Here is a 226,730-nt window from a genome sequence, read left to right on the forward strand (position 1 = left end):
GGCGGACGGCGAGCGGTGCGCCCCCGGCGGGCAACGAGCGACAGGGTCCTGCGACGTGGGTGCACACAGGCGGGCAGCGAGCGGCGGGAGGCGGGTGTACACAGGCGGGCAGCGAGCGGCGGCAGGCGGGTGCCCTACGAGGCGGGTGCACACGGGCGTCCGGCGAGCGGCCTACCACCCGTGCACCAGCCGAGCGCGGGTGCAAACCTCCCCGGAGCCGGACACCACCTTCAGGGCCGCACCACCTCGTCCGCGCCCGACCCGGCACCCACGGTGCAGTAAGCGCTTTCCCGACCCACCCTCGACCACACCGGATCCGGGCAGTGCACCCCCTCCGCCGACAGCTGCCGCTTCATGATCTTGTACGTCGAGGTCCGGGGGAGTTCTCGCACCACCCGGACGTAGCGGGGCAGCTGCTTGGGCCCCAGATCCTCCTGCCGGGCCAGGAAAGCCCCGAACTCCTCCGGGCCCAGCGGCCCGGCCAGCACCACCGCGGCCATCACCTGGTCACCCACCGCCGGATCGGGGACCGCGTACACCGCGGCCTCCGCGATCGCCGGGTGGCGCAGCAGCACCCGCTCGATCGGCGCCGTGCCCAGGTTCTCGCCGTCCACCCGCAACCAGTCGCCCAGGCGGCCGGCGAAGTAGCAGAACCCGGCGTCGTCCACATAGGCCAGATCACCCGTGTGGTACCGGCCGTCGCGCAGGCGTTCGGCGTCCGCCGCGGGGTTCTTGTAGTACCCGGCGAACGCGCCGGCCCCCCGGGTGTTCACCAGCTCCCCGACGACACCGGGCGGGCACTCCACCCCGGTCTCCGGATCCAGGATCGCCACCCCCTCCGGAAGTCTGCCCAACGAACCGGCCGGCGTGTCCGGCGTCCGCGCGAACCCGATCCCGCCCTCGGTCGACCCGAACGCGTCCACCACGCGACACCCGAACCGCCGGCCGAACGCCGCGAGGTCCGCCTCCGCACCCTCGTTCCCGTACACGATCCGCAGCGGGTTGTCGGCGTCGTCCGCTGCCGAGGGTGTCGCCAGCACGTACGACAACGGCTTGCCCACGTAGTTCGCGTACGTGACCCCGAACCGGCGCACGTCGGGCAGGAAACCGGACGCCGAGAACCGCCGCCGCAACGCCAGCGTCGCCCCGGCCGCCAGCCCGACCGACCACCCGGCCATGATCGCGTTCGAGTGGAACATCGGCATCGACAGGTAGACGCAATCCGAAGAGGACAGTCCGAACCGGTCTGCCAGCATCCGGCCCGGAGCGGCGATCTTGTCGTGCGTGCAGCGCACCGCCTTCGGATCACCGCTGGTACCCGATGTGAAGATCAGCATCAGCAGGTCGTCGGCACGTGCGGGTACCGGCGTCAACGGCGAGCCCGCGCACGAATCCAGCAACGCGGCCCACTCCGGCCCGTCCAGGTCCAGCACCGGGACGTCCATCCCGGTCAGCAACGCCGCGTGCCGTCCCTCCGTCAGCACCAGCTCGCAGTCCGCCAGCCGGATGTCCCGCTCCAGCGCCGCACCCCGCCGCGTCGGGTTCAGCCCCACCAGCACCGACCCCGACAACGCGCACCCGCCGAGCAGGAACGAGAACGACGGCACGTTGTCCGCCAGGATCCCCACGTGCTTCACGGGCCCGGTGAGCACCGACCGCAACACCGCGGCGTGGTCCGCGCACTGCTGCACGTGCTCCCGCCACGTCCACGACGAGTCCTCGAACCGCAGACCGGGCCGGTCGTCGCCGGCCCGCGCCAGCAGCAGCTCGGTGACCGTCATGACGCCGCGAGCAGGTCGCCCAGCACCCGCAGCTGCGCCGTCGCGCCGCCGAGGGTGAACTCGAGCCGCTTGGCCGCCACGAAGTACCGGTGCAGCGAGTGGTCGGTGTCGATGCCGACGCCGCCGTGGAGGTGGACCGCGCTGTGCGCGACCCGGTGCCCGGCCTCGGCCGCCCAGTACTTCGCCGTCGCGACCTCCGCCGAGGCCGGCAACTCCGCCGACAGGCGCCACGCGGCCTGCCACACCGTCAGGCGGACCGCCTCCACGTCGACGTAGGCGTCCGCGAGCCGGTGCCGCACCGCCTGGAACGCCCCGATCGCGTGCCCGAACTGCTGCCGCTGCCGCGCGTACTCCGCAGTGCGGTGCAGCGCGGCCTCCAGCACGCCGAGCTGCTGCGCGCACAGTCCCACCGTCGCGTGCTCGCGCAACCAGACGTCCGAGACCGGCACCCGCGTGGCCGGGACGCCGCTCAGCTCGACGAGCCCGGCGTCGGCGTGGTCGATCACGCTCTGCGACTCGATCTCCGCCCGTTCGGCGTCGAGCGCGAACACCGCGGTTCCCTCGGACGTGTGCGCGGGGACGAGCAGGGCGTCGGCGAACGACGCGAACGGCACGGCGGTCTGCGCGCCGGACACGCGCCAGCCGGCGGACCCGTCCGGTTCCGCCGTGAACCCGCACGGCGCCCCAGCGTCCGGCAACACGAGCGCGAGCACCGCCTGCCCGCGCACGGCCGGCACCAACCACTTCTCGATCAGCCGGCCGTCCCCGGATCCGGCGACCGCCGTCGCCGCCACCACCGTCGGCAGGTAGGGCACCTCGGCGACGGCCCGTCCGATCTCGGTGAGCACCGCGCACCGCCCGAGGACGCCGAGCCCGCCACCGCCGACCGGCGACGGCAGCGCCGCGTCGATCACCCCGGCACGCGCCAGCTCACCCCAGGCCGCCCGGTCGAAGCCGCCCTCGCCGTGCGGGCTCGGCGTCGCCTTCTCGGCGAGGATCCGGCGGACGAGTGCCGCCAGCTCGGTGACGTCCTCACTCAGCGCGAAGTCCACGGTTCCTCCTCAGCGGGTGACGGGCAGGGACAGGGCGGTCGCGGCGATGAGGTCGCGCTGGATCTCGTTCGTGCCGCCGCCGAAGGTGAGGATCAGCGCCGACCGGTGGGCGCGTTCGAGCCGTCCGCGCAGCACCGCGCCCGGCGACCCGGTGCGCACCGCCGCCGCGGGCCCCACCACCTCCATGAGCAGCCGGTACGCCTCGATCGCCAGCTCGGTGCCGAACACCTTCGTCGCCGACGCCTCCGCCGCACCCAGGTCGCCGGACTCCGCCGCCCACGCGATGCGCCAGTTCCGCAGCTTGAGGTACTCGGCGTGGGCGTGCACCCGGGCCAGGTGCATCCGGACCCACTCGGCGTCGATGACCCGGCTGCCGTCCGGCTGCTTGGTCTCCTGCGCCCACGCCCGCACCTCGGCCAGCGCGGAGATGATCGGCGCGGCCGAGGTCAGCGCGACCCGCTCGTGGTTGAGCTGGTTCGTGATGAGCGGCCAGCCCGCGTTCTCGTCGGCGATCCGGGCGGACACCGGCACCCGCACGTCGTCGTAGAAGGTTGCGCTGGTTCCCGGACCGGCGACCGTGCGGACCTTCGTCCAGGAGAACCCGGGCGCGTCGGTCGGCACGACCAGGATGCTCAGGCCCTTGTGCCGCTTCGCGTCCGGATCGGTGCGCGCGGCCAGCCACACGTAGTCGGCGTACTCGATCAGGCTCGTCCACATCTTCTGGCCGTTGACCACGTACTCGTCGCCGTCGCGGACCGCCCGGGTGCGCAGCGACGCCAGGTCGGTGCCCGCCTCCGGCTCGGAGTAGCCGATCGAGAAGTGCAGCTCTCCGCCGGCGATCCGCGGCAGGTAGAACGCCTTCTGCTCGGGCGTGCCGAACCGCATGATCGTGGGCCCGATCGTGTTGACCGTCAGGAACGGGACCGGCACCCCGGCCACGGCCGCCTCGTCGGTGAAGACGAGCTGGTCGAGCATGGGCCGCGCCTGCCCGCCGTACTCTTCCGGCCACCCGATCGCGAGCCAGCCGTCGCGGCCCAGTTCGCGCACGATCTCCTTGTAGGCCTTGCCGTCCCCGTACTCACCGCCGTCGCCGGCCAGCGCCTCGCGCCGCTCCGGGGTCATCAGCCGCGCGAAGTAGTCGCGCAGCTCGTCGCGCAACTTCTCCTGCCCGGTCGTGTAGCTGATCCGCATACCGTCACCTCCGGCCCGGACGGTCGTTGCTGGAAGCAGACCGGCCCCGGCGCTAGTCTAGAACACGTTCTATTTCTATCAGCAGAACCGCCGAGGAGGAAGTCATGCGGGTCGGGGTCGACCGGTCGCTGTGCGAGGCGAACGAGGTGTGCATCGGGTTCGCGCCCGCCGTCTTCGAGCTGGACGACGAGGAGGAGTTGCGGATCGTCCAGTCGGACGTGCCCGAATCGGAAGTAGAACGTGTTTCGCAAGCTGTTGCGGCTTGCCCGAAGAATGCGCTGTTCACCGAGGAGTAAACGCCGGAAACTGGGGCTTGTCCGCGACGAGAACAGATTCTAGTCTGACCGTCGTGGAAGGTGAGAGGGAACCGCGCGTGGCCATCGTGACCGGCGCCGGGGCGGGACTGGGCCGGGCCGAGGCGCTCGCGCTGGCCCGGTCGGGTGCCGCGGTCGTCCTGAACGACGTCACCGATGCCGCCAAGACGGTGGTGGACGAGATCGAGGCGGAGGGCGGGCAGGCGCTGCTCGTCACCGGGGACGTCGGCGAGCGCGCCACCGCGGACGCGCTCGTCGAAGCCGCGGTGGAGCACTTCGGCGGACTGCACGTCGTCGTCAACAACGCGGGCGTACTGCGCGACCGGATGATCTTCTCGATGTCCGACGAGGAGTGGGACACCGTGATCCGCGTGCACCTGCGCGGGCACTTCCTGTTGTCCCGCAACGCCACGGCGTACTGGCGCACCCGGTCGAAGGCGTCCGGCGGGCCGGTGCCGGCGCGGATCGTCAACACCGCGTCGGAGGCGTTCCTCGTCGGTTCCGCCGGTCAGCCCAACTACGCGGCGGCCAAAGCGGGCATCGTCGGCCTCACCGTCGCGACCGCCCGCGGCGCCGCGCGCTACGGCGTGCGCGCCAACGCCATCTGCCCCCGCGCCCGCACCGCGATGACCGCCGAGGTCTTCGGCGACGCCCCGGCCGAGGGGGTGGACCCGCTCTCGGTCGAGCACGTCGCCCCGCTCGTCGCCTACCTGGCCTCGGAGCGGGCGGACCGGATCAACGGCCAGGTGTTCGTGGTGCACGGCGGGATGGTCGCGCTGCTGCGCCCGCCCGCCGTCGAGCGGCGCTTCGACACGAACGGTCCGCTGTGGACGGCCGACGAGCTGGACTCCACCGTCGGCGCCCACTTCGCCGGCCGAGACCCCGAGACGATGTTCGCCGCCACCGAGATCCTGGAGCTCCCATGACACTCACCGTGCAGCCGCACCGCGAAGCCCTCGGCCTCAAGACCGGCCGGCTCTACCTCGACGGCCAGTGGGGCCCGGGGACCGGCGGTGACTCGTGGACCCACCGGCACCCGGCCACCGGCGAGGAGATCGGCGAGTTCGCCATCGCCACCGAGGCCGACGTCGACGCCGCGGTCGCCTCGGCGCGCGTGGCCTTCGAGTCCGGCGCCTGGTCCGGCTCGCGTGCCAGCACCCGTGTCGCGGTCCTGCACCGCTACGCCGATCTGCTGCGCGAGCACGCCGAGGAGCTGCGGGCGCTGCAGGCGCTGGACAACTCGGTGCCGCTGTCGTTCAGCAGCACGATCTACGCGACCTCGGTCGGCGCGGCCGCCGACGTGTTCGACCACCACGCCGGCTGGGTGGACAAGCTCGGCGGTGAGACGCTCACGCCGTACCAGGGCGGCGACCACCTGGCGATGACGTTCCGCGAGCCGATCGGCGTGGTGGCGGCGATCCTGCCGTGGAACGCGCCGTTCCTGCTCTTCGCGCAGAAGGTGGCGCCGGCGCTGGCGGCCGGATGCACCATCGTGCTCAAACCCTCGGAGTACTGCACGTTCACCGTGCTGCGCATGGTCGAACTGCTCGTCGAAGCCGGGCTGCCGGGCGGCACGCTCAACGTCGTCACCGGCCCCGGCGACCCGGTCGGCGAAGCCCTGATCACGCATCCCGGGGTGGACAAGGTCAGCTTCACCGGCAGCCGCGCGGTGGGCAAGCACATCGTCGAGGCCTCCGCCGGCACGCTCAAGCGGGTGTCGCTCGAGCTGGGCGGCAAGAGCCCCGCGCTGGTGTTCGCCGACGCGCCCAACGTCGGCCTGGCCGCCGCGACCGTGGTCGGCGCGGTCACCATGGGCCTGTCCGGCCAGGCGTGCGTGGCCAACACCCGCGCGCTGGTGCACCGGGACGTCTACGACGAGTTCCTCGGCGCCGCGCAGGGCATGGCGCAGGCGATGACCTACGGCGACCCGTTCGACCCGGGTGTGATGGCGAGCCCGTTGATCAACTCCAAGCAGCTGGCGCGCGTGCTCGGCTACATCGAGAAGGGCAAGTCCGAGGGTGCCCGCCTGGTGACCGGCGGCGAGCGGCTCGGCGGTGACCTGGCGTGCGGCAACTTCGTCGGCCCGACCATCTTCGCCGACGTGGACAACGGCGCCACCATCGCGCAGGAGGAGATCTTCGGTCCGGTGCTGGCCGTGGTCCCGTTCAGCGACGAAGACGAGGCCGTGCGGCTGGCCAACGACACCGAGTACGGCCTGGGTGCGGGGCTGTTCACCGCCGACGTCCAGCGCGCGTTCCGCGTGTCGCGCAAGCTGCGGGCGGGCACGATCGGCATCAACGGCTTCCAGATCGAGCCGCACCTGCCCTTCGGCGGGTTCAAGCAGTCCGGCCTGGGCCGGGAGGGCGGCAGGTCGTCGATCGAGGCCTACACCGAGCTCAAGTCGGTGTACCTCCCGCTGACCGACGAGACGATGTGATGGGACGCCTCGACGGCAAGACCGCGCTGATCACCGGCGCGGCACGCGGACAGGGTGCGGCCGCCGCGCGGCGCTTCACCGAAGAGGGCGCGCGCGTGGTGATCGCCGACGTCGCCGACGCGGAGGGCAGGGCCCTCGCGGACGAGATCGGGGCGGTCTACCAGCACCTCGACGTCTCCCGCGAGGACGACTGGGCCGCGGCCGTGCGCCGCGCCGAGGACGAGTTCGGCGGCCTCACCGTGCTGATGAACAACGCCGGGATCCTGCATTTCTCGGAGCTGGCCGGCACGTCACTGGCCGATTACGAACGCGTCATCCGGATCAACCAGATCGGGGCGTTTCTCGGGATGCGCTCGGTCGTTGAACCGATGACGCGGGCCGGTGGCGGCTCGATCATCAACGTGTCCTCTGTGGAGGGTCTGGCCGGCATGCCGTTCCTCGTCGCCTACACCGCGAGCAAGTTCGCGATCCGCGGGATGACGAAGGTGGCCGCGCTGGAGCTGGGGAGCAAGGGCATCCGGGTCAATTCGGTCCATCCCGGCATGATCGACACCAAGATGGTGTCCGACGCCGCAGGCGGCGCCGAGATCGACACGTCCTGGGTCGGCAAGAAGGTCGCGCTGGGACGGGTCGGCCAGCCGGCGGAGATCGCGCAGCTGGCGGTGTTCCTGGCCTCCGACGAGAGTTCCTACTCGACGGGTGCGGAGTTCGTCGCGGACGGCGGGGCGACGGCCACCCATGCGTTGAACGTCCAGGGGTGATCGACTTCACGGGAATACGAAGTAAACACCGCTAACGCAAAGCGGTTTCCCCTCGGGGAGTAAGACTCAGGGCAACGAGGCTGGGGTCGCGGAGGTGTGATGGGGTCACGCACGGGAACGCTCACGATACCGGGCACCGCCGCGCTCACCCAGGTCGGTCGCCTGTCCACACTGGCCTGGGAGGTGCTGCGGGCGCTGCCGCGCAGGCCGTTCCAGTTCCGCGAGTGGATCCTGCAGTGCTGGTTCTTCGCGAGCGTCACCATCCTGCCGACCGCGCTCGTCGCGATCCCGTTCGGAGCGGTGATCGCGCTGCAGCTGGGGTCGCTGACCCAGCAGATCGGTGCGCAGTCGTTCACCGGCGCGGCCAGCGCGCTCGCGATCGTGCAGCAGGCGGCCCCGCTGATCACCGCGCTCCTCGTCGCCGGCGCGGGCGGAAGCGCGGTCTGCGCGGACATCGGCGCGCGGAAGATCCGCGAGGAGATCGACGCGATGGAGGTGCTCGGGGTCAACCCGATCCAGCGCCTCATCGTGCCGAGGGTGCTCGCCGCGATGGTCGTGTCCGTGCTGCTCAACGGCCTGGTCAGCGTGGTCGGCGTGCTCGGTGGCTACTTCTTCAACGTCGTCATGCAGGGCGGCACGCCGGGCGCCTACCTGGCCAGTTTCAACGCGCTGGCGCAGCTGCCCGACCTCTACGTCAGCGAGATCAAGGCGGTGCTGTACGGGTTCGTGGCCGGGGTGGTGGCCGCCTACCGCGGGCTCAACCCGGCCGGCGGGCCGAAGGGCGTCGGCGACGCGGTGAACCAGGCCGTCGTCATCACGTTCCTGCTGCTGTTCCTCATCAACGTCGTGCTGACCGCCATCTACCTGCGGATCATTCCGCCGAAAGCGTTGTGATGACCGCCGAGACGCTGGACCGACAACCGGGGGTGTCCGACCGGACGCTCGAGATGATCGCGCGTCCGGGCGCCGCGCTGGAGGGCCTGGGCAGTCAGCTCTCCTTCTACTTCCGCGCACTCGCGTGGGCGCCGCGCACGCTTCGCCGCTACAGCAGGGAAACGCTGCGGCTGCTGACCGAGGTCTGTTTCGGCACCGGCGGTCTGGCCGTGATCGGCGGGACACTCGGCGTGATGATCGGCATGACCCTGTTCACCGGCCTGATCGTCGGCCTGCAGGGTTACGCGGCGCTCAACCAGCTCGGCACGGCGGCGCTGACCGGGTTCATCTCGGCCTACTTCAACACGCGTGAGGTCGCGCCGCTGGCCGCCGGGCTGGCGTTGTCGGCCACCGTCGGCTGCGGCTTCACCGCGCAGCTGGGCGCGATGCGGATCTCCGAGGAGATCGACGCGCTCGAGGTGATGGCGGTGCCGAGCCTGCCGTACCTGGTCACCACGCGCGTGCTGGCCGGCCTGGGCGCGGTGATCCCGCTCTACGCCGTCGGGCTGCTCTCGTCCTACCTGGCCTCCCGCCAGGTCACGGTGTGGCTCTACGGCCAGTCCGCCGGCACCTACGACCACTACTTCGGGCTGTTCCTGCCGCCCGAGGACGTGCTGTGGTCGTTCGGCAAGGTGATCGTGTTCAGCGTGCTGGTGATCCTGTCGCACTGCTACTACGGCTACACCGCGAGCGGCGGGCCGGCGGGTGTCGGGGTCGCGGTGGGGCGCGCGGTGCGCACGTCGATCGTGCTGATCTCGGTGCTCGACTTCTTCCTCAGCCTCGCGGTCTGGGGCGCGACGACGACGGTGAGGATCGCCGGATGAGGAGGGCGGTGCTGCTGCGGCGACTCTGGTACCAGGTGCTGGGCCTGGTGTTCCTCGTCGTGTGCGGGCTGTTCTTCGCCACCACGGTGGCCGCCTACAACAAGGCGTTCACCCCGGTCGCGATGGTGCGGCTGGAGACCGACCACGCCGGCAACCAGCTGCGGCAGGGCTCGGACGTCAAGATCCGCGGTGTCGTGGTCGGCGAGGTGCGCTCGATCAGCGCGCTCGGCGACCACGCTGCCCTGGAGCTCGCGCTGGACCCCGGGCAGCTCGGCCTGATCCCGGCCAACGTGTCGGCCCGGCTGCTGCCCAAGACGCTGTTCGGCGAACGCTACGTGGCCCTGCAGATCCCGCCCGACCCGGCGCCGCGGCACCTCGCGGCGGGCGATGTCATCCCGCAGGACCGCAGCAGCTCGGCGATCGAGCTGGAACAGGTGCTCGACGACGTCATGCCCCTGCTGCAGGCCGTCCAGCCGCAGAAGCTGGCCAGCACGCTCAGCGCGGTCTCCACGGCGCTGGAGGGACGCGGCGAGCAGCTCGGGGCCACCCTGGTCCACCTGTCCGACTACCTCGCGGGACTCGACCCGTCGCTGCCGGACATCAAGGCCGACATCACCGGGCTGGCGAACGCGGCCGACACCTACAACCAGGCCGCCCCGGACTTCCTGCAGGCCCTGTCCGACCTCACGACCACGACGAAGACGCTGGTGGACAAGCAGCAGACCCTGGCGCAGGTCTACGCGTCGGTCACGAACGTCAGCACCGACCTGGACACCTTCCTGCAGGTCAACCGGACCAACCTGATCAACCTCACGGTCACCTCGCGGTCCACTTTGGATGTCCTGGCGAAGTACGCGCCCGAGTACCCGTGCCTGCTGCGGCAGCTGGCCGAGGCCGTGCCGCGCGCGTACGAGGCGTTCGGCGCCGGAACCGACAAGATGAACCACGTGACGATCCGCTTCGTCGCCGACCGGACCAAGTACGAACCGGGCAAGGACGAACCGGCGTACCTCGACAAGCGCGGGCCGCGCTGCTACCCGATGGTGCTGCCGCCGGGACGCTGGCCGCAGTACCCGCCGGGCGGGCCGGTCCAGGACGGCTCGACGCACCCGCCGGCCGGTCCCGGCGCGAGCGTTCCGTTGCCCAGCAACGGGATCATCGAGAGCGGCTCGTCCACCACGGGCTCGGTCGCGAACTCACCGGCGGAGCAGGACCTGATCGCCGCGCTGGTGGCGCCGGCCGCACCGCAGGACGTTCCCGAGTGGGCGAGCCTGCTCGTCGGGCCGCTCTACCGCGGAGCGGAGGTGGAGGTCCAGTGAAGGGGTTCGTCCCGTCCCTGATCAAGATCCTCGTGTTCGCCGCGGTCACGGTCCTGCTCACCGGGATCCTCGGCGCGACCATCGCCAACACCAACTTCGGCGTCACCTCCACCTACACCGCGCGCTTCACCGACGCCTCCGGCCTGCACGAGGGCGACGACGTGCGGATCGTCGGCGTGAAGGTCGGGCAGGTGGACGGCATCACGGTCGACCAGGACGGCGACGACAGCTACGCCGACGTGCACTTCACCGTCCAGTCGGCCTACCGCCTGCCCGGCTCGGTCACGGCGACCGTCAAGTACCGCAACCTGGTCGGGCAGCGGTACCTGTCGCTGGGCACCAACACCGGCGGCGACGACCAGCTCCCGGCGGGCGGCATGATCCCGCCGGAGCGCACCCAGCCCGCGCTGAACCTCACCGTGCTGTTCAACGGGTTCAAGCCGCTGTTCGCCGCGCTCGATCCGCAGCAGGTCAACCAGTTGTCCTACGAGATCATCCAGGTCTTCCAGGGCGAGGGTGGCACGATCGAGAGCCTGCTGTCGCACACCGCGTCGCTCACCCAGACCATCGCCGACCGCGACCAGGTGATCGGCCAGGTCATCGGCAACCTCAACACCGTCCTGACGACCGTGAACGACCGCGGTCCGCAACTGTCCACTTTGATCGACCAGACCCAGCAGCTGGTGACCGGGCTGGCGCAGCAGCGCGGCCCGATCGGCGACGCGGTCTCGGCGCTGGGTGAGCTCACCGACGCCACCGCCGGCCTGCTCGCCGACGCGCGCCCGCCGCTCAAGGACGACATCGCCGCGCTCGGCGCGCTGTCGGGCACCCTCGCCGACGCCGGACCGCTGATCGACGAGCTGCTCAAGAAGCTGCCCGGGAACCTGGACAAGTTCACCCGGACCCTGAGCTACGGCAGCTGGTACAACTACTACCTCTGCGGCCTGACGGGGACGATCGGCATCACGTCGCTGAACATCACCCTGCCCATGCTCCCCCTTCCGGCTACCGAGCTTCCGGAGAGGTGCCGGCCATGAAGGCGCTCAAGGACCGCAACCAGGCCGCCGTCGGCGCGGTGACCCTCGTGCTCGTCGTCCTCGTGACGCTCGTGTCGTACTTCTCCGACGAACTGCCGCTGCTCGGCACCGGCACCACCTACCAGGCCTACTTCGCCGAGTCGGCGGGTCTCGCCCCGGACAACGAGGTGCAGGTGGCCGGCGTGAAGGTCGGCCAGGTCACCCACGTGTCGCTGGCGGGCAAGAAGGTGCTGGTCGAGTTCAAGGTGGCGAACACGCGCGTCGGCGACCGGTCCACCGCCTCGATCGAGATCAAGACGTTGCTGGGGGAGAAGTACCTGGCGCTCCAGCCGAAGGGTGCGGGCACCCAGAGCCCGGACGAGCCGATCCCGGTCGAGCGGACTCGCACGCCGTTCCAGCTGCAGGACGCGTTCCAGCAGCTGAGCACCACGGTCGGGCAGATCGACACCACCCAGCTCGCGCAGAGCTTCGAAGCGGTGTCGGACGCGCTCAAGGACACCCCGCAGCCGCTGCGGGACACGCTGTCCGGGCTGTCGGCCCTGTCGCGCACGATCTCCTCGCGGGACGCGGAGCTGCACAACCTGCTGGCGAACACCAGCCAGGTGTCCCAGACGCTCGCCGACCGCAATGCCCAGCTGACCGCGATCATCAACGACGGCAACCTGCTGCTCGGCGAGCTGCAACGGCGCCGGGACGCGATCAGCGCCCTGCTCACCGGCACCCGGCAGCTCGCCACGCAGCTGTCCGGACTGGTCGCCGACAACCGCGCCCGGCTGCAGCCGACGCTGGAGCGACTCGGCCAGGTCACCGACATCCTGCAGAGCAACCAGGACAACCTCAGCCGAAGCCTCGAGCTGCTCGCGCCGTTCACCCGCGTCGGCGCGAACGCCACCGGCAACGGGCGCTGGTTCGAGGGCTACATCTGCGGCCTGCTGCCGCCGGTGATCAAGGCGGGCGGGCTGTCCATGAACCCCGAGGGCTGCACGCCGCCGCTCGCCGCGCCGGACCAGGGACTGGGGGGCCGATGACGCTCGACACGAAAGCCTCGCGCAGCGCCTACCGGTGGGTCGCCACCGGGTGCGTGCTCGCGCTGCTCGTGACCACCGGGCTGTTCCTGGTCCTCCGGGACAGCGGCGGCACGAAGATCTCCGCGCTCTTCGACCGGACCGTCGGCCTCTACGCCGGATCGTCGGTGCGCGTGCTGGGCGTACAGGTCGGCGAGATCACCGCCGTGACGCCGGAGGGCGCGAACGTGCGGGTCGACATGCGGGTCGATGACGACGTGCCGATCCCCGCCGGCGCCGGCGCCGTCGTGGTCGCGCCGAGCCTGGTCAGCGACCGGTACGTGCAGCTGACCCCGGCCTACGACAGCGGCCCGGTGATGGCGTCGGGCACGCTCATCCCGCAGGACCGCACGGCGACGCCGATGGAGCTGGACGACCTCTACGGCACGCTCGACAAGCTGTCCACCAGCCTCGGGCCCAACGGCGCCAACGCGAACGGTGCGCTGTCCGACCTGCTCAACACCGCGGCGGCGAACCTGAGCGGCAACGGGGAGAACCTCAACGACACCGTCACCGCGCTGGCGAACCTCTCGCGCACACTGGACAACTCCAAGGACGACCTGTTCTCCACCGTGCGCAACCTCCAGACGTTCACCACGACGCTGGCCGGCAGCGACGCGCAGCTCAACGAGTTCTACCGGCGCCTCGGTGACGTGACCGGGTTCCTCGCCGACGACTCCGGCGACGTCGCCTCGGCGCTGAACGCGCTGGGCTCCTCGCTCGGCGACGTGCAGAGCTTCGTCGCGGAGAACAAGGACCTGCTGACCTCCAACGTGGACAAGCTGGCGAGCATCACGCAGGTCCTGGTGGACCAGCGGGCGGCACTGGCCGAGGTGCTCGACGTCGGCCCGACCGGCATGACCAACTTCATCAACTCCTACGACGCGGCGTCCGGCAGCATCGCGATCCGCTACAACGCCAACGAGTTCACCAACCCGCTGATCACCACGCTGTGCCGGCTGATCAAGGCCTCGACACCCGTCGGCCTGCCGACGACCGTCAGCGACGTGTGCCAGGCGATCGCCCCGGTGGTCGAGGGCATCGCGAAGGTGCCTTCGATCCCGCAGCTGCTCGCCGACATCAACAGCGGCAAGCTGCCGCCGCTGCCGCTGCTGCCGCTGATCGACATCCCGGAGGCGGGCTCATGAGGCGCCTGACCGGGGTCCTGTGCGGGGTGCTGCTGCTCGTGGCCGGCTGCGGGTCGGCCGGGTTCTCCGGGCTCTACAACACGCCGCTGCCCGGCGGCGCCGACCTCGGCGACCACCCGTTCCGCATCACCGCGGAGTTCGCCGACGTCCTCGACCTGGTGCCGCAGGCCGCGGTGAAGGTCAACGACGTGGCCATCGGGCGGGTCGACACGATCGAACTGGCGCCGGACACCAGGTCCGCGATCGTGCGGATGAGCGTCAACGGTGACCTGAAGATGCCGGAGAACTCCTTCGCCCAGCTGCGCCAATCGAGCCTGCTGGGGGAGAAGTTCGTGCAGCTCGCCGAACCGGCCGGGGAAGCGGCTGCCGGCGCGCTGCACGAAGGGTCGGTCATCCCGCTCGCGCGCACCAACCGCAACCCCGAGGTCGAAGAGGTCCTCGGCGCGCTGTCGCTGCTCCTCAACGGCGGCGGGGTGAACCAGCTGGCGGACATCACGCGGGAGCTGAACCACGCGCTGACCGGCAACGAGGCGGAGATCCGGGCGCTGCTGTCCCGGGTGGACCGGCTCGCGACCGAGCTGGACGGGCAGAAGACGGAGATCGTCCGCGCCATCGACGGGCTCAACCGGCTGTCCGGAACCCTGGTCGCGCAGACCGCGAACCTGACCAACGCGCTCGACAACCTCGCGCCCGGCATGGCCGTGGTGACCCAGCAGCGCGACCAGCTGGTCGGGATGCTCCAGTCGCTCGACCACCTGTCCGGGGTCGCCGTCGACACGATCAACGCCAGCCGCGACTCGCTCGTGGCGGACCTGCGGGCCCTGCAGCCGACACTGTCCAAACTGGCCGAGGCGGGCACGAACCTGCCGGAGGCGCTGAAGATCCTGCCCACCTACCCGCTGCCCGACGTCGCCGGCGATGTCATCAGGGGCGACTACGCGAACGTCACCGCCCGGATCGACCTGAACCTCGACTCGATCTTCCAGAACATCGCCAACTCCGGCCACTTCCCGACGATCGACCTGCCGGGCGGCAACCCCGGCGCGGCGCAGACCGCGGACGTCCCGTTGCCGCTCACCCCGCAGCAGACGGCGCCGACCGGCACCCAGCAGCAGCCGACCGGGTTGCTGCCCGGGGTCACCGGGCTGCTCGGCAGCCTCCTGGGAGGCACGCCGTGATCACCCGCAAGCACCGGATCCAGCTGCTGGCGTTCCTGCTGATCGCGCTCGCGTCGGTCGGCTACGCGGGCGGCAAGTACGCCGGGCTGGACCGGCTGTTCGGCACCAGTGGGTACCTGGTGACGGCGAACCTGTCCGAGTCCGGCGGGATCTTCGAGGGGGCGGAGGTCACCTACCGCGGCGTCGCGGTCGGGCGGGTGTCGAAGCTGCACCTGACGGGGCAGGGCGTCTCGGTCGACCTGGACATCTCCTCCGGCGAGAAGATTCCGGCCGACACCGAGGCCGTGGTGGCGACCCGGTCGGCGGTCGGCGAGCAGTACGTCGACCTGCGGCCGCGGCACCAGGACGGACCGTACCTGGAGAACGGGTCGGTGATCACCAGTGACCGCACCGCCATCCCGCTGTCCCCGGACACCGTGCTGGCCAACCTCGACCAGCTGGTGTCCAGTGTGGACACGCAGTCGCTGAGGACCGTGGTGGACGAGACCTACCGGGCCTTCGCCGGCAGCGGGCAGGACCTCCAGCAGCTGCTCGACACGGCGAACTCCGTCACCACCACCGCGACCGAGAACCTGCCGCAGACCACCCGGCTGCTGTCGGACGGGCGCACGGTGCTGGACACGCAGCAGCGGCAGTCCGCCACGATCACCTCGATCGCGACGCAGATGCGCACGATCGCCGCGCAGCTCAAGGGCGCCGACCCCGACCTGCGCAAGGTGATCGACTCGACGCCCGGGCTCGCGCAGGACATCGACAGCATCCTGGCGACGTCCGGCACGGACCTCGGCGTGCTGACCGCGAACCTGCTCACCACCGCACAGATCACGTCGGTGCGCACGGACGCGATCGAGGAACTGCTGGTCGCCTACCCGGTGATCTCGGCGTTCACGCGGTCGGTGTGGTCCAACGGCGAGGGGCACCTCGGGCTGGTGCTGAACTTCTTCGACCCGCACTCGTGCACGAAGGGCTACGAGACGACGAAGCAGCGCCCGGCGAACGACACGAGCGAGATCCCGGCGAACGAGCAGGCCTACTGCGCGGAGCCGCCGGGCAGCGCGACGGGGGTGCGGGGCGCGCAGAACGCGCCGTATGCGGGCAAGCCGGTCAACCCGGCGAAGCCGTCGCCGGTGCAGGCTCCGCCGCCGGGTCAGACTTCCCCGCAGCTGCCGGGCGTGCTGGGACTGGTCAGCGGGACCGCGGGGTCGCTCGGGCAGCTCCTGGGGCTGCCCGGATGACGCGGTTGCCGCGCGTCCTGGGCGCGCTGGCCGTGGTGGCGGTGCTCGCCGCGGCGTGGTTCGGGTGGGGCTGGTGGCAGGCGGCCACCGACGCGGGCCTGGTGCGGGCCCGGGACCGGGACGCGGTCGTGGCCGCCGCGGGCGAGGCGCTGGTCACGCTGAACACCATCGACTACCGCGACGGCCCGGCGGCGATCGACCGGTGGATCGCCGTCACGAGCGGGCAGCTGGGGTCGTCCCTGAACGGCGACCGGCAGACGCAGCAGGACCGGGCGAAGACCGCGCAGCTGGTGGCGACGGCGTCGCTGCGGCAGATCGCGGTGACGGAGCTGACGGGGGACACCGCGCGGGTCATCGCGGTGCTCGACGTGTCGATCGCGACCGGCGGTGGCGCGCCGAAACCGGGACGCAGTCACGTGATCGCGGACGTCTCCCGCGTCGAGGGGACGTGGAAGGTGACGTCCGTGCAGGCGGCGACATGACGCGCCGGATCGCGACGTGGGTGTCGGTGCTGACCGCCGTGGTGGTGCTGGCCGGCGGGTTCGCCGGGTGGGCCGCGGTGCGGGCCGGGGAGTGGCGGACGCCGAACGCCGCGCTCGCCGACGCTGCCGCTACCGGGGAGGTGTCGGAACAGGTTTCCGCGGCGTTGAAGGCGGTTTTCTCCTACGACTACGGCAACCTCGCGCGGACCGAGCGGGCCGCGGCTTCCGTTCTGGTCGATGACGCGGTGGCGCAGTACCGCGACACGTTCGCCGCGGCGCAGCGGCAGGCGGCGGAGCAGAAGCTGATCCGGACGACGGCGGTGAAGTCGTTGGGGGTCCAGGACTTGCGTGACGGCGAGGCGCGGGTGCTGGCGTTCCTGGATCAGCAGACGTTGAACACCGTGTCGGGACAGCAGACTTCGTCGTCCGCGGCGGTGTCCGTGCTGGCGCGGAAGGTCGATGGTTCCTGGAAGATCGCTTCCCTCACCCCGTTGTGACGGGGGCCGGGCGGGGTTGCCGCGCTCACTTCGCCAGGCGCAGCAGGGCGTACTGCGTGGTGCTGCCCGCGACCGTGTGGGTGCGGACCAGGTCGGCGAGCTGGTGCACCAGCAGCAGACCCCGCCCGCCGCGGGCGGTGGGGCTTCGCGGGAGCCGGCCGGCCAGGGGGTCGCTCAGGTGGCCGCCATCACGCACGGCGCAGCACAGGTGGCCGTCCGTGTGCCACAGGTGCACCCGGCAGGAGCCGGTGGCGTGCCGGATGCTGTTGGTCACCAGCTCCGTCACGATCAGCTCCAGGTCGGGGACCCGCGGCTCGTCCAGGCCGAGCGACCGCGCGTACGCCGCCGCCCAACGCCGGGCGGGGCGGACGCCGGTCTCACCGGTGACCGTGAACTCCGCGGGCGCGGGCACGCCGGGCAGGGGCTGGTTGTACCGGGCGACCACGTCGTCGGGCGCGTAACGCGCGCTTGTGTAGCGCCGGTCCGCCTCCCACACCTCCGGGTGCGTGGCGCGGGCGTCCTCGACCACGTGGGCGTCCAGCGCGCCGGTGTCGTAGGGGCAGACGATCGTCACGTCCCGACCGGCGAAGGCGTGGTTGATCAGCGCCTCGTGCTGGGCGCACGCCGGGTACTCGGTCTCCGAGCGCCCCGCCCAGATCGGTTCCCCGACGATGCGCACGTGCCGGTCCGGGTGGGGGTCGGCGAACTTGCGCAGCACCGCCGGGATGATCCGGCCCGGGTTGCGGCCGGCCACCGTCATGTCCAGCCACAGCACACCGTCCGCGGCCGCGCCCACCGCCGCCCGCAGCACCCGCAGGCGGTCCCCGGGCACCGCCACCGCCACCGGCTCGCCGCTCGCCAGGCCCTCGGTGACGAACGGGACGAGCGCGTCGAGGTACTCCTCGTCCGAGGAGTAGAACAGCGCAGGATGCACGAACTCGCCGGCCACGGTCACACGATCGCCTCCACCCGTACCGACGGTACGCCCAGAAGGCCGACCAGACGCGTCACCCCCGCCCACGCCGTGCGCGGCACCAGCGTCCAGCCCCGTTCACCGGCGCCCACCGGGTGCGACAGGCTCTCGTAGTCCAGGAACCGCAAGCCGGTCACGTCGGGCACGAGCCCGCCGTCCACCGGGTGCGGATCGGTCCGCCGCAACGCGCGGTCGAGCAGGTCAGCGGTGGTCAGGTCCGGTTTCGCCGGTGAGGCCGGCCGGTGAGGCCGGCGCCGTGCGCGGTCGACCCGAGGATCCGGAGCCCGGCGTTGAAGGTGCCGGCCGGGTGCACACGCCACCTGCGCCACCACGTCGTCGCCGAGGCGGCCGGGGGTGTGCAGGTCCGCGGCCGGCGCCGCCTCCGTGGCCTCGGCGTAGCGGTCCGCCTGCGTGTGCGGATCGACCACCGCGCCGGCCGGGCACGGGGCCGCCACCGGGATCGCGCGGGCGGCGTGCGCAGAGCCTCCGCCACGCCCGGGCAGGTGCCCGGCCAGGCCGCTGTGGCCGCACCCGGCGTGCCAGCCTGGACGGCCCTGCGCGAGCCGCGCCCGGGAACTCGCGTGCCCGGGCCCGGATCGCGGACAGCGGGCAGGCGACTACTTCTGGTACAGACCCTCGATGAAGGTCGCGTAGTTCTTGGTGACCACGTTGCGCTTGAGTTTCAGGCTCGGCGTGATCTCCCCACCGGCCTCGGTGAAGTCGTTGCCGAGGATGACGAACTTCTTGATCGCCTCGGCGTGCGAGACCTGCTTGTTGGCCTCGTCGACGGCGCCCTGCACGGCCGCGAGCAGGTCCGGGTCCTGCGCCAGGTCGGCGACGGTGGCGCCGGCCGGCTTGCCGTTCTGCGACTTCCAGGCCGGGAAGAACTCCTCGTCGATCGTGATCAGCGCGGCGATGAAGGGGCGCTGGTCACCGACCACCATGGCCTGGCTGATCAGCGGGTGGGCGCGCATGGTGTCCTCGAGGCCGGACGGGGCGACGTTCTTGCCGCCCGCCGTCACGATGATCTCCTTCTTGCGCCCGGTGATCCGCAGGAACCCGTCGTCGTCGAGCTCGCCGAGGTCGCCGGTGTGGAACCAGCCGTCCTCGAGCGCCTCCTTGGTCGCGGTCTCGTTGTTGAAGTAGGCGTCGAACACGACGTCGCCCTTGAGCAGGACCTCGCCGTCGTCGGCGATGCGCACCGAGGTGCCCGCCACCGGGCGGCCGACGGTGCCGACGCGGAACGCGTCCTGGGTGTTGACGTTCGCCGCGGCCGAGGTCTCGGTCAGGCCGTAGCCCTCGAACACCGGCACGCCGATGCCGCGGAAGAAGTGCGCCAGGCGGGCGCCCAGCGGCGCGCCGCCGGACACCGCGGCGATGCAGCGACCGCCGAGCGCGGCCCGCAGCTTGCCGTAGACGAGCTTGTCGAACAGGAAGTGCTGCGCCTTCAGCGCCAGGCCCGCCCCGCCGGAGTCCTGCGCCTCGCTGTAGGAGACGGCCACCTGCTCAGCGGCGTCGAAGATCTTGCCCTTGCCCTCGCTGTGCGCCTTCTGCTTCGCGCCGTTGTAGACCTTCTCGAACACGCGCGGCACGGCCACCACGAACGTCGGGCGGAAGGTGCCCAGGTCGGCGACCAGGTTCTTGACGTCCGGGGTGTGGCCCAGGGTGACGCGCGCGGTGATCGCGGTGACGGCGATGGCGCGGGCCAGCACGTGCGCCAGCGGCAGGAAGCACAGCAGCGAGTTGCCCTGCTCCATCAGCTGCGGGAACGCGTTGATGTCGGCCCGGATCTCGGCGAGCAGGTTGCGGTGGGTCAGCTCGACGCCCTTGGGACGGCCGGTGGTGCCCGAGGTGTACACGATGGTGGCCAGGTCGCCCGCCCGCACCGCGCGGCGCCGCTCGTGCACGGTGTCGTCGGCGACCTCGGCGCCCAGCGTGGTCAGCTCGTCCACCGCGGGACGGCCGGCCTCGATCTGCCAGGTGTACTGCAGCGCGGGCAGCCGGTCGCGGACCTCGTCGACGGCGGCCAGGTGCTCCCCGGTCTCCACGAACACGCCCTTGGCGCCGGAGTCGGACAGGATCCAGGCCACCTGCTCGGGCGAGGAGGTGTCGTAGATCGGCACGGTGACCGCGCCGGCGGCCCAGATCGCGAAGTCGAGCAGCGTCCACTCGTAGCGGGTCTTGGACATCAGGCCGACCCGGTCGCCGCGCTCGATCCCGGCCTCGACCAGGCCCTTCGCGACGCCGATGACCTGGGCGGCGAACTCGCGGGCGGTGACGTCCAGCCAGGAGCCGTCCACCTGCCGCCGGAAGCTGATCGCGTCGGGGAAGCGCTCGGCGTTCGCCCACACGATGTCGGCGAGGTTCTCGTCGTCGGCAACCGGCTGCAGTGCCGGGGCGCTGTACTCGCGCACGGTGGACCTCCGTCGTTCAGGGTGTTACTCGCCAGTCACAACTTAGCGTCGGTGACACCTTACGACCAAGGGGGCGAGCCCCCGTTCACACGGGCATGACATTCTGCTGGGCGTGAGCACGCTCAACGGGGCGCCGCCCGGCATCGACATCGTCGACGAGACCTTCCTCGCGGTGCCGCCCGGCACGGTGGCGGCGGTGTTCGCCGACCCGGCGGCCTGGCGGCGGTACTGGCCGGACCTGGTGCTCGAGGTCTACACCGACCGCGGCGACGAGGGCCTGCGCTGGACCGTGCGGGGCGCCCTGGTCGGCACGATGGAGGTGTGGCTGGAGCGCAGCCTCGACGGCACCCTGCTGCACTACTTCCTCCGCGCCACCCCGGCGACGCCGATGACCCCGCGGCAGCTGCGCCGCGAGTTCGACCGGCGGGCCCGCGCCGCGAAGGCCGTGGCTCTCGGGCTGAAGGAGGTCCTGGAGGACGGGCGGGAGCCCGGCGTGCCCCCGCAGGGTTCTTAGCATCGCTAAACTGGGGGGATCATGCGCGTTCATGTGGTGTCGGACGTCCACGGCAACACCGAGGCCCTGGCGCGGGCCGGTGAGGGTGCCGACGCCCTGATCGTCCTCGGCGACCTGCTCGACTTCGTCAACTACCACCAGCACGACCAGGGCATCCTCGGCACGCTGTTCGGCGCCGAGAAGGTCGCGACGTTCGCCCGGCTGCGCCGCGAGGGCACCCGCGAGGAGTCGATCGCCTTCTCCCGGTCGCTGTGGTCGAGCCTCGACGACCCGGCCGCCGCCGTGGAGGACGCCGTCCGCGAGCAGTACACCGCCCTGTTCGGGGCGATGACGGCCCCGACCTATGCGATCGCCGGCAACGTGGACTCGCCGGACCTGTGGCCGGAGTTCGCGGGGGACGACGTGCGCCTGGTCGAGGGCGAGGTCGTCGAGATCGGCGGCCTGCGGTTCGGCTTCGCCGGCGGGGTGGTGCTGCCGGCGGGCGCCACGATCCGCCGGTCGAACCCGGTGTGGCGGCCGTTCCTGCGCACGCAGGAGGAGTTCGACGAGGTCGTCGGCAAGCTCACCGACATCGACGTGCTGTGCACCCACCAGCCGCCCGCGCTGCCCGAGCTGACCTACGACGTGGTCGCGCGGCGGCACGAGCTGGGCTCGTCGGCGCTGCGCGGGCTGGTCTACGCGGAGCAGCCGCGCTGGTCGCTGTTCGGCCACGTGCACCAGCCCCTGTCGCGCCGGCTGCGCGTCGGCCGGACGGAGTGCCGCAACGTCGGTCACTTCAAGGTCACCGAGCGGCCCTACGTGCTGCGGTGGTGACTGCGGTGCGGGCGGGGCGCAGGCGGTAACCTCTCCGCCATGGCCGAGCAGTCCACGCAGTCCATCGAGGTCGACGCGCCGCCCGAGAAGGTCATGGCGGTGATCGCGGACTTCGCGTCGTACCCGGAATGGGCCAAGCAGGTCCGGGAGACCGAGGTGCTCGCCACCGACGACGACGGCCGCCCCAAGCAGGTCAAGCTGACGCTGGACGCCGGGCCGATCAAGGACGTCTACACGCTGGAGTACGACTGGGCCGCCGACGGCCGCTCGGTCAGCTGGCACCTGGTGCGCGGCCAGATGCAGAAGGCGCAGGACGGCCGCTACGAGCTGGAGACCGTCGGGGAGGGCCGCACCCGCGTCACCTACACCCTGTCGGTCGAGCTGGTGCTGCCGATGATCGGGCTGCTGCGCCGCAAGGCCGAGAAGATGGTGATGGACACCGCGCTGAAGGAGCTCAAGCGCCGCGTGGAGGACCTCGCCTGAGGGCGGGGCGGCGGATGACCCGGCTGCTGCTGTTCACGGGCAAGGGAGGCGTCGGCAAGACGACCCTCGCGGCGGCGACGGCCGCCGGGCTGGCGGCGCGCGGCTACAAGACCCTCGTGGTGTCCACGGATCCCGCGCACTCGCTCGCTGACGCGTTCGGTAGGCGCCTGGGCCGCGAGCCGTCCGATGTGGATACGCGGCTGCACGGCGCGCAGGTGGATTCGCGCGGCCTGGTCGACGACATCTGGCAGGACCTGCGGGGCCGCCTCAAGACCGCGCTCGCGGGCGCCGGGGTGGACGCGCTGGACGCCGAGGAGCTGAGCGTCCTGCCCGGCGTGGACGAGCTGCTCGCCCTGACCGAGGTGCAGCGCCTGGCCGAGGCGGGCCGCTGGGACGTCGTGGTCGTGGACTGCGGGCCGACCGCGGAGACACTGCGGCTGCTGGCGCTTCCCGAGGCCGTCTCCGGGTACCTGGACAAGGTGTTCGGCTGGCAGCTCACGCTCACCGGGTCCCGCGCCGTGGTCCGGTCCGTGCGCGAGCTCGCGGCGCACGTGCGGTCCCTGCGCGACCTGCTGACCGACCCGGCGATCACCACGGTGCGGCTCGTGCTGACGCCCGAGCGGGTCGTGGTCGCCGAGGCGCGGCGCACGCTCAGCTCGCTCGCGCTGCGCGGGATCCGGGTCGACGGCCTGATCGCGAACCGGCTCATGCCGGCGCCCGGGGTGTGGCGCGGGCCGGCGGCGTCCTGGATGCGCACCCGCCGCCGCGCGCAGGATCGCGTGCTGGGCGAGCTGACGTGGCAGCTGTCCCGGGTGGAGTTCCGCGCCGAGGAACCGGTCGGCTTGCCCGCGCTGCGCGACATCGCGACCGAGTTGTACGGCGAGTCCGATCCGCTGAGCGGGGACGGTTCCGCGGCCGCGCCGCTGCTCACGGTGACCGAAGTGGACGGTGGTTACCGCCTGCGCCTGGCCCTGCCGCTGGACCGCGACGCCGACCTCGACCTCGCTCGCGTCGACGACGACCTGTCCGTCACCGTCGACGGGTTCCGCCGCCTGGTGGCACTGCCGGAGCCGTTGCGCCCCTGCCGGATCACCGGTGCCGAGTCCGATGCGGACGGTCTCGTCGTCTCGCTGACCAAACCCGGGGAGGACGCATGACCACCGGCGAAGGTGTGACCGCGGCGAGCCTGGCCGAGGAGATCCGCCTGCTCGTCGAGATGGTCGCCGAGCGGGCGGCGCCCTGGCTGGACGGGGTCGTGGCCGCCGGCCACGGCGGGACGGAGGCGACCGGCGAGGGCGCGGGCGCCGACTGCGGCTGGTGCCCGCTGTGCGCCGTCGTCGCGGTCGTGCGCGGCGAGAAGCCCGAGTTCGTGGCCCGCGTGCTGGAGCAGGCGGCGCAGGTGATCGCGTTGCTGCGCGCGGTGCTGGCCGACCGGTGGGACCCGCAGGAGGGCGTGCACATGCCCGGGTTCCAGCCGCCGCCGCGCCCGCGGCCCGAGTCCGGCCGGGTGCAGCGCATCCCGGTCCAGTGGCGGGAGAACTAGTGCTCGCGATCGGTCTGGACGTCGGCGGCACGAGCGTCCGCGCCGGCGTGGTGGACGAGCACGGCTCGATCCTGGACACCGCCCGCGCGGGCACGCCGGGTGCGGAGTCCGCGCTCGAGGACGCGATCACCGGGGTGATCGACGAGCTGCGCAACCGGCACAGCGGCCTCGGCGACCGCGGCGAGGTCGGCGCGGTCGGGCTGGCGGTTGCCGGGTTCATCGCCAACGACCGCCGCACGGTGATGTTCGCGCCGCACCTGGCGTGGCGCCACGCCCCGGTCGCGGACCGGATCAGCAAGCGCGTCGGCCTGCCGGTGACCCTGGAACACGACGCCAACGCCGCCGCGGTCGGGGAGCACCGGTTCGGCGCCGCCCGCGGCGCCGGGGTCGCGGCGCTGGTCGCGATCGGCACCGGGATCGGCGCGGGCCTGCTGCTGGACGGCGAGCTGTACCGGGGCGCGAACGGGGTCGCGCCGGAACTGGGGCACCTGACCGTGGTGCCGGACGGGCGCGCCTGCCCGTGCGGGAAGTACGGCTGCTGGGAGCGCTACTGCAGCGGGACGGCGCTGGCGGCGACGGCGATCGAGCTGCTGGCGCGGTACCCCGGCAGTTCGACGATCCTGGCCAGGGACATCGCGATCGACCCCGGCGCGCTGACCGGCCGCCGGGTGGCGGGCGCCGCCCGCGACGGGGACCCGATCGCCCAGCGCGCGGTGGCGGAGCTGGCGAAGTGGCTCGGCGAGGGGCTCGCGCTGGTCGCGGACGTGTTCGACCCGGAGGTCGTGGTGATCGCGGGCGGGGTGTCGGAGTCGGCGCCGCTGTTCCTCGACGAGGCCCGCGAGCACTACGCGGCGGCCGTCACCGGAGGCAGGCACCGGCCGCTGGCGCGCATCCGCACCGCGCAGCTGGGCGACGATGCCGCCCTGGTCGGCGCCGCCGCGCTCGCCCTGGAAGCCCGAGCGGTGTGACAAGCTGGGGGGATGACCCCTGATGACGGCGACGGCTTCGTGTACTGCGAGCGCGGCCATCGGCACTGGGGCCTGTACGGTGCCGCCGGCCTGCTGCTGACCGATCCCGAGCGGGGCGTGCTGTTGCAGCACCGGGCCTGGTGGACGCACCACGGCGAGACGTGGGCACTGCCCGGCGGTGCCCGGCGCGGTCACGAGTCGGCGCGCGAGGCCGCCACGCGGGAGGCCGAGGAGGAGGCCGCGGTGCCGGTCGCCGCGGTGCGCCCGACGGCCGAGTCCGTTGTCGACCACGGCGGCTGGACCTACACGACGGTGCTCGCCGGCACCCGCCACCCGGTGCGCGAGCGGGTCGTGAACGAGGAGAGCGCCGAGCTGCGCTGGGTGCCGCCCGAGGAGGTCGCGTCGTTCCCCCTGCACCGGGATTTCGCCGCCGCGTGGCCGTCGCTGCACGAGCAGCTCGGACGCGAGCTGGTGCTGGTGGTCGACGCGGCGAACGTGGTGGGCTCACGGCCGGACGGGTGGTGGCGCGACCGGGCCGGCGCCGCGGAGCGGTTGCGGGACCGGTTGAGCGGACTGGTGCACACCGGCGTGCGCGGAGCCGACATCGGGCTGGGCGACCACGCGTGGTCCTGGTGGCCGCGGGTGCGGATGGTCGTCGAGGGGCAGGCGCGCGACGTCGCACCGGCCGACGACGTCGAGGTGATCGCCGCCGTGCGGGACGGTGACTCGCAGATCGTGGAGAGCGTCCGCAAGGCGCGCGACGCGCGCCCGGAGGACCACGTCGTGGTCGTCACGGCGGACCGCGAGTTGCGGTCCCGGGTGGAGGCCGAGGGCGCGGGCGTGCTGGGCCCGTCGGCGTTCCTGAACCTGGTCTCCGAGTAGTTCAGGCGGTCGCGGTCAGCGGAGCGCGGTGCTCAGCTCGTCGACGCCGGATGCGAGCAGTTCGCCCAGATCGGCCGCGGGATCGCGCAGCCACTGTTCGTACGCCGCCAGTGCGATGCCCAGGGCCGTGTAGGCGATCGTCTGCGCGGCCAGCGACGAGGCGTCCACCCCGAGCCGGTCCGCCGCGAACTCCGCGATCACCTGACGCCAGTCCGCGTACCGCAGCGTCGAGTGCGCCTGCAGCGCCGGGGTGGTCAGGATCAGCTCCATCCGCCGCCGGTGCCAGGGCGCCTCGTCCGGGGCGACGCGGTTGAAGTCGACCAGCGCCTCGCGGATGACGGCGAGCAGCGGGCGGTCCGGCGGGTACGACGCGAGCCGTTTGCGCATGCGGTCCAGCTGGCCGTCGAAGTCGCCCCAGGCGACGTCGTTCTTCGACGGGAAGTAGCGGAAGAACGTACGCCGCCCGATGCCGGCGGCCTTCGCGATGTCGTCGATCGTGGTGCGGTCGAACCCCCGGCTGGTGAACAGCTCGAACGCCACGTGCTCGACCTCGGCACGTGACGTGATCGGCTTGCGCCCCGCCCGGTGGGCATCCGCCTTTTCGGTCATCCCTCTTCCATTCGGCACTCGGTGCCATTATCGTCCCAGAAGCGCGGCCGCAGCGGAGCGGCCGGATCGCCGAAGGGAGCATCCCATGTCCGACAAGATGACCGCCGACTCTGCCCCCAAGGACACGCTCGTCGAAGAGGACCTGCTCGTGGAAGAGGTCTCCATCGACGGCATGTGCGGCGTCTACTGACCGTCGTGTTCGATCCCGACCGGGCCTACCGGTGCTCCCCGCGGGTCGCGTTGCGGCCGGAACCGTTCGGGGCGCTCGCCTACGACTTCGGCACCCGGAGGCTTTCGTTCCTGAAGACGAAGATCCTGGTCGAGGTGGTGCGCACGCTCGGGGACAAACCCGACGTGCACACCACCCTCGACGCCGCCGGCGTCCCCGACGACCAGCGCCAGAGCTACCTGAAGGCGCTGGCGGGACTCGCCGACAACGGCACGATCGAACCGCGCTGAACCACCACGAAGGGCGTGCGATGAAGCTCGTCGAACACTTCAAGCAGGGGCTCAACTCGCCCATCTGCCTGACCTGGGAACTCACCTACGCCTGCAACCTGTCGTGCGTGCACTGCCTGTCCTCGTCGGGCCGCCGCGACCCGCGCGAGCTGAGCACGCAGGAGTGCAAGGCCGTCATCGACGAGCTGCAGCGCATGCAGGTCTTCTACGTCAACATCGGCGGTGGCGAACCGACCGTGCGCTCCGACTTCTGGGAGCTCGTCGAGTACGCGGTGGACCACCAGGTGGGCGTCAAGTTCTCCACCAACGGCGTCAAACTCACGCCGGAGCGGGCGCGCTGGCTCGCCGCGACCGACTACGTCGACGTGCAGATCTCGCTCGACGGCGCGACCGCCGAGGTCAACGACCACGTCCGCGGCCCCGGCTCGTACGACACCGCGATGCGGGCGATGCGGAACCTCTCCGACGCCGGGTTCCGCGACTTCAAGCTCAGCGTCGTGATGACCCGGCACAACGTCGGGCAGCTCGACGAGTTCAAGGCCATCGCCGACCGCTACGGCGCCCAGTTGCGCATCACGCGGCTGCGCCCGTCCGGTCGCGGTGCCGACACCTGGGACGAGCTGCACCCCACCGCGGAGCAGCAGCTCGAGCTCTACGAGTGGCTCGTCGCCAACGGCGAGAAGGTCCTCACCGGCGACTCGTTCTTCCACCTCAACGCGCTCGGCTCGGACCCGCTGCCGGGCCTGAACCTGTGTGGCGCGGGCCGGGTGGTGTGCCTGATCGACCCCGTCGGCGACGTCTACGCGTGCCCGTTCGCGATCCACGAGGAGTTCCTCGCCGGCAACGTCCGCGACGAGGGCGGGTTCGCCGGGGTGTGGACGGGGTCCGCGCTGTTCGAGCGCCTGCGCGGCCCGCAGACCGGCGGCGCGTGCACGTCGTGCTCGGCCTACGACGCCTGCCAGGGCGGGTGCATGGCGGCGAAGTTCTTCACCGGACTGCCGCTGGACGGGCCCGACCCCGAGTGCGTCAAGGGGCACGGCGAGCTGGCCCTGCAGACCGTGGGCGCGCCCGCGCCACGGTCGCATGTGGACCATTCGCACCGCACGACCCGCCGGAGCCGCAAGGTCGCGGTGGACATCGGGTTCGGCCCGCCGTCCGACGGCGCCCGGCCGGACCGGGCCTGCGACACCAGCCCGCTCGCGGGGTTCCAGCCCGCGCGATGAGCAGGCTCGCCGGCCCCGTGCGGGTCGGCGGCCGTACCGCCCCGAGCCGGGTCCTCTTCGGTCCGCACGAAACGAACCTGGCCCGGGGCCGCCGGCTCGCCGACCGCCACGTCGCCTACTACCGGCGGCGGGCCGAGGGCGGTGCCGGGATCGTCGTCACCGAGACGGCGAGCGTGCACGACTCCGACTGGCCCTACGAGCGCGCACCGCTGGCCGCGCTGTGCGGTCCCGGTTGGTCGTCCGTCGCGGACGCCTGCCGTCCACACGGGACGCTGGTGGTGGCCTCGCTCGGGCACGCCGGCGGCCAGGGGAGTTCGGCCCACCACCAGTCGGCGCTGTGGGCGCCGTCCCGCGTGCCGGACGCGGTGAGCCGGGAGCTGCCGATGGCCATGGAAGAGCGGGAGATCTCGGCGCTCCTCGAGGGATTCCGTGACTCGGCCGCGCTGGCCGAGGAGTCCGGTGTGGACGGTGTGGAGATCGACGCCGGTCAGCATTCCCTGCTGCGGCAGTTCTGCTCGGGGCTGACGAACCAGCGCACCGACCGCTACGGCGCCGACCGGGGACTGCTGCTGCGCGAGGTGCTGGCCGCGGTGCGCGAGGTGATCGGCGACCGGATCCTCGGGCTGCGGCTGGCCTGCGACGAGGGCGCGCCGTGGGCGGGCATCACGCCCGCGTCGGTGCCCGAGGTGGACGGCGTGGACTACCTGGTGCCCGTGCGCGGCTCGGCGTTCGCGGACGCCCGTCCTGATCTGCGCACCGAGCCGGGGTTCAACTCGCGGATGTGCCGGGCGTTGTCCGGGCGCGTGCTGACCGTGTTGCAGGGCAGCGTGGTCGATCCCGCCGAGGCGGAGCGGTCACTGGAGTTCGCCGGGCTGGTCGAGATGACCCGCGCGCAGATCGCCGACCCCGACCTCGTCCGGCACGTGCGGGCGGGGACGCGGCCGCGGCCGTGCGTGCTGTCCAACCAGAGGTGCCGGGTGCGCGACCCGCGCAACCCGATCGTCAGTTGCATCGGCGAGCCGCGCAGCGGGCACGAGACCGAGGACCCGCCCGTGGGGGAGCCGGGTTCCGGCGAGGTGCTGGTCGTCGGCGGGGGACCGGCCGGGCTGGAGGCCGCGCGGGTCCTCGCGCTGCGGGGTTTCGACGTCGAGTTGACCGAGCGGGCCGAGCGGGTCGGCGGCATGGTCCGGGTCGCGGCGAGGGTCACCGGGCGGGACCGGCTCGCCGGGCTCGTCGACTGGCTGGAGTCCGAGGTCCGGCGCCTGGGCGTGCGCGTGCGGACCGGCGTGGAGACCACCGCGGCGGACGGGCGCCCGGTGATCGTGGCAACGGGCAGTGTCGCGGGGCCCCGCGACTACGCCGTCGACGGCGGGCGCGTGCTGGACGTGGTCGACGTGCTGACCGGGGCGGTGCCGGTGCCCGGCGGGCCGGTCGTGGTGCACGACCCGCTCGGCGACTGGGTCGGTGCGGGGGTCGCGGAACTCCTCGCGGCCCGGCACCCGGTGGCGATCGTCAGCCCGGACCCGGTGATCGCCACCCAGGTGGCCGACCTCGCCGAGGTCAACGCGCGGCTGCAGCGGGCCGGGGTCGCGCTCGCGAAGCGGTCCCGGCTGCGGGAGGTGTGTGCGGACCACGTCGTGCTGGAGGACGTGTTCACCGCGGAACGCCGTGCGCTGGCCTGCGCCGCTGTGGTCCATTGTGGACACCGATTGCCGAACGCGGCACTGGCCGGGCAGGCGGTCGGCGACGCGGTCGCGCCGCGGACGATCCACGAGGCCGTCCTGGACGGCCGTCGCGCGGCGGTGGCGCTGTGAGCCTGTTGTTCTCCCCGTTGCGGATCGGGCCCGTCGAGGTGCGCAACCGGATCGTGTTCGCCGCGCACCTGACCAACTACGCCACCGACGGGCTGCCGACCGAGCAGCACGCCGCCTACTACGCGGCGCGCGCGGCGGGCGGGACCGGGCTCATCGTGTCCGAGGAGCACGTCGTGCACCCGTCGGACCAGCCGTACGAGAAGGTGATCCGGGGCCACCGGCCGGAGGTCGTGCCGGGCTACCGGCGGATCACCGACGCGGTGCACGCGCACGGGGTGCCGATCTTCGCGCAGCTCAACCACAACGGTGGCCAGGCGTCGTCGATGTACACGCGGCGCCCGGTGTGGGCGCCCTCGCCGGTGCCGGACCCGCTGTTCCGGGAGGTGCCGAAGGCGATGACCGCCGCGGAGATCGCCGAGGTCGTCGCCGGGTACGGGCGGGTCGCGCGGCACTGCGCCGAGGGCGGCTTCGACGGCGTGGAGATCCAGTGCTCGCAGTCCTCGCTGGTCCGGGGGTTCCTGGCGCCGGGGACGAACCTGCGGACCGACGGCTACGGCGGGTCGCTGGCGAACCGGGCGCGGATCCTGCTGGAGATCCTCGACGTCGTGCGCGCGTCGATCGGCCCGGATCGCGCGCTCGGTGTGCGGTTGTCCGGCGACGACCTGGTCGCCGGTGGCGTCACGCTCGACGAGGCGGTCGAGGTGGCGCGGATGGTGGAGCCGGCCGTGGACTACCTGAACACCTCGGTCGGGGTGGCGACGTCGTCGCTGTACATGGTCGAGCCGTCGATGGCGGTGCCGCGCGGGTACGCCCTCCCGGTGGCCGAGGCGGTGCGGCGCGCGGTGTCGGTGCCGGTGGTCGGGGTCGGCCGGATCAAGTCGCCCGAGGAGGCCGAACGCGCGCTGGCCGAGGGGCGGTGCGACCTGGTCGGCGTCGTGCGCGGGCAGATCGCGGACCCGTCGTTCGCCCGGAAGGCCCGGGCCGGGCAGCCGGTGCGGACGTGCCTGTCGTGCAACCAGGAGTGCGCCGGGCGGATGGGGCTCAACCGCTGGCTCGGGTGCGTGGAGAACCCGCTCGCCGGCCGCGAGGCCGTGCCGCTGCCCGCGCCCGGGCCCCGTCCGAAGCGGGTGCTCGTGGTCGGAGGGGGACCGGCCGGCCTGCAGGCGGCGGCCACCGCCGCGCAGCGCGGCCACCGGGTGACGGTGTTCGAGCGCTCGGCCGAGCCCGGCGGGCAGATCGCACTGGCGGCGACCGCGCCGGGCCGGGCCGAGCTGGGTGACCTGGTGCGCAACCTGCTCGCCGACTGCGCGCGGGCCGGGGTCGCGGTGCGCACCGGTGTCGCCGCGACGGCGGCTCTGGTGCGGGACGAGGCGCCGGACGCGGTGGTGCTCGCGACGGGCGCCCGGGCGCGGTTGCCGTCGTGGGCCTCGGGGTTGCCGCGGGTGGTGCACGCGCGGGACGTGCTGTCCGGGGTCGCGCCGTCGGGGGAGGTGGTGGTGGTCGACGAGGTCGGTTTCCACCCGGCGACGTCGGTGGCGGAGCTGCTGGCCCGGCGCGGCTGCCGGGTGACGCTGTCGACACCCGGGATGGTGGCCGGGCAGGACCTGGGGATCACCCTGGACCGGGAGATGTTCGCCCGGCGCGCGCACGGGCTCGGGATCGCGGAGCGGACGGACGAGATGGTGCTCGCGGCCGCCGCGACGGAGGATGGGGGTGTGGCGATGCGGGTCCTGACGCACACGACCGGTGAGACCAGGGAGGTCCGCTGCGACTGGGTGGTGTGCGCGACGCACCAGGACCCCGAGGACGACCTGTGGCGCTCCCTGCGCGACGCGCCGTTCCCGGTCCTGCGCGCGGGTGACTGCGTCACCCCGCGACGCGCCCACGCCGCGATCGTGGAGGGCCACCGCGCGGGGGTGTCGCTGTGACGGGTGTCGTGGGAGGCTCCGGGCGTGGTGATGATCAAGTGAGCGGGCGGGTGGCCCTCGTGACCGGGGCGGCGCGCGGCATCGGCGCGGCCGTCGTGCACCGCCTCGCCGGCGAGGGGTGGCGGGTCGTCGCGGTGGATGTCGGTGAGGACCTGCCCGGGGTGCCCTACCCGCTCGGCCGGCGGGAGCAGCTCGCCGAGGTGGCCGCGAAGTGGCCCGGCCAGGTTCTCGACGTCGTCGCCGACGTGCGGGACCAGCAGGCCCTCGACGGGGCCGTGGCCACCGCCGAGGGCGAGTTCGGGGGCCTGGACGCCGCCGTCGCCGCGGCCGCCGTCATGGCCGGCGGGCGGCCCCTGTGGGAGACCACCGATTCCGAATGGGAATCGCTCTTCGCCTCCGGCGTGGACGGTGTCTTCCACCTGGCCCGCGCGGCCGTCCCGGCCCTGCTGCGCCGGCCGCAGCCGCGCACCGGGCGGTTCGTCGCGCTCGCCTCGGCCGCCGCGCACACCGGCCTGTGGCGCCTGGCCGGCTACAACGCCGCCAAGCACGCCGTGGTCGGCCTGATCCGCGGCCTGGCGACCGACCTGCGCGGCACGGGCGTCACCGCCACGGCGGTCTCACCCGGCTCGACCCGCACCAGCATGCTCGACGCCACCGCCGCCCTCTACGACCTGGACGACGTCGAGGAGTTCGCCCAGCACCAGCTCGCCGAGCGCCTGCTGGAACCCGAGGAGGTGGCCGCCGCGGTGTGCTGGCTGTGCGGCCCGGACGCCGGCGCGATCACCGGCACGGTGGTGCACGCGGACGGGGGGTTCACGGCATGACGACACTGCGGCTCGACCCGTCCACCAAGGCGGTCGGCGGCGGGCGCGTCCTCGTCGGCGGTGCGCCCCTGCGGGTCATCAGGCTGTCCGCGACCGGCGCCCGCCTGTTCGCGGCCTGGTGCGACGGCGAACCGGTCGGCGACAAGCCCCACCACCGGCGCCTCGCCGACAAGCTGATCCTCGCCGGCATGGTCCACCCCGCCTACGACGACGCGAAGCTGACCCCGCAGGACGTCACGGTCGTCGTCCCGGTCCGCGACCACGCCGACCGGCTCGCCGGGCTCCTGCCGCACCTGGCCGAGGTGCGCGAAACCCTCGTCGTCGACGACGGGTCCGCCGTTCCGGTGCCGCACGCCGTCGACCGGCACCCGGTCCCGCGCGGGCCGGCCGCGGCCCGCAACACCGGCTGGCGCAAGGTCACCACCGAACTGGTCGCCTTCCTCGACGCCGACACCCGGCCGGAACCGGGCTGGCTCGAGCCGCTGCTGGCCCAGTTCGAGGACCCGGCCGTGGTGGCCGTCGCGCCCCGCGTGCGGAGCGAACCGGGTGCCGGCACGCTCTCCCGCTACGAGCGGTTGCGGTCCTCTTTGGACATGGGACCGGTCCCGGCCCAGGTCCGGCCGCGCGGCCGCATCACCTACCTGCCGACCGCCGCGCTGGTCGTGCGAACCTCGGCGCTGCAGGCGATCCACGGCTTCGACGAGGAGCTGCGCTTCGGGGAGGACGTCGATCTGATCTGGCGCCTCGTCGACGCCGGCGGCTCCGTGCGGTACGAGCCGCGGTCCGAAGTGGTCCACGCACCGCGCAGCACCTGGCGTGGCTGGCTCCAACAGCGGTACAGCTACGGCACTTCCGCCGGCCCGCTCGCCCGCCGACACGGCCGCAAGGCCCTGGCACCGGTCCGCGTGTCCGGCTGGACCGCACTGGCGTGGCTCGCGATCGCCGCGGGACGCCCGAAAACCGGTGCCGCGATCGCGCTCGCCACCGCCGCTTTGTTGCCGCGCAAGCTGAAACCACTCGACGTGCCGGCCGAGGAGGCCCTCGGCATCGCGCTGCGCGGGCACGTCGCGGCGGGCCGGTTCCTCGCCGACGCCCTCACCGGCGCGTGGGGCCCGGTCGCGGTCCCCCTGCTGGCGCTGTCCCGGCGGGGACGGCGCGTGCTCGCCCTGGCCTACGCCCGCCACCTCCTCGACTGGGCGCGCACCCGGCCGGACGTCGGCCCGGCGCGGTGGCTGCTGGCGCGCGCCGCCGACGACCTCGCCTACGGGGCCGGGGTGTGGCGCGGCTGCCTGGCCGAGCGGCAAGCCGGTCCGCTGATCCCGGACCTGGCCAACTGGCCCGCTCGCCGCCCACCAGCACCCTCGACGGAGGCGCTGCGCGGCGCGGACTCGATCCGGAAACGCCGGTGAACCTCGCCGACCTGGCCTGGCCCGAACTGGGCGAGCGCCGCCTGCTGGCCGTGCCGCTGGGCGCGGTCGAGCAGCACGGGCCGCACCTGCCGTACACGGTGGACACCGAGATCGCGGTCGAACTGTGCCGTCGTCTGGGGCAGGCGCGGCCGGAGGTGGTCGTCGCGCCCGCGCTGCCCTACGGTTCCAGTGGCGAGCACGCCGGTTTTCCGGGCACCCTCTCGATCGGTCAGGAAGCAACGGAACTCGTCGTGACCGAACTGGTGCGTTCCGCCGACGCGTTCGCCGGGGTGTTGCTGGTGTCCGCGCACGGTGGCAACGCGTTCCCCCTGCACCGGGCTGTGAAGCGGCTGCGGTACGAGGGGCGCAACGTGCGCGCGTGGAGCCCCGACGGCCCGGCCGACGACTCGCACGCGGGGCGGCTGGAGACGTCGGTGATGCTGGCGCTGCGGCCGGAATCGGTGCGGACGCAGCGGTTCGAGGCGGGCAACACCGCGCCGTTGCCGGAGTTGATCGGGCGGTTGCGCTCGGAAGGGGTGCGCGGGGTGAGCCCGAACGGTGTGCTGGGTGATCCGCGCGGGGCGAGCGCGGAGGCGGGGCGCGCCGCACTCAGCCGTTGGACGGAAGCTCTACTTGATGTTGCCGCAACGCTTGCCAGAGATGGCATCATGGAGCAGTCGGTGCATGAGACCCCTGTCACAAAGAGGTGATCGGTGTGAAGACCAAGGCCGCCGTCCTGCATTCCGCGGGCAAGCCGTTCGAGATCGAGGAGCTCGAACTCGACGGTCCACGCGAAGGTGAGGTCCTGATCAAGTACACGGCCGCCGGGCTGTGCCACTCCGACCTCCACCTGATCGACAACGACCTGGTGCCGCGGTTCCCGATCGTGGGCGGGCACGAGGGTTCCGGCATCATCGAGGACGTCGGGCCCGGCGTCACCAAGGTCAAGCCGGGCGACCACGTCGTCTGCAGCTTCATCCCGAACTGCGGCACCTGCCGCTACTGCGCCACCGGCCGGTCGAACCTGTGCGACATGGGTGCCACGATCCTCGACGGTGGCATGCCGGACGGCAGCTTCCGCTTCCACCGCGGCGGCACCGATTACGGTGCGATGTGCATGCTGGGCACGTTCTCGGAGCGGGCCACGATCTCGCAGCACTCCGTGGTGAAGGTCGACGAGTGGCTGCCGCTGGAGACCGCGGTGCTGGTCGGGTGCGGGGTGCCGACGGGCTGGGCGTCGGCCAACTACGCCGGCGGGGTGCGCGCCGGCGACACGACGGTCATCTACGGCATCGGCGGGATCGGGATCAACGCCGTGCAGGGCGCGGCGCACGCCGGTGCCGCGAACGTGATCGCGGTCGACCCGGTGGCGTTCAAGCGGGAGAAGGCGCTCGAACTCGGCGCGACCCACGCGTTCGCGACGGCCGCCGAGGCCGCGGAGAAGGTCGCGGAGCTGACCTGGGGCCAGATGGCGGACCAGGCGCTGATCACCGTGGGCACCGTGGAAGAGGACGTCGTCACCGACGCGTTCAACGTGGTCGGCAAGGGTGGCACCGTCGTGATCACCGGGCTGGCTAACCCGGAGAAGCTGACGGTGCACCTGTCGGGCGGCGTGATGACCCTGTTCGAGAAGACGGTCAAGGGAACGCTCTTCGGGTCGGCCAACCCGCAGTACGACATCCTCCGGCTGCTTCGCCTGTACCAGGCGGGGCACCTGAAGCTGGACGAACTCGTGACGAAGCGGTACTCGCTCGAGGAGGTCAACGAGGGCTACCAGGACCTGCGTGACGGCAAGAACATCCGCGGGGTGATCACGCACGCGGCCGACTGAGGCCGGTTCTTCGGGTTTCGTGCTCCGGCTCCGGCTCCGGGCCCGGAGCCGGAGCCGGGCCGGGGTTGGGGTTGGTCCGGCCTGGTTCGCGGGCCGGGCCGGGTCGGTTCGCAGGGCTGGGGCTGGGTCGGTGGGCCGGGTCCGGGGCTGGTCCGGCTCGTTCACTGGTGCCGGTCCGGCTCGCTCGCGGTGCCGATCCGGTTCGTTCGCGGACGGGTCCGACCGGATCGCGGGTTCGGCGCCCGGCTCCGGTCCGGCTCGGTTCTGGTCCGGAGGGCTGAGGTCGGTTTCTCGGGTTCGGCTGGTTCAGTGAGGGCGGAGGCCTGTTGGCCTCCGCCCTCACTGTGTTTCCGTGGCCGTGGCCGTGGCCGTGGCCGTGCTGCCCGGCTGCGAGTCGAGGGCGCTCACTGGGCGATGGTGGTCGGGTGAACGGTCCATTCATCGCCGCGCGGTTGGCGCCTCCGCGAACGGGCGAGCCGGTGGGCGTGTGGTGAACTCACGGGTGGATCGTTCGTGCGCTCACGGGTGGATCGTTCGTGCGCGCACGCCGGGGTCCAGTCGATGGCGGTGTGGATGGGCCACTCGCGTCTTGGCCGGAGGGCTGGTCGTGGCCGTGCGAGAGGGACATTCGCGCCGCGGCGCAAGGGGCGAGCGGCGCCTGCCCGCCTCGCGCACTGGTCAGCGCCCCCGCGCAAGAAGCGAACGGCGCCCCCTCGCCTCGACTGATCAGCGGCACGGCCCCGCCTACCTCGCACACTGACACGGTCCCGCCTACCTCGCACATTGGTCAGCGGCGCGGCCCACCTGCCTCAACACATGATCAGCGGCACGATCTCACCCGCCTCATGCGCGGATCAACGCCGTCCCCACCGCCCTCCCCACCCGCCGGGCCATCCTGACCAACGCCCCACCCACGACCGACACCCGCCAACGCCACCCGCCACCCCGGAACACTGATCAACCACCGCACCGGATAGACCATCCAGCCCAACCTCGTGCGACGTTCGGCTGTGTTCGCGTCACAGTTCAGTGGCATGAGACTGTCATCCGGTCACAGAGATACCCCCTGGCGGCTACGGATCGTTGACCCTGCCTCCCCGGATTCCTATCGTGACCGCGATCAACGTGGATCTCGGAAGGACTACTCCATGGCGCTTCAACGTCGATCGCCCGCGGACGGGGACGGGGCTCCGGCCCTGGAACGGCGCCGGTTCCTGGGATACCTCCTCGCGGCGCCCACCCTCGCGGTCGCGGCGCGGCTCGGCGGTGACCTCGCCTCCCCGGCGCCCGCCGACGCCGCCATCCCCACCCTCCCCGGCCCCGCCGACATCCTCGACCTCGGCGACGCCCTCACCCTGGCCGCGATGCCGACCTCCAACCTCATCGCGATCCAGCTCAACCGTGACGACACGGTCTCCTTCGCGGTGCCCCGCGCCGAGGTCGGCCAGGGCATCACCACCACCGTCGCCATGCTCATCGCCGAGGAGATGGACCTCCCGCTGAGCAAGGTGGGCGTCAACCTCGCCGACGCGCGCCCCGAACTGGTCTTCAACCAGCTCACCGGCGGCTCCAACTCGGTCCGCTCCCTCTACAACCCGGTCCGCACCGCGGCCGCCATCGCGCGCGCCCGCTTGCTGGCCACCGCCGCCGAGCAGTGGAAGGTCGACGCCGCCACGCTCACCACCCGCGACGGTGTCGTCCGCTCGGCTTCCGGGCTGACCGCGTCCTACGGCTCGCTCGCCGAGGCCGCCGCCTCGTCCCGCACCGAGGAAACCACCGCGACCCTCAAGAAGACCTCCGAGTTCCGCATCATCGGCAAGCCCACGACCCGCATCGACGCGCTCGACGCGGTCACCGGGCGCAAGCAGTTCACGATGGACCTGCAGGTCCCGAACGCCAAGCCGACCATGGTCTGCCGCCCGCCCACGATCAACGGCACGGTCAAGGCCGTCCGCAACCTCGCCGAGGTCAAGGCGATGCCGGGCGTCACCGACGTCGTCACCGTCTCCTCCGGCGTCGCCGTCCGGGCCGAGACCTTCGGCCAGTGCATCGACGCCGTCCGAGCGCTCAAAGTGGACTGGGGTCCGGGCACAGTGGACGGTGAGTCCGACGCCAGTGTCGAGGCGAAACTGCGCGCCGCCGCCCTCCCGCTCGCCGTGCCGCCGGTGCTGACCCAGTCCATCGACGCCGAGTTCGTGTTCGCCTTCGCCAGCAACAGCGCGCTCGAGACCAACTGTGCCATCGCCGACGTCCGCGCCGACCGCGCCGAGATCTGGTCCGGCCTGAAGTCCCCGATCGTCGCGCAGGAACAGATCGCGACCATGCTCGGACTGCCCATCCCGGCGGTCAAGGTGCACGTCGTCACCGGCGGCGGTTCGTTCGGGCGCAAGCTGTTCGGTGACGCGGCGCTGGAGGCCGCGGAGATCTCGAAGAAGATGGGCAAGCCGGTCAAGCTCATGTGGCACCGCGCCGACGACGCCCGCCACGGCCGCACGCACCCGATGTGCATCTCCCGCGTCCGGGTCAACCACGCCCTGGGCAACGTCGTCAGCTACGAGCAGCGGCACACCAGCGTCACCACCGACTTCGGGCACGGCCTCGGCGAGATCCTCACCGCGGTCGCGGCGAAGCTGCCGGTCGGCGACATCGGGTTCTCCCAGACGGTGTTCATGCTGTCCACCTCGATGCCCTACAACTTCGGCGCCACCACCCAGCTGCTCAACGAGGTGCCGCTGAAGTTCCACACCGCGAGCATGCGCAACGTTTACTCGCCCAACGTGGTCTGCGCGCGCGAGCTGATCGTCGACCAGCTCGCCGCGAAGATGGGCCAGGACCCGCTGACGTTCCGCCGGAACTTCATCAAGGACGACCGCATCCGCAAGGTCCTGGACAAGGTCGCCGAGGTCGGCAACTGGGGCCGGAAGATGCCCGCCGGCACGGCTCAGGGCATCGCGCTGCACCACGAGTACAAGAGCGTCAGCGCCGTCCTGATGGAGATCGACTGCCGCCCGGAGACGGTGAACCGCAAGATCCGCAACGGTGTCGCCGGCCCGCGCGTCACCAAGGCGGTCGCGGTCGTCGACGCCGGCCTGCCGATCAACCCGCGGGGCCTGGAGGCGCAGACGATCGGCTGCGTCAACGACGGCATCGCCCTCGCGCTCACCTCGAGCCTGCACATCGACCAGGGCCTGCCGCTGGAAGCCAGCTGGGACAACTACTTCTACACCCGGCAGTGGAACACGCCGCCGGAGATGGAGGTCGTGGTCATGCCCGCCACGACGGGCGAACCGGGTGGCGCCGGTGAGCTCGCCGTCGCCAGCTCGTTCGCCGCGGCCGCCTGCGCCTACGGTCGCGCGGTGGGCAAGATGCCGACCCGCTTCCCGATCAACCACGGCACGCTCAGCTTCGAGCCGAAGCCGAAGGTGCCGCCGGTGCCCGAATCGCCGGTCGACGGCCTGTCCTACACGTTCTGAGGAGCCCGCGTTGTCCCAACACACTTTCACCGTCAACGGCAAGCGGGTCACCGTCGACGCCGACGACAAGGTCCGCCTGCTGTGGGTGCTGCGCGACCTGCTCGGCATCACCGGTCCCAAGTACGGCTGCGGTATCAACGTCTGCAAGGCGTGCACGAGCCACATCAACGGCAAGGCGTTCAACCCGTGCTCGGTGCCGGTGTCGGCGATCGGGCCGGACGACGAGATCACCACGATCGAAGGTCTGGCCGACCCGGCCACCGGTGAGCTGCACCCGATGCAGGAGGCCTGGCTCGACCGGGACGTCGCGCAGTGCGGGTACTGCCAGCCCGGTCAGATCATGGCGGCCATCGCGAAGGTGAAGCAGGCCCGCAGCGAGGGCCGGGAGATCAGCGACGCCGATTTCGAGGAGATCCGCAACATCTGCCGCTGCGGCACCTACTCGCGCATCCGCGAGGCGGTGAAGAGCGCCGCCGCCAAGATGTAACGCAGTCGCGCGCAGCGCGTCCGTTGAGGGCGGCGGTGGGTGACGGGTGGGCGTAAGGCAGTCGCGCGCAGCGCGTCCGTTGAGGGCGAGGCGAGCGACAGGTGTGCGTGACGCAACTGCGGCAAAAAGCCCCGCAACCTTCCGCGGTTGCGGGGCTTTTCCGCGCGGTTGGGCGACGTTGGACACTTTCGTGTTAGATGTCCACTCGCGAGCCCCAGCCCTCGACGGGGAGGACGGACATCTCATGCGATACACGGGCCCCGATCCCGCGGTGGCCGGCCTGGCCGGCCGCGCACTGCCGCGGTTGCCGGAGATGACCAAGGCGACCTACGAGCAGATCCTCGAGGAAATGGCTGTCTACCGCGAGGAGCGGTTCGTCTCGCACGCCGACCTGTTCGCCTCGTGCCGGGACAACCTGCAGTTCCTCGTCCGCGCCCTGTCCGAATCCGGCGTGCCGGACCTGTCGAAGGCCCGCGCCACCGGCCGCGAGCGGGCGCTGATGGGCGCCCCGCTGCCGGAGCTGCTGCGCGCGTTCCGCATCGGGTTCACCGAGGTGTGGCAGTGCTTCGTCGAGCTGACCACGCCGTCGCAGGACCTCGCGACGCTGGTGCCGGCCACCACCGCGATCTGGGACCTGATGGACGACTACATCGAGGAGCTGACCTCGACCTACCGCACGACGATGGCCGAGATCAGCCGTACCCGGCAGAACCGGAGGCTGGCGCTGGTGGAGGCGCTGTTCGCCGGCGGCAACGCCACCGACGGCACGCTGTGGGACATCGCGCGGATGCTCGACCTGCCGCTGGAGGGCACGTTCGTCGTGGTGGCCGCGGAGACACCCGGGCTGGGCCAGGAGGCGTTGCCGCTGATCGAGGTCCGGTTGCGGGAGGCGAACCACGCCTCGGCCTGGCGGCTCACCCCCGAGCTGCAGATCGGCGTGGTGTCGCTGCGCGACACCGGACCGGTGCTGGACCTGCTGCGGGAGGACTGCCGCGGCCGGGCCGGGATGAGCCCGGTGTTCACCGGCCTCGGCGACACCGCGCGGGCACTGCACCTGGCGCGCGTGGCGCTGTCCAGCCTGCCGGCGGGGACGAAGGACGTGGCCCGGTTCAACGAGTCGCCGCTGGCGGGGCTGGTGGCGAGCGACCCGGAGGCGTCGGCGCAGCTGGCCGGTCAGGTGCTGCGGCCGATCCTGGAGTTGCCGGGGGAGGAGGGCAACGTGCTGCTGCTGACGCTGCGCGCCTGGTTCGACTGCGGCGGGTCCACGAAGGCGATCGCCGAGCGCGTCTACTGCCACCCCAACACGGTGCGGCACCGGTTGAAGCGGATCGCGGACGTGCTGGGCCGGTCGCTGAGCGACCCCTCGGACATCGCGGAGCTGGGAACGGCGCTGCGGGCACTGGCCATGTTCGGTGACAGCGCCCGCAGAGCCGTGCGGAACTAGCCGAGCTTCTTGCCCGTCGCCTTGGTGAACGCCTTCGCGCCGGCCCGGTCGACGGCCGCCTTCACCCCACCGAAGATCGCCCCCTGCAGCACCGCCGCGATGAGGACCTCCTTGGTGGAGAAGTCCGGCGATGTGGCCTCCGGGGCGTCGTCCTCACCGGTCGCCGCCTTCCAGGCCTGCTTGAACAGCACCCCGGCGAGCACCCCGCCGAGCGCGCTCACGGCCAGGCTCAGCGGTTTGTACAGCAGTTTCATCCCGTCACCTCTCCACAGTGGACCCGGCTGCACCCGGCCGGGTACCCAGCGTTCCGGTCACCGACACTCGGCCGTTGTGCGGCGGGGTCGAGGGGCGTACCTTGGCGCGATACTTCGCCGGGAGGGTTGGGCTGGTGGTCAGGGGCAAGGTCGTCCGGTTCGACGAGATGCGCGGGTACGGGTTCGTGGCGCCGGAAGGGGGTGGCGAGGACGTCTTCATGCACGTCAACGATCTCGACGTGGACAAACGGCTGATCACACCCGGTGTGGTCGTCGAGTTCACGGTCGAGGACGGCGACCGCGGGCTCAAGGCGTCGGGCATCCGGCTGGTGCGCCGGAGCGGTGACGACGAGGGCGAGGACCCGTACTCGGCGCGCGACTTCCGCGAGGAGCTGACGGAGGCGCTGCTCACCGGCGTCCCGACGCTCACCGCCGAGGAGGTGCTGCGGGTCCGCCGCTGCGTCCTCGAGCTGGTCCGCGACCACGGGTGGCTCGGCGGTTGAATGTTTCGCCGACCAGGTCGCGGGCACACGAACGGGCATGAAGGCTGTCACCTGGCACGGCAAGCGTGACGTCCGCGTCGAGGACGTCCCGGACCCGAAGATCGAGGAACCCACCGACGCGGTCGTGCGGATCACCTCGACCGGCATCTGCGGCTCCGACCTGCACCTGTACGAGGTGCTCGGCCCGTTCATGGGCGAGGGCGACATCCTCGGGCACGAGCCGATGGGCATCGTCGAGGAGGTCGGCTCCGCGGTGCCCAACCTCAAACCGGGTGACCGGGTCGTGGTGCCGTTCAACATCTCCTGCGGCCACTGCTTCATGTGCGACCAGGGCCTGCAGTCGCAGTGCGAGACCACCCAGGTCCGGGACAAGGGCAAGGGTGCCGCGCTGTTCGGCTACACCAAGCTCTACGGACAGGTGCCCGGCGGGCAGGCCGAGTACCTGCGCGTCCCGCAGGCCCACTACGGCCCGGTGAAGGTGCCCGAAGGTCCCGCCGACGAGCGGTTCGTGTACCTCTCCGACGTCGTGCCCACCGCGTGGCAGGCCGTCGACTACGCCGGCATCCCCCGCGGCGGCAGCGTCGTGGTGTACGGGCTCGGGCCGATCGGGCAGATGTGCTGCCGCATCGCCCGGCACCGGGGCGCCGGGCAGGTGATCGGCGTCGACCTGGTGCCCGAGCGGCTGGCGCTCGCGGAGCGGTACGGGGTCACCGCGATCGACGCCCGCGTTGAGAAGGACGTTCCCGGCGCGGTGCGGGAGAGGACCGCCGGCCGGGGCGCCGACTCGGTGATCGACGCGGTCGGCATGGAGGCGCACGGCGCGCCGCTGGGCAAGCTCGCCCACCAGATGGTCGGGCTGCTGCCGGACCAGGTCGCCGCGCCGCTGATGGAGAAGGGCGGCGTGGACCGGCTCGCGGTGCTGCACCAGGCCATCGCCACGGTCCGCCGCGGCGGCACGATCTCGCTGAGCGGTGTCTACGGCGGCATGCTCGACCCGCTGCCGATGATGGAGCTGTTCGACAAGCAGATCCAGTTGCGGATGGGCCAGGCCAACGTGCGGCGGTGGATCGACGACGTGTTGCCGCTGGTCACCGACGACGCCGACCCGCTCGGCGTGGCGGACCTGGCGACCCACAAGCTGCCGCTGGAGGACGCGCCGCGCGCCTACCGGATGTTCCAGCAGAAGCAGGACGGGGCGATCAAGATCCTCCTTCAGCCTTCGGTGTGACGGAGGCGGCACGCCCGGATTTCCGGACAGCGGAGCGTAGCCCCGGATGATCACCCGGCTATGATCTGGCTCCCTGGGATTGTCCAGCAGCGTGGCACCCGTGTTCGAAGCAACTCCACTGCAGGAGCCGTACACGCATGTCCACCCGCCGGAAGCCGGACCCCCTGTCCGACCTGCCCGCAGGTCAGAGCGCCGACCAGGTCGGGATGTACCACTGGGACGTGCGTGCCGGGACGTGGACGTGGTCGTCGGAGATCTACCTCATGTACGGCTACCAGCCCGGCTCCGTGGACCCGAGTCTGGACCTGGTCACCAAGCACGGCCACCCGACCGACCGGCGCCAGCTCGCCGCGGTGTTCGAGGACGCGCGCCGCACCGGTGAGCCGTTCAGCGCGCAGCACCGCATCCTCGCCGCCGACGAGAGCACCCGCGCGGTGGTCGTGGTCGGCGATGTCGACGAGGAGGGCGGCGAGCCCGCCGGGGTGCACGGCTACTACGTCGACCTGACCACCGCCCGCATCCGCGAGGCCGAACAGCTGTCCGAGCTGGCCGGCGAGGCCGCCGGGCTGCAGCGTGCGATGGCCTCGCGCGCCACGATCGAGCAGGCCAAGGGCATGATCATGCTGGCCTACGGGCACGACTCGAAGGCCGCGTTCGAGCTGCTCATCCGCGTGTCCCAGCAGAGCAACACCAAGCTGCGCGACCTCGCCGACCGCCTGGTCGACGCGGTCCAGGCCGCCGGTGCCCCGCAGGCGCAGTCGCGGGACCTCCTTGAAACGGTTCTGGCGCGGTTGTCGGTGTCGGCGGACGTGTAACCCGGTCGTCTCGAGGTACCCGGTCGGGGATCGGGTGAAAGGAGACGTACCGAAATGAGCACGATCACCGAGTCCGTGGATGTCGACGTCGACGTTCGCACCGCGTACAACCAGTGGACGCAGTTCGAGTCCTTCCCCGAGTTCATGGAAGGCGTCGAGCAGATCCGCCAACTCGACGACACGCACACGCACTGGGTGACGAAGATCGGCGGCGCGAAGCGCGAGTTCGACGCCACCATCACCGAGCAGCACCCCGACGAGCGGGTGGCGTGGCGGTCGGACAACGGCCCGAACCACGCCGGGGTCATCACCTTCCACCGCATCGACGACCGCAAGACCCGGGTCACGGCCCAGATGGACATCGACCCGGAGGGGTTCGTCGAGAACGTCGCCGACAGGCTGGGCATCCTGGACCGTCGCGTGCACGGTGACATGGAGCGCTTCAAGGCGTTCATCGAGAAGCGCGGGGGCCAGGAGACGGGCGCCTGGCGGGGCGACGTGGACCGCCCCGGCAACTGATGGCCACCCGCACGAAGCGCGACGCCGCCGGGTTCGTGCCGGACAGCCGCTCGCTGGACCGGCTCCGCTCGGCGGCGCGCGGGTGCGAGGGATGCGACCTGTTCCGCAACGCCACCCAGACGGTGTTCGGGGCCGGCCCGGCGCCCGCGAAGGTTCTGATGCTGGGTGAGCAGCCGGGGGACAAGGAGGACGTCGCGGGCGAGCCGTTCGTCGGCCCCGCGGGACGGTTGCTGGACCGGGCGCTGGAGGAAGCGGGCGTCGACCGCGGGCAGGTGTACGTGACCAACGCGGTGAAGCACTTCAAGTTCGTGCCGGCGGAACGGGGCAAGCAGCGGATCCACAAGAAGCCGTCCCGCGGGGAGATCGTCGCGTGCCGGCCGTGGCTGCTCGCCGAGTTGGAGGCGGTGCAGCCGGAGGTGGTGGTGTTGCTGGGCGCCACCGCGGCTTCCTCCCTGATGGGCCCGGCCTTCAAGGTGACCGCCCACCGCGGCGAGCTGCTCCCCGCGCCGGACGAGTTCTCCGGACGACCGGAAAACGTGCTGGCGACGGTGCATCCTTCGTCGGTGCTGCGGGCGCCCGACCGGGACGAGGCCTACGCCGCCCTGGTGGCCGACCTGCGAGCCGTACCCGCGTAGCCCGCGCGGAAGCGCCCTGCCCTCAAAGGAGCTGGGTGGTCATCCCGTCGCCTGAGGCCGTCAGATCACTGTGAGCCAGGCCCGCACCCTGCGCCGGGTCCGGCGGCCGAAAGACCAAAGCGTGCGGGCCTGGCTCACAGTGATAGGCCTCGATGCAGGCGACGGGATGACCACCCAGCGACCACCTACCCAAGGCGAGCCGACAACGCTCCCCGGTCATCCCGGAGCCTGCCCGTCCGGCGAGGACATCTTTTGATCTTTTTCTTTGGCCTTCGGCCAGGGCGCCTACGGCGCTGAGTGGTCGCCTTGGGTGCCGACCTCCCCCGCCCCCTCCGGGTGGAGTGTTTTCGGTCGCCAAGCAGGCGTGTCAAGGCGGGAAAGAGTACCTTGACACGCCTGATCGGCGACCAAGGCGGGCTGGGGATCGGGGGCGGGAGAGGTCTGGGGACGTCGCACCTCGCCTCGCGTCGCCGGGCGCGTGGGGGTGCGGGGAGGTCTGGGAAGGCCGCACCTCGCCTGGCGTTGCCGGCCGGCGGGAGGTCTGGGGAGGCCGTGTGCCGGCTTGCGTTGTCGGCCGGCGGGAGGTCTGGGGAGGTCCCCGGGGCGGTTTCCGTTGCCGGGCGCGGGATCAGGGATGAACGGTCCCCCGGAAGGTGCCCCTCGCCGGGGGCGAGGCGGGTGGTGCGGGCCTGGCCGGGGGCGAGGGGCTTGTCCGGGAAGGGCGGGTATCGGCGAATCCGAATCCGCGAATCGCATCGGGCGCCGGTCAGGTGTGCCGCTTGCTCAGCCCGTCCCGGATCTTGTCGATCAGCCCGGCGCCGGGGTCGAGGATGAGGTTCATCGGCGGGCGGTCCGGCGCGCTCGGGTGCGGGCGGGTCGGCGCCATCTTCTTCGCGCGCTCGACCTTGTCACCCAGGTCGAGCAGCTCCTCGGGCGAGCAGGCGGACTGGAGCTTGGGCAGCAGGTCCTTCTCCTCGTCCTCGATGTGGTGCCGGATGTCGTCCATCAGCTGGCGCAGCAGCTCGTCGAAGCGCGGTTCGGTCGCCGGGATGTTCTCCAGCTGCTTCATGACCTCTTCGGCCTCGGCGTGCTCCTCCAGTTCGTGGTCGGCGAGTTCGTCCCCGTTCTCGAGGTACTTGCGCGCCGCCGGGTACATGTACTGCTCCTCGGCGACGGAGTGGCGCACGAGCTCGGCGATCACGTGGTCGGCCAGGTTCCGCCGGTGCTCGGGAGTCCCGGTTCCGGACTCCAGTTCGGTGAACACGCGTTCCACGTGCCGGTGATCGGAGATGATCACCGAGATCAGGTCCGGTTTGTCGGTGGCGGTCATCGTGGCTCCGTTTCGGTTCGGTACGGATTCCACCCGTCCACTACCCAGCCGAGGGAGCCTCAACCCTACGGATGACCGGTCAGGCGCACCGAGAAGTTGTCGAACGTCATCGGCAGGGGGCGGCCGGGCGCGGGCTTCGGGGAGGAGTCCACTGTGTAGTCGCGGTCCCGGATCAGCGCGGCCAGCACCGTCGAAACCGTGAACAGCACCAAGTTCTTCGCCGGGCACCCGGCGGGCCCGGCGCTGAACGGCACGAGCGCCGGCTCCCGCTGCGCCCGCCCGTCCAGCCAGATCTCCGGCACGAAACTGTGCGCGTACGGCAACCGGGAGTCATCACGGTGGAACAGCGGCGTGAACACCAGCAGGCCCGTCCCGGACGGCACCCGGTGACCGTTCCAGTCCAGTTCCTTCGTCGTGTCCCTCAGGATCGCCGGCGTCGTCGGCCACAGCCGCACGGTGTCCAGCACGCACGCGCGCAGGTAGCCCAGCCCGTCACCGGACGCGATGTCCTGCCGGGCCTGTTGCCGCTGGGCGGGGTGTGTGGCCAGCAGTGCCAGCGTCCGGAACGTCACCATCCCGGCCGCGTCGAACGCGAACAGCCAGTGCCCGATCTGGGCGGCCACGTCTTCGCCGGCGCCGAGGCCGCCGGCGAGGCCGTCCGACGGCGCCCGCGCGAGCAGCGACCGCACCCGGCCGAGGAACTCCTCCCGCGACCGGCGCCGCCGCGGCAGCAGGTAGGACCAGTTCGCCGCGCGCCGCAGCCGGCCCAGCAGGTCCGTCGTCACCTGGTCGTCGCGGGCGTGGTCCCCGAAGACGATCCGCCGCACCATCCGCCACCACACCGGCGCGAACGCGTCCCACCCGAGCGGTCCCGGCCCCAGGGTGGCGAACTCCTCGGCCGCCTTCGCCGCCACCGAGGGCGCCAGGTGGTGCGTCGGGCGGCTCGTCTCCAGCGCGCGCTCGTTCCACTCCCGGCGCCGGTCGCGGTCCCGCCCGTCGGAGATCAGCACGCCGTGCGGCTGGAACTGGGACAGCGCGGCCTTCTTCTCCAGATTCGCCGGCGTGAACGGCTCGGGCGACTCCGCCAGCACGCGCCCGACGTCGTCGGGGGAGAGCACCAGCGCGAACGACCGGCCGGGCACCGCCAGCCGCAACAGCCCGTCGCCGTGCTCGGCTCGCAGCTTCTGCAACGTCCGCACCGCCGAGGCGTCCGCCTGCAGCTTCTCCAGCACGGTCAGCACACGCGGGCGCCGCTTGATGACGCCACCGGCGAGCGTCGGCCCGACGACCCCGGCGAACACCTGCGCGGTCTCCGCCACCGAGGCCGCCGGCAGCCCGCTCATCGGGTCACCAGCGCCGCGATCCGGTCCAGGGCGTGCTTCGCCTCCGGGATGTTCGCGATCATCCACGCGTGGAACATCCCGCCGTACTCCCAGTACTCCAGCGGCACCCCCTGCTCGGCCGCTTTGTGGTACAGGTTGCGCGAGTCGGCGAGCAGCACGTCCCGGGTGCCGATGAAACAGCTCAGCGCACCCAGCCCGCGCAGGTCCCCGTTGATCGGGCTGACCAGCTCGTTCGCCGGGTCGAGGCCGCCGGCGTAGAGGCGCCCGGCCTCGCGCAGACCGGTGACGCCCAGGTACGGGTCGTGCCGGTCGTACTCGGGCAGCGACGGGTCGGTCATCGTGATGTCCAGCCACGGCGACAGCATCACGATCTCCTTCGGCTGCGGACGGCCCTCGTCGCGCAGGGCCCGCGCCAGCACCAGCGACAGCCCGCCGCCGGCGGAGTCGCCCATCAGGACCTGGTCCCGCGGGGCGACGTTCCCCAGCACCTCCTTGTAGGCGGCGTGGATCGTCGACAACGTGTCGTCGTAGTGGCTGCCGGGAGCCAGCGGGTACAGCGGCGCGGTGACGGTGCAGCCGGTGCGGGCGATCAGCCGGGCGAAGAACTTCCAGTGGTCGCCCTGGATCTGGTGCACGTACGCGCCGCCGTGGAAGTACAGGACGTGCCGCGCGGTCGCGTTCGCCCTCGGCCGCAGCGTGTACACCGGGTGGCCGTGCACCTCGGTGCGGTCGATGTCGACGTGCTTGCGCACCGCGACCGGCGGCAGCGCGTTCTCCCGCTGCTGTCGCGGCCCGGTGCTCTTGTGCAGGGCGTCCACGTCGGTGAACGTGCGCTTGCGCCCCGTCAGGAGCATCTGCGCGATCAGCAGTTTCGCGTGCAGGCTGGTGTTCCCGATCACCGAGCCCGGTTACCCCTGCTGCCCGGGCGTGAAACTCACACCAGTTTCCGCGGGAACGTGCGGTGCCAGTTACGGGAGAACACCCGGTTCGGGCCGTCGAACCCGTCGACGGTCGCGTGCAGCACGAACTCCGTCGGCGTGCAGGACAGGACCGTGTGGGTGTCGGTGCGGGCTTCCCAGTCGCCGCGGGCGAACGTGATGCTCCACTTCGTCTCGCCACGCACCGAGGAGAAGTCGTCGGCGACCGAGCTGTAGCACTCGTACGCCCGCCGCGACACCTCGAGATCGATGTCGTCCAGCCGCGTGGTCCCGGAGTCCTTCACGATCTCCAGCGCCGAGCGGTACTCGACGAGGTCCCGCGACACCGTCCAGCGCTGCTCACCGGGACGCACCTGCGTGGTGGTCATCGGCGGCGCGCCTTCCGGCTCGCCGAACACCATGCCGGTCACCTCGTCGGACTCCCGGATCGGGCGCACCGGCAGGCACAGCGAACTGCCCTTCGGGTAGACGGTCAGCAGCGCCGGTTCCGGCGGGGGCCACGCCAATGGCCAGTACGAAGTGGACAGCGACAACCGGATGCGGTGACCCGGCGGGAAGGCCTGGGCGACACCGTTGAGCTCGATCTCCACCTGGTACCACCGGCCCGGCTCCAGGGGCTCGGGCTCGTCGTGGCCGTCCCGGTGGGTCAGGTTCAGCAGACCGTAGGTCACGCGGGTCGCGCGCCCGTCCGGCTGCACGTCGGACAGCCGCGCGGCGACCATCGCCACCGGCTTGTCCACGGACAGCTCCAGCCGCACCTTGGGGGCGCCGAGGATCTCGCACGTCTCGGTCAGCTCGTCGCCGTCGAACACCAGCGACCCGCCGTCCTCCTCGCGCTGGTCGTAGGGCAGATCCGGCGGCGCGTTGTAGGAGGCCCACTTGCCGGCGAACTGGCCCACCGACAGCGGCGACTCGACCTGCAGCCGGGCGTCGGGCACCTCCTCGTCGCGGCGCGCGATCCGGTGCGGCGCCAGGGGGTAGGTGCGCCAGTCGATGTGCGGCGAGGGCAGTTGCGGCTCGCCGACCCACCGCCCGGGACGCTCCTGGTAGGACGTCGAGGGCGGCACGCTGTCCTGCATCCAGGCCAGCAGCATCGGGCCGTCCATCACGCCGTTGTCGCGGTCCTTGAGCCAGTGGTCCCACCAGCGCACGACCTCCTGCAGGTACCCGATCGCCGGGCCGGGTTCGCCCAGGTGCGGGTACTTGTGCGACCACGGCCCGATCAGGCCCTTGCGCGGCACGGACAGGTGGGACAGCACGCGCGTCACCGCGTTGGAGTAGCCGTCGGCCCATCCGCTGGAGGCCAGCACCGGCACCTGCACGTCGCTGTAGTTCTCGCACACCGACGCGTGGCGCCAGTACTGGTCGCGGTGCTGGTGCTCCAGCCAGGTGTCCACCCACGGGCCGACACCCTCGATGCGCTCGCGCCACATGTCGCGCCAGCGGTCCCCGACCAGGGCCGGGTCCGGCGGCAGCGTGCTGTGGGCGAACATCGTCCCGGCCTCGCCGAGGTTGTCCGACAGCATGCAGCCGCCCATGTAGTGGAAGTCGTCGGAGTAGCGGTCGTCGGTGAACGACGAGATCACGATCGCCCGCAGGCTCGGCGGTTTCCGGGCCGCCACCTGCAGGGCGGCGAACCCGCCCCAGGAGATGCCCATCATGCCGGTGCGGCCGTCGCACCACGGCTGGTCGGCCAGCCACGCCAGGACGTCCTCGGCGTCGAGCTGCTCCTGTTCGACGTACTCGTCGGTCAGGACCCCTTCCGACTCGCCCGTGCCGCGCAGGTCCACGCGCACGCAGGCGTACCCGTGGCCGGCGAGGTACGGGTGGTGGACCGAGTCACGGACCGCGGTGAGGTCGCGCTTGCGGTACGGGATGTACTCGAGGATGCCCGGCACGGGTTCGTCCTCCGCGGACACCGGCCGCCAGATCTTCGCGGCCAGGCGCGTGCCGTCCGACACGGGGATCCAGACGTGCTCTTCCTGGGTGATCTCGTACGGCAGGGAGCGGACCTCCCGCATATCCGATCAAACCTCCTGGAACTCGAACTTCAGCGCGTCGGTCGTGCGCCGGTACTTGTCCTTGAGCTCGGCCTCGGTGTCCGCACCGACGTAGACGAACGCCAGTTCGTAGCTGTAGCTGTCCTGGGCATCCATTTCGGACAGACGCTGGCCCTCGGCGGGCACGATGTCCACGTCCACGCCGGGGATCTCCCGCTGCAGCCGCTCGATCTCCTCGCCCGTCGGGATGCGCGTGACGACGCCGTCCTCGAAGCGCCGGTAGTACCACTTCGCCGCGATCCGGTACTCGCCCTTGTCGTGCGGCATCTTCGGGCGGCGGCCCAGGCCCAGCTCGATCATGTTGTAGTGGTCGGGGACGCCGTCGACGTTCTCGAACATCTCGGCGTGCGACTGCGAGTGCCGCGGGTTGATCTCCAGCAGTTTCACGTCACCGGTGTCGGGCCGGCAGAAGAACTCGATGGAGAAGGTGGAGTTGTTCAGGCCGATCTGCTCGATGACCTTCTTGGAGACGTCCAGCATCTTCTCCACGACCGGCTCGGGCAGCTGCGAGGGGTACTGGTGGCGCAGGAACGACGAGCTGTCCGGGTAGTTCAGCGAGTCCAGCGCGCCGTAGACGACGACCTCGCCGTCGTACACGAAACCCTCGGTCGCGGCCTGCTGGCCGGTCATCTCCTCCTCGGCGAGCGCGGCGAGCGCGCCGGCGTCGGCCACCTCGGGCGGGATGTCGACGCCCGACACCTGGTCCAGGATGTACTGGAACGGCTTCCCGACGCGCCCGATCCCGGCGCGGATCTCCTCCACCGCCTCCCGGAAGTCCTGCTCGTCCTTGACGTGGAAGGCCAGCTCGGACGAGAACGACTTGACCGGTTTGAGCCACATCGGGAACGACACGTCCTCGGGCGGCTTGGGGTCGCCCTCGAGGTCGACCAGCGCGAAGTTCGGGATCGCGTCGGTGACCTTCCGCTGCTCGAGGCGGCTCCAGTACTTGTGCTCGCACTTGAGCACGCCCTCCAGGTTCGGGGTGGGCAGGCCGTAGCGGCGCCCCAGGATCGGCACCATCGTGGTGACCGGGAAGTCCCAGTAGCCGACGATGGCGCCGATCTTGCCGTCGAAGGCGTCCAGTTCGGCCACGGCCCGGTCGATCAGGTCGGCGATGGGGATCTCGCCCTCCTGCACGTCGGCCTGTGACAGGAGGCCGTGGTAGCGGTAGTTCTCCGCTCCCGGCACCCGTCGCAGGGTTCGCAGGTTGGCGTCGTCGAGCCCCAGCACGAAAATGTCGATGTCGTTCACACCGGAATTGATCCCCGTTGTCGCGGAACGGTAAACACCAGCGGGTGACCGGGGTAACCTCGGCGCGTGGCCGACCTCAGCGAGTATCGGCGGAAACGCGATCCGGAGCGGACGCCGGAACCGATGCCCGATCGCGTGGTGCCCCGGGGTGACGACGACGTGTTCGTGATCCAGGAGCACCACGCGCGGCGCCTGCACTGGGACGTGCGGTTCGAGCGGGACGGGGTCCTGGTTTCGTGGGCGGTGCCCAAGGGGCTGCCGCCGCGCCCGGGCCCGCCCCGGCTGGCCGTGCACACCGAGGACCATCCGCTGGAGTACGCGACGTTCGAGGGCGAGATCCCGAAAGGCGAGTACGGCGGCGGGAAGATGCTGATCTGGGACCGGGGCACGTACGAGGTGCTGCACTGGAACGACCACAAGGTCGAGGTCGACCTGCGCGGGTCGCGGGTGCGGGGCCGGTTCCTGTTCGTCAACAGCCACCGCGGTTCGCAGTCCCGGGACTGGCTGGTGCGGCGCGTCGATCGCGGGAGCGGCGAGGAGTTGCCGGAGTTCGTGAAGCCGATGCAGGCGCGAGCGGGCTCGTTGCCGTCCGAGGACGCCGGCTGGGCGTACGAGTTCCGGTGGCGGGGTGAGCGGGTCGTGGTGCGCGTGGAAGGCGGGCGGATCACGGTGCGTGACCACACCGGGGAGGACGTCACGCCGCTGTACCCCGAGCTGCGCGGTCTGGGTGAATCGCTGGGGGCGACGGAGGTGTTGCTCGACGGCGAGCTGATCGTGCTGGAGGACGGTCGTCCCAGCCGGAAGGCCCTGAGGACGCGGGTGTCGGCCGAGCCCCGCCAGGCGAAGCGGCTGTCGGAGCGTTCGCCGGTGCTGTTCCTGCCGTTCGACGTGCTGCACGCGGACGGGAAGTCGCTGCTGCAGCTGCCCTACCGGAAGCGCCGGGCGCGGCTGCGGAAGCTCCAGGTGGCCGGGGACTACTGGCGAACGCCCGAGTCGTACGACGGCGGCGGGGCGGACGTGCTCGCCGCCAGCCTGGCGAACGGACTCGGCGGGGTGACCGCGAAGCGGCTCGATTCGGTCTACGAGCCGGGGAAGCGCAGCGGTGCCTGGCTGACGATCACGAAGTGACGGTTCCGGGGTGGCGCCGTGGTCCCACGGTGTGGTTGTGTGGCGTTCGACCAGGGTGCCGATGATCAGGTCGCCCCACCCCGCCCCGGCGGGGCGTTTCGCAGGCCGGCTACGGGGGCAATCTGGCCCGTGAGCATCCAGCTGCCCGAACCGCGCTCCTTGTGGATGGAGACCGCGCCCGCGCCGGATCGCGCCGGGCGCGCGTTGCCCGCCGAGGCCGACGTGGTTGTCGTCGGCGCTGGGATCGCCGGCTTGACCACCGCGTACGGCCTCGTGCGCGCCGGGCGCTCCGTGGTGGTTCTCGAGGCCTCCGAGGTCGCTTCCGGTGTCTCCGGTCACACCACGGCCAAACTGTCCGCCCAGCACGCCCTCAAGTACGCCACCCTCGCCTCCCGCAAAGGACCGGAAGCCGCCGCCCAGTACGGGCGCACCCAGCTGGACGCGGTCGAGTGGGTCGCTTCCACGTCGGCCGAGCTGGGCATCCAGTGCGGCTTCACCCGGCGGGACAGCTTCGTGTACTCCACCGACCCCGCCCAGGCCGGCAAGCTGCGGCAGGAGGCCGAAGCCGCCGCCGAGGCCGGGATGCCCGCCGACTTCGTCGAGCACGTCGACCTGCCCCTCGACACCGCCGGCGCGGTCCGGTTCGTCGACCAGGCCCAGTTCCACCCCCGCCGCTGGCTGCTGGGCCTGGCCGAGCACATCGAACGCCTCGGCGGGCACGTCCTCGAGCGCGTCCGCGTCCGCAACCTCGACGAACGCCCCACGCCGGCCGTGCAGACCGACCGCGGCCAGGTCCGCGCCCGCGACGTCGTCGTGGCCACCCACTACCCGATCTTCGACCGCGGCCTCTACTTCGCGCGCCTCGACCTGACCCGCGACCTCGTCGTCGCCGGCGAGGGGGAGGCGCCGCCCGGCGTGTACCTCGACGCGGTCACCCACCGCTCGCTGCGGGGCCACACCGAGGGCGACCGCCGGTACGTGCTCGTCGGCGGCGAGCACTACCGCACGGGCGAACCCGTCGACGTCGAGGCCCGCTACCAGCGCCTCGCCGAGGCCGCCACCACCTTCGGCGTCACCAAGGCCACCCACCGCTGGTCCGCCCACGACCTCACCACCCTCGACGGCGTGCCCTACGTCGGCCGCTACCACCCGGCCACGAACCACGTGTGGGTCGCGACCGGGTTCAGCCAGTGGGGCATGAGCGGCGGCACCGCGGCGGGCCTCCTCCTCACCGAGCTGATCACCGGCAACGGGCACCCCGCCGCGGGCCTGTTCGACCCGAACCGCTTCGACCTCAAGTCCTCGATCACCCTCGCCGAGGACGGCGCGAAGGTCGGCAAGCAGTACGTCGCCGGCTACACCCGTGCGCTCACCACCACCCCGGCGGACCTGGCCCCGGGAGCGGCACAGGTGGCGCGTCGCGGGACGGACCTGGTCGCCTCCTACCGCGGCGAGGACGGGCAGCTGCGCGAGGTCAGCGCGCTGTGCACCCACCTGGGCTGCGTGGTCGCCTTCAACAACGCCGAGAAGACCTGGGACTGCGCATGCCACGGATCGCGATTCGCCACGGACGGCTCGGTGATCCAGGGCCCGGCGACCCGGCCGCTGCCGCCGGCCTGACCGTCGGCGTCGAGGAGGAGTTCCTGCTCCTCGACCCCGCCACCGGCGCCACCCTGCCGCGCGCCGCCGCGATCGTCGCCGCCGACCCGCCGCTGCCGCCCGGTGCGAAGCTGCACCGCGAACTGCGGCTCACCCAGGTGGAGGCCGCGACCGGTGTCTGCACCCGGGCACGGCAGCTGCGCGAACAGCTCGTCGCCGGCCGCCGGGCGCTCGCCGGGTCCGCCCGCCTGCACGGCGCGGTGATCGCCTCGTCCGGCACACCGGTCCTCTCCGGACCGTCCACATCGGAGAACCAGGACGGCAGGTTCGGGGACATCGACCGGGTCTACCGGGGCATGGTCGCCGACTACGAGGCCTGCGGGTGCCACGTGCACGTCGGCGTGGCGGATGCGGAGACCGCGGTCGCGGTGATGAACCACCTGCGCCCGTGGCTGCCGTCGCTGCTGGCGCTGTCCGTGAACTCGCCGTTCGACCACGGCCGCGACACCGGGTACGGCAGCTGGCGGATGGTGCAGCAGTCCCGGTTCCCCGGCGCGGGAATCCCGCCGTACTTCCCGGACCTGGAGGCCTACCGGGCCGAAGTGCGGCGGCTCGCGGACTGTGGCGCGCTGGTGGACGAGTCGATGTCGTTCTGGCTCGTGCGCCCCTCGGCTTCGTTCCCCACACTGGAATTCCGGGTCGCCGATGCGGCGTCCACAGTGGATGAAGCGGTGTTGCAGGCCGTGCTCTCCCGCGCTCTGGTGCGCCGCGCCCTCGCCGATCTCTCCGACGGTGTCCCACCGCCCGAGATCTCCGGGCAGGTCGCCGCCGCCGCCCTGTGGGCCGCGGCGCGCGACGGGATCGACGGGGAGGGCGTGCACGCCTGTCACGCCCGCCGACTGCCGGCCTGGCAGCTCGTCGACGAACTCGTCGCGCACGTCGCGTCGACGCTCGACGAGACCGGTGACCGGGACCTCGTCGCGATCGTCCTGGAACGGCTCCGCCGCGACGGCAGCGGCGCCCGGCGTCAGCGCAAGGCCGCCGCGGCCGGGCTGCCCGCCCTGCTCGCCACGATCACCCATCAGGCTTAACCGACCGCGAGCAGGGGTAACCGGGGGAGGTGACGACTGCCATGACGCTCGCGGCTGCCCTCCCGGCGCCCCGGGGACCGCTGTCCGAAGCCGTGATCGAGGCGCTGGGCCGCGACGAGCGCGGGGACTTCCCCGAGCTGCCCGAGGCCGCGGAGGCCGACCCCTTCGGCGAGGATCTGCAGCTCGCCCTGCACGTCTGCTACGAGCTGCACTACCAGGGTTTCGCCGGCGTCGACCCGGACTGGGAGTGGGATCCGGACCTGCTGCGCCTGCGCGCGGCGATGGAGCGGGTGTTCCTGGCCGCGCTGCGGGCCCGCACGCCGGGAGGTGACGACGTGACGGAGGCGCTCGCGCCGCTGCTCGTCGAGCCGGTCAACGGCACCGGGCTCTCGCACCACCTGGCCGCGGACGGCACGTGGGGGCAGCTGCGCGAGTACTTCGCGCTGCGGTCGATCTACCACCACAAGGAGGCCGACCCGCACGCCTGGGTCATCCCGCGCCTGCGCGGCAGGCCGAAGGCGGCGCTGGTGGCGGTGGAGTTCGACGAGTACGGCGGGGGCCGGGCCGACCAGGTGCACGCGCAACTGTTCGCCGACCTGCTGGACGGCGCCGGGCTGAACCCGGCCTACCTGCACTACCTCGACCACGCCCCGGCGTGCATGCTCGCGGTGGTCAACATGATGTCGCTGTTCGGGCTGCACCGGCGGTTCCGCGCCGCGCTGGCCGGGCACTTCGCGGCCGCCGAGATCACCACCGCGCCCAGCGCGCAGCGGCTGGAGAAGGCGTTGAAGCGGCTGGACGCCGACGAGCGCTGCCGGTACTTCTACACCGAGCACATCGAGGCCGACGCGGTGCACGAGCAGGTCATGCGGCGCGACGTGCTGGGCGGCCTGCTGGAGACCGAGCCGGACCTGGCGGGCGACATCGTGTTCGGCATCCAGGCGACGGACCTGGTGGAGCAGCGCTTCGCGGACCACGTGATGGGGGCCTGGCGGGCGGGCCGCAGCGCGCTGCGCAGACCGCTGTAGCGGAAGGGGCGTGTCCCGATGGGGTTGTCAAGCCGCAGCCGTCGGCGGGGCCAGTCATCCGGAACCTGGCGACCACAGCTCCTTGATCAGAAACCACGAAGATGGCAACGGGGCGGGCCTCCCGCCCGCCACCCGTCAGTTCCGGACGCGCTTGCGGTGGCTGGTGTCGCAGAAGGGGTACCGCTTGCTGCGGCGGCACGCGCACAGCGCCACCACGAAGCGGTCCGACCGGGCGACCGTCCCGTCGGGCATCTCCAGCTCCACCGGGCCCTCCACGAGCACCGGCCCGCCGTCGACGAGCGTCACCCTGCGCGGCTCAGCGTTCGGTCCGGTCGGCACGGATCACCACCAGCTCCTCGTGTCGTTGCCCGGGCGCGATGAGCCCGGTGCGCTCCAGGAAGTCGATCCGCCCGCGCATCACCGGGCCGAACGGCTCGATCGCCCGCGCCACCACGGATGTCTTGAGCCCGCTGTCCCGCAGCGACTCCACCGTCCGGCGGATGCCGCACAGCGACGAATGCACCAGCAGCATCGTCCCGTCCGGAGCGAGCAGGTCGTGGGCCCTGGTGCACAGGCAGTCCAGGTGCTTGCGCCCGTCCGCGCCGGCGTCCCACGCCAGCGCCGCCCCGTCCGGGTCCTCCGTGGACTCGCACGGCACGTACGGCGGGTTCGCCAGCACCACGTCGAACGGCGCGCCGCCGATGGTCTGCGACAGGTCACCGTGCCGGACCTCGACCGGGAGCCCCCGCACCCGCGCGTTGAACCGCGCGCTCAGCACGGCCGGCAGGTACCGGTCGACCGCGGTCACGCTCGACGCTCCACCGCGGACGGCGGCGATCGCCAGCGCGCCGGTGCCGGTGCACACCTCGAGAACCCGCGCGCCCGCCGGGAGGCGCGCTTCCCGCATCGCGCGCATCAGCAGCCAGGTGTCCGCCTGCGGCCGGTACACCCCGGGAAGTCTCAGCAGCTTCACCCGGATCAGGTACCACTGGACGCGCAGGTCAAACCCCGGAAAGCAGGCGGATGACCGCCCGGTCGAGCACCTCGCGGTCCGCGTCGGTGCGGACGCCGGTGCGGCCCAGGCGCCGCACCGCGGCCTGGATCGTCTTCCCCCGCGCGTGCGCCTCCACCACTCTGGGGTCCACATAGGACTTCCGGCACACGGCCGGGGTGTTGCCCAGCTCCTCGGACACCTCGCGCATCACCGCGGCCTGGGTGCGTTTCAGCCCGCGCTGCGAGGTGACCGGCTCGGCCGCGGCGAACGCGGTGGCCGCCAGCACGGTGGCGTTCCACGTCCGCAGGTCCTTCACGGTGAACTCGTCACCGACCATTTCCTTGAAGCGCTCGTTGATCTCGTCGGCGTGCACCTCGTGCCAGCCGCGGGGTGTGCGGTAGACGAACAGCCGGTCGCTGCCCGTCCGGGATCTGCGCAGCGCTTTGACCACGGCCGCCAGGTCGGCGTCGGCGAGCGTGATGGTGCGTTCGATGCCGCCCTTCGCGGGGTAGCAGAAGGTCAGCTCGTCGCGTTTGACGGCGACGTGCTCGCGCAACAGCGTCGCCGCGCCGTAGGTGCCGTTCGACTCGGCGTACTCCTCGCTGCCCACCCGGAAGACGCCGCGGTCGAGCATCCGCAGCGCCGCCGCGAGCACCCGTTCGCGGCCGAGACCGGGCCGGAGGAGATCCTCGGCGATCTGCATCCGCCACTTCGGCAGCCGCCGGGCCAGCTCGCGGACCCGCTCGTGCTTCTCCTCGTCGCGCTCCTGGCGCCAGCGGTCGTGGTAGCGGTACTGGCGGCGGCCGGCGTCGTCGGTGCCCACGGCCTGGATGTGCCCGTTCGGGTAGGGGCAGATCCACACGTCCCGCCACGCCGGGGGCACGGCCAGGCTCTTGATCCGCTGCAGGGTCTCCTCGTCCCGCAGCGGTTCGCCCTCCGGGGTCAGGTACCGGAAGCCGCGCCCGCTCCGCTGACGCCGGATGCCGGGCTGGGAGAGCCTGCTCCTGCGCAACCGCATGGCGGTCAGGTGATCTCGCTGCAGGCGCCGGTCACCGCGTCGAGGTCGGGGTAGGTGGTGTCCGGGATCGCGCCCAGGTGTCCGAGTGTGCTGTCGTCCGCGCCGTGGGCCGTCGCCTGGCGGATCAGCTCGGCCCGGTCGCACGGGAAGTCCACTTCGGACAGCAGTGCGCGCAGGCGGTCGGGGTCGGGCGTGGTCATGCCGCCGGATTACCCCGCCCCGACCGGGGCAAACGGGGGCGGCCCCGCCCCGGAAATAACCGGGCGCCGCACGTGGTTGTGACCGGCATGACAACCGATGGTCGTGGCCGGGTCCGGACCGAACCGGGCACCAAGCGCGTACGGGCGGTCTTCGGCGGGCAGGTCGTCGCCGACACCCTCCGCCCGCTCATGGTGTGGGAGGTCCCGTACTACCCGACCTACTACGTCCCCAGGGACGACGTGCGCACCGGCTACCTGGTCGCCACCGGTGAGACGGCGCACTCACCGAGCCGCGGCGACGCCGACGTGTTCACCGTGCGGGTGGGGGACCGCGAGGCGCCGGGCGCCGCGCTGGAGTACCCGGACTCGCCGCTGGAGGCGCTGAAGGGCCACGTGCGGCTCGACTTCGCCGCGATGGACTCGTGGTTCGAGGAGGACGAGGAGATCTTCGTGCACCCGCGCGACCCGCGGACCCGCATCGACATCCTCGCCAGCTCGCGGCACGTGCGCGTCGAGATCGACGGCGTCACCGTGGCGGAGTCGCGCAGCCCGCGGCTGCTGTTCGAGACCGGGCTGCCCACCCGCTACTACCTGCCGAAGACCGACGTGCGGCTGGACCTGCTGGAACCCAGCGACACCATCACGCGCTGCCCGTACAAGGGCGAGGCCGAGTACTACTCGGTGCGCGTGGGGGACAGGCTGCACGAGGACGTGGTCTGGTACTACCGGATGCCGCTGCCGGAGAGCCAGAAGGTGCAGGGGCTGGTCGCCTTCTACGACGAGAAGGTGGACGTCTACCTGGACGGCGTGAAGCAGGAGCGCCCGAAGACCAAGTTCGCCTGAGGACATCCGGCCGTGGCCGGAGTGGAACGCGGGCACGCCGGCGGGCGGACGAAGGTGGTGTACCGCACCGAGATCAGCGGTCCCGCGGCGGACGCCACGGCCTGGTGGATGAACACGCACGGGGGCCCAACCAGGTCGCCCTGGCCCCCGCCGGGCGGGACGGACGTCGAGGTGGCCTCGCAGGTCCTGCGCCAGCTCGAGGACAAGGACCTGATCCGGCGCGAGGTCGACCGGGCCGGCACCCGAGCCGAGCGGTTGCGCACCACCGAGCGCGGCGCGGATGGCCCGCCGCGCCAGGGCCGGCTCGAGGCGGTCGACGCCGCGTTCTTCCAGGAGGTTCCCGGCACCGGCGCGCTGGTGGCGATGCTGCGCACGCTCGCCGATCCCGGCGCCGGTTAGTCTTCGGGCATGTCCGACGACCGCCTGTACTTCCGTCAGCTGCTGTCCGGCCGCGACTTCGCCGTGGGCGACCCGGTGGCCACCCAGATGGTCAACTTCGCCTACCTGATCGGCGACCGGGAGACCCGGGAGGCGGTGGTCGTCGACCCCGCGTACGCCGTCGGCGACCTGCTGGACGTGCTCGCCGCCGACGACATGCGCCTGACCGGGGTGCTGGCCACGCACCACCACCCCGACCACGTCGGCGGCAGCATGATGGGCTTCACCCTGGCGGGCCTGCCCGAGCTGCTGGCACGCGAGACCGTGCCGGTGCACGTCAACAGCAACGAGACGGAGTGGGTCCAGCGGGTCACCGGCGTGTCGGCCACCGACCTGACCGGGCACGACCACGACGACGTCATCGAGGTCGGCGCCATCCCGATCCGGCTGCTGCACACGCCCGGCCACACGCCGGGCAGCCAGTGCTTCCTGGTCGGCGGGAGGCTCGTCGCCGGTGACACCCTGTTCCTCGAGGGCTGCGGCCGCACCGACTTCCCCGGCGGCGACGCCGAGGCGATGTACCACAGCCTGCGGTGGCTGGTGGACCTGCCGGGCGACCCGGTGGTCTACCCCGGACACCAGTACTCGGCCGCGCCGTCGGCGTCGCTGTCGTCGGTGAAGCAGAACAACTTCGTCTACCGGCCGCGCAACCTCGACGAGTGGCGCACGATGTTCGGCGGCTAGCTTCGCACCCGGATCCACGATCCGCAGGCCGGATCACCTGCCGAACGCTGCCTGAGGGGGCACTAGAGGTACTCGTGCGCGACCCGCTCGGCGAGGCGTTCCAGCAGCGGCGCCGGCTCGGTGAGGCACCGCTGGACGTCCGGCTCGATGTCGTTGAGCGCGTACGCCCCGCTGAAGCCCGCGGTGCGCAGGGCGCCGGCGTCCAGGGTGCTGCGCCCGGCCAGTGCCACCACCGGGATCCCGCGCTCGGCCGCCGCCGACGCGATCCCGGCCGGGCCCTTGCCGCGCAGGGTCTGCTCGTCCAGCGAACCCTCGCCGGTGATCACCAGGTCCGCGCCCGGCAGCTTCTCCGCCAGCCCGGTCAGCTCCAGCACCACGTCGATGCCCGGCCGGAACGACGCGCCCAGCACCGCCAGCGCGTAGCCGGTTCCACCGGCCGCACCGGCGCCCGGCACCTCCGCGACGTCGACGCCCGAGGCCCGCACGACCTCCGCCAGCCGGCGCAACGCCGACTCCAGCAGCTCCACGTCCGACGGGGTCGCACCCTTCTGCGGCCCGTACACCGCCGCCGCGCCGTGCGGGCCCAGCAGCGGGTTGTCCACGTCGCTCGCGACCAGCAGCTCGACGTCCCGCAGCCGCGCGTCCAGACCATCCAGGTCGATGCGCGCCAGCCGGGTCAGCGCCGCCCCGCCCAGCGGCAGCTCCGCGCCCGCGGAGTCCAGCATCCGGGCACCGAGACCGCGCAGCAGACCCGTCCCGCCGTCGGTGCTCGAACTGCCCCCCAGCCCCAGCACCAGCCGGGTGGCGCCGGCGTCCAGCGCCGCGCGCATCAGCTCGCCGACGCCGAGCGTCGTCGCCGTCAACGGAGCGGGTGAGGGGAGCATGGCCAGCCCGGACACCGCCGCGAGCTCGATCACCGCCGTCGGACCCCGGCGCGCGTAACCCGTGTCGACCGGCTCGCCGACCGGACCACTGGCCCGCGCCGGCACGAACTCGAACCCGGCGGCCACGGCGGCCGCGACCGTGCCGTCCCCGCCGTCGGCGATCGGGCACTCCAGCACCTCGGCGCCCGGCCGCCCGCGGCGCAGCCCCGCCGCGATCGCGGCGGCCACCTGGGCGGCGGGCAGGGTGCCCTTGAACTTGTCCGGAGCGACGACGACTCGCGTCACACCTGCGCCCCGTCGCCGTCCGGCGGGCCCTGCTTGACCCGCAGCAGCAGCAACGCGATCGCGATGGCCAGCGCCAGGATCCCCAGCGGCGTGGCGACGGTGGTGCTGACGCCCACCACGCCCGGGACGATCAGCAACAGCAACCCGGCGACGAAGAACAGCAGCACGATCAACGCGCCCTTGCCCGGTCGTGGCAACGGCGGCGGCTCCGGCGGCACGTAGTGCTCCTCGTCGCCGGCCGGCTCGGGCGACGGGTCGTCGCCCAGCACGGTGTCCTCCCACGCGGTGCCGCCACCGCGCCAGCTCGCCTCGCCGGCCGGTTTCTCCGGTTCCGCGGGCTTCTCCGGCTCGGACGGCTCGGGACGCGCGGGCGCCCGCTCGGTCTCGATGCCGTCGTCGAACAGGCCGACGCCCTCGGCCCGCAGGTCCGCGACGATGGCCGCGAACGTGGCGTCGATGTCGTCGGGGTCGGGTACGCGTGAGTTCATCGGGCCCCCACCTGCCCCGGATCGCGGACCGCTTCCACGAACTCGACACTACGCCGGAAGACGAGCGGCGCGTCGTGGTCCAGGGTCGCCACGTGGAAACTCTTCTCCAGCAGCACTTCCGTCACGTCCCGGCTGCGCACGCCGTCGAGCACGATCCGGGCGTTCTCGGGCTCCACCACGTGGTCAACGACCGAGTGCAACAGGAGAAGCGGCTGCGTCACCCGCGGCAGGTCGGCGCGGGTGAGCTTCCACAGCTCCGCCAGGCTCGCCGCCGCCCGCACCGGCACGCGGTCGTAGGCCAGCTCGGTGACGCCCGGCTTGGCGATGTCGTTCGCGACGCCGCGCGACCACGGCACCACCCGCGACAGGACGGGCAGCAGCCTGGTGGTCCAGCTCAGCCGCGTCACCGAGGGGTTGACCAGCACCAGGCCCGCGACCGCGTCCCCGTGCTGCTCGGCGAGCCGCAGCGCCAGCGTGCCGCCCATCGACTGGCCGAACACGAACACCGACCGGCACCGCTGCCGAAGTTCGAGGAACTCGCGCTCGACCGCGCCGTACCACTCGGGCCAGCCGGTCTTGTTCATCTCCCGCCACGTGGTGCCGTGGCCGGGCAGGCGCGGCAGCCGCACCGTGAAGCCCCGCGCGGCCAGGTACTCGGCCCAGCCGCGCAGGCTCTGCGGCGTGCCGGTGAACCCGTGGCACAGCAGCACCCCGACGTCGGCCGAACCGGTGTGCGCGAACGGTTCCGCACCGGCGAGCACAGGCATGGCATCCGCCCTTCTCCTCCGAACGCGGCCCCAATCGTCGCATGCCCGGGCCCGCCGGGGGACCGCCTGCCGCAGCCCCGTCCCCCGGCTGTGACCTCCCGCCCACTGCCGACCCGGGCGTTGTGCCCGGTCACACCGCCTCCTACCCTGGATGCGGCAGGCAGTTCGGGCAGGTAGGAGGGCGTGCCGAGTGCTGTACCGGTTGCTGAAGTACGTGCTGCTCGGACCGTTGCTCCGGTTGCTGTGGCCCACCAAGGTCACCGGGGCCGAGAACGTCCCGGACAGCGGGGGCGCCATCCTGGCGAGCAACCACCTCGCGGTCGCCGACTCGTTCTTCATGCCGCTGCGGGTCAAGCGCCGCGTCACCTTCCCGGCGAAGCAGGAGTACTTCACCGAGAAGGGCGTCAAGGGCACCCTCAAGAAGTGGTTCTTCACCGGCGCCGGCCAGATCCCGATCGACCGCTCCGGCGGCTCGGCCGCGCAGGCCGCGCTGGACACCGCGATCCGGCTGCTGCGCGAGGGCAACCTGCTCGGCATCTACCCGGAGGGCACCCGCTCCCCGGACGGCCGCCTGTACAAGGGCAAGACCGGCGTCGCGCGCGTCGCGCTGGAGGCCGGGGTGCCGGTCATCCCGGTCGCCATGATCGGCACCGACAAGGTCAACCCGATCGGCTCGAAGATGTGGATCCCGCGCCACCTGGAGATCCGTTTCGGCAAGCCGCTGGACTTCTCCCGGTACGCCGGGCTGTCCGGTGACCGGTTCGTGGAGCGCTCGATCACCGACGAGATCATGTACGCCCTGATGGAGCTCTCCGGCCAGGAGTACGTGGACATCTACGCGGCGAAGGCGAAGGAGCTCCAGGCGGCCGAGGCCGCCGGGGTGCGCGCCGTCGTGCCGGCGCAGAGCGGCCTGCCCGACGCCCACCGGGTACCGGAGACCAAGGCCGGCTAGCGCCCACCCGCCGCCCGGCCGGCACCCCTGATCGCGGGGCTGCGCGCCGCACTGCTTAGGGTGCTGCGGTGCGGTTTTTCTACGACACCGAGTTCATCGAGGACGGCGTGACGATCGATCTGGTGTCGATCGGTGTCGTGGACGAAAGAGGCCGCGAGTTCTACGCGGTCTCCACCGACTTCGACCCCGCCAAGGCCGGCCCCTGGGTGCGCGAGAACGTCCTGCCGAAGCTGCCCTCACCGGGCGACAAGGCGTGGCGCAGCCGGGAGCGGATCCGGGCCGACCTGCTGGAGTTCCTGGGCCGCCCGCCCGGCGGGATCGAGCTGTGGGCCTGGTACGCCGCCTACGACCACGTCGCGCTCGCCCAGCTGTGGGGCACCATGCCCGAGCTGCCGCGCCAGCTGCCCCGCTTCACGCGCGACCTGCGGCAGCGCTGGGAGGACGTGGGCAAGCCCAAGCTGCCCGCCCCGCCCGCCAACGCCCACGACGCCCTGGCCGACGCGCGCTTCAACCTGGAACGGTGGCGCGTCATCGACGAGGTGCGGCGGCGGAGGGGTTTCCCCGTCTGACGCCGCGCGCACCTCGTCGAGGAGCAGCGGCTCTCACCGCCGCGCGGAGACCGCGCCCGCCAGCCGCTCCAGCAGTTCGGCCGTGCCGGGCCAATCCAGGCACGCGTCGGTGATCGACTGCCCGTACGTCAGCTCGCCGGAGCGCCCCAGCACGAGATCCTGCCGCCCGGCCTCCAGGAAGCTTTCGAGCATGATCCCGGCGATCCCGCGCTCCCCGGCGGCGACGCGGTCGGCGATCTCCCGCGCGACCGCACCCTGGCGGACGTGGTCCTTGCCGCTGTTGCCGTGACTGGCGTCGATGATCACGCGCTCCGGCAGCCCGGCCTTCGCCTGCCGGGCGAGCGTGTCCGACACCGTCGCGGCGTCGTAGTTCGGCCCGGCCGACCCCCCGCGCAGGATGACGTGGCAGTCCGGGTTGCCGGCGGTGGTGAACAGCGCGGCGAGGCCGTCGTTGTTGATCCCGGCGAACACGTGGCTCGCCGCGGCGGCGCGGGTGGCGTCGACCGCGACCTGCACGTCGCCCTCGGTGGAGTTCTTGATCCCGACCGGCATCGACAGCGCGCTGCACAGCTGGCGGTGCACCTGGCTGGCCGCGGTCCGCGCGCCGATCGACCCCCAGCTCACGGTGTCGGCGATGAACTGCGGCGTGATCGGGTCGAGGAACTCGCACCCGACCGGCAGCCCGAGCGCGGAGATGTCGAGCAGCAGCTTGCGCGCCATCCGCAGGCCCTTGTTGACGGCGTAGCTGCCGTCCAGGTCCGGGTCGTTGATCAGGCCCTTCCAGCCCAGCGTGGTGCGCGGCTTCTCGAAGTACACGCGCATGATCACGTGCAGGTCGTCGCGCAGCGCGGCGGCCTTCTCGGCCAGGCGGTGCGCGTAGTCGAGTGCGGCCGCCGGATCGTGCACCGAGCACGGGCCGACGACGACGATCAGGCGGTCGTCGGCGCCGTCGAGGATGTCGACGGTGGCGGCCCGGCCCTGGGCGACGGTCTTGGCGATCGCCGCGTCCACCGGCAGTTCCTGCCGGAGCAGGGCGGGGGAGATCAGCGGGCTGACGCCGAGGGTGCGCTGGTTGTCGAGGCCTTCGGTGGTGTCCGCGGGGCCTGCGCTGAGGGTCATTGCGGGGGGTTCCTTTCGGTGACCGGCCCGCGTGAGTCCCTGCCGAGCCGGTCGATCATCCGGCTCCAGGGTGGAAGGTCAGCGCGCAGCGAGGCCGCCGGCTGGCCCACCCAGGGCCGGCCCGCTAAACCAGAAATAGCGCTGCACGGAACCGACCCTAGCACCCCGTCCCGCCGCTTTACCGATCAAGGGTGACTACCGCTACGCTGGCGCTCGCCAGGTGTGAGCAGCACAACTTTTTTCGGAGGTCTGATCAGATGCGTGTCGGCGTGCTGACCGGTGGCGGCGACTGCCCCGGGCTCAACGCGGTGATCCGCGCCGTGGTCCGCAAGGGCATCGAGGTGCACGGCTGGGAGGTCGTGGGCTTCCGCTCCGGCTGGCGCGGGCCGCTGACCGGGGACAGCCGCCCGCTCGGCCTCGACGACGTCGAGGAGATCCTCGCCCGCGGCGGGACCATCCTCGGCTCCTCGCGGACCAATCCCTACCAGGAGTCCGGCGGCGCGGACCGGATCAAGGCCGTGCTGGCCGAGCAGGGCGTCGACGCGCTCATCGCGATCGGCGGCGAGGACACCCTCGGCGTGGCGCGGAAGCTGACCGACGACGGCGTCGGCGTGGTCGGCGTGCCCAAGACCATCGACAACGACCTCGCCGCCACCGACTACACGTTCGGCTTCGACACCGCGGTGCACATCGCCACCGAGTCCATCGACCGGCTGCGCACCACGGCGGAGTCGCACTACCGCGCGATGGTCGTCGAGGTCATGGGCCGTCACGCCGGCTGGATCGCGCTGCACTCCGGCCTGGCCGGCGGCGCGAACGTGATCCTGGTGCCGGAGCGGCCGTTCTCCGTCGAGCAGGTCGTCGAGTGGGTCGAGCGCCGCTTCGAGCGGATGTACGCGCCGATCATCGTGGTCGCGGAGGGCGCGGTGCCGCAGGGCGGTGCGGAGGTCCTCAAGACCGGCCAGAAGGACGCGTTCGGGCACGTCCAGCTCGGTGGTGTGGGCACGTGGCTGGCCGACGAGATCGCCACGCGCACCGGCAAGGAGTCGCGCGCGGTCGTGCTGGGGCACACCCAGCGCGGCGGCACGCCGACGGCCTACGACCGGGTGCTCGCGACCCGCTTCGGCCTGCACGCCGTGGACGCCGTGGCCGACGGCGACTTCGGCACGATGGTCGCGCTGCGCGGCACCGACATCGTGCGCGTCAAGCTCGCCGAGGCCACGGCCGAGCTGAAGACCGTGCCGCCGGAGCGTTACGAAGAGGCCGAGGTCTTCTTCGGCTGAGGTCCGCGGGGGCGGGACGGGTTTCCCGTCGCGCCCCCTACTTTCGTCGGGTGAAATGGTCTGAACCATTGTCTGAGTGGTCCAGTCCTCTTACGGTGCTGGTGTCCCCTTCGGCTCCCAGGGAGGCATCATGCGCAGACCCGGTCTCGTTCTCGGCGGCCTGTTCGCCGCACTCGTCATGACCGTCACCTCCGCACCGCCCGCCGCGACGGCGGCGCCCGTGGGCAAACTCCTCGGCTACTTCGCCGAGTGGGGCGTCTACGACCGCGCGTACTACGTCAAGAACATCCAGACCAGCGGGTCGGCGGACAAGCTGACCCACATCAACTACTCCTTCGGCAACGTGACGAACGGCCAGTGCGCCGTGGGCGACAGCTACGCCGCCTACGACATGGCCTACTCGGCCGCCAACAGCGTCGACGGTGTCGCCGACACCTGGGACGCGGGCGCACTGCGCGGCAACATCGGGCAGCTCAAGCGGCTCAAGCAGATGCACCCCGGCCTGAAGGTGCTGTGGTCCTTCGGCGGCTGGAACTGGTCCGGCGGGTTCGGCCAGGCCGCGCAGAACCCGGCCGCCTTCGCCGAGTCCTGCTACAACCTGGTCAACGACCCGCGCTGGGCGGGCGTGTTCGACGGCATCGACATCGACTGGGAGTACCCCAACGCGTGCGGCGCCACGTGCGACACCAGCGGGGCGGGGGCGTTCACGAACCTGATGGCGGCGCTGCGGTCCCGGTTCGGCGGCAAGCTGGTGACCGCAGCGATCACCGGGGACGGCTCCGCGGGCGGCAAGATCGACGCGGCCGACTACGGCGGCGCGGCGAAGTACGTCGACTGGTACAACGTCATGACCTACGACTACTTCGGCGGTTTCAGCCCGGCCGGGCCGACGGCGCCGCATTCGCCGCTGACCTCCTACGACGGCATCCCGGCGGCGGGCTTCTACTCGGATGCGGCGATCCGGAAGCTCGAGGCGAAGGGTGTGCCGGCGAGCAAGTTGCTGCTGGGCATCGGGTTCTACGGCCGCGGCTGGACCGGCGTCACCCAGGCCGGCCCGGGCGGCACGGCGACCGGGCCGGCGCCGGGCAAGTACGAGCAGGGCATCGAGGACTACAAGATCCTCAAGACCCGCTGCCCGGCGACCGGCACGATCGCCGGCACCGCCTACGCCCACTGCGGCTCGGAGTGGTGGAGCTACGACACGCCGGCGACGATCGCGGGGAAGATGAGCTACGCCAAGGGGCAGGGCCTGGGCGGCGCGTTCTTCTGGGAACTGTCCGGCGACACCGCCGACGGTGAGCTGATCTCCGCGATGAACTCCTGAGGCCATCCGGCCGGGTCCGCGCGGACCCGGCCGGACCGCCGGTGCCGGGGATTATCGTGGCGGAGTGAGGAAGTTCGCCGGGTTCGGAGAGCACGCGGTCGAGTTCTACGACGGCCTCAACGCCGACAACTCGAAGCCGTACTGGGAGGACCACGTCGAGATCTACCGGTCCGACGTGCGGGCTCCGATGGAGGCGCTGCTGGCCGAGCTGACGCCGGAGTTCGGGCCCGGGTTCGGCGACGGGAAGGTGTTCCGCCCGTACCGGGACGTGCGGTTCTCCCGCGACAAGACCCCGTATAAGACGCACTGCGGCGGCGTGATCGAGCAGGGCCGGGGCGGCGGCGCCTACTACGTCGAGGTGTCCTCGGCGGGGCTGCGCGTGGGCGGCGGGTGTTTCCACCTCCAGTCCGACCAGCTGGCCCGGTTCCGGCAGGCGGTCGACACGGACATCCACGGCAAGGTCCTGGAGGACGTCCTGGCCGGACTGCGCCGCGCCGGGTGGACCATCGCGGGCGACGCGCTGAAGACGAAGCCCCGCGGCTACGCGGACGACCACCCGCGCCTCGAGTTGCTCAAGCACCGCTCCCTGTACGCGGTGAAGGCCTGGGAGCCGGACGACACCCTGCACGAGCGCGCGTGCCTCGACCGGGTGCGCAAGGCCTGGCGGCAGGTCCGCGCGTTCAACGAGTGGGCCCGTGACCACGTCGGCGTGAGCGAGAAGCCGCGCCGCTGACGACCGGGCCGCGCTCGGGCGGCGCGGGAGCCAGGGCCCCGGGTGCCCGGCTTCGCCCGCCCCGCCGGCGAGCCCGGCGCATCCCCATACCGGGTGACCTCGCCCCCGGCCGGGCAATCCGGCCTCCGACCAGCCGTGAGGCGGCTCACTGGTGAACCTTTCCTGAACCGTTTGAGAGATCGGTACAGACGTGCGCCGGGTAAGGGACTACGCTATGGGAACGTGAGCCGACGCGCGAAGATCGTTTGTACTCTTGGCCCCGCGACCGCCACGGCGGACAAGGTGCGTGCCCTTGTCGAAGCCGGGATGGACGTGGCGCGGCTGAACTTCAGCCACGGCAGCCACGGTGACCACAAGCAGGTGTACGACCTGATCCGGGAAGCCGCGGCCGAGACCGGGCGCGCCGTGGGCATCCTCGCCGACCTGCAGGGCCCGAAGATCCGGCTCGGCACCTTCGCCGGTGGACCCGTCGAATGGCGCACGGGGGACGTCGTGCGCATCACCGTGGAGGACGTCGCCGGCACCCACGACCGGGTCTCGACCACCTACAAGGGCCTGGCCAAGGACGCCAAGCCGGGCGACCGCCTGCTGGTCGACGACGGCAAGGTCGGCCTGGTGGTCCAGGGCGTCGAGGGCCCGGACGTCGTCTGCGAGGTCACCGAGGGCGGCCCGGTCAGCAACAACAAGGGCGTCTCGCTGCCCGGCATGGACGTCTCCGTCCCGGCCCTGTCCGGCAAGGACATCGAGGACCTGGAGTTCGCGCTCGAACTGGGCGCCGACTTCATCGCGCTGTCCTTCGTCCGCTCGCCCGCCGACATCGACCTGGTCCACCAGGTGATGGACCGCGTGGGCAAGGGCCGCCGCCCGGTGATCGCCAAGCTGGAGAAGCCCGAGGCCGTCTACAACCTCGAGGCCATCGTGCTCGCCTTCGACGGCGTCATGGTCGCCCGCGGTGACCTGGGCGTGGAGCTGCCGCTGGAGCAGGTGCCGCTGGTGCAGAAGCGGGCCATCCAGATCGCCCGTGAGAACGCCAAGCCGGTCATCGTCGCCACCCAGATGCTCGACTCGATGATCAACAACTCCCGCCCGACGCGCGCCGAGGCCTCCGACGTGGCCAACGCGGTGCTCGACGGCGCGGACGCGGTCATGCTGTCCGGCGAGACCAGCGTGGGCCGCTACCCGATCGAGACGGTGCGCACGATGTCCCGGATCGTCGAGGCCGTCGAGGCCGACACCCCGTCCGTGCCGCCGCTGTCGCACGTGCCGCGGACCAAGCGGGGCGTCATCTCCTACGCGGCGAAGGACATCGGTGAGCGGCTCAACGCCAAAGCGCTGGTCGCGTTCACCCAGTCCGGTGACACGGTGCGCCGCCTGGCCCGCCTGCACACGCGCCTGCCGCTGCTGGCGTTCACCCCGGAGGACAGCGTGCGCAGCCAGCTGGCGCTGACCTGGGGCACCCACACCGAGCTGGTCCCGTCGGTGGACTCGACCGACCGCATGATCAAGCAGGTCGACCGCGCGATGCTGGAGACGGGCCGCTACCAGGCCGGCGACCTGGTCGTCATCGTGGCCGGCTCGCCGCCGGGCACCGTCGGGTCGACCAACCTGATCCGCGTGCACAAGCTCGGTGAGGACGACCACGCCTGAGGCCGCCCCGTAGGCTTTCGACCATGACTGAGCTCGCTCGGGACGCGGCCGCGGGACTGGATGCCCAGGAGGGCGCCGGAGGGCAGCAGGTGCTCGACAACCTCGTCGCGCTGCTGGACCTGGAGCGCATCGAGGAGGACATCTTCCGCGGGGTGAGCCCGCCGCACTCGCCGGTGCGCGTGTTCGGCGGCCAGGTCGCCGGACAGGCGCTGGTCGCGGCCGGCCGCACCGTCCCGCCGGAGCGGCACGTGCACTCGCTGCACGCGTACTTCATCCGGGGCGGCGATCCGCGCGTCCCGATCGTGTACGAGGTCGACCGCATCCGCGACGGCCGCTCGTTCACCACGCGGCGGGTGACGGCGGTGCAGCACGGCAAGGCGATCTTCGCGCTGTCCGCGTCGTTCCAGAAGACCGAACCGGGGCTGGAGCACGCGGACGAGATGCCCGAGGTGCCGGACCCGGAGACGCTGCCGACGTACGCCGAGCGCCTGCGGGACTTCCCGCGGCAGGCGCCGGAGGTGCAGATGCGCCCGCGGCCCATCGACGTCCGCTACGTCAACGACCCGCCGTGGGTGACCTGGCAGACCGGAGAGCGTCCGGACCGCAACCAGGTGTGGATGCGCGCGGACGGCGTCCTGCCCGACGACCCGCTGCTGCACGTCTGCGTCCTGACCTACGCCTCGGACATGACGCTGCTCGACTCGCCGCTGGCCCGCCACGGGGTGTACTGGGACCTGGACCGCGTGCTGGGCGCGAGCCTGGACCACGCGCTGTGGTTCCACCGGCCGTTCCGCGCCGACGAGTGGTTCCTCTACGACTGCGAGTCGCCCTCCGCCTCCGGCGGGCGTGGCCTGGCCACCGGGCGTTTCTTCAGCCAGGACGGCAGGCTGCTGGCGACCGTGGTGCAGGAGGGCCTGCTGCGGGTGCTCCCGAAGGACGGCGCGGGCGCCTGAGCGGGCACGCGGTGGGAATCAGCCCAGCGGGCTCAGCGACGGCGTCCGGCGACGGCGGAGGTGCTTGGTCCGCGGCTTCACCACGTCCTCGATCGCCGGCCCCAGGCTGAGCTGCGCCGCCAGGTAGGCCCGGCACGGCGTCCGCCCGCGACGGCGGAACAGCAGGCGCGACCGCCGGCTGCGGCAGACCGGGCAGTGCCCCCGGGCGTCGGGCGCGTGCGTGGCCAGCGTGGCGCGCAGCGCCTCGACGAGGAGGGGGATCTCGCGGACCGCAAGGTCGGCGGCCCGGTCGCGGTCGGCGAGGTCGACCGATCGGCTGAGATCGTCCAGCCTGCGCTGCACGGACGTCTGCAGTGGACCGACGATGGTGTCGCGGTCGAGCACGCCGCCTCCTGGGGGTGGTTCAGTTCGCGGAGGCGACATTACCGCGGCAATCTGCAATTTGCAGACCGCTCATGGCACAAGATACCTCACGGGGGTGAGCCGGCCGGGGCCCGTTTCCGGATTCGGCTGGTTAGATGGAGCGGGTTGTCCACGAGCCGCCAGGGGGGAATGCGCGGGCCGGAGTGGAGGTGCGGACATGAGCCGGGGTCAGGGTCCTACGATTCGCCGTCGGCGGCTGGCGAGCGAACTGCGCCGGCTGCGGGAATCGGCGGATCTCACCATCGACGAGGTGGCCGAGAAACTCGAATGCTCGGCGTCGAAGATCAGCCGGATCGAAACCGGGCACGTCGGGGTCACGCCGCGCGACGCGCGGGACATGCTCGAGCTGTACGGCATGACCGGCGACGAGCGGGAGGCGCTGGTCCAGCTCGCCCGCGAGGCCCGCAAACCGGGCTGGTGGCAGGCCTACAAGGAGGTCTTCACCGGCACGTTCGTCGGGCTGGAGGCCGACGCCAGCTCGCTGCGGGCGTTCCAGGCCCTGCTCGTGCCGGGCCTGCTGCAGACCGAGCAGTACGCCCGCGCCGTGATCCGCGCCATGCGGCCGGACGCCGAGGAGTCCGACATCCAGCGCCGGGTCGCCGCGCGCACCGCGCGCCAGCAGCTGCTCACCGACCCCAGCCCGCCGGAGTACTGGGCCGTCATCGACGAGGCGGTGCTGCACCGCGTGGTCGGCGGCCCGGAGGTGATGGCGCACCAGGCCGACCGGCTGCTGGCCGTCGCGCAGCTGCCGCACGTCACCATTCAGGTGGTGCCGTTCGGCGCGGGCGCCCATCCGGGTATGGAGGGACCGTTCCTGATCCTCGGTTTCCCGGAGCAGGCCGATCCCGATGTCGTGTACGTGGACAGCACTTCGGGTGGTTTTTTCCTCGAGCTGCCCCCCGATGTGCGCCGCTATATCCTGATGTTCGATCATTTGCGTGCGACGGCTCTCAAACCCGACGACTCGGTCGAGGTGATCGCCGCGGCGGCCGAACGTTTTTCCCGATGAGGGTTGCCGGGTGAGCCGTACGAACGTGAGCATTGGGAAGTGAGGAGCGGGGAGAAATGTCCCATGTGGAGCGGGTGACCCCGGTGTGGCGCAAGAGCAGCCACAGCGGCGGCGGGAACGACTGCGTCGAGGTCGCGATGATCGCCGGGGGTGTCGGCGTGCGCGACTCCAAGAACCCCGGCGGGGGCGAGCTGCACGTCTCCGCCGAAAGCTGGCGTGGACTGCTGCGCGCCGTGGGTGCGCTCGACCGCGCCTGAGCAGCCGAACGGACGACCCCTTACGCCGCCGCACAGGGGATGGGGCGGGGTAAGGGGTCGTTTCGCGTCCGGGACGAGGTGTTCGACCGATGCCGGGGCACCGCCCTCAGGACGACTCTGAGGTTCACAAGGGGAACTGAGAGAGCCGGAAGAGGGAACTCCCGATGCGCAACGAGTTGATGTTCGACGCGGTCCTGGCCGAGGTGGCCTACCGCCGTGAGCAGCTGGAGAACGCGGGCCGGCCGGGCCCCCGGTGGTTCGGCCGCCGACGGGCCGCGGTCCGCGTGCCGGAGCAGCGCCGCCCCAGCGCGGCCGAGCTGGTCCGGGCCCGGTAAGGGGCGGGCGTGGTCCGCCCGGAGCGAAAACCCTGTCGGAACTGTCGGTGGGGTACGACAGAATGAACCTCGTGCCCCGCCTCGGTTCCGGAATCCCACTGGTCGCCCGCACTGACGAGATGCGGCGGTTGCGTGCTGCCTTCGCCGCCGCCGAGCGGGGTGAGGCCGGTGCGGTGCTCGTGTCGGGTGACGCCGGGGTGGGCAAGACCCGCCTGCTGACCGAGCTGGCCGAGCACGCCGCCTCGCGCGGCGCGCTCGTGCTCACCGGCCGGTGCCTCGACGTGCGGGAGGGCGGTCTGCCGTACCTGCCCTTCGCCGAGGCGCTGGCCCCGCTGAGCCTGGACGAGGATCCGGTGGTGGCCGAGGCGGTGCGGGTGCGCCCGGCGCTGGCGCGGCTGCTGCCGCAGGGTGCGATGCCGCCGGCGCCGGACGGCGAGTACCCGGGGCCGGACACCTCCGGCGAGCGGGACGTGCCCTACCGGGTGCGCCAGGAGCAGGACCTCGGGCAGCTGCAGCTGTTCGACGCGGTGCTGGGGCTGCTGACGCAGGTGGCCGCGCACCGGCCGGTCGTGCTGGTGCTGGAGGACCTGCACTGGGCCGACTCCTCCAGCCGCAACCTGGTGTCGTTCCTGCTCAACCGGCTGCGGACGCAGCGGTTGCTGGTGGTCGCCAGCTACCGCGAGGAGGACGTGCACCGGCGGCACCCGCTGCGGGCGCTGCTGGTCGAGATGGTGCGGCTGCCCGCGGTGGAGCAGGTCGAGCTGCGCCCGTTCGGCACCGCCGAGGCGCGGGCGTTCGTCGAGGCGCTGGCCGACGGGCCGTTGTCGCCGGAGATCCTCGCGGGGGTCGCGGAGCGGTCGGAGGGCAACCCGTTCTTCGCCGAGGAGCTGATGGCCGCCGGGGTCGAGTGCCGCGATCTCCCGGCGGGGCTGGCCGAGGTGCTGCTGGCGCGCCTGGAACGGCTCTCGCCCGAAGCGCGCCGCGTGGTCCGGACCATTTCCGCGGCGGGCGACTCGGTGGCGCACGCGGCGCTGGCCGAGGTCACCGGTCTGGACGAGCTGGAGCTGGACGAAGCGTTGCGCGAGGCGGTGCACCACCACGTGCTGGTCATCGAGCGCGGTGCTTACACGTTCCGGCACGCGTTGCTGCAGGAGGCGGTGTACGCGGACCTGTTGCCGGGGGAGCGGGTCCGGATGCACGGGGCCTACGCGGCGCGGATCGAGCGCACGCCCCAGGGCCGCGGCCACGACGCGAAGCTGGCGTACCACAGCCTGCGCAGCCGGGACCTGACGACGGCGCTGCCCGCGTTGCTGCGCGCGGCCGAGGAGGCCGAGCGGCTGGGCGCGCCGGGCGCCGCGCTGCGGCACATCGAGCAGGCGCTGGAGATCTGGGACGCGGTCCCGGAGGCCGAGCGGCCCGCGGACGTCGGCGAGCTGAAGCTGCTGCAGGAGGCGTCCTACTTCGCGGCCACCTCGGGTGAGCCGGAGCGCGCCATCGCCTACGGCCGGTCCGCTGTGCAGAACCTGGGGCCGGACGTGCCGGCCGAGAAGGCGGCGAAGGCGTGGCGGCGGCTGGCCGAGGTGCTGCTGAACGCCGAGGGCACGCTCGACGAGGCGCGCGCCGCCATCAACCGGGCGTGGGAGCTGGTCGCGGAGGGCGAGCCGAGCAAGACGCGCGCGTGGGTGCTGGCGACGCGCGCGGCGATCCTGCGCAACGCGGGCCAGTACGAGGACTCCAGCTGGAACGCGCACACCGCGGTCGCCGACGCCCGCGCAGTCGGTGCCACCGGCGCGGAGGCCGCCGCCCTGGTCACGCTGGGGGCGCTGGCCGACTCCGCCGGCGAGCCCGAGGAGGCCCGCGAGCGCCTGCGGGAGGCCGAACGCAAGGCCGTCGAGTCCGGTTCGCTCAACGTCGGGCTGCGCGCGGTGTGCTTCCTCGCGTTCAGCCACGAGGACCTGGGCGAGTACGGCGCGGCGATGGAGATCTACCAGCGCGGCATCGAGCGCGCGGAGCAGACCGGGCTGACCTGGAGCATCTACGGGCTCGAGATGCGCGCCCGGCACCTGACGCTGCGGTACCTCACCGGCGACTGGCCCGCGATGGCCAGCACCAACGCACCCGCGCGGGGGGTGTCCAGCGTGCTGGCGGCGCGGATGACGGCGGCGTGGCTGCCGTTCGCCGTGGCGCGGGGCCGGGTCGCGACGGCCGAGAAGTACCTGGAGGAGCTGCGGCCGCACTGGCGGGCGGAGCCGTTGACGGCGATCGTGAGCGGTGCGACGGGCGCCGAGCTCGCGTTCTGGCAGGGGGAGTACCAGCAGGCGCTGGCCTGGGTCCACAAGGTCACCGACTTCCTGCTGGCCTTCGACGAGGGCTACCTGCTCGCGACCGTCCGCCTCGGCGCACTGGGGGTCGAGGCGGCCGCGTCGTGGGCGGCCACCGCCCGCCGGCGGGGTGACGAGGGTCTGGCCGCCCAGGCGGCCGCGGCGGGGCGGAAGCTGATCGAGCACGTCCGCCACGCCGGCGCGCACGGGAAGCCGCGAGCCCGCACGCTCGGTCCGGAGGGCCGGGCCTGGCTCGCCCGCGCGGAGGCGGCGGCCAGTGGTCTGGACGGTCCGGCCGACCCGTCGTTGTGGGCGGTGGCGGTCGCGGCGTTCGACTACGGCGCGGTGTACGAGCAGGCGGTCTGCCGGTGGCACCACGCCGAAGCGCTGCTGGCCTCCCACGGCGATGCCGGCTTGGCGGCGAAGGAACTGCTGGCCGCGCACGAGGTCGCCGAGCGCCTGCGAGCCGAACCCCTGCGCGACGCGGTGCGCGAGGTCGCCCGCCGCGCGCGCGTCGACCTCCCCGGCGTGGCCCCGGAACCCCGGCCGCGCCCGGTCGTCGACCCACTCACCGGTCGCGAACGGGCCGTGCTGGAGCGCGTGGCCCTGGGCCGGACGAACAAACAGGTCGGCGAGGAGCTCTACATCAGCGAAAAGACGGTCAGCGTGCACCTGTCCCGGGTCATGGCGAAGCTCGGCGCGAGCCGGCGCGCCGAGGCAGTCGCCATCGCCTACGACCGCGGCCTGCTCACCTGAGTGCCGAAGGCGGGTCGCCAGGCCCGGGCGGGGTTCAGCGTCCCGGCACCTTGCCCAGCACGCGAAGCCCCACGGTCATCCCGCGGGCCCAGATCTTCCCGGGCACCACGCGCGGCGGCCGCAGCCGCACGCCGCGCTGCACGGCGATCGACTGCACCTCGGTGTACTTCAGCAGCCCCTCGCGCCCGTTGCGCCGCCCGACGCCGGATTCCTTCATCCCGCCCATGGGCAGCCCGACCGACCCGAACGTCGCCGCGTAGCCCTCGTTCACGTTGACCGTCCCGGCCTTCAGCCGCGACGCCACCGCCCAGCCGGCGGCCGTGCTCCCGGACCACACGCTCGCGTTCAGCCCGTACTCGGTGTCGTTCGCCTGCGCGATCGCCTCGTCCAGGTCCGTGTAGCCGTAGATCGCGACCACCGGCCCGAACGTCTCCTCGCGGTACAGCTTCACGTCCTCGCCGACATCCGTCAGCACCGTCGGCTCGTAGAACAGCGGCCCCAGATCGGGCCGGGCCCGCCCACCGGTCAGCACCGTGGCGCCCTTGGCGCGCGCGTCCTCGACGTGCGCACTCACCGCGGCCAGCTGCGCGGCATTGGTCAGTGAGCCCATGTCCGCGCCGTACCCGAGTTCCGCGCCCAGCTTCAGCGCCCGCGTCTTCGCCACGAACGCCTTCGTGAACTCTTCGCGGATGTTCTCGTGCACGTAGATCCGCTCGACCGACACGCACAGCTGCCCCGCCGACGAGAAGCACGCGGTCACCGCCCCGGCCGCGGCCTTGGCGACGGGCGCGTCCGGCAGCACGATCATCGGGTTCTTGCCGCCCAGCTCCAGCGAGTACCCGGTGAGCCGGCCGGCGACCTTCTCCGCGAGCGCCTTGCCGGTGGGGGTGGACCCGGTGAAGCACAGGTAGTCCGACTCCTCGACGATCGCGTCGCCGATGCGCGAACCCCGCCCCAGCACGATCCGCCACACCCCGGCGGGCAGGCCGGCCTCGGCGGCGAGTTCGTGCAGCCACAGCGCGGACAACGCGGTCTGGTTGTCCGGTTTCTGCACGACGGCGTTGCCGGCGGCGAGAGCGGGAAGCACGTCCATCGCGGTGAGGGCGAGCGGGTAGTTCCACGGCGAGATCACGCCGACGACGCCCTTCGGGTGCCGGATCTCGCCGGCCTTCGTCGCGATCGGGATGACCCCGGCGGCCCGGCGCGCGCCGAGGAACTTCGCGCTGTGCCTGCCGTAGTACCCGGCGACCAGCGCGGTGGCGCTGACCTCGTCGAACGCGTCGATGCGCGCCTTGCCCGCTTCGATCTGCACCAGGTTCAGGATCTCCTCCTGGCGGCGGAGGACGAGGTCGCCCAGCCGCTTGAGCACGCGCTGCCGCTCGGTGGCCGGGCGCGCGGCCCACGCCTGCTGCGCCTCGCGGGCCTGCCGGAACACCGCGCGGACGTCGGCGTCGGTGGCCTGCGGCAGGGTCGCGGTCGGCAGGCCGGTGAACGGCGCGGTGATCTCGACCGGCGCGGAGTCCTGCCCGCCCTCGGCGCGACGGGCGAGGTGGGCGGCCCGGGCGGCGGTCGGCGCACCGACGATGCCGCCGACGGTGCCCGGCCCCGGGGACGCCTCGTCCGTGGACGCGGTGGTGCTGGTCATCGGCCCTCCTGACGGTGGTCGGCAACGTTACCGGCGAGTACAGCATACCGGCGGTATGACCGCGCACCCTTTCCGTTCGCGAACGTCACACCCGGAGATCCGTGCGTCTCACCAAGTGAGCGGCCGGCCCGGGCGAGGGCCGGGCCGGCCGCCGCCCGCGTCCGGCGCGGGATCCGATGCGCCGGGAGAAAGCCGCGTCGACCTGGGCTCAGCCCTCGATGTCACCCCGGTAGGCGGCCAGTGCCAACCGCTTCCACTCCTCCAGCAGCTGCTTCCGCCGCGCGGGCGCGCCGCCCAGCTCGGCGTCCAGCGCGAGGCCGCGGGTGAAGTTCACCGTCAGCCAGAACAACGTCTCCAGGCGCTCGCGGGGCAGTTCCGGTGCGATGGTCTTGATCTGCGCGAGCGTCTCGCGCCCCAGCGCGCGGTCGACCGGCCGGATCGCCGCCCGCAGTGCGGGATCCGTCCGGGCCGCGATCCACAGCTCGGTCGCCGCCGTGGCGAGGGTGCCCGAATACCCGGCCCACAACAGGTCGATCGCCGCGGGGATGGCCGCCTCGCCGCGCGGCAGGTCCGCGAAGGACTCCGCCAGCGCCGCCATGCGCCGTGTCGTGAGATGCGCCACAGCGGCCGCCATCAGATCGGCCTTGTCCGCGAAGTGGTGCTGCGCCGCGCCCTTCGACACCCCGGCGCGGGCGCAGATTTCCTGCACCGACGTGCGGGCGTAACCGAGTTCGACCAGGCACTCGATGGTCGCGTCGAGCAGGGCCGTCCGGGTCTGCTCCCGGCGCTCGGCCTGCGTGCGGTGCCCCCGCGCGGTCACGTCGCCTCCCTTTACCGGCGCTGGTGCCGGATGTACATTCCAGCCGGAACTTACATTCCGACCGTCATGTTTTCCACCCGCTGGAGGTCACCGATGCCGTTGCCCGCACCGAAGAGCCCCTGGGCGCAGGACCTGGGCGAGTTCCGCGAGCTGGCCCGCTCGTTCTGCCAGAAGGAGCTCGTGCCGCACCAGGAGCGGTGGAACGAGCAGAAGTCCGTCGACCGCGAGCTGTGGACGAAGGCGGGCGAGGTCGGGCTGCTCGCGATCTCCATCCCGGAGGAGTACGGCGGCGGTGGCGGCACGTTCGCCCACGAAGCCGTGCTGTACGAGGAGCAGGCCAAAAGCGGCGACGGTTCGTGGGGCGTGTCCGTCCACAACGGGATCGTGGCGCACTACCTGCTCAACTACGCCACCGAAGAGAAGAAGAAGGAGTGGCTGCCCAAGCTCGCCAGCGGCGAATGGGTCGGTGCGATCGGCATGACCGAGCCGGGCACCGGCTCCGACCTGCAGGGCATCAAGACCCGCGCGGTGCGCGAGGGCGACGAGTACGTCATCAACGGCGCCAAGACCTTCATCAGCAACGGCGGCATGGCCGACCTGGTCGTGCTGGCCTGCAAGACCGACCCGGACGCGGGCGCGGCCGGGGTGTCGCTGATCGTCGCCGAGACCAGCCGCGAGGGCTTCCGCCGCGGCCGCGTGCTCGACAAGGTCGGCCTCAAGGGCCAGGACACCGCCGAGCTGTTCTTCGACGACGTGCGCGTGCCCGCGGCGAACCTGCTCGGCGAGGAGGGGCAGGGCTTCATCCAGATGATGCAGCAGCTCCCGCAGGAGCGGCTGATCATCGCGGTCACCGCGGTCGCCGGCATGGAGGCCGCGATCGACCTCACCATCGAGTACACCAAGGGCCGCACCGCGTTCGGCCGCCCGGTCTACAACTTCCAGAACAGCAAGTTCAAGCTCGCCGACGCGGCCACCGAGGCCGCGGTCGCGCGTGCCTTCCTCGACCAGTGCATCGAGCGGCACCTCAAGGGTGAGCTGGACGTGCAGGGCGCGGCGATGGTCAAGCTGTGGACCACCGAGCGGGCCAACAAGGTCGTCGACGACTGCGTCCAGCTGCACGGCGGCTACGGCTACATGACCGAGTACCCGATCGCGCGCGCGTGGACCGATCTGCGCATCTCCCGCATCTTCGGCGGGACCAGCGAGATCATGCGCGAAGTCATCTCGCGGACGCTCTGATGGCGGGACCACTGAGCGGTCTGCGGGTCGTCGAGCTGGCCGGCCTGGCCCCGGCGCCGTTCGCCGGCACCCTGCTGGCCGACCTGGGCGCCGACGTGGTGCGTGTCGACCGGGCCAAGCCGGGGGCCGACGTCCTCGGCGTCCCCGCCGATCCGCTGATGCGCGGGCGCCGCACGATCGGCGTGGACACCAAGAACCCCGACGGCGTCGAGGTCGTGCTGCGGCTCGCCGAACGCGCGGACGTGTTCATCGAGGGCTTCCGGCCGGGCGTCGCCGAGCGGATGGGGCTGGGGCCGGAGCAGGTGCGGGCGCGCAACCCGCGCCTGATCTACGGCCGGGTGACCGGCTGGGGCCAGGACGGGCCGCTGGCGTCGGCGGCCGGGCACGACATCAACTACCTCAGCGTGGCGGGCGCGCTCGAACCGATCGGGCGGGCGGGGGAGCGACCGGTGCCGCCGCTCAACCTGGTCGGCGACTTCGCCGGCGGCGGCATGCTGCTCGCGCTGGGCGTCCTGGCCGCGCTGCACGAGCGCACCACGTCCGGCCAGGGGCAGGTCGTGGACGCGGCGATGGTCGACGGCGCGGCCCTGCTGATGACGCAGCTGTTCGGGATGCGCTCGGCCGGGATGTGGCCCAACGAGCGGGGCGGCAACGTCCTCGACGGCGGGGCGCCGTTCTACGACACCTACGAGACCGCGGACGGCAGGTACGTCGCCGTCGGGGCGATCGAGATGCGGTTCTGGGGCGACCTCGTCAAGGTGCTCGACCTGGACCCGGCCGAGCTGCCGACGCACGTCGACGGGAACTCGTGGCCGCGGCTGCGGGAGATCCTGGCCGAGGCGATCGGCAAGCACACGCGGGACGAGCTGGTGGCGCGCGCCGAGGGCACGGACGCGTGCCTGACACCGGTGCTCAGCCCGTGGGAGGCGGCCGCGCACCCGCACAATGCCGCGCGGGGCACGTTCGTCGAGATCGGCGGAGTCGTCCAGCCCGCGCCGGCGCCCCGCTTCGACCGGACGCCGCCCGCGACACCGGAGCCACCCCACGAAAAGGGGGCGGACACCGAGGATGTCCTCGCCGAATTGGGGTACGACCCGGACGGGGTGGCGGCGCTCCGCGCGGCGGGGGTGATCGCCTCCTGACGTTCGCGGCGCAGATCGTTTAGAGTGGGACGGAGCCCGAACTGGGCACGCAGCGTCACCGCGTCCAGCCATCCGTGTGAAGGGGTGTCGAAAACGTCCCGGTGACGGCAGGATTGCCGTTGATCGGGGGCTTGCGGGGCAGAACGGCTCGTGGCATACCGCGAGCGCAGCGGAGCGAGGGGAACGAGACCATGTCGGCGAACACCAAGAAGATCGTCATCGTGGCCGTTGTCGCGCTCGTCCTGTTCTTCCTGATCACGCGACCGACCGAATCCGCCGCGGTGGTGCGCGACGCGCTCGGCTGGCTGCGCGACGGCGCGGAAGCCATCGTCACGTTCGTCCGCAGCCTCTTCTCCTGACCCCATCCGGCCACGGCCGGCACCGCCCGTGCGCGGTGCCGGCCGTGGCCGTGCGCGTTCCCGCAGTCGCTACGTTCCGTCATGATTCTCCGCATCTGAGCGGCACTGTTCGACCATCTGGGTGGATTGGCGGGATTAACGCGCTGGTCGTCGAAATCCTTGCCCGGAACCTCTGGCGCGACGGCCCGAATTCCCCCTACGGTGCTCACATTGCGTGACCAGCCGGTTCTCGCCGGCGAAACGGTCAATCGCTTCGATCATCGCCGTGGTGGCTTTCAGTTGGGGCACGAGGAGGCAGGGATGACCGGAGATCCCGGGGTGGATGCGGTGATTCGCCAGTGGGCGTCCGAGCTCGAGCGCACGCCCGAGGAAATGGAGGCCGACCGGATCGCCTCCGCCTGGCTCGCCGAACTGCCGCAGCAACCACCAGGGATTCCCGGCCAGCGCGAGCGCGCCGGCACGCGCACGTGGAAGCCGGTGGAGTCGGCCGATCCGGACTACCTGGACGCCATGCGCGAGCGGCTCCCCGAGGTTCCGCTGGAGCTGCTGGTCGCCGCCGCCGGCTGGTGGCAGATGATCGGCGACCTGGAGGAGGCCAAGGCCTGGTGGGACGCGGGCATCAGCCCGATCGACCAGCGGGCGCTGGACTACCGGCTGGCGGGGCTCACGCCGTCGGACCTGTCCCGCCGTCTCGGCCCGATGACCGTCCTGCAGCACCTGCGCCGCGGCAGTGCCCCGGCGTGGTGCGTGGCCCGGCTCGCGAGGCAGCAGCGCGCCGGCTGACCGTCGTGGCCGCGTAACGTCAGGAAACGCGGCCTCGTTGGTCAGGTGAGGCACGGTTAGCGCTCGCTTGACGCCCACGCACCTATCGTCGGCGCCGTCAGGCGCGACGTCGGTGGGAGGCAAGGTCCTTGGACACGGAGCAGATCGAGCACGACCCTGCGGACGTGTCCACCGAGGACGACACCGCCGACGCGCGGTCCGCCCGCCGGCGGATCGCCCCGGCGGTGCTCGGCCGGCTCGCGGTGGTGGTGGCCGTGCTGGCCGCGGCGGCCGGCGGGATCTGGTCGACCAGCGCGGTCACCCGGCCCGGCCCGACCGCGACCACCACCGAGATCCCGGACCTCGACAACGCGGCCGCCCAGGTCGAACCCGGCACGGCCGCGCCGGTCAACGCGACCGTCGAGGGCACGCCGGTGGCCCAGACCAGGCCGCAGGCCCAGCCGCAGCAGTCCGGTGGTGGTGCGGACCTGCTGTCGAAGTGGGCGGACCAGGTGGCCGACGTCACCGGCATCCCGGCCCGCGCGCTCGTCGCGTACGGCAACGCCGAGCTCGAGATCCGCGCCACCCAGCCGAAGTGCCGCATCTCGTGGGCCACGCTCGCCGGCATCGGGCGCGTGGAGTCCAACCACGGCCAGTACGGCGGCGCCGTGCTGCAGGCCAACGGGCTGCCGTCGAAGGCGATCGTCGGCGTCCCGCTGGACGGCTCGCCCGGCGTCCGCGCCATCGGCGACAGCGACGGCGGCCGGTTCGACGGGGACCCGGCCTACGACCGGGCGGTCGGGCCGATGCAGTTCCTGCCCAGCACCTGGGCCCGCTACGGCGGCGGGTACAACCCGCAGCAGATCGACGCCGCCGCGCTCGCCGCGGCGAAGTACCTGTGCACCGGAGGCCGGGACATGGCCACCGCGAGCGGCTGGTGGGCCGGGATCTTGTCCTACAACAACTCGGTCGACTACGCGCAGAAGGTGTTCGGCCTGGCCGACGCCTACGCCAAGGCCGCCCAGGTCGTCAAGGTCTCCTGACCCGCGAGTGCTAGCGTCGTGGGGTGCCCACGGGTTTGTTCACGCCGCGCCGCATCGCGATCGGCGTCCTGTGTGTCGCCGCGTTCGCGGTGTGCTGCGGGCTGGCCTGGTGGCAGTGGAACCGGTTCGAATCGGCGAGCGGCACGTTCCAGAACCTGGGGTACGTGCTGCAGTGGCCGCTGTTCGGGGTGTTCCCGGCGTTCATGGTGTGGCGGATCGTGAAGCTGCGCCGGGAGGCCGCCGAGGAGGACGCCGCCGAGTCGGGGCAGCGCGCGGAGTGGGGCGGCAAGCCGGTGAGCTCGGTGCCCGCGCCGCGGCCGCCGGTCCCGCGCCGCGTCCCGATCGACGACGGCGACGAGGAGCTCGCCGCCTACAACCGGTACCTGGCCGAGCTGCACGCTCGTGACCAGCAGCGCGAGAGCTAGAAAGGCAGATCGATGGTGGACACCGACGAACGCGAAGGCGCCCCGGCCACGAAGGCCACGCCGGTCCTGCGGGGGCCGCTGCTGCGCTACCGCGCGCTGGCCTACGCCACCGGTGTCGCGCTGCTGCTGCTGACGGCGGCCTTCATCCTCAAGTACGGGTTCGACTCCGTCGGGATGATGAGCTGGGCGGGTGTCACCCACGGCGTGTTCTACATGGTCTACCTGGTGTTCGCGGTGGACCTCGCGCTGAAGGCCCGGTGGTCGATCAAGGGCACGATCCTGGTGCTGCTCGCCGGGACCATCCCGTTCCTGTCGTTCGTGGCCGAGCGCGCGGTGACGCACCGCGTCCGGGCGGGCCGCAAGCTCTGACGAGCTGTCCCCTCGCCGGACGCGGCGCCGTGCGCCGGCGCAGCCGGGCACCGGTTGCGATCAGTGGCGCAGGCTGAACGGCACCACCGTCGACCCGTGCAGGGTGGCCGCGTCCAGCGTCGCCGGCGTGAAGCCGGCCAGGTGGGACGTCATCAGGCCGACCGGATCGGGGACGGGGTCCAGCCGGCCGGACAGGAACGCCCACTCGTGCTCGTCCGAGCCGAAGTACACCGGCGTGGCGAACACCTCGCCGAACCGCCGCCACGCGACGCGCAACGTGTCGTTGCGCCACAGCGTCGGGCAACCGCCCTGGCAGCAAACCACGCCGCCCGGCGCGAGCAGCCCGGCGCACCGCCTCAGGAACTCCGCCCCGTACAGCCGGTTGTGCTGGGCCTCGGCGTCGAAGTTCTCGTCCGGCAGGTCGATCACCACCACGTCGTACCCGCCCGGCGACGCCGACACGAACGAGAACCCGTCCTCGTAGTGCACCCGCACCGGGCCCTCGCCCCGCTCGGCCGCGTCCAGCTCCGCCGCCGTGTACCCGTAGGGCAGTAGCGACGCGCACGTCCGCACCGCCACCCGGTCGATGTCGACGTGGTCCACCACCTCGGCACCGAACGCCACGGCCAGCTGGCTGGCCACCCCCTCGCTGGACCCGATGATCAGCACCCGCCGCACCTGGGCGGCCAGCAGCATCGCCGGCACCATCAGCGCCTCGTGGTAGACGAGCTGGCTCGCCTCCGTGCTCTGCCGCTCGTCGTCGCAGAACAGGGACACACCCTGCGACGTCCGGCCGATCAGCATCCGCTGGAACCCGGTGTGCTCGTCGAACAGCACCTCCGACACGTCCCACACCCGGGTCAGCCCCGGGCCGAGGGGCTCAACGATCTGCCGTGACATGCTTCTCCCCACGCTCGACCACCGACATCTCCACCGCTGACGTGCCCAGCGCCGCCGCCAGCAGCCGCACCGCCACCTCCGGGTCCGCCTGGTCCCCGCAGGTGAACACGTCGGCGAACAGCGCCCCGATCTCCGGGTAGGTGTGCACCGAGGCGTGCGACTCGGCCAGCAGCGCCAGCACGGTCACCCCCTGTGGCTCGAAGCGGTGCGCGACCACGTCGCACACCGTCGCCCCGGCCTCGCTCACCGCGGTCCGCAGGGCGTCGCGCAGGAACGCCGGATCGTCGAGCAACCCCGGGTCGATGCTCCGCAGCTCGGCCAGCACGTGCCGGCCGGCGAAGGCGCCGATCTCACGTGTCATCGGCGAGCCGTCCTCCTTCCAGACAGTAGGTGCGCAGGGGCGGGATCCCGTTGAACGCCACCGACGAGTAGCTGGCGGTGTAGGCGCCGGTGTCGAGGATGTCGATCCGGTCGCCGGCCCGCAGCGACAGCGGCAGCTCGTACGGGGTGCGCTGGTACAGCACGTCGTCACCATCGCAGGTCGGTCCGGCGAGCACGACGGGGCCCCGCTCGCCGTCGCGGCCCAGCGGGTCGAGCCGGTAGGGGATGGCCTCGTTCTCCGTCTCGGCCAGCCCGTTGTAGCGGCCGACGTCGAGGTACACCCAGCGCCGCCCGAAGCGGTGTGATACCAGCACGACCTCGGTGCGGATCAGCCCGGCCCCGGCGACCACGGCCCGGCCCGGTTCGAGCAGGATCTCCGGTTCGTCCGGGAAGTGAGCCCGCACCGCGGTCCGGATCGCCGACGCGTACTCGGCGAGCGAGGGCACCGGTGAACGGTAGGCGACACCGAAGCCGCCGCCGATGTTGAGCCGCCGCAACCGCACACCCTGCGCGGCGCAGGCGGCGAAGATCTTGGCCGCGGCCGCGATGCCCGGCTCCCACGCGCCCGGATCCGGCTGCTGGGACCCGACGTGGAACGCGACACCGGCCGCGTCCAGGCCCAGCCGGTCCGCCTCCACCAGCAGCGCGGCCGCCGCGTCCGGTTCGCAGCCGAACTTCTGGCCGAACGGGGTCGCCGACGCCGGGCCGTCCACCAGGATCCGCACCGACACCGACGCGCCGGGCGCGTGCTCGGCCAGGTTCGCCACATCGCCGGGGGCGTCCGTGGTGAAGTCCCGCACACCCCGGTCGGAGGCGAACGCGATGTCGGCCGGCTTCTTGATGGTGTTGCCGTAGGACAGCGCGGCCGCCGGAGCTCCGGCGGCGAGGCAGGCGCTGATCTCGGCCGGGCCGGCCACGTCGAACCCGCCGCCCGCCGCGAGCACCGCGCGCAGCACCGCCGGTTCGGGGTTCGCCTTGACCGCGTAACACAGCCGCGCGTGCGGGAACCCGGCGACGAGCTCCCGCACGCGCGCGGCGACGGTGTCGGTGTCCACGACCAGGCACGGGGTGGCCGGTTCGTGGTCGTTCAGGAAACGCCTGATCCGCTCATGCCCTGGGGTCACCCCCGCAGGGTCTCAGGAGCCGATCCCGGTGAGCGAACGGACCTCCATCTCGGCGTGCTTGCGCGGGTCGGCCTTGTCCTTGCCGGCCAGCGTGCCGACGAACCCGCACAGGAACGAGAACGGGATCGACACCAGGCCCGGGTTCTTCAGCGGGAACCAGTGGAAGTCCACGCCCTTGATGATCGAGTCGGGCGAACCGGACACCACCGGCGAGAAGATCACCAGCACCAGGCACGCGGCCAGGCCGCCGTAGATGGCCCACAGCGTGCCGGTGGTGTTGAAGCGCTTCCAGAACAGCGAGTACAGCAGCGTCGACAGGTTCGCCGAGGCCGCGACCGCGAACGCCAGGGCGACCAGGAACGCGATGTTCTGCCCGTTGGCGAGGATGCCGCCGAGGATGGCCAGCACGCCGATCGCGACGGCGGTGAGCCGGGCGACCCGCACCTCGTCGGCCGGATCGGCGTGCCCGCGCTTGAAGATGTTCGCGTACACGTCGTGGGCGAACGAGGCCGACGCGGTGAGCGTCAGGCCCGCCACGACCGCCAGGATCGTCGCGAACGCCACCGCCGCGATGATCCCCAGCAGCACCGTGCCGCCGATGTGCAGGGCCAGCAGCGGCGCCGCGGAGTTCTCGCCACCGGGCGCGGCCTTGATCTCGTCGGTGCCGACCAGGGCCGCCGCGCCGAACCCGATCACCAGGGTGCACAGGTAGAACACGAACATGCAGGCCGTGGCCCACACCACCGAGCGGCGCGCCTCCTGCGAGTTCGGCACGGTGTAGAAGCGCATCAGCACGTGCGGCAGCGCGGCCGCGCCGAGGATCAGCGCGACGGCCAGCGACACGAAGTCCAGTTTGGTGGTGCCGGTCGCGCCGTACTGCCCGCCCGGCTCGAGCAGCTTCTCGCCCATCGGGCTGCGGTACGCCGCCTGCGAGAGCAGGTTCGACACGCTGAAGCCGAACTTGCCGAACAGGAACACGGTCATCAGCACCGCGGCCAGGATGAGGATGCTGGCCTTGATGATCTGCACGTAGGTGGTGCCCTTCATGCCGCCCACCAGCACGTACAGCACCATGACGATGCCCACCACCGCGATGATCAGCGCCTGGCCGAACCCGCCGTGGATGTCGAGCAGCAGCGCGATCAGGCCACCGGCGCCGGCCATCTGCGCCAGCATGTAGAACAGCGAGATCACCAGCGTGGACGTCGCGGCGGCGGCGCGCACCGGCCGCTGCTTCATCCGGAAGCTCAGCACGTCGCCCATCGTGAAGCGGCCGGTGTTGCGCAGCAGCTCGGCGATGAGCAGCAGGTCCACCAGCCACGCGACCAGGAAGCCGATCGAGTAGAGGAACCCGTCGTAGCCGTGCACGGCGATGGCACCCGCGATGCCCAGGAACGACGCCGCGGAGAGGAAGTCGCCGGACAGCGCGATGCCGTTCTGCCGTCCGGTGAAAGCGCTGCCCGCGGCGTAGTAGTCGGAGCGCGAGGAGTTCCGGCTGCTCACGCGGTACACGACGAACAGCGTGATCGCCACGAAGAGCGCGAAGACGACCGTGTTCAGGACCGGGTTGCTGGTCGCGGTGGTGCCCGCGGCGAGAAGGTGGTTCATCGGGTCACTGCACTCCTGCCTGGCGGCGGACCTCGTCCACCTCGGGGTCGATCCGGCGCCGCGCGAACCGCAGGTAGAGCGCGGTGATCACGGCGGTCGAGACGAACTGGAGGATCCCCAGGACCATCCCCACGTTGACCTCGCCGACGAGCTTGATGCTCATGAAGCCGTGCGCGTACGCGGCGAGGAGCACGTAGGCGAGGTACCACAGGACGAACGCGAGGCTCATCGGGAACACGAACCGCCGGAACCGCCCGCGCAGGGTGGTGAACTCCTCGCTGCGCTGGATGGCGACGAAGTCGGGACCCGCCGGGCGGCGCGGGCGGGGCGGCTGCTCGGCGGGGTTGCCGAACAGCGGACGCATCTGACCCGTGTCTTCCACGGGGTTGCGCGTCGCAGCGGTGGGGGCGACGTTCTGCATCTCTGCCTCCCGGCAAGCGTGCGAACTCGGCGAAACTTTTTCGGCGGCGCACATGCTAGCTACGGCGACCTGGGCCTCCGACAGCGGAGGACCCCAGCAGAGTGAAGCGGTGCTCCGCCACCCGGTCGGGTTAATACGCTGATCGAGCGAAAGGAGGGCAGGATTCCGCCGATACACGTAACGCCGCGTGAGTGACGCGGGGTGCCGTCCCTGGAAGGGGTGAGGAGCGATGCGCCGCGTAACACCGCGCCGGTTGTGGAAAATCCCTGGCAGACAACGGTGACCGGGCAGGAATCCACCTCACAGCGAAAGCCACAAGATCGGGGGGTCTTCGATCGCCGGGCAACCCCGCGTCCGCACGGTCGGTACGAATTTCCGGGCTGGTCCCGGGAAACTGTGGGCTAAGTGGGTGACAGGTCCACGTCGTGGACGGGGCCGGCGGTAACCAAAACTCCCGGCTCTGCCGCTCTGACAAGCGGTTTTGCGTGAACCCCTGGTGACGAGCGGTATTTCCGCAGGTCAGCACCGCCCGGTTCGGCGGGCTTCCGGTCAGCCCGTTTGGTGTACGCTTCCTGGGCCACGCTGACTCGCTGTGACCGAGCGTAAACCGGTGTTGTGCGAAGCATCGTGCACACCGCATGATGCACGGCACTGGCGCCGGGCCGGTCCGGCGGGACGGCGGGGCGGCCGGGACAGCACCGTCGGCTGGGGCTGCACGAGAAGCGACGAGTTCATCCGTGATGAGGAGAGCCATGCGGTCAGTGCCTTGCGGTGCCGCCGCGTGCTCCGGCACGGGTCCGGCCCGCCACGGACGCGAACACCAAACGCCGGACAGGGAGTCACCTCTGTGACCGTTGCAGGACAGGGCCAGGTGCCTGTGGGACAGCTCCTCGGTCAGCAACCGCCGGAGCCGTCGAAGTGGGCCGCGCTGACGCGCTGGCGGGACTGGAGGCTGTCGGCCAAGCTCGCCGCCGTCTCCCTGGTGCCCATCGTCGTCGCCATGGTGCTGGGCGGTATCACCATCGGCAACCAGGTCGAGCGCTCCGGCAACTACGAGCGGATGAACCGGCTCGTCGAGCTCAACGGCACCGTCCGCACCCTCGTCGACGCGCTGCAGCAGGAGCGCACCCAGACCGTCGCCCTGCTCACCCAGGGCACCGTGGGCAGCTCGCCCCAGCTCGACGCCGCCCGCCAGCTGGTCGACCGCGCGACCGGTCCGCTCACCAGCGCCACCGCGCACGCCGCGGACGCCGACGACGGGATCCGCGCGCCCGGCGAGGCCGCCGCGACCGCCGTCGGCCGGCTCGGCGAGGTGCGCAGGCAGGTCGCCGAGGGACGGCTGGACGCGGTCCAGGCGCTGGCCGCCTACAGCGAGATGACCGACTCGCTGATCGGGCTGGACACCGCGCTGGTCGCGGGCATCGGCGACGACGCCATCGGCGGTACCCCGAGCGCCGTGCACGACCTGGTGGTCGTCAAGGAGGAGGCGTCGACCGCGCAGTCGCTGCTCGGCTACGGCATCTCGCGCGGCAACCTCACCCCCACCCAGCTCAACGACCTGCGCACCGCCGAGCTCCGGCTGGCCGACCGGCTCACCGACTTCCGCGCCGCCGCGGACTCCGCGCAGGAGGCCCAGTTCGACCGCTCGGTCATGGGGCAGGACTTCAACACTCGCAGCCGCCTCGTCAACGGGGTGCTCGCCGCGGAGGGCTCGTCGGTGCCCAGCGCGCTGCGCGGCATCTCGGCCGAGCAGTGGTCGACGGTGTCGGCGTCGGTGATCACCGCGCTGAACACGGTCAGCGACAGCCTCGGCGACCAGCTCGCGACCACGTCGGCCGACCTCGCCGACAACGCGGGCACCGACGCCGGCCTGCTCGCGGTGCTGCTGTTCGCCGCGCTCGTCGTCACCGCCGCGGTCGTCATCCTGATCACCCGCCAGCTGCTGCACTCGCTGCGCGTGCTGCGAGCCGGCGCGCTGGACGTCGCCGACCGGCAGCTGCCCGCGGCCGTGCAGAACATCCAGGAGGGCCGCGAGCAGACCACCGACGTCCAGCCCGTGCCGGTCGGCACCAAGGACGAGATCGGTGAGGTGGCCAAGGCGTTCGACGCGGTGCACAGCCAGGCGCTGCGCCTCGCGGTCGAGCAGGCCAACATGCGCACCGGGTACAGCAGCGTGTTCATCAACCTCTCCCGCCGCAGCCAGAGCCTGGTGCAGCGGCAGCTGCAGCTGATCGAGCGGCTGGAGCGGGACGAGGAGGACGCCGACCAGCTCGCGACGCTGTTCCAGCTCGACCACCTCGCGACCCGCATGCGGCGCAACAACGAAAACCTGATGGTGCTCTCCGGCGCCGAGCCGGGCCGCCGGTCCGGCCAGCCGGTCTCCACTTCGGACGTGCTGCGCGCCGCGGTGTCGGAGATCGAGCAGTACCAGCGGGTCGTGGTCCAGACCCCGCCGGACGCGCGGATCGTCGGTTTCGCCTCGAGCGACCTGATGCGCCTGGTCGCGGAGCTGCTGGACAACGCGACCGCGTTCTCCGCGCCCGAGACGCAGGTGACGGTGACCACGCGGGCGTCCGACCAGGGCGGGCTGGTCATCGACATCATCGACAAGGGCATCGGCATGAACGAGGCCGAGGTCGCCGAGGCCAACGTCCGGCTGACCGAGGCCGGCACGGTCGACCTCGCGACGTCGCGCCGGATGGGCCTGTTCGTGGTCGGCCGGCTCGCCGGGCGTCACAACATCGGCGTCGTCCTGCACGGTGGCAAGGACATCGTGGGTGTGCGCGCTACCGTCACCGTGCCGCCGGACCTGGTGTTGGACCTGCCCGCGCCTTCTCCCGCGCCTTCTCCCGCGCCGGAGCAGGCCGCCGGACTGCCGCGGCGGCGCACGGTCAACGGCGCCGGACGGCCGGGCGCGCTCGCCGGGTTCGGCGAGGTGCCGGGTGCGGGCGACGGTGCCAGCGCACCGGCCGCGTGGGCGCAGAACGGTCACTCCGGTGTGCTGCCGCCGCGGCCGCCGTCGGACCTGGAGATTTCCGGTACGGCGCTGTTCACGCCGTTGCCGGCGGACGAGGGGCAGCCGGTTCCCGAGCCGCCGGCCCCGGAGCCGGTCGCCGAGGAGCCCGCCCCCGCGCCCGCCGAGCCGGAGCCGGGTGAGCTGCCGAGCGGCAAGGCGTTGTTCACGGCCAACAGCAGCCCGCTGTCGGACTGGTGGAGCTCGGCCGCCAACGAGCCGAAGCCGGCCGCGCCGCCGTCGCGCCGCGAGACGACGCCGATCTTCGACGAGACGTTGTCGGCGTGGTTCCGCAGCGACGACCCGCCGGCCGCCAAGGCGGCGGAGGAGCCGGAGAGCGGCGGCAAGGCCACCAGCGGCTGGGACTTCGCGGCGGACGAGAGTTTCCGCGCGGTGCAGGCGGCCTCCCAGGTGGAGCCGAAGAGCTTCACCGACGCCGGCCTGCCGAAGCGCCGCCGGGGTGAGCAGTTGCTGCCCGGCAGCGCCGGCAGCGAGGCCCCGGCGCCCGCGGCGCAGCGCGAGCTGCCGACCCGCGACCCGGCCGAGATGCGGGGCCGCCTGAGCAGCTTCCAGCACGGGGTGAACCGCGCCCGCCACGCGAAGGCCGCCGGCGAGGGTTCGGATGCCGCTGCCCCGGGTGCGGGGGCCGCTTCGGCCCCGGGTACTGCGGGAAGTGCCGCGCCGGTGGCGGGTGCCGCTTCGGAGAAGGGCGACGCCGAGGGCGCCGCCCCGACGAGCAGTGCCGCGTCGGCCGGCTCGGAAAGCGCTTCGCGCCCAGCGGAAGGCGGGCTACCGCGCCGGCAGCCGCGGCCTGCCCCGGAGTCGGAAAGCGCTTCGCCGGCGGAAGGTGCCCTGCCGCGCCGGCAGCCGCGTCCCGGTCCGGAAAGCGCTGCCACGTCGGCGGCCCCGCAGCTGGACAGCGGCCTGCCGCAGCGTCGCCCCAAGGCGGAGACGGACGCCGGGCTCCCCCGTCGCGAGGCCAAGGCCGAGTCGAACCTGCCGCAGCGCGAAGCCCAGGGGACCGACGCCGGCCTCCCGCGCCGCCGTCCCAAGGCGGACCCGGCGGGGGCGGAGAGCGGGCTGCCCCGCCGCCCGAAGCCCGAGGCGGACAGCGGCCGCCCCACCTCCGAGAAGGAGGACAGCAGCCAGCCCCCCGCCGCGGCCCAGCCGGATGCGGCCCAGCCCGCGCGGCAGTCGGCTACCCAGCCGGACGCGGCGCTGCCGCAGCGGCAGCCCACCACCGAGTCGGACCCGGCGCTGCCCCAGCGGCAGCCGGACGCCGGCCTGCCCCAGCGGCAGCCGCGCCCGGCCGAGGGGCCGTCGGTGCCCGGCGGGCAGCCGGACACCGGCTTGCCCCGGCGCCAGCCACGCCCGGCCGAGGGCCTGCCGCAGCGCCAGCCGCGGCCTGCGGCGGGCGCGGGCTTGTTCGCCGCCGAGCAGACCGGCACCGGGCTCTTCCAGCCGGTGGGCACGGACCAGTCGCGGCCGGACGCGGGCGCCCCGTCGCCCCGCCACCAGCCGGCCGAGGGCGAGCCACTGCCCCAGCGGGGGGACCGCACCGGCTCGCAGCAAGACCCCACTGACCCCCAGCAGCCGGACCCCACCGCCCAGCGGCAGACCGATCCCGCGGGCCGGCCGCAGCGGCCGGGCGGCCCGGCCGCGGGTGGCGACGGTGCCTGGTCCTTCGCGACGGACGAGAGCTGGGCGGCCGTCCAGTCGGTGTCGTCGTCCGCGCCGTCCAGCTTCACCGCCGCGGGGCTGCCCAAGCGGCGCCGCGGTGAGCAGCTGCTGCCCGGCAGCGCCCTGTCCCCGGGGGGTGCCGCCACACCGGCGCCCAGGACACGCCGTGACCCGCAGGATGTGCGTGGCAGGCTGAGCAGTTTCCAGCAAGGTGTTCAGCGTGGGAGGCACCGGACCGCTCAGTCCGCCGACCCCGATCAAGGAACCATGGAGGGTGAATGACCACGCCGCAGCCACAGAACCAGTTCGGATGGCTGGTCAATGATTTCGCCGAGCGTGTGCCTGGCGTGGCGCACGCGGTGGTCGTTTCGGCCGACGGCCTGCTGCTGACCGCTTCGAACCGGTTGCCGCTCGATCGCGCCGACCAGCTCGCCGCGGTGGCGTCCGGCCTCGTCAGCCTGACCCAGGGCGCGGCGCGGTGCTTCGAGGCCGGTGCGGTGAACGAGACCGTCGTGGAGATGGAACTCGGGATCATGATCCTGATGTCCATCAGCGACGGCTCGTGCCTGGCCGTCCTGGCCGCCCCGAACTGCGACATCGGCCAGGTCGCCTACGAGATGACCATGCTGGTCGACCGGGTGGGCCAGATCCTCACCCCCGAACTGCGGGCTCAGCTGCAGGGTGCCGGTGGCGCCCTGATCGGCGAGCCGGTGGGATGATGCCGACATGACCACGGGATCCGAGAGTGGCTCCCCGGGCGGCGGCGAACCGGAACCGACGTTCGCCGACGTGATGAACAGCTTCAGCCTGGACTCCGGGCGTGGCCGTCGCAAGCGCAAGAAGTCGCGCGAACCGCGGCCCGAACCGGCCCCGGCCGAGGCCCCCGAGGTTCCGCAGGCCGAGCAGGCGCCGCCGGCGCCACAGCCGCCGCCGTCACCGGCGCCGGCACCCGCCCCGCAGCCGGAGTACCCGGCGCCGCCGGCGGGCCCGTTCGACTCCTCGCCGGGCACCGGGTTCTTCGAGCCCGTCCAGCCCGCCCAGGCCGCGGACCCGGCGCCGCCGTTCCGGCGCGAGGAGCCCGAGATCCACCCTGCCGAGGAGACCGCCGTGGTGCGCCCGTACGCGCTCACCGGCGGCCGCACCAAGGCCCGGGTCGCACTGGAACTGGAGACGCTGGTCTCCGTCCAGGACGCCGTCCTCGCCCGGCTCGACGCCGGTGCGCTGACGGTGCAGTTCGAGCACCGCTCGATCATGGAAGAATGTCGGACACCGCGGTCGGTCGCGGAGATCGCAGCGCTGCTGCGGGTCCCGATCGGCGTGGCCAGAGTCCTCATCAGCGACGCCGCCGATGCTGGTCTGGTCACCGTGCACCGCACGGTGTCGACCAACGACGACGCCGAGGCGCATCTCATGTTGATGGAAAGGGTGTTGAGTGGACTCCGTCGGCTTTAAGGCACCGCGGCAGACCGCGCCGCAGACCATGACCTCGGCGAAGATCGTGGTCGCCGGTGGTTTCGGTGCCGGCAAGACCACCTTCGTCGGCTCGGTCTCGGAGATCGTGCCGCTCACCACCGAGGCGATGATGACCGACGCGAGCCGCGGCATCGACAACCTCGACCAGACACCCAACAAGGCCACCACGACCGTGGCCATGGACTTCGGTCGCGTGTCCCTGGACACCGATCTGATCCTGTACCTGTTCGGTACGCCGGGTCAGCAGCGGTTCTGGTTCATGTGGGACGACCTGGTGCGGGGCGCGATCGGCGCGGTGGTGCTCGCGGACACGCGGCGGCTGGCGGACTCGTTCGCGCCGATCGACTTCTTCGAGGACCGCAGGCTGCCCTACATCATCGGCGTGAACACGTTCGACGGGGCAGCTGCACCACGAGCTGAGCGACGTGCGCGAGGCGCTGGCGATCGACGAGAGCATCCCGATCGTGCGCTGCGACGCGCGTGACCGCGAGTCGACCAAGCAGACGCTGATCACACTGGTCGAGTACGCGATGCGGCAGTGGATCGCGATGCGGTCCGCGACCGCGCGCTGACGCTCCGCGGTAGTTCGGAGGAAGTGCCGGGCGGGGGGCCCGGTTCACGTTCGGTCGACGCTTCCTTCGTGCTGCTCGCTCGCGTTCTGAATCGTTACCGTGCCCCGGCGGGTGTCGCGGCGGTCATACTTGGGTTTGCGATAGTAGGAAGCCCAAGTATTTTTGAGGTATGAACGCCTCACTGCACCGGCCCGTGCACCCCGTGCGGTTCGTCACCGCCTCGAGTCTGTTCGACGGGCACGACGCTTCGATCAACATCATGCGGCGCATCCTGCAGTCGCAGGGTGCGGAGGTCATCCACCTCGGGCACAACCGGTCGGTGGACGAGGTCGTGACGGCCGCGATCAGCGAGGACGCCCACGGCGTCGCGATCAGCGCCTACCAGGGCGGCCACGTCGAGTACTTCAGCTACCTGGTGGAGCTGCTGAACGAGCGCGGCGCCGGGCACATCAAGGTGTACGGCGGCGGGGGCGGCGTCATCGTGCGCGAGGAGATCGAGCTGCTGCACTCGCGTGGCGTCGCGCGCATCTTCTCCCCGGACGACGGCCTCCAGCTGGGCCTGCCCGGGATGATCAACCTGATGATCTCCGAGTGCGACTACGACCTGGCCGAGGTGCCGGCCGGGTCGGACGACGACCTGCTCGCCGGGGACGTCCGGGCGCTGGCGCGGTTCATCACCCAGCTGCAGGCCGGCAGCGTCCCGGCGGACCGGCTCGCGCGCGTCACGGAGGCGGCCAAGGCGCGCACGGTCCCGGTCCTGGGCATCACCGGCACCGGTGGTTCGGGCAAGTCGTCGCTGACCGACGAGCTGCTCCGGCGGTTCCGGCTGGACCAGGAGGACAAGCTGCGCATCGCGGTGCTGGCGGTCGACCCGACCCGCCGCCGCGGCGGTGGCGCGCTGCTGGGCGACCGGATCCGGATGAACGGGCTGGACGGCTCGCAGGTCTACTTCCGGTCGATGGCCACTCGTCAGGCCGCGGGCGAGGTGCCCGAGGGCCTGGACGAGGCCGTGCTGGCGTGCAAGGCCGCGGGCTACGACCTGGTGATCGTCGAGACGCCGGGCATCGGGCAGGGCGACGCCGGGATCGTGGACCACGTCGACTACTCGCTGTACGTGATGACGCCGGAGTTCGGCGCCGCGTCGCAGCTGGAGAAGATCGACATGCTCGACTTCGCCGATGCGGTGGCGATCAACAAGTTCGAGCGCCGCGGCGCCGAGGACGCGCGCCGCGACGTCGCGCGCCAGCTGGTGCGCAACCGCGAGCAGTTCGGTGCCTCGCCGGAGGACATGCCGGTGTTCGGCACCAGCGCCGCGCGGTTCAACGACGACGGCGTGACGGCGCTGTACCAGTTCCTGCGCGACGAGCTGGCCGAGCGGGGCCTGTCGGTGTCGGCGGGGCAGCTGCCGAAGGTGGAGACCAAGGTCTCGACGGGCGCGACGGTCGTCATCCCGGCGTCGCGCGAGCGGTACCTGGCCGACATCGCCGCCACCGTCCGCGGCTACCACGAGAAGACGCGCGAGCAGGTCGCCGCCGTGCGCAAGGTCGACCAGCTGACCGCCGCGAAGGACGCCCTCGCCGCCGAAGGCGCGGACACCGGGCCGATCGAGGCGCTGCTGGCGAAGGCGGAGTCCGAAGTGGACTCCTCGGTGGCCGGTCTGCTGGAGCGCTGGGGCGAGCTGTCCGAGTCCTACCGGCAGGAGGAGCTGGTCGTCCGCATCCGGGACAAGGAACTGCGCACCCAGCTGTGGCGCGAAACCCTGTCCGGCAACCGGATCCCGCGCGTGGCGCTGCCGCGCTACACCGACCGCGGCGAGCTGCTGTCGTTCCTGCGCCGCGAGCACCTGCCCGGCTACTTCCCCTACACCGCGGGCGTTTTTCCGTTCAAGCGCGAGGGCGAGGACCCGGCCCGCATGTTCGCCGGGGAGGGCGACGCGTTCCGCACCAACCGCCGGTTCAAGTACCTGTCCGCCGACTCCGAGGCCAAGCGGCTGTCGACGGCGTTCGACTCGGTGACCCTCTACGGGCACGACCCGGACACGCGGCCGGACATCTACGGCAAGATCGGCACCTCGGGTGTGTCGATCGCGACGCTGGAGGACATGAAGGCGCTCTACGACGGGTTCGACCTGACGGCGCCGAACACCTCGGTCTCGATGACGATCAACGGCCCGGCGCCGACGATCCTCGCGTTCTTCCTCAACACCGCGATCGACCAGCGGATGGACGCCTTCCGCGCCGAGCACGGGCGGGAGCCGACGCCCGAGGAGGCCGCGGAGCTGCGCGAGTGGACGCTGCACCAGGTGCGCGGCACGGTGCAGGCCGACATCCTCAAGGAGGACCAGGGCCAGAACACCTGCATCTTCTCCACCGAGTTCTCGCTGCGGATGATGGCCGACATCCAGGAGTGGTTCATCGAGCACGGGGTGCGCAACTTCTACTCGGTGTCGATCTCGGGCTACCACATCGCCGAGGCGGGGGCGAACCCGATCTCGCAGCTGGCGTTCACGCTGGCCAACGGGTTCACCTACGTCGAGTCGTACCTGGCGCGCGGCATGAAGGTCGACGACTTCGCGCCCAACCTGTCGTTCTTCTTCTCCAACGGCATGGACGCCGAGTACTCGGTGCTGGGCCGGGTCGCGCGCCGCATCTGGGCGGTGGCGATGAAGGAGCGCTACGGCGCCAACGAGCGGTCGCAGAAGCTCAAGTACCACGTGCAGACGTCGGGCCGGTCGCTGCACGCGCAGGAGATGAGCTTCAACGACATCCGCACCACGCTGCAGGCGCTGTGCGCGCTCTACGACAACGCGAACTCGTTGCACACCAACGCCTACGACGAGGCGATCACCACGCCGACGGAGAGCTCGGTGCGGCGCGCGATGGCCATCCAGATGATCATCAACAAGGAGTGGGGCCTGTCGAAGAACGAGAACCCGTTGCAGGGTTCGTTCATCATCGACGAGCTGACCGACCTGGTCGAGGAGGCCGTGCTGGCCGAGTTCGACCGGATGGCCGAGCGCGGCGGTGTGCTGGGCGCGATGGAGACCGGCTACCAGCGCGGCAAGATCCAGGACGAGTCGATGCTGTACGAGCGGCTCAAGCACGAGGGCACGCTGCCGATCGTCGGGGTGAACACATTCCGCAACCCGCACCCCGAGGAGGACGAGGTCGAGGTCGAACTGGCGCGCGCCACGGAGGAGGAGAAGCAGTCGCAGCTGACGCGGCTGGCCGACTTCCAGCAGCGGCACAGCCGGGAGGCCCAGGAGGCGCTCCGGGCGCTCCGCGAGGCCGCCACCCGCGGCGAGAACCTGTTCGGCGTGCTGATGGACGCCGCGCGGGTCTGCTCGCTCGGGCAGATCACCGACGCGTTCTTCGAAGTCGGCGGCCAGTACCGGCGCAACATCTAGAAGCCGTGCGCACGGTGGCGGGTCGCGGCGGCCCGCCACCGGTGACCCGCCGACCGGGCCGGGAATAGCGCGCCCCGGTCGGCGGGTTACCGGGATACATGGAGTTCGGGATCTCGACGTTCATCACCGACGAAGGCATCCGCCCCGGCGCGCTGGGCCGTGCGCTGGAGGAACGCGGCTTCGACTCGCTGCTGCTGGCCGAGCACTCGCACATCCCGGTCAGCCGGGAGAGCCCCTATCCCGGCGGCGGTGACCTGCCGCGCGTCTACTACCGCACCCTCGACCCGTTCGTCGCCCTCACCGCGGTCGCGGCCGAGACGACCGACCTGCTGCTGTTCACCGGTGTCGCCCTGCTGGTCCAGCGGGACGTCATCCACACGGCCAAGGAGGTCGCGAGCCTCGACCTGCTCTCCGGCGGGCGCGTGGCCTTCGGCGTCGGCGTCGGGTGGAACCGCGAGGAGATGCGCAACCACGGCACCGACCCGCGCACCCGCGGCGCCCTGATCGACGAGCAGATCCAGGCGCTCAAGGCGATCTGGACGCAGGACGAGGCCGAGTTCCACGGCAAGCACGTCGACTTCGACCCGATCTGGCAGTGGCCCAAACCGGTGCAGCGCCCGCACCCGCCGATCTACGTCGGCGGCGAGAGCGAGGCCGCGCTCAACCGGTTGGCCAAGCACGCCGACGGCTGGATGCCGCGGTCGCACACGCCGGCGGCGGAGATCCAGCGCGTCCGGGCGTGGCTGGCCGAGCAGGGCCGCACCGACGTGCCGTTCACCGTGTTCGGCGCCGGGCGCAGCGAAGAGGCCCTCGCCGGGTACGCCGAGGCCGGTGTCGAGCGCGTGACGTTCATGCTGGGCACCCGGCCCGAGTCGGAGACCCTGGCCAAGCTGGACGAACTCGCCGCACTCGCGGAGGGCTACCGGTGAAACTGGGCATCTCCACGTTCGTCACGGACGAGAGCGCGCGCCCCGATGTGCTGGCCAAGGCGGTCGAGGAGCGCGGGTTCGACGCGTTGTTCCTCGCCGAGCACTCGCACATCCCGGTCAACCGCCAGACGCCGTACCCGCCCGGCGGCGACATGGCGCGAGCCTACTACCGCGCGCTCGACCCGTTCGTCGCGCTGACGGCGGCCGCGGCGGCGACCTCGACGGTGAAGCTGGGCACCGGCATCGCGCTGCTGATCCAGCGGGACGTCCTGCACACCGCGAAGTCGGTCGCGAGCCTGGACCTGCTCTCCGGTGGCCGGTTCCTGTTCGGCGTCGGCGTCGGCTGGAACCGGGAGGAAATGCGCAACCACGGCACCGATCCCCGCACCCGCGGTGCTCTGCTGGACGAGCAGATCCAGGCGCTGCGGACGATCTGGACGCGGGACGAGGCCGAGTTCCACGGCGCGCACGTCGACTTCGACCCGGTCTTCCAGTGGCCCAAGCCGGCCCGCCCGGTGCCGGTCTACATCGGCGGCAACAGCGCGCCGGCGCTGGAGCGGGCGAAGCGCCTGGAGGCCGGCTGGCTGCCCAACGCCCTGCGCGACCCGGATGCGGCGCGGGCCCAGGTCACGCAGGCCGGTTCGGTCCCGGTGACGGCCACGTCGGCGCCGCCGGACCCGGCGCTGCTGGACGCCTACGCGGAGGCGGGTGCGGAGCGGGTGACGCTCGGGTTGCCGGCCTCGTCGGAGGGCGACACGTTGCGCCGCCTGGACGCGCTGGCGGCGCTGGCCCCGCGCTTCGCCTGAGCCGGACGCGGAGGGTCCACTGTGGGCGGTGCGGAACCGGCCTCCCGCCGGCGCCGCGCCGGCCGCCCGGGTCGCCGGAGCAGTGCCGACGTGCTGGTGCTCGGTGGTCAGGACGCGCATGGCGACCGCGCCGAACACCGCTGCGGGGAGCACGGCCCGGCGGCCGACCCGACGGGGCGTCACGGCTGGCGACGAAACGATCTCAGCGCGTGTTGTCCAGCAGCAGGTGCACCGACAGCTCCAGCCGGTTGGCGACGTCGGCGGCCGACGCCCGGCGCGTGACCCACGCGACCAGGTTCGCCATCCACACGTCGGCGATGAGGTGGAACACCGCGCGGTCGTGCTCGGTCGGCTCCTCGATGCCCATCGCGCGGGCGAACATGCTCTCCAGCAGCCGCCCGACCTGCTCGACCTCGGCGGCGGCGGTGGTGTCGGCGAACATGAACGCGCGCACCATCGCCTCGGTCAGGTGCGGGTCGCGCTGCATCATCCGCGTGTTGCGGCTGAGCACGAAGATGAGCCGCTCGCTGGGCGTGTCGCCGGGGATGCTCGAGCGCTGCAGCTTCTCGTGGGCGCGCTCGAACTCGCGGGCCAGACCGGACACCAGGAGGTGGATCTTGGACGGGAAGTACCGGTAGAGGGTGCCCAGCGCCACGTCGGCCTTCTCGGCCACGGCCCGCATCTGCACGGCGTCGTACCCGCCCTTGGCGGCCAGCGCCAGGGTCGCGTCGATGATGCGCCTGCGCCGGTCCCGCTGGGCGGCGGACCCGAGCTCGTCGCTGGACAGCGCGCTCATCCCGGTCTTGGGTTGGGTGGACGTCTTCGCTTTCCCGGCCATCGGCACCTGCTCCGGAACTTGTTTCAGTTTCACCCGACAGCTTACCGGTCCGGCGCCTGATCTCGCGCATCGAGTGGATCTGGCCACAAAACTGAAACACGTTCTATAGTGAGCCGCATGTCAGTCCTGACCGCGCAGCAGCGCGCACTGGCCGAGACGATCCGCTCCGTCGGCCGCACCCGCGAGGACCTGGCCGCGATCGGCGTGTTCGGGATCGGGGTGCCCGAGGAGCTGGGCGGCGCGGGCGGGACGGTCGCCGACGCGGCCGTGGCCGTCGAGGAAGCGGCCGCCGCGCTGGTGCCCGGCCCGGTCTTCGGCACCGTCCTGGCGGCTCTGCTGCTGGGCCGCCAGGGCGGATCACCGGTGGCGAAGGAGCTGCTCCCGGCCTTCGCGGACGGGTCGGCCAGCGCCGGGGTGGCGCTGTCGCCCGGCGGACCGGTGCTCGACGCCGACGCCACGCACGTGCTGGTCGCCGACGGTGCCCGCTGGGGCATCAGCGACTCCGGCGCGGCCGCCGTCGAGTCGTTCGATCTGTCCCGCGCCTTCGGAACCGTGCCTGGCAGCGCGGGTGCGGACTTCGAGGGACCGGTCCGGGCGTACGCGGCGACCCTGGCGGCGGCCGAGGCGGCGGGGATCGCGCGGTGGTGCCTGGAGACGGCTGCCGGCTACGCCAAGGTGCGCGAGCAGTTCGGCCGTCCGATCGGGTCGTTCCAGGCGGTCAAGCACCTGTGCGCGGAGATGCTGTGCCGGGCCGAGCTGGCCGGCGCGCTCGCGTGGGACGCGGCGCGGGCCGCCGGGGAGTCGCCGGAGCAGCACGAGTTCGCCGCGGCGGTCGCGGCGGCCGGGGCGCTCGACGCGGCCGTGGACACCGCGAAGGACTGCATTCAGGTGCTCGGTGGAATCGGTTTCACCTGGGAGCACGACGCGCACCGCTACCTGCGCCGCGCGGTGTCGCTGCGGCAGTGGCTCGGCGGTTCCGCCGCGTGGCGGCGGGAGGCCGCTTCCCTCGCGCTGCGAGGGAGGCGTCGTCGTCTGGCCGTCGACCTGTCGGAGCACTTCGATCCCGACGTGCGGGCGACGGTGGAGGAGATCGCGGCGCTGCCGGCCGCGGAACAGCGGGCGAGGCTGGCCACGTCGGGTTACCTCATGCCGCACTGGCCCGCCCCGTACGGCTTGGACGCGACACCCGCGCAGCAGCTGGTGATCGACGCCGAGCTGGCACGGGCGGGGGTGACGCGACCCGATCTGGTGATCGGCGCGTGGGCCGTGCCCACCTTGCTGGAGCACGGCACCGATGAGCAGCGGCACCGGTTCGCGATGCCGACCCTGCGCGGCGAGCTGAGCTGGTGCCAGCTGTTCAGCGAGCCCGGCGCCGGGTCCGACCTGGCCTCGCTGCGCACCCGCGCCACCAAAGTGGACGGTGGGTACGTGTTGTCCGGGCAGAAGGTCTGGACCTCGCTCGCGCGCGAGGCGGACTGGGGCATCTGCCTGGCCCGCACCGATCTGGACGCGCCGAAGCACCGGGGCATCACCTACTTCCTGGTCGACATGGCTTCACCCGGCATCGAGATCCGGCCGCTGCGGGAGATCACCGGCGTCGAGCGGTTCAACGAGGTCTTCCTGGACGACGTGTTCGTGCCGGAGGAGAACGTGGTGGGCGAGGTGAACGGCGGCTGGCGGCTGGCGCGGACGACGCTGGCCAACGAACGCGTCGCGATGAGCGGCGGCTCGTCGGTCGGAGAGGCGGTCGAGGAGCTGCTGGCCGGCGTGGACGATCCCGATCCGGCGGTGCTGGAGCGGCTCGGCGCGCTCGTCGCGGAGGGGTCGGCGTGCGCGCTGCTCGACCTGCGCTCGACCCTGCGCCGGCTGGCCGGCCAGGACCCGGGCGCGGAATCCAGCGTGCGCAAGCTGATCGGCGTCCGGCACCGGCAGGCCGCGGCGGAGACCGCCCTGGACCTGCTGGGACCCGCAGGTGTCCTGGTCACCGACGGTACGGCCGCCGCGCAGCACGAGTTCCTGCTCACGCGTTGCCTGAGCATCGCCGGCGGCACCACGCAGATCCTGCTGTCCGTGGCCGCGGAACGCCTGCTGGGGCTGCCTCGATCCTGAATCGTCGGTGGTCACGCCTATCGTGGCCACCGTGGAATGGACCGAGACGACCAGGGCGATCTTCGTGCCCTCGGACCCGCCCCGCGACGGCGCGCTCGCCGTGTGGGGCGACCAGCCGGGGCCGACGCCGGTCGAGCTCGTGCTGCCCGCCGGGGCAGGCAAGTCCTTCCGCCGCACCAGGGTCGACGCGCACGTGCTGCCGCTGGCCGAGGCCATCCCCCGCCTGCTCGCCCTCACCGAGCCCAGCCCGGCCACCGGCGCGTGGGCGGCCGCGGTCACGGCGGGGCTGAACCTGATCTCGCGCGGGCGCATCCGGCCCGCGGCGAGCACGGGCGGGGTGGACGCCTGGCGGGTCGGGCCGCTCGACGCCGCCGACGAAGGCCTGCTGCGCGACCTGGCCGCCGCGTTGCCGCCGGAGTCCCACGCCCTCCCGTTGTCCGGGCTGAAACGGATCCGCCTGCACTCGCCGGAGACGCTGGTCCGCGCGCTCTGGGACGCCACGGCTGACGTGCTCGTCCGCACCCCCGCGGCCCGCGTCGTCGCCGGCGGGCCCGCGTTCGCCGCGCCGGAGCCCACCCTCCTGGGCGAGGAGAGCGTCGCCTGGCTCGCCGACCTCGCCGCGGAGCAGGAGGCGGGCGCCCAGCTCCAGCTGCGGATCGAGGTCCGCGAAACCGAGGAGGACTTCGCCTTCACCGGCGTCCTCGCGCTGCGCAGCCGGGCCGATCCGAGCCTGGTCGTCGACGCGGCGACGCTGTGGGACGCGCCGGACGCGGTGTTGTCCCGGTTCGGTGAGCAGGTCGAGGCGCAGCTGCTCATCGGGTTGCGGCGCGGCGCCCGCGCGTGGTCGCCGCTCGGCCGGATGCTCGAGGCCGCCGCCCCCAGCGAGCTGAGGCTGGACGACGCCGAGGTGGCCGACCTGCTCGACGGCGGCCGGGACGCGCTGTCCGCCACCGGCATCGAGGTGCTGTGGCCGCGCGGGATGTTCGGTGACACCGTGCGGGCCAAGGCGAGCGCGACGCCGTCGCCCGGCAGCGAGGGCGGCGCGGTGTTCCGCCTGACCGACCTGCTGAAGTTCCGGTGGCAGCTCAGCCTGGGCGGCACGGACCTCACCGAGCACGAGGTGTCCGCGCTGGCCGAGGCGAAACGCCCGTTCGTGCGGCTGCGCGGGCAGTGGGTGCGGGTGGACAGCGGGTTGCTGGCCCGGCTGCGCCGCTCGCCGCGGACGGTGACCGGCGCGCAGGCGCTGGCCGCCGCGCTCACCGGTGAGCTCCGGCTCGACGACGAGGAGCTCGACTTCGCCGCCCCGCCCGTGCTCGACGGCCTGGTGCGACGGCTGCGGGCGCCGGGGGAACCGGTCGAGCCGGACGCCGACCTGCAGGCCACCCTGCGGCCCTACCAGCGCGCCGGGCTGTCCTGGCTGGTCCGGATGACCGAGCTGGGGCTGGGCGGCATCCTCGCCGACGACATGGGCCTGGGGAAGACGATCCAGCTCATCGCGCTGCACCTGCACCGCCGCGCGCTCGGTGCCGGGCCGACGCTCGTGCTGTGCCCGACGTCGCTGCTGGGCAACTGGGAGCGCGAGTTCGCGCGGTTCGCGCCGAAGGTCCCGGTGCGCCGGTTCCACGGCGGGCGGCGGCACCTCGACGACCTCGGACCGGACGAGGTCGTCCTCGCCACCTACGGCGTCCTCCGCCGCGACCGCGCCACGCTGTCCGAAGTGGACTGGGGCCTGATCGCCGCGGACGAGGCGCAGCACGTCAAGAACCCGCTTTCGGTGACGGCCAGGGAACTGCGGAAGATCCCGTCGCCGGCGCGGATCGCGCTGACCGGCACGCCGATGGAGAACCGGCTCACCGAGTTGTGGTCCATCCTGGACTGGACGACACCCGGCCTGCTCGGGTCCCTGGAGCACTTCCGGCGCACCGTCGCCCGCCCCGTCGAGCGCGATCGCGACGCGGGCAGCACCGAGCGGCTGGCGTCCACGGTGCGGCCGTTCCTGTTGCGGCGCCGCAAAACCGACCCGGACATCGCGCCGGAGCTGCCGCGCAAGACGGAGACCGACCGGTACGTGCCGCTGACCACCGAGCAGGCCACCCTGTACGAGGCGGTGGTGCGGGAGAACCTGGCGGTGATCCGCGAGTCGCAGGGCGTGCAGCGGCGCGGGCAGGTGCTCAAGCTGCTCACCGAGCTGAAACAGATCTGCAACCACCCGGCGCAGTACCTCAAGGAGAGCGGGCCGGTGCCCGGGCGGTCCGGCAAGCTCGCCGCGTTCGAGGAGCTGCTGGACGTGATCCTCGACGAGGGCGAGAGCGTGCTGGTGTTCAGCCAGTACGTGCAGCTGTGCCGGCTGCTGGAGGCCCGGCTGACCGAACGCGGGCTGCCCGTGCAGCTGCTGTCCGGTGCGGTGCCGGCGCGGCAGCGGGAGGAGATGGTCGCCCGGTTCCAGCGCGGTGACGCACCGGTGTTCCTGTTGTCGCTCAAGGCGGGGGGCGTCGGGCTGAACCTGACCCGCGCGACGCACGTGATCCACTACGACCGGTGGTGGAACCCGGCGGTCGAGGACCAGGCGACCGACCGCGCGTACCGCATCGGGCAGGACCGGCCGGTGCAGGTCCACCGGCTCATCGCGGAGGGCACGCTGGAGGAGCGGATCGCCGGTGTGCTGGCCGACAAGCGCGGCCTGGCGGAGAGCGTGATCGGCGCCGGGGAGGACTGGATCACCGAACTGAGCGACGACGAGCTGACCGACCTGGTGCGGCTGGGTGACCCGGGATGACCGTCGGGTCCGGCGTTCACCGCTCGACGCCATGCCGTGCCGCCGGTGGAAGGCGCCGGGGTCGGGCTTTTGTGCGCGGGGGTAGGGGTGGCCGGCGCGTGGGTGGGGGCTGGATCGTCGGTCCGGGTGGTGTGGTGGGTAGGCGGTGTGGTTGTGGGCGGCGTGTCGGCGCGGTGGGGCGGCGTCGTTCGGGGGTGTCGGTGCGTGGTGTGTCGCTGGGGTGGTCCCGGGTTGTGGTGACCCGGCGGCGGGGTTGGGCTTGGGTGCGCGGGGGTAGGGGTGGCCGGCGCGTGGGCGGGGGCTGGATCGCCGGATCGGGTGGTGTGGTGGGCAGGCGGCGTGTCGGCGCGGTGGGGCGGCGTCGTCCGTGGGCGCCTGTGCGCGGTGCGTCGCTGGGGCGGTCCTGGGCTGTGGTGACCAGGCGCTGGGGTTGGGCTTGGGTGCGCGGGGGCAGGGGTGGCCGGCGCGTGGGCGGGGGCTGGATCGCCATGCCGGGTCGTGTCCCCGGGCGCTCGCGCGTCGGCGGTCCGCCGTCGGGAGTGCCGGGATGAGCCGCCGGGTGTTCGGGCGCACCTGGTGGGGCCGGGCGTGGGTGCAGGCCCTCGAGGGCCGCGCCAAGCTGGACCCCAACCGGCTGCCGCGCGGGCGGACCTACGCGCGCAAGGGGCAGGTCGGCTCGTTCGAGGTGAGTCCGGGGGAGATCCGCGCCGAGGTGCGCGGGTCCCGGCCGTCGCCCTACCGCGTCACCGTCCGGACGCACCGCTTCACGACCGCGCAGTGGGACACGCTGCTGGTCACCATCGGCCGGCAGGCCGGCTACGCGGCGGCGCTCCTCGACGGTGAGCTCCCATCGGATCTCGCCGAGCACGCGCGCGCCGCCGGGGCCGATCTGCTGCCCGGGCCGGGCGATCTCAAGCCGCGGTGTTCGTGCCCGGACTTCGCCGACCCGTGCAAACATTCCGCCGCCGTGTGCTACCTGGTCGCCGACGAGGTCGACGCGGACCCGTTCGTGCTGTTCCTGCTGCGGGGCAAGGACCGCGCGGAGCTGCTGGCCGAGTTGCGGGCGCGGCGCAGCCGCCCGTCCGTGACGCGCCCGAACCTGCCGGAACCCGCCGGACCGGGGATCGCGCCCGCGGAGGCGTTCGCGCGGGAACGGTCGCCGGTGCCGTCGCTGCCGCCACCGCCCGACGCGCCCGGGCGGCCCGCCGAGGTGGCGCTGTCGCCACCGCCCGCGAGTGGTGTGCGGGTGGACGCGTTGCAGGCGCTGGCCGCCGACGCCGCCGCCCGCGCGTGGCGGCTGCTCACGGGCGGCGAGCCGGAGGATGACCTGTCGGTCGACGAGGACCTGGCCCGCCGGGCGGCGGACGCCCTGCACGGCGGGCCGGTGAGCGTCGCCGCACTGGCCGCGGAAGCCGGTATGTCGACACGCGAGCTGACCCGCTGGGCGATCGCCTGGCGCGAAGCGGGTCGCGGCGGGCTGGCCGCTCTGCGCGAGACGTGGCAACCGCCGCCGGGGAGGTTCTACGAGGTCCTCGCCGAGCTGGACGAGTCCGGCCTGCCCGGCGAGACGAAGATCTGGCGCAACCGCGTCACGCGCGGCGCACTGCAACTCCGTCTCGCCCGGGACGGCCGGTGGTACCGGTTCAGCCGCTCGTTCCAGGACTGGCTCCCGGACGGGCCGGGCTCACCGCACCCGCTCGACCTGCTGTGAGCTCCGCGGGTGGCGGCCCGCCCGCCCGAAGAGCGTGGTCAGCCGCGCTCGTCGCGCAGCCAGCGCAGGTACGTCCAGTCCAGGAAGCGCTCCACGCCGCGCACCACGTGCGCCGACCGGATGGACGGGAACACGTCGAACGCGTGCTGCGCCCCCGGCAGTTCCGCGTACGCCACCGGCTGCTCCGAGGTCTCCCGCAACCGCCGGACGAACTCCCGCGCCTCCCGGACCGGCACCAGCGAATCGTGCGCTCCGTGGATCACGAAGAACGGCGGGGCCTTGTCGGTGATCCGGTCCAGCGGGGACGCCGCGATGTACTCGTCCAGGAACCGTGCCGGGTCCTTGCCCACCACGTACCGCGCGAGCAGGCCCTCCAGGCGCGCCTTGCTCGCGGGCGAACCGCTCGTCGCCGCGAAGTCGTACACCCCGTAGTGCGGCACGCACGCCTGCACGGACGTGTCGGCGTCGGCGAAACCGGGCTGCAGGCCGGCGTCGTTCGGGGTCAGGGCGAGCAGCGCGGACAGGTGCCCGCCCGCTGAACCGCCCGTCGCGGCCAGGAACGACGGGTCGCCACCGTATTCGTGGATGTGCTCCCGGATCCACGCCACCGCCCGCTTCACCCCGACGATGTGGTCCGGCCAGTGCGCCTTGGGCGACAACGGGTAGTTCACCGCCACGCACACCCAGCCGCGCTGGGCCATGTGCAGCATCAGCGGAATCCCCTGGTGGTCCTTGCTGTCGATCATCCACGCGCCGCCGTGGATCTGCAGCAGCACCGGCCGCCCCTCGACGGGCGTGCGCGGCCGGTAGACGTCCATCAGGAACCGCTTGCCGCCCGGCGCGTAGGCCAGGTTGCGGTCCCGCCGCACGTCCGGGTTGCGCATCCGGAACGGCAGCACCAGCTGCCCCCACGGTGTCGCCAGGTCCTTCGGGTCCGGCGGGCGCTCCAGGTCCTCCACGTACCGCGGCCCGAGCGCCTCCGCCAGCGCCCCCTCGACCGCGCCCTTGGCCTTCTGCGACGTCGCGATCAGCGAGCCCAGTCCCGCGGCCGACGCCGCGGCCATGCCGAGCGCCACCCGGTCCGACGTCGAGCGCGCCCCGCGCCGCGCCAGGTGCGCGGCGGTGTCGGCGACGGTCAGCGCGAGCAGGTGCGGCGCCAGCTCCCCGGTCAGCCAGCCGGCGAAGAACGCGGGCACCGAGGCGCGCACCCCGGGGACCGGCCGGATCGCGTTCGCGGTCAGGGCGAGCTGGATCGCCCGGCGGGTGGGGAAACGGGGTCGCATGCCACGTGATCGTAGTCAACCTCGCTTACCCTTATCACGTGCGACCGCTCAGTGGACTCGACGCCAGTTTCCTGTACCTGGAAACGTCTTCGCAGGTCCTGCACGTGTGCGGGCTGCTCACCCTGGACGGATCGACCATACCGGGCGGATATCGCTTCCCGGAGTTCAAACGCGTCCTGGCCGAACGCATCGCCGCGATTCCGGAGTTCCGGCGGAAACTGCACAATTCCCCGCTGAACTTCCTGCACCCGGTGTGGGTCGAGGACGAGGCGTTCGACATCGACCGCCACCTCCACCGGGTCGCCGTGCCGCAGCCGGGCGATCGGGAGACCCTGGCCGAGCTGTGCGCCCACTTCGCCGGGCAGCCACTCGACCGCGGCCGCCCGCTGTGGGAGATGTACGTCATCGAGGGCCTGCCCGGCGACGCCGTCGCGGTGATGTTCAAGATGCACCACTCGATGGTCGACGGAGTCGGCGGCGCGAGCCTGATCGCCTACCTGGCGGGCACCGAACCGGGTGAACTTCCGCCGCTGCCCGAGCGGGAGCCGAACCCGGAGCCGCCGTCGCACCTCGAACTGCTCCGCACGAGCGTCGGGGAGCTGGCCCGGCGCCCGGTGGAGCTGGCGAAGCTGCTGCCCGGCCTGGCCGGGATGGCGCCGCGCTGGATCGGCCGCGCCCTGCGCCGCCAGGGCATGCCGGTGCCGTTCACCGCGCCCCGCACGTCGTTCAACGCCACCATCACCGGCGTCCGCAGCGTCGCCTACACCACCGTGGACCTCGACGACGTCAAGACCGTGAAGAACGCGTTCGGCGTGAAGGTCAACGACGTCGTCCTGGCGCTGTGCGCGGGCGGGCTGCGCCGCTACTTCGAGGCGCGCGGCGAGCTGCCCACGGAGCCGCTGGTCGCGACCGTCCCGGTGTCGACGCAGGACCGCACCAGCCGCGACGACACCAGCAACAACAAGGTGTCCGCGTTCTTCGCGACGTTGCCGACGCACCTGCCGGAGGCCGCCGCCCGGCTGTACGCGGTCGCGGAGAGCAACCGTCAGGCCAAGGAGCACCACCACGAGATCGACGCGGACATGCTGCGGGACTGGGCGCAGTTCGCCGCACCCGGTCTGTTCGGGCTCGCCGTACGGGCCTACGCGGCGCTGCGGCTGGCCGACAGGCATCCGGTGGTGCACAACCTGGTGGTGTCCAACGTGCCCGGCCCGCCGGTGCCGCTGTACTTCGTGGGCGCCAAGGTCACCGCGTTCTACCCGCTCGGGCCGGTGTTCCACGGCGCCGGGCTCAACGTGACCGTGCTGTCCTACGCCGGCGGGGTCGACATCGGGCTGATCGCCGCGCGAGAACTCGTTCCAGATCTGTGGGCGCTGACCGATGCCGTGCGCGACGAGATGAAGGAGCTGCTGGACGCCGCCTCGGCCCTTGCCTAGCCGCCGCTCCTCGACTAAGACTAGAACAGGTTTCACTCTTGTCGTCGAGGAGCCGGTGTGGACTTCACCCTGGATGCGACCCAGGCCGAGATCGCCGCGCTGACCGCGGACGTCCTCGCCCGGGAGCCCGAGCACGCCTGGCCGGCTCTGGCCAAGGCGGGCCTGCTCACGCTCGCCCTGCCCGCCGAGCTGGACGGCGACGGTCTCGGCCCGGCCGAGATCGCGGTGGTGCTCACCGAGGTGGGCCGCGCCGCCGCACCGGTGCCGGCGCTGGCGTCACTGGCGCTCGGGGTGCTGCCGCTGAACCGGCACGGCAGCCCGGAGCAACGGGCCCGCTGGCTGCCGGAGATCGCCTCCGGGGAGTCGGTCGTCACCGCCGCCGTGCACGAGCCGTCCGCGCCCTTCGTCGCCGAACCGGGTACCGAGGCCGTCGCCGTCGACGGCGGATGGGTGCTGACCGGCACGAAGACCCGGGTGCCGTCGCTGCCGGAGGCCCGGTGCGTGCTGGTCCCGGCCCGGCTGCCGTGGGGCACCGGGGTCTTCCTCGTCGACCCCCGCGCCCGCGGTGCCGAGGTCCACGGCACCACCCTTCGGCTGGACGGCGTCCGGGTGGGGGAGGCAGACCTGGTGCGCGACGCGGCACCGGCCGACCTGCACCGGTGCGCGCTCGCCGGTGCGGTGGCGCTCGGGGACGGCGCCGTGGCCGGAGCGCTCGCCCTGACCACCGAGCACATCCGGCAGCGGGAGCAGTTCGGCCGTCCACTCGCGACGTTCCAGGCGGTGGCCCAGCAGATCGCCGACGTCTACATCGCCTCGCGCACGCTGCACCTGGCCGCGCTGTCCGCGGTGTGGCGGCTCGCCGAGGGGCTCGATGCGGACGAGGACCTCGCGGTCGCCGCGTACTGGCTCGCCGAGGAGGCACCCAAGGCGCTGGCGGTGTGCCACCACCTGCACGGCGGTCTGGGCGTGGACATCACCTACCCGCTGCACCGCCACTACGGGCTGGTCAAGGAGCTGGCCGCGTTCACCGGCGGGGCGAGTGCGCGGCTGGACCGGCTCGGCGACCTGGTGGAGGGCTGATGCACATCGAACTGACCGCACCGCAACGGAAACTCCGCGCCGAGCTGCGTGACTACTTCGCCGGGCTGATCACGCCCGAGGAGCGGCAGGCGCTGCTGCGCGAGCGGCACGGCGAGGTCTACCGCCGCATCGTGCGGCGCATGGGCACCGACGGCCGCCTCGGCGTGGGCTGGCCCGCGGAGTACGGCGGGGGCGGTTTCGGCGACCTCGAGCAGCACATCTTCGCCGACGAGGCCGCCCGCGCCGACGTGCAGCTGCCGTCGGTGACATTGCAGACCGTCGGCCCGACCCTGCAGGAGTACGGCACACCGGAGCAGAAGGCGTTCTTCCTGCCGAAGATCCTCGCCGGCGAGGTGCACTTCGCGATCGGCTACACCGAACCGGACGCGGGCACCGACCTGGCGTCCCTGCGCACGGCCGCGGTCCGCGACGGCGACTCCTACGTCGTCAACGGGCAGAAGATCTTCACCACCGGTGCGCACGACGCCGACTACATCTGGCTGGCCGTGCGCACCGATCCAGACGCGCCCAAGCACAAGGGCATCTCGATCCTCATCGTCGACACCACCGACCCCGGGTTCTCGTGGACGCCGATCATCACCTGCGACGGCGCCCACCACGTCAACGCCACCTACTACTCCGACGTCCGGGTGCCGGTGTCGATGCGGGTCGGCGAGGAGAACCAGGGCTGGAAGCTGATCACGACGCAGCTCAACCACGAGCGCGTCATGCTCGGTCCCGCCGGGCGGATCGGCGGCCTCTACGACCGGGTGCGCGCCTGGGCCGCCGAGCGCGGGCTGCTCGGCGAGCCCGACGTGCGCCGCGCGCTCGGTGAGACGCTCGCGGTGGTGCGGATCAACGAGCTGCTGAACTGGCAGGTGGCGGCGGCGGAACCCGACGTGGCGGACGCGTCGGCGACGAAGGTGTTCGGCTCGGACCGCATCCAGCGGGTGGCGCGGCTGATGGAGGAGATCGTGGCACGGCACGGGGATCTGTCCGATCCGGACACCGCGGTGCTCGCGGAATGGCTGGACGTCCTGGCCCGCCGCAACATCGTGCTGACCTTCGGCGGGGGCGTGAACGAGATCCAGCGCGAGCTGATCGCGATGGCCGGCCTGGAGCTGCCGAGGGTGCCGCGATGAGCGTCGAGGAGGCCGCCGCCCGCATCGCCGCGCGGGGCGAGTCGTCGCGGCGCCTGGCGCGCGATCCGGTCAACCAGGCGATGATCAACAACTGGGTCGAGGCCATCGGGGACACCAACCCGCGCTACCTCGAGGGCGTCGCGCCGCCCGCGATGGCGCAGGTGTGGACGATGAACGGCCTGCACGGTCGACGCGCCGAGGACGACCCGCTGGGCGCGATGATGAGCGTGCTCGACGAGGCCGGCTACACGTCGGTGGTCGCGACGAACTCCGAGCAGAACTACTACCGCCACCTGCGGGTCGGCGAGCACGTGGCGGCGTCCACGGCCCTGGAGTCGGTGGCCGGCCCGAAGCGGACCGCGCTGGGCGAGGGCTGGTTCGTCACCACGAAGACGTCCTGGTACGTCGGCGACGAACTGGTCGCCGACATGCTGTTCCGGGTGCTCAAGTTCGCGCCGCCGCCCTCGTCACCGGGCGCGCTGCGGCCGGTGATCAGCCGCGACACCGAGTTCTTCTGGGAGGGCACGAAGGCCGGGGAGCTGCGGATCCAGCGGTGGGGCGAGACGCTGCGGCACCCGCCCGGGCCGATGCCGCCGGACGGCGACCTCGACGCGAAGCCGGACTGGGTGGTGGCGAGCGGGCGCGGCACGGTCTACAGCTACGTGGTGCACCACCGGCCGGCGGTGCCGGGCAAGCAACTGCCGTTCGTGATCGCGCTGGTCGAGCTGGCGGAAGGGGTGCGCATGCTGGGCGAGCTGGTCGGCGCCGACCCGGCGGAGGTCCACATCGGACTACCGGTGACCGCGACGTTCCTGAAGGTGGACGACGAGCTGACCCTGCCGGCCTGGCGGGTGGCGCGATGATCGCCGTCGGCACCGAGCTGCCCGAGCTGGCCTTCGACGTCACCCCGACGTTCGTGATCAGCACGGCCCTGGCCACCCGGGACTTCCAGGACGTGCACCACGACCGCGACGCGGCCGTCGCGCGCGGGTCGAAGGACATCTTCCTCAACATCCTCACCGACAACGGGCTCGTGCAGCGGTTCGTCACCGACTGGGCCGGGCCGGAGGCGTTCGTGCGCTCGATCAAGATCAAGCTCGGCGTACCGTGCTACGCCGGGGACAAGCTGGTGTTCACCGGGCGCGTGGCGTCGCTGGAGGGCCGGGTCGCGGTGGTCGAGGTGACCGGTACCGGCTCGCTGGGTGCGCACGTGACCGGGACGGTGACCGTGGAGCTGGCGGCATGACACTGTCGGGCAGGGCGGCCATCGCCGGGATCGGCGCGACCGAGTTCTCCAAGGACTCCGGGCGCAGCGAACTGCGGCTGGCGGCGGAGGCCGTGCGCGCGGCACTGGACGACGCCGGGCTGCGCCCGTCCGATGTGGACGGCCTGGTGTCGTTCACGATGGACGGCAACGCCGAGATCGCGGTGGCGCGGGAGCTGGGCATCCCGGAGCTGACGTTCTTCAGCCGCGTCCACTACGGCGGCGGCGCGGCGGCGGCGACGGTCCAGCAGGCGGCGATGGCGGTGGCGACCGGGGTGGCCGAGGTGGTGGTCGCGTACCGGGCGTTCAACGAACGGTCCGGGCACCGGTTCGGGCAGGTGTCGGCCGCGGCGGCGGGACAGGTGAACTCGTCGGGGGTGGACAACGCGTTCCACTACCCGATGGGCATCGCGACCCCGGCGGCCACGGTGGCGATGGTGGCGCAGCGGTACCTGCACGAGTACGGGGCGTCGACCGAGGACTTCGGCCGGGTGGCGGTGCTGGACCGCAAGCACGCGGCGACCAACCCGGCCGCGTGGTTCCACGGCAAGCCGATCACGCTGGCGGAGCACCAGGCGTCCCGGTGGATCGCCGAACCGCTGCGGCTGCTCGACTGCTGCCAGGAGTCCGACGGCGGGGTCGCGCTGGTGATCACGAGCGTCGAGCGGGCTCGTGACCTGCGGCAGAAGCCGGCGGTGGTCGCGGCGGCGGCGCAGGGGAGCGGGCCGGACCAGTACATCATGACCAGCTACTACCGGGACGAGCTCGCCGCGCTGCCGGAGATGGGCGTCGTGGCGCGGCAGCTGTGGGCCCAGTCGGGCGCGGGGCCGTCGGACATGGACGTGGCGGTGCTGTACGACCACTTCACGCCGTACGTGCTGATGCAGCTGGAGGAGCTGGGGTTCTGCGGGCGCGGGGAGGCGGCCGGGTTCGTCGCGTCCGGGGCGCTCGAGCTGGACGGCTCGCTGCCGCTCAACCCGCACGGCGGCCAGCTCGGCGAGGCCTACATCCACGGGATGAACGGCATCGCCGAGGCCGTGCGTCAGATCCGCGGGACGTCGGTCAACCAGGTGCCGTCGGTGTCGCACGTGCTGGTCACCGCGGGCACCGGCGTGCCGACGAGCGGGCTGGTGCTGGCTCAGTCGTAGCCGCGGACGAGGTGGCTCTCGTCGTCTGCCACCTCGGTGATGTCGACGGTGGTGTCCCCGATGACGGGCTGGTCGGTGAGCGGTTCGGTGGCCGGCATCGCCTTGTCGTCCTTTCTGACGTCGCCTACGGTCTGTGGTTCCCGTCACACTACGCGATCACTCACCGGCGGTTTTCAGCGGTGGAGGGACGGGGATCCAGTCGGCCACAACCGGCGCCGCAGCCGGTGCACCCCGCACACCATCAGCGCGATCGCGACCCAGGCGAACCCGATCAGCCCGTACAGGAACGCGCGAAGGCACCCGGCGCCCACGGTCCTGGCGTCGTCCTCCACCTGGTTCCCCTCACACGAGTTACGCCGTCTCGGGGTGTGGAATTCACCTCGATGACCTCTAGCGCGTCCGGCACTTCGTGGGCGAACTTGAGGACGTGCAGATCCCGGCCCTGGTTGCGTGGAGTTTGACAGCGGCGTTCGCGCTGCTGGCCGTTCCCAGCCTCGTCCGCCTGGTGCGCCTGGACTCCCTCAGCACCACGCCGGACATCCGCCAGCAGGACCTCGCCGAGTTGCTGATGGTCCTGGCGATGCTCGCGATGGTCTCGCCGCTCGGGGGGCCCATCCCGGCGGCCGGCTGGCAGGCGATCCTCGTCCTGACGGCCGGCTGGTTCTTCGTCGCCGCGCTGCGCGGGCGGCGGTGCTGCGCCGTGCACCACCTGGTCTCCGCCGCCGCGATGCTGTACATGATCACCGCCATGCCCCACCGGGGCGACCACGGGCCCTGGCTGGTCATGACGGAATCCTCGGCGAAACTCGCCTGGCCGGTGCTCGCCCTGGCGGCGATCGGCTACTTCGCCGTGGACAGCGTCCGCGCCGGCATCATCGGCGCCCGCTGGGCCCGCACCGAGAGCCTCCGCGACCACCGCGCGGTCCGCCAGGTCTGCCGCGCCCTGATGGGCGCCGGCATGGCCTACCTGCTGGTCACCGGCCTGTAGGCACCAGCACCGCGTCCGCCAGCACCGGCGCGTCCCGTTCGACAGCCGTGGTCGCCACCAGCAGCCGGCCGTCCTCGTCCCACACCCGCGTCCGCAGCGTCTCGCCCGGCACGACGATGCCCGCGAACCGCGCGGAGAACGAGCCCACGCGCGTGACGTCGGCGTCCAGCACCGCGTCCGTCACCGCCTTCGCCACGACCCCGTACGTGCACAGCCCGTGCAGGATCGGCTGGTCGAACCCCGCCGACCGGGCGAATTCCGGGTCGATGTGCAGCGGGTTCCGGTCGCCGCACAGCCGGTAGATCAGCGCCTGCTGCGGCAACGTCGGCGTGTCGATCACGACGTCCGGCTCGCGGTCCGGCAGCTCCACGCGCTCCGACGTCCCCCGCGACCCGCCGAACCCGCCCTCGCCCCGGGCGAAGATGCTCGACCGCGCGGTCCACAACGGTGAGCCGTCCGTGGACACCACCAACGTCTCGTTGACGATCACCGCCGCCTTGCCCTTGTCCAGCACGTCCACGATCCGCGTGCGCGCGACCGCCTTGCCCTCGACCGGGATCGGCCGGTGCACCGTCACCGCCTGCGTCCCGTGCACGACCTTCGCCAGGTCGATCTCGACACCCGGGAACGACACCGCGGGAGGCTCGTAGATCCGCAGGTTCGCCGCCACCGTCGCGAACGTCGGCAACACCCGAAGGTCCCGCTCGTAGGTGTAGCGCAGCTCCCGCGGATCGGCCGGCCGGGTGCCCGCGCCCAGTGCCAGGTGGTACAGCAGCACGTCGGACGGCATCCACTCGAACGCCAGCTCGTCGAGCTCGGCACCGATGGCGACGTCGGGATCGATGGGCAACGCGGGCACTCCTACTCGTAGGTGACCGACACCTCGTCGGTCAACGGTACCGACTGGCACGCCAGCACGATGCCGTCGGCGATGTCCTCGGAATCCAGGACCTCGTTGTTCAGCATCTTCACCTCGCCGGAGACGATCCGGCACGCGCACGCGCTGCACTGCCCCTCGCGGCACGAGTACGGCGCGTCCAGGCCGCGGGCCAGCAGGAAGTCCAGCAGCTTCTCCTGACGCGGCCAGGAGAACGAGTGCTGCGACCCGTCCAGATCCACCCGCAGGGCGGTCGTCCCCGCCTCCTCCGAGGCAGCGGCCGCGGCTTTGTCCTCGAAGGGATTGCCGCCGAGCGACACGAACCGCTCCAGGTGGATCCGCTGCCGCGGCATCCCGAGGTCCTTCAACGCCTGCTTGCCGGCCGTCATGAACGCCTCCGGCCCGCACAGGAACGCGTCGAACTCCGGGTACGGCCGCGCCAGCTCGCGCAGCTGCGCCACCGAGGGCAGGCCCTGCACGCTCTCCAGCCAGTGCAGCACGGTCAGCCGCTCCGGGTGCTCCCGCGCCATCGCGGCCAGCTCGGATGCGAAGATCACCGAGGACTCGTCCCGGTTGGCGTAGACCAGCACGATCCGCCCGCCACCCGACACCAGCGCGGACTTCAGGATGGACATCACCGGCGTGATCCCGCTGCCGCCGGCCATCAGCAGCAGGTCGGCGTCCAGCGACTCCGGGGTGAACACGCCGGACGGGGGCAGCACGTCCACAGTGGATCCTGCGGAGATGTTGTCGCACAACCAGTTCGACCCGTACCCGCCTTCGGTGCGTTTCACCGTCACCTTGAGCCGGGAACCCTCGTGCGGGGCGCTGGACAGCGAATAGCACCGGGCCGCCTCGCCCGCGCGCAACGTGAGGAACTGCCCGGGCCGGTACCGGAACCGCTCCGCGTGCTCCTCCGGCACGTCGAACACGATCGAGGACGCCTCGGCCGTCTCCGCGATCACCTCGGCGACCGTGAGGGTGTAGCTATCCGGCATCGAGAACCCCGAACTCCCCGTTCCGCACCGCCGCGTCGATGCTGTCGACCAGCTTCGGGCAGGTGTCGAGCAGCGCGGTGTTGTGCCCCTCGGACACCTCCTGCGCGAACACCGGGCAGCTGCCCGCGTCCGTCGTCCACTGGATGCTGGTGTGCTTGACGCTGTTCTTCTTCACCAGGACCCGCGTGCCGCACGACGCGCAGGCGTGCGGCCGCAGCCCGCCGGAGAGGAACTCGGTGCGCTCGGCGGTGGTCATCCGGCGACTCCCGCCTCCTGCTGGCGGGCCAGGTTCTCGGCCACCTCCCGCGCCCACGCCTCGTTGGCCTTGGTGGTGTCCACCTCGAACTCGAAGCGCCGCGTCATGTCCTCGGTGACGTCCTCGACGTCCACGTAGAACTGCTCGTACCAGCGGCGCAGCTGGTAGACCGGGCCGTCCTCCTCGCACAGCAGCGGGTTGTCGATGCGGGACTTGTTCTTCCAGATCTCCACGTCCTGCAGGAACCCGACGCCGATGCTCTTGGCGAACTTGCCGGCGATCTTGTCCGCCTGCTCGTCGGACACGCCCGGCAGCTTCTTCACGCTCACGCCCCACTGCAGCACGAACGACGTCGGCGTGACCGGGTAGTGGCAGTTGATCAGCACGTTCTCGATCTCGAAGCCCTTGTACGTGTTCAGCAGGGTGTTGATCATGTAGGACGGGCCGAAGTAGGACGCCTCCGAGCGCAGCAGGTTGTCCTCGCCGCCGTAGTTGGACGCCATGCCCACGTCCGGGCGGCCCTTGGTGTTGAGGTACTGGGTGGCGATGTGGCCCTCGAACACGTTCTTGAAGTAGGTCGGGAACGCGTAGTGGATGTAGAAGAAGTGGGCCATGTCGACCATGTTGTCGATGATCTCGCGGCAGTTGGAGCCCTCGATCAGCACCGAGTCCCAGGTCCAGTTGCTCCACTCGCCGCTGAAGATGCCCTCGATGCGCGGGATCACGACGTCGGCGGGCGGCGGGTTGCCCTGCGGGTCGTGCCACACGAACAGCTGCTTGTTCTCCTCGAGCGTGATCCACGACCGGGTGCGGGCGCGCAGCGGAACCCGCTTGGCGTAGGGGATCGAGACGCACTTGCCGTTGCCGCCCCAGCGCCAGTCGTGGAACGGGCAGGCCACCTCGTTGCCCTTGACGCTGCCCTGGCTCAGGTCGCCGCCCATGTGGCGGCAGTAGGCGTCCAGGACGTTGAGCGTGCCGTCCTCGCCGGCGAACACCACCAGCTTGGTGCCGAACGCGTTGACGGCGTGCGGTTTCCCGTCCCGGAACGTCTCGGCCAGGCCCAGGCAGTGCCAGCCGCGCGCGAACCGCGCCGGCGGCGCACCCGCGTCGATCGTGCGGACTTCAGTCATCATCGACCTCCAGTGCGATTCTGGGTGGCCAGGTGGCGTGAGGCAAGGAACCCGAAGACCATCGCGGGTCCGATCGTGGCCCCCGGCCCGGCGTAGGTGTGGCCCATGACCGCGGCGCTGGTGTTGCCGGCCGCGTACAACCCGGGGATCACCGACCCGTCCTCGCGCAGCACGCGCGCGTGGGTGTCGGTGCGCAGCCCGCCCTTCGTGCCCAGGTCACCGGGCACGATCCGGACCGCGTAGAACGGGGCCTTGTCGAGCGGGCCGAGGCTGGGGTTGGGTTTCTGGCGCGGGTCGCCGTAGTAGTGGTCGTAGGCGCTCTGGCCGCGACGGAAGTCCTCGTCGACACCGCGGCGGGCGAAGCCGTTGAAGCGCTCGACGGTCGCCTCCAGGGCCGCCGCCGGCACCTCGATGCGCGCGGCGAGTTCGCCCAGTGTGGGCGCCTTGGTCACGATGCCCGCCTTGAACCAGCGGCCGGGCAGCTTCTGCCGCGGGCCCACGCCGGTGAACATGTACCGGTCGCGGTAGCGCTGGTCGAAGATCAGCCAGGTCGGGATGTTCTCGGCCGGCCCGTCGCCCGGCCCGTACATCGCGTGCACGGCCTCGACGTAGGGCGCCGACTCGTTGACGAACCGCTCGCCGCGCGCGTTGACCAGGATGCAGCCGGGCCGGGACCGCTCGGCGAGGGCGAACCACGGGCCGCCGGTGAGCGGGATCGTCGGGCCCCACCACGCGTCGTCCATCAGCGCGACGGACGCGCCGAGCTTGAGCCCGGCCGTGATCGCGTCGCCGGTGTTGGCCTTCGCGCCGACCGTCCACTCGGTGCCGATGGGGCTGCGCTGGTATTTCGCGCGCATCTCCTCGTTGTGCTCGAAGCCGCCCGCGGCGAGCACGACCCCCAGGCGTGCCCGCACGGTCTCGGCGCGGCCGTCGCGCCGGACGACCACGCCGGTGACCCGGTCGTCCTCGGTCACGAGGTCGAGCAGGGGGGTGTCCAGCCACATCGGCACACCCGCGCGGAGCAGGCCCGCTCGGAGCCCCGCCGCGAGCGCCTGGCCCATCGACAGCAGCCGCTGCCCGCGGGCCAGCCCGGCCAGCCACCGGGCGCCGATCCGCAGCACGCGCAGCGCCCCCTTCGGGTGCCGGGCGAGCAGGCTCAGCCAGCGGTAGTCCGCCTGGGTGATCGGCACGCCCAGGGGCGCCCCGCTGTAGGGCGGTTCGAGGTTGGCCAGTTCGGCGCCGAGCAGTGTGCCGTCGAACGGCTTCGGCTCGACCGACCGGCCGCCGGGCCGCCCGCCCGGCGCCTCGGGGTGGTAGTCGGAGTAGCCGCGCACCCACTGAAGGCGCAGCGGGGTCTTGCGGTGCACGAACGACACCACCTCGGGGCCGTGATCGAGGAAGGCCTGGCGCAGCTCGGCCGGCACGACGTCGCCGACGATGGCCTCGAGGTAGGCGCGCGCCTGGTCCGGTGTGTCCGCGACGCCCGCCGCGCGCAGCGCCTCGTTGTCCGGGATCCACACCCCGCCACCCGATCGGGCCGTGGAGCCGCCGAACTTCGACGCCTTCTCGATCACCACGACGGACAGGCCGGCGTCGGCGGCCGCGAGCGCGGCGGTCATGCCGGCGGCGCCGCTGCCGGCCACCACGACGTCGAACTCGTCGGTCATGCCACCTCCGGTAAGCCAACACTGTAACGTGTTCCACTATGCCTAGCGCCTGTTCGCCGCCTCGTCGGTCACGATAGACGAGAACGTGTTTCAGTTCTAGGGTAGCGGGTGTGAACCAGACGGCGGATGTGATCGTGATCGGGTTCGGGGCGGCCGGCGCCTGTGCGGCGATCGAGGCCGCGGACGCCGGCGCCGACGTGCTCGTGCTGGACCGGTTCGGCGGGGGCGGTGCGACCGCGTTGAGCGGCGGGATCGTCTACGCGGGCGGGGGCACGGCGCAGCAGCGGGAGGCCGGGGTCGACGACTCGGCCGACGCGATGTACGACTACCTGCGGCTCGAGGTCGGCGACGCGGTGTCGGAGGAGACGCTGCGGCGCTTCTGCGACGAGAGCCCGGCGATGATCGAGTGGCTGGAGCGCAACGGCGTCCCGTTCGAGGGCAGCCTGTGTCCGTACAAGACCTCCTACCCCAACGACGACTACTACCTGTACTACTCCGGCAGCGAGTCCGCGGGCGGGTTCCGCGACCTGGCCAAACCGGCCGCGCGCGGGCACCGCGCCAAGGGGCCGGGCACGTCGGGCAAGGTGCTGTTCGCGCGGCTGGCCGAGGCCGTGCGACGGCGTGGTGTGCGGGTCCTGCCCGCTACGCGGGCCGGGTCGCTGATCGTCGACGACGGCGTGGTGACGGGGGTGCGGGTCAAGACCCTGCACGACGCCCCTGCCCGGGTCCGCGCCGCACACGCCCGCATGGCGCGCTACGCCGCCAAGCCCGGGATCTACGTGCCGGCCGTGCGCAAGGCCCTGCAGCACCGGATCGAGCGGCTGGAGCGGCGGTACGCGCGCGAGGTCGAGCTGCGGGCCCGGCGCGGCGTGGTGATCGCGGCCGGCGGCTTCATCTTCAACCGCGCGCTCGTGCGCGAGCACGCACCCGCCTACCGGGGCGGGCTGGCGCTCGGCACGATCGCCGACGACGGCTCCGGTATCGGGCTCGGCACCGCGGCCGGGGCCGCGACCGCGCAGATGCACCGGGTCTCGGCCTGGCGGTTCGTGACCCCGCCCAGCGCGATGCTCAAGGGCGTGCTCGTGGACGCCGCAGGCAGGCGGATCATCGACGAGTCCCGCTACGGCGCCGCGGTGGGCGAGGTGATGATCGGCAAGCACGACGGCAAGGGCTGGCTGCTCGCGGACGCCGAGACGATCGCCGAGGCGCGCCGCACCGCGCGGCGGGAGAGCCAGTGGTTCCAGTGGCTGCAGGCCCGCTACCTGCTGCACCGCGGGCGCGTCTGCGCCGGCAGCCTGGAGGAGGTCGCGCGCAAGGCCGGGGTCGACGCGGACGGGCTGAAGGCCACCGTCGAGGCGTACAACGCGGCCGCGGACGCCGGTGCCGCCGATCCGGCGGGCAAGCCGGCGGAGTACGTGCGGCCGGTCCGGACCGCGCCGTTCTCGCTGATCGACGTCTCCATCAAGCCCAGTCTGGGTTTCCCGTGCCCGATGCTCACACTCGGCGGGCTCGTGGTCGACGAGTCCACCGGTCAGGTGCGCGCCGGCGACGGCGCGCCGATCGCGGGCCTGTACGCGGCCGGCCGGTCGGCAGTAGGAATCTGTTCCAGGTCGTACGTGAGCGGACTGTCGCTCGCAGACTGCGTGTTTTCCGGACGTAGGGCGGGAAAATCCGCAGCTCGGCGGCCTGAATGATGACAAAAACGAGAACGTGTTCTAGTCTTGCCGGTGAACCGAGAACAGACATGACGGACGGGGCGTGCAGATGACCGATCAGGATGGTCGCGGGGTGCTGGCCGGGGTCCGGGAGCTGCTTCCCGTCCTGCGGGAACGGGCCCAGGAGACCGAGGACGCGCGGCGCATTCCGGACGAGTCGATCAAGGCGCTGCAGGAGACCGGGTTCTTCAAGCTGCTGCAGCCGAAGACCTTCGGCGGCTACGAGGCCGACCCGGTGACCTTCTACACCGCGGTGAAGCTGCTGGCGAGCGCGTGCGGGTCGACCGGCTGGGTCGCCTCGATCCTCGGTGTCCACCCGTGGCACCTCGGGTTGTTCGAGCCGCAGGCGCAGCAGGACGTGTGGGGGGAGGACGTCGACGTGCGCATCTCCTCCTCCTACGCGCCGATGGGCAAGGCGACCGTCGTCGACGGCGGGTACCGGCTGACCGGCCGGTGGAGCTTCTCCTCCGGCTGCGACCACGCGACCTGGGTGTTCCTGGGTGCGCCCGCGTTCGACGCCGAGGGCAGGCCGGTCGACTTCTGCACCTACCTGCTGCCCATCGGCGACTACACGATCGACGACGTCTGGGACACCGTCGGCCTGAGCGGCACCGGGAGCAACGACATCATCGTGGAGGACGCGTTCGTCCCCGCGCACCGCGCGCTGAGCTTCCAGGCGACCTCGAAGTGCCGCACGCCGGGACAGAAGATCAACCCGGGGCCGCTGTTCAAGCTGCCGTACGGCTCGGTGCACCCGTCGACGATCACCGCGCCGATCATCGGCATGGCGCAGGGCGCGTACGAGGCGCACGTGGAGCACCAGCGCAACCGCGTACGCGCCGCGTACCTGGGGGAGCAGTCCAAAGAGGACCCGTTCGCCAAGGTCCGGGTCGCCGAGGCGGCCAGCGAGATCGACGCCGCGTGGCTGCAGCTGACCCGCAACATCGACGAGCTGTACCAGCTGGCCTGCCGCGGCGAGAAGCTGCCGTTCGCCACGCGCCTGCGGGTGCGGCGCGACCAGGTCCGCGGCACCGAGCGCGCGATCGCCGCCGTGGACCGGCTGTTCGAAAACTCCGGTGGCCGGGCCCTCAAGCGCGGCACGCCGATCCAGCGGTTCTGGCGCGACGCCCACGCCGGGCGCGTGCACGCGGCCAACGACCCCGAGCGCGCCTACATCATGTTCGGCAACGGCGAGTTCGGCGTCCCGGTCGAGAATGCGATGGTGTGACATGACCGAGGGCAAGTACGCCGAGGTCCGCGACGGGCTCCGGCTGCACTACCACGAGGACGGCGCCGAGCACCCGGAAACGGTGGTGCTGCTGCACGGCGGCGGCCCGGGCGCGTCGGCGTGGAGCAACTTCTCCCGCAACATCGCGGTGTTCGCCAAGTCGTTCCGCGTCATCGCCGTCGACCAGCCGGGATTCGGCAGGTCGGACAAGCCGACCGAGCACCCGCAGTACTTCACGCACAGCTCCAGGGCGCTCGCGGGGCTGCTCGACGCACTGGGCATCGAGAAGGCCCACCTGGTGGGCAACTCCCTCGGCGGCGGCACCGCGGTGCGGTTCGCGCTGGACCACCCGGCGCGGGCGGGCCGGCTCGTGCTGATGGGGCCGGGCGGCCTGAGCACCAACCTGTTCGCGCCCGACCCGACCGAGGGCGTCAAGGCGCTCGGCCGGTTCGCCGCGCCACCGGGGCCCAGCAGGGACAAGCTCGCCGCGTTCCTGCGGCTCATGGTGTTCGACCCGTCGCTGATCACCGACGAGCTGATCGAGGAGCGCTACGCCAACGCGAGCACACCCGAATCGCTCGCGGCGATGCGCGCGATGGGTGCGTCCTTCGCCGGCGCCGACTACGAGCAGGGCATGCTCTGGCGCGAGGCGTACAAGCTGCGGCAACGGGTGCTGCTGATCTGGGGGCGCGAGGACCGCGTCAACCCGCTCGACGGCGCGCTGGTGGCGCTCAAGACGATTCCGCGCGCGCAGCTGCACGTGTTCGGCCGATGTGGACACTGGGCCCAGGTGGAGCGCTTCGACGAGTTCAACCGCCTGGCCCTGGACTTCCTGCGAGGTGAATGAGATGGGCATCCGCTCACTGGCCTACCTGCGCATCGAGGCGACCGACATGGCCGCCTGGCGCGAGTACGGCCTCAAGGTCCTCGGCATGGTCGAGGGCAAGGGCGGCCACCCGGACGCGCTGTACCTGCGGATGGACGACTTCCCGGCGCGTCTGGTCATCGTGCCCGGCGAGAGCGACCGGCTCGCGGTGGCCGGCTGGGAGGCCGCCGACGCGGCCGATGTGGACGAAGTGCGGTCGCGGCTCGACGCGCACGGTGTGCCGTACAAGGAAGGCAGCGCCGAGGTGCTGGCCGAACGTCGCGTCGCCGAACTGATCAGCTTCGACGACCCGTCCGGCAACACGCTGGAGGTCTTCCACGGCGTCGCGCTGGAGCACCGGCGCGTGGTGAGCCCGTACGGGCACCGGTTCGTCACCGGCGAGCAGGGGCTCGGGCACGTCGTGCTGTCCACGCACGACGACGACGCGGCGCTGCGGTTCTACCGCGACGTGCTCGGCTTCCGGCTGCGCGACTCGATGCGCCTGCCACCGCAGATGGTCGGGCGCCCGGCCGACGGGGCACCCGCGTGGCTGCGGTTCTTCGGCTGCAACCCGCGTCACCACAGCCTGGCGTTCCTGCCGATGCCGACACCGAGCGGGATCGTGCACCTCATGGTGGAGGTCGAGAACACCGACGACGTCGGACTGGCCCTGGACCGCGCGAAGCGGCGGGGCGTCCCGATGTCGGCGACACTGGGGCGGCACGTCAACGACCTGATGCTGTCGTTCTACATGAAGACGCCAGGCGGGTTCGACGTCGAGTTCGGCTGCGAGGGCCGCCAGGTCGACGACGAGTCCTGGATCGCGCGGGAGAGCACGGCGGTGAGCCTGTGGGGCCACGACTTCAGCGTCGGGATGCGGCAGTGATCTCGTCCGCGATCGAACCGGCGCGGTTCCGCCAGGTGCTCGGCCACTTCGCCACCGGGGTCACCGTGGTGACCACGATGGACGGTGACGAGCCCGCCGGGTTCGCGTGCCAGTCGTTCGCGGCCCTGTCGCTGGATCCGCCGCTGGTGCTGTTCTGCCCGGCCCGCAGGTCGCGGACCTGGCCGCTGATCGAGCGCAACGGCCGGTTCGCGGTCAACGTCCTGGCCGAGGGACAGCACCGGGTCAGCACCGTGTTCGGCGCACGCGGCACCGACAAGTTCGCCGACGTCGGCTGGGAACCCGCCCCGTCCGGGTCGCCGATCCTGGAGGACGCCCTGACCTGGGTCGACTGCGCGGTGGAGACGGTCTTCGAGGCGGGTGACCACTTCGTCGTCGTCGGCCGGGTGACGGCACTGGGCGAGCCGTCGAACGGGCGTCCGCTGCTGTTCTACCGGGGCCAGTACACCGGGGCCGCGCCGGTCAAGGCCGACGTGCTCAGCTGGGCCGGTCCGGACGACTGGCTGTGACCACGTCCGCGGCGGCGATCTCGTCCACCGACCGGCCGGTGGTGCGCGGCCCGAACACCGCGGTGATCAGGATCAGCAGCACCATCGCCAGCGCCACCACCGCGAACACCGCCGTGGCGCCCTGTGCTTCCAGCAGGGGGAGCAGCAGGTACGGCATCGCCGCCGTCATCAGGCGCGAGAGCGAGTAGGCCGAACCGGCGGCCGTCGCGCGCAGGCTCGTCGGGAAGATCTCGGCCTGGTAGGCGTGGTAGGCGTTGGAGAAGACGTTGCTGACGGCGGTGTAGCAGAAGCCGAGGACGATGATCGCGGTGCCGGTGGTGGAGTAGCCGAAGGCGAGACCGAAGACCGCCATGCCCGCGGCGGCCGCGACGATCAGCCACTTGCGCTGGACGCGTTCCATGAGCGGGATCGACAGCGCGGAGCCGATCGGGTAGCCGAGGAACGACAGGGCGCTGAACGTCAGCGAATGCGCGACGTCGAAACCCTTGGCGGTGAGGATGATCGGCACCAGCGAGCCGAAGCCGTAGTAGCCGAAGACCTGCAGGACCTGGAACGCCGACAGCATCGCGGTGCGGGTGCGCCACGGTTTCCGGAACAGCGTGGCGAAGCGCTGCGGCCGCGCCTCCACGTGCGGCACCGGTGTCGTGTCGACGGTCCCGTCCGCGGACTTCTCCAGCCGCTGGATGACCTTTTCGGCCTCGTCGTGACGTCCCTGTGCGATCAGCCATCGGGGCGATTCGGGCAAACCGGTTCGCAGCGCCCACACGATCGCCGCGCCGAGCGCGCCGATGACGAACAGCCACCGCCAGCCCGCGATGCCCAGCGGTGCCTCGCCGACCAGGCCGCGCGCGAGGAAACCGGCGGCCGGGACGCCGCAGAAGCCGATGGTGTAGGCCCAGGCGGTGGCCTTGCCGCGGGCGTGCGCGGGCAGCAGGTCGGCGAGGTAGGCGTCGGCGAGCGGCAGTTCGGCGCCGATGCCGATACCCGCGATGAACCGGCAGACCACCAGCATCCACACGTCCGTGGAGAACGCGCCGAGCAGCGTGAACAACGAGTACACGCTGAGGGTGAGCAGGAACGCGCGCCGCCTGCCGATCCGGTCGGCGAGCCTGCCGAGCGCCACCGCGCCGACGAAGGCGCCGAGGAACGCCGACGCGAGCAGCGGCTTGGTCTCGGCGCTGGAGACGCCGAACTCCTTGGACAACACGGTGCTGACGGTGCTGGCGAGGAAGAGGTCGTAGAGGTCGAAGAACGTCGCCACCCCGACGACGGCGATCAGCAGCCGGTGGAAGCGCGTCACGGGTAGCCGGTCCAAGCGGGTCGTCATCGACTGCGCGGCGGTCATGCCGGAAAGTTATCTCCCGATCACCGATCAGGACAACGGTTTCCGTCCGTGGCGGCGGTTACTCTCCTGGAATGGATCTCAGACACGACGCGCGCGAGCTGTCCGACGACCTCGTGGCACTGCGGCGCGCGCTCCACCAGGTTCCCGAACTGGGACTCGACCTGCCCCGCACCCAGGAGAAGGTACTGGCAGCCCTCGACGGCCTGCCGCTGGAGATCAGCACCGGCACCGGGCTGTCGTCGGTCACCGCGGTGCTGCGCGGCGGGGCCGGCGACGGCGACGTGGTGCTCCTGCGGGGCGACATGGACGCCCTGCCGGTCACCGAGCAGACCGGCGTCGAGTACAGCTCGCGGCACGAGGGCCGCATGCACGCGTGCGGGCACGACCTGCACACGGCCGGGCTCGTCGGCGCCGCGCGGCTGCTGTCGGCGCACCGCGACCGCCTGGCCGGGGACGTGGTGTTCATGTTCCAGCCCGGTGAGGAAGGGCACGACGGCGCCGGCAAGATGATCGCCGAGGGTGTGCTGGAGGCCGCCGGCCGCCCGGTCGCCGAGGCCTACGGGCTGCACGTGGTGTCGTCGATGATCCCGCGCGGCCAGTTCGTGTCCCGGCCCGGACCGCTGATGGCCGCCTCCGACGGGCTGTTCGTGCGCGTGATCGGCGCCGGCGGGCACGGGTCGCGGCCGCACGCGGCGCTCGACCCGGTACCGGCGGCGTGCGAGATGGTGACCGCGCTGCAGACGATGGTGACCCGCCGCTTCAACGTGTTCGACCCGGTGGTGGTCACCGTCGGCACCTTCCACGCGGGCACCCAGCGCAACATCATCCCGCCGGACGCCCGCTTCGAGGCCACCATCCGCAGCTTCTCGAAAGAGGCCAGGGAACGGGTCGCCGAGCTGGCGGTGCCGCTGTGCCGGGACATCGCCGCGGCGCACGGGCTCGAGGTGGAGATCAGCTACGAGGGCGAGTACCCGGTCACCGTCAACGACGCCGCGGCGCACGAGTTCGTCGCGGACACCGTGCGCGAGGTGTTCGGCGAGGAGCGGTTCACCACGGCGCCCGACCCGATCACCGGCTCGGAAGACTTCTCCCGCGTGCTCGACCGGGTGCCCGGCGCGTTCGTCTTCCTCGGGGCCACCTTCGCCGACGACCCGGATTCGGTGCCCTACAACCATTCCCCGCAGGCATCGTTCGACGACGGCGTGCTCGCCGACGGCGCGGCGCTGCTCGCCTCGCTGGCCGCGCGGCGCCTGATGAAGGAGGACGCATGACCAGGACCCTGTTCGCCGGCGGGCGCGTCTTCGACGGCACCGGCGCCGACCCGTTCGACGCGGACGTCGTGGTGGAGGACGGCCGCATCGCCGAGATCGGCACCGGGCTGGACGGCGACGAGGTCGTCGACTGCGCCGGCACCACCCTGCTGCCCGGGCTGTTCGACTGCCACGTGCACGTCACGGTGTCCGACATCAGCCTCGTCAAGCTGTTCCAGAAGCCGTTCTCCTACCAGTTCTACGAGGCGGCGCGGAACCTGCGCAGCACACTGGAACTGGGCATCACGACGGTGCGCGACGCGGGCGGTGCGGATCTGGGCATCAAGAAGGCCCAGGCGGACGGGCTCATCTCCGGGCCGCGCCTGCAGATCTCGATCGGCATCATCAGCCAGACCGGCGGGCACGGCGACGACTGGATGCCCTCCGGGCACTGCGTTCCGCTGACTCTGCCGCACCCCGGCCGCCCGGCCGTGGTGGTCGACGGGCCCGACGAGATGCGGAAGGCCGCGCGGGAGCTGCTGCGCGCAGGCGCCGACGTGCTGAAGGTGTGCACGACCGGCGGTGTGCTGTCACCGGGCGACGACCCGCGGCACACCCAGTTCACGCCGGGCGAGCTGGACGTGCTGGTCGCCGAGGCGGCGATGCAGGGCAAGTGGGTGATGGCGCACGCGCAGGGCACCGACGGCATCAAGAACGCGGTTCGGGCCGGGATCCGGTCGATCGAGCACGGCATCTACCTCGACGACGAGGCGATCGAGCTGATGCTGGCGCACGGCACGTGGCTGGTGCCGACGCTGATCGCGCCGATCGCGGTCATCCGGGCGGCACGGGCGGGCGCCGCGCTGACCGACGAGATGGTCCGCAAGGCCGAGGACGTGGCGGAGGTGCACGCCGAGTCGATGCGCCGCGCGGTCGAGGCCGGGGTGAAGATCGCGATGGGCACGGACAGCGGCGTGGGCCCGCACGGCACGAACCTGGAGGAGCTGCCGCTGATGGAGGCGGCCGGCATGAGCCCGGGTCAGGTGCTGGCGGCGTCGACGTCGTCGGCGGCGGAACTGCTGGGCTGTGACGCCGAGCTGGGCCGGCTGGCGCCCGGGTTTCGCGCGGACCTGGTCGTGGTGTCCGGCGACGCGTACGACCTGGCCGCGCTGCCCGGCCGGGTGCGCGAGGTCTGGCAGGACGGCGTGCGGGTGGCGGCGCCGGGTACGGAGAAATGAGGAGACCCCCGGACCGCGCCGAAACTGGGGGAGGAAGGCGCGGCCCGGGGGCCTCGCCCCAGCGCCCGAGGGGGAGGTAAGCGCCGGAGCACCGGCCGGCGAAAAACTGGGGAGGATGTCGCCGGCCGTACGTGTTCAGGATAGCGCGCGTTTCGCTGTGCGGACCCTTTTCACCGGAACTGAACGGGTTTTCCGTCCCTCGTCGTGGCCGTCTCCGGGGTGCGGCGGGGCAGAACGGCGTTCAGCGTGCCCCGCGAGCGTTCCGGGTGGTGTCACAGAACGAGGTCGGCGAGAACGGTGTTCAGCGCCCCGGCGAAGGCTTCCGCGTTGCGTTGCGGCGCGAGGTGCGCGCCGGGCAGTTCGACGAACGGCAGACCCAGTTCGAGCGCGAGCGCCCGCGCCGGCCGGTAGTGGTAGAAGCCGCGGCTGCCCTCGCCCGCGGTCAGCACGATCGGCACCGGGCTGCGGCGCAGCACGTCGAGGTCGGGCAGGTAGCGGTAGAAGCCCGCCAGTTCGCGGTCGAACAGCAGGCGCCACTCGTGTTCGTGCGGGAGCCGGACGGTCTTGAGCGGCGGCAGCCCGGCGCCCGCGATGGAGCCGAGAAAGCCCTTGAAGGCGCCGAAAACGTCCCCCGCGGTGCTGGCCGCGGCCTGCTCCTCGGCGAAGGCGATCCACTCGTCGGCGTCGGGCAGCAGACCGACGGTGGGTGGCTCGTGGACGACCAGCCCGCCGACGACGTCCGGGTGCCGGGCGGCGAGCTCCAGCCCGATCGCGCCACCGGCGCTGCTGCCGAACACGAGCGCCTTGCCGTATCCGAAGTGCTCGACGACGGCCCGCACGTCATCCGCGTGCCGGGTGACGGTCAAGGGCCCGTCCGTGGTGTCCGTGCTGCCGAAGTGCCCACGCCGGTCGTAGGCCAGAACGGTGTACCGCTCCGCGAGAAGCCGCGCGAGGGCCCGGTACGAGGCGGCGGCCCCGGTCCCGCCGGGGATCAGCAGCAGCGCCGGCCCGGCGCCGCTCCGCTCGACGTGCAACTCCCCGTCCGGCACCGGGCACGTACCGCTCTCCGTCATGGCGGCAGTCAAGCACACCGGTCGGGCCGCGCCCCGCCGTGCTCGGCTCGCGGTCTGCCCGTGCCCTTTCCACAGTGGACGCCGCCGCCGGGTCAGGCCTCCGTCAGCGCCGCGGCCAGGCCCTCGCCGAGGGGCGTCGTCGGCCGGCCGATCAGCGCCCGCAGCTCGCCCGTGGCGCCGGCGAGGGTGCCCTCCGCGATGTTCCGGTCGAGCGCCACCACGAACCCGGCCGTCTCCGCGGGCACGCCGGCCTCGATCAGTGCCGCCCGGTGCTCGTCGGCCGTCAGGTTGCGGTAGGGGATCTCCCGGCCGGCGATGGCCGAGATCTCGGCGGCCAGGTCGTCGAACGTCCACGCCACGTCGCCGGCCAGTTCGTACGCCTCGCCCTCGTGACCCTCGCCGGTGAGGACCGCGACGGCCCCCGCGGCGAAGTCGGCCCGCGTGGCGCTCGCGACGCGTCCCCGCCCCGCACTGCCGGTCAGCACGCCCGTCGCGATGGCCTGCTGGGCCGGCTGGACGTAGTTCTCGGTGTACCAGTTGTTGCGCAGGAAGGTGAACGGCACGCCCGACGCGCGGATGATCTCCTCCGTGGCCTTGTGCTCCGGCGCCAGCACCAGCGACGTGTCGTCGGCGTGCGGCGCGCTGGTGTACACGAGATGCGTGACACCGGCCTTCGCGGCGGCGTCCACCACGGCCTGGTGCTGCGGGACGCGACGGCCCACCTCGGTGCCGGAGATCAGCAGCACCTTGCTCGCTCCCGCGAACGCCGCGTCCAGGGTCTCCGGCCGGTCGTAGTCGGCTTCCCGCACTTCGACGCCCAGGTCGGCGGCCTTCTCCGGGCTGCGGACGGCGGCGACGACCTGCCCGGCGGGCAGCTTCGCCCGCAGGCCGGCGACGACGTGACGGCCCAGCCGGCCGGTGGCCCCGGTGACGACGATGGTCATGGTCATACTCCTTCTCCACAGGTTGCGCTCTCCAAGTTAGTACTAACTTCTAGTAAGTGCCAACTCTATGGTTAGTACCGAGTATGATGGGGGCATGAAGCTCGACGGTCCCTGCGCCGATGCCGCGCACGACCAGCTGGTCGCCGACGTGTTCGCCCGGGCCTGCGCGTCGCGGGGCGTGCTCGAGCACGTGACCGGGCGCTGGGGCACGCTCGCCCTCGCGGCGCTGGCCGAGGGGCCGTTCCGGTTCAACGCGTTGCGCCGCAAGGTCGACGGCGTGAGCGAGAAGATGCTGGCCCAGACGTTGCAGGCGCTGGAGCGCGACGGTTTCGTGCACCGCGAGGCCGAGCCCACGATCCCGCCGCGCGTCGAGTACAGCCTGACCCCGCTGGGCGCCGAGGTCGCGGCCCGGTTGCGGGACCTGATCGAGTTCGTCGAGGGCCGGCTGCCGGACGTCGTCGCGGCCCGGCACGCCTACGACGAGGCGAAGGCCCCGCGTTAGCGCTGGGCGAGGAACACCAGTTCCATCCCCGGCCGGTCGGGCGCGTCCCGCACGTCCAGCACCCGGAATCCCTGTGAGGCCAGGGTTTTCCCGATTTCGTCGCGGTCCCGGAACCGCAGTGTCGAGTCGGAGGTGACCTCTTCGCCGTCGGCCAGGAACCGGTAGGTGAAGCGGAACGACACGAGCGGCAGGCTCACGTCGGTCACCTCGAGCCGGCGCTCGACGGGGCCGCTCCCCGGCACGTCGAGCACGAGCGGTTCGCTCGCGGCCCAGTCCTCCCACGCCCGCCGCTCCGGCCGGCGCGTCTCGAAGACGAAGTACCCGCCGGGGCGCAGGGCCGCGTGGATGCCGGCGAGCGTGTCGGCCCAGCCGGTGTCGGTGAGGAACACCTGCGCGACATTGCCCGTCATGACGGCGAGATCCGCGTCGCCGGGCGGCAGATCCGTCGCATCGCCGTGGATCCACGTCACCGTCCCGCCGGTGTCCTTCGACCGGGCCACCGCGAGCGACGCGCCGGCCGGGTCCACGCCGACGACGGTGCGCCCGCTCGCGGCGAGGAGCAGGGCGAGGTTCCCGGTGCCGCATCCCACGTCCACCACGTGCTCGGCGCCCAGTTCGGCGGCGATGGACAGGTACAGGTCCAGGTCGTCGCGCTCACCGTCGAAGGCGTCGTACACCGGGGCCAGCCGGGGATGGGCGAAGATCGCGTCGGGCACGGCCGGAGCATACTGAGTGCCGCCGGATGCGCGCGCCCGTTTTTGCCGCCGCGGGTGAGCGGCCCGGCCGCCCCTACAGGCGCTCCACAATGGTCGCCGTGGAGAGCGCCCCGCCGGCGCACATCGTCACCAGCGCGGTCGCCGCGTCGCGCCGTTCGAGTTCGTGCAGGGCTGTTGTCAGCAGCCTCGCCCCGGTGCTGCCCACCGGATGCCCGAGCGCGATCGCGCCGCCGTTGACGTTCACCCGCTCCGGGTCCGGCTCGTGCACCCGCTGCCACGACAGCACGACCGACGCGAACGCCTCGTTCACCTCGAACAGGTCGACGTCCCCCACTTTCATCCCGGCCCGCGACAACACCCGCGACGTCGCCTGCACCGGCCCGTCGAGGTGGTAGTACGGCTCGGCCCCGACCAGGGCCTGCGCACGGATCCGCGCCCGCGCCCGCAACCCCAGCGCCGCCGCCCGCTCCGAATCCATGATCAGCACCGCGGCGGCACCGTCCGAAATCTGCGACGACGTCCCCGCCGTGTGCACCCCGCCGTCCACCACCGGCTTCAACCGGGCCAGACCCTCCGACGTCGTCTCGCGCAGGCCCTGGTCCCGCGCCACCAGCCGCGTCTCACCGGTCGGCTCGCCCGCCTCGTCGAGCACCGGCGCCTTCACCGGCACCACCTCGCGCTCGAACCGGCCCTGCGCCCACGCCGTGGCCGCCTTCGCCTGCGACGACAACCCGAAGCGGTCCACGTCCTCCCGCGTGAGCCCCCGCCGCACGGCGATCCGCTCCGCCGCGCCGTACTGGTCGGGCATGTCGATCGACCACGACGCGGGCTTCGGGGCGCCCGCGTCCACCCCGCGGTTCGCGCCGAGCGGGATGCGGCTCATGGCCTCCACCCCGCACGCGACGCCCACGTCGATGGCGCCCGCGGCGATCAACCCGGCCACCAGGTGCGCCGCCTGCTGGGCCGATCCGCACTGCGCGTCGATCGTCGTCGCGCCCGTCGTCTCGGGCAGGCCGGCGTGGAGCCACGCCGTTCGGGTCACGTTGCCGGACTGCTCACCCGCCTGCGTCACGCACCCACCGATAACCTGTTCCACGACCCCGGCGTCCACGCCGGCCCGCTCGACGAGCGCGCGCTGCGCGGCGCCCAGCAGCTCCGCCGCGTGCAGCCCGCTCAACCAGCCACGCCGCTTCCCGATCGGGGTCCGCACGGCCTCCACGATGACGGGTTCACCCACGGCAGCTCTCCTTCGCTCGGCTCGCCCTCAAAGTAGAACCGGTTTCAGTATTGGGCAAGTGTGACCCAGGTCAACCGCCATTCGGTGACTCTCTGGTCCGTCCGCGCTCACCAGCGGTTTCAAGATCGAGACAGCGAGAGTAAACGGGTTTCACTGAATCTCTCGACTTAGTTAACACCGTATGCTTCAATCGGCTCTAGAACGTGTTCCACGACGACGTGAGGCACCTCGGGAGGTAGCCGTGGCCACGCCCCTGATCCCCGCCGGCTTTGATTTCACCGACCCCGACCTGATCGCGAAGCGCCTCCCGCTGGAGGAGTTCGCGCAGCTGCGCAAGACCGCGCCGGTCTGGTGGAACGCCCAGCCGCACAACCACGCGGGTTTCCGCGACGACGGGTACTGGGTCGTCACCCGGCACGAGGACGTCAAGACCGTGTCGAAGGACAGCGAGCTGTTCTCGTCGCAGGAGAAGCTGGCGATCATCCGCTTCGACGAGAACATGACCGACGAGGGGCTCGACGCGAACCGCCTCGTCCTGCTCAACATGGACGCCCCGCAGCACACCAAACTGCGCCGGATCGTCTCGAAGGGCTTCACCCCCCGCTCGATCGCGCGTCTCGAGGACACGCTGCGCGACCGCGCGGCCCGCATCGTGCACGAGGCGAAGAAGAAGGGCTCCGGCGACTTCGTCGAGGACGTCGCGTGCGAGCTGCCCCTGCAGGCCATCGCGGAGCTGATCGGCATCCCGCAGGAGGACCGCCGCAAGATCTTCGACTGGTCCAACCAGATGATCGGCTACGACGACCCGGAGTACGACGTCGAACCGGTCGCCGCCTCCGCCGAGCTCGTCGGCTACGCCTGGAACATGGCCGAGGACCGCCGCAAGTGCCCGATGGACGACATCGTCACCAAGCTCGTCCAGGCCGATGTGGACGGTGAGTCGCTCAGCTCGGAGGAGTTCGGGTTCTTCGTCATCCTGCTGTCCGTGGCGGGCAACGAGACCACCCGCAACGCCATCACCCACGGCATGAAGGCCATGCTCGACCACCCCGGGCAGTGGGAGCTCTACCGCGAGCAGCGCCCGAAGACCGCGCCGGACGAGATCGTCCGCTGGGCCACGCCGGTGATCGCCTTCCAGCGCACCGCCACCCGCGACACCGAGCTGGGTGGCCAGCACATCCGCAAGGGCGACCGGGTCGGCATGTTCTACAGCTCGGCCAACTTCGACCCCGAGGTGTTCGACGAGCCGGAGCGCTTCGACGTGCTGCGCGACCCGAACCCGCACGTCGGTTTCGGTGGCACCGGGTCGCACTACTGCATCGGCGCGAACCTGGCCCGCCTCGAGATCGACCTGATCTTCAACGCGATCGCCGACGAGATGCCGGGCATCCGCGAGGTCGCCCCGCCGGAGCGGCTGCGTTCGGGCTGGCTCAACGGCATCAAGCACTACCGCGTCGCCTACGCGTGACCGCTCGCCGAAGCCTGGCGTTCCGGACCGGCGGCCGGCGGTGAACCCGCGCTACCGGGACGGTGGCTGCCCCGGCGGGGGCCCCGCACACGCGAACGACCGCCGAAGCACCTCCCGCGCGCCGGGAGGTGCTTCGGCTCGGGGTCACCAGGGCAGGGGCCGGCCGTCGCGGAAGAAGCCACCGGTCGGTCCACCGTCGGGCAGGGTGGCCGCCCACACGATTCCGGCCGCGCCCTCGGCGACCGGCCGGCCGCCGGGCCCGCCCATGTCGGTGGCGACCCAGCCGGGGCAGACCGCGTTCACGAGGATGCCCTCCGCGCGCAGCTCGGCGGCGAACATCCGGGTGAGCGCGTTCAGCGCGACCTTCGACGCCGTGTAGGCGGGCGTTCCGCCGCCCATGCCGGCCAGGGACGCCGCTTCGCTGGACACGTTCACGATCCGCGCGTGGTCGCTGCGCCGCAGCAGCGGCAGCAGCGCCTGGGTGAGACGCCACGGGCCGTAGAGGTTCGTCTCGGCCGCTTCCCGGACCACCGCCAGATCCGCGGTCACGGCCCGCTGCCAGGTGTCGTAGCTGATGGCGGCATTGTTGACCAGCACGTCCAGCCGGCCGAACCGTTCGGCGACCGCTTCGGCGGCGCGGTGCACGCTGTCCTCGGACGTCACGTCCAGCGGCCACGGAATGACCTCGCCGCCGGTGGCGGCGTCCGTGGCCGCGGCCAGGGACCGCGCGGTGAGCACGACGGTGTGGCCGGCCGCGGCCAGCTGACGGCACACTTCCCGCCCGATGCCCCGGTTGCCGCCGGTGACCAGTGCGATCGTCCCCTCCTGCCGCATGGGGTGATCCTCGCTGCGGGCAGGGGGGATGTCCAGCGGTTACGGCTTCTCCGCGCCGACGACCCACATCGCGAAGTACTGCGATCCGCCGCCGTAGGCGTGGCCGAGGGCACGGCGCGCGCCGTCGACCTGGTAGTCGCCCGCCCGGCCCATCACCTGCTTGGCCGCCTCGGAGAACCGCAGCATCCCGGACGCCCCGATCGGGTTGGACGAGAGCACCCCGCCCGACGGGTTGACCGGCAGCCGCCCGCCCAGCGCGGTCTCCCCGGCCTCGGTCAGCTTCCAGCCCTCGCCCTCCGGCATGAACCCGAGGTTCTCCAGCCACATCGGCTCGAACCACGAGAACGGCACGTAGATCTCGGCGGTGTCTATTTCGGACAGCGGGTCCGCGATGCCCGCGTCGCGCCACAGCGCGGCCGCCGCGTCGCGCCCGGCCTGGGGGTTGACCTGGTCGCGGCCGGCGAACGTGGTCGGCTCGGTGCGCATCGCGGTCGAGTGGATCCACGCCACGCCGCCCCCGGCCGCGTCCCCGGCGGCCTCGTCACCGATCACCATCGCGCACGCGCCGTCGGACGACGGGCACGTCTCGTCGTAGCGGATGGGGTCCCACAGCACCTGCGACGCGCGCACCTTCTCCACGGTGATGTCGGACTGGCGCAGGTGCGCGTACGGGTTCAGCGCCCCGTTCCGCCGGTCCTTCGCCGCGACGATCGCCCCGACGTGTTCGGGTGCACCCGACCGCCGGATGTAGGACCGCACGTGCGGGGCGAAGTACCCGCCCGCTCCCGCCCCGACGGGCATGGTGAACGGCGGCGCGATCGACAGCGCCCACATCGCGTTCGACTCGGACTGCTTCTCGAACGCCACGGTCAGCACCCGGCGGTGGACACCCGACTGCACCAGGCTCGCCGCCACCAGTGCGGTCGAGCCGCCCACCGAGCCGGCGGTGTGCACGCGCAGCAGCGGTTTCCCGGTCGCGCCCAGCGCGTCGGCCAGGAAGAGCTCGGGCATCATCACGCCCTCGAACAGGTCCGGCGCCTTGCCGATCACCACCGCGTCGATGTCCGGCCACCCGACCCGGGCGTCGGCCATCGCGCGGTCGACCGCTTCGCGGATCAGGCCGGGCATGGACACGTCGGTCCGCTTGGCGCGGTGGTGGGTCTGCCCGGTGCCGAGCACCGCGGCCAGCTGCTTCGCCATTCATGCCTCCAGGACCGCGACGAGGTTCTGCTGCAGGGCCGGGCCGCTCGTCGCGTGCGCGAGCACCTTCGAGGCCTGGCCGGTGAGGATGCGGGTGGCGGCCTCGCCGATGCGCGCCAATCCGGCGGCGAACATCGGGTTGCCGGTCAGCACACCGCCGGAGGGGTTGATGCGCACGTCGTCGCCGAGGCCCAGCGCGGTCCGCAGGATCAGCTCCTGGTGCGTGAACGGCGCGTGCAGCTCGGCGATCTCCACGTCGCCGGTGCCGACGGCGCGTCCCGCGGCCTCCGTGGAGGGGGAGCGGGTCAGGTCGCGCGCGCCGAGCACGGGCGTGTCGACGCGGTGCTCGATCCCGGTGATGACCGCGGGCCGCTCCGCGAACTCGCCGGCCCGTTCGGCGGCGGTGAGGATGATCACCGCGGCGCCGTCGGTGACCGGCGCGATGTCGTGCGCCCGCAACGGATCCGCGACGTAGGGCGCGTCGAGCAGATCGGCGATCTCGCTGGTGCCGGACAGCTGCGCGAGCGGGTTGCGGGTGGCGTCGGCGCGGCTGCGCGCGGCGACCTCGGCGAGGTCCTTCTCGCTCCACAGCCCGGCGTCCAGCCCGAGCCGGGCCTGCAGTCCGGCGATGCTCACCGAGTCCGGCCACAGGGGAGCGACGGTGTACGGATCGAGCTGCAGCGCCAGCACCCGGCGCAGGTGCCCGGCCGAGGACTTGCCGAACCCGTACACCAGCGCGGTGTCCACCTCGCCGGTGCGGATCTTCAGCCAGGCCTCGTACAGCGCCCACGCCGCGTCCATCTCGACGTGCGACTCGTGGATCGGCGGGAACGCGCCGATGGCGTCCACCGCCGAGATGAACGAGAACGCCCGGCCCGCCAGGTAGTCCGACGAACCGGAGCACCAGAACCCGATGTCGGACTTGGACAGCCCGGTCTGCTGGTAGACCTGGGCGAAGATGGGCACGAGCATCTCCACGCCGTTCGTGGTGCCCGGCGTCTCGCGCACGTTCGGGGCCTGGGCGAACCCGACCACCGCGACGTCTCGCATGGCAGTTCCCCTCTACAGGTGGTGGGCGAAGGACTCGTAGGGCGCGTCCGGCTCGCCGGTCGGCTCGAAGTGGCTGATGTTCTCCAGGCTCGTCCACCACTCGTCGCGCGGCTTCCACGCCGCGCGCACGCGCATGCCCATCCGGACCTCGGCGGCCTCGCACCCGAGGACCAGGTGCAGGAACGCGATGTCGGCGCCGTCGAGCAGGATGTAGGCCGCGACGTAGGGCGGTTTGATGCGCTGCCCGAGGAACGGCACGTTGACGATGCAGAACGTCGTGACGATGCCGGTGTCCGGCAGCTCCACCTCGTCCACAGTGGGCACACCGTCGGTCGGGCACGAGCCGCGCGGCGGGATGTAGACCTTCCCGCAGGCCGGACAGCGCTGGCCGATGAGTTTGCCTTCGGCGAGCCCGCGCAGGTAGCGGCTTTCCTCGGGTGATGCCGAGTGCTGGTAGTGCAGCTCGATCGGCGTGACCATCACGCCGTCCTTTTCGGACCTAGGCGGCGGTGCGGGGGAGGGCCCGTCCCCGGCGCCGACGGGGAGGAAGTAGGCGATGTCGCGGATGTGACCGGCGGTCTCGTCCGCCCAGCGCACCCGCACCCGCATGCCGGTGCTCATCGCCGACGGCCCGGGCACGTGCACGGCGTGCAGCATCGCGGTGTCGGCGCCGTCGAGCCGGATCAGGGCCCAGGCGAACGGCGTGGTCAGCGGCTGGCCGTCGAGGGGCTCGGGGATCCACGACCAGGACAGGACGGTGCCCTCGTCGGAGACCGGGACGAACTCGGTGAGCGGCGCGGCGTCGACCGGGTCGTACTCGACCGGCGGCACGTGCACGCGGCCGTCCGAGCCGCGCACACCCTCGATGCGGCGCTCGCGCAACCCGGCCGCGAACCGGCCGAGCACGGGCCCGAGGGAGCGGGTGTAGTCGAAGGCGAGGTCGAGCGGTGCGGACAGCGGTGTACTCACGAATCGAAGTGAAACACGTTCTCGATCTCGCGGCAAGACGCTCAGCCGGGAGGTTGCGCGCTTGGTGGAACAAGTTCTAGATTCGGGGTCATGACCATCGCACTGGAGACGATCGGCCTGTGGAACATCGCGGCCGGGCAGCCGGACCGGACGGCGATCGTGAACCCCGACGGCAGCGAGGTCGGCTACGGCGCCCTCGCCGGCAAGGCCAACGCCTACGCGCGCGGTCTGCGCGAGCTCGGCCTGGAGACCGGCGACGTCGTGGTGGTGCTGCAGCCCAACAGCGACGAGCTGCTGGCGGCCTACTTCGCCGCGCTGCAGACCGGCCTGTACGTGGTGATGGTCAACTGGCACCTGGTCGGGCCCGAGGTCGCCTACATCCTGTCCGACTCGGGGGCCAAGGCGTTCCTCGCGCACGAGCGGTTCGCCGAGGTCGCGGTGGCCGCGGCGGACGAGGCCGGGGTGCCGGCGCCGGCCCGGTTCGCGGTGGGGCGCATCGACGGGTTCCGCGACGTGTCCGAGCTGGGTGCCGGGGGGAGTGGCCGTCCCGAGGTGCGGACCGCGGGGTCGCCGATGCTCTACACGTCCGGCACGACCGGACGGCCCAAGGGCGTGCGGCGGCCGCTGACGGGGGCTGACCCGGACAGCGTGCCGGCCGCGTCGACGTGGTTCTTCGGGATCTTCGGGCTGAAGCCGTTCGACGACCACGTGCACCTGTGCGGTTCGCCGCTCTACCACACCGCGGTGCTGAACTTCGCGTCCATCTCGATCCAGCTGGGGCACACGGTCGTGCTGATGGACCGGTGGGACCCGGAGGAGATGCTGCGGCTGATCGAGCGGTACCGGGTCACGCACAGCCACATGGTGCCCACGCAGTTCCGGCGGTTGCTGGCGCTGCCGGAGGAGGTGCGCTCGCGCTACGACCTGTCGTCGCTGCGGAACATGATCCACGGCGCCGCGCCGTGCCCGCCGGAGGTCAAGCGGCGGATGCTCGAGTGGTGGGGCCCGGTGGTGACCGACTACTACGCGGCGACCGAGGGCGGCGGCACGATGATCACCGGCGAGGAGTGGCTGCGCAAGCCCGGTTCGGTGGGCCTGCCGTGGCCGGGTTCGGTGGTCAAGATCCTCGACGACGACGGCAACGAGCTGCCGCCCGGCCAGCCGGGGGCGGTGTACATGCAGATGGGCTCGTCGACGTTCGAGTACCACAAGGACGCCGAGAAGACGCGCAAGGCGCGGGTCGGGAACCTCTTCACCCTGGGCGACGTGGGGTACCTGGACGAGGACGGCTACCTGTTCCTGCACGACCGCAAGAACGACATGATCATTTCCGGCGGGGTGAACATCTACCCGGCGGAGATCGAGAACGAGATGGTGATGCACCCGAAGGTCGCCGACGTGGCGGTGTTCGGCATCCCGCACGAGGACTGGGGCGAGGAGATCAAGGCGGTGGTGCAGCCCGCGCCCGGGGTCACGTCCGGACCGGAGCTGGCCGGGGAGCTGCTGGAGTGGACGCGCGGGCGGCTGGCCAAGTTCAAACTGCCGCGCAGCATCGATTTCGTGGACGAGCTGCCGCGGGATCCCAACGGCAAGCTGTACAAGCGGAAGCTGCGCGATCCCTATTGGACGGACCGGAAGATCTGAGGATTCACGGTGCGGGCGCACGGTCCGCACAGGGCACGGCGAGCGGGTCGCCGCACGCTTGACCCATGACCGCCCCTGCGCGGCGCGGGCTGTTCGCGCAAACTCGTCCGATTCGCCGTGGTGGGCCTGGCCAACACGGGTGTGTGCCCCGGTTCTGCTGCGCTTCGCTGGGCCGCGGCTCGTCCGGGCCCAGTTCGTCCCACCGGCGGTGTCAGCGACCTTCGAACCGCGGCTTGCGCTTCTCGGTGAACGCCTTCGGGCCTTCCTTGGCGTCGGCCGACTGGAAGACCTTCAGCCCGTACTGGGCCTCCAGCTTGAAGGCCTCCTCCTCGTGCATCCCTTCGGTGTCGCGGATCGTGCGCAGGATCGCCCGGACCGCGAGCGGACCGTTCGCCGCGATCATGTCCGCCAGTTCCAGCGCGCGGTCCAGCGCCGTGCCGTCCGGCACGACGCTCCCGATCAGGCCGATCTCCTTGGCCTCGGCCGCCGACAGGTGCCGCCCGGTCAGCAGGATCTCCGCGGCCATCGTGTACGGGATCTGCCGCGGCAGGCGCACCGCCGAACCGCCCATCGGGAACAGCCCCCACCGCGCTTCCGACACCCCGAACCGCGCGCTCTCCCCGGCCACCCGGATGTCCGTGGCCTGCAGGATCTCCGTGCCACCGGCGATCGCGGCGCCCTCGACCGCGGCGATGAGCGGCTTCGTCAGGCGGCGGCCCTTCAGCAGTCCCTCGATGCGGCCCGGGTCGAACGTGCCCTTCTCGTAGGAGTCCGCGGGCGAATTGCGGCTCATCGACTTCAGGTCGGCCCCGGCGCAGAACGCCCCGCCCGCCCCGGTGAGGACGCAGCACCGGATGTCCGGATCGCTGTCCACCCGGTCCCAGGCTTCGACCAGGATCGCCATCATCTCACCTGTGATCGCGTTGCGGACCTCCGGCCGGTTCATCGTCACCACGAGCGTGTGCGCGCGTTGTTCAACCAGGGCGTGCGGCTGTGTCATAGGTTCCTCCCGGTCCGGCGCAGTGCGGCGCCATTGCCCAAAACGATAACATGTTCTACTTTGACTGAGTGGCATACAACATCGCGGATCTGCTCGAGCACGCCGTCGACGCCGTGCCGGATCGCCCCGCGGTCATCTGCGGGCAGCGGCGCCTGACCTACGCCCAGCTGGAGGATCGGGCCAACCGGCTGGCGCACCACCTCGCCGCGCAGGGGGTCGGTCCCGGCTCCCACATCGGCGTCTATTCCCGCAACTCCGTCGAGACGATCGAGGCGATGTTCGCCGCGTACAAGCTGCGCGCCGTCGCGGTCAACGTGAACTACCGCTACGTCGAAGGAGAGCTGCGCTACCTGTTCGACAACGCCGACCTCGTCGCGCTCGTGCACGAGCGCAAGTACGCCGACAAGGTCGCCGCGGTGCTCCCGGAGACCCCGAAACTGAAACACGTACTAGTCGTCGAAGACGGGAGTGACGCCGACTTCTCCGGGTACGGCGGCGTCGGGTACGAACCGGCGCTGGCGGCCCAGCGGGCCGACCGCGACTTCGGCGAGCGCAGCCCCGACGACGTCTACATCGTCTACACCGGAGGCACCACGGGCTACCCGAAGGGCGTCATGTGGCGCCACGAAGACGTGTGGCGCGCGCTCGGCGGCGGCATCGACTTCGTCACCGGCGAGTACGTTCCGGACGAGTGGACGATGGCCGAGCAGGGCAAACAGGGCGCGATGGTCCGGCTGCCGGCCGCGCCGCTGATCCACGGCGCCGCCCAGTGGGCCGCGTTCGGCGCGATGTTCAGCGGCGGCACCGTGGTGTTCGTGCCGCAGTTCGACCCGCACGAGGTCTGGCGCGAGGTCGAGCGGCACAAGGTGCAGGTCCTCACCATCGTCGGCGACGCGATGGCGCGCCCGCTGCTCGACGCCTACCACCAGGGCGGGTACGACGCCTCCTCGCTGGTGGCGGTGTCCAGCCACGCCGCGCTGTTCTCGCAGTCGGTCAAGCAGGAGTACCTGCGCACGTTCCCGAACCTGGTCCTCACCGACGCGATCGGTTCGTCGGAGAGCGGCTTCACCGGCATCGGCATGGTCGCCAAGGACGCCGACCACTCGGCGGGCCCGCGGGTGAACTTCGGCAAGGACGCCATCCTCATCGACGACGACAACCGCGTGGTGGCGCGCGCGCCCGGCGCGACCGGCCGGATCGCGCGACGCGGGCACGTGCCGCTGGGCTACTACAAGGACCCGGCCAAGTCGGAGACGATCTTCGTCGAGGTCGACGGCAAGCGCTACGTCGTGCCCGGCGACTGGGCCCGCTACGAGGAGGACGGCACGGTCACCCTCCTCGGCCGCGGCTCGCAGTGCGTCAACACCGGCGGCGAGAAGGTGTTCCCGGAAGAGGTGGAAAGCGCGCTGAAGTCGCACCCGGACGTGTTCGACGCGATCGTCGTCGGCGTCCCGGACGAGCGGCTCGGCCAGCGGGTCGGCGCGATCATCCAGCCGCGCACCGGCGTCACGCCCGACCTCGGCGCGATCGAGGCGCACGTGCGGACCCAGGTCGCCGGCTACAAGGTGCCGCGCAGCGTGTGGCTGGTCGACGAGATCGGCCGTCTGCCCACCGGCAAACCCGACTACCCGTGGGCCGCGCGGCACGCCGCCGGGAACCCGCCCACCGAAACGCAGAAGGCCTGAGGAGATCCTTGATGCGCACCGCGCTGTGCGAGACGTTCGGCATCCAGTACCCGATCATCGGGTTCACCCCCTCGGAGCACGTGGCCGCTGCCATCAGCAAGGCCGGCGGGCTCGGTGTGCTCGGGTGCGTCCGGTTCAACGACGCCGGCGAACTCGACCGGGTGCTGGACTGGATGGACGCGAACACCGACGGCAAGCCCTACGGCGTCGACATCGTGATGCCCGCGAAGGTCCCCACCGAAGGCGCCGCGGTCGACCTGTCGAAGCTGATCCCCGCCGAGCACGTCGCGTTCGTCGAGCGGACCCTGCGCGAACTGGGTGTCCCGGAGCTGCCGGAGGACACCGAGGAACGCGCCGGTGTGCTCGGCTGGCTGCACTCGGTGGCCCGCTCGCACGTCGAGGTGGCGCTCAAGCACCCGATCAAACTGATCGCCAACGCGCTCGGCTCGCCGCCCGTGGACGTGATCGGCCAGGCGCACGAGCACGGGGTGCCGGTCGCGGCGCTCGCGGGCAAGGCCGAGCACGCGGTGCGGCACGTCGACAACGGTGTGGACTTCGTGGTGGCGCAGGGGCACGAGGCCGGCGGGCACACCGGCGAGATCGCGTCGATGGTGCTGCTGCCGGAGATCGTCGACGCGGTGGGGGACCGGGCGCCGGTGCTCGCGGCGGGCGGGATCGGCTCGGGCAGGCAGGTCGCGGCGGCGCTCGCGCTCGGGGCGCAGGGCGCGTGGACGGGCTCGATGTGGCTGGCGACCGAGGAGTACCTGCAGACGATGCCCGAGTCGACCGCGATGCAGCAGGCGCTGGTCAGCGCGTCGTCGTCGGACACCGTGCGGACGCGCATCTACACCGGCAAGCCCGCGCGGCTGCTCAAGACGCGGTGGACGGAAGCGTGGACGGCCCCCGACGCGCCCGAGCCGCTGCCGATGCCGCTGCAGAACCTGCTCGTGAGCTCCGCACACAACCGCATCCACGCCGCCAACGACCCGACGGTGGTCTCCATGCCGGCCGGGCAGATCATCGGACGGATCGACCGGGTGCGCCCGGTGGCCGAGATCATGGCCGACCTGGTCAGCGGCTACGAGGAAACCCTCGCGAGGCTCGACAAGACACGCTGAGCCCGGTCGGCGCCGCCCCGGTCAGCGCCGGGGGCGCCGGCGCCGGTGGTGGCGAAGCAGGCCACTGCCCCGATGGCTCGCCCGATGCACCTGCTGGACACCGAGGCCGGCAGGTTGCAGGCGAGCACGCCACACTCGGCGAGACCCGGCAGCCGCGAGCGTCGGCGGCTGTCGCGCTGTCCGCCCGCCGCCGCACCAGTTGGAGCAGGCGACCCCCTCCGGCGAGCACGACGCATCCGCTGATCACCGATGCCGGCGGCAGGCTGAAGGCGAGCACCACGCACCCGGCGAGGCCGACCACCGGCACCACCCGCCGCCCCAGCGTCCACGCGCTCGCGTTCGCGATGGCGTAGTAGGTCAGCACCGCGAATGACGAGAACCCGATCGCGCCGCGCAGGTCCGTCACCAGCACCAGCGCGGCGACCACGACGCCGACCGCCACTTCCGCCCGGTGCGGCACCGCGAACCGCGGGTGCACCGCGGCCAGCGCAGCGGGCAGGTGACCGTCGCGGGCCCTGGCGAGCGTCGTGCGGGGCACGCCGAGCACCAGGGCCGGCAGCGACCCCAGCGCGGCCAGCGCGGCGCCCGCCCGGAGCACCGGGGTCAACGCCGGCCACGACGTGCCCGCCCGCGCGGCCGCGATCGGGTCCGAAGTGGACGCCAGGCGCGCCGGACCCAGTTGCCGCAGCAGGAAAACGGCCACCGCCGCGTACACGACGAGCGTGATGCCGAGGGCGATCGGGAACCTCCGCACCGGGTCGCGAACCTCTTCGCCCAGCGTGGCGACCCGCGCGTACCCCGCGAAGGCGAAGAACAGCAACCCGGCCGACTGCAGGATCCCGCCCGCGCCCGCCCCGAACGTCAGCCGCTCCGCCGGCCACCGCCATCGCGAGCACCGACCCGGCGAGGACGACCAGCGTGATCGTCACGATGACCGTGGTGACCGTGACCGACCGCTGCACCCCGCGGTAGTTCAGCGCGGTCAACACCAGCACGGCCGCCGCCGCGATCAGCGACTGCCAGAGCCGGGCGCGGTGTACGACGCGACGGTCAGTGCCGTCGCCGCGCAGCTCGCAGCCTTCCCGACCACGAACCCCCACCCGGCGAGGTAACCCCAGAACGGCCCGAGCCGCTCGTGCCCGTACACGTACGTGCCGCCGGACGACGGGTAGCGGGCGCCACCCGCGCCGACGAGGTCGCGTTGCAGTAGGCCACGACGGCCGCGACCGCCAGCCCGATCAGCAACCCGGCGCCCGCCGCGCGGGTCGCGGGCGCGAAGGCCGCGAACACCCCAGCCCCGATCATCGACCCGAGGCCGATCACCACCGCGTCCCCGGTGCCCAGCCGCCGCGTCAACTCCGCCACGTCGGCATCCTGCCCGGCTCAGATGACCGCGAGCGCGACCACGACGAGAACGTAGGTGAGCGCGAAGATGACCGGTATCCACTGCTCGATGTGTGAGAGCGGGACGTACCGGCGCCAGTCCTTGCCCTCGCCGAGCGCGGTCCACTCCGCGCGCGAGTAGGCGTAGGCCGGCAGCCGCTCCTCGAGCGCGCCGATCACCGCGTACTTCGCCGAGTTGAGCTGCCGGTAGGACCGCACGATGACCAGCCACGCGACGCACTCGCCGAGCAGGATCACCAGCCCGACCACGAGCACCCACACCGGGGCGCCGGTGAGCTTCGAACCTCCCGCCAGACCGACGAAGGCCGCGCCGACCGCGGTGTTGACCGTCAGGAAGAAGGTGTTGGTGAGGTTGCGCCGGGCGCTGACCCGGTCGGCCATCTCCACGCAGATCTTGTACTGCTCCAGCACCGCCGTCTGGTACTTCTCGCCCTCGGGCGCGTAGTCCCGCGGGCGCACGGCCTCGTTCCACAGCTTCGCGCTGAGTTCGGTCATGCCCCGATCATGGTCACTGGTGCCGCGCCGCGTCCAGGCGGGCCCGGGTCCGGTCCAGCCGCGACGCGATCGGTTCCCGCCCCGCGTCGTGCAGCCGCTCCACCAGCCGCATCAACGGCGGGCACTCCCGCACGGTCGAGCCGTCGAGGGTCCCGCCGTCGAGCCGGTGCGGGAAATCCGCCAGCACCGGGTGATCGGCGGTCAGCGGTTCGCCCCCAGGCCGGGGCAGGTAGATCTGGGCGAACGGGTCGGTGTCGGCCTTCTCCAGCAGGATGAGCGTGTCCCCGGTGCGGCCGCGGGCCACCAGCTCGCCGAGTTCCCGGCGCAGGGACGGCGTCAGCTCCTCGGCCCACACGATGACCTGGTCCGCCACCGCGATCAGGCGGCGCACGGTCTCGAACCACGACGCGCCGGGCAGGTACAGCCGGTTCGGGGCGACGAACGTGCCCGGCCAGTTGTTGACCTCCAGCTCGCCCGCGGTCGTGCTCGCGACCTGCACCAGCGGCACCCCGCCGGCCAGCTCGGTCAGCACGCGCTCGGACTTGCGGTGGGTGAAGATCTGGACGTGGTCGCCGCCCTCCTCGTCACGCACGAGGGGAGAATCGGACACCCCCGACCGTTCGGTGAGTTCGAAGTTGCGCAGCAGCAGGACGAACGGCTGCCCTGAGCACACCCAGCTGCGCACCGTGCCCGCGGAGCGGACGTGCGCCTGCCGGGCCAGTCCGACGATGGTGTCCATCCCGCTGTCCGGATGCCAGTGGCGCTGCCGCTCCAGGTAGCGGAGCTGGAACTCCGGTTCGCCGATGCGCAACCGGTCGAGCAGGTCCGGAGCGTGCCGGGAGACGGCCAGGTACCGCTCCAGCTCGGTGCCCGGCTCCGGACGCACGCCGGCGAAACGGGCCGCGACCTCGGCGAACGACTCCCGCGCCGCCGGCTCGTCGCCGTCCTGGAGGGCCGCGAAGCCCGCGTTCGTCAGCGCCTGGGCGACCCGCCCGCGCAGTTCCGGGTCCGTGCTCGCGGCCCAGCGCGACGCGACCTCCTGCCACAGCCGCCGCACCTCGGGCACCTTGTTCTCAGGCGGCGCGACGGCCTCGCCACGCAGGTAGGCGACGTGGACGTGCACCAGGCACAACGCCCGGTCGACCTCGACGTGGTTGACCGGGGCGGCCGCGTCGAGAACCGCGCGCAGCGTGTGCCGGGCTCGCTCGTTGTCCTGCCGGTCCCGCACGCCCAGTGCGGTGCAGTCCTCGGTGAGCGTGCGGAGCATGCGGCACACCACGCCGGGATCCGGGTGGCGGACGAAATGCTCACCCAGCCACCGCAGGATCACGAACGCCTCGGCCGTCATCCCTCGCTCGGCCAGGCCGATGGCGACCTCGAACAGGAACAGGGCGTGCCCGTCGGCGTCCACGACGCGGGTGAACTCCTCGCCGAAGAGCCAGTCGTGGAAGCGCCGGTCACCTTCCGCCCCCGGCGCGCCCGAGCGGAACTCCCGCCACCGCTCCAGCGCGGACTCGGTCACCCCGGCCCGGTCGAACCCGGTCCCCGCCCAGTGATCCCCCATAGCTGATCACTATCCCACGCGGTGCAACCCCGCGGCAGGTCTTTTCCGTCCTGGGCACATGAGGTGGAAAGCAACGATGTGCGGGCTGGGCCTCGTCCTGCTGGCGGCCACGGCCTGCGGCGAGCAGGGCGGCGGCGTCCAGCCGGGGTCCGGGGGAGCGCCGTCCAGCAGCGAAGCCGCTCCCACCGCGCCGACCATCCCGGCCACCGAGCTACCGCCCGTCATGCCCGGCGGGCCGCGGCAGATGCAACCGCCCGCCGACACCACCCCGGTGCCGGCGAGCCGCGTCGACTCGGCGGCGCTGCCGTCCGACTTCCCGCGCGAGGTGTTCGTCAGCGCCGACGGCAGGCAGCTGTTCATCCGCGCCGAGGAGGGCGGGTGCGGGCGCGCCGCCGCCGAGGTCGCCGAGCAGAACGCCCAGCAGGTCGTGGTCGACCTGGTGGAGAGCAGGAGCAACCTGGCCGGGCAGATGTGCACCATGGACATCCGCTACCCGGTGGTGTCGGCGACGCTGTCCGATCCCCTGGGCGAGCGGACCGTCGTGCTCAAGTCCGTCAAGCGAGGTTACTGACCGGTAGTATCCGCCGCATGAAGAAACGCCAGGTCTCGGCCACGCGCACCGTCGCCGCGCCGCCGGAGAAGATCTTCGAGCTGCTCGCGGACCCGTCGAAGCACCCGCTGATCGACGGTTCCGGCACGGTGCTCGCCGCACAGGACGGCGGCCCGGAGCGCCTGTCGCTCGGAGCCCGTTTCGGCATGGACATGAAGATGGGCGCGTCCTACAAGATCCTCAACACGGTCGTCGAGTTCGAGGAGAACCGCCTGATCGCCTGGCGGCACTTCAACGGCCACCGCTGGCGCTGGCAGCTCGAGCCGCGGGACGACGGATCCACCGACGTCACCGAGACCTTCGACTGGTCGACCGCGCGGATCCCGCTGCTGATCGACCTGAGCTTCTTCCCGCGCAAGAACAAGCAGGCCATCGACAAGACGCTCGACCGGATGGTCAAGCTGTTCCAGGCGTGACGAGAAGGGGGCGCCCCCGTCGCGGGTGGCGCCCCCTTCCGCGCTCGGTCAGGAGCGGAAGCTGATCTGCAGCACCGGCTCCGACGTCTCGGCGAAGAAGTCGTTGCCCTTGTCGTCGATGACGATGAACGCCGGGAAGTCCTCGACCTCGATCTTCCACACCGCTTCCATGCCGAGCTCGGGGTACTCGAGCACGTCGACCTTCTTGATGCAGTCCTGCGCCAGCCGCGCCGCCGGGCCACCGATCGAGCCCAGGTAGAACCCGCCGTGCTGCCGGCAGGACGCGGTGACCTGCTGGGAGCGGTTGCCCTTGGCCAGCATGACCAGCGAGCCGCCGGCGGCCTGGAACTGCGCGACGTAGGAGTCCATGCGCCCGGCGGTGGTGGGGCCGAACGAGCCCGACGCGTAGCCGTCCGGGGTCTTGGCCGGCCCCGCGTAGTAGACCGGGTGGTCGCGCAGGTACTGCGGCATCTCCTCGCCGGCCTCGAGCCGTTCCGCGATCTTGGCGTGCGCGATGTCGCGGGCCACGACCAGCGGGCCGGTGAGCGACAGCCGGGTCTTGACGGGCAGCGACGACAGCTGCGCGCGGATCTCGTCCATCGGCCGGTTCAGGTCGACCTGCACGACCTCGTCGGACAGGTCGTCGGTGGTGACGTCCGGCAGGAAGCGGGCCGGGTCGCGCTCGAGCTGCTCGATGAAGATGCCGTCCGCGGTGATCTTCGCCTTGGCCTGGCGGTCCGCCGAGCAGGACACGGCGATGCCGACCGGGCAGGACGCGCCGTGCCGGGGCAGGCGGATCACGCGCACGTCGTGGCAGAAGTACTTGCCGCCGAACTGCGCGCCGATGCCGAACTGCCGGGTCATCTCCAGCACCTGCTGCTCGAGGTCGGTGTCCCGGAAGCCGTGGCCCAGCGGCGACCCCTCGCGCGGCAGGTTGTCCAGGTAGCGGGCCGAGGCGAGCTTGGCGACCTTGAGGTTGTACTCGGCGGACATGCCGCCGACCACGATCGCCAGGTGGTAGGGCGGGCAGGCCGCGGTGCCGAGGCTGCGCAGCTTCTCGTCCAGGAACTTCGCCAGCCGCTTGGGGTTCAGGACGGCCTTGGTCTCCTGGTAGAGGAACGTCTTGTTGGCCGAGCCGCCGCCCTTGGCCATGAACAGGAACTCGTAGGTTGGATCGTCGCTGCCGGCTGTGTTGTCCTTGTGGAACAGCTCGATCTGCGCCGGCAGGTTGGTGCCGGTGTTCTTCTCGTCCCAGAAGCTGACCGGCGCCATCTGCGAGTAGCGCAGGTTGAGCTGCTGGTAGGCGTCGAAGATGCCGCGCGCCAGCGCCTCTTCGTCGTTGCCGCCGGTCAGGACGCCCTCGCTGCGCTTGCCGATGACGATCGCGGTGCCGGTGTCCTGGCACATGGGCAGCACGCCGCCCGCCGAGATGGCCGCGTTGCGGAGCAGGTCCATGGCGACGAACCGGTCGTTGCCGCTGGCCTCGGGGTCGTCGACGATCGCGCGCAGCTGCGCCAGGTGCGACGAGCGCAGCAGGTGCTGGATGTCGGTGATGGCGGTGCGGGCGAGCTCGGTCAGCGCGGCGGGTTCGACTTCCAGGAACTTCCGTCCGGCGGCCTCGACTACCCGGACCCCCTCGGCGGTCACGAGACGGTACTCGGTCTCGTGATCCGGGCCGAGCGGCAGCACGTCGGTGTACTGGAAGGTGGTGGTGGTCACTCGGGCTCCCTTGCAGGCAATTCGGGCCCTTGACGTTACCGCCTGCGCGTGCTTGCCCACGTAGAGGTGTGGCGCGCACCTCGCTGCGGGAGACCGTGATCCCGGGCAACTCCGGGCCGCCCCCGAAAAGTCGGAAGGCCGGGCCCACCCCGACGGACCCGACCTTCCGGGGCAAGCGGCCGGGAGCACAAGGCACCCGCCGCGAAGTCACCGTCCGAAGGACGTGAAAAACCCACAAACCGTTGCTTCCACGGTGACGTGACCTACGTCATACGTCAACGCGGCCGATCGGGTTGTTCGTGAACGCCGGACAGGGCCACCCCGCGTTGCGGGATGGCCCTGGTGTTCCCCCGGCCGTGTCCGGAAACCCGTCAGCTGGCGTAGGCGCGCAGGCGCTCGGCCCGCTCGCCCTGGCGCAGCTTCGACATGACCTCGCGTTCGATCTGGCGGACCCGCTCGCGGGACAGCCCGAAGTGCTTGCCGATCTGGTCCAGCGTGCGCGGCTGGCCGTCGTCGAGGCCGTAGCGCATCCGGATGACCTGCTGCTCGCGCTCGTCGAGCGTGGCCAGCACGCGGCGCAGGTCGTCCTGCAGCAGGCCCGAGATCACGGCGCTCTCGGCGTCGGTGGCCTCGGAGTCCTCGATGAAGTCGCCCAGCGGGGCGTCCTCGTCGGTGCCGACCGGCATGTCCAGGCTCACCGGGTCGCGGGCGTGGTCGAGCAGGTCGGCGACCTTCTCGGCCGGGATGCCGGACTCGGCGGCCAGCTCCTCGTTGGTGGCCTCACGGCCGAGCTGCTGGTGCAGGTCGCGCTTGATGCGGGCCAGCTTGTTGACCTGCTCCACGAGGTGCACGGGCAGCCGGATGGTGCGGCCCTGGTCGGCCATGCCGCGGGTGATGGCCTGGCGGATCCACCACGTCGCGTACGTCGAGAACTTGAACCCCTTGGAGTAGTCGAACTTCTCCACCGCGCGGATCAGACCCAGGTTCCCCTCCTGGATCAGGTCGAGCAGCGGCATCCCCCGTCCCGTGTAGCGCTTGGCCAGCGACACGACCAGCCGGAGGTTGGCCTCCAGCAGGTGGTTCTTCGCCCGGTGGCCGTCGCGCACGAGCGCCTGCAGCTCCTTGCGCCGCTGCGGGCTCAGCTTCGGCGTGGTGTCGAGCATGTGCTGCGCGAACACCCCGGCCTCGATGCGCTTGGCGAGCTCGACCTCGTCGGCGGCGGACAGCAGCGCGGTCTTGCCGATCCCGTTGAGGTAGACCCGCACGAGGTCCGCGGCCGGGCCCTGGGCGTCGAGATCCGCATCGAGGTTCGGCGAAGGGCGTACGCTGGTCTCGACGGGCTCGGTTTCGGGCTCGGGGACCTCACGAGTCGGGCGCTCGAGAGTCTGTACTGACATGTTCTGCCTCCCCGGTCACGGGCGGACACGTTCGGTGCGTCACACCGGCTCCTGCGCCGCGTGGGTGGATCCTGTGGAGTGCTCCACCCCCGCGGAGCCCAGCTCGTCGGCTGGACACTGGTTCCAACGCCGGCTGTTGCCAAAACGTTCCCGCGTTCTCGACTTCAGGACGGGGGAATACCGGACCGGGTTGCTCGACCAAAGCTGAGGTTTTGCTGAGAAGCCCGATCCTGCCGGATGTGGTCTAGACCTCGACGAGGACCGTGAACGGTCCGTCGTTGACGCTGTGCACCGCCATGGCGGCGCCGAATTTCCCCGTCGCCACACGGGCTCCGCGGTTGCGCAGCTCCGCGACCACGCGGTCGAACAGGGCCAGCGCGGCATCCGGGCGCGCCGCCTGCGTCCACGATGGACGGCGACCTTTGCGGGTGTCGCCGTACAGCGTGAATTGGCTCACCACCAGCAGCGGGGCGTCCGCGGTGGCGCACGACTCCTCGTCGCGCAGGATGCGCAGCTCGTGCAGCTTGCGCGCCATGGTGACCGCTTTGTCCTCGGTGTCCGAGACGTGCACGCCCAGCAGGACCAGCAGCCCGGGCTCCGCGATCGCGCCGACGACCTCGTCCTCGACGGTGACGCTCGCCTCCGTCACCCGCGCCGCGACGGCCCTCACACCGCCTCCAGGAAGCCGTGCCGCACCAGTTCACGCACCAGCGGCAGCGCGCCCTCGGTCAGCGCCTCCTCGTCCAGCCCGTGCCCGGCGGCCAGCAGCGACAGCAGGTCCGACAGCGGCAGCGCGCCCCGGCACCCGGCCAGCAGCGCGGCGACCGGTTCGTCGACCTCGTGCTGCCACCCCGGCCCGTCCGAGCGGTGCAGGCGCAGCACCGTGGTGTCCCAGCCCTCGTCGCCAGGCGCGGACACCCGCTCCAGCAGCACCGTCTCCGGCACCCGGAACCGCGTGTCCAGCAGCTCGTGGCCGTGGTCGCGCAGCCAGTCCACCCGGTCCAGCCACGCGCCCGCCTCCGGGCCCAGCGGGTCGTCGTAGGCCTGGCGCAGGTCCTCGCACACCACGGTCGGGTGGCCGGCGCCGGTCCGACGCAGGGTGACGAACCCGAAGCCGACGCCCTGGACCTTGTGCTCGGCGAACCAGTCGAGCCAGTCGGCGGCCTTGGCCCGGCCACGGTCGGAGCGGGGATCGATCCCCGCGTCCCGCAGCCAGGTGCCGACGTACAGGCCGGGGTCGGCGACGTCGCGCTGCACGAACCACGCGTCGGTGCCCTTGGGCAGCCAGCGGGTCACCCGGTCGGCCCAGTCCTCGCCGTCCACGTGCAGCCAGGACGCGAGCAGCTGGCCGGTGCCGCCTTCGCTCAGGAAACCGGGCAGCTGCCGGACCACCAGCGCGCTCGCGTCGTCGCCGCCCAGGCCGGAGTCCCGGTAGGTGTAGTCGACGCGCGGCGGGCCCACCACGAACGGGGGGTTGCACACGATCTGGTCGAACCGGCGGCGCGCGACCGGCGCGAACCACTCGCCCCGCACCAGTTCGACGTCCAGCTCGTTGAGGCGGAACGTCGCGTCCGCCAGTGCCAGCGCCCGTTCCGACACGTCGGTCGCCGTCACGCGCCGCGCGTGCCGGGTCGCGTGCAGCGCCTGGACGCCGTTGCCCGTGCCCAGGTCCAGCAGGGTGCCCACGGGCCGCCGGGTGGTGGCGCGGATCAGGCTGAGCGACGCGTGCCCGACGCCGAGCACGTGCTCCGGCGGTACCTCCGTGCCGAGTGCGTCGGAGTCCAGGTCCGACACCACCCACCACGACCCCTGCTCGTCGCCGTGCGGGCGGACGTCCAGGCCGGCGCGCAGCCGGTCCGGCCCGCCGCGCAGGAGCCCGGCCGCCAGCGCGTCGGCGAGCGGGACGGGCGCCAGCGCCGCGCGCACCGCGGCCTCCGGTTCCGCGGCGCCGAGCAGGAACAGGCGGATGAGCGTGCCGAGTTCGCCGGCGTCCGCGCTGGCCCGGAAGGCCAGTTCGGGCTCGCCGCGCCCCAGCGCCGCGTGCGCGGCCCCGCCGAGCGCACCGACCACGCCGTCGGCGTCGTAGCCGGTGCGCCGGAACGCCTCGCGCAGCCGGGCCAGGAAGTCGTCGGAGAACCGGGGAATGCTCACGGCCGGTAATCCTCCCACGCCGGGTGCCGGCGCTGTGCTGTGATGGGCGGCATGACGACCACGGACCTGGAGACGGTGCTCGCCGGGCTCGACCCGCTGCTGCCGGACCTCGAGGAGCTGTACGTCGACCTGCACCGGCACCCCGAGCTGTCCTTCGCCGAGCACCGCACCGCGGCGGCGCTCGCCGGCCGCCTGCGCGAGGCCGGTTACGACGTGCGCACGGGGATCGGCGGGACCGGCGTGGCGGGGGTGCTGCGCAACGGCGACGGCCCGGTCGTGATGCTGCGCGCGGACATCGACGCGCTGCCGGTGGCGGAGAAGACCGGATTGCCGTACGCGAGCGCGGTGCGCGCGCCCGGCCCCGACGGCGACGAGGTCCCGGTGATGCACGCGTGCGGCCACGACATGCACGCCACCTGGCTCGACGGCGCGGCCCGGCTGCTGGCGTCGCGGCGGGACGCCTGGTCGGGCACGCTCGCCGTGGTCTTCCAGCCCGGTGAGGAGGCCGGCGAGGGCGCCGAGGCCATGGTGCGCGACGGCCTGTTCGACTTCACCGGCACGCCCGAGGTGGTGCTGGGCCAGCACGTCGCGCCCGGGCCGGCCGGCTGGGTGCTGACCCGGCCGGGGGTGCTGATGGCGGCGACCGACGCGCTGCGGGTCGTGCTGCACGGCCGCGGCGGGCACGGCTCGCGCCCGGAGACGACGGTCGACCCGGCGGTGCTGGCCGCGTCGGTGGTGATGCGGTTGCAGACGATCGTGTCGCGCGAGATCGCGGCCACCGAGCAGGCCGTCGTCACGGTCGGGGCGATGCACGTGGGCACGGCGCACAACGTGATCGCCGACGAGGCGGTGCTCGAGGTCAACGTCCGGACCTTCGACGAGCAGGTCCGCCGCCGGGTGCTGGCCGCGATCGAGCGGATCGTCCACGGCGAGGCGGCGGCTGCGGGCGCGCCCCGCGAGCCGGAGATCAGGCCGATCGCGACCTTCCCGGTGACCGCCAACGACGACGGCGCGAACGGGACCCTCACCGCCGCGTTCACCGGGCACTTCGGCGACGGGCGAGTGCTGGAGGCGCCGCTGGTCACCGGCAGCGAGGACTTCGGCGAGTTCGGCCGCGCGGCCGGGGCGAAGTCGGTGTTCTGGCTGGTCGGCGGGCTGGACCAGGACACGGTCCTGCGCGCGATGGCGGACGGGCGGTTCGAGCGGGACGTGCCGTCGAACCATTCGCCGCACTTCGCGCCCGTCCTGCACCCGACGCTGCGGGCCGGGGTGGAGACACTGGTCGTGGCCGCCCTCACGTTCTTGTCGGTGGGCGGTGGCACGCTCGCCGCATGACCGAGATACCCGCCGCCAACTACGCGCTGCCGTGGTCCGGCGACACGCGCCCGCCCCTGCCGAAGACCGGTGACGAGCGCGAGATCCTCACCGCCTACCTGGACTGGCACCGGCAGACCTTCGAACTCAAGTGCGCCGGGGTGCCGGCGGATCGCCTGTCCGGCAAGCCCGTCCCGCCCTCGGGCCTGAGCCTGCACGGACTGGCGCGCCACCTCGCGGGCGTCGAGCGGTGGTGGTTTCGCATCCAGTTCCGCGGCGAGGACGTGCCCCACCTGTACTACTCCGACGACGATCCGGACCAGGACTTCGAGCGGCTGGACGGCGATCCGGCGGAGGCGCTGGCGGTGTGGCGCGCCGAATGCGAGGTGTCGCGGCGGATCGTGGCCGACGCGCCCTCGCTGGACGTCACGGGCGTGCACGCGGCGTCCGGCGAGCCGATCTCGCTGCGGCGCATCATCGTGCACCTGCTCGCCGAGTACGCGCGCCACAACGGCCACGCCGACCTGCTGCGAGAACGGATCGACGGGGCCACCGGGTACTGACGGCGGCCTCCGGTGTCAGAGCGGTGTCAGGGCCGTGTCAGGCGAGCCGGAGATCGTGGTGACAACACACCGCCACGAAAGGAACTCCAGAATGAGCGCAACGGCCGACATCCCGCACGGCCTCCCCGTGGAGCGCGACGCCGGTCCCTTCGACCCGCCCCGCGAGATCACCCGGTTGCGCGAAGCCCGCCCGGTCAGCCCGCTGGTCTTCCCCGACGGTCACGAGGGCTGGCTCGTCACCGGCTATGAAGCGGTCCGGCAGCTCATGGCCGACACCCGGTTCAGCTCGCGCCTGGACCTCGGCGTCGTCCACGTGCCGTACGAGACCCCCGGCATGCCCGCCGCCACCGAACCGTCCCCGCAGATCCCCGGCATGTTCATCGCGATGGACCCGCCGGACCACAGCAGGCTCCGGCGCAGGCTGACCGGCGCGTTCACCGTCAAGCGGATGAAGGCGCTCGAGGAGCACATCGCCGAGATCGTCGAGCGGCAACTGGACCACCTGGCGGGCCTGACCCCGCCGGTCGACCTGGTCGAGGAGTTCGCACTCCCGGTGCCGTCGCTGGTGATCTGCGAACTGCTCGGCGTGCCCTACGCCGACCGGGACACCTTCCAGGCCGACTCGGCCCGGTTCATGGTCCGGGAGCAGTCGCTCGAGGAGAAGATGGGTGCCTACGTCGCGCTGAACACCTACCTGGCCGAACTGGTCACGGCCAAGCGCGCCGACCCGGGCGAGGACATCCTGTCCGACCTGGCCCGCCACGACGACCTCACCGTCGAGGAGCTGACCGGGGCTGCCTTCCTGCTGCTGCTCGCGGGACACGAGACCACGGCCAACATGCTGTCGCTGGGCACGTTCGCGCTGCTGGAGCACCCGGACCAGCTGGCCGAACTGCGCGACGACCCGGAGCTGATGCCCGGCGCCGTCGAGGAACTCATGCGCTACCTGTCCGTCGCCGACATCTTCTACCGCTACGCCACCGACGACCTCGAGCTCGGCGGCGAGACGATCACCAAGGGCTCGACCGTCGTCGTCTCCCTGCTGGCCGCCAACCGCGACCCCCAGCGGTTCGACAACCCGGACGAGCTGGACATCCACCGCACGGCTCGCGGCCACGTGGGGTTCGGCCACGGCGTGCACCAGTGCCTCGGCCAGCAGCTCGCCCGCATCGAGATGCGCGCCGGTTTCCAGGCGCTGCTGCGCCGCTTCCCGAACCTCGAACTCGCCGTGCCCGCCGACGAGGTCAAGCTCCGGACCGACATGAACATCTACGGCGTCCACGAGCTCCCGGTCACCTGGACCGGCACCGCGCAGTAGGCCCGCCCGGCCCGACGGCGGCGCGGCCGGGCTGCGGATCGGCGAGGGCGCCCCTGCCCGTGCCGGACCGGCCCGCCGACCAGGTCAAGGTCTACGCCCGCACCCGGCGCGACGACGTCGTCGTCCACCTCGGCGAACGCCTGAGCGATTTATCCCCACCCGAGTGTCGCCGGTGCGGGCGAAGTGGCAGCATGGACAGCACAGGAGGTGGTCGCGGTGAACAGGTCCCCCCGGGGCACCGGAGACGAGGACACCCCCGTTCTCATCACCGAAGCCGCCCCTTCCTACGAGGACGAGCACGCGGCCCGCAAGCGCAAGTACATGCTGATGATGGGCATGCGGTTCCCGTGCCTGGTGCTGGCCGGCCTCTTCTACCACACCTGGTGGCTCGCGCTGCTGTTCATCGTCGTCTCGATCCCGCTGCCGTGGGTCGCGGTGCTGATCGCCAACGACCGTCCCCCGCGCAAGTCGGAGAAGGTCAGCCGCTACCACCGCAACGCGAAGGCGCTCGAACGCCGGGAACACCGCGTCATCGACGGCTGAGCCGGCCGGGTGGGCGCGGCGCGCCCACCGAGCCGGAACTCAGGGCTGTGCGCCCACTTTCGTCACCGCCCGCGCGCCCAGCCGCACGCCCGTCCGCAGGACGTCCACAGTGGACTCGTGGCGCAACCAGGCGGCCAGCACGCCGGCGTCGAAGGCATCGCCCGCGCCTGTGGAGTCCACGCACTCCGCGTCCTGCGCGGGTACGCTGGTCACGCCCGAACGGTCCACCCACGTCGCGCCGTCGAGCCCGGCGGTCACGACCACGGCGCCGACGTCGTCCAGCAACGCCTTCGCCGACGCGGGCTCGGCGGAACCGGTCAGCGCCTGCAGTTCCGCGGTGTTGGGCATCAGCAGGTCCGTCCCGCGCACGTCGTCCAGGAACGCCCGCGGGTCGGTGATCAGCGCGGCAGCCTGCGGGTCCACCGACGTCGTCAGCCCGGCCTCCTTCGCCGCCGCCAGCGCGGCCAGCCCGGCCGGCCGCGACGACGGGTCGAGCAGCACGTACCCGGACAGGTGCAGGTGGTCCGCCGTGGCCAGCACGGCCGGATCGACGTCCGCCGGCGAGAACCGCCCGTTGGCGCCCCGGTCCGGCAGCATGCTCCGCTGACCCGAGCCGTCCACCAGCACCACGACACAGCACGTGGGCGCGGACGCGTCGACCGCGAACGCGCACGACACGCCCGCGGCCTCCAGCTCGGACCGCATCAGGCGGCCGCCGGCGTCGTCGCCGACGCGCGCGATCAGCGTCGTCGGGACACCGGCCGCGGCCAGCCACAGCGCCGTGTTCGCGCCCGCGCCGCCACCGGCCAGCCGCACCCGCGAGCGCGAGTCGCCGCCGTACACGATCGGACCCTCGTGCCGGGCCACCACGTCCAGCCCGGCGTCCCCGACCACCACGACGGTCACGCGAGCTCCACCGCGACCTCGGCGGCGACCCGCGCGTTGTCCACGACCAGCGCCTCGTTGGCGTCCAGGCTCGCGCCGCCACTGGCGGTGTGGAAGTGCTCGAGCAGCACCGGGGTCACGTCCTTGCCGTGCACGCCGCGCGCGGACAGCAGCGCCAGCCCCTCGGCCAGCAGACGGTCGTGCAGCTCGGCGTCCATCTCGGCCGCGGCCGGGATCGGGTTGGCCAGCAGCACCCCCGACGACGCGTACCGCCGGTGCGCGGCCACCACCGCCGCGGCCGCGGCCGGATCGTCGACCTGCCACGGCACCGGGAAACCGGACGTCCGGCGGTAGAACGCGGGGAACTCGGCGGTGCCGTATCCGAGGACCGGCACCGAGTTGGTCTCCAACACCTCCAGGGTCGCGGCGATGTCCAGCACCGACTTCACCCCGGAGCACACGACCAGCACGGGGACGCGCGCCAGCACCCCCAGGTCGGCCGACACGTCCCAGGACTCGCCGGTGCCGAGGTGCACGCCGCCCAGTCCGCCGGTGGCGAACACGCCGATCCCGGCCGCGTGCGCGAGCGCGGACGTGCTCGCCACGGTGGTCGCGCCGGAGCGGCCGAGCCCGACCGCGGGACCGAGGTCACGCAGGGAGAGCTTGTCCAGGCCGGCGTCGGCGGCGCACACGCGTTCCAGCTGGGCGCGGGACAGGCCCGCGTACGGGACGCCGTCGAGCACCGCGATCGTGGCCGGCACCGCACCGGCCTCGCGGACGGTGTCCTCCAACCGGGCAGCGACGTCGAGGTTGCGGCCCGGGGGCAGGCCGTGGGACAGGATGGTGCTTTCCAGCGCGACGACCGCGCGGCCGCTGTGGACGGCGTCGGCGACCTCGTCGGAGAGGGCTATCGGGGGTGTTCCGGTCACGGGGAACCATCTTCACCGACGGCGTCCGGTGAAGTCCCAGCGGGTGGGCGAGCCGCCGAAGTCCCGTTCGTCGAGGCCGAACACCCACCGCGGGCGCACCCGCACGGTCGCGTTGACGCCGGGGTCGAGGAAGTCCGGGCCGAAGTCCGTCCGGTACTTCGCGTTCAGGGCGCCCAGGAACGCCTGCCGGGACACGGTGTCCCGCACGACCCGGGCGACACCCTCGACCACCACCGGGTTGAGGGCGTCGTCGGTGGAGATCGTCACGGCCGGGTTGGCCTCCAGGTTGCGGATCTTGCGGGCCGCCTTCGACGACGAGAACCACAGCGCCTCGTCGTGCCACACGGCCCAGACCGGCATCAGGTGCGGCCGCCCGTCCGGCCACACCGTCGCCACCCAGTAGTCGTGGGAGCCGCGCAGCCGGTTCTCCGCCCACGACCAGGGCAGCAGTCCGGTGCCCTGGTCCGCGGGGAGCGTGCCGTAGCCGGGCATGTGCGGCCGGGACGCGCGGGGAACGGCCATCGGCGGATCACCCCCTTCACCCCAGATACTGCGCCACACCCCCGCCGAACGACCAGTCCGCCTCGTGGTTCTCGGTCACGCAGATCAGCAGGTTGCGCGGCTCGATCCCGGTGCGTTGCGACACCAGTTCGGCGATCCGCGCGTAGAGCGCCTTCTTCTTCTCGTACGTGCGGCCCACGCGCATGGTCAGGCTGATGAACACCACCCCGTCGTCGCGCCGGATCCCCAGGTAGGCCGGGTCGTAGCGGAGGTGGCCGTCCGTCCGGGTGATGATCTGGAAGAAGTCGTCGTGGGGGACGTCGATCGTCTCGGTCATCGCCTGGTGGACCGCGTCCCCGAGGGCCACCAGCGTCTTGTCGTCGTGAGTGGGCAGGGCGTCGATGCGAACGAGAGGCATGCCCGCACTGTACATACTAGTAGGTACAGAAGGCCAGAGTGTCGCCCGTGCCGGGGGCTGCGGCAAAATGGGGGCATGAGCACTTCGACGCTGCCCGAGGTAGACACCCGCCCGGAGTCGACCGAGGAGACCGACAGCGATCAGCCGAAGGTCTTCCACTACGTGCGCAAGGACAAGATCGCCGAGAGCGCGGTCATGGGCACGTACGTGGTGGCGCTGTGCGGCGAGGTCTTCCCCGTCACCCGCTCGCCCAAGCCCGGCTCGCCCGTGTGCCCGGCCTGCAAGGAGATCTACGAGGGCTTGCGCCCCGGCCCCGACGGCGAGGACTGATCGGCGAGGTCGCCCTCGTCCCCGGACGCGGGTGGCTGCTCGTGCTTGCGCGGCTTCCGCAGCGGCTGCGTCGTGCGCTCCCACAGTGACGGGTGGTCGTCACGCATGCGCTCCTTCGCGCGCTCCATCTCCAGGCGCCGCCACTTTCGGCGCTGGCGGCGGGTCATCTTCGCCGGCCACAGCTCCTGGATCGCGGAGTTGAAGTAGGCGCCGCCCACGATGGCCATGCCGATGAAGAACGTGAACAGCAGGAACGCGATCGGCGTGGCCAGCGCGCCGTAGGTGTAGCCGGTGCTGGTGATCCACGACAGGTAGATCCGCAGCCCGATGCTGGCGAGCAGGAAGATCACCATCGCCAGCACCGCGCCGGGCAGCCCGCGGTGCCACGGCAGCCGTCGCGGCAGGGCCAGCTTGTACAGGGTCGCCACCGCGAGGACCAGCAGGACGCCGATCACCGGGTAGTAGAGCCAGCTGATCCACGTCGTGATCGTCGGCGCCCAGCTGTCCGGCAGGAAGTCGATCAGGATGTTCGGCCCGATCGCGATGACCGGCAGGCCCACGACCAGCAGGATCAGGCTGGCCAGGTAGAGCAGCAGCGCGAAGATCCGTTGCCACACCTCGTTGCGCACGCCGTACTGGTCGTGCGCGACGGTGATCGCGTCGACGAACGACGACATCGCCGACGAACCGGCCCACAGCGAGATCAGGAAGCCCACCGAGACGATCTCACCCTTGCCGATGGTCAGGATGTCGTCGACCGTGGGTTCGATGATCTGGCCGACCACGTTGCCGCTGAAGATCTTGTCGGCGAAGGTGATGATCCGGTCGTGCACCGTGGTCACGAACCCCGGGCCGAACCAGTCGCCCATGAAGCCCAGGCTGCCCAGCAGCCCGAGCAGCAGCGGCGGCAGCGACAGCGTCTGCCAGAACGCCGCCTCGGCCGACTCGGAGAAGATGTTGCCTTCCCACGCCTTGCTGAAGGTGCGGCTGATCAGGCGTGCCGGACCCTTGCGGCGGGCTGCACCCTCGGCGGGCTCGCTGGACGGTGGAGTCATGTCACCCTCAAGCATGGCGGAACGGGCGGGATTTGGCTTGTCAAGCCCTGTGGCGTGTTCAACTCCGCCGTGCCGTTCGCGGCCGTTGTCGGTGGGTGCGGGTAATCTCCGTTGAGCCGCCCTCACCCCCGTCCGGCATCGCGGCCGGGCAGTTCCGTGGGGGCATTCGCATGTCGCGTTCCATCGTCGGCGAGAGGAGGGGGAGGAATCCCTTGTCGGACACGGCCCAGGGTAATCGGACCGGTCAGGGTTTCGTCGCACCCGAGCCCCAGCACGACTCCACCGCCCGCCCGCTGCGGGCGTGGCAGCGCCGCGCGCTGACGAAGTACCTGAGCACCAAGCCGCAGGACTTCCTCGCCGTCGCGACCCCGGGCGCCGGGAAGACGGTGTTCGGGCTGCGCATCGCCGCCGAGCTGCTGTCCGACCGCACGGTCGAGTCGATCACGATCGTGACCCCGACCGAGCACCTCAAGCACCAGTGGGCCGCCTCCGCCGCGATGGCCGGCATCCCCATCGACTCGAACTACCGCAACGGGCAGGGCGCCGTCGCGGCCGACTACCGCGGCGTGGCTCTGACCTACGCCCAGGTCGCCGCCCACCCGACGCTGCACCGCGTGCGCACCGAGGGCCGCAAGACGCTGGTCATCCTCGACGAGATCCACCACGGGGGTGATGCGAAGAGCTGGGGCGACGCGATCCGCGAGGCGTTCACCCCGGCCGTGCGGCGGCTGGCGCTGACCGGGACCCCGTTCCGCAGCGACGACTCGCCCATCCCGTTCGTCACCTACGAGCCGGACGGGGACGGCTCGCTGCGCAGCAAGGCCGATCACTCCTACGGCTACGCCGACGCGCTCGCCGACGGCGTCGTCCGCCCCGTCGTGTTCCTCGCCTACAGCGGCGAGGCGTCCTGGCGCACCAGCGCCGGGGAGGAGTTCACCGCGCGGCTGGGCGAGCCGCTGACGGCCGAACAGACCGCCCGCGCGTGGCGCACCGCGCTCGACCCGGGCGGCGAGTGGATCCCGTCGGTCCTGCAGGCGGCCGACACGCGGCTGCAGCAGCTGCGCAGCGGCGGCATCCCGGACGCCGGCGGCCTGGTGATCGCCACTGACCAGGAGTCCGCGCGCGCCTACGCCAGGATCCTGGCCCGCATCACCGGTGAGGCGCCCACGGTGGTGCTCTCCGACGACCCGAAGGCGACGGCGCGGATCAGCGAGTTCTCCGAGTCCACCGACCGCTGGCTGGTCGCGGTGCGCATGGTGTCCGAGGGAGTCGACGTGCCGCGCCTGGCCGTCGGCGTCTACGCGACGAGCGCGTCCACGCCGCTGTTCTTCGCGCAGGCCATCGGCCGGTTCGTGCGGGCCCGGCGCAAGGGCGAGACGGCGAGCGTGTTCCTGCCGAGCGTGCCGGTGCTGCTGGAGCTGGCCAGCGAGCTGGAGGCCCAGCGCGACCACGTGCTCGGCAAGCCGCACCGGGAGAAGGACGGCTGGGACGACGAGCTGCTGGCGCAGGCCAACCGCACCGAGGACGAGCCCGGCGAGGAGGAGAAGGCGTTCACCTCGCTGGGCGCCTCGGCCGAGCTGGACCAGGTGATCTACGACGGCAACTCGTTCGGGACCGCGGTGTTCTCCGGCAGCGAGGAGGAGCAGGAGTACCTCGGCCTGCCCGGCCTGCTGGAGCCGGACCAGGTTCGGGCGCTGCTGCGCAAGCGGCAGGAGGAGCAGCTCGCCGACGCCAACCGCCGCAAGCCGGCCAACGAGCCGGTCCCGCCACCAGCGCCGAAGCCGCAGTCGGTCAACGAGCGGATCGCCGCGCTGCGCAAGGAGCTGAACACCCTGGTCGGCATGTACCACCACCGCACGCGCAAGCCGCACGGCGCGATCCACAACGAGCTGCGCCGGGCGTGCGGCGGCCCGCCCACCGCGATGGCGTCGCTGGAGCAGCTCGAGGAGCGGATCGCTACCCTGCGTTCCTGGTGAGCCGCGCTCGGTGCGCGAGGGGCGCCGAGCAGCAGGGCCGACCGCGTGCCGGTGGCCGCGTGCTCCGTTCCCGCTGTGACGACGGGCACACCGGGCTGAAGCAACAAAGCGGGCGCCCGGGAGGTCCCGGGCGCCCGCTCATCGGTCTGGGGTGGTGCTCAGCCGCGCTGGATCTCCGCAGCGATCTCCTTGAGCTTCGACTCGTACTCGCGGGCGTGGTGGCCGCAGAAGAGCAGCTCGCCACCGCTGGTGAGGATGGCTCGTACCTGTGCTGCGGCGCCGCACCGGTCACAACGGTCGGCTGCGGTCAACTCGGGGCGGGTGAGCGTCGGTGATGTCATTGGAGTCTCCCTCCGTCCCGGCATCGGCTGCCCGATGCCATCAATCCAGCGGCGACCACTTCGGCCCTGCGGTTGCCCGTCGGCTCCGCGGTGTTCGCTGGCCTCCACTCTTGCAGACGCTGAGCGCCTGGCAAGTGTTCCCGGCTGTGTGGGATGTGTGTCACGCAGAATTACCCCGGATGTCGTAGATCAATCCCGCCAGTGCCGTGCACAAACCCCATCGCGACCCCGTTTTCCGTGGTCAGGACCAGTGCGAGCAGGCGGAACCCGGCTCGCCGGAACGCCTGTCAAGCGGCCGCGCGGACGGGCTTGTTCGTTCTCAGCGGAATTCGTGTGGGTGCTCCCGGGCGGGATCGTGATCAGTCCGTAGGCGAAAGCATCCCCCGCGCGGGGCAGCGTGAGACACTGCGGAGCATGACGAAGCAGGCGTCCGCGGCCGCCAAGGACCTGGCGGCGGCCGGGGTCGGCGGGACGCAGATCGCCTGGGCCGACAACAACGGCATCCCGCGGTCGCGGATCGTGCCGTTGAGCGGCCTGGCCGGCGCGGCGACGCGCGGCGTCGGCATCACGGCGTTGTTCGCCGTCTTCGACACCCACGACGGCATCACGTTCGCGCACCCCGGGCTCCCGACACCGTCGGGTGACGTCCGTCTCGTCCCGGTGGTCGACCGGCTCCGGCGGCTCGCCGGGCAGCCCGCGCTCGCCTGGGCTCCCGGGCGGCAGATCGCCGCCGACGGGTCGCCGTGGCCCTACTGCCAGCGCACCGCTCTGGAGAACGTGGTGGCCGTCACGTTCGAGCGGGGTTACGAGATCCGCGCCGGCTTCGAGATGGAGTTCGCGGTGGCGCCCGCCGGAGCCACCGGCATCGCGTCCTCGCCCGGGCACCCCGGTCCCGCGTACAGCCCGCACGCGCTGATCCCGCTCGACGAGTTCGTCGCCACGCTGCTGCACGACTTCGACGCCAACGGCCTGCGGCTGAACCAGTTCCACGCCGAGTACGGGCCGGCGCAGCTGGAGCTTTCGCTCGCCGCGACCGATCCGGTGTCCGCGGCCGACGACCAGCTGCTGGCCCGGCAGACCCTGCACGCCGCGGCGCACAAGCACGGCCTGCGGCTGAGCTTCGCGCCGATCGTGAGCCCGGAGGCCGCCGGCAACGGGTGGCACCTGCACACCTCGGTGTGGCGCAGGGGCCGCAACCTGCTGGCCGGCGAGGGGGTGCCCGGCGCGGAGGGCGCCGGCTACATCGCCGGCCTGCTGCGCGACCTGCCCGCCGTCACGGCCGTCACCGCGCCGAGCGTGCCCTCCACCCTGCGGCTCAGGCCCGGCTACTTCGCCAGCGCGTACGCGTTCTGGGGCGTGGAGAACCGGGAAGCGCCGCTGCGGTACGTGCCGGGGACGCGGCTGCTCGGCGAAGACCACGCCAACGTCGAGCTGAAGCCGTGCGACGCCTCGGCGAACCCGTACCTGGCGCTCGCCGCCGTGATCACGGCCGGGGTCGCCGGGCTGGTGGAAGGGCTTTCCCTCCCGGATCCGGTCGGCGAGGACCCGGGGACCTGGCCGCCCGGCCGCCGGGCGGCGGCGGGGATCGACCGCCTGCCGGCCACACCCGGCGAACAGGACGCCGCGCTCGCCGCCTCCGCGCGGATGCGCGAGGCGCTGGGGGAGGAGCTGCTCGGCGCGTTCCGCGCGGTGCGGGCCGCCGACCGCCGCTGGGCCGCCGACCGGCCGCTCGAGGACGTCGTCGCCGCCCACCTGTGGCGGTACTAGTGTCTCTGCTGGACGAGGTGCGCTGGTTCCCCGGCGCCGTGCGCCTGGTCGCCCTCGCGCGAGCGGAGATGCCGCAGCAGAAGAGCGAGTCAGCGGCCTTCGTGACGCTGGTTTCCCTGCGGGCGCACGGGTTCGAGCTCGCGGGCCAGGACGACACGGCGTGCGCCGGTGCCGCACCGGCCACCGCCGCGGAGGCGATCGGGACGCTCTCCGGCGGGCGGCTCACGGCGGTGGTCGCCCAGGGGGAGTGGACCGCGAGCGCGCTGAAGGCGATCCTCGCCGGCGTGCCCGAGCTGCCCGACGTGACACTGGTGGCCTTCGTGGACACCGAGGACTTCGGGGCGCCGGACACGCCGGAGCGCGCCCTGCGCGACTACCTGGAGGGCGGCCTGCCGCCCTTCTGGGGTTCCCGTTGGCGCGCAAGGCATTGCGTGTTCCTCGGCGGCACCATCGAGGGTGCGGGCACGCTGGTGGCCATTGTGGACGGCTACCGCTCGTTCGGCCGGGACGGCGTGCACCTGCAGCTGCTCGACCGGGTCGCCGCGGCCCTGCGCGGGCTGCTGCTGGTGGTGCCCGCCGCCGACGCGCCCGCGGCGCGGGCACTGGTCGCGCGGGCGGGTTTCACCCCTTAGGCGCGAGCCGGGAGTGCCGGCGGCCGTAGGCGAAGTAGACGACCAGCCCGACGGCGAGCCAGACGGCGAACCGGATCCAGGTCATCACGTCGAGGTTGAGCATCAGGTACAGGCACGCGAGCGCGGCGATGATCGGCAGGACCGGCGACAGCGGAACCGTGAACGGCCGCTTGAGGTCCGGGCGCTTGCGGCGCAGGACGGGCACCGCGACCGCGACGATCACCATCGCCGACAGGGCGCCGATCGAGACCATGTCGGACAGCTCGGTGATCGGGATGAACGCGGCGAGCAGGGCGATGAGGACGGCGCCACCGATCGTCATCCGGTGCGGCGTGCCCCACCGCGGGTGCGTGGTGCCGATCGGTTCGGGCAGCAGGCCGTCGCGTCCCATCGCGAAGCCGATGCGGCCGATGGTGACCAGTTCGACCATCATGACCGAGGTCAGGCCGGTGACCGCGCCGAGCGAGATGAGGGCGCTGACCCAGTGCTGGCCGACGGAGTCGAAGGCGGACGCCAGCGGGGCGCCCTCGTCGATATCGGTGAACGGCACCATGCCGGTGAGCACGAGCGAGACGCCGATGTAGAGCAGGGCGCACACCGCGAGCGCGCCGAGGATGCCGATGCGCAGGTCCTTGTGCGGGTTGCGGGTCTCCTCGCCGAGGTTGGCCAGCGCCTCGAACCCCGTGTAGGCGAAGAACACGATCGCCGCGGCGGAGACGACGCCACCGATGCCGTAGACGGACTGTTCGAGCCCGAGGCCCGCTTGGACGACCGGCTGGTGCAGGACGCTCGCCCCGCTCTCGCCGGGCCGGGCGGGCGGGATGAACGGGGTCAGGTTGGCGCCCTTGATGAAGAACACGCCCACGGCGAGGATCAGGACGCACACCGCGACCTTCACGAGCACCAGAAGGTTCGTCACCCGGGCCGATTCGCGGATGCCCAGCACGGCGATGACCGTGAGGATGGCGATGATCGCCACCGCGCCCACGTTCACGGTCGCCTCCTCGCCGAACCACTGTTGCGGCAGGCCGAGGAGGTTGGCGAGGTACCCGGACCACCCGCGGGACACGACCGCCGCTCCGAGGGCGAACTCGAGGAGCAGGTCCCACCCGATGATCCACGCGAACACCTCGCCCAGGGTCGCGAAGGCGTAGGTGTAGGCACTGCCCGCCGTGGGCACGCTCGAGGCCAGCTCGGCGTAACAGAGAGCAGCGAAGCCCGCGACGACGGCCCCGATGACGAACGACAAGGTCACGGCCGGTCCGGCGTGCGTCTTGGCCTCGACGCCCGCGAGGGTGAAAATGCCGGTGCCGATGATGATCCCGACGCCGAAGCCCACCAGATCCCGGGCGCGCAACCGGCGCTTCAGCTCGCCGGATTCCTGGCGGGCGAGGATTTCGTTCACATCGAGCGTTCGGGTGATACCCATGCCAGAACGTTAGAAGATCACGAAGGCCCCCGCAGCGCGGCACACGCTTGCTGTGACCCGAACCGCCCAACCAGCGGGCGCGGAAGCGCCCTGCCCCAAAGAGAGCTGGGTGGTCATCCCGTCGCCTGAGGCCGTCAGATCACTGTGAGCCAGGCCCGCACCCTGCGCCGGGTCCGGCGGCCGAAAGACCAAAGCGTGCGGGCCTGGCTCACAGTGATAGGCCTCAATGCAGGCGACGGGATGACCACCCAGCGACCCACCGCCTGAGGTGAGCCGACAACGCTCCCCGGTCATCCCGGAGCCTGCCCGTCCGGCGAGGACATCTTTTGATCTTTTTCTCTGGCCTTCGGCCAGGGGCGCCTGCGGCGCTGGGTGGTCGCCTTGGGTGCCGACCTCCCCCGCCCCCTCCGGTTGGAGGGTTTCGGTCGCCGAGCAGGCGTGTCAAGGCGGGAAAGAGTACCTTGACACGCCTGGTCGGCGACCAAAGGCGGGCTGGGGATCGGGGGCGGGGGAGGTCTGGTGACGTCGCACCTCGCCTCGCGTTGCCGGGCGCCGGGAGGTCTGGGGAGGCCGTGTGCCGGCTTGCGTTGCCGGCTGGCGGTTTTGTCCTCTGCCAAAGAAAAAACCCCGGGCCGCCGTTGGCGACCCGGGGTTCCTCGTCGTTGTTCTCAGTCCAGGTAGTCCCGCAGGACCTGCGACCGGCTGGGGTGACGGAGCTTGGACATGGTCTTCGATTCGATCTGGCGGATGCGCTCGCGCGTGACGCCGTAGACCTGGCCGATCTCGTCTAAAGTCCGCGGCTGTCCGTCGGTCAGGCCGAAGCGCAGGCGGACCACGCCGGCCTCGCGCTCGGACAGCGTTTGCAGCACCGACTGGAGCTGGTCCTGCAGCAGCGTGAACGACACGGCATCGACGGCGACGACCGCTTCGGAGTCTTCGATGAAGTCGCCCAGCTGCGAGTCGCCCTCGTCGCCGATCGTCTGGTCCAGCGAGATCGGCTCGCGGGCGTACTGCTGGATCTCCAGGACCTTCTCCGGGGAGATGTCCATCTCCTTGGCGAGCTCCTCGGGGGTGGGCTCGCGGCCGAGGTCCTGCAGCAGCTCACGCTGGATGCGGCCGAGCTTGTTGATCACCTCGACCATGTGCACCGGGATGCGGATGGTGCGAGCCTGGTCCGCCATGGCGCGCGTGATCGCCTGCCGGATCCACCACGTGGCGTAGGTGGAGAACTTGTAGCCCTTGGTGTAGTCGAACTTCTCGACCGCACGGATGAGGCCCAGGTTGCCCTCCTGGATCAGGTCCAGGAACGCCATGCCGCGGCCGGTGTAGCGCTTGGCCAGCGAGACGACCAGCCGGAGGTTCGCCTCCAGCAGGTGGTTCTTGGCGCGCTCCCCGTCCCGGATGATCCAGCGCAGGTCACGCCGCATCTGGGTGGCGAGCTTCTCGCCCTCCTCCTCCGCGACGCGCAGCCGCTCCGCCGCGTACAGGCCGGCCTCGATCCGCTTGGCGAGCTCGACCTCCTCCTCGGCGTTGAGCAGCGCGACCTTGCCGATCTGCTTCAGGTACGCGCGCACCGAGTCCGCGGACGCGGTGAGCTCGGCGTCCTTGCGGGCCTGCCGCAGGGCCTCCGACTCCTCCTCGTCCCAGACGAAGTCGCGGTCGGTGGACTTGCCGCCCTGCTTGGCCGCAGGGGTGGACTTCCCGTCCGGCTCGTCCTCGTCGAGGTCCTCGGCCTCGTCGGTGACGGTGGCGTCGACGACGTCGACCTCCACCTCGCCCTCGAGGTCGGCGAGATCGGCGTCGAGGTCGACGTCCTCCATGTCCTCGCCGCCGGGGCCGTCCGGCTCCCCGTCGTCGGTCTTGCCGGCCTTGCGGGTGGTACGGCCCTTGGCCGGAGCCTTCTTCGGGCCCTTGCCCGCGGCCGACTTCCGGGTGGTCGCCTTCTTCGTGGCGCCCGAGCCCTGAGCCTCGGCCTCGGTCGTGTTCTCACGGCCCGCCTCGGGTTCCGCGCTCACGTCGGCGGCGCTCGTTGTCTTCGTGCCGCTTCGGGTAGCGGTTTTTGCGGCTGCCACGTACGCCCTTTCGCAGCGGTCGATCACGGCGAGCCGGGATGGTGGCTCCCGGCTGCCTCAGATTCGGGGAACGTCCCGCGGCCTGCGGTTTTGTCCTCCGCGACCGTGGGCCGTGTTCCATTGTAACGACGATACGCCGGTGCGTTGCGGCCGATCATCGGTCAATCCCCGGCGCGCCGTTTCGCCGATCAGTGCTCCAGGCCCTCCGCCGCGGCCAGCGCCGCACCCACGATCCCGGCGTTGTTCTGCAGAGATGCGACCAGGACCGGTGTCCTGATCTTGAGCAGCGGAACCCATTTCTCCGACTTCTTGCTGACCCCGCCGCCCACGATGAACAGGTCCGGCCAGATGAGGTTCTCCAGCACAGTCAGGTAACGGTTCACGCGCTTGGCCCACTGCGGGTAGGACAGGCCCTCGTTGTCCTTGACCGAGGCGGCCGCCTTCTTCTCCGCGTCGTGCCCGTCGACCTCGAGGTGGCCGAACTCGGTGTTCGGCATGAGGGTGCCGTGCTGGAAGAGGGCGCTGCCGATGCCGGTGCCGAACGTCAGGAGGGTCGTGACGCCCTCGCGGGCCCGCGGGTCGCCATAGCGGATCTCGGCCATGCCGGCCGCGTCGGCGTCGTTGAGCATCGCGATGTCCTCTTCGCGGCGGTCCAGCCGCTTGGCGAACAGCGCGTCCGCGTCCGTGCCGATCCAGCTGGGGTCGATGTTCGCCGCGGTCTGGGCGACGCCCTTCTTGATGACCGCGGGCAGCGTGATGCCGACCGGGCCGTCCCAGCCGAAGTGACCGACCACCTCGGCCACCACGTCGGCGACCGCGTCCGGGGTCGCCGGGCGGGGGGTGTCGATCCGGAACCGGTCGCCGATCAGTGCGCCCTTTTCCAGGTCGACAAGGGCGCCCTTGATACCGCTGCCGCCGATGTCGATTCCGAAACCTCGGGTCGCCGTCATTGGCGCCGTCCCTTCTCGTTCGATTCAGAAACCTGTGCCGGAGACTTTAACCGTGTGTGGTCCCATGGTGGACGTGGGAGCTGCCGAAGCTGGATTGAAGGATGTCGCCGTCCGGGTCGCGTCGGAGGCCGCCGAGCTGGCCCGCCGGGCCCGTGACGCCATGGTCGCAGGTGAACCGGTGCAGGTCGAGACCAAGTCGACCGCCACCGACGTGGTCACCGCGGTCGACCGCGCGGTGGAGCAGCTGGTGCGTGACCGGCTGGCCGAGCTGCGGCCGGGGGACCACGTGCTGGGCGAGGAGGCGGGCGGCTCGTCCGGCGACGGGGTGACGTGGGTGGTCGACCCGATCGACGGCACCGTCAACTTCCTGTACGGGGTGCCCCTGTTCGCCGTCTCGCTGGCCGCGCAGGTCGGCGGGGTGTCGGTGGCCGGTGCGGTGGTGGAGCCGGTCAGCGGGCGCTGCTGGACGGCCGTGCGGGGGTCGGGCGCGTGGCTGGACGGCCGGCGGTTGTCGGTGTCGTCACCGTCCCGGCTGGACCTGAGCCTCGTCGGCACGGGTTTCGCCTACAGCGCGCAGCGGCGCGCCCGGCAGGCGCAGTTCGTCGCCGGGCTGTTGACCCGGGTGCGCGACGTGCGCCGGGCGGGGGTGGCGTCGCTGGACCTGTGCGCGGTCGCGGCGGGGTGGCTGGACGGGTACGTGGAGCACGGCCTGAACCGGTGGGACTGGGCCGTCGGGGCGCTGGTGGCGGAAGAGGCGGGCGCGGTCGTGTCCCTGCCGGGGGAAGACGGGGCGCTCGGAACGGATGCCACGTTCGCCGCCGCGCCGTCGATCGCGGAGGCCCTGCACGCGGCGGCGGTGGAGTGCGGCGCGAAGGACGTCTAGCGGCGTCCTGCGCCCGCGCTGTGGGCGCGGCGCGCGCCTGCGCCGCTGGGAGGAGCGCGCCCGCGGGTGGGACGCGCGGACTTGCCGGCGCTGTGGGGAGCGCGCACGCCGCTGGTCCGGAGCGTGCTCAGGGCGGAGTGCGGGAACTCGTGGTCGCGGGCGCGGACCGGCGCCCGCGAGCGGGAAGCGCGGGCGCTCGCGGGAAGCGCGGGCGCGACGCGGGTCAGCAGGTGCCGGGGACTTGCGCTCGCGAGATCACGAGTGGCGCGCCTGCCCGGAAGCAGCGGGTGCCGCGCTGGGCGGCCTTCAGGAGCGTGCCGGGCATGAGCGCGGAGCGCGCGGGGGTGGGACGCGCGGACTTGCCGCCGCTGCGGGGAGCGTGCACGCCGCTGGTCCGGAACTTGTTCAGGGCGGGGTGCGGGAACTCGTGGTCCCGGGGCGCGGACCGGCGCCCGCGAGTGGGAAGCACGGGCGCGGGTCAGCAGGTGCCGGGGACTCGCGCTCGCGGGACCAGGAGTGGCGCGCCTGCCCGGGAGCAGCGGGTGCCGGGCTGGGCGGCCTTCAGGAGCGCGCCGCGCATGAGCGCGGAGCGCGCCTGCGCCGCGGCGCGGAGCGCCCAGGGGTGGGAAGCGCGGATTTGCCGCCGCTGGGCGGACTTGCCGCCGCTGCGCCGAGCGCGTGCCGCCGGTCCGGAACGTGTTCAGGGCGGAGTGCGGGAACTCGTGGTCGCGAGGCGGTGATCAGCGCGGGCTCGCACCGCGCCCGGGGAGCGGGGAGCGCGCACTTGCGCCGCGAGGCCGGCAGTCGCCGCCCTGGCCAGGAGTTGCCGCCCGGTTCAGCAGGTGCCGCCGAGGCCGGCAGTCGCCGCCCCGGCCAGCAGCCCGGTCAGCAGGTGCCGGGGCGGGCGGCCTTCAGATGCGCGTCGTCGATCTTGGGGGGTGTCGCCGCGGATTGTTCGCCGCCGTCGTCGCCCTGCTGGGATGACCACGTCTGCAGCTGCGCGAGGATGTCGCGCGCCGCCTGGGTCGGGATGACGTCGCCGAAACCGCTGCCGATCGCGAGGTCCACGCTGGCGTCCGGCCGGTCGTCGCGCACCAGCGCGACGCACGGCACCACCAGGCTGACCGTGCGCGCCGCCGCGCTGCCGTTGTCGCCGAAGCGCACTTGGCCGCGGCACGCCGCTTCCTTCTCCGCGTAGGCCGGGTCGTTCTCCGGCGGCGCGATCTGCGTGAAACCCAGCTGCCGCAGGCTTTCCGTGGTGATCGCGGCCTGTCCGCGCTTCCCGCTGGCGTTGAGCACCTTCAGCGCGATCCGGTCGGCCGGCAGGGGAGCGGTGCCGTCCAGCGCCGTGTAGTCCAGGTTCGTGTACGTCATGCCGGGCGGCGGCGTCGGGGGCGGATCGCACCGCAGCGCTTCGTTGATGTCGGTCTTGGTGGTGATCGCGCGCACCCAGATGAACATCGCGACGAGACCGAGCACGCCGAACACGATCAGCGCGGGCAGCGGCCGGTGCTTCCGGTAGGGACGCGATCTGCGGTTGCCGTAACCCATCCCCGACGACACCTGCCCCACCCCTTCGACCGAAGTCCCGAACACCCGCTCGCCAGAACCGTCGTTCCTGATCAGCGTAGGCGTTACAGTGCACCAGCGTCGTCACCCGTCCGAAGCCGGGGTCCCTGTCGCACCGTCTCGTGGACGTCCCTCGGACGCGTTCCCCCTGTTGGGTGACGTACGTCCTGCTTCGAATGACACTCTGCGCGCCCGGGTAAAGCGTGAGCTACCCTCTGCGGGCTCCGCCCATGGATCAGGTCTTTCCCGGCGTTGCCGAAGAGAGACCTGGCTCACTACGGCGGCGGGCACAAACAGGGGCGCTGGAACGTTGTCCAGCGGCACGAAGGCATGCGAACAGCGTGCTTGAACAGTGATGACGATGCTGATCGCAGGGGTGAGGGACAATGGCGACCGACTACGACGCTCCGCGCCGCAGCGAAGCCGACGAGCTCGCCGAGGACTCGTTGGAGGAGCTGAAGGCTCGCCGGAACGAGAACCAGTCCGGCGTGGTGGACGTGGACGAGGACGCGAGCGCGGAGAACTTCGAACTCCCGGGCGCGGACCTGTCCGGACTGTCGGGTGAGGACCTGACGGTGAAGGTGGTGCCGAAGCAGGCGGACGAGTTCACCTGCTCCGTGTGCTTCCTCGTGCACCACCGCAGCCGGCTGGCCGAGGAGCACAACGGGCAGATGATCTGCCGCGACTGCGCGTGACACCGGCCGGGGCCGGGCTACTTCCCTGAGCGGAGCAGCTCGGCCAGCGTCTCCGGCCGGCGCGTGCTGAACACCCAGTAGGGAGTCGGATCCGCGGGATCGGTCAGGTGCACACGCAGCAGCGAACCGACCCAGCCGCGATGCGTCACGTAAGCGGCGGGGTCGAGTTCCGGCCCCATGGCCTTCCGCTTCCCGTCCTTCCCGATGACCTCGACCTCCCCGACGAACCGCAACGGCAGATGCGCGTCCCCGACCCACAGCTCGTCGCCGGTGACCCGGATCCGGGCCCGGCCCATCGCGATCAGCCACGCCACCAGCAACGGCACGAGCACCACGAACGGCAGCCACACCGGCACCGCCGGGTAGCCGAGGTGGATCTCGTACGCCAGCAGGCACGCGCCGACCAGCGGCAGCGGCCAGCCCCACCACGACAGGTAGAGCCGCTCGGAATACCGCGTGCGGCCTTCGTCCGCGGTCGTTTCGCCCACCGCACCGGCCGCACTCGCGTGGTCACCCATGCCTTCAGGGTAGTCTCGCCGCCCGTGTCCCCCGTGCAGGTCCTGCTCACCCGGCTCGATCCGGGTGTCCCGCTCCCGTCCTACGCGCGTCCCGGCGACGCCGGCGCCGACCTCGTGACGACCACCGACATCGTCATCGCGCCGGGGGAGCGGGTGCTGGTGGGAACCGGGGTGGCGATCGCACTGCCGCCCGGGTACGCCGGGTTCGTGCACCCGCGGTCGGGGCTGGCCGCGCGCACCGGGCTGTCCGTCGTGAACACGCCGGGCACCATCGATTCGGGCTACCGCGGGGAGATCCGGGTGTGCCTGATCAACCACGACCCGGCCGAGCCGATCCGGTTGGCGCGCGGCGACCGGATCGCGCAACTGGTCGTCCAGCGCGTGGAGACCGCCGAGTTCGTGGAGGTCGCGGAACTGGCGGGCAGCGAACGCGGGGCGGGCGGCTACGGCTCGACCGGCGGGCATGCGACGCTGAGCGGAAACACTGGGGAAGGAACGAGGAAGTAGTGGGCATCTTCGGACGCAAGAAGCGGGGCAGGCACGCCATGCCCGACCCCGACGAGTCCTGGGAAGAGGACGTTGCCGAGGAGCCGGAAGAGGAACCGGAACCCGAGGCGACCGACGGGCCGTACGACATCGCCGACGCCCCCGAGGACGGGCGGCCGCGCATCGACCTCGGCTCGGTGCGGGTTCCCGTGCCCGACGGCACCCAGGTGCAGGTCGAGATGGACCCGCAGGCCGGTGGTGTGCGGGCGGTGCACGTGGTGACGGCCCACGGGCAGGTCACGGTCAGCGCCTACGCCGCCCCGCGGTCGGGCGGGCTGTGGCGCGAGGTGATCGCCGAGCTGACCGAGCAGCTGCGCAACGACGGCGCGAAGGTGGCGCCCGGCCAGGGCGAGTGGGGCCCGGAGCTGTCGGCGCTGATCGGTGACGTCGCGCTGCGGTTCGTCGGGGTCGACGGGCCGAGGTGGATGCTGCGCGGCGTGATCGCCGGCCCGCAGTCCATGGCCGCGGAGGCGCCCGCGGTGCTGCGCGACATCGTCCGCGGGACGATCGTCAACCGCGGCGACGCCCCGATGCCGGTGCGCACCCCGCTGCCGATCACCCTGCCCGACGCAGTCGCGCAGCACATCGCGCAACAGCAGGGCCAGTAGCACGCTCGCGCCCGTGGCCTCGAACGCCGCGGTGGCGGAACGTCAGCGACGTGCCCGGAGCCAGGCCAGGAGCGTGGCCCGCCCCAGCGATTCGCGGTCGGCGCCGAGGGCGTCCAGTGTGGTTTCCACGACCACGGCTCGCGGCAGGGCGTCCGCCCACGAGTGGGCGACCCCGGACGGGTGAACCGGATCGTCCGTGCACGCCGCGATCCCGACCGGGACCTCCAGCCCGGCCAGCGCCTCGAGCGTCGGTGCGGGCTGGGCCGCCGCGACCCGCAGGCCGGCCGCCAGGCCGTCCCCGTGACGCCGCCAGGCGCGCGTCAGCTCGGCGGCCAGCCAGGGCGCCACACCCGCCGTCGCGAGGCGCAGAGCGCCGTCCAGCCCGTGTTCGGTCACCAGGTCCGCGGACGCCCGCGCGGCCAGCGAGGCCGGTGCGTCGTCCGGCGGCCCGCACCACGCCGGCAGCGCCAGCAGCAGACCGGCGCACCGGCCGGGGTTGCGCACCGCCCATTCGGCCGCCAGATGAGCGCCCAGTGAGATGCCGCCGGCGATCACCGGGCCGTCGGCGGCGGCGTCCAGCGCCGCCAGCAGACCCGTGACGACGGCCGCACCGCGCGGCGCCGCGGGAGTCTGTGTGCGTATCCCGAACGCGGCCAGCGGACCTGCGAAAACGGACCGCACGAAGACCTCGTCGGAGCCCGTTCCCGGTAGCAGGACGGCGGGTGGTTTCGGCATTGCGGACGTCACGTTGCGATCTTGGCGCAAAGGCGTTGTGCTGGCCCCCGCAAGGTTAGGCTGGATGACGTACGGGCCGTTCTAGTCGGGGGCCCCGGAACAGGAGCAGACGCCTATGTCCGCCAAAGACGGCGGCTATTTCAGCCGGCTGGTGCGCAAGCTCACCAGCGACGTCGAGGAACTCGACGCCGACGATCTGTCCGAAAAATCCGAGGCCGGCGGGGCGCGGCGAGCCTGCGACTGCCGGTCGGGCGAAGAGGTGACCGTCCTGGGACGGTTACGCAGCGTGGAGCTGTGTCCCACGAAAGAGGCGGCGACACTGCGGGCCGAGTTGTTCGACGGCACGGAGGGCGTGACGCTAGTCTGGCTGGGACGGCGCCGCATCCCGGGCATCGAACCGGGCCGGACCATCAAGGTCCGCGGCCGCATGGCCGAACGTGACGGCCAGAAGGTGCTGTACAACCCGTTCTACGAGCTGCAGACGACTTCCTGAAACTGGTAACCGCGTGACTGAACCCGCCCGTCCAGGCGAGCAGACCGAACGACGCCCCGCCGACGACACCGGGGCCGAGCCTGGGCGGGCGGGCACGCGTCCCGAGCCCACGATGCTCGAGCAGATGGGCGGGGTGTCCGGGCTCATCTACTCGTCGCTGCCGATCGTCGTGTTCGTCCTCGCGAACTCGTTCTTCGGGCTCACCGTCGGCATCTGGAGCGCGGTCGGCAGCGCGGTGGCGATCACCGTCCTGCGGCTCGTCCGCCGCGAGCCGCTCCAGCCGGCCATCTCCGGCTTCTTCGGGGTCGCGATCGCGGCCTTCATCGCCTACCGCACCGGATCCGCGAAGGGCTTCTTCCTGTTCGGGATCTGGGCGAGCCTGGTCTACGGCAGCGTGTTCGTGCTGTCGGTGCTGGTGCGCTGGCCGCTGGCCGGGGTGATCTGGAACTTCCTCAACGGCACCGGCACCGCCTGGCGACGGGACAAGTCCTCGCGGTTCGGCTACGACGTCGCCACGCTCGCGCTCGCCGCCGTGTTCGGCGCGCGCTTCATCGTGCAGCGGTGGCTCTACGAGGCGGACTACACCGGCTGGCTCGCGTTCGCCAAGATCGCGATGGGCTACCCGCTCTACGCCCTCGCCCTGCTGGTGGTCGTGTGGGCCGTGCGCCGCTCCGACAAGCGCCTCAAGGCCCTCGAAGAGGCCAAGGCGGCCGAGGAGGAGGACGTCGAAGCCCACCTCCGCGTCAAGTACGGACAGCCGCCCCAGGAGGCATGACGCCCGCGCCGGCTCAGTCCGGCGCCCTGCCGGTTTCGGCCGTTTCGCTGGATCCCGGTGCCGGTTCCGGCCACGACCCGTGCAGGCCTGCGGCCGGGTCGATCCGCGGCAGGTCCGGGACGGCTGGGCGCCCGGCCTGCACGCGCGGGTCCTGTCCGGCGGGCACTTCCCGCCGGAGGAACGCCCCCGCGAGGTCACCCGCCGCGACGCCGGCCACCGGCTGCGCTAGTAGCCCAACGCCTTGCGGATGTCGGGTTCGACCTCCGTGGACGCCACGAACAGCAGCTCGTCACCGGGCTCCAGCGGGTCCTCCGGCTGCGGCACGATCACCCGGTCGCCGCGCAGGATCGTCACCAGCGCGGCGTCCCGCGGCAGCGCCAGGTCGCTCACCGGGCGCCCGGCCAGCGGTGTCTGGTCGGGCAGGGTCAGCTCGACCAGGTTGGCCTGCCCCTGCCGGAACGTCATCAGCCGCACCAGGTCGCCGACGCTGACCGCCTCCTCGACCATCGCGGCCAGGATCCGCGGCGTCGACACGGCGACGTCCACGCCCCACGCGTCGGTGTAGAGCCACTCGTTCGCCGGGTTGTTCACCCGCGCCACCACGCGCCGCACCGCGAACTCGGTTTTCGCCAGCAGCGACACGACCAGGTTGACCTTGTCGTCCCCGGTCGCGGCGATCACCACGTCGCAGCGCTCGATGCCGGACTCCTCCAGCGTCGACACCTCGCACGCGTCCCCGAGCACCCAGTCGGCCTGCTCGACGGTGTCCGGTTCGAACTGCCCGGCCTGCCGCTCGATCAGCATGACCTGGTGGCCGCCGTCGATCAGCTCCTTGGCGATCGACCGGCCCACCGCGCCGGCTCCCGCGATCGCGACCCGCATCAGGCTTCCTCCTCCGGCGCACGCGCCGCGATGCTCGTGACGTCCCCGACCGTCCCCGACTTCGCGGCGACGTAGACCAGATCGTCGGCCTGCAGGACGGTCTTGGAATCGGGCAGGACCGGCGTGCCGAACCGGACGATGAACGCCACCCGCGCGCCGGTCGACTCCTGCAGCTCGTTGACGCTGCGGCCGACCCAGCCCTCGTGCAACGGCAGCTGCAGCATCGCGACGTTGCCGCTGGGGTCCCGCCACGCCGACGCGACCCCGTCGGGCAGCAGCGTGCGCAGGAACCGGTCGGTCGTCCACGGCACCGTCGCCACGGTCGGGATGCCCAGCCGCTCGTAGACCGCCGCACGTTTCGGGTCGTAGATCCGGGCCACGACGTGCTCGACGCCGAAGTTCTCGCGCGCCACCCGAGCGGAGATGATGTTCGAGTTGTCGCCGCTGGACACCGCCGCGAAGGCGCCCGCCTTCTCGATGCCGGCGTCGATCAGCACCTGCCGGTCGAAACCGATACCGAGCACCTGCCGGCCGTGGAAGTCGCTGCCGAGCCGCCGGAAGGCCTCCTGCGACTTGTCGATCACCGCGACCTCGTGACCGAGGCGCTCGAGGGCCGCGGCCAGGGACGCGCCCACCCGGCCGCAGCCCATGATCACCACGTGCACGTCCTGCCTCCTGTGTGTCACCCGAACGGCGGTTACCCGGTAGATGCCGACGCAGAACCTACCTTGTCCGGCCGTCTCGCGGAGGCGCCCGTACCCTTCTGACGTGTCGAAGATTGCGACCGCCACCAAACGGCTGCTCGTGGGCCGTCCGTTCCGCAGCGACCGGCTGTCCCACACCCTGCTCCCCAAGCGGATCGCGCTGCCGATCTTCGCCTCCGACGCGCTGTCGAGCGTGGCGTACGCGCCCGAGGAAATCTTCCTCACGCTGAGCGTCGCGGGGCTGTCGGCGTACGCCTACGCGCCGTGGATCGGTGTCGCCGTCGCCGTGGTCATGCTGGTCGTGGTGGCCTCCTACCGGCAGAACGTCCACGCCTACCCGAGCGGGGGAGGTGACTACGAGGTCGCCAGCACGAACCTGGGCGGCAAGTTCGGCCTGACCGTGGCCAGCGCGCTGCTGGTCGATTACGTCCTGACCGTGGCCGTGTCGACGTCGTCGGGTGTGGCCAACATCGGGTCGGCGATCCCGTTCGTCGCCGAGCACAAGGTGCTCTGCGCGGTGCTGATCGTGGTGATCCTGACCTCGATGAACCTGCGCGGCGTGCGCGAGTCGGGCAAGACCTTCGCAATTCCGACGTACGGGTTCATCATCGGCATTCTCTGCATGGTGGCCTGGGGCCTGTTCGAGGCGCTGCGCGGCACCCCGATCCGCGCCGAGAGCGCCGGGTTCCAGCTGCACGAGGAGACCTCGCTCGCCGGGTTCGCCTTCTTCTTCCTCATCCTGCGGTCGTTCTCCTCCGGCGCCGCCGCGCTGACCGGCGTGGAGGCCATCAGCAACGGCGTGCCCGCCTTCCGCAAGCCGAAGTCGAAGAACGCGGCGACCACCCTGCTGATGATGGGCGTGCTCGCGGTGACGATGCTGATCGGCATCATCACCCTGGCGATCCTCACCGACGTCAAGTTCGCCGAGGACCCGGCGACCCAGCTCGCCGGCGCGCCCGCGGGCTACCAGCAGAAGACGATCGTCGCCCAGATCGCGCACGCCGTCTTCCAGAACTTCTCGCCGGCGTTCTACTACATCTCGTTCGTCACCGGCATCATCCTGCTGCTGGCGGCGAACACCGCGTTCAACGGTTTCCCCGTGCTCGCGTCGATCCTCGCGCAGGACCGCTACCTGCCGCGGCAGCTGCACACCCGCGGCGACCGGCTGACCTTCTCCAACGGCATCCTGTTCCTCGCGGCGTTCGCGCTGGTGCTGATCTTCGCCTTCCACGCCGAGGTCACGAAGCTGATCCAGCTCTACATCGTCGGCGTGTTCGTGTCCTTCACCGTCAGCCAGGCCGGGATGCTGCGGCACTGGCACCGGCTGCTGGCCCACGAGACCGAGCCGGGTGCGCGGCGCCGGATGCGCCGGTCCCAGACGGTCAACGCGATCGGCCTGACCATGACCGGCACGGTGCTGGTGATCGTGCTGATCACCAAGTTCCTGCTCGGCGCGTGGATCGCGATCGCCGCGATGGTGGCGATCTACCTGCTGATGACCGCGATCCGGCGGCACTACGACCGGGTGGCGGAGGAGCTGTCCGCGCTGGACGGCTCCGCGCCGACGGTGCTGCCCTCGCGCAACCACGCGATCGTGCTGGTCTCCAAGCTGCACCTGCCGACGCTGCGCGCCGTGGCCTACGCCAAGGCCATGCGGCCGGACGTGCTCGAGGCCGTGACGGTCAACGTGGACGACGCCGAGACGCGCCAGCTCACCGCCGAGTGGGAGGCCAAGGGCTTCAAGGTGCCGCTGAAGGTGATCGAGTCGCCGTACCGGGAGATCACGCGCCCGGTGCTGGACTACGTCAAGCGCGTGCGCGGGGACAACCCGCGGGACGTGGTCACGGTCCTCATCCCGGAGTACGTCGTCGGCCACTGGTGGGAGCAGCTGCTGCACAACCAGAGCGCGCTGCGGCTCAAGGGGCGCCTGCTGTTCCAGCCCGGTGTGATGGTCACGAGCGTGCCCTGGCAGCTGGAATCCTCGGCGAAGGCGCTGCGGCGGGCGGCCCGCGCCCGGCCCGCGGCCGGTGACGTGCGCCGCGGGTTCTTCACCGACGGGGCGCACCGCGCGGGCGCCGGCAAGGACGGCGGACGGTGACGGACTGGACCGGGCGGACGCTGGAGCTCGAAGTGGGCCCCGTGGCCCACGGCGGGCACTGCGTGTCCCGTGTGGACGGTCGGGTCGTGTTCGTGCGGCACGCACTGCCCGGCGAGGTGGTGCGCGCCGAGGTGACCGAGGACAAGGGCGGTTCGTTCTGCCGGGCCGAGGCGGTCGAGGTGCTGCGGGCGGTGCCGGAGCGGGTCCCCCCGCCGTGCCCGCTGGCGGTGCCGGGGCGCTGCGGCGGGTGCGACTGGCAGCACGCGACGCCGGAGTTCCAGCGGGAGTTGAAGGCGCGCGTGGTGGCCGAACAGCTGCAGCGGCTGGCCGGGCTGGAGTGGCCCGTCGAGGTCGAGGCCCTGCCCGGCGACGTGCTCGGCTGGCGGTCCCGCGTCCGGCTGGTGGCCGGGCGGGACGGCCGGGCCGGGCTGCGGGCGCACCGCAGTCACCGCGTGGTCGCGCTGGAGAAGTGCCCGATCACGGTGCCGGGTGCGCTCGACGCGGTCCTGGAGCGGCGCTGGCGGCCGGGCACCGAGATCGAGGTGACCAGCGACGGTGATGGCCGGGTGCACACCCGGGAGCTGGCGACGGTGCGGGGCAAGCGGCGGGCGCGGCAGCTCACCGGTGGCGAAGCGGTGCAGCACGCGGCCGGCCGCGACTGGCGGTTGCAGGCGCACGGGTTCTGGCAGGTGCACCCCGCGGCGGCGGAGACCTTCGCCGGTGTGGTGCGGGAGTGGGCGGCGGCTCCGGCGGGTGCGCTGGCCTGGGACCTGTACGCCGGGGTCGGGCTGTTCGCGTCGGTGCTGGCCGGGCAGGTGGGGCCGTCCGGCCAGGTCGTGGCGGTGGAGTCGGGGCACCGGGCGGTCAGCGACGGTGAGCGGAACCTCGCCGACCTGCCGCAGGTGAGCTGGCGCGCGGGCCGGACCGAGGAGGTGCTGCCGTCGTTGCCCGGTCAGCCGGAGGTCGTGGTGCTGGACCCCCCGCGGTCCGGCGCCGGGCGCGCGGTGGCCGGGGCGCTGGCCGCGGCGTCGCCCGCCCGCGTCGTGTACGTGGCCTGCGACCCGGCGGCGCTGGCCCGCGACGTGGCCTTCTTCGGCGAGGCGGGGTACCGGCTGGAGCGGCTGCGGGCGTTCGACGCCTTTCCGATGACGCATCACGTGGAGTGCATCGCCCTGCTGACCCGCTGAGCGCCGGAAACTGTCGGTGCCCTGCGGCAGGATGCGGGCATGACTTCAGTGCACGGCCGGGACGCGGCCGACGCCGCCCACCGGCCGGCCGACCTCGAACCGGATCTGGCGGCACGGGCTCTGGCGGCGTTGAGCGCGCTGTGGGGCGGCGGCTCGGGCCCGCCCCCGCCGAGGCGGGACGTGGTTGGTTCCCCGCCGTCGTCTGCTGGGGCCGGACTCCGGTGACGCGGTTGCCCGGCGAGGGGGTGTGAGTGGCGGAGTCCACGGTGGAAACGTTCGCGGTCCTGTTGTGCGACGCGGCGCAGCGGCGGCTGGGGGAGCTGGCGGCGCGTGAGCTCGCCGGCCCGGCCTACGACGACCGGCTGATCGACCGGGCCGCGGAGCTGGCGCTGCGCGAGGTCCTGGCCCGGCTGTGGCGCACCGGCTGGCAGCCGCGTGACGTGCACCAGATCGCCCTGCGGCGGCTGGGCCGTCAGGGTGTCGCGCTGACCGTCGACGCCATCGCCGGCTGCGCGGCGGCCGCCCGGCGGGACCAGGTCGCCGCGATCGGGGCCGAGGTCTGGTGGTCGCCGCAGGAGCCGCTGCTGGGGCAGTGGGCGCGACGGCACCGGGTGGAGCGCGTACCCGCGCTGCTGGCCGTCCTGGCGGTGCTGGAGGCGTTGCTGCCGCTGCCGCGGTTGCCGGAGATGCCCGCGCCGTCCGCACCCGCGCGCGGGGTGGACGAGAAGGTGCTCGCGCGGATCCGGGCGCTGCTCGCGAAGGCGGAGTCGACGTCGTTCCCGGAGGAGGCGGAAGCGCTGTCGGCCAAGGCGCAGGAGCTGATGAGCCGGTACGCGTTCGAGCAGGCGCTGGTGAGCGGGCCCGCCGCCGGTGCGGGGTCGGCGCGCCGGTTCTGGCTCGAACAGCCCTACCTCGGGCCGAAGTCGTCGCTGGTCACGGCGGTGGCGACGGCCAACCGGTGCCGGGCCGCGTTCTACGCCGAGCTCGGGTTCGTCGCGCTGGTCGGGCACGAGGTCGACCTGGACCTCGTCGAGCTGCTGTCGACCTCCCTGCTGGTCCAGGCGAACGAGGCGATGCTCGCGGCCGGGCGCCGGGCGCGGACCCGTTCGTTCCGGCACGCGTTCCTGCTCGCCTACGCCGGCCGGATCGGGGAGCGGCTGGACGAGGCCGATCGCGCCGCGGGCGACGCTGTCGCGGACTCGCGCCTGCTCCCGATCCTGGCCCGGCGCAGGCAGGAGGTGGACACGCTGTTCACCCAGCTGTTCCCGCACACCCTGCGCCGCACGACGACCGTCAGCAACGGCGAGGGCTGGGCGGCGGGCCGGGCAGCCGCCGACCACGCCCGGCTGACGGTGGAGCGGGCGAGGTTGGGCGGCACCTGAGCTCGCCGGCGCGCGCCGCGCGGGGATTCGGGGCGAGTGTCCCCGCGGGCGAGGTGCCCTCGCGAACGGGTGCGCCCGCCGGGGAACCTGCCCGCAGGACGGTGGGGGGCCGGGCGCGCGCCGGACGGCGGGGGCTGGGCCGGGCGCGCGCCGGACGGTGCACGGCGCTGGGGCGGCGGCCGGGAGGGCGGCGCCACTGCTCCCAGCGGGCGGAGCTCCGGATGTCCGCGGCGCGTGGTGTGCTGCGTCCTAGACGTCGTGCGCGGCCAGCGGTGCGGTCCGCCCGAGATGTCGTGCAGGGTGCACGGCGCCGGGCGGCGCCACCGCTCCCAGCGGGCGGAGCCTCGGATGGCGTTCGCGGCGCGTGGTGTGCTGCGTCCCAGAGGTCGTGCACGGCTAGCGGTGCGCTGCACCCGAGATGTCGTGCAGGGTGTACGGTGCCGGGCGGCGCCGCCGCTCCCAGCGGGCGGAGCTTCGGATGGCGTTCGCGGCGCGTGGCTGTGCTACCGCCGCGCTCCGCCCCAGATGCCGTTCACGGTGCACGGCGCCGGGGCAGCGCCATCCCTCCCAGCGGGCCGAGTTCCGGATGTTGGTCGCGGCCATCGGTGCGGTCCGCCCGAGATGTCGTGCAGGGTGCACGGCGCCGGGGCGGCGCTACCGCTTCCAGCGGGCGGAGCACCGGAAGTCCGCGGCGCCCGCGGTGCTGCGTCCCCGACGTCGGTCGCGGCCAGCGGCGCGATCCGCCCCAGATGTCCTTCACGGTGCACGGCCCCGGCGCCACCGCTCCCGGCGCGCCGCGCCCCGCGGGCCGGACGGCGCTCACGGCGAACCGAGTGCGGCGCCCCCGTTCACCGCGAGCGGAGCGCCGCGCCCAGGATGTTCCGGTTCAGGTGCCCGATCGTGTCCAGCGGGATGCCCTTGGGGCACACCGCGGTGCACTCGCCGCTGTTCGTGCAGCCCCCGAAGCCCTCCGCGTCCTGGGCTGCCACCATGCCGGCCGCCCGGGCCGGCCGCTCCGGCGCGCCCTGCGGGAGCACCCCCAGGTGCGTGGCCTTCGCGGCGGTGAACAGCATCGCCGATCCGTTCGGGCACGCCGCCACACACGCACCGCAGCCGATGCACGCCGCGGCTTCGAACGCGAGGTCCGCGTCGGGCTTCGGGACGGGCGTCGCGTGGGCGTCGGGCGCGCTGCCGGTCGGTGCGGTGATGTAGCCGCCCGCCTCGATGATCCGGTCCAGCGCCCCCCGGTCCACCACCAGGTCCTTCACCACCGGGAAGGCACGCGCCCGCCACGGCTCCACCGTCACCGTCTGCCCGTCCGCGAAATGCCGCAGGTGCAGCTGGCACGTCGTGGTCGCCGCCCGGGGGCCGTGCGCGGTGCCGTCGATCACGACGCCGCACGCACCGCAGATCCCCTCCCGGCAGTCGTGGTCGAACGCCACCGGCTCGTCACCCACGGCGGTCAGGCGCTCGTTCAGCACGTCGAGCACCTCCAGGAACGACATGTCCGGCGACAGATCGTCCACTTCGTACCGCACCAGCCGCCCGCGGTCCGCCGCGTCCCGCTGCCGCCAGATCTTCAACACCAGTTTCATGAGTAACTCCGCCGGCTAGGGGCGACGTGGTCGAACGACAGAACTTCGCGGTGCAGCACCGGCGGCCGGCCCGCCCCGGTGAACTCCCACGCGGCCACGTACGAAAACGCGTCGTCGTCACGCAGGGCTTCACCGTCGGGCGTCTGGCTCTCCTCCCGGAAGTGCGCGCCGCAGGATTCGGCGCGGTGCAAGGCATCCACGCACATCAGCTCGGCCAGCTCGAGGAAGTCCGCGACCCGCCCGGCCTTCTCCAGCGACTGGTTCAGCGTCGCGCCCGAACCGGGCACCCGCAGCCGCGCCCAGAACTCCTCGCGCAGCGCGGGGATCAGCTCCAGCGCCTTGCGCAGCCCGGTCTCGCTCCGGCTCATCCCGCAGTGCTCCCACAGCACAGCGCCCAGTTCGCGGTGGAAGTCCTCGGCCGACCGGTCACCGTCCACGGCCAGCAGCCGCGCGATGCGGCCCTCGACCTCCGCCCGCGCCCCGGACAGGTCCCCGACGTCCGGGAACGGACCGTCCGCCAGGTAGTCGCCGATCGTCGTGGGCAGCACGAAGTACCCGTCCGCGAGCCCCTGCATCAACGCGCTCGCCCCGAGCCGGTTCGCGCCGTGGTCGGAGAAGTTCGCCTCGCCGATCACGAACAGCCCGGGGATCGTGCTGCGCAGGTCGTAGTCGACCCACAGCCCGCCCATCGTGTAGTGCACGGCCGGGTAGATCCGCATCGGCGCCCGGTACGGATCGTCCCCGGTGATCCGCTCGTACATCGCGAACAGGTTGCCGTAGCGGGATTCCACGCCGTCGCGGCCGAGCCGCTCGATCGCATCGGCGAAGTCCAGATACACGCCCAGCCCGCCGGGACCGACCCCGCGGCCCGCGTCGCACACGCTCTTCACCGCGCGAGAGGCGATGTCGCGCGGCACGAGGTTGCCGAACGCGGGGTACCGCCGTTCCAGGAAGTAGTCGCGGTCGGCTTCCGGGATCTCCTCGGGCGGCCGGGTGTCGCCCGCCGCGGCCGGCACCCACACCCGGCCGTCGTTGCGCAGCGACTCGCTCATCAGCGTCAGCTTCGACTGGTGCCCGCCGCTGACCGGGATGCACGTCGGGTGGATCTGCGTGAAGCAGGGGTTGGCGAACAGGGCGCCGCGCCGGTGCGCCCGCCAGATCGCGGTCGCGTTGCAGCCCTTGGCGTTGGTGGACAGGTGGAACGCGTTGCCGTACCCGCCCGTGGCCAGGACCACGGCGTCCGCGACGTGGGCCGAGATCTCGCCGCTCACCAGGTCGCGCACGACGACCCCGCGCGCCCGGCCGTCCACCACGACGAGGTCGAGCATCTCCGTGCGCGGGTGCATCGCGATGCGCCCGAGGTGGATCTGCCGCGCCATCGCCTGGTAGGCGCCCAGCAACAGCTGCTGCCCGGTCTGCCCGCGGGCGTAGAAGGTCCGGGACACCTGCGCCCCGCCGAACGACCGGGTGTCCAGCAGACCGCCGTACTCCCTGGCGAAGGGCACGCCCTGCGCGAAGGCCTGGTCGATGATCCCCGCGCTCAGCTCCGCGAGCCGGTACACAGTGGACTCCCGCGCCCGGAAGTCCCCGCCCTTCACGGTGTCGTAGAACAGGCGGTACACGCTGTCCCCGTCGCCGCGGTAGTTCTTGGCCGCGTTGATCCCGCCCTGCGCGGCGATGCTGTGCGCGCGCCGCGGGCTGTCCTGGTAGCAGAACGAGCGGACCTGGTAGCCCAGCTCGGCCAGGGTCGCCGCGGCCGACGCGCCGGCCAGCCCGGTGCCGACCACGATGACCGACAGCCGTCGCCGGTTGGCCGGGTTCACGAGACGGGCGGTGAACCGCCGCCGCTCCCAGCGTTCCGCGAGCGGCACGTCCGGCGCCCGGGTGTCGGATATCGGGGTTCCTTCGACGTACACGGTGCTCACCCGGCCAATCCGGTGACGACGGTGAACGGGACGGACAGGTAGCCGGCGGTGACGAGCACCGCGACGGCGAGCGCGGCACCCTGGGCGGTGCGCCGCGCGGCGCCGGACGTGCCGAGGCTGTGCAGCGCGCTCCACAGCCCGTGCCGGATGTGGAAGCCGAGCGCCACCACGGCCAGCGCGTAGACCAGCGTCACGTACCAGAGCCGGAAGTCGGCGACGACGTTGTCGTGCACCGCGCCCGGCACCCCGTTCGGGTTCAGGTCACCGGTGGTCAGGTCGAGCACGTGGTAGACGACGAACAGGGCGAGGATCACGCCGCCCCAGCGCATGGTGCGCGCCGCGTAGCCGCCCTGGACACGCCCGCGCCGGACGTACCGGACCGGCCGGGCGGAGCGGGCGCGGCGCGCCAGGCGTACCGCGGTCACGCCGTGGAGCACGACGCAGACCACCAGGCCGGCCCGCAGGACCCAGAGGAAGCCGGAGTGCCCGAGGACGCTGTCGAGGATCGTCCGCAGCCAGGCGGCGTAGTGGTCGAAGCTCGCGGCGGAGACGAAGAACTTCAGGTTGCCCAGCATGTGCGCGATGACGAAGAGCAGCAGGACCAGGCCGGTCACGGCCATGATCGCCTTCTGCCCGACGGTCGAGGACCACAGTCCGCGGGGTCGTGGTGGTGCGGGGGAACGTTCGAGAAGGGCCACGTCCGTAGCCTGCGCGGCCACGCTCCGAGTCGTCCAATATATCGAAGTGCTGGTGACGATAGCCTGGGGCTATGACGCTGCAGCAGCTGCTGTATTTCCTGGCCGTGGCGGAGACGCGGCACTTCACGCGCGCCGCCGAGCGGGCTTTCGTGGCGCAGCCCTCGCTCAGCAAGCAGGTGCGGGCCCTGGAGGACGAACTGGGCGCGCCGCTGTTCAGCCGGGCGCGCGGCAACGTCGGCCTGACCCCGGCCGGTGAGGCGCTGCTGCCGATCGCCCGGCGCATCGTCGCCGAGGTGGACACCGCCCGGCTGGCGGTGGGCGAGCTGGTCGGCCTGCGCCGCGGCCGCGTCCGGGTGGGGGCCACACCGAGCCTGTGCGTCACCGTGTTCGCCGAGGTGCTGCACCGGTTCCACCGCGACTACCCCGGCATCGAGCTGGTCGTCGAGGAGAGCGGGTCCAAGGACCTGGCGCGGGCGCTGACCCAGGGCGAACTGGACCTGGCCGTGCTGATCGCGTCGGAGCGCGCCGACGAAGCGGCCCTGACGTCGGTGCCGCTGCTGTCCGAGCGGCTGGTGGTGGCCTCGCCGGCCGACGTGGACCTGGGCGGGACCATCACCCTCGGCGAGCTGCGCGACCGTCCGCTGGTGATGTTCCGCGAGGGCTACGACCTGCGGGACACCACGCTGCAGGCCTGCCGCGCCGCCGGGTTCAGGCCGGCGTTCGCGGTGCAGGGCGGGGAGATGGACGCCGTGCTCCGCTTCGTCGAGGTGGGCCTCGGGGTGGCGATCGTGCCGAGCCTGGTGCTCCGCGGGCGGCCGGCTCTGCGGGGGACACCGCTGACCGGTCCGGAGATCACCCGGACCATCGCACTGGCCCAGCGGACCGACGTGGAGCCGACCCTCGCCGCTCGCGCGTTCCGGGCCGAGCTGCTGGCCTACCTGGGGGATCTGGACCGCGCGGGCGCCCTGTCCCCGGGGGTCTCGCCGGCGCCCGGCCACCCCCCGTGGTCTTGATCGGTTCACCAATCCCGTGGCCCGGGTAACACCCCGCATGGCCGGACGCGATCTCACGAAAGGTCACCGCGATGCGTCCGGCCGGTGAGACCGCGTTCACACGGTGGCGGCACGAGTGGACCGGGCCTCACCGGCGATCACGTGACCCCGGACGCGCGGGGCGGCCGGAGGACTACGGTTCTCCGTAGACTGGCTGGACGCGCCCTGGAGGGCAGGGCGCGTAATCGATGCGGGTGAGGTGGAAAGTGACGCTGCTGGAGTCCGTGCACGGACCGGCCGACCTGAAGCGCATGGGACACGGCCAGCTCGAGCACCTGGCGGGGGAGATCCGCGACTTCCTGGTCGACAAGGTCCGCCGCTCCGGCGGTCACCTCGGCCCCAACCTCGGCGTGGTCGAGCTGACCCTGGCGCTGCACCGGGTGTTCGACTCGCCGAAGGACGCGATCATCTGGGACGTCGGTCACCAGTGCTACGTGCACAAGCTGGTGACCGGGCGGCACGGCGAGTTCGACCTGCTGCGGCAGCAGGGTGGCCCGTCCGGCTACCCGTCCCGTGCGGAGAGCGAGCACGACCTGGTGGAGAACAGCCACGCCTCCACCGCGCTGTCCTATGCGGACGGTCTGTCGAAGGCGTTCGAACTGGCCGGCGGCGGGCGGCACGCCGTGGCGGTCGTCGGCGACGGGGCGTTGACCGGCGGCATGTGCTGGGAGGCGCTGAACAACATCGCGGCCGAGCCGGGCCGCCCCGTGGTGATCGTGGTCAACGACAACGGCCGGTCGTACTCGCCCACGATCGGCGGGTTCGCCGAGCACCTCGCGTCGCTGCGCCTGCAGCCCGGCTACGAGCGCATGCTCGACGGCGGCCGCGACCTGCTGCTCAACACGCCGGTGGTGGGCAAGCCGATCTACGCGGCGCTCCATGCGGCCAAGGCCGGCATCAAGGACGCGCTGAGCCCGCAGGAGATGTTCTCCGACCTCAAGCTGAAGTACTTCGGGCCGGTCGACGGCCACGACATCGCTGCGCTGGAGAAGGCGTTCCAGGCGGCGAAGGCGTTCGGCGGCCCGGTCGTCGTGCACGCGGTCACCGAGAAGGGCCACGGTTACCCGCCCGCGGTGAACCACGAGGCCGACCAGATGCACCAGACCGACCCGATCGACCCGGAGACCGGCCTGCCCAAGCCGAAGGGCCTGAGCTGGACCGCCGTGTTCGGCGACGAGCTGGCCAAGATCGGTGAGGAGCGCGAGGACGTCGTGGCGATCACGGCCGCGATGCTGCGCTCCACTGGTCTGCACGAGTTCGCGAAGCGGCACCCGGACCGCTGGTTCGACGTCGGCATCGCCGAGCAGCACGCGATGACCTCGGCCGCGGGGCTCGCGATGGGCGGGCTGCACCCGGTGGTCGCGGTGTACTCGACGTTCCTCAACCGCGCGTTCGACCAGCTGCTGATGGACGTGGCCCTGCACCGCCAGCCGGTCACGCTGATCCTGGACCGCGCGGGCATCACCGGCCCGGACGGGCCGAGCCACCACGGCATGTGGGACCTGTCGCTGCTGGGCATGGTGCCCGGCATGCGGGTCGCGGCGCCGCGGGACGCGCGGACCATGCGGGAGGAGCTGCGCGAGGCGGTGGCCGTGTCCGACGGCCCGACCGCGCTGCGGTTCTCCAAGGGCAGCGTCACCGAGTCGGTGCCCGCGCGCGAGCGCGTCGGCGTGGTCGACGTGCTGCGCAAGCCCCGGGAGGGCGCGGGCGCGGACGTGCTGCTGGTCGCGGTCGGCGCGTTCGCGCCCCTCGGTCTCGCCGCCGCGGAACGGCTCGCCGACCAGGGCATCGGCGTGACGGTCGTCGACCCGCGCTGGGTGCTGCCGGTGCCGCACGAGCTGGTCGGGATGGCACGCGAACACCGGCTGGTCGTGACGGTCGAGGACAGCGGGCGCCACGGCGGCTTCGGCAGCGCGCTGTCGGCCGTGCTGCGCGACGCGGAGTGCGACGTGCCGCTGCGCGACCTGGCGGTGCCGCAGAAGTTCCTGCCGCACGGCTCCCGCGAGGAGGTGCTCGCCGGAGTGGGCCTGACGGCGCAGGACGTGGCGCGGCGCGTGACGGAGTGGGCGTCGAACCTGATCCGCGAAGCCCAGCCGGAGACGGCCCCGCAGGACTGATCGTGGGAACAGCGGCCCCGGCGTTCGCGCCGGGGCCGCTTTCGTCCTCCGTGGACGGTCCGGCGACGATCTCCGCGGTGGGCGGAATCCAGCCGTGCTACTGCTGTTGGTCCTTGACACCCTGGGATCGGGCCTGGGTCTTGTGTAGGAGCCCGTCAGACGGGTCTGGCCGCCCAGGCCGCCGGGCGGCTGATGCCGTGACACCGACAGGTCGCCGCGACGTTGCCACCGACCTCTTCCGCATCACGAAGAACGGCCAGGCGCCGGTTCGCGCCTGACCAGGTCCTTCTCACTCCACACTCGCTCAGGCCTGGGGCCTCCTTGTTCAAGAGCCCAGACTGTCGACAACCTCTGTCAGTTTCGACCTAGCCCGCGGCCAGGACGGCCGGCTTGAGGACGTCCTCGCAGAACCGGCGGAACGTCGTGGGCGTGGACGACTCGGGGGTGCGCGGCTCGGCGTTGTCGAGGCCGTCGTTCTTCGCCGCCATCATCGCGACCATGCCCTGCGCCATCGCCTCGGACCAGCCCTGCCGCAGCAGCCCGGCCTTGAACGCCTCCAGCGGCACCTCCTGGAACCGCACCGGACGGCCCAGCACCTCGGACATGATCACGGCCATCTCGTCCTGGGACAGGTCCTCCGGGCCGAGCACCGGCACCTCCCGCTGCCCGCTCCACCCGTCGTCGAGCAGCAGGCGGGCGGCGACGGCGGCGATGTCCCGCGTCGCGCACGCCGGGCGCTTGTGGTCGCCCGGCGTGGGTGAGAAGAACACGCCTTCCTTCGTGATGGACGGGACCTGGTCGAGCAGGTTGTCCATGAACGACGGCATCGTCAGCGCCCGGTAGCCCGCGCCGGTGCTCGCGATCAGGTCGTCCATGGCCAGTGACACCGACACCAGGCCGGCGTCACCGGGATATCCCCGGCCCAGCGAAGAAATCCCGACCACCCGCGGCACCCCGTGGCGCACGATCGCGTCGCACGCCCGGCGGGTGAAGTCGAGGTAGGCGGATTCCAGGCTCTCGACGCGGATGTCCGGCGGCCGCAGCCACAACACGGCGTCGGCGCCCTCGAACGCCTGGTTCACGACCTCGCGGTCGCCGTGCGAGCCGGGCACGATCTCGACCCGGTCCCGCACCTCGGGCGCCAGCCGGGCCGGGTCGCGGGCGATCAACCGGACCGCCGCGCCGGCCCCGAGCACGCGGTCGAGGGTCTGGCGGCCGATGCGGCCGGTGGGAGTGGTGATGACGATCAACGAACCAACCTCCGTGGATGTGCGGTGAGGACACCACTTTCCGGCCGGTCGCGCCGAACGTCCAATACCTCTTCGCGAAGATTGATACCCTGCGGGTATGGATCTGGACCTGCGGAAGCTGCGGTACTTCGCCGCGGTCGCCGAGCACGGGCACTTCGGGCGCGCGGCCGAGCAGCTGCACATCGCGCAACCCGTGCTGAGCCGGCAGATCCGGGCCCTGGAACGGGAACTGGGCTGTGAGCTGCTGGAACGCACCACCCGCTCGGTGCGGCTGACGGCGGCCGGCGAGCAGCTGCACAAGGACGCGCCCGGGGTGCTCGCGGCCGCCGTCGCCGCCACCCGGCGGGCGTACGGGGCGGCGCGCGGCGCGGACCGGCTCATCGTCGGTTTCGCGCCGGGGCTGAGCATTTCGGCCGCGGTGCGCGAGTTCGCGAAGGCGCGTCCCGAGGTCGAGGTCGAGCTGGTGCGCCTCGACTGGTTCGAGGAGGCCGAGGCGTTGCGGGACGGGCGCGCCGACCTCGGCTGCCTGCGCCGGCCGTTCGACGACGCGGGGATCCGGACGATCGGCGTCGGTACCGAACCGAAGGTCGCGTGCCTGCCCGTCACGCATCCGCTGGCCTCCCGGCGGCGGCTGAAGCAGGCCGACCTCGAGGGCGAGTCCGTGCTCCGGGCCCACTCGCGGCAGGTCCGGTCGATCGAGGAGAAGCTCGAGCTGGTCGCCGCGGGGCGCGGGATCGCGATGGTGCCGCGCAGCGTCGCGCGCTACTACGCGCGGCCGGACCTGGTGCACCGGCCCATCGCGGACGCCGAGCCGTTCGAGGTCTGCCTCGCCGTGGCCGACGGGCACCGCCGCCCGCACACGGCGGAGTTCCTGCGCGTCGCCGAGCGCGTGCTCAGCGCGCGGCGCCGGTAGGGGCGCCAGGGCGATCCGGCCGCGGGTGAAGATCTCCAGATCGGTGACGAGGGCCACCCCCAGCCAAGCCGGACCGGCCCTGGACCGCCCGCGACCTGCCGTTGAGGTAACTCTCAGGAAACTGTGGCAAGTTGGTCGGCGTGCGAATTCTGGTAGTCGAGGACGAGGCGCCCCTGGCCGACGCGATCGCGCGCGGCCTGCGGCGGGAGGGGATGGCGGTCGACGTCGCGCTCACCGGCGACGAGGGCCACGAGAAGGCGAGCATCACCCGCTACGACGTGGTGCTGCTGGACCGCGACCTGCCGGGCATGTCCGGCGACGAGCTGTGCCGTCAGATCGTCTCCTCCGACGAGCTGACGCGCGTGCTCATGCTCACCGCCAGCGGCACGGTCTCCGACCGGGTCGAGGGCCTGTCCCTGGGCGCCGACGACTACCTGGCCAAGCCGTTCGCCTTTCCCGAGCTGGTCGCCCGCGTCCGCGCGCTCGGCCGCCGCGCCACCCCGGCCGCGCCGCCACTGCTGACGGTCGGTGACGTGCAGCTCGACCCGGCCAAGCGCACCGTGCGGCGCGCGAGCGGGCCGATCGAGCTCACCCGCAAGGAGTTCGGCGTCCTCGAGGTGCTGATGGCCGCCAAGGGCGGGGTGGTCAGCAGCGAGGAGCTGCTGGAGCGCGTGTGGGACGAAAACGCCGACCCGTTCACCACGACCGTGCGGGTCACGGTGATGACCCTGCGCAAGAAGCTGGGCGAACCTGGGATCATCGAGACCGTGGTGGGATCCGGGTACCGGGCACGCGACACCGGCCCCGCGAAGGGGTGAGCTCGCGCTCGGCACGCACGCCGGTTCGCAGCCTGCGGGCGCGCATCACGCTGCTCGCCACCGGGCTGGCGGCCGGCGTGAGCCTCGTGCTGCTCTGGCTCGCCTGGACCCTGGTGGGCGACGCGGTGGCCGCCGTCCCGCAGATGCCGCCCGGCACGGTGGTGCGGGTCGACGGGGTGGACGTGGACGCCACCGCGCTCGCCGCCCACCTGCGGGACCACGCGCGCGACAAGATGCTGCTCGCCGGCAGCATCGCGTTCTGCTGCGTCGTGCTGGCCACCGCGATCCTGGCCTGGACGTTCACCTCGCGCGTGCTGCGGCCGCTGCGGGACATCACCGGCACCGCGCGGCGGCTGTCGGTCGAATCGCTGGGCGAGCGCATCGGCGACGTCGACGCCCGCGGTGAGCTGGCCGAGCTGGCCCAGACGTTCGACGCGATGCTGGACCGGTTGCAGGCGGCGTTCGAGGCGCAGCGGCACTTCGTCGCCAACGCCAGCCACGAGCTGCGCACGCCGCTGTCGGTGATCCGCACCGAGCTGGACGTCACGCTCGCCGACGACCGGGCCGACACGGCGGAGCTGCGGCGCATGGCGGAGGTGGTGCGGGACGCGACCGAGCGCGCGAACCAGCTCGTCGGGTCGCTGCTGCTGCTGGCGCGCACCGACGGCGCGGGGCTGGCGGTCACCGAGCCGGTCGACCTCGCGGCACTGGTGGCCAGCGCGTGGCGGGCGGTGTCCGGGGAGGCCGACCAGCGCGGCCTCAAGACCACGTTCCACGTCGAGCCGGCCTGGACCACCGGCGATCCCGCGCTGCTCGAACGCATCGCCGGCAACCTGCTGGAGAACGCGGTGCGGCACAACGCCGACGGCGGCTGGATCGAGGTCACCACGCAGCCCGGCGCGCAGTGGTCGACGCTGCGGGTGCGCTCCTCCGGCGCGCTGGTCGACCCGGCGACGGTGGGGGAGCTGTTCGAGCCGTTCCGCCGCGCGGGCGTGGCGCGCACGGCCCGGCACGGTGCCGGGCTCGGGTTGTCGATCGTGCGGGCCGCGGTCGAGGCGCACGACGGGCTGGTGAGCGCCGAACCGGTGGTCGGCGGCGGGCTGGCCGTCACCGTCCGGCTGCCCGCTCGCTGAGTTACGGTTCAGGGCATGGTGCCTTCGATCCGGTTGAACAACGACGTCGAGCTGCCCGCACTCGGGTTCGGGGTCTACAAGCTGCCCGACGACGAGGTCGAGGCGGCGATGCGCGTCGCGATCGAGGCCGGCTACCGCAGCTTCGACACGGCGACGTTGTACGGCAACGAGCGCGGGGTGGGCGCGGCCGTCCGCTCGTCCGGGCTGCCGCGCGAGGAGCTGTTCGTCACCACCAAGCTGTGGAACACCGAGCACGGCTACGACCGGGCGCTCAAGGCGTTCGACGGGAGCCTGCGGCTGCTCGGGCTCGACTACGTCGACCTGTACCTGATCCACTGGCCGGTACCCAGCCAGGACCGCTACGTCGAGACGTGGCGCGCGCTGGAGAAGATCCTCGCCGACGGGAAGGCCCGCGCGATCGGCGTGTCGAACTTCCAGATCCCGCACCTGGAGCGGCTGATGGACGAGACCGAGGTCGTGCCCGCGGTCAACCAGGTCGAACTGCACCCCGGCCTGCAGCAGGCGGCCCTGCGCGCCTTCCACGAGCAGCACGGCATCGTCACCGAGGCGTGGAGCCCGCTGGCACGGGGACGCCGGCTCGACAGCGAGGTCGTGCGGACGGTCGCCCGCAAGCACGGCAAGACCCCGGCCCAGGTGGTGCTGCGGTGGCACATCGAGATGGGCCACATGATCATCCCGAAGTCGGCGACGCCGAGCCGCATCCGGGAGAACATCGACATCTTCGACTTCGAGCTGGACGCCCACGACATCGCCGGGTTCGCCACCCTGGAGGCCGGCGACCGCCTCGGCCCGCACCCGGACGCCTGAGGGTCGCGCCGTGCGGGTCACCCCGCACGGCGCGCGGGTCAGTTCGACGGGGCCACGGCCGCGGTCAGGTGCTCGGCCAGCACGTCCGGACCCTGGACGTGGGCGAGGTGGCCCTGCCCGGGCAGCACGACCCGGCGGGCCCGGGGCAGCGCCCGCTCGAACTTCGCGAACGCCGTGCCGTACGGCGCCGTGCCCTCGTTCATCTCGCCCAGCAGCAGCGTGACCGGTGCGGCGATGTCGCGGTAGCGGTCGAACGCCGGTTCGTGGGCGTTGAGGGCGGTCAGTTCCCCGGCGAGCGGGTGCGCCAGCGGCCGCAGCACCGGCCAGGCCGGGCTCTGCCGCAGCTCCGCCACGTACTCCGCCGAGAACCCCGACACGACGCGGTTCACGATCTCCACCGCGCGGTCGAGGTCACCCTCGGCCGCCCGCAGCGGTTCGAGCGCGTCCGTCCCGAACGGGCTCGACACCGGCTCGTAGGCGATCACCGACAGCAGGTCGTCGCGTTCGACCGCGGCTTCCAGCGCGATCAGCCCTCCGTAACTCCAGCCGAACAGCTCCGCCGGCTCGCCGAGCGCGTCGAGGACGGCGTGCAGGTCGTCGATCTCGGTGCGCACCGAGTACCCGTGCCCGAGCGGGCCGCTGGGGACCCGGCCCCGCCGGTTGAGCACGACGACCGGGTTGGGCAGCGCCAGGTGATCGACCACCGGCCGCCAGGACGCGGCGTCAGCCATCACCCCGGGCAGGATGACCAGCGGCGCACCCGCACCGTCCCTTCGTTCGGCGACCAGCGTCGTGCCCGCACGGTTGACTCGCATGGAAGTCCTTTCAGGAGAGGAACGAACCCAGGAGGGGAACGACGGCCGCGGTGCACACCGTCATGGAGAACACGTTGCCCGCGAACGGATGCACACCGGCCGGAACGCGGCGCGACGCGAACGCCGCGAGCGGTGGAGCGAAGACCGCGCCCAGCACCGCTCCACCGAGGACGGCCGTCCACGTCGGACCGTAGGTGAGCACCACCGCCGGTGCGACGGACACGATCGGCACGAACGTCGGGTACCAGCCGTGGCGCGCCCACTGGCGCCGGTAGAGCAGCACGCCGAGCGTGGCGGTCAGGACCTGCGCGGCGAGCAGGGCCGGCAGCAGCCCGCTGCCGTACACCGGGGTCAGCGGGTTGAGCAGGTAGGTCAGCAGCGTCCCGGCGAGCAGCCCGAGCGAGGCGATTTCGTTGCCGTGGAAGGGTGCTTCGGTGAAGTCGGCGAGCACGCGGCGCACCACCCACCCCGCGCCCTGCCGCGGGGGCGTCCCGGCCGCGGCGGGCGGGCCGGCCGGCCGGGGCAGCCACGGCATCAGGCGGCACAGCGGGAACGCGATCAGCGCGCTGACCCACATGGCCGTCACGTTGCCGACGACGGCCGGCAGCCCCAACGGCGGGCACGCGTAGTTGACCAGAACCAACGCCACCGGGGTGGTCAGCGCGGCCCCGAGGACGGCGCCGGTCACGGCCACCCGCCACCCCGCGCCGTAGGTCAGCACGACCGCCGGGGGCACCGACACGAAGGCCACGAACGTCGGCTGCCACGCGCCGGTCGCGGGGATCGTCCAGCCCCACGCGAGGTTCGCCAGCAGCACCCCGAGCAGGGCGGACGCGGTCACCCACGGCCACAACCCGGTGCCGGCGCTGATGCCGAACCGGCCCAGCGCCGGCGGCGCTTCCACCCGGTGTGCGCGATCCAGCCACCGGCCAGCAGCCCGAGACCACCGAGACCGGACTTGACGAACTGCGCTTCGGTCGTGTCGCCGAGCACCCAGCGCAGGAACTGCGGGATCCGGCGGTAGGCCTGCTCCTGCCACTCGGTGTACCCGGGCAGGACGTGCGGCAGCGAGCCGGAGACGCGGGCCAGCAACAGGGCCAGACCGGTCGTCACGGCCACCAGCGCACCGCCGGCGAGCCAGCGCCCCAGGGCCGTGGGCCGTTTGGTGTCCGTCTGCGCGGTGGCGAGGCTCGTCATCGCGGGTACTCCTCGCCGCCGCGGTAGCCCAGCCGCGGGTCGTAGAGGTCCGTGCGCCGGTCGCGGGGCAGGTCGTTCAGGTCGTTCCAGATCGCGGCCGACCGGGTGGCCATCAGGTCGAGTTCGGCCTGCACGATCGCCTCGCCCTCGGGCTTGGCGACCTCGCTCGCCGGCCAGCCGTTGGTGCCGGTGATCAGCGAGCAGCCGAGGAACTTCGCGCCGCGTTCCTCACCGACGCGGTCCGCGGCCACGATCGGCACGTGGTTGACGTGCGACGCCGTCATGGTCAGGTAGGCCGCCATGCACCTGCCGGCCTCGTCGAACAGCGGCGGCGGCGTCCACACCCAGTTGTTGGTGCTGCAGATGACGTCGGCGCCCTGCACCGCGAGCAGGCGGGCGACCTCCGGGAACCAGATGTCCCAGCAGATCAGCATCCCGATCCGCCCGATGCGCGTGTCGAACACCGGGAACCCGAGGTCGCCGGGTGTGAAGACGAGCTTCTCCCGGTGCCACAGGTGGGTCTTGCGGTACTTCCCGATGAACCCGTCCGGTCCGATGAGGACGGCCGTGTCGAACAGCCGCACACCGTCCACTTCGGTCAGGCCGCCGACGAGGTGGATGCCGCGGGAACGCGCCAGGTCCGTCCACGCCTGCACGGTCGGCCCGGTCAGGTCCTCCGCGTGGGCGTAGGCCTCTTCCCGGGTGGCGAACGAGTAGCCGGTGTTGACCAGTTCGGGCAGCACGACGAGGTCGGCGCCGCGGTCGGCGGCCTCGGTGATCAGCTCCAGGGTCCGGGTGAGGTTCTTGTCCTTGTTCTCCAGCCCGACCTGGGGATCGCACTGGATCGCGGCGGCGGTGATGACACTGGTCGACATCGTTGTCCTTTCAGAGGGTTTCGGCGAGGGTCAGCAGGCGGTGCTCGGAGCCGGGCGGGCCGACGAGCTGCAGCCCGGTGGGCAGGTCACCGGCGAGGCCGGCGGGGATCGACAGGGCGGGCAGTCCGAGGACGCTCCACGGGCTGGTCAGGGACAGCAGCGCGGTCCGCACGTCGCCGAGGTCGCAGGTGCGGGCGTCCACCGGTGGCGCGGTCATCGGGACCGTCGGCAGGATCAGGAACGCGTTGTCCTGGAACAGCTTCCGGACATCGTCTCGCACCCGGTCGCGGAGGTCGCGGGCTCGGACGTACTCCCAGCCGCGGACCTCGCTGCCGGCTCGGAGCCGGTCCCGCACCTCGTCGCCGAAGAGTTCGGGTGCGTCCCGGAAGCGCTCCGCGTGCACGGCGAAAGCCTCGCTGCCCTGGATGACCGCGTACGCCGCGCGCAGCTCGCCGGCATGGGGTATCTCCTCCGGCGCGACCTCCACCAGGCGCCCGGACTCGAGGGACGGCGTCGTGCCGCTCAGGACGGTCCACAGGAGCCGGCAATCCGCGGCGGTGCGGGCCAGCGGACCGACGGTGTCGAGGGAGGGCGCCAGCGGGAGGACGCCGTCCGGGGACACCGCGCCGTGGGTCGGTTTGAGGCCCACGACCCCGCACAGCGCGGCCGGGATCCGGATCGACCCGCCGGTGTCGGTGCCCAGCGCGAGCGGGACGACACCGGCCGCGACCGCCGCGGCCGATCCGCTGCTCGAGCCGCCGCTCATCCGGCCGGGCTCGTACGGGTTGCGGGTCGGGCCGGCGGCCGCGCGGTCGCCCGTCGGGCCGAGGGCGATCTCGTGCGTCGCCGTCTTGCCGAGGACGACGGCTCCGGCGGCGCGCAGCCGTCGCACGCAATCCGCGTCCCGCTCCGCCACGTGCCCGGCGAAGTGGCGGGACCCGGCCGTCGTGGGCAGGCCGCGCACGTCGATCAGGTCCTTGATCGCGATCGGGATGCCGTGCAGCGGTCCGCGGTCGCGCCCGGTGGCGAGTTCGCGGTCGGCCTCGTCCGCGGCGCGGCGCGCCCCGTCGTCCAGCGTCGTGAAGGCGTTGATCACGGTTTGCCACCGCGCCGCCTCGGCCAAGGCGGTCTCGGTCAGCTCCCGGGCGGTGACCCGCCCGGAGCGCAGGTCCGCGGCCAGCTCGGCGACGGACCGGTGGGCGAAGAACCCGGCGCCGGGTGGGGGAGCGAGCCTCGTCCCCAGGGAAGACGACACAGCGGTCCTTTCCGTTGCTCAAACGTTTGGGTCCGTGTCACGACGCGACCCAAACGTTTGGGAAAATCGTTTGGGTAGTATTAAGGGCCCGGAACGGCCGCCTGTCAAGTGGCGGTCTCGGGCGAGAGGCTGGGGCGGAAGTGGGCCGAGAGGACCGGAAGCGGCCGGCCACGCTGCGGACCATCGCGCAGAGCGCCGGGGTCGACGTGTCGACGGTGTCGCGGGTGCTGAACGGGTCGCCGGAGGACGCGGCCCGCGCCGCCTCGCGCGAGACCGCCGACGCGATCCGCGAGTGGGCCGCCCGGCTGGACTACCGGCCCAACCCGCACGCGAAGAGCCTGCGCACCCAGCGCAGCAACCTCGTCGGCGTCCTGGTGCCCCGGCTGTCCGACGTCGTCCTCGCGACCATCTACGAGGGCATCGAGGACGCGGCGGCGCGGCACGGGTTCGCGACGTTCGTGATGAACAGCCACGACCGGCCCGACGAGCAGCGCGCGCGGACCGAGCTGGCCCTCTCGCGGCGCGTGGACGGTCTCGTGTTCGGCGACGCGCACCACGACGGCGGCTTCGTCGACGAGATCGCGCAGCGGCGCATCCCGTTCGTGCTGGTCAGCCGCCACGCGGGCGGGCACCCCTCGGTCACCTGCGACGACTATCGCGGCGGGCGGCTGGTGGCCGCGCACTTCCTGGAGCGCGGGCACCGGCGGACCGCGGTGATCGCCGGTGAGCCGTTCGCGAGCACCGGGATCGACCGCACGGCCGGGTTCGTGGACCGCTACCGCGAGGAGGGCCTCGACGTCGCGACCGTCCACTCCCGGTTCGACACCGCGGGCGGCCACCAGGCGGCCGAGCAGTTGCTGACGGAGGTGGAGCCCACGGCGATCTTCGCCGTCAACGACTTCGCCGCGATCGGGGCCCTCGGCGCCGTGCGGGACGCGCGCCTGCGCCCCGGGGCGGACGTCGCCGTGGCCGGGTTCAACGACACCCCGCTCGCGGCCGAACTGCCGGTGCCGTTGACCAGCGTCCGCTCACCGATGCACGAGATGGGCCGTCGCGCGCTCGAACTGCTCATGACCGTCCTCGACGGAGGGACACCGGAGTCGCAACGCCTCGAGCCGGAACTGATCGTGCGCGCCTCCACGGCCAGGCCATGACGAAGCCCCTTCACGGCAGCACCGTGAAGGGGCTTCGGTCACCTGGTCAGGCCGGGACGGAGGCCACGCCCGGCGCCAGGAACGGCTTTCCGGTCACCTTCGCCGACACACCCGTCCGGTCCAGGTACGGCGTGATGCCGCCCAGCCAGAACGGCCAGCCCGCGCCCAGGATCAGGCACAGGTCGATGTCCTGGGGCTGCGCGACCACGCCCTCGTCGAGCATGATCCGGATCTCCTCGGCGATCGCGGCCAGCGCCCGCTCCCGCAGCTCCTCCGCGGTGGAGGGCTTGTCGCCCTGCTGCCACAGCGCGGCGACCTCGGGGTCGACCGTCGCGTTGCCCTTGTCGTCCCACTGCCACACCGCGGTCTTGCCCGACGCGACGAACTTCTTGAGGTTCTCGCTCACCGCGAAGCGGTCCGGGAACGCGGCGTGCAGCGTCTCGCCGACGTGCAGGGCGATCGCCGGGCCGACCAGCTGCATCAGCGTCAGCGGCGACATCGGCAGGCCCAGTGGCTCCAGCGCGCGGTCGGCGACGTCGAACGGGGTGCCCTCGTCGACGGCCGTCAGCACCTCACCGAGGAAGCGCAGCAGCAACCGGTTCACCACGAACGCCGGGGCGTCCTTCACCAGCACGCTGGACTTCTTGAGCTGCTTGCCCACCGCGAACGCCGTCGCCAGCGCCGCGTCGTCGGTCTTCTCGCCGCGCACGATCTCCAGCAGCGGCAGCACGGCCACCGGGTTGAAGAAGTGGAACCCGACGACCCGCTCCGGGTGCCGCAGCTTCGAGGCCATCTCCGACACCGACAGCGACGAGGTGTTGGTCGCGAGGATCGCCTCGGGCTTGACGTGGTTCTCCAGGTCGCCGAAGACCTGCTGCTTGACGCCCATCTCCTCGAACACGGCTTCGATCACGAAGTCCGCGTCCGCGAAGGCGGCCTTGTCCAGCGACCCGCTCACCAATGCCTTGAGCCGGTTCGCCTCGTCCGGCGAAATCCGCTTCTTGCCCAGCAGCTTGTCGATCTCACCGTGCGCAGAGGACACGCCCTTGTCGACGCGCGCCTGGTCCACATCGGTCAGCACCACGGGGACCTTCAGGCGCCGCACGAACAGCAGCGCCAGCTGGCTCGCCATCAGGCCCGCGCCGACCACGCCGACCTTGGTCACCTTGCGCGCCAGCGACTTGTCCGGCGCGCCGGCCGGCCGCTTGGCCCGCTTGTTGACCAGGTTGAACGAGTACAGCCCGGCGCGCAGCGTGTCGTCCATCAGCAGCTCGGCCAGCGCCTGGGTCTCGGCCGCGTACCCGGCGTCGAGGTCGTTCGCGCGGGCCAGTTCCAGCAGCTCGACGGCCTTGGTCGCGCCCGGCGAAGCGCCCTTGGTCTTGCCGTCCACGATGGCCTTGGCGCGGGCGATCGCGGCGTCCCAGCCGGCACCGCGGTCGATCTCGCGGCGGGCGGGGGACACCTCGCCCTTGACCACTTTGGACAACCACAGCAGCGACTGCTCGAGGAAGTCCGCGCTGCCCAGCAGCTCGTCGGCGATGCCGAGTTCGGCGGCCTGCGCCGGCTTGAGCATCTTGTTCTGGTTCAGCGCGTTCTCGACGATCACGGTGACCGCGGCGTCCGGCCCGATCAGGTTCGGCAGCAGTTGGGTGCCGCCCCAGCCGGGGAACAGGCCGAGGAACACCTCGGGGAACGAGATCGCGGCCGCCGACTCCGACAGCGTGCGGTAGTGGCAGGACAGCGCCAGTTCGAGCCCGCCGCCCATCACCGCGCCGTTGACGAACGCGAAGGTCGGGATCGTCGAATCGGTGAGACGGCGGAACACCGCGTGGCCGGTTTCGGCGATCTCGTGGGCCAGGTTCGGGTCGCTGATCGCCTCGACGCCGGAGAGGTCCGCGCCGACCGCGAAGATGAACGGCTTGCCGGTGACCGCGATGGCGGCCGGCTCCGCGGCGAACGCCTCGTCGAGCGCGGCGTCGAGACTCACCAGGCCCTGCGGGCCGAACGTGGACGGGCGGGTGTGGTCGTGCCCGTTGTCCAAGGTGATCAGCGCGACCTGCTCGTCCAGGCCCGGTACCCTGATCAGGCGCGTGGTGGCACGGGTGACGACCTCGTCCGGGAACGCGGCCTTGGCCTGCTCAGCCGTGAACGTCACTTGTCACTCCCGTCGTAGGCAGGGTTCTCCCAGATCACGGTGCCGCCCATGCCGAGGCCGATGCACATCGTGGTGATGCCGTAGCGCACCTCGGGGTGCTCGGCGAACTGGCGGGACAGCTGGGTCATCAGGCGGACGCCGGAGGAGGCCAGCGGGTGGCCGCAGGCGATCGCGCCGCCCCACGGGTTGACGCGCGGGTCGGTCTGCTCGATGCCGAAGTGGTCGAGGTAGGCCAGCACCTGCACGGCGAAGGCCTCGTTGATCTCGAACAGCCCGATGTCCGAGATGGACAGTCCGGTGCGCTTGAGGAGCTTTTCGGTGGCCGGGACCGGGCCGACGCCCATCACCTCGGGGTCGACGCCGGCGAAGGCGTAGCCGACCATCCGCATCGCGACGGGCAGGCCCAGCTCACGGGCGGTCTCCTCGTCGGCGAGGATCGCGCCGGTCGCGCCGTCGTTAAGGCCGGCCGCGTTGCCCGCGGTCACCCGGCCGTGCGGGCGGAACGGGGTCTTGAGGTTGGCCAGGGTTTCGACGGTGGTGCCCGGGCGGGGCGGCTCGTCCTCGGTGGCCAGGCCCCAGCCGAGCTCGGAGCGGATCGCGACCGGCACGAGCTCCGGGCCGATCTTGCCGGCCTTGACGGCGTCGGCGAAGCGTTCCTGGCTCTGCGCGGCGTACTCGTCGGCGCGGCGCTTGGTGATCGCGGGGAAGCGGTCGTGCAGGTTTTCGGCGGTCTGGCCCATGACGAGGGCCGACGGGTCGACGAGCTTGTCGGCGACGATGCGCGGGTTGGGGTCGACGCCCTCGCCCATCGGGTGGCGGCCCATGTGCTCGACGCCGCCCGCGATGGCGATGTCGTAGGCGCCGAAGCCGATCCCGCCGGCGACCGTGGTGACGGCGGTCATCGCGCCGGCGCACATGCGGTCGATGGCGTAGCCCGGGACCGAGCGCGGCAGGCCGGCGAGGAGGGCGGCCGTGCGGCCGATCGTCAGGCCCTGGTCGCCGGTCTGGGTCGTGGCGGCGATGGCGACGTCGTCCACCCGCTCCGGCGGCAGTTCCGGGTGCCGGCGCAGCAGTTCGCGGATGACCTTGACGACGAGGTCGTCGGCCCTGGTGTTGGCGTAGATGCCCTTGTTACCCGCCTTGCCGAACGGGGTGCGGACCCCCTCGACGAAGGCCACGGTGCGCACCGCCCGCGCGGTCGGCGCAAGGGGGGTTGCGGCCACGATGTGCTCCTCTGTCAGTTCTGGGACGGCCGGTTACCCGGCAGTACTGACCGCACTCTAGCCCTTGTTACCGGCGGGTAACCCGCCTGGTGGGCGACGCCACCTTTTCGTGTGCGCGCGGAAGCGCCCTGCCCTAAAGAGAGCTGGGTGGTCATCCCGTCGCCTGAGGCCGTCAGATCACTGTGAGCCAGGCCCGCACCCCCGGCACCCGCGCGAGATGACATGCCAAGCTTGCGGGCCTGGCTCACAGTGATAGGCCTCGATGCAGGCGACGGGATGACCACCCAGCGACCACCTACCCAAGGCGAGCCGACAACGCTCCCCGGTCATCCCGGAGCCTGCCCGTCCGGCGAGGACATTCTTTTGATCTTTTTCTCTGGCCTTCGGCCAGGGGCGCCTGCGGCGCTGGGTGGTCGCCTGGGGTGCCGACCTCCCCCGCCCCCTCCGGGTGGAGTGTTTTCGGTCGCCGAGCAGGCGTGTCAAGGCGGGAAAGAGTACCTTGACACGCCTGATCGGCGACCAAAGGCGGGCTGGGGATCGGGGGCGGGGGAGGTCTGGTGACGTCGCACCTCGCCTGGCGTTGCCGGGCTGCCGGGAGGGGTGCGGGGAGGTCAGGGGAGTTCGCACCTCGCTTGGCGTTGCCGGCCGCCGGGAGGTCTGGGGAGGCTGTGTGTCGCCTCGCGTCGCCGGCCGCCTGGGGGTGCGGGGAGGTCGCACCTCGCCTGGCGTTGCCGGGCTGCCGGGAGGTTTGCGGAGGTCCCCCGTCGCCTGGGGTTGCCGGGCGCTGGGAAGCCTGGTGGGTCCGCCTCGCGTTGCCGGCCGCCTGGGGGTGCGGGGGAGGTCTGGTGAGGTCGTGCCTCGCCGTGCGTCGCTGGGCGGCGGGAAGTCTTGTGCGCCCGCGCCTCGCCTTGCCGGGCGGCGGGAACTCTTGTGGGCCCGCCTCGCGTTGCCGGCCGCCGGGAAGTCTGGGAAGGTCGCGTGTCACCCGGCGTGGCCGGCCGCCTGGGGGTCTGGCGAGGTCGCACCTCGCCGTGCGTTGCCGGCTGCCGCGAGGTCTGGTGAGGTCCCCGGTCGCCTTGTATGGCGGCTTCCGGGTCGGGCTGGGCGGGGGCGGCGTGCTCCGACCGCTCCGGCTGAGACTCCCGCCCCACCGGGCCACCGCGCCTCACCCGGTCCGCGCCGTGCTCAGGCGGTGGCCTGGAGTGCCTCCATCAGCACCGGCGCGGTCAGCTCGATCTGCCACGGCCGCGCACCGCCCGCGGCCAGCGCCGCGGACACGCCTTCCAGGCTCCGGTCCTCCGGCGGCCGCCAGCAGGTGCGGCGCAACAGGTCCGGCAGCAGCAGGTTCTCCACGGGCAGCTGGTGGTGCTCCGCGATCCTCGCCAGGCCGGCCCGCGCCGCGGCGAGGCGGGCTGCCGCGTCGGGGTCCTTGTCGGCCCACCGGTTCGCCGGGGGAGGGCCGTCGTTGGGCTGCGCGGGGTTGGGCAGCTGGTCCCGCGGCAGCTGCCGCGCGGCCTGGAGGTGCCGGAACCAGCTCCCGGTGTACCGGCGCTGCACGCGTCCGCCGAACACGGGCAGCGCCTGCAGCTCCGCCACGGTTTTCGGCTCGGCCAGGACCGCGTTGACGATCGCGCTGTCCGGCAGCACCCGGCTGGGCGCGCGGTCGCGCTTGCGGGCCAGCTCGTCACGGGCCTCCCACAGCGCCCGCACCGCCGCGAGGCCGCGGGCGGTGCGCACCTTGTGAATCCCGGAAGTGCGGCGCCACGGTTCGGCGCGGGGGGCGGGCTGGGGGGCCGTCCGGACCGCCTCGAACTCCTGCTTCGCCCAGTCCAGCTTGCCCTGGGCGTCCAGCTCGGCCTCGAGCTTCTCCCGCAACGGGATCAGCAGCTCCACGTCCAACGCCGCGTAGTTCAGCCAGTCCACCGGCAGGGGCCGCTTCGACCAGTCGGCCGCGCTGTGCCCCTTCTCCAGGTGGTACCCGAGCAACCGCTCGACGAGCGTGCCCAGTGCGACCCGCTCGTACCCCGCCAGCCGCCCGGCCAGCTCGGTGTCGAACAGGCTCCCGGGGTGCAGATCCAGCTCCGCCAGGCACGGCAGGTCCTGCGAAGCGGCGTGCAGCACCCACTCCTGCCCGTTCAGCACGTCCTGCAACGGCCCGAGCCTGCCCGCGAGGGCGATCGGGTCCACCAGGACCGTTCCGGAGCCCTCGCGGCGCAACTGCACCAGGTAGGCCTTGGGCCAGTAGCGGTAGCCGGACGCGCGCTCGGTGTCCACCGCGATCGCACCCGTGCCCGCGGCGAGCCGTTCGCAGGCGCGCGCCAGCGCCGGTTCGTCCGCCACGACGTCCGGCGTCCCGTCGGCCGGCTCCTTGAGCGTGACCGGGACAGCCGGTTCGCTGGCATCAGGCACTTGATCTGCGGTTTCCACGTCGGTCAACCCTACGGGACGGGCGCACCGTCACCGGTACGCCCGTCCGTCGGGATCCTTTTCGTCCGATCAGCGAATGACACCGGCCCGCATCGCCAGCGCCACCATCTGCGCCCGGTCACCGGTGCCGAGCTTGCGCCCGATCCGGGACAGGTGCGACTTGACGGTGAGCGCCGAGAGGCTGAGCTCCTCGCCGATCTCCTTGTTGGACTGGCCGTCGGCGACCAGCTGCAGCACCTCCACCTCGCGCGCGGACAGCTCCCGCGGCGTGTTGTCGGTGCCCGGAACCCGGGTGCCGGTCGCGAGGACCGGGGCAACACTCGGGTCCGCGTACACTCCACCGTCCAGCACCCGGCGCACCCCGTCGGTCACCACCATGGGCGAGGCCGACTTGAGCAGGTACGCCTGGGCACCGGCCTGGAAGGCCGAGCGCACGGCGTACGGGTCGTCGGACGAGGCGAGCACCACGATGCGGGGCCAGCCCTGGCTACGGAGCTCCGTGACCAGGTCGATCCCGCTCCCGTCCGGCAGTCCGAGGTCGAGGATGGCCAGGTCGCACGGACCCGTCGCGGTCGCCCGCGCCCTCGCCTCGGCTACCGAGGCAGCCTCGTGTACGGTGCCCGCACCCATCTGTGCGAGTCGTGCGGCAATCGCCTCCCTCAGCAGCGGGTGGTCGTCGACCACCAGCACGGAAAACAGCTCTTCCCGCGGATGCGGAACCATGCTCGCCGGCAAAGCACCGGCTGGCGTGGATCTGACGGCCTGCGATAAGCCGACGGCAGCCACGTCACTACCTCCCTGGAGTCGGTCGTGCCCCCCGACCGGCACCGGGTACTTTCGGCCGATCAGCCGCGCCAGCTCTAGACCGAAAGTGGTGTCGTCGAAGGGCGCTCTAGCCGCCGATCGCCCTTCGCGGGGGGATCGAACGGGTATCTATCCCGATCGGGTAGTTACTAGCTGGCGTCCGTGTAGCACGATCGGACTAATACACGCCGCGTGGCTAACGCATCGCGGAAAGCCAGCGATAACCCCTTTTTGGGGCTGAGCCGCTGCGCGTGCATACCGGCCGTGCATCTGCTCACCCGCGGTCATTTTCGACGGCAGCCGCTCGGCGTAGTGCCGTCATCAGAACGAGGGAAATGCTCTCTTCGCGCAGCGTATGCGGCCGGAGCCGGACTCCGGAGGGTGTCCGCGGCGAGAGCGCCGAACCGGCCGACACTCGCGTGAGTGACTCTAACCGGCCGGGTCCGGCCGTCGCGGTGAGGTCTGCGTCACACCCCGCGCGTTGGCGGTGTCCCATGCTCCGCGGAAGCGGTGCGGCGCCGCTCAGCCGCTGTGCCGGTGCCCGAACATCGACACCCCGACCGGCGGCAGCCCCGCCACGCTCGACATCAGCTGGCAGAACGCCTCGCCGTGCGGGTGCAGGTTCGCGTCCGCGGGCGTCCAGGACGCCCGCAGCTCCAGGTCGTCGGTGCGGGCCGGCCCGCTGATGTCGCCGAAGCGCGCCGACGAGGTTTCGGTGACCGTGCCGCCCAGCGCCGCGAACGGCGCGCCGGAGTTCTCCAGTGCGTCGGTCAGCCACGACCAGCCGACCGCGGGCAGGAACGGGTCGCTGGCCAGTTCGCGATCGATCTCCGCCCGCACGTAGACGACCACCCGCAGGACCCCGTGCCAGGCCTCCTGACCCTCCGGGTCGTGCAGCAGCACGAACCGGCCGGTGGCCGTCACGTCCGCGGGGCCGGTCGCGTCACAGCTGAGCGCGTAGGACCAGGGCGCCAGCCGCTGCGGCGCGCGGATCGGCTCGAGGGTCATCTCCGGCCGGGGCCGGACGGCCTGCAACGCCGCGACAGCTTCACGGAACATCTCGGGCGCATGCGTCATCGCGGTCACAGCCCGACTGTAGGACGGGTACCGGGTGCCGGGCGGCAGACGCGCCGAGGGAAGGCCGGTCGGCGGCGCGTGGCACCATGGTTGGCGATGTCCACTACTGCGCAGTCGCGGCCGCGAACGGCCCGCCGGGACCTCGCCGGGTCCCCGTTCCTGGCCGCCGCCCGCGGCCGCCGTCCGTCGCGGCTGCCCGTCTGGTTCATGCGCCAGGCCGGCCGGTCGCTGCCCGAGTACCGCGCGCTGCGCGAGGGCGTGCCGATGCTGACGGCGTGCTTCGACGCGGAGATGATCTCCGAGATCACGCTGCAGCCGGTCCGCCGTCACGGGGTGGACGCCGCCATCTTCTTCTCCGACATCGTGGTGCCGCTGGTCGCCGCGGGGATCGACGTCGACCTCGTGCCCGGTACCGGCCCCGTGGTGGCCGATCCGGTGCGCGACGCCGCCGCGGTCGGCCGCGTGCCCGAGCTGGACCCGGCGCGGATCGAGCCGGTGCTGGACGGCGCCCGGCTGCTGGTCGAGCGGCTCGGCGAGACGCCGTTGATCGGATTCACGGGAGCGCCGTTCACGCTCGCCTCCTACCTCATCGAGGGTGGCCCGAGCCGCACCTACGAGCGCACCAAGGCCCTCATGCACTCCGACCCGGCGGTGTGGCACGACCTCGCCGCGCGGCTCGCCGGGATCGCGGCGACCTTCCTGCGCGGGCAGGTCGAGGCCGGGGCCGACGCGGTGCAGCTGTTCGACTCCTGGGCCGGCGCGCTGACGCTGCGCGAGTACCGCGAGTTCGTGCTGCCGCACTCGGCGCGGGTGCTGGACGCGGTCGCGGACCTGGACGTGCCACGGATCCACTTCGGCGTCGGCACCGGTGAGATCCTGCCCGCCATGCGCGACGCCGGTGCGGACGTCGTCGGTGTCGACTGGCGCGTCCCGCTCGACGAGGCCGTGCGGCGGCTCACCGCCCGGGGCGAGCCCGCGCCGGTGGTGCAGGGCAACCTCGACCCGGCGCTGCTGCACGCGTCCTGGCCGGTGGTCGAGGCCGAGGTGCGGCGCATCGCCGCGGAGGGCCGTGCCGCCGCCGGGCACATCTTCAACCTCGGTCACGGCGTGCTGCCGGGCACCGATCCCGGCGTGCTGACCCGCGTCGTCGAGCTCGTCCACAGTCTGGAGCCCTGATGCACGTCGCGGTCGTCGGCGGGGGCGTCTCGGGCGCGGTCGCGGCGTACCGCCTGCGGGCGGCGCTCGGCGACGGCGCGACGATCACGCTCTTCGAGGCGGGCGACACCCTCGGCGGCAAGCTGCGCACCGCGGAGGTCGCGGGCGTGCGCTACGACGTGGGCGCCGAGGCGTTCCTCGCCCGCCGGCCGGAAGGGGCCGCGCTGGCCGCCGACCTCGGGCTCGGCCTGGTGCACCCCACCGGCGCGCGCTCGACCGTGCGAGCCGGTGGGCGCCTGACCCCGTTGCCCGGCGGCACCCTCATGGGCATCCCGGGTTCGCCGGACGCCGTCGCGGACGTGCTCTCACCCGGCGCCCGTGCCCGGGTCGCGGCCGAAGCGGACCTGCCCCCGGTGACCCTGGACGACGACGTCGCGCTGGGCGCGCTGCTGCGCGAGCGCTTCGGCGACGAGCTGGTGGACCGGCTGGTCGACCCGCTGCTCGGCGGCGTCTACGCGGGCGGCGCCGACGGTCTCGGCCTGCGCGCCACCGTGCCCGCCCTGGCCGCCGCGCTGGACCGCGGCGCGACCTCGCTCACGGCGGCCGCGGCCGGGCTCATCCCCGCCGAGCCCAGCACCGCGCCGGTGTTCGGCACCCTGCCCGGCGGACTGGGCACCCTCGTCGACACCCTCGTCGAGCAGGCCAAACCGGACGTGCGCCTCGGGCAGCCGGTCACCGCGCTGCGACGCCGCGAGACCGGGTGGCAGCTGGAGGCCGGCACCGAGGCCGTCGACGTCGACGCGGTGCTGCTCGCTGTGCCCGCCCCGGCGGCCCGCAGGCTGCTGGGCGACGTCGTCCCGGCCGCGTCCGCCGCGCTCGGCGAGGTCGAGCTGGCGTCGATGGCGGTTGTGGCGATGGCGCTGCCGCCGGGCACGGAACTGCCGGACGCGTCCGGGGTGCTGATCGGCGCGCGCGAGCGGCGGTCCGACGGCGAGCCGTTCGCGGCCAAGGCCTTCACCTTCTCCTCCCGCAAGTGGGCCCACCTGGACACCGGCCCGGTGCTGGTGCGCGGTTCTGTCGGGCGGTTCGGTGAACCCGGCGCGCTGCACCGCGACGACGAGGACCTGGTCCGCCTGGTGCGCGCGGATCTGGCCGACCTGACCGGCATCACCGCCGAGCCCATCGACGTGGTCGTGACCCGTTGGGGCGGCGGGCTGCCGCAGTACGGGCCGGGGCACCTCGACCTCGTCGACCGGGCCGAGCGGGCCGTCGCGGAGGTGCCGGGGCTGGCGCTGGCCGGGGCCGCGCTGCACGGTGTCGGGGTGCCCGCGTGCATCGCGACGGCCACCGCGGCAGCGGCGCGCATCACCTCACACCTGGTTCCCTAGCAGCCCGTTTCCCCGCAGTGCGAAGATGGGGACATGGCGCGGCTGAACTATCAGGAGCTCAACGACACCATCCGCTACACCGCCTGGTCGGTGTTCCGGGTCGAGCCCGGGCGGCTCCCGGAGGACCGCGGGCAGGCCGCGGCGGAGACCACCGACTACCTCGACGCCCTCGAGGGCAAGGGGGTCGTGGTGCGCGGCGTGTACGACGTCGCCGGGCTGCGGGCCGACGCCGACTTCATGATCTGGTGGCACGCCGAGACCGCCGAGCAGGTGCAGGCCGCCTACACCGGGTTCCGCCGCACCCCGCTGGGCCGCGTGTCGACGCCGGTGTGGAGCCAGTTCGCGCTGCACCGGCCCGCCGAGTTCAACCGCAGCCACATCCCCGCCTTCCTGGCCGGTGAAGAGGCGCGCAAGTACATCTGCGTGTACCCGTTCGTGCGGTCCTACGAGTGGTACCTGCTGCCGGACGCCGAGCGCCGCAAGATGCTCGCCGACCACGGCAAGGAGGCCCGCGACTACCCGGACGTCCGGGCCAACACCGTGGCGTCGTTCGCGCTGGGCGACTACGAGTGGATCCTCGCCTTCGAGGCGGACGAGCTGCACCGCATCGTCGACCTGATGCGCCACCTGCGCGCTACCGAGGCGCGCCGGCACGTGCGCGAGGAGACCCCGTTCTACACCGGGACGCGGGTTCCGCCGGCCGAGCTGATCGCCAACCTGCCGTAGGGGCCGGGCCGCTGCCACCGCCTCCCGGGCCTGTGGCGCGACCCGGCAGCGCTGCCTCACCGGCTGAGGCGGAACCTCCGGCGTGGCCGGGGCAGTTCGCCGCGCTCGGTGAGCCAGGTGGCGAAGTTCGCGGCGTCCTGGCGGTAGCCGACGCCGTCCGTGCGCGGCGTGGCCGCCGCGTAGGCGTCGAAGAGGGGACGGAACCGCTCGCCGAGCGCCTGGGGCAGGTCCGGACGCAGGTCGGCGACGACGGAGCCGCGTTTGGCGCGCAGGGCGCGGACTTCGGCGGCCACGCGCGCGGGGTCGAAACCGGTGGGGGCCTGCTCGCCGGCCAGCAGGGCGCGCAGCAACGCGGCCTGGCGGGCGGCCAGCTCCGCGCGGCTCACAACCGGCCCCGGATCGCGGCGAGCTCGGCGGCCAGTTCGTCGTCGGGCGGGTAGGCGCCGTCCCGTTCCAGCAGGGCGCCCGGCGGCTCGGCGCGGCGCCGCAGTTCGGTGAGCAGGTCCAGCACCTCCGGCTGCACCGGATGCGTGTGCGTGTCGTGGTAGATCCCGTCCACCTCGACCCCGCCCGCGACGTGCACGTACGCCAGACGCTCCAGCGGCACCTCGTCGAGGAAGGCCGCCGGGTCCGTGCCCAGGTTGCGCGCGTTCGCATACAGGTTCGCCACGTCCACGATCAGCAGGCAGCCGGTCCGCTCGGTCAGCTCGCGCAGGAACGCGGCCTCGTCCATCTCCGCGTCCGGCCACTCCAGCAGCGCGGCGATGTTCTCCAGCGCGAACGGCCGCCCGATGATCGACTGCGCCAGCCGCACGTTCCCGGCCAGCACGTCGAGCGCCTCCCGGGTGCGGGGGAGCGGCACCAGGTGCCCGGCGTCGAGACCGCCCGCGCGCACGAAACAGACGTGGTCGCTGGCGACCGGCGCGTCCAGCTCGTCGGCCACTGCCGCGAGGTGCTCGACCCGCCGCGTGTCCAGCGGTTCGGCCCCGCCGAGCGAGAGCGACACCGCGTGCGGCAGCACCGGCAGGCCCCGTGCGCGCAGCTCGGTCAGAGCGGCCGGCAGGTGCCCGGGGTGCAGGTTCTCCGCGATCACCTCGACCCACTCCACGCCCGGCATGCGGGCGATGGACAGGTCGATCTCGGGGCGCCACCCGATCCCCACGCCCAGCCGGTCAGTCGCCACCGCCACCTCCGCACCCGCCGCCGCCACCGCACGAGCTGCCGCCGCCGCACGAATTCCCCCCGCACGAGCTGCCGCAGCTGCTCGACGACCCGCACGAGGAGGCACCGCCCGACGAGCAACCCGACGCCCCGGCCCACCCGCGCGACTTCTGCGGCCGCGGGGCGGGCGCCGCGCGCAGCGCCTCGGCGATCTCCCGATCGGGGTACCGGGTCAGGCCGCCCAGCGCCACCGCCTGGGCCGCACTCGTGCCCGACGCCGACCGGACGATCTGGTCGCCGGTCCTCGTGCGGGGCGGGCGGCCGTCCGGGCGGCCGGTGACCGCCCACAGGATCACGGCGGGCGCCAGGGCCAGCACGAAACCGGGGCCGGGGAAGCTCGTGAACGCCACGATCGCGACGGCGACCATGAGGACCGCGGCCAACCGCCGGACGTTCTTCAGCGCGCCCTGCTCGACCAGGAGCCCGGCCTCCGCGAGCCGGTCGCGCGCGACGTCGAGCACGCCGCCACGGCGCACGGCCGCCCGCACGGTGTGCAGCGTCGCCGCGCCGCGTTCGTGGTGCACGCTCGACCACACCGCCGCGCCCAGCTCGTCGGCCGGGGGACGATCGCCGGTCGTGGTGAGCCGTCCCGCGTAGCTCACCCGGACCTGCTGGCGTTCCAGCAGGTCAGCCAGTGCGGCGTCGGTCGCGCGCATCGGGCCGCCGGCCAGGAACCCCAGCTCGGCCGGGCCGGGCGTCCGGTGCGGCACGCCCGCACGTCCCTTCAGCAGCATCGGGCCGGCCAGGCGCACCAGGATCGGGAGCAGCACCAGCCCGGCGTAGATCACGAGGAACGCCGGCAGCGGAAGCCCCCAGTACCCGGACCCGCCGGCGTCCATGACCGTCGCTTCGACCCCCAACGCCGGCACCTCCGCATCAGCCCGTTGTGCGGTGAGACGACCCGCGACGGCCGCCGGTTCCCGCTCACGGGGACGGAGGCGCCGGACGGCGGCGCAGCAGCGGCACGGTCGTCACGCTCCCGCCGACGCCGGGCGCGCCGACCCCGCTACTCGGCCGGGACCAGGCGCAGGGCGATCGAGTTGATGCAGTACCGCTGGTCGGTCGGGGTGGGGTAGCCCTCGCCCTCGAACAGGTGCCCCAGGTGGCTGTGGCAGGTCGCGCACAGCACCTCGGTGCGCACCATGCCCAGCGACCGGTCCTCGCGCAGCAGCACGGCATCGGAGTCGGCCGGGTCGAAGAACGACGGCCAGCCGCAGTGGCTTTCGAACTTCGTGTCGCTGCGGAAGAGCTCCGCGCCGCATGCCCGGCACTCGTAGACGCCGGTGGTCTTGGTGTCGGTGTACTCGCCGGTGAACGGCCGCTCGGTCGCCGCCTGGCGCAGCACCGCGTACTCCTCGGGGGAGAGCTGCTCGCGCCACTCCTGGTCCGGCTTGACCACCTTCGGAGTGGCTCCCACCACGGGTTCCATGCGAGGTTTCATGGGATTCAGGCTACTCGGCGAGCCACTGCAGGGCCCGGACCACGATGTCCCACGAGGCGACGATCACGCCCAGCACCAGCAGCACCACGATGGTCGCCGCGACCCACCACCGCAGGCCGCCGACGCGGGCGCTGGAGTCGGCGAACTCCTCCACGTTGTGCAATGTTCCTTCGACCGTGAACCCCGGCTCGCACCGCTGCATCCGGTCCAGGTGCCGGGCGAACGCCTGGGCCTCCGGATCGTCCGGATCGAGGCCGACCAGGTCGTCGTCGAAGCGCGGGTTCCGCCCGCTCTCGGTCATGCCACCAGGGTAGGTCAGCCGATGCGGGTGTCGGCGTCGATGCGCATGCCCTGTTCGGTGTTGACGACCCGCCACGAGACCCGGCCGACCCCCGCGATGGTGACGTACATGTCGGCCGAGCCGTCGGCGTTGAGGCCCTTGTCCGCGAGGATCGAGTTGTACTGCTCGATCTGGTGCTCGCTCCAGTACTGCTGGAACGCCTGCTGGCTGCCGAACAACGACTGCGCGGCGGGCGTGAGCAGCGCCCACGCCGCGGCCGATCCCTTGCCGTCCAGGTACCCCTTCACGACCTGCCCGGCCTGGCCGAAGTTGACCGATCCGGTGTTGGCCGTCTTGCCCAGAGCGGCCGGCGGCGCGCTGCTGGACGGGCTCGACGGCGCCGACGTGGGAGCGGGGGTGTTGCCGCCCGCGTTGGCCTGGGTCCCGCCCTCCTTCGCCGAGTCGCCGCCGTTCAGCGCCACGATGAGCACCACCACGAGCACGGCGACCACGGCCACCGCCGACCCGATCAGCACACCCTTGCGCTTGAGCGGGGACGGCTGCGCGGCCTGCGCCGGCTTCGGCGGCGGGATGAACGCCGCGGTCGGGTTGCGCGGGCTGCGCTGCGGCGGAGCCGGGGGAGCGGCGGTGGCGGCGGCGCCCGTGCGCTGCCACGGCGGCCGCTCGGCCGGCGGCGCGGGCTCGACGGGCACCGCGGCGGGCTGACGACCCGCGGAGAACAGCGGCGGCGACACCATCGTGCCGGCCTTGACGTCCTTTTCGCCGTTGGCGAGCGCGGCCAGCCGGTCACGCGCCTCGAGCATGGTCGGTCGCTCCTCCGGCTCGACCCGCAGCAGGCTCATCAGCAGCGCGGTCGCCTTGCCGGACTGCCGCGGCGGCACGACCTGGCCGTTCGCCGCCGTGTAGAGCAGGGCGAGCTGGTTGGAGCTGTTGCCGTAGGGCGGCTGGCCCTCCAGCGCGTGGTAGAGCGTCGCGCCGAGGGAGAAGACGTCGGAGGCCGGCGCCGGGTCCGAGCCCCGCGCCAGCTCGGGCGCGAGGTAGGCGGGGGTGCCGCCGATCAGGCCGGTCTGGGTGAGCGTGAGGTCGCCCGCCGCGCGGGAGATGCCGAAGTCCGTGATCTTCGCCGTGCCGTTCTCGTCGATCAGGATGTTCGCCGGCTTGATGTCGCGGTGCACGATCCCGGCGCGGTGCGCGACCACGAGCGCGGAAGCGACCTGGTGACCGATGCGGGCGACCTCGGCCAGCGGCAGCGTGCCCTGCTCGGCGATCACCGCCGACAGGCTCTTCGACGGCAGGTACTCCATCACCAGGCACGGATCGCCGCCGTGCTCGGCGATGTCGAACACGACGATGGCGTTGGGGTGCTGGAACCGGGCCGCGTTCTTCGCCTCGCGCATCGCCCGCTGGCGCATGTTGTTGCGCTCGGTCTCGGACATGCCCGGCTGGGCGAGGATCTGCTTCACCGCCACCGAACGCTCGAGGCGCTCGTCGACCGCGCGCCACACGACGCCCATGGCGCCGCTGCCGATGTGCTCAACGAGGCGATAGTGCCCTGCGATCAGCTGACCGGTGTCGATGGGACTACTCCTCGGAAACTCTCCGCATGTGCTGGCCTGGCTCAGCGCGAACGATCTCCTCGCGCACCGGGTCGAGTGTAGCGGGCTGCTTCGTGCGCCCGACGCAAGCTGTCCCGCGGGCGATTCGGGCCAGGCCAACGGCCCCGGCGATGGCGAAGGCACCGTAGCAGACCAGCAGTGCGGGCGGGGTGCTGCCGGTGAGCGCGTCGCCCAGCACCACGACCGCGATCGTGCCGGGCACGCTGCCGAGGACGGTCCCGGCCAGGTACGGGCGGAACCGCACGGACAGGATCCCGCAGCAGTATCCCAGTGGTGCGAAGGGAACCAGCGGGATCAGCCGCAGCGACGCGACCGCGAGCACGCCACCGTCGGCGAGGCGTTCGTCGACCGCGCGGACCACTTTCCGTTCCAGGTGGCGGGACACGAGGTCGCGCCCGACCCACCGCGCCAGCCCGAACCCGAGCGCGCCGGAGATCGCGGTCGCGGTGATCGCCACCACGATGCCGAGGGCGTCGCCGAGCAGCAGTCCCGCCGCGAGGTTGAACACGGTGCGGGGGACGGGGGCGACGGTGAGTACCGAATAGGCGGCCAGGAACACCAGCGCGGTGACCGCGCCCGCGCCGGCCGCCCAGGTGCGCAGCTCCGCGGGGGTGGGCACGGGAAGTGTGAACGCCGCCACCACCGCCCCGGCGAGCAGGACGAGCGCGAGGACCAGTTTGACGCGGCGGGGCACGACGTCCACGGTAAGGCACGGGCGGAACCGGGCCCGCGCCGCTACGGTGATGCGGTGGCGAAACGCGGTGAGGCGGTCGAGTACGAGGTGGGCGGCCGGACGGTGCGGGTGTCCAATCCGGACAAGGTGTACTTCCCGGAGCGCGGGATCACCAAGCGGCAGGTCGTCGAGTACTACCTCGCGGTCGCCGAACCCCTGCTGCGGGCCGTCGGCGAACGGCCGACGACGCTCAAACGCTTCCCCGATGGCGTTTCCGGCGAACCGTTCTACGCCAAGCGGGTGCCGAAGGGAGCGCCCGAATGGGTGCAGACCGCCCGGATCACGTTCCCGTCCGGGCGCACCGCCGACGAGGTCTGCCCGACCGAGCCCGCGGTGTTCGCGTGGGCGGCCAACCTCGGCACGCTCGACTTCCACCCCTGGCCCGTCCGGCGCACCGACGTGGACCACCCGGACGAGTTGCGGATCGACGTGGATCCCTCCGACTCGAACGGGTTCGGTGACGCGGTGCGGGTCGCGCTGGTGGTCCGGGAGGTGCTGGCGGAGGCCGGGCTGACCGGGTACCCGAAGACGTCGGGTGGGCGCGGGGTGCACGTGCTGGTGCGGATCCGGCCGGAGTGGGACTTCGTCGCCGTGCGGCACGCGGTGATCGCGCTGGGCCGCGAGGTGGCGCGGCGCATCCCCGACCTCGCCACGGTCGCGTGGTGGAAGGAGGAGCGCGGTGGCCGCGTGTTCCTGGACTACAACCAGGCGGCGCGGGACCGGACGGTCGCGTCGTCGTGGTCGGTGCGGGGCACCGCGCGGGCGACCGTGTCGACACCGCTGACGTGGGAGCAGCTACCGGAGGTGCACCCGGACGACTTCGACGTGCTGACGGTGCCCGCCCTGCTGGGTGCCCACGGTGACCCGCACGCGGCGATGGACGACGAGGCGTTCGGCCTGGAGACGGCGCTGGAGTGGTACGCCCGCGACGAGCGGGACCACGGCCTGGGGGAGATGCCCTACCCGCCCGATTACCCGAAGATGCCCGGTGAACCGAAACGGGTGCAGCCCAGCCGCGCCCGGGAGTGACGGTGCACGGGCGCCGGCCGCAGGTCCAGGCCCGGCGTCTGGCATCGCGGAACACCTGCCCCGAGCGGGGTGTTGACCTCTAGCGTGAAGCTGTCCGTGCTCGACCGGTCCCGCACCCGCGACGGGGGCACCCACGCCGACGCGCTGCGGGAGACCGTGGCGTTCGCACGCCAGGCGGAGGCTCTGGGCTACCACCGGTTCTGGGTGTCGGAGCACCACAGCGTCCCCGGCGTGGCCGGGTCCGCCCCCACCGTGCTGGCGGCCGCGGTCGCGTCGGCGACCCGCCGCATCCGCGTCGGCACGGGGGGCGTCATGCTGCCCAACCACCAGCCGCTCGTCGTCGCCGAACAATTCGGTGTGCTCGAGGCCCTGTACCCGGGCCGGATCGACATGGGGCTCGGCCGCTCGGTCGGCTTCACCGGCGGCGTGCGGCGCGCGCTCGGCCACGGCAAGGACGACGCCGACCGCTTCGGCGAGCAGGTGCGGCTCCTCCTCGGCTACCTCGACGGCACCCAGCGTGAACACCCCGGCGTGCACGCCTTCCCCGCCGAGGGGCGACCGGTCCCGGCGTTCCTGCTCGCCACCGGGGCGGGCGCGGACCTCGCGGCCGAGCTCGGCCTGCCCCTGGTCATCGGCGCGGTCCGCGGCGAGGCGCGGATGCTCGAAGCCATCGCGCGCTACCGGGACGACTTCGTGCCCTCGCAGCGCTGCCCGATGCCGTACGTGATCGTCTCGGCCACCGTCGCCGTGGCCGAGACCCGCGAGGCCGCCGAACGTCTCCTCGTGCCCGAGGCCTGGTCGGCCGCCTGGTCACGCACGCACGGCGTCTTCCCGCCGCTGCGCCCCGCCGGCGAGATCCTGGCAACCCCCATGACCGACCGCGAGCGCCGGTTCTTCGACGAGGCGCGCCGAGGTCAGATCGCCGGCAGCACGGACGAGGCGGCCGCGACCGTGCGCGGCCTGGCCGACCGCACCGGGGCCGACGAGATCCTGGTGACCACCAGCACCTACGACCGAAGCGAGATGCTGGACTCCTACCGGCTGCTGGCCGAATCGGTCTTCGCCGGCGCCCGGTAGTACAGCGCCACCGCCACGAACACCGCGAACGTCAGCCACAGGTAGCCGTTCAGGAAGAACCACTCCAGCCCCGCGGGCTTGAAGTTCAGCACCGTGCCGGCCTGGAACCCGAGCAGCTCGAGCACCCCGCCGGAGGTGACGAGCCCGGCGCCGACCAGCCCGATCCAGCCCCACACCGAACCGCGGAACGCGAGGTTGGCCAGGCAGATCAGCAGCATCGCGAGCCACACCCAGTGGTGCACCCAGCTGTACGGGGACACCGCGGTCATCCCCAGCCCGCACAGCGTCACCGCCACCAGCTCCTCACCCCGCGCGGCCAGGCGCCGGGCCAGCAGCAGGCACACCACGGCCGTCGCGGCGGCGGCCAGCAGCCACACGATCTGCATCCCGCCGGTCACGCCGGTCGCCCGCGCGAAGAACCCGCGCAGCGACTCGTTCGACGGGTTCTCCGGCACGCCCACACGGGTGGGGTCGGCGAACGCGCCGGACCAGAAGGTCACCGAGTCGTGCCACAGGAACGCGAACCCGATCGCCACGGTGGCCACCAGCGCGACGACCGACACGATCGCCGCCCGGTACCGCCGCGTCACCACCAGGTAGAGCACGAAGAACGCCGGGGTCAGCTTGATCCCGGCGGCGATGCCGATCAGCGCGCCCTTGACCTTCGACGAGTCCGGCAGCGCCACGTCGACCAGCACCAGGGTCATCAGCAGGATGTTGACCTGCCCGAACGCCATCGTCTCGCGGATCGGCTCGCACCACATGAGCAGCGCCGCGACCGGCAGGCTGAACAGCACCAGCCGCACGTCGCGCCGGAACCGCAGCAACGACAACGCCGCCCACACGCCGACGGCGAGCATGGCGTAGTCACCGAGCGCGCCCACCCACGTGAAGACGTCACCGTGCAGTGGCGCCAGTGGCGCGAACAGCAGGGCCGCGAACGGCGTGTAGACGAATTCCCACTCGCCGCGGACGTTGCCCAGCAGCGGGGTGTCGTAGACCGACACGCCGTCCAGGACGCGCTCGCCCGCGATCTGGTAGACGCCGAGATCGAGCAGGTGCATCAGCACCGGCAGCTGCGCCAGAACCTGCCGCACGTAGACGAAGCCGGCGACCGCGCCCAGCACCAGGACGGGCCAGAACGCGGCCCAGGGAAGAGGTCGTCGAACGCCCTCGCGGGGCGCCGGCCGCGCAGCCGTCGTCTCGACCGCGGAAGACGGCACAGTGACTCCCAGTACTCGAAAGATCCGGCGGATGGAGGACAAGCCTAAACGGGGGCCGTGGTGGGTCACCTACGCGGGGCAGAGCGTGCCGTCGGTGGGCACCTTGCCGTCGACCAGGAACGCACGCACCGCCTCGGCCGCGCACGGCGACGAGAGCGCCCCGTGCCCCGCGCCCTGCCAGGCGACCCGCACCGCGCTCGGCATCTGCTGCACCGCGCGGACGGTGCCCGCCTCGGGCGTGACCGGGTCGGCCAGGGTGCTGGTGACCAGGATCGGTGGCAGCCCGGACGTGCTCAGCGTCGGCAACGATTCGGTGCGCGCCGGCCACGGCAGGCACCACGCGAGCTGCTGCGTCACCAGGCCGCCGAACACCGGGTACCGCGCGCGAAGCCGGCTGGTCAGCCCCGCGACCTGGTCGGCGGGCATCCGCACCACGGTGTCGTTGCACTCGGTGGCGAGCTGCCCGTCGAGCCGCGAGGGGGCGACGTCGGACCCGTTGAGCATCGGCGCCACGAACGCGGCGAGCGCGCGGACGTCGCCCGCCCGCCCGGCCTCCAGCGCCTGGGCCAGCTCGCGCCAGCGGGTCCGGTCGGCCAGCCCGGTCACGACCGCCCGCAGCGCGGTGCCCGCGCCGAACACCGAGCCGCCCGGCAGAACCTGCGGCGACCGGCGCAGACGGTCCACCACCGCGTTCACCGTCGCGGCCGCGTCCTGGCCGACGGTGGTGCCGTAGGCGTCGAGGGTGGCCTGCTGCGCGGCGGCGAGGTCGCCGAGGACCGTGACCGTGTCGCCGGACGGGTCGGGCACACCGTCCATCACGAACCGCCCCACCCGGTCGGGGAACCGGGCCGCGTAGGAGATCAGCACCTGGGAACCCTCGCCGTGGGCGAGCGCGTGCAGCTTCGGCACGCCCAGCTCGCCGCGGATCTCGTCGAGGTCGCCCGCGGTGCGCCAGCTGTCGAACGACTGCTGCGCGCCGCCGAGGTCGATCGCGCACTGCTGACCGGCCTTGCGGGCGGCGTCGAGCAGCGGTTCGAGGTCGTCGTCGGCCGGGTCCTGGCCGAGCAGCTGGCTGCGCGTGTCCTCCGGGACGCACGAGAGCGGGTCGGACTCGCCGGTGCCGCGCCGGTCGACGCCGATCAGCGAGTACCGCTGCAGCAGTGCGGGCGGCAGGGTCGCGGCGAGGCGAGCGGCGTAGAGGGTGCCGGGTTCGCCGCCGACGTCGTTGACCACGACCAGCGGGATCGCGCCGTTGCCCGCCTTGAGCAGGGCGACGTGGGTCTGGACGCGTCCGGGCAGGGCGGGGTCGTCGAGGGTGGACAGCACCGTGCCGCAGCTGAACCGCAGGTAGGTGGGCGCATCGGCGCCGAGGCGGGCGCGGGTCTGCTGGTCGCAGTCGGTCCAATCCACCGAGGGCGAGCGGGGTTCGGTCAGCGGCGGCAGCGGGACCGCGGTGGCGGAACTGGCGGGCGCGGAGGACACCGGCTCGTCGTTCTCCACGACCGGCGGCCGTTTCGACGGGCCAGCCGTGCAGCCCGCGAGGAGGGCCGGCAGCAGCACGGCGAGCACGAGACCACGGCGCGGCACGACGTTCCTTCTTTCCCCTCTGGTGCTGGTCCTGCCCAGAGGTTCGCACGAGCCCGGTGTGCCGGGCGTCAGCGGGTGCGCTTGACCTCGCCGTGGAAGACCGCCGCGAGGTCGTAGCGGGCGACCTCCTCCAGTTGCGCGTAGGTGCAGGACCCGGCCTCGCGGTCGGGGCGCCACCGGACGAACTGCGCGGTGTGCCGGAACCTCGACGGGTGCCCGCCCTCGGTGTGTTCGTAGGCGACTTCGACCACCCGCTCCGGCCGCAGCGGCACCCACGGCTGCTCGGTCGAGCGCCACCGGGTGATGCCGCCGGGCAGGCGCTGCCCCTCGACCGTGCCCTCCAGCCACGGGTGCCCGGCACCGTCGGTGATCAGGCCGGCGAATTCGCTCGCCAGTTCCTTGCGCCGCGTCACCGGGAACGACCCGACGACGCCCGGGTGGTGCAGCACGCCGTTCTCGTCGTACAGGCCCAGCAGCAGGGACCCGACGGCCTCGCCGGGCGTGGAGTCCTTGTGCCAGCGCAGCCCGGCCACCACGCAGTCCGCGGTGCGCGAGTGCTTGTACTTGATCATGATGCGCTTGCCCGGCTCGTAGCCGGCGTTCAGCGGCTTGCCGATGACCCCGTCCAGCCCGGCGCCTTCGAACAGCTCGAACCAGTGCCGCGCGGTCTCCGGGTCGGTGGTCGCCGGCGTGATGTTGAGGTCCTGCCCGGCCAGCTCCGCCAGCCGCTCCCGCCGCGTGCTGGTCGGTTCGCCCAGATACGCGTCGCCGCCCTGGGCGAGCAGGTCGAACGCGACGAACGTGGCCGGGGTCTGCTCCGCGAGCAGCCGCACGCGGGACTCGGCGGGGTGGATCCGCTCGGTCAGCGCGTCGAAGTCGAGGTGCCCCTCGCGGCCGACGACCAGCTCACCGTCCAGCACCACCCGGTCCGGCAGCACTTCCGGCAGCCGCGCGAGCACCTCGGGGAAGTACCGGTCGAGCGGCTTGCCGGCGCGCGACTGGAGCGTCAGCTCGTCGCCGTCGCGGAAGACGAGGCAGCGGAAGCCGTCCCACTTCGGCTCGAACAGCAGCTGGTCGGAGTCCGGGATCGACTTCGCCGGTTTCGCCAGCATCGGCTGGATCGGCGGGGTCAGCGGCAGCATGACCCCAGTCTGGACAGCCACGCGGAGCGTGTCCATTGAGGTGGTGGGCGAGGGGGAGGCCCCGAGGGTGTGTCTGACGATGCCTTGGTCCAGGTGATCACGGCATGCAGGACGACCGCTGGCAAAACGGCGAAGTCGAGCGCTATAACCGCACCCTGCAGACCGAGTGGGCCTATCGGCAGGTGTTCACCAGCAACATCGAACGAGCCGCCGCCCTGGCACCCTGGCTCCAGCACTACCACACTCAACGCCGCCACAACGCAC

At 72.3% G+C, this 226,730-nt stretch carries 214 protein-coding genes and 3 pseudogenes (1 of these 217 cut by a window edge); 125 read left to right on the forward strand and 92 right to left on the reverse strand.

The features are described from left to right. Positions 1-230 precede the first annotated feature (230 nt). The 3 genes from FB470_RS20170 to FB470_RS20180 are packed head-to-tail and all read right to left on the reverse strand — an operon-like array spanning position 231 to position 4,024. Positions 231-1,781 (reverse strand): long-chain-fatty-acid--CoA ligase, encoded by a 1,551-nt coding sequence (locus tag FB470_RS20170; RefSeq protein ID WP_306993726.1) that lies wholly within the window; start codon positions 1,779-1,781, stop codon positions 231-233. Next, complete coding sequence (locus FB470_RS20175; RefSeq protein WP_306993728.1) at positions 1,778-2,833, reverse strand: acyl-CoA dehydrogenase family protein; 1,056 nt, start codon at positions 2,831-2,833, stop codon at positions 1,778-1,780. Before FB470_RS20175 ends, FB470_RS20170 begins: the two co-directional genes overlap by 4 nt. A gap of 9 nt (positions 2,834-2,842) precedes the next feature. Beyond that, entirely contained in the window at positions 2,843-4,024 is a 1,182-nt protein-coding gene (locus FB470_RS20180) for an acyl-CoA dehydrogenase family protein (protein WP_306993730.1), read from the reverse strand. Positions 4,025-4,128: 104 nt separating this feature from the next. Between FB470_RS20180 and FB470_RS20185 the strand changes: the two genes are divergently transcribed. The 14 genes from FB470_RS20185 (at position 4,129) to FB470_RS20250 (ending at position 17,253) form a co-directional block, all read left to right on the forward strand. Beyond that, on the forward strand, positions 4,129-4,320 hold the full coding sequence (locus tag FB470_RS20185) for a ferredoxin (protein ID WP_306993731.1): 192 nt from the start codon (positions 4,129-4,131) through the stop codon (positions 4,318-4,320). 77 nt (positions 4,321-4,397) lie between these two features. Next, a complete protein-coding gene (locus tag FB470_RS20190) occupies positions 4,398-5,264 on the forward strand; it encodes a 3-oxoacyl-ACP reductase (RefSeq protein ID WP_306993733.1) in 867 nt (288 codons plus the stop codon). Further along, positions 5,261-6,775, forward strand: coding sequence for an aldehyde dehydrogenase family protein (locus FB470_RS20195; protein WP_306993735.1), 1,515 nt, complete (start codon positions 5,261-5,263; stop codon positions 6,773-6,775). The genes FB470_RS20190 and FB470_RS20195 overlap by 4 nt, the downstream gene beginning before the upstream one ends. After that, positions 6,775-7,536, forward strand: coding sequence for a glucose 1-dehydrogenase (locus FB470_RS20200; protein WP_306993737.1), 762 nt, complete (start codon positions 6,775-6,777; stop codon positions 7,534-7,536). Before FB470_RS20195 ends, FB470_RS20200 begins: the two co-directional genes overlap by 1 nt. A 99-nt stretch (positions 7,537-7,635) precedes the next feature. Continuing rightward, positions 7,636-8,430, forward strand: coding sequence for an MlaE family ABC transporter permease (locus tag FB470_RS20205; protein WP_306993739.1), 795 nt, complete (start codon positions 7,636-7,638; stop codon positions 8,428-8,430). Next, positions 8,430-9,293 carry an MlaE family ABC transporter permease gene (locus tag FB470_RS20210; protein ID WP_306993740.1) on the forward strand — a complete coding sequence of 288 codons (864 nt, stop codon included), beginning with the start codon at positions 8,430-8,432 and terminating at the stop codon, positions 9,291-9,293. Before FB470_RS20205 ends, FB470_RS20210 begins: the two co-directional genes overlap by 1 nt. Further along, a complete protein-coding gene (locus FB470_RS20215; protein WP_306993742.1) occupies positions 9,290-10,612 on the forward strand; it encodes an MCE family protein in 1,323 nt (440 codons plus the stop codon). Before FB470_RS20210 ends, FB470_RS20215 begins: the two co-directional genes overlap by 4 nt. Further along, the gene (locus FB470_RS20220) at positions 10,609-11,649 is read left to right on the forward strand and encodes an MCE family protein (protein WP_306993744.1); all 1,041 of its coding nucleotides are present in this window, start codon (positions 10,609-10,611) and stop codon (positions 11,647-11,649) included. The genes FB470_RS20215 and FB470_RS20220 overlap by 4 nt, the downstream gene beginning before the upstream one ends. Beyond that, entirely contained in the window at positions 11,646-12,677 is a 1,032-nt protein-coding gene (locus FB470_RS20225) for an MCE family protein (RefSeq protein WP_306993746.1), read from the forward strand. The genes FB470_RS20220 and FB470_RS20225 overlap by 4 nt, the downstream gene beginning before the upstream one ends. After that, entirely contained in the window at positions 12,674-13,861 is a 1,188-nt protein-coding gene (locus tag FB470_RS20230; RefSeq protein WP_306993749.1) for an MCE family protein, read from the forward strand. Before FB470_RS20225 ends, FB470_RS20230 begins: the two co-directional genes overlap by 4 nt. Next, positions 13,858-15,039, forward strand: a complete 1,182-nt coding sequence (locus tag FB470_RS20235; RefSeq protein WP_306993750.1) for an MCE family protein — start codon at positions 13,858-13,860, stop codon at positions 15,037-15,039. Before FB470_RS20230 ends, FB470_RS20235 begins: the two co-directional genes overlap by 4 nt. Further along, the gene (locus FB470_RS20240; protein WP_306993752.1) at positions 15,036-16,274 is read left to right on the forward strand and encodes an MCE family protein; all 1,239 of its coding nucleotides are present in this window, start codon (positions 15,036-15,038) and stop codon (positions 16,272-16,274) included. The genes FB470_RS20235 and FB470_RS20240 overlap by 4 nt, the downstream gene beginning before the upstream one ends. After that, on the forward strand, positions 16,271-16,756 hold the full coding sequence (locus FB470_RS20245) for a hypothetical protein (protein ID WP_306993753.1): 486 nt from the start codon (positions 16,271-16,273) through the stop codon (positions 16,754-16,756). The genes FB470_RS20240 and FB470_RS20245 overlap by 4 nt, the downstream gene beginning before the upstream one ends. Then, complete coding sequence (locus FB470_RS20250) at positions 16,753-17,253, forward strand: hypothetical protein (protein WP_306993755.1); 501 nt, start codon at positions 16,753-16,755, stop codon at positions 17,251-17,253. The genes FB470_RS20245 and FB470_RS20250 overlap by 4 nt, the downstream gene beginning before the upstream one ends. A gap of 25 nt (positions 17,254-17,278) precedes the next feature. Here the strand turns inward: FB470_RS20250 and FB470_RS20255 are convergent, their stop codons facing one another. From FB470_RS20255 to FB470_RS20265, 3 genes are all read right to left on the reverse strand, one after another. After that, complete coding sequence (locus tag FB470_RS20255; RefSeq protein WP_306993756.1) at positions 17,279-18,208, reverse strand: anti-sigma factor RsbA family regulatory protein; 930 nt, start codon at positions 18,206-18,208, stop codon at positions 17,279-17,281. Beyond that, positions 18,205-18,654, reverse strand: a complete 450-nt coding sequence (locus FB470_RS20260) for a hypothetical protein (protein WP_306993758.1) — start codon at positions 18,652-18,654, stop codon at positions 18,205-18,207. Before FB470_RS20260 ends, FB470_RS20255 begins: the two co-directional genes overlap by 4 nt. A 189-nt stretch (positions 18,655-18,843) precedes the next feature. Beyond that, positions 18,844-20,640 (reverse strand): AMP-dependent synthetase/ligase, encoded by a 1,797-nt coding sequence (locus FB470_RS20265; RefSeq protein ID WP_306993760.1) that lies wholly within the window; start codon positions 20,638-20,640, stop codon positions 18,844-18,846. Between the two features lie 112 nt (positions 20,641-20,752). Here FB470_RS20265 and FB470_RS20270 point away from each other — a divergent pair, with 112 nt between their 5' ends. Genes FB470_RS20270 through FB470_RS20300 form a run of 7 tightly spaced genes read left to right on the forward strand, consistent with a single transcriptional unit; the run spans position 20,753 to position 25,843 of the window. After that, the gene (locus tag FB470_RS20270; RefSeq protein ID WP_306993762.1) at positions 20,753-21,154 is read left to right on the forward strand and encodes a polyketide cyclase / dehydrase and lipid transport; all 402 of its coding nucleotides are present in this window, start codon (positions 20,753-20,755) and stop codon (positions 21,152-21,154) included. Between the two features lie 21 nt (positions 21,155-21,175). Beyond that, positions 21,176-21,967, forward strand: a complete 792-nt coding sequence (locus FB470_RS20275; RefSeq protein ID WP_306993764.1) for a metallophosphoesterase family protein — start codon at positions 21,176-21,178, stop codon at positions 21,965-21,967. Positions 21,968-22,006: 39 nt separating this feature from the next. After that, a complete protein-coding gene (locus tag FB470_RS20280; RefSeq protein ID WP_306993766.1) occupies positions 22,007-22,450 on the forward strand; it encodes an SRPBCC family protein in 444 nt (147 codons plus the stop codon). 14 nt (positions 22,451-22,464) lie between these two features. Further along, positions 22,465-23,607 carry an ArsA family ATPase gene (locus FB470_RS20285; protein ID WP_306993768.1) on the forward strand — a complete coding sequence of 381 codons (1,143 nt, stop codon included), beginning with the start codon at positions 22,465-22,467 and terminating at the stop codon, positions 23,605-23,607. Continuing rightward, positions 23,604-23,993 (forward strand): hypothetical protein, encoded by a 390-nt coding sequence (locus FB470_RS20290; RefSeq protein WP_306993769.1) that lies wholly within the window; start codon positions 23,604-23,606, stop codon positions 23,991-23,993. Before FB470_RS20285 ends, FB470_RS20290 begins: the two co-directional genes overlap by 4 nt. 14 nt (positions 23,994-24,007) lie before the next feature. Next, on the forward strand, positions 24,008-24,961 hold the full coding sequence (locus FB470_RS20295) for an ROK family protein (RefSeq protein WP_306999392.1): 954 nt from the start codon (positions 24,008-24,010) through the stop codon (positions 24,959-24,961). A 12-nt stretch (positions 24,962-24,973) separates the two neighbouring features. Then, positions 24,974-25,843 (forward strand): NUDIX domain-containing protein, encoded by an 870-nt coding sequence (locus tag FB470_RS20300; RefSeq protein WP_306993771.1) that lies wholly within the window; start codon positions 24,974-24,976, stop codon positions 25,841-25,843. 15 nt (positions 25,844-25,858) lie between these two features. On the opposite strand, the gene mftR is transcribed toward FB470_RS20300, so the two are convergent. Beyond that, entirely contained in the window at positions 25,859-26,452 is a 594-nt protein-coding gene (gene mftR, locus FB470_RS20305) for a mycofactocin system transcriptional regulator (RefSeq protein WP_306993773.1), read from the reverse strand. 97 nt (positions 26,453-26,549) lie between these two features. Between mftR and mftA the strand changes: the two genes are divergently transcribed. From mftA to FB470_RS20365, 12 genes are all read left to right on the forward strand, one after another. Next, complete coding sequence (gene mftA / locus FB470_RS20310; protein WP_370876685.1) at positions 26,550-26,642, forward strand: mycofactocin precursor MftA; 93 nt, start codon at positions 26,550-26,552, stop codon at positions 26,640-26,642. After that, positions 26,627-26,911 carry a mycofactocin biosynthesis chaperone MftB gene (gene mftB, locus FB470_RS20315; RefSeq protein WP_306993777.1) on the forward strand — a complete coding sequence of 95 codons (285 nt, stop codon included), beginning with the start codon at positions 26,627-26,629 and terminating at the stop codon, positions 26,909-26,911. Before mftA ends, mftB begins: the two co-directional genes overlap by 16 nt. A 20-nt stretch (positions 26,912-26,931) precedes the next feature. Beyond that, positions 26,932-28,134, forward strand: a complete 1,203-nt coding sequence (gene mftC, locus FB470_RS20320) for a mycofactocin radical SAM maturase (protein ID WP_306993781.1) — start codon at positions 26,932-26,934, stop codon at positions 28,132-28,134. Continuing rightward, entirely contained in the window at positions 28,131-29,948 is a 1,818-nt protein-coding gene (locus tag FB470_RS20325) for a mycofactocin system FadH/OYE family oxidoreductase 1 (RefSeq protein WP_306993783.1), read from the forward strand. The genes mftC and FB470_RS20325 overlap by 4 nt, the downstream gene beginning before the upstream one ends. Next, the gene (locus FB470_RS20330) at positions 29,945-31,876 is read left to right on the forward strand and encodes a mycofactocin system FadH/OYE family oxidoreductase 2 (protein ID WP_306993785.1); all 1,932 of its coding nucleotides are present in this window, start codon (positions 29,945-29,947) and stop codon (positions 31,874-31,876) included. The genes FB470_RS20325 and FB470_RS20330 overlap by 4 nt, the downstream gene beginning before the upstream one ends. A 38-nt stretch (positions 31,877-31,914) precedes the next feature. Then, positions 31,915-32,700, forward strand: a complete 786-nt coding sequence (locus FB470_RS20335; protein ID WP_306993787.1) for a mycofactocin-coupled SDR family oxidoreductase — start codon at positions 31,915-31,917, stop codon at positions 32,698-32,700. Further along, a complete protein-coding gene (gene mftF / locus FB470_RS20340; RefSeq protein WP_306993789.1) occupies positions 32,697-34,109 on the forward strand; it encodes a mycofactocin biosynthesis glycosyltransferase MftF in 1,413 nt (470 codons plus the stop codon). The genes FB470_RS20335 and mftF overlap by 4 nt, the downstream gene beginning before the upstream one ends. Beyond that, positions 34,106-34,819 (forward strand): mycofactocin biosynthesis peptidyl-dipeptidase MftE, encoded by a 714-nt coding sequence (gene mftE / locus FB470_RS20345; RefSeq protein WP_306993791.1) that lies wholly within the window; start codon positions 34,106-34,108, stop codon positions 34,817-34,819. The genes mftF and mftE overlap by 4 nt, the downstream gene beginning before the upstream one ends. 5 nt (positions 34,820-34,824) lie before the next feature. Beyond that, the gene (locus FB470_RS20350; RefSeq protein WP_306993793.1) at positions 34,825-35,940 is read left to right on the forward strand and encodes an NDMA-dependent alcohol dehydrogenase; all 1,116 of its coding nucleotides are present in this window, start codon (positions 34,825-34,827) and stop codon (positions 35,938-35,940) included. 1,148 nt (positions 35,941-37,088) lie between these two features. Continuing rightward, a complete protein-coding gene (locus FB470_RS20355) occupies positions 37,089-39,413 on the forward strand; it encodes a molybdopterin cofactor-binding domain-containing protein (protein ID WP_306993794.1) in 2,325 nt (774 codons plus the stop codon). 10 nt (positions 39,414-39,423) lie between these two features. Continuing rightward, a complete protein-coding gene (locus FB470_RS20360) occupies positions 39,424-39,900 on the forward strand; it encodes a (2Fe-2S)-binding protein (RefSeq protein ID WP_306993796.1) in 477 nt (158 codons plus the stop codon). A gap of 244 nt (positions 39,901-40,144) precedes the next feature. After that, a complete protein-coding gene (locus FB470_RS20365; protein WP_306993798.1) occupies positions 40,145-41,344 on the forward strand; it encodes a PucR family transcriptional regulator in 1,200 nt (399 codons plus the stop codon). Here FB470_RS20365 and FB470_RS20370 read toward each other — a convergent pair. Next, positions 41,341-41,598, reverse strand: coding sequence for a DUF4235 domain-containing protein (locus tag FB470_RS20370; RefSeq protein ID WP_306993800.1), 258 nt, complete (start codon positions 41,596-41,598; stop codon positions 41,341-41,343). The two genes, FB470_RS20365 and FB470_RS20370, sit on opposite strands and share 4 nt — an antisense overlap. 134 nt (positions 41,599-41,732) lie before the next feature. Between FB470_RS20370 and FB470_RS20375 the strand changes: the two genes are divergently transcribed. The 5 genes from FB470_RS20375 (at position 41,733) to FB470_RS20395 (ending at position 45,298) form a co-directional block, all read left to right on the forward strand. Next, positions 41,733-42,101 (forward strand): cold-shock protein, encoded by a 369-nt coding sequence (locus FB470_RS20375; protein WP_306993802.1) that lies wholly within the window; start codon positions 41,733-41,735, stop codon positions 42,099-42,101. 37 nt (positions 42,102-42,138) lie between these two features. Beyond that, positions 42,139-43,329, forward strand: a complete 1,191-nt coding sequence (locus tag FB470_RS20380) for a zinc-dependent alcohol dehydrogenase (protein WP_306993803.1) — start codon at positions 42,139-42,141, stop codon at positions 43,327-43,329. 137 nt (positions 43,330-43,466) lie between these two features. Then, positions 43,467-44,144, forward strand: coding sequence for a PAS and ANTAR domain-containing protein (locus tag FB470_RS20385; protein ID WP_306993804.1), 678 nt, complete (start codon positions 43,467-43,469; stop codon positions 44,142-44,144). Between the two features lie 54 nt (positions 44,145-44,198). After that, entirely contained in the window at positions 44,199-44,663 is a 465-nt protein-coding gene (locus tag FB470_RS20390) for an SRPBCC family protein (RefSeq protein ID WP_306993806.1), read from the forward strand. After that, positions 44,663-45,298, forward strand: a complete 636-nt coding sequence (locus tag FB470_RS20395; RefSeq protein ID WP_306993807.1) for a UdgX family uracil-DNA binding protein — start codon at positions 44,663-44,665, stop codon at positions 45,296-45,298. The genes FB470_RS20390 and FB470_RS20395 overlap by 1 nt, the downstream gene beginning before the upstream one ends. A gap of 766 nt (positions 45,299-46,064) precedes the next feature. Here the strand turns inward: FB470_RS20395 and FB470_RS20400 are convergent. From FB470_RS20400 to FB470_RS20420, 5 genes are all read right to left on the reverse strand, one after another. After that, positions 46,065-46,628, reverse strand: a complete 564-nt coding sequence (locus FB470_RS20400; protein ID WP_306993808.1) for a hemerythrin domain-containing protein — start codon at positions 46,626-46,628, stop codon at positions 46,065-46,067. Between the two features lie 65 nt (positions 46,629-46,693). Beyond that, the gene (locus tag FB470_RS20405; protein WP_306993810.1) at positions 46,694-47,971 is read right to left on the reverse strand and encodes a cytochrome P450; all 1,278 of its coding nucleotides are present in this window, start codon (positions 47,969-47,971) and stop codon (positions 46,694-46,696) included. After that, on the reverse strand, positions 47,968-48,870 hold the full coding sequence (locus FB470_RS20410) for an alpha/beta hydrolase fold domain-containing protein (RefSeq protein ID WP_306993812.1): 903 nt from the start codon (positions 48,868-48,870) through the stop codon (positions 47,968-47,970). Before FB470_RS20410 ends, FB470_RS20405 begins: the two co-directional genes overlap by 4 nt. A gap of 35 nt (positions 48,871-48,905) precedes the next feature. After that, positions 48,906-50,930, reverse strand: coding sequence for a CocE/NonD family hydrolase (locus FB470_RS20415; RefSeq protein ID WP_306993814.1), 2,025 nt, complete (start codon positions 50,928-50,930; stop codon positions 48,906-48,908). 6 nt (positions 50,931-50,936) lie between these two features. Continuing rightward, entirely contained in the window at positions 50,937-52,220 is a 1,284-nt protein-coding gene (locus FB470_RS20420) for an ATP-grasp domain-containing protein (protein ID WP_306993816.1), read from the reverse strand. Positions 52,221-52,286: 66 nt separating this feature from the next. Here FB470_RS20420 and FB470_RS20425 point away from each other — a divergent pair, with 66 nt between their 5' ends. The 4 genes from FB470_RS20425 (at position 52,287) to FB470_RS20440 (ending at position 57,066) form a co-directional block, all read left to right on the forward strand. Beyond that, positions 52,287-53,348 carry a DNA polymerase ligase N-terminal domain-containing protein gene (locus FB470_RS20425; protein ID WP_306993818.1) on the forward strand — a complete coding sequence of 354 codons (1,062 nt, stop codon included), beginning with the start codon at positions 52,287-52,289 and terminating at the stop codon, positions 53,346-53,348. Positions 53,349-53,477: 129 nt separating this feature from the next. Further along, a complete protein-coding gene (locus tag FB470_RS20430) occupies positions 53,478-54,968 on the forward strand; it encodes an FAD-dependent oxidoreductase (protein ID WP_306993819.1) in 1,491 nt (496 codons plus the stop codon). Then, positions 54,893-56,038 carry a carboxylate-amine ligase gene (locus tag FB470_RS20435; RefSeq protein WP_306993821.1) on the forward strand — a complete coding sequence of 382 codons (1,146 nt, stop codon included), beginning with the start codon at positions 54,893-54,895 and terminating at the stop codon, positions 56,036-56,038. Before FB470_RS20430 ends, FB470_RS20435 begins: the two co-directional genes overlap by 76 nt. A 41-nt stretch (positions 56,039-56,079) precedes the next feature. Then, positions 56,080-57,066, forward strand: coding sequence for an iron-containing redox enzyme family protein (locus tag FB470_RS20440; RefSeq protein WP_306993823.1), 987 nt, complete (start codon positions 56,080-56,082; stop codon positions 57,064-57,066). 135 nt (positions 57,067-57,201) lie between these two features. Here FB470_RS20440 and FB470_RS20445 read toward each other — a convergent pair whose 3' ends face one another. The 4 genes from FB470_RS20445 to FB470_RS20460 are packed head-to-tail and all read right to left on the reverse strand — an operon-like array spanning position 57,202 to position 59,278. Continuing rightward, positions 57,202-57,405 (reverse strand): CDGSH iron-sulfur domain-containing protein, encoded by a 204-nt coding sequence (locus tag FB470_RS20445; protein ID WP_306993825.1) that lies wholly within the window; start codon positions 57,403-57,405, stop codon positions 57,202-57,204. Next, positions 57,383-58,039 carry a HemK2/MTQ2 family protein methyltransferase gene (locus FB470_RS20450; protein ID WP_306993827.1) on the reverse strand — a complete coding sequence of 219 codons (657 nt, stop codon included), beginning with the start codon at positions 58,037-58,039 and terminating at the stop codon, positions 57,383-57,385. The genes FB470_RS20445 and FB470_RS20450 overlap by 23 nt, the downstream gene beginning before the upstream one ends. A 28-nt stretch (positions 58,040-58,067) precedes the next feature. Next, the gene (locus tag FB470_RS20455; protein ID WP_306993829.1) at positions 58,068-59,078 is read right to left on the reverse strand and encodes a DNA topoisomerase IB; all 1,011 of its coding nucleotides are present in this window, start codon (positions 59,076-59,078) and stop codon (positions 58,068-58,070) included. Between the two features lie 5 nt (positions 59,079-59,083). Continuing rightward, positions 59,084-59,278 carry a DUF2795 domain-containing protein gene (locus FB470_RS20460; RefSeq protein WP_306993832.1) on the reverse strand — a complete coding sequence of 65 codons (195 nt, stop codon included), beginning with the start codon at positions 59,276-59,278 and terminating at the stop codon, positions 59,084-59,086. An 87-nt stretch (positions 59,279-59,365) separates the two neighbouring features. On the opposite strand from FB470_RS20460, the gene FB470_RS20465 reads away from it, so the two are divergent. From FB470_RS20465 to FB470_RS20475, 3 genes are read left to right on the forward strand one after another with little or no spacing between them, the layout of a single operon-like run. Beyond that, positions 59,366-60,121, forward strand: a complete 756-nt coding sequence (locus FB470_RS20465; RefSeq protein ID WP_306993834.1) for a DUF427 domain-containing protein — start codon at positions 59,366-59,368, stop codon at positions 60,119-60,121. A 12-nt stretch (positions 60,122-60,133) separates the two neighbouring features. Beyond that, positions 60,134-60,520 carry a helix-turn-helix domain-containing protein gene (locus FB470_RS20470; protein ID WP_306993835.1) on the forward strand — a complete coding sequence of 129 codons (387 nt, stop codon included), beginning with the start codon at positions 60,134-60,136 and terminating at the stop codon, positions 60,518-60,520. A 9-nt stretch (positions 60,521-60,529) separates the two neighbouring features. Then, positions 60,530-61,243, forward strand: coding sequence for an MBL fold metallo-hydrolase (locus tag FB470_RS20475; protein WP_306993837.1), 714 nt, complete (start codon positions 60,530-60,532; stop codon positions 61,241-61,243). Positions 61,244-61,305: 62 nt separating this feature from the next. Here FB470_RS20475 and FB470_RS20480 read toward each other — a convergent pair whose 3' ends face one another. From FB470_RS20480 to FB470_RS20490, 3 genes are read right to left on the reverse strand one after another with little or no spacing between them, the layout of a single operon-like run. Beyond that, the gene (locus FB470_RS20480) at positions 61,306-62,412 is read right to left on the reverse strand and encodes a glycerate kinase (protein WP_306993838.1); all 1,107 of its coding nucleotides are present in this window, start codon (positions 62,410-62,412) and stop codon (positions 61,306-61,308) included. Next, entirely contained in the window at positions 62,409-62,900 is a 492-nt protein-coding gene (locus FB470_RS20485) for a hypothetical protein (protein ID WP_306993839.1), read from the reverse strand. Before FB470_RS20485 ends, FB470_RS20480 begins: the two co-directional genes overlap by 4 nt. After that, positions 62,897-63,667: an alpha/beta hydrolase gene (locus FB470_RS20490; RefSeq protein WP_306993840.1), complete on the reverse strand. Its 771-nt coding sequence runs from the start codon at positions 63,665-63,667 to the stop codon at positions 62,897-62,899. The genes FB470_RS20485 and FB470_RS20490 overlap by 4 nt, the downstream gene beginning before the upstream one ends. A gap of 190 nt (positions 63,668-63,857) precedes the next feature. Here FB470_RS20490 and FB470_RS20495 point away from each other — a divergent pair, with 190 nt between their 5' ends. Together FB470_RS20495 and FB470_RS20500 are read left to right on the forward strand one after the other, a co-directional pair. After that, the gene (locus tag FB470_RS20495) at positions 63,858-64,619 is read left to right on the forward strand and encodes a lysophospholipid acyltransferase family protein (protein ID WP_306993842.1); all 762 of its coding nucleotides are present in this window, start codon (positions 63,858-63,860) and stop codon (positions 64,617-64,619) included. A gap of 68 nt (positions 64,620-64,687) precedes the next feature. After that, positions 64,688-65,188 (forward strand): polyadenylate-specific 3'-exoribonuclease AS, encoded by a 501-nt coding sequence (locus tag FB470_RS20500; RefSeq protein WP_306993844.1) that lies wholly within the window; start codon positions 64,688-64,690, stop codon positions 65,186-65,188. Between the two features lie 33 nt (positions 65,189-65,221). Here the strand turns inward: FB470_RS20500 and FB470_RS20505 are convergent, their stop codons facing one another. Then, on the reverse strand, positions 65,222-66,307 hold the full coding sequence (locus FB470_RS20505) for a 3-deoxy-7-phosphoheptulonate synthase (protein WP_306993846.1): 1,086 nt from the start codon (positions 66,305-66,307) through the stop codon (positions 65,222-65,224). Positions 66,308-66,564: 257 nt separating this feature from the next. Between FB470_RS20505 and FB470_RS20510 the strand changes: the two genes are divergently transcribed. The 5 genes from FB470_RS20510 (at position 66,565) to tesB (ending at position 72,247) form a co-directional block, all read left to right on the forward strand. Continuing rightward, positions 66,565-67,590, forward strand: a complete 1,026-nt coding sequence (locus FB470_RS20510; protein ID WP_306993849.1) for a 6-phosphofructokinase — start codon at positions 66,565-66,567, stop codon at positions 67,588-67,590. Between the two features lie 130 nt (positions 67,591-67,720). Continuing rightward, positions 67,721-68,914 (forward strand): glycoside hydrolase family 18 protein, encoded by a 1,194-nt coding sequence (locus FB470_RS20515; protein WP_370876508.1) that lies wholly within the window; start codon positions 67,721-67,723, stop codon positions 68,912-68,914. A gap of 64 nt (positions 68,915-68,978) precedes the next feature. Further along, on the forward strand, positions 68,979-69,647 hold the full coding sequence (locus tag FB470_RS20520) for a DUF2461 domain-containing protein (RefSeq protein WP_306993850.1): 669 nt from the start codon (positions 68,979-68,981) through the stop codon (positions 69,645-69,647). Between the two features lie 222 nt (positions 69,648-69,869). Continuing rightward, positions 69,870-71,294, forward strand: coding sequence for a pyruvate kinase (pyk, locus tag FB470_RS20525; RefSeq protein ID WP_306993852.1), 1,425 nt, complete (start codon positions 69,870-69,872; stop codon positions 71,292-71,294). A 23-nt stretch (positions 71,295-71,317) separates the two neighbouring features. Continuing rightward, complete coding sequence (tesB, locus tag FB470_RS20530) at positions 71,318-72,247, forward strand: acyl-CoA thioesterase II (RefSeq protein ID WP_306993854.1); 930 nt, start codon at positions 71,318-71,320, stop codon at positions 72,245-72,247. Between the two features lie 18 nt (positions 72,248-72,265). On the opposite strand, the gene FB470_RS20535 is transcribed toward tesB, so the two are convergent. After that, on the reverse strand, positions 72,266-72,631 hold the full coding sequence (locus tag FB470_RS20535; RefSeq protein ID WP_306993856.1) for a hypothetical protein: 366 nt from the start codon (positions 72,629-72,631) through the stop codon (positions 72,266-72,268). Positions 72,632-72,827: 196 nt separating this feature from the next. Between FB470_RS20535 and FB470_RS20540 the strand changes: the two genes are divergently transcribed. The 4 genes from FB470_RS20540 (at position 72,828) to FB470_RS20555 (ending at position 77,348) form a co-directional block, all read left to right on the forward strand. Beyond that, positions 72,828-73,679 carry a helix-turn-helix domain-containing protein gene (locus FB470_RS20540; RefSeq protein ID WP_306993858.1) on the forward strand — a complete coding sequence of 284 codons (852 nt, stop codon included), beginning with the start codon at positions 72,828-72,830 and terminating at the stop codon, positions 73,677-73,679. A gap of 56 nt (positions 73,680-73,735) precedes the next feature. Further along, positions 73,736-73,936: a DUF397 domain-containing protein gene (locus tag FB470_RS20545; protein WP_306993860.1), complete on the forward strand. Its 201-nt coding sequence runs from the start codon at positions 73,736-73,738 to the stop codon at positions 73,934-73,936. Positions 73,937-74,100: 164 nt separating this feature from the next. After that, positions 74,101-74,271, forward strand: a complete 171-nt coding sequence (locus FB470_RS20550; protein ID WP_306993862.1) for a hypothetical protein — start codon at positions 74,101-74,103, stop codon at positions 74,269-74,271. A gap of 62 nt (positions 74,272-74,333) precedes the next feature. Continuing rightward, positions 74,334-77,348, forward strand: a complete 3,015-nt coding sequence (locus FB470_RS20555; RefSeq protein ID WP_306993863.1) for a helix-turn-helix transcriptional regulator — start codon at positions 74,334-74,336, stop codon at positions 77,346-77,348. A gap of 34 nt (positions 77,349-77,382) precedes the next feature. Here FB470_RS20555 and FB470_RS20560 read toward each other — a convergent pair whose 3' ends face one another. Together FB470_RS20560 and FB470_RS20565 are read right to left on the reverse strand one after the other, a co-directional pair. Beyond that, the gene (locus tag FB470_RS20560; RefSeq protein ID WP_306993865.1) at positions 77,383-78,993 is read right to left on the reverse strand and encodes a succinic semialdehyde dehydrogenase; all 1,611 of its coding nucleotides are present in this window, start codon (positions 78,991-78,993) and stop codon (positions 77,383-77,385) included. 208 nt (positions 78,994-79,201) lie between these two features. Then, positions 79,202-79,813: a TetR/AcrR family transcriptional regulator gene (locus FB470_RS20565; RefSeq protein WP_306993867.1), complete on the reverse strand. Its 612-nt coding sequence runs from the start codon at positions 79,811-79,813 to the stop codon at positions 79,202-79,204. 93 nt (positions 79,814-79,906) lie between these two features. On the opposite strand from FB470_RS20565, the gene FB470_RS20570 reads away from it, so the two are divergent. From FB470_RS20570 to FB470_RS20600, 7 genes are all read left to right on the forward strand, one after another. Continuing rightward, the gene (locus tag FB470_RS20570) at positions 79,907-81,052 is read left to right on the forward strand and encodes an acyl-CoA dehydrogenase family protein (RefSeq protein ID WP_306993869.1); all 1,146 of its coding nucleotides are present in this window, start codon (positions 79,907-79,909) and stop codon (positions 81,050-81,052) included. Further along, complete coding sequence (locus FB470_RS20575) at positions 81,052-82,194, forward strand: CaiB/BaiF CoA transferase family protein (protein WP_442320136.1); 1,143 nt, start codon at positions 81,052-81,054, stop codon at positions 82,192-82,194. Before FB470_RS20570 ends, FB470_RS20575 begins: the two co-directional genes overlap by 1 nt. Positions 82,195-82,385: 191 nt before the next feature. Then, entirely contained in the window at positions 82,386-82,553 is a 168-nt protein-coding gene (locus FB470_RS20580; protein WP_306993871.1) for a hypothetical protein, read from the forward strand. A 300-nt stretch (positions 82,554-82,853) separates the two neighbouring features. Next, complete coding sequence (locus FB470_RS20585; protein ID WP_306993873.1) at positions 82,854-83,336, forward strand: helix-turn-helix transcriptional regulator; 483 nt, start codon at positions 82,854-82,856, stop codon at positions 83,334-83,336. 128 nt (positions 83,337-83,464) lie between these two features. Next, positions 83,465-84,358 carry a lysozyme family protein gene (locus FB470_RS20590; RefSeq protein WP_306993875.1) on the forward strand — a complete coding sequence of 298 codons (894 nt, stop codon included), beginning with the start codon at positions 83,465-83,467 and terminating at the stop codon, positions 84,356-84,358. A 23-nt stretch (positions 84,359-84,381) separates the two neighbouring features. After that, entirely contained in the window at positions 84,382-84,783 is a 402-nt protein-coding gene (locus FB470_RS20595) for a hypothetical protein (protein WP_306993877.1), read from the forward strand. Between the two features lie 12 nt (positions 84,784-84,795). Then, entirely contained in the window at positions 84,796-85,152 is a 357-nt protein-coding gene (locus tag FB470_RS20600; protein ID WP_306993879.1) for a DUF3817 domain-containing protein, read from the forward strand. A gap of 60 nt (positions 85,153-85,212) precedes the next feature. On the opposite strand, the gene FB470_RS20605 is transcribed toward FB470_RS20600, so the two are convergent. The 5 genes from FB470_RS20605 to FB470_RS20625 are packed head-to-tail and all read right to left on the reverse strand — an operon-like array spanning position 85,213 to position 89,586. Then, the gene (locus FB470_RS20605) at positions 85,213-86,052 is read right to left on the reverse strand and encodes a spermidine synthase (protein ID WP_306993881.1); all 840 of its coding nucleotides are present in this window, start codon (positions 86,050-86,052) and stop codon (positions 85,213-85,215) included. After that, on the reverse strand, positions 86,033-86,413 hold the full coding sequence (gene speD / locus FB470_RS20610; protein WP_306993883.1) for an adenosylmethionine decarboxylase: 381 nt from the start codon (positions 86,411-86,413) through the stop codon (positions 86,033-86,035). Before speD ends, FB470_RS20605 begins: the two co-directional genes overlap by 20 nt. Beyond that, positions 86,403-87,557, reverse strand: a complete 1,155-nt coding sequence (locus FB470_RS20615; RefSeq protein WP_306993885.1) for a type III PLP-dependent enzyme — start codon at positions 87,555-87,557, stop codon at positions 86,403-86,405. The genes speD and FB470_RS20615 overlap by 11 nt, the downstream gene beginning before the upstream one ends. Positions 87,558-87,569: 12 nt before the next feature. After that, entirely contained in the window at positions 87,570-89,165 is a 1,596-nt protein-coding gene (locus tag FB470_RS20620; protein WP_306993887.1) for a solute symporter family protein, read from the reverse strand. 4 nt (positions 89,166-89,169) lie between these two features. Further along, a complete protein-coding gene (locus FB470_RS20625; RefSeq protein ID WP_306993889.1) occupies positions 89,170-89,586 on the reverse strand; it encodes a DUF485 domain-containing protein in 417 nt (138 codons plus the stop codon). Positions 89,587-90,463: 877 nt separating this feature from the next. Between FB470_RS20625 and FB470_RS20630 the strand changes: the two genes are divergently transcribed. From FB470_RS20630 to FB470_RS20660, 7 genes and pseudogenes are all read left to right on the forward strand, one after another. Further along, complete coding sequence (locus tag FB470_RS20630) at positions 90,464-94,561, forward strand: sensor histidine kinase (RefSeq protein ID WP_306999397.1); 4,098 nt, start codon at positions 90,464-90,466, stop codon at positions 94,559-94,561. Further along, positions 94,558-94,998 carry a roadblock/LC7 domain-containing protein gene (locus FB470_RS20635; RefSeq protein ID WP_306993891.1) on the forward strand — a complete coding sequence of 147 codons (441 nt, stop codon included), beginning with the start codon at positions 94,558-94,560 and terminating at the stop codon, positions 94,996-94,998. Before FB470_RS20630 ends, FB470_RS20635 begins: the two co-directional genes overlap by 4 nt. Positions 94,999-95,005: 7 nt before the next feature. Beyond that, a complete protein-coding gene (locus FB470_RS20640) occupies positions 95,006-95,731 on the forward strand; it encodes a DUF742 domain-containing protein (RefSeq protein WP_306993893.1) in 726 nt (241 codons plus the stop codon). A gap of 28 nt (positions 95,732-95,759) precedes the next feature. Continuing rightward, a pseudogene (locus FB470_RS20645) lies at positions 95,760-96,324 on the forward strand (GTP-binding protein). Positions 96,325-96,493: 169 nt separating this feature from the next. After that, on the forward strand, positions 96,494-99,730 hold the full coding sequence (icmF, locus tag FB470_RS20650; RefSeq protein WP_306993895.1) for a fused isobutyryl-CoA mutase/GTPase IcmF: 3,237 nt from the start codon (positions 96,494-96,496) through the stop codon (positions 99,728-99,730). Between the two features lie 98 nt (positions 99,731-99,828). After that, complete coding sequence (locus tag FB470_RS20655) at positions 99,829-100,659, forward strand: LLM class F420-dependent oxidoreductase (protein ID WP_306993897.1); 831 nt, start codon at positions 99,829-99,831, stop codon at positions 100,657-100,659. Then, the gene (locus FB470_RS20660) at positions 100,656-101,465 is read left to right on the forward strand and encodes an LLM class F420-dependent oxidoreductase (protein WP_306993898.1); all 810 of its coding nucleotides are present in this window, start codon (positions 100,656-100,658) and stop codon (positions 101,463-101,465) included. The genes FB470_RS20655 and FB470_RS20660 overlap by 4 nt, the downstream gene beginning before the upstream one ends. Before the next feature lie 202 nt (positions 101,466-101,667). Here FB470_RS20660 and kstR read toward each other — a convergent pair whose 3' ends face one another. Further along, entirely contained in the window at positions 101,668-102,303 is a 636-nt protein-coding gene (gene kstR / locus FB470_RS20665) for a cholesterol catabolism transcriptional regulator KstR (protein WP_306993899.1), read from the reverse strand. A gap of 117 nt (positions 102,304-102,420) precedes the next feature. On the opposite strand from kstR, the gene FB470_RS20670 reads away from it, so the two are divergent. The 3 genes from FB470_RS20670 (at position 102,421) to FB470_RS20680 (ending at position 108,899) form a co-directional block, all read left to right on the forward strand. Then, positions 102,421-104,412, forward strand: a complete 1,992-nt coding sequence (locus FB470_RS20670; RefSeq protein ID WP_306993901.1) for an acyl-CoA dehydrogenase — start codon at positions 102,421-102,423, stop codon at positions 104,410-104,412. A 31-nt stretch (positions 104,413-104,443) separates the two neighbouring features. Then, positions 104,444-107,188, forward strand: a complete 2,745-nt coding sequence (locus tag FB470_RS20675; RefSeq protein WP_370876510.1) for a DEAD/DEAH box helicase — start codon at positions 104,444-104,446, stop codon at positions 107,186-107,188. A gap of 547 nt (positions 107,189-107,735) precedes the next feature. Beyond that, complete coding sequence (locus tag FB470_RS20680) at positions 107,736-108,899, forward strand: SWIM zinc finger family protein (RefSeq protein WP_306993905.1); 1,164 nt, start codon at positions 107,736-107,738, stop codon at positions 108,897-108,899. 38 nt (positions 108,900-108,937) lie between these two features. Here the strand turns inward: FB470_RS20680 and FB470_RS20685 are convergent, their stop codons facing one another. Continuing rightward, positions 108,938-110,182 carry an alpha/beta hydrolase gene (locus tag FB470_RS20685; RefSeq protein WP_306993907.1) on the reverse strand — a complete coding sequence of 415 codons (1,245 nt, stop codon included), beginning with the start codon at positions 110,180-110,182 and terminating at the stop codon, positions 108,938-108,940. A 38-nt stretch (positions 110,183-110,220) separates the two neighbouring features. Here FB470_RS20685 and FB470_RS20690 point away from each other — a divergent pair, with 38 nt between their 5' ends. From FB470_RS20690 to FB470_RS20715, 6 genes are read left to right on the forward strand one after another with little or no spacing between them, the layout of a single operon-like run. Continuing rightward, a complete protein-coding gene (locus FB470_RS20690) occupies positions 110,221-111,618 on the forward strand; it encodes a WS/DGAT/MGAT family O-acyltransferase (RefSeq protein WP_306993910.1) in 1,398 nt (465 codons plus the stop codon). Between the two features lie 57 nt (positions 111,619-111,675). Further along, positions 111,676-112,698 carry an acyl-CoA dehydrogenase family protein gene (locus FB470_RS20695; protein ID WP_306993912.1) on the forward strand — a complete coding sequence of 341 codons (1,023 nt, stop codon included), beginning with the start codon at positions 111,676-111,678 and terminating at the stop codon, positions 112,696-112,698. Continuing rightward, positions 112,698-113,840 (forward strand): acyl-CoA dehydrogenase family protein, encoded by a 1,143-nt coding sequence (locus FB470_RS20700; protein ID WP_306993914.1) that lies wholly within the window; start codon positions 112,698-112,700, stop codon positions 113,838-113,840. The genes FB470_RS20695 and FB470_RS20700 overlap by 1 nt, the downstream gene beginning before the upstream one ends. Further along, positions 113,837-114,703: a bifunctional MaoC family dehydratase N-terminal/OB-fold nucleic acid binding domain-containing protein gene (locus FB470_RS20705; protein WP_306993916.1), complete on the forward strand. Its 867-nt coding sequence runs from the start codon at positions 113,837-113,839 to the stop codon at positions 114,701-114,703. Before FB470_RS20700 ends, FB470_RS20705 begins: the two co-directional genes overlap by 4 nt. Then, on the forward strand, positions 114,700-115,086 hold the full coding sequence (locus tag FB470_RS20710; protein WP_306993918.1) for a MaoC family dehydratase: 387 nt from the start codon (positions 114,700-114,702) through the stop codon (positions 115,084-115,086). Before FB470_RS20705 ends, FB470_RS20710 begins: the two co-directional genes overlap by 4 nt. Next, the gene (locus FB470_RS20715; protein WP_306993920.1) at positions 115,083-116,252 is read left to right on the forward strand and encodes a lipid-transfer protein; all 1,170 of its coding nucleotides are present in this window, start codon (positions 115,083-115,085) and stop codon (positions 116,250-116,252) included. Before FB470_RS20710 ends, FB470_RS20715 begins: the two co-directional genes overlap by 4 nt. Before the next feature lie 173 nt (positions 116,253-116,425). Here the strand turns inward: FB470_RS20715 and FB470_RS20720 are convergent, their stop codons facing one another. Continuing rightward, on the reverse strand, positions 116,426-116,584 hold the full coding sequence (locus FB470_RS20720) for a hypothetical protein (protein ID WP_306993922.1): 159 nt from the start codon (positions 116,582-116,584) through the stop codon (positions 116,426-116,428). Positions 116,585-116,661: 77 nt separating this feature from the next. Here FB470_RS20720 and FB470_RS20725 point away from each other — a divergent pair, with 77 nt between their 5' ends. After that, entirely contained in the window at positions 116,662-117,240 is a 579-nt protein-coding gene (locus FB470_RS20725; protein WP_306993924.1) for a DUF5134 domain-containing protein, read from the forward strand. Here the strand turns inward: FB470_RS20725 and FB470_RS20730 are convergent. Genes FB470_RS20730 through kstD form a run of 5 tightly spaced genes read right to left on the reverse strand, consistent with a single transcriptional unit; the run spans position 117,227 to position 122,168 of the window. After that, positions 117,227-118,090 carry a MaoC/PaaZ C-terminal domain-containing protein gene (locus FB470_RS20730; RefSeq protein ID WP_306993926.1) on the reverse strand — a complete coding sequence of 288 codons (864 nt, stop codon included), beginning with the start codon at positions 118,088-118,090 and terminating at the stop codon, positions 117,227-117,229. The two genes, FB470_RS20725 and FB470_RS20730, sit on opposite strands and share 14 nt — an antisense overlap. Before the next feature lie 11 nt (positions 118,091-118,101). Then, entirely contained in the window at positions 118,102-119,115 is a 1,014-nt protein-coding gene (locus tag FB470_RS20735; RefSeq protein WP_306993927.1) for a ferredoxin--NADP reductase, read from the reverse strand. Then, a complete protein-coding gene (locus FB470_RS20740) occupies positions 119,105-119,371 on the reverse strand; it encodes a hypothetical protein (protein WP_306993929.1) in 267 nt (88 codons plus the stop codon). Before FB470_RS20740 ends, FB470_RS20735 begins: the two co-directional genes overlap by 11 nt. Continuing rightward, positions 119,368-120,504, reverse strand: a complete 1,137-nt coding sequence (locus FB470_RS20745) for a Rieske 2Fe-2S domain-containing protein (protein ID WP_370876512.1) — start codon at positions 120,502-120,504, stop codon at positions 119,368-119,370. The genes FB470_RS20740 and FB470_RS20745 overlap by 4 nt, the downstream gene beginning before the upstream one ends. Further along, positions 120,501-122,168, reverse strand: coding sequence for a 3-oxosteroid 1-dehydrogenase (kstD, locus tag FB470_RS20750; protein WP_306993931.1), 1,668 nt, complete (start codon positions 122,166-122,168; stop codon positions 120,501-120,503). The genes FB470_RS20745 and kstD overlap by 4 nt, the downstream gene beginning before the upstream one ends. Positions 122,169-122,278: 110 nt before the next feature. Here kstD and FB470_RS20755 point away from each other — a divergent pair, with 110 nt between their 5' ends. From FB470_RS20755 to hsaB, 5 genes are all read left to right on the forward strand, one after another. After that, entirely contained in the window at positions 122,279-123,862 is a 1,584-nt protein-coding gene (locus tag FB470_RS20755; RefSeq protein WP_306993933.1) for an FAD-binding protein, read from the forward strand. Positions 123,863-123,932: 70 nt separating this feature from the next. Continuing rightward, positions 123,933-125,111 carry a 3-hydroxy-9,10-secoandrosta-1,3,5(10)-triene-9,17-dione monooxygenase oxygenase subunit gene (hsaA, locus tag FB470_RS20760; protein ID WP_306993935.1) on the forward strand — a complete coding sequence of 393 codons (1,179 nt, stop codon included), beginning with the start codon at positions 123,933-123,935 and terminating at the stop codon, positions 125,109-125,111. Between the two features lies 1 nt (position 125,112). Beyond that, positions 125,113-125,958 (forward strand): 4,5:9,10-diseco-3-hydroxy-5,9,17-trioxoandrosta-1(10),2-diene-4-oate hydrolase, encoded by an 846-nt coding sequence (gene hsaD, locus FB470_RS20765; protein ID WP_306993936.1) that lies wholly within the window; start codon positions 125,113-125,115, stop codon positions 125,956-125,958. Between the two features lies 1 nt (position 125,959). Further along, positions 125,960-126,862 carry an iron-dependent extradiol dioxygenase HsaC gene (gene hsaC / locus FB470_RS20770; protein WP_306993938.1) on the forward strand — a complete coding sequence of 301 codons (903 nt, stop codon included), beginning with the start codon at positions 125,960-125,962 and terminating at the stop codon, positions 126,860-126,862. Further along, positions 126,859-127,389 carry a 3-hydroxy-9,10-secoandrosta-1,3,5(10)-triene-9,17-dione monooxygenase reductase subunit gene (hsaB, locus tag FB470_RS20775; protein WP_306993940.1) on the forward strand — a complete coding sequence of 177 codons (531 nt, stop codon included), beginning with the start codon at positions 126,859-126,861 and terminating at the stop codon, positions 127,387-127,389. The genes hsaC and hsaB overlap by 4 nt, the downstream gene beginning before the upstream one ends. Here hsaB and FB470_RS20780 read toward each other — a convergent pair. Further along, on the reverse strand, positions 127,358-128,734 hold the full coding sequence (locus tag FB470_RS20780) for an MFS transporter (RefSeq protein ID WP_306993942.1): 1,377 nt from the start codon (positions 128,732-128,734) through the stop codon (positions 127,358-127,360). The genes hsaB and FB470_RS20780 overlap by 32 nt on opposite strands. A gap of 71 nt (positions 128,735-128,805) precedes the next feature. On the opposite strand from FB470_RS20780, the gene FB470_RS20785 reads away from it, so the two are divergent. Both FB470_RS20785 and FB470_RS20790 read left to right on the forward strand, forming a co-directional pair. Next, entirely contained in the window at positions 128,806-130,005 is a 1,200-nt protein-coding gene (locus FB470_RS20785) for a M20 metallopeptidase family protein (protein ID WP_306993944.1), read from the forward strand. Then, positions 130,002-131,222, forward strand: a complete 1,221-nt coding sequence (locus FB470_RS20790; RefSeq protein WP_306993946.1) for a metal-dependent hydrolase family protein — start codon at positions 130,002-130,004, stop codon at positions 131,220-131,222. The genes FB470_RS20785 and FB470_RS20790 overlap by 4 nt, the downstream gene beginning before the upstream one ends. Before the next feature lie 272 nt (positions 131,223-131,494). Here FB470_RS20790 and FB470_RS20795 read toward each other — a convergent pair whose 3' ends face one another. Then, positions 131,495-132,295: an alpha/beta fold hydrolase gene (locus FB470_RS20795; RefSeq protein ID WP_306993948.1), complete on the reverse strand. Its 801-nt coding sequence runs from the start codon at positions 132,293-132,295 to the stop codon at positions 131,495-131,497. Between the two features lie 92 nt (positions 132,296-132,387). Further along, positions 132,388-133,239 carry an SDR family oxidoreductase gene (locus FB470_RS20800; protein ID WP_306993950.1) on the reverse strand — a complete coding sequence of 284 codons (852 nt, stop codon included), beginning with the start codon at positions 133,237-133,239 and terminating at the stop codon, positions 132,388-132,390. A 94-nt stretch (positions 133,240-133,333) separates the two neighbouring features. Here FB470_RS20800 and FB470_RS20805 point away from each other — a divergent pair, with 94 nt between their 5' ends. After that, positions 133,334-133,741, forward strand: a complete 408-nt coding sequence (locus FB470_RS20805; RefSeq protein ID WP_306993952.1) for a winged helix-turn-helix transcriptional regulator — start codon at positions 133,334-133,336, stop codon at positions 133,739-133,741. Here the strand turns inward: FB470_RS20805 and FB470_RS20810 are convergent. Beyond that, positions 133,738-134,457 carry a class I SAM-dependent methyltransferase gene (locus FB470_RS20810; protein WP_306993954.1) on the reverse strand — a complete coding sequence of 240 codons (720 nt, stop codon included), beginning with the start codon at positions 134,455-134,457 and terminating at the stop codon, positions 133,738-133,740. The two genes, FB470_RS20805 and FB470_RS20810, sit on opposite strands and share 4 nt — an antisense overlap. 73 nt (positions 134,458-134,530) lie before the next feature. After that, positions 134,531-135,694 (reverse strand): steroid 3-ketoacyl-CoA thiolase, encoded by a 1,164-nt coding sequence (locus tag FB470_RS20815; protein WP_306993956.1) that lies wholly within the window; start codon positions 135,692-135,694, stop codon positions 134,531-134,533. Between the two features lie 241 nt (positions 135,695-135,935). On the opposite strand from FB470_RS20815, the gene FB470_RS20820 reads away from it, so the two are divergent. Then, complete coding sequence (locus FB470_RS20820) at positions 135,936-137,162, forward strand: cytochrome P450 (protein ID WP_306993958.1); 1,227 nt, start codon at positions 135,936-135,938, stop codon at positions 137,160-137,162. A gap of 144 nt (positions 137,163-137,306) precedes the next feature. Here the strand turns inward: FB470_RS20820 and FB470_RS20825 are convergent, their stop codons facing one another. From FB470_RS20825 to FB470_RS20840, 4 genes are read right to left on the reverse strand one after another with little or no spacing between them, the layout of a single operon-like run. Beyond that, positions 137,307-137,996: an SDR family oxidoreductase gene (locus tag FB470_RS20825; protein ID WP_306993960.1), complete on the reverse strand. Its 690-nt coding sequence runs from the start codon at positions 137,994-137,996 to the stop codon at positions 137,307-137,309. A gap of 39 nt (positions 137,997-138,035) precedes the next feature. After that, positions 138,036-139,196 (reverse strand): thiolase domain-containing protein, encoded by a 1,161-nt coding sequence (locus FB470_RS20830; RefSeq protein WP_306993961.1) that lies wholly within the window; start codon positions 139,194-139,196, stop codon positions 138,036-138,038. Beyond that, positions 139,197-140,246 (reverse strand): thiolase domain-containing protein, encoded by a 1,050-nt coding sequence (locus tag FB470_RS20835; RefSeq protein WP_306993963.1) that lies wholly within the window; start codon positions 140,244-140,246, stop codon positions 139,197-139,199. A gap of 12 nt (positions 140,247-140,258) precedes the next feature. Then, positions 140,259-141,215, reverse strand: a complete 957-nt coding sequence (locus tag FB470_RS20840) for a Zn-ribbon domain-containing OB-fold protein (protein WP_306993966.1) — start codon at positions 141,213-141,215, stop codon at positions 140,259-140,261. 90 nt (positions 141,216-141,305) lie between these two features. Between FB470_RS20840 and FB470_RS20845 the strand changes: the two genes are divergently transcribed. After that, positions 141,306-142,859, forward strand: coding sequence for an acyl-CoA synthetase (locus FB470_RS20845; protein ID WP_306993968.1), 1,554 nt, complete (start codon positions 141,306-141,308; stop codon positions 142,857-142,859). Positions 142,860-143,070: 211 nt separating this feature from the next. Here FB470_RS20845 and FB470_RS20850 read toward each other — a convergent pair whose 3' ends face one another. Further along, positions 143,071-143,859, reverse strand: coding sequence for a crotonase/enoyl-CoA hydratase family protein (locus FB470_RS20850; RefSeq protein WP_306993970.1), 789 nt, complete (start codon positions 143,857-143,859; stop codon positions 143,071-143,073). Between the two features lie 68 nt (positions 143,860-143,927). On the opposite strand from FB470_RS20850, the gene FB470_RS20855 reads away from it, so the two are divergent. Beyond that, positions 143,928-145,544, forward strand: a complete 1,617-nt coding sequence (locus tag FB470_RS20855) for an acyl-CoA synthetase (protein ID WP_306993972.1) — start codon at positions 143,928-143,930, stop codon at positions 145,542-145,544. A gap of 11 nt (positions 145,545-145,555) precedes the next feature. Beyond that, complete coding sequence (locus FB470_RS20860; RefSeq protein ID WP_306993973.1) at positions 145,556-146,662, forward strand: NAD(P)H-dependent flavin oxidoreductase; 1,107 nt, start codon at positions 145,556-145,558, stop codon at positions 146,660-146,662. 184 nt (positions 146,663-146,846) lie between these two features. Here FB470_RS20860 and FB470_RS20865 read toward each other — a convergent pair. The 3 genes and pseudogenes from FB470_RS20865 to FB470_RS20875 all read right to left on the reverse strand — a co-directional run. Next, a pseudogene (locus FB470_RS20865) lies at positions 146,847-147,967 on the reverse strand (APC family permease); the annotation flags it as partial. Between the two features lie 78 nt (positions 147,968-148,045). Further along, positions 148,046-148,561, reverse strand: a complete 516-nt coding sequence (locus FB470_RS20870; RefSeq protein ID WP_306993974.1) for a RipA family octameric membrane protein — start codon at positions 148,559-148,561, stop codon at positions 148,046-148,048. A gap of 13 nt (positions 148,562-148,574) precedes the next feature. Continuing rightward, the gene (locus FB470_RS20875) at positions 148,575-150,125 is read right to left on the reverse strand and encodes a hypothetical protein (protein WP_306993976.1); all 1,551 of its coding nucleotides are present in this window, start codon (positions 150,123-150,125) and stop codon (positions 148,575-148,577) included. Positions 150,126-150,183: 58 nt separating this feature from the next. Between FB470_RS20875 and FB470_RS20880 the strand changes: the two genes are divergently transcribed. Continuing rightward, a complete protein-coding gene (locus FB470_RS20880; RefSeq protein ID WP_306993978.1) occupies positions 150,184-150,696 on the forward strand; it encodes a hypothetical protein in 513 nt (170 codons plus the stop codon). Positions 150,697-150,713: 17 nt separating this feature from the next. Continuing rightward, a complete protein-coding gene (locus FB470_RS20885; protein WP_306993981.1) occupies positions 150,714-151,151 on the forward strand; it encodes an SRPBCC family protein in 438 nt (145 codons plus the stop codon). Positions 151,152-151,199: 48 nt separating this feature from the next. Here the strand turns inward: FB470_RS20885 and FB470_RS20890 are convergent, their stop codons facing one another. From FB470_RS20890 to FB470_RS20905, 4 genes are all read right to left on the reverse strand, one after another. Continuing rightward, entirely contained in the window at positions 151,200-152,870 is a 1,671-nt protein-coding gene (locus tag FB470_RS20890) for a fumarate hydratase (protein ID WP_306993983.1), read from the reverse strand. A 371-nt stretch (positions 152,871-153,241) separates the two neighbouring features. After that, complete coding sequence (locus FB470_RS20895; protein WP_306993985.1) at positions 153,242-154,267, reverse strand: sigma-70 family RNA polymerase sigma factor; 1,026 nt, start codon at positions 154,265-154,267, stop codon at positions 153,242-153,244. Positions 154,268-154,511: 244 nt separating this feature from the next. Continuing rightward, positions 154,512-154,937: a D-aminoacyl-tRNA deacylase gene (gene dtd, locus FB470_RS20900; RefSeq protein WP_306993986.1), complete on the reverse strand. Its 426-nt coding sequence runs from the start codon at positions 154,935-154,937 to the stop codon at positions 154,512-154,514. Continuing rightward, positions 154,934-156,418 (reverse strand): class I SAM-dependent methyltransferase, encoded by a 1,485-nt coding sequence (locus FB470_RS20905; protein ID WP_306993987.1) that lies wholly within the window; start codon positions 156,416-156,418, stop codon positions 154,934-154,936. Before FB470_RS20905 ends, dtd begins: the two co-directional genes overlap by 4 nt. A 51-nt stretch (positions 156,419-156,469) precedes the next feature. On the opposite strand from FB470_RS20905, the gene FB470_RS20910 reads away from it, so the two are divergent. The 4 genes from FB470_RS20910 (at position 156,470) to FB470_RS20925 (ending at position 160,156) form a co-directional block, all read left to right on the forward strand. After that, positions 156,470-157,753: an amidohydrolase gene (locus FB470_RS20910; protein WP_306993988.1), complete on the forward strand. Its 1,284-nt coding sequence runs from the start codon at positions 156,470-156,472 to the stop codon at positions 157,751-157,753. Beyond that, a complete protein-coding gene (locus FB470_RS20915; RefSeq protein WP_306993990.1) occupies positions 157,750-158,295 on the forward strand; it encodes a DinB family protein in 546 nt (181 codons plus the stop codon). The genes FB470_RS20910 and FB470_RS20915 overlap by 4 nt, the downstream gene beginning before the upstream one ends. Before the next feature lie 91 nt (positions 158,296-158,386). After that, positions 158,387-159,613, forward strand: coding sequence for a cytochrome P450 (locus FB470_RS20920; RefSeq protein ID WP_306993992.1), 1,227 nt, complete (start codon positions 158,387-158,389; stop codon positions 159,611-159,613). A 207-nt stretch (positions 159,614-159,820) separates the two neighbouring features. Continuing rightward, positions 159,821-160,156 carry a DUF3099 domain-containing protein gene (locus FB470_RS20925; RefSeq protein WP_306999401.1) on the forward strand — a complete coding sequence of 112 codons (336 nt, stop codon included), beginning with the start codon at positions 159,821-159,823 and terminating at the stop codon, positions 160,154-160,156. A gap of 39 nt (positions 160,157-160,195) precedes the next feature. Here FB470_RS20925 and FB470_RS20930 read toward each other — a convergent pair whose 3' ends face one another. Genes FB470_RS20930 through FB470_RS20945 form a run of 4 tightly spaced genes read right to left on the reverse strand, consistent with a single transcriptional unit; the run spans position 160,196 to position 162,889 of the window. Next, positions 160,196-161,062 carry a carbohydrate kinase family protein gene (locus FB470_RS20930; RefSeq protein ID WP_306993993.1) on the reverse strand — a complete coding sequence of 289 codons (867 nt, stop codon included), beginning with the start codon at positions 161,060-161,062 and terminating at the stop codon, positions 160,196-160,198. Beyond that, positions 161,059-161,970, reverse strand: a complete 912-nt coding sequence (locus FB470_RS20935) for a pseudouridine-5'-phosphate glycosidase (RefSeq protein WP_306993995.1) — start codon at positions 161,968-161,970, stop codon at positions 161,059-161,061. The genes FB470_RS20930 and FB470_RS20935 overlap by 4 nt, the downstream gene beginning before the upstream one ends. A gap of 12 nt (positions 161,971-161,982) precedes the next feature. Continuing rightward, entirely contained in the window at positions 161,983-162,492 is a 510-nt protein-coding gene (locus FB470_RS20940; RefSeq protein WP_306993996.1) for a pyridoxamine 5'-phosphate oxidase family protein, read from the reverse strand. A gap of 16 nt (positions 162,493-162,508) precedes the next feature. Further along, positions 162,509-162,889 carry a tautomerase family protein gene (locus FB470_RS20945; RefSeq protein WP_306993998.1) on the reverse strand — a complete coding sequence of 127 codons (381 nt, stop codon included), beginning with the start codon at positions 162,887-162,889 and terminating at the stop codon, positions 162,509-162,511. 75 nt (positions 162,890-162,964) lie between these two features. On the opposite strand from FB470_RS20945, the gene FB470_RS20950 reads away from it, so the two are divergent. Beyond that, on the forward strand, positions 162,965-163,219 hold the full coding sequence (locus FB470_RS20950) for a DUF3039 domain-containing protein (protein ID WP_094009025.1): 255 nt from the start codon (positions 162,965-162,967) through the stop codon (positions 163,217-163,219). Here the strand turns inward: FB470_RS20950 and FB470_RS20955 are convergent. After that, positions 163,180-164,274 (reverse strand): YihY/virulence factor BrkB family protein, encoded by a 1,095-nt coding sequence (locus FB470_RS20955; protein WP_306994002.1) that lies wholly within the window; start codon positions 164,272-164,274, stop codon positions 163,180-163,182. The two genes, FB470_RS20950 and FB470_RS20955, sit on opposite strands and share 40 nt — an antisense overlap. Positions 164,275-164,486: 212 nt before the next feature. On the opposite strand from FB470_RS20955, the gene FB470_RS20960 reads away from it, so the two are divergent. Then, positions 164,487-166,250, forward strand: a complete 1,764-nt coding sequence (locus FB470_RS20960) for a DEAD/DEAH box helicase (RefSeq protein ID WP_306994004.1) — start codon at positions 164,487-164,489, stop codon at positions 166,248-166,250. Positions 166,251-166,408: 158 nt separating this feature from the next. Here the strand turns inward: FB470_RS20960 and FB470_RS20965 are convergent, their stop codons facing one another. After that, positions 166,409-166,591, reverse strand: a complete 183-nt coding sequence (locus FB470_RS20965) for a DUF7455 domain-containing protein (protein ID WP_306994006.1) — start codon at positions 166,589-166,591, stop codon at positions 166,409-166,411. A gap of 414 nt (positions 166,592-167,005) precedes the next feature. Between FB470_RS20965 and FB470_RS20970 the strand changes: the two genes are divergently transcribed. Both FB470_RS20970 and FB470_RS20975 read left to right on the forward strand, forming a co-directional pair. Continuing rightward, the gene (locus FB470_RS20970) at positions 167,006-168,358 is read left to right on the forward strand and encodes a type I glutamate--ammonia ligase (protein WP_306994008.1); all 1,353 of its coding nucleotides are present in this window, start codon (positions 167,006-167,008) and stop codon (positions 168,356-168,358) included. Then, complete coding sequence (locus tag FB470_RS20975) at positions 168,358-168,990, forward strand: DUF6885 family protein (RefSeq protein WP_306994009.1); 633 nt, start codon at positions 168,358-168,360, stop codon at positions 168,988-168,990. Before FB470_RS20970 ends, FB470_RS20975 begins: the two co-directional genes overlap by 1 nt. Here the strand turns inward: FB470_RS20975 and FB470_RS20980 are convergent. From FB470_RS20980 to ppgK, 3 genes are all read right to left on the reverse strand, one after another. Further along, entirely contained in the window at positions 168,980-170,419 is a 1,440-nt protein-coding gene (locus tag FB470_RS20980; RefSeq protein WP_306994011.1) for an amino acid permease, read from the reverse strand. The two genes, FB470_RS20975 and FB470_RS20980, sit on opposite strands and share 11 nt — an antisense overlap. A 668-nt stretch (positions 170,420-171,087) precedes the next feature. Next, the gene (locus tag FB470_RS20985; RefSeq protein WP_370876519.1) at positions 171,088-172,518 is read right to left on the reverse strand and encodes an RNA polymerase sigma factor; all 1,431 of its coding nucleotides are present in this window, start codon (positions 172,516-172,518) and stop codon (positions 171,088-171,090) included. A 161-nt stretch (positions 172,519-172,679) separates the two neighbouring features. After that, positions 172,680-173,441 carry a polyphosphate--glucose phosphotransferase gene (gene ppgK, locus FB470_RS20990; RefSeq protein ID WP_306994015.1) on the reverse strand — a complete coding sequence of 254 codons (762 nt, stop codon included), beginning with the start codon at positions 173,439-173,441 and terminating at the stop codon, positions 172,680-172,682. Between the two features lie 64 nt (positions 173,442-173,505). On the opposite strand from ppgK, the gene FB470_RS20995 reads away from it, so the two are divergent. Beyond that, positions 173,506-174,324 (forward strand): inositol monophosphatase family protein, encoded by an 819-nt coding sequence (locus FB470_RS20995; RefSeq protein WP_306994017.1) that lies wholly within the window; start codon positions 173,506-173,508, stop codon positions 174,322-174,324. An 885-nt stretch (positions 174,325-175,209) separates the two neighbouring features. On the opposite strand, the gene cei is transcribed toward FB470_RS20995, so the two are convergent. Beyond that, positions 175,210-175,887 (reverse strand): envelope integrity protein Cei, encoded by a 678-nt coding sequence (cei, locus tag FB470_RS21000; protein ID WP_306994019.1) that lies wholly within the window; start codon positions 175,885-175,887, stop codon positions 175,210-175,212. Positions 175,888-176,279: 392 nt separating this feature from the next. Here cei and FB470_RS21005 point away from each other — a divergent pair, with 392 nt between their 5' ends. Continuing rightward, positions 176,280-176,588, forward strand: a complete 309-nt coding sequence (locus FB470_RS21005; RefSeq protein ID WP_144593259.1) for a DUF4193 domain-containing protein — start codon at positions 176,280-176,282, stop codon at positions 176,586-176,588. 17 nt (positions 176,589-176,605) lie between these two features. Here FB470_RS21005 and FB470_RS21010 read toward each other — a convergent pair whose 3' ends face one another. Beyond that, positions 176,606-177,106, reverse strand: coding sequence for a DUF3093 domain-containing protein (locus tag FB470_RS21010; RefSeq protein ID WP_306994022.1), 501 nt, complete (start codon positions 177,104-177,106; stop codon positions 176,606-176,608). 24 nt (positions 177,107-177,130) lie between these two features. On the opposite strand from FB470_RS21010, the gene dut reads away from it, so the two are divergent. Both dut and FB470_RS21020 read left to right on the forward strand, forming a co-directional pair. Further along, entirely contained in the window at positions 177,131-177,613 is a 483-nt protein-coding gene (gene dut, locus FB470_RS21015) for a dUTP diphosphatase (RefSeq protein ID WP_306994024.1), read from the forward strand. Next, positions 177,613-178,260 carry a DUF3710 domain-containing protein gene (locus tag FB470_RS21020; protein WP_306994025.1) on the forward strand — a complete coding sequence of 216 codons (648 nt, stop codon included), beginning with the start codon at positions 177,613-177,615 and terminating at the stop codon, positions 178,258-178,260. Before dut ends, FB470_RS21020 begins: the two co-directional genes overlap by 1 nt. 42 nt (positions 178,261-178,302) lie before the next feature. Here FB470_RS21020 and FB470_RS21025 read toward each other — a convergent pair whose 3' ends face one another. Continuing rightward, entirely contained in the window at positions 178,303-178,995 is a 693-nt protein-coding gene (locus FB470_RS21025; protein ID WP_370876686.1) for an alpha/beta hydrolase, read from the reverse strand. Between the two features lie 115 nt (positions 178,996-179,110). On the opposite strand from FB470_RS21025, the gene FB470_RS21030 reads away from it, so the two are divergent. The 3 genes from FB470_RS21030 to FB470_RS21040 all read left to right on the forward strand — a co-directional run bounded on the left by FB470_RS21030 (position 179,111) and on the right by FB470_RS21040 (position 180,492). Next, the gene (locus FB470_RS21030) at positions 179,111-179,488 is read left to right on the forward strand and encodes an OB-fold nucleic acid binding domain-containing protein (RefSeq protein WP_026153310.1); all 378 of its coding nucleotides are present in this window, start codon (positions 179,111-179,113) and stop codon (positions 179,486-179,488) included. Positions 179,489-179,501: 13 nt separating this feature from the next. Next, positions 179,502-180,263 carry a DUF3159 domain-containing protein gene (locus FB470_RS21035; RefSeq protein WP_442320137.1) on the forward strand — a complete coding sequence of 254 codons (762 nt, stop codon included), beginning with the start codon at positions 179,502-179,504 and terminating at the stop codon, positions 180,261-180,263. A gap of 79 nt (positions 180,264-180,342) precedes the next feature. Further along, on the forward strand, positions 180,343-180,492 hold the full coding sequence (locus FB470_RS21040) for a hypothetical protein (RefSeq protein ID WP_306994030.1): 150 nt from the start codon (positions 180,343-180,345) through the stop codon (positions 180,490-180,492). Here FB470_RS21040 and FB470_RS21045 read toward each other — a convergent pair. Together FB470_RS21045 and FB470_RS21050 are read right to left on the reverse strand one after the other, a co-directional pair. Continuing rightward, positions 180,489-181,145 (reverse strand): potassium channel family protein, encoded by a 657-nt coding sequence (locus FB470_RS21045; protein ID WP_306994033.1) that lies wholly within the window; start codon positions 181,143-181,145, stop codon positions 180,489-180,491. The genes FB470_RS21040 and FB470_RS21045 overlap by 4 nt on opposite strands. Further along, positions 181,145-181,810 carry a potassium channel family protein gene (locus tag FB470_RS21050; protein ID WP_306999404.1) on the reverse strand — a complete coding sequence of 222 codons (666 nt, stop codon included), beginning with the start codon at positions 181,808-181,810 and terminating at the stop codon, positions 181,145-181,147. Before FB470_RS21050 ends, FB470_RS21045 begins: the two co-directional genes overlap by 1 nt. A gap of 103 nt (positions 181,811-181,913) precedes the next feature. Here FB470_RS21050 and FB470_RS21055 point away from each other — a divergent pair, with 103 nt between their 5' ends. The 3 genes from FB470_RS21055 (at position 181,914) to FB470_RS21065 (ending at position 186,516) form a co-directional block, all read left to right on the forward strand. Further along, on the forward strand, positions 181,914-183,947 hold the full coding sequence (locus FB470_RS21055) for an APC family permease (RefSeq protein ID WP_306994034.1): 2,034 nt from the start codon (positions 181,914-181,916) through the stop codon (positions 183,945-183,947). Continuing rightward, positions 183,944-185,134, forward strand: a complete 1,191-nt coding sequence (locus tag FB470_RS21060; protein ID WP_306994035.1) for a class I SAM-dependent RNA methyltransferase — start codon at positions 183,944-183,946, stop codon at positions 185,132-185,134. Before FB470_RS21055 ends, FB470_RS21060 begins: the two co-directional genes overlap by 4 nt. A 251-nt stretch (positions 185,135-185,385) precedes the next feature. Beyond that, the gene (locus FB470_RS21065; RefSeq protein ID WP_306994036.1) at positions 185,386-186,516 is read left to right on the forward strand and encodes a DUF2786 domain-containing protein; all 1,131 of its coding nucleotides are present in this window, start codon (positions 185,386-185,388) and stop codon (positions 186,514-186,516) included. An 848-nt stretch (positions 186,517-187,364) separates the two neighbouring features. Here FB470_RS21065 and FB470_RS21070 read toward each other — a convergent pair. The 3 genes from FB470_RS21070 to FB470_RS21080 are packed head-to-tail and all read right to left on the reverse strand — an operon-like array spanning position 187,365 to position 190,734. Beyond that, a complete protein-coding gene (locus FB470_RS21070; protein ID WP_306994038.1) occupies positions 187,365-188,111 on the reverse strand; it encodes a succinate dehydrogenase/fumarate reductase iron-sulfur subunit in 747 nt (248 codons plus the stop codon). Then, positions 188,108-190,036, reverse strand: coding sequence for a fumarate reductase/succinate dehydrogenase flavoprotein subunit (locus tag FB470_RS21075; RefSeq protein WP_306994039.1), 1,929 nt, complete (start codon positions 190,034-190,036; stop codon positions 188,108-188,110). Before FB470_RS21075 ends, FB470_RS21070 begins: the two co-directional genes overlap by 4 nt. Continuing rightward, the gene (locus tag FB470_RS21080; protein ID WP_306994041.1) at positions 190,033-190,734 is read right to left on the reverse strand and encodes a succinate dehydrogenase cytochrome b subunit; all 702 of its coding nucleotides are present in this window, start codon (positions 190,732-190,734) and stop codon (positions 190,033-190,035) included. Before FB470_RS21080 ends, FB470_RS21075 begins: the two co-directional genes overlap by 4 nt. A gap of 71 nt (positions 190,735-190,805) precedes the next feature. Here FB470_RS21080 and FB470_RS21085 point away from each other — a divergent pair, with 71 nt between their 5' ends. Beyond that, positions 190,806-191,747, forward strand: coding sequence for a LysR family transcriptional regulator (locus FB470_RS21085; RefSeq protein ID WP_306994042.1), 942 nt, complete (start codon positions 190,806-190,808; stop codon positions 191,745-191,747). Positions 191,748-191,992: 245 nt separating this feature from the next. Further along, complete coding sequence (dxs, locus tag FB470_RS21090; RefSeq protein WP_306994044.1) at positions 191,993-193,903, forward strand: 1-deoxy-D-xylulose-5-phosphate synthase; 1,911 nt, start codon at positions 191,993-191,995, stop codon at positions 193,901-193,903. A gap of 365 nt (positions 193,904-194,268) precedes the next feature. On the opposite strand, the gene FB470_RS21095 is transcribed toward dxs, so the two are convergent. Beyond that, complete coding sequence (locus FB470_RS21095) at positions 194,269-195,153, reverse strand: NmrA family NAD(P)-binding protein (RefSeq protein WP_306994046.1); 885 nt, start codon at positions 195,151-195,153, stop codon at positions 194,269-194,271. Positions 195,154-195,250: 97 nt separating this feature from the next. Here FB470_RS21095 and FB470_RS21100 point away from each other — a divergent pair, with 97 nt between their 5' ends. The 4 genes from FB470_RS21100 to FB470_RS21115 all read left to right on the forward strand — a co-directional run bounded on the left by FB470_RS21100 (position 195,251) and on the right by FB470_RS21115 (position 198,845). Continuing rightward, positions 195,251-196,066, forward strand: coding sequence for a LysR family transcriptional regulator (locus tag FB470_RS21100; protein ID WP_306994048.1), 816 nt, complete (start codon positions 195,251-195,253; stop codon positions 196,064-196,066). 140 nt (positions 196,067-196,206) lie between these two features. After that, positions 196,207-196,884 carry a response regulator transcription factor gene (locus tag FB470_RS21105; protein ID WP_306994051.1) on the forward strand — a complete coding sequence of 226 codons (678 nt, stop codon included), beginning with the start codon at positions 196,207-196,209 and terminating at the stop codon, positions 196,882-196,884. Continuing rightward, on the forward strand, positions 196,881-198,017 hold the full coding sequence (locus FB470_RS21110; protein WP_306994053.1) for a sensor histidine kinase: 1,137 nt from the start codon (positions 196,881-196,883) through the stop codon (positions 198,015-198,017). Before FB470_RS21105 ends, FB470_RS21110 begins: the two co-directional genes overlap by 4 nt. 15 nt (positions 198,018-198,032) lie before the next feature. Continuing rightward, complete coding sequence (locus FB470_RS21115; RefSeq protein WP_306994055.1) at positions 198,033-198,845, forward strand: aldo/keto reductase; 813 nt, start codon at positions 198,033-198,035, stop codon at positions 198,843-198,845. Between the two features lie 38 nt (positions 198,846-198,883). On the opposite strand, the gene FB470_RS21120 is transcribed toward FB470_RS21115, so the two are convergent. The 5 genes from FB470_RS21120 to FB470_RS21140 are packed head-to-tail and all read right to left on the reverse strand — an operon-like array spanning position 198,884 to position 202,987. Then, the gene (locus tag FB470_RS21120) at positions 198,884-199,660 is read right to left on the reverse strand and encodes an alpha/beta fold hydrolase (protein WP_306994057.1); all 777 of its coding nucleotides are present in this window, start codon (positions 199,658-199,660) and stop codon (positions 198,884-198,886) included. Positions 199,661-199,670: 10 nt separating this feature from the next. After that, positions 199,671-200,564 (reverse strand): hypothetical protein, encoded by an 894-nt coding sequence (locus FB470_RS21125; protein WP_306994059.1) that lies wholly within the window; start codon positions 200,562-200,564, stop codon positions 199,671-199,673. Beyond that, entirely contained in the window at positions 200,498-200,857 is a 360-nt protein-coding gene (locus FB470_RS21130; RefSeq protein WP_306994061.1) for a hypothetical protein, read from the reverse strand. Before FB470_RS21130 ends, FB470_RS21125 begins: the two co-directional genes overlap by 67 nt. Continuing rightward, complete coding sequence (locus FB470_RS21135) at positions 200,854-201,732, reverse strand: nitrilase family protein (RefSeq protein WP_306994063.1); 879 nt, start codon at positions 201,730-201,732, stop codon at positions 200,854-200,856. Before FB470_RS21135 ends, FB470_RS21130 begins: the two co-directional genes overlap by 4 nt. A 10-nt stretch (positions 201,733-201,742) precedes the next feature. Then, a complete protein-coding gene (locus tag FB470_RS21140) occupies positions 201,743-202,987 on the reverse strand; it encodes an amidase (protein WP_306994065.1) in 1,245 nt (414 codons plus the stop codon). 140 nt (positions 202,988-203,127) lie between these two features. Here FB470_RS21140 and FB470_RS21145 point away from each other — a divergent pair, with 140 nt between their 5' ends. Further along, positions 203,128-204,141, forward strand: a complete 1,014-nt coding sequence (locus FB470_RS21145) for a LacI family DNA-binding transcriptional regulator (RefSeq protein ID WP_306994066.1) — start codon at positions 203,128-203,130, stop codon at positions 204,139-204,141. A 46-nt stretch (positions 204,142-204,187) separates the two neighbouring features. Here the strand turns inward: FB470_RS21145 and FB470_RS21150 are convergent, their stop codons facing one another. From FB470_RS21150 to FB470_RS21170, 5 genes are all read right to left on the reverse strand, one after another. Further along, on the reverse strand, positions 204,188-206,296 hold the full coding sequence (locus FB470_RS21150; protein WP_306994068.1) for a 3-hydroxyacyl-CoA dehydrogenase NAD-binding domain-containing protein: 2,109 nt from the start codon (positions 206,294-206,296) through the stop codon (positions 204,188-204,190). Further along, the gene (locus FB470_RS21155; RefSeq protein WP_306999406.1) at positions 206,293-207,483 is read right to left on the reverse strand and encodes a thiolase family protein; all 1,191 of its coding nucleotides are present in this window, start codon (positions 207,481-207,483) and stop codon (positions 206,293-206,295) included. Before FB470_RS21155 ends, FB470_RS21150 begins: the two co-directional genes overlap by 4 nt. Before the next feature lie 1,221 nt (positions 207,484-208,704). Further along, positions 208,705-209,928 (reverse strand): ribonuclease D, encoded by a 1,224-nt coding sequence (locus FB470_RS21160; RefSeq protein ID WP_306994070.1) that lies wholly within the window; start codon positions 209,926-209,928, stop codon positions 208,705-208,707. An 87-nt stretch (positions 209,929-210,015) separates the two neighbouring features. Then, positions 210,016-210,669, reverse strand: coding sequence for a response regulator (locus tag FB470_RS21165; RefSeq protein WP_017983672.1), 654 nt, complete (start codon positions 210,667-210,669; stop codon positions 210,016-210,018). 603 nt (positions 210,670-211,272) lie between these two features. Then, entirely contained in the window at positions 211,273-211,836 is a 564-nt protein-coding gene (locus FB470_RS21170; protein ID WP_306994073.1) for a DUF3000 domain-containing protein, read from the reverse strand. An 87-nt stretch (positions 211,837-211,923) separates the two neighbouring features. On the opposite strand from FB470_RS21170, the gene hemE reads away from it, so the two are divergent. Genes hemE through hemQ form a run of 3 tightly spaced genes read left to right on the forward strand, consistent with a single transcriptional unit; the run spans position 211,924 to position 215,096 of the window. Next, positions 211,924-213,003 carry a uroporphyrinogen decarboxylase gene (hemE, locus tag FB470_RS21175; protein WP_306994075.1) on the forward strand — a complete coding sequence of 360 codons (1,080 nt, stop codon included), beginning with the start codon at positions 211,924-211,926 and terminating at the stop codon, positions 213,001-213,003. Further along, positions 213,003-214,370 carry a protoporphyrinogen oxidase gene (hemG, locus tag FB470_RS21180; protein ID WP_306994077.1) on the forward strand — a complete coding sequence of 456 codons (1,368 nt, stop codon included), beginning with the start codon at positions 213,003-213,005 and terminating at the stop codon, positions 214,368-214,370. Before hemE ends, hemG begins: the two co-directional genes overlap by 1 nt. A 33-nt stretch (positions 214,371-214,403) precedes the next feature. After that, the gene (gene hemQ / locus FB470_RS21185) at positions 214,404-215,096 is read left to right on the forward strand and encodes a hydrogen peroxide-dependent heme synthase (RefSeq protein WP_306994078.1); all 693 of its coding nucleotides are present in this window, start codon (positions 214,404-214,406) and stop codon (positions 215,094-215,096) included. 56 nt (positions 215,097-215,152) lie between these two features. On the opposite strand, the gene FB470_RS21190 is transcribed toward hemQ, so the two are convergent. From FB470_RS21190 to FB470_RS21220, 7 genes are all read right to left on the reverse strand, one after another. Further along, entirely contained in the window at positions 215,153-215,482 is a 330-nt protein-coding gene (locus FB470_RS21190; RefSeq protein ID WP_306994080.1) for a hypothetical protein, read from the reverse strand. Then, complete coding sequence (locus tag FB470_RS21195) at positions 215,479-216,285, reverse strand: MbnB/TglH/ChrH family RiPP precursor modification enzyme (protein WP_306994082.1); 807 nt, start codon at positions 216,283-216,285, stop codon at positions 215,479-215,481. The genes FB470_RS21190 and FB470_RS21195 overlap by 4 nt, the downstream gene beginning before the upstream one ends. Continuing rightward, positions 216,269-217,177, reverse strand: a complete 909-nt coding sequence (locus FB470_RS21200; protein ID WP_306994084.1) for a TIGR04222 domain-containing membrane protein — start codon at positions 217,175-217,177, stop codon at positions 216,269-216,271. The genes FB470_RS21195 and FB470_RS21200 overlap by 17 nt, the downstream gene beginning before the upstream one ends. A 146-nt stretch (positions 217,178-217,323) precedes the next feature. Next, the gene (msrB, locus tag FB470_RS21205; RefSeq protein ID WP_306999408.1) at positions 217,324-217,746 is read right to left on the reverse strand and encodes a peptide-methionine (R)-S-oxide reductase MsrB; all 423 of its coding nucleotides are present in this window, start codon (positions 217,744-217,746) and stop codon (positions 217,324-217,326) included. A gap of 22 nt (positions 217,747-217,768) precedes the next feature. Next, on the reverse strand, positions 217,769-218,059 hold the full coding sequence (locus tag FB470_RS21210) for a hypothetical protein (RefSeq protein ID WP_306994086.1): 291 nt from the start codon (positions 218,057-218,059) through the stop codon (positions 217,769-217,771). Between the two features lie 14 nt (positions 218,060-218,073). After that, the gene (locus FB470_RS21215; RefSeq protein ID WP_306999410.1) at positions 218,074-219,621 is read right to left on the reverse strand and encodes a serine/threonine-protein kinase; all 1,548 of its coding nucleotides are present in this window, start codon (positions 219,619-219,621) and stop codon (positions 218,074-218,076) included. A gap of 19 nt (positions 219,622-219,640) precedes the next feature. Next, entirely contained in the window at positions 219,641-220,369 is a 729-nt protein-coding gene (locus FB470_RS21220) for a TVP38/TMEM64 family protein (RefSeq protein WP_306994088.1), read from the reverse strand. Positions 220,370-220,423: 54 nt separating this feature from the next. Between FB470_RS21220 and ligD the strand changes: the two genes are divergently transcribed. Beyond that, entirely contained in the window at positions 220,424-221,437 is a 1,014-nt protein-coding gene (ligD, locus tag FB470_RS21225; protein WP_306994090.1) for a non-homologous end-joining DNA ligase, read from the forward strand. Between the two features lie 84 nt (positions 221,438-221,521). Further along, positions 221,522-222,514, forward strand: a complete 993-nt coding sequence (locus tag FB470_RS21230; RefSeq protein ID WP_306994092.1) for an LLM class flavin-dependent oxidoreductase — start codon at positions 221,522-221,524, stop codon at positions 222,512-222,514. On the opposite strand, the gene FB470_RS21235 is transcribed toward FB470_RS21230, so the two are convergent. The 3 genes from FB470_RS21235 to FB470_RS21245 all read right to left on the reverse strand — a co-directional run bounded on the left by FB470_RS21235 (position 222,472) and on the right by FB470_RS21245 (position 226,466). Then, on the reverse strand, positions 222,472-223,737 hold the full coding sequence (locus FB470_RS21235) for a glycosyltransferase 87 family protein (protein ID WP_306994094.1): 1,266 nt from the start codon (positions 223,735-223,737) through the stop codon (positions 222,472-222,474). The genes FB470_RS21230 and FB470_RS21235 overlap by 43 nt on opposite strands. A 69-nt stretch (positions 223,738-223,806) precedes the next feature. Beyond that, positions 223,807-225,324, reverse strand: coding sequence for an alpha/beta hydrolase (locus tag FB470_RS21240; protein ID WP_306994096.1), 1,518 nt, complete (start codon positions 225,322-225,324; stop codon positions 223,807-223,809). A gap of 68 nt (positions 225,325-225,392) precedes the next feature. Further along, positions 225,393-226,466 (reverse strand): ATP-dependent DNA ligase, encoded by a 1,074-nt coding sequence (locus FB470_RS21245; protein WP_306994097.1) that lies wholly within the window; start codon positions 226,464-226,466, stop codon positions 225,393-225,395. 119 nt (positions 226,467-226,585) lie between these two features. Between FB470_RS21245 and FB470_RS21250 the strand changes: the two are divergent. Next, positions 226,586-226,730, forward strand: a pseudogene (locus FB470_RS21250) (integrase core domain-containing protein) (its annotated part continues 41 nt past the right edge of the window); the annotation flags it as partial.

Origin of the sequence: Amycolatopsis thermophila (assembly GCF_030814215.1) — a bacterium.
Lineage (GTDB): Bacteria > Actinomycetota > Actinomycetes > Mycobacteriales > Pseudonocardiaceae > Amycolatopsis_E > Amycolatopsis_E thermophila.

What these genes read in the sequence shown, in the direction of transcription:
- FB470_RS20170 (WP_306993726.1), bottom strand. Translation starts at nt 1,781, where the DNA reads ATGACGGTCACCGAGCTGCTGCTGGCGCGGGCCGGCGACGACCGGCCC.
- FB470_RS20180 (WP_306993730.1), bottom strand. Translation starts at nt 4,024, where the DNA reads ATGCGGATCAGCTACACGACCGGGCAGGAGAAGTTGCGCGACGAGCTG.
- FB470_RS20185 (WP_306993731.1), top strand. Translation starts at nt 4,129, where the DNA reads ATGCGGGTCGGGGTCGACCGGTCGCTGTGCGAGGCGAACGAGGTGTGC.
- FB470_RS20195 (WP_306993735.1), top strand. Translation starts at nt 5,261, where the DNA reads ATGACACTCACCGTGCAGCCGCACCGCGAAGCCCTCGGCCTCAAGACC.
- FB470_RS20200 (WP_306993737.1), top strand. Translation starts at nt 6,775, where the DNA reads ATGGGACGCCTCGACGGCAAGACCGCGCTGATCACCGGCGCGGCACGC.
- FB470_RS20205 (WP_306993739.1), top strand. Translation starts at nt 7,636, where the DNA reads ATGGGGTCACGCACGGGAACGCTCACGATACCGGGCACCGCCGCGCTC.
- FB470_RS20210 (WP_306993740.1), top strand. Translation starts at nt 8,430, where the DNA reads ATGACCGCCGAGACGCTGGACCGACAACCGGGGGTGTCCGACCGGACG.
- FB470_RS20215 (WP_306993742.1), top strand. Translation starts at nt 9,290, where the DNA reads ATGAGGAGGGCGGTGCTGCTGCGGCGACTCTGGTACCAGGTGCTGGGC.
- FB470_RS20225 (WP_306993746.1), top strand. Translation starts at nt 11,646, where the DNA reads ATGAAGGCGCTCAAGGACCGCAACCAGGCCGCCGTCGGCGCGGTGACC.
- FB470_RS20230 (WP_306993749.1), top strand. Translation starts at nt 12,674, where the DNA reads ATGACGCTCGACACGAAAGCCTCGCGCAGCGCCTACCGGTGGGTCGCC.
- FB470_RS20235 (WP_306993750.1), top strand. Translation starts at nt 13,858, where the DNA reads ATGAGGCGCCTGACCGGGGTCCTGTGCGGGGTGCTGCTGCTCGTGGCC.
- FB470_RS20245 (WP_306993753.1), top strand. Translation starts at nt 16,271, where the DNA reads ATGACGCGGTTGCCGCGCGTCCTGGGCGCGCTGGCCGTGGTGGCGGTG.
- FB470_RS20250 (WP_306993755.1), top strand. Translation starts at nt 16,753, where the DNA reads ATGACGCGCCGGATCGCGACGTGGGTGTCGGTGCTGACCGCCGTGGTG.
- FB470_RS20275 (WP_306993764.1), top strand. Translation starts at nt 21,176, where the DNA reads ATGCGCGTTCATGTGGTGTCGGACGTCCACGGCAACACCGAGGCCCTG.
- FB470_RS20280 (WP_306993766.1), top strand. Translation starts at nt 22,007, where the DNA reads ATGGCCGAGCAGTCCACGCAGTCCATCGAGGTCGACGCGCCGCCCGAG.
- FB470_RS20285 (WP_306993768.1), top strand. Translation starts at nt 22,465, where the DNA reads ATGACCCGGCTGCTGCTGTTCACGGGCAAGGGAGGCGTCGGCAAGACG.
- FB470_RS20290 (WP_306993769.1), top strand. Translation starts at nt 23,604, where the DNA reads ATGACCACCGGCGAAGGTGTGACCGCGGCGAGCCTGGCCGAGGAGATC.
- FB470_RS20300 (WP_306993771.1), top strand. Translation starts at nt 24,974, where the DNA reads ATGACCCCTGATGACGGCGACGGCTTCGTGTACTGCGAGCGCGGCCAT.
- mftR (WP_306993773.1), bottom strand. Translation starts at nt 26,452, where the DNA reads ATGACCGAAAAGGCGGATGCCCACCGGGCGGGGCGCAAGCCGATCACG.
- mftA (WP_370876685.1), top strand. Translation starts at nt 26,550, where the DNA reads ATGACCGCCGACTCTGCCCCCAAGGACACGCTCGTCGAAGAGGACCTG.
- mftC (WP_306993781.1), top strand. Translation starts at nt 26,932, where the DNA reads ATGAAGCTCGTCGAACACTTCAAGCAGGGGCTCAACTCGCCCATCTGC.
- FB470_RS20325 (WP_306993783.1), top strand. Translation starts at nt 28,131, where the DNA reads ATGAGCAGGCTCGCCGGCCCCGTGCGGGTCGGCGGCCGTACCGCCCCG.
- mftF (WP_306993789.1), top strand. Translation starts at nt 32,697, where the DNA reads ATGACGACACTGCGGCTCGACCCGTCCACCAAGGCGGTCGGCGGCGGG.
- FB470_RS20355 (WP_306993794.1), top strand. Translation starts at nt 37,089, where the DNA reads ATGGCGCTTCAACGTCGATCGCCCGCGGACGGGGACGGGGCTCCGGCC.
- FB470_RS20365 (WP_306993798.1), top strand. Translation starts at nt 40,145, where the DNA reads ATGCGATACACGGGCCCCGATCCCGCGGTGGCCGGCCTGGCCGGCCGC.
- FB470_RS20370 (WP_306993800.1), bottom strand. Translation starts at nt 41,598, where the DNA reads ATGAAACTGCTGTACAAACCGCTGAGCCTGGCCGTGAGCGCGCTCGGC.
- FB470_RS20380 (WP_306993803.1), top strand. Translation starts at nt 42,139, where the DNA reads ATGAAGGCTGTCACCTGGCACGGCAAGCGTGACGTCCGCGTCGAGGAC.
- FB470_RS20385 (WP_306993804.1), top strand. Translation starts at nt 43,467, where the DNA reads ATGTCCACCCGCCGGAAGCCGGACCCCCTGTCCGACCTGCCCGCAGGT.
- FB470_RS20390 (WP_306993806.1), top strand. Translation starts at nt 44,199, where the DNA reads ATGAGCACGATCACCGAGTCCGTGGATGTCGACGTCGACGTTCGCACC.
- FB470_RS20395 (WP_306993807.1), top strand. Translation starts at nt 44,663, where the DNA reads ATGGCCACCCGCACGAAGCGCGACGCCGCCGGGTTCGTGCCGGACAGC.
- FB470_RS20400 (WP_306993808.1), bottom strand. Translation starts at nt 46,628, where the DNA reads ATGACCGCCACCGACAAACCGGACCTGATCTCGGTGATCATCTCCGAT.
- FB470_RS20405 (WP_306993810.1), bottom strand. Translation starts at nt 47,971, where the DNA reads ATGAGCGGGCTGCCGGCGGCCTCGGTGGCGGAGACCGCGCAGGTGTTC.
- FB470_RS20415 (WP_306993814.1), bottom strand. Translation starts at nt 50,930, where the DNA reads ATGCGGGAGGTCCGCTCCCTGCCGTACGAGATCACCCAGGAAGAGCAC.
- FB470_RS20435 (WP_306993821.1), top strand. Translation starts at nt 54,893, where the DNA reads ATGCCACGGATCGCGATTCGCCACGGACGGCTCGGTGATCCAGGGCCC.
- FB470_RS20440 (WP_306993823.1), top strand. Translation starts at nt 56,080, where the DNA reads ATGACGCTCGCGGCTGCCCTCCCGGCGCCCCGGGGACCGCTGTCCGAA.
- FB470_RS20455 (WP_306993829.1), bottom strand. Translation starts at nt 59,078, where the DNA reads ATGCGGTTGCGCAGGAGCAGGCTCTCCCAGCCCGGCATCCGGCGTCAG.
- FB470_RS20460 (WP_306993832.1), bottom strand. Translation starts at nt 59,278, where the DNA reads ATGACCACGCCCGACCCCGACCGCCTGCGCGCACTGCTGTCCGAAGTG.
- FB470_RS20465 (WP_306993834.1), top strand. Translation starts at nt 59,366, where the DNA reads ATGACAACCGATGGTCGTGGCCGGGTCCGGACCGAACCGGGCACCAAG.
- FB470_RS20475 (WP_306993837.1), top strand. Translation starts at nt 60,530, where the DNA reads ATGTCCGACGACCGCCTGTACTTCCGTCAGCTGCTGTCCGGCCGCGAC.
- FB470_RS20485 (WP_306993839.1), bottom strand. Translation starts at nt 62,900, where the DNA reads ATGAACTCACGCGTACCCGACCCCGACGACATCGACGCCACGTTCGCG.
- FB470_RS20490 (WP_306993840.1), bottom strand. Translation starts at nt 63,667, where the DNA reads ATGCCTGTGCTCGCCGGTGCGGAACCGTTCGCGCACACCGGTTCGGCC.
- FB470_RS20505 (WP_306993846.1), bottom strand. Translation starts at nt 66,307, where the DNA reads ATGACCCTCAGCGCAGGCCCCGCGGACACCACCGAAGGCCTCGACAAC.
- FB470_RS20510 (WP_306993849.1), top strand. Translation starts at nt 66,565, where the DNA reads ATGCGTGTCGGCGTGCTGACCGGTGGCGGCGACTGCCCCGGGCTCAAC.
- FB470_RS20515 (WP_370876508.1), top strand. Translation starts at nt 67,721, where the DNA reads ATGCGCAGACCCGGTCTCGTTCTCGGCGGCCTGTTCGCCGCACTCGTC.
- tesB (WP_306993854.1), top strand. Translation starts at nt 71,318, where the DNA reads ATGACTGAGCTCGCTCGGGACGCGGCCGCGGGACTGGATGCCCAGGAG.
- FB470_RS20540 (WP_306993858.1), top strand. Translation starts at nt 72,828, where the DNA reads ATGAGCCGGGGTCAGGGTCCTACGATTCGCCGTCGGCGGCTGGCGAGC.
- FB470_RS20545 (WP_306993860.1), top strand. Translation starts at nt 73,736, where the DNA reads ATGTCCCATGTGGAGCGGGTGACCCCGGTGTGGCGCAAGAGCAGCCAC.
- FB470_RS20550 (WP_306993862.1), top strand. Translation starts at nt 74,101, where the DNA reads ATGCGCAACGAGTTGATGTTCGACGCGGTCCTGGCCGAGGTGGCCTAC.
- FB470_RS20555 (WP_306993863.1), top strand. Translation starts at nt 74,334, where the DNA reads ATGAACCTCGTGCCCCGCCTCGGTTCCGGAATCCCACTGGTCGCCCGC.
- FB470_RS20560 (WP_306993865.1), bottom strand. Translation starts at nt 78,993, where the DNA reads ATGACCAGCACCACCGCGTCCACGGACGAGGCGTCCCCGGGGCCGGGC.
- FB470_RS20570 (WP_306993869.1), top strand. Translation starts at nt 79,907, where the DNA reads ATGCCGTTGCCCGCACCGAAGAGCCCCTGGGCGCAGGACCTGGGCGAG.
- FB470_RS20575 (WP_442320136.1), top strand. Translation starts at nt 81,052, where the DNA reads ATGGCGGGACCACTGAGCGGTCTGCGGGTCGTCGAGCTGGCCGGCCTG.
- FB470_RS20580 (WP_306993871.1), top strand. Translation starts at nt 82,386, where the DNA reads ATGTCGGCGAACACCAAGAAGATCGTCATCGTGGCCGTTGTCGCGCTC.
- FB470_RS20585 (WP_306993873.1), top strand. Translation starts at nt 82,854, where the DNA reads ATGACCGGAGATCCCGGGGTGGATGCGGTGATTCGCCAGTGGGCGTCC.
- FB470_RS20600 (WP_306993879.1), top strand. Translation starts at nt 84,796, where the DNA reads ATGGTGGACACCGACGAACGCGAAGGCGCCCCGGCCACGAAGGCCACG.
- FB470_RS20605 (WP_306993881.1), bottom strand. Translation starts at nt 86,052, where the DNA reads ATGTCACGGCAGATCGTTGAGCCCCTCGGCCCGGGGCTGACCCGGGTG.
- speD (WP_306993883.1), bottom strand. Translation starts at nt 86,413, where the DNA reads ATGACACGTGAGATCGGCGCCTTCGCCGGCCGGCACGTGCTGGCCGAG.
- FB470_RS20620 (WP_306993887.1), bottom strand. Translation starts at nt 89,165, where the DNA reads ATGAACCACCTTCTCGCCGCGGGCACCACCGCGACCAGCAACCCGGTC.
- FB470_RS20625 (WP_306993889.1), bottom strand. Translation starts at nt 89,586, where the DNA reads ATGCAGAACGTCGCCCCCACCGCTGCGACGCGCAACCCCGTGGAAGAC.
- FB470_RS20635 (WP_306993891.1), top strand. Translation starts at nt 94,558, where the DNA reads ATGACCACGCCGCAGCCACAGAACCAGTTCGGATGGCTGGTCAATGAT.
- FB470_RS20640 (WP_306993893.1), top strand. Translation starts at nt 95,006, where the DNA reads ATGACCACGGGATCCGAGAGTGGCTCCCCGGGCGGCGGCGAACCGGAA.
- icmF (WP_306993895.1), top strand. Translation starts at nt 96,494, where the DNA reads ATGAACGCCTCACTGCACCGGCCCGTGCACCCCGTGCGGTTCGTCACC.
- FB470_RS20655 (WP_306993897.1), top strand. Translation starts at nt 99,829, where the DNA reads ATGGAGTTCGGGATCTCGACGTTCATCACCGACGAAGGCATCCGCCCC.
- kstR (WP_306993899.1), bottom strand. Translation starts at nt 102,303, where the DNA reads ATGGCCGGGAAAGCGAAGACGTCCACCCAACCCAAGACCGGGATGAGC.
- FB470_RS20670 (WP_306993901.1), top strand. Translation starts at nt 102,421, where the DNA reads ATGTCAGTCCTGACCGCGCAGCAGCGCGCACTGGCCGAGACGATCCGC.
- FB470_RS20680 (WP_306993905.1), top strand. Translation starts at nt 107,736, where the DNA reads ATGAGCCGCCGGGTGTTCGGGCGCACCTGGTGGGGCCGGGCGTGGGTG.
- FB470_RS20685 (WP_306993907.1), bottom strand. Translation starts at nt 110,182, where the DNA reads ATGCGACCCCGTTTCCCCACCCGCCGGGCGATCCAGCTCGCCCTGACC.
- FB470_RS20700 (WP_306993914.1), top strand. Translation starts at nt 112,698, where the DNA reads ATGCACATCGAACTGACCGCACCGCAACGGAAACTCCGCGCCGAGCTG.
- FB470_RS20705 (WP_306993916.1), top strand. Translation starts at nt 113,837, where the DNA reads ATGAGCGTCGAGGAGGCCGCCGCCCGCATCGCCGCGCGGGGCGAGTCG.
- FB470_RS20710 (WP_306993918.1), top strand. Translation starts at nt 114,700, where the DNA reads ATGATCGCCGTCGGCACCGAGCTGCCCGAGCTGGCCTTCGACGTCACC.
- FB470_RS20715 (WP_306993920.1), top strand. Translation starts at nt 115,083, where the DNA reads ATGACACTGTCGGGCAGGGCGGCCATCGCCGGGATCGGCGCGACCGAG.
- FB470_RS20735 (WP_306993927.1), bottom strand. Translation starts at nt 119,115, where the DNA reads ATGCCGGATAGCTACACCCTCACGGTCGCCGAGGTGATCGCGGAGACG.
- FB470_RS20740 (WP_306993929.1), bottom strand. Translation starts at nt 119,371, where the DNA reads ATGACCACCGCCGAGCGCACCGAGTTCCTCTCCGGCGGGCTGCGGCCG.
- FB470_RS20745 (WP_370876512.1), bottom strand. Translation starts at nt 120,504, where the DNA reads ATGATGACTGAAGTCCGCACGATCGACGCGGGTGCGCCGCCGGCGCGG.
- kstD (WP_306993931.1), bottom strand. Translation starts at nt 122,168, where the DNA reads ATGACCGACGAGTTCGACGTCGTGGTGGCCGGCAGCGGCGCCGCCGGC.
- hsaA (WP_306993935.1), top strand. Translation starts at nt 123,933, where the DNA reads ATGACCGATCAGGATGGTCGCGGGGTGCTGGCCGGGGTCCGGGAGCTG.
- hsaD (WP_306993936.1), top strand. Translation starts at nt 125,113, where the DNA reads ATGACCGAGGGCAAGTACGCCGAGGTCCGCGACGGGCTCCGGCTGCAC.
- hsaC (WP_306993938.1), top strand. Translation starts at nt 125,960, where the DNA reads ATGGGCATCCGCTCACTGGCCTACCTGCGCATCGAGGCGACCGACATG.
- FB470_RS20780 (WP_306993942.1), bottom strand. Translation starts at nt 128,734, where the DNA reads ATGACCGCCGCGCAGTCGATGACGACCCGCTTGGACCGGCTACCCGTG.
- FB470_RS20785 (WP_306993944.1), top strand. Translation starts at nt 128,806, where the DNA reads ATGGATCTCAGACACGACGCGCGCGAGCTGTCCGACGACCTCGTGGCA.
- FB470_RS20790 (WP_306993946.1), top strand. Translation starts at nt 130,002, where the DNA reads ATGACCAGGACCCTGTTCGCCGGCGGGCGCGTCTTCGACGGCACCGGC.
- FB470_RS20795 (WP_306993948.1), bottom strand. Translation starts at nt 132,295, where the DNA reads ATGACGGAGAGCGGTACGTGCCCGGTGCCGGACGGGGAGTTGCACGTC.
- FB470_RS20800 (WP_306993950.1), bottom strand. Translation starts at nt 133,239, where the DNA reads ATGACCATCGTCGTCACCGGGGCCACCGGCCGGCTGGGCCGTCACGTC.
- FB470_RS20805 (WP_306993952.1), top strand. Translation starts at nt 133,334, where the DNA reads ATGAAGCTCGACGGTCCCTGCGCCGATGCCGCGCACGACCAGCTGGTC.
- FB470_RS20825 (WP_306993960.1), bottom strand. Translation starts at nt 137,996, where the DNA reads ATGCGGCAGGAGGGGACGATCGCACTGGTCACCGGCGGCAACCGGGGC.
- FB470_RS20830 (WP_306993961.1), bottom strand. Translation starts at nt 139,196, where the DNA reads ATGGCGAAGCAGCTGGCCGCGGTGCTCGGCACCGGGCAGACCCACCAC.
- FB470_RS20835 (WP_306993963.1), bottom strand. Translation starts at nt 140,246, where the DNA reads ATGCGAGACGTCGCGGTGGTCGGGTTCGCCCAGGCCCCGAACGTGCGC.
- FB470_RS20845 (WP_306993968.1), top strand. Translation starts at nt 141,306, where the DNA reads ATGACCATCGCACTGGAGACGATCGGCCTGTGGAACATCGCGGCCGGG.
- FB470_RS20850 (WP_306993970.1), bottom strand. Translation starts at nt 143,859, where the DNA reads ATGACACAGCCGCACGCCCTGGTTGAACAACGCGCGCACACGCTCGTG.
- FB470_RS20860 (WP_306993973.1), top strand. Translation starts at nt 145,556, where the DNA reads ATGCGCACCGCGCTGTGCGAGACGTTCGGCATCCAGTACCCGATCATC.
- FB470_RS20870 (WP_306993974.1), bottom strand. Translation starts at nt 148,561, where the DNA reads ATGACCGAACTCAGCGCGAAGCTGTGGAACGAGGCCGTGCGCCCGCGG.
- FB470_RS20875 (WP_306993976.1), bottom strand. Translation starts at nt 150,125, where the DNA reads ATGGGGGATCACTGGGCGGGGACCGGGTTCGACCGGGCCGGGGTGACC.
- FB470_RS20880 (WP_306993978.1), top strand. Translation starts at nt 150,184, where the DNA reads ATGAGGTGGAAAGCAACGATGTGCGGGCTGGGCCTCGTCCTGCTGGCG.
- FB470_RS20885 (WP_306993981.1), top strand. Translation starts at nt 150,714, where the DNA reads ATGAAGAAACGCCAGGTCTCGGCCACGCGCACCGTCGCCGCGCCGCCG.
- FB470_RS20895 (WP_306993985.1), bottom strand. Translation starts at nt 154,267, where the DNA reads ATGTCAGTACAGACTCTCGAGCGCCCGACTCGTGAGGTCCCCGAGCCC.
- FB470_RS20910 (WP_306993988.1), top strand. Translation starts at nt 156,470, where the DNA reads ATGACGACCACGGACCTGGAGACGGTGCTCGCCGGGCTCGACCCGCTG.
- FB470_RS20915 (WP_306993990.1), top strand. Translation starts at nt 157,750, where the DNA reads ATGACCGAGATACCCGCCGCCAACTACGCGCTGCCGTGGTCCGGCGAC.
- FB470_RS20920 (WP_306993992.1), top strand. Translation starts at nt 158,387, where the DNA reads ATGAGCGCAACGGCCGACATCCCGCACGGCCTCCCCGTGGAGCGCGAC.
- FB470_RS20940 (WP_306993996.1), bottom strand. Translation starts at nt 162,492, where the DNA reads ATGGCCGTTCCCCGCGCGTCCCGGCCGCACATGCCCGGCTACGGCACG.
- FB470_RS20945 (WP_306993998.1), bottom strand. Translation starts at nt 162,889, where the DNA reads ATGCCTCTCGTTCGCATCGACGCCCTGCCCACTCACGACGACAAGACG.
- FB470_RS20950 (WP_094009025.1), top strand. Translation starts at nt 162,965, where the DNA reads ATGAGCACTTCGACGCTGCCCGAGGTAGACACCCGCCCGGAGTCGACC.
- FB470_RS20955 (WP_306994002.1), bottom strand. Translation starts at nt 164,274, where the DNA reads ATGACTCCACCGTCCAGCGAGCCCGCCGAGGGTGCAGCCCGCCGCAAG.
- FB470_RS20965 (WP_306994006.1), bottom strand. Translation starts at nt 166,591, where the DNA reads ATGACATCACCGACGCTCACCCGCCCCGAGTTGACCGCAGCCGACCGT.
- FB470_RS20970 (WP_306994008.1), top strand. Translation starts at nt 167,006, where the DNA reads ATGACGAAGCAGGCGTCCGCGGCCGCCAAGGACCTGGCGGCGGCCGGG.
- FB470_RS20980 (WP_306994011.1), bottom strand. Translation starts at nt 170,419, where the DNA reads ATGGGTATCACCCGAACGCTCGATGTGAACGAAATCCTCGCCCGCCAG.
- ppgK (WP_306994015.1), bottom strand. Translation starts at nt 173,441, where the DNA reads ATGACGGCGACCCGAGGTTTCGGAATCGACATCGGCGGCAGCGGTATC.
- FB470_RS20995 (WP_306994017.1), top strand. Translation starts at nt 173,506, where the DNA reads ATGGTGGACGTGGGAGCTGCCGAAGCTGGATTGAAGGATGTCGCCGTC.
- FB470_RS21005 (WP_144593259.1), top strand. Translation starts at nt 176,280, where the DNA reads ATGGCGACCGACTACGACGCTCCGCGCCGCAGCGAAGCCGACGAGCTC.
- FB470_RS21010 (WP_306994022.1), bottom strand. Translation starts at nt 177,106, where the DNA reads ATGGGTGACCACGCGAGTGCGGCCGGTGCGGTGGGCGAAACGACCGCG.
- FB470_RS21025 (WP_370876686.1), bottom strand. Translation starts at nt 178,995, where the DNA reads ATGCCGAAACCACCCGCCGTCCTGCTACCGGGAACGGGCTCCGACGAG.
- FB470_RS21030 (WP_026153310.1), top strand. Translation starts at nt 179,111, where the DNA reads ATGTCCGCCAAAGACGGCGGCTATTTCAGCCGGCTGGTGCGCAAGCTC.
- FB470_RS21045 (WP_306994033.1), bottom strand. Translation starts at nt 181,145, where the DNA reads ATGCGGGTCGCGATCGCGGGAGCCGGCGCGGTGGGCCGGTCGATCGCC.
- FB470_RS21070 (WP_306994038.1), bottom strand. Translation starts at nt 188,111, where the DNA reads ATGAAACTGGTGTTGAAGATCTGGCGGCAGCGGGACGCGGCGGACCGC.
- FB470_RS21085 (WP_306994042.1), top strand. Translation starts at nt 190,806, where the DNA reads ATGACGCTGCAGCAGCTGCTGTATTTCCTGGCCGTGGCGGAGACGCGG.
- FB470_RS21100 (WP_306994048.1), top strand. Translation starts at nt 195,251, where the DNA reads ATGGATCTGGACCTGCGGAAGCTGCGGTACTTCGCCGCGGTCGCCGAG.
- FB470_RS21115 (WP_306994055.1), top strand. Translation starts at nt 198,033, where the DNA reads ATGGTGCCTTCGATCCGGTTGAACAACGACGTCGAGCTGCCCGCACTC.
- FB470_RS21120 (WP_306994057.1), bottom strand. Translation starts at nt 199,660, where the DNA reads ATGCGAGTCAACCGTGCGGGCACGACGCTGGTCGCCGAACGAAGGGAC.
- FB470_RS21130 (WP_306994061.1), bottom strand. Translation starts at nt 200,857, where the DNA reads ATGACGAGCCTCGCCACCGCGCAGACGGACACCAAACGGCCCACGGCC.
- FB470_RS21135 (WP_306994063.1), bottom strand. Translation starts at nt 201,732, where the DNA reads ATGTCGACCAGTGTCATCACCGCCGCCGCGATCCAGTGCGATCCCCAG.
- FB470_RS21165 (WP_017983672.1), bottom strand. Translation starts at nt 210,669, where the DNA reads ATGGTTCCGCATCCGCGGGAAGAGCTGTTTTCCGTGCTGGTGGTCGAC.
- hemE (WP_306994075.1), top strand. Translation starts at nt 211,924, where the DNA reads ATGTCCACTACTGCGCAGTCGCGGCCGCGAACGGCCCGCCGGGACCTC.
- hemG (WP_306994077.1), top strand. Translation starts at nt 213,003, where the DNA reads ATGCACGTCGCGGTCGTCGGCGGGGGCGTCTCGGGCGCGGTCGCGGCG.
- hemQ (WP_306994078.1), top strand. Translation starts at nt 214,404, where the DNA reads ATGGCGCGGCTGAACTATCAGGAGCTCAACGACACCATCCGCTACACC.
- msrB (WP_306999408.1), bottom strand. Translation starts at nt 217,746, where the DNA reads ATGGAACCCGTGGTGGGAGCCACTCCGAAGGTGGTCAAGCCGGACCAG.
- FB470_RS21210 (WP_306994086.1), bottom strand. Translation starts at nt 218,059, where the DNA reads ATGACCGAGAGCGGGCGGAACCCGCGCTTCGACGACGACCTGGTCGGC.
- FB470_RS21245 (WP_306994097.1), bottom strand. Translation starts at nt 226,466, where the DNA reads ATGCTGCCGCTGACCCCGCCGATCCAGCCGATGCTGGCGAAACCGGCG.